The organism is Kitasatospora sp. NPDC004614 (assembly GCF_042873675.1).
Taxonomy (GTDB): domain Bacteria; phylum Actinomycetota; class Actinomycetes; order Streptomycetales; family Streptomycetaceae; genus Kitasatospora.
In genome coordinates this window covers 1-195,410 of record NZ_JBIALR010000015.1, presented here as the reverse complement: position 1 = coordinate 195,410, position 195,410 = coordinate 1, and the positions used below count along the sequence as shown (strand labels likewise).

Below are 195,410 nucleotides of genomic sequence, written 5' to 3'. Positions count from 1 at the left end.
AGCTTCCGCCGCCCCTGAGGGCTCCGGTCCTCGCGGATCTCGAAGGTCATCGCGTCCCCTGAGCTGGGGTGTTGCAGCAACCACTAGAACCCAAGTTCGCTCCGGGCGGGCCCTTCGGCGTCGCTCAGGACTCGGGTGCGCGCCTGACGGTGGCCAGGGTGAGCAGCAGCGGGCCGAGGAACAGTGCCACGGCCATCGTCCGGTAGTCCTGCCCGGCGGCGGACGCGGTGAGCGCCAGCTGGGTGCCCAGGACGGCCGCTCCGGCCACCGGGACGAGCGCGGGCAGCCGGTGCCGCCAGGCGTACAGCAGGGCCGCCGCCAGGCCCAGGTACGCCCACAGGGCGCCGCGCCACAGCAGCCAGTCCAGCTGCGGGGCGCGCAGCAGGGTGCGGCTCCAGGCGGCGGCGGAGTGCAGCGGCCGCAGCAGGCCGTGCGAGGACGGGGACGGGTCCGGCACCTCGGTGGCGGCGTGCGGGCCGCCGGCGCCCGCCCACACCGCCCAGGCGAGGCGGCCGCGGCAGAGCCGGGCGTCCAGCACCCGGTCCGGGTGGTCGCGCAACAACTGCCGCCATTCCCTGGCCAGTTCGTCCTGCTCGCGGCGGGCGGCGGCGGTGTCCCAGCGGTCGGTGAGGGCGGCGGTCGCCGAGCAGTCCGCGCCGGCCGCGTCCCAGTCGGCGGCCGGGGCGAGCGCCGTCAGCGCCCGGTCCTCGCGGCCGGGGTCGCGGTGCTGGGCGAGCGCCAGGTCTGCGGCGCGCAGCGGGTGCAGGTCCCCGGCGCGGACCGTCGGGTGGCCGAGCAGCGCGAGGGCGATCGGCACGGCCAGCGCGAGGGCGGTGAGCAGCGCGAGCCGGCCCCGGACCCGGGGCAGCGCCGGCAGCAGCACCAGGGCGGCGATCAGCGCGGTGCCCGCGCCCCGGGGGCCGGTCAGGGCGAGCAGCGCGATGGCCGAGAACAGTACGGCCAGATCCAGCCGCTGCGCCGGTCCGCCCCGGTGCAGCGTCCCCTCCGCCCGCCGGGCGAGCAGCCGCAGGCCCGCCGCGGTGAGCAGCAACGCCCCTGCGGTGGACGGCACTTCGGGGCTGAGCGAGACCACCAGGCTGCCGGTCGGCGGCAGCGCGGCCAGCGCCACCGCCACCGGCCCCGACCAGCGGCCGCGCACCCCGAACCGGGCCAGCGCGGCCACCAGGTGCCCGAGCGCGAACGCCACCACCACGGTCTGCGCCAGCGTCGCCCCCGCCGGGTGCAGGAGCCGCACGGCGGCGTCGTACAGCGGTGCGCCACTGGTGGCGGTGCCGGTGAACGCCGGGTACCCGGCCGCCCACCACAGCAGCAGCACCGCCTGACAGGCCGCCGCCACCGCGAACGGCAGCCGCAGCCGGGACTTGGCGCGCCGGTGCCGGCGTTCCCGTTCCTGGCGCTGCGCCCACTCGGGGCGGGCGTCGCCGAGGGTGGTGCTGGTGCTCATCGCGGAGCCTCCCACATCCCCTGCTCCCCGGCCGGCCACCGGCCCCTCGCCGCCCATCCGCCCGGGAGTCGTGCCGGGCAGGCTAGCAGCCGGATTCGGCCACCTCCAGGGGTCCGGACACGCCAAAGGCCCGCACCGACCGTGGCCGGAACGGGCCCTGACGGTCCATCAGGCCAGAACGCCCAGGTCCTTCGGGCTGCCCACGCCCTTGAAGGTGACCAGGTGCCGGTCGGCGGTAACGGCGTACAGGTCGGCCTGTCCGTCCCCGTCCAGGTCGCCGGAGCTGCCCAGGGTCGGGTACTCGGCCACCGGGAAGGTGCCGATGACGGTGCCGCCGGCCGGGCCCGCGAGACCGGAGAAGTCGTAGCTGCCGTCGGCGAGCTTCGGGACCGCGTGCGCCCGCAGGGTGCCGGTGGCCTGCTCGCGGGACCACAGCGCGAGGTTGCCGTTGGCGTCGGGGCCGGGGGCGATCAGGTCGTAGCCGTTCCAGGCGCCGGTGGTGGTGAGCTGGGTGGACTTGCCGAAACGCGACGGGTCGCGCTGGAGCCACAGGTTGCCCTGCTCGACGTCCAGCAGGTTGAGGCCGTACGGCTGGGCCGGGTCGAGGGAGCCGAAGGCGACCAGTTGCTGGATGCCCGCGTAGCTGGTGCCGAAGTCGGCCGGGCAGGCGACCGGGGCCTTGGCCAGGTCGACGCAGGAGGTGGCGTGGCGGACGAGCGGCGGGTTGGTCGAAGTGATCGAGAACGTGCCGCGGTTCACGTACTGGTACAGGTAGTTGGCGGCGGGGTCGTGGACGTAGATGGTGTCGGCCGGCGCGAGCGAGGCGCTGCCCCAGCCCTTGTGGACCACCTGCTGGCCGCTCCAGCCGGTGCCGCCGGGCGCCCAGGCGGCGGGAACCACGGTGCTCGGGGTGGTGCTGCCGGAGTCGCCGCTGATCACCAGCAGGTTGCCCTGCGAGTCGGGCAGCAGGATGTCGGGGACGCCGTCGTTGTCGACGTCGCCGAGCGCCTTCGGCGGGTTGGGGTTCGACGGGGCGTAGAAGCTGTAGTCGACCGGCGGGTTGACGTTGCCCGCGTGGTCGACCGCCTGGACCCGGAGCGTGTGGGTGCCCCACTGGCCGGGCTTCAGGGTGACGCTCGCGGTGCCGTCCGCCCCGGCCGCGACCACGCCCGGGCCGGGGGTGCAGCCGCCGACGCCGGCGTCGCCGTCGAGCACGTACCGGAAGCAGGCCAGGCCGGAGCCGCTGTCGGAGCCGGAGAAGGTGAACACACCGGGCTGGCCGGCGTACTTGCCGCCGCCGCCCTGCTCCGGGAAGTCGTCGGAGTGCACGCCGAGGACGGTCGGCTGGGTGGTGTCGACGCCGAACCGGCAGGTCTCGGTGGGCGCGCCGGAGCCGGGCCGGTACTCCGGCCACACCTGCCAGGTGTAGCCGCTGCCCTCGGCCAGGCCGGCGATGGAGGTCTGCACACCGCCGGAGGCGTCCGCCTCGGCGGTGGTGTCGAGGACCTTCGCGCCGGTCGCGTCCCACACCTTGAAGCGGGCGGCGGGCGCGCCGGTCTTCGCGAACAGCACCGGGCCCGGGTTGCTGAGGGTGACCCAGCCGGGCGTGCCGGTGGCGCTGCAGCCGTCGGTGCGGCCGGTGTCCAGGGAGGTGCCCGGCATGACGGTCGGGCCGGTGACCGCAGCGCCGGGCGCCGCCTGCGCGGCGGGTGCGGCGAACAGGCCGGCCGCGACGGCCGCGGTGGCGCAGGCGGCGATCAGCCGCGGGGAGGTGACACGGGACATCAGGGATCTTCCCCCAGGAGCGTTGCTCGGGCAGGTCGGTCAACCTGCCCGGCCGCGTATCCTGACACCCCCTGTGACCTGCGCACAAGCAAAATTTTGGTATGCCAGAGCCGCTACTCCGCGACGGCCGGCTTCCGCAGGGCGCGCAGGCCGCGGACGCCGATCCAGCCGATGGCGAGGCCGAGCGTCAGGGAGGTGATGGCGAGCAGCAGGTGGACCCAGAAGAAGGCGGTCGGCTGCCCGTGGTCGCCGTTCACGAAGGCCTGGCCGCCGGAGTCCTTCCAGAGGTTCTTGGCGAACGTGGTCCAGATGAAGATCGACCAGACGCCGAAGGCGGTGAGGAACCAGGAGACCGGGCGGCTGAGCTTCATGACGGGTCCTTCGCGGCAGACGGGTGGCCCGTCCAGTATGCGTGGCCCGCCGAACGGAGCAGCGGGCGGTACTCGTTCGTGGCGTCGGTGCCGACTTCGACGGCGGGGCGGCGGAGGGGCGGGTTAGCTTCCGTGAATGCAGACAATCCGCCGGATCGTCCACGGTTCGTCCGCGGCCGCGCTGGTGCTGCTCCCGGTCGGCCCGCCGGCCGCGCGTGCCGTGACGCCCGGCGACGCCCCGCCGCCGCCCGTGGTGGGCGGTGACCGGCTGGGCGCGGCGGGCGTGCAGGTCGCGCCGGGCGCGGGGGCGCCGGCGCTGCCGTCCGGTCTGACCGGGAAGTCCTGGGTGGTGGCGGACGCGGACAGCGGCGCGGTGCTGGCCGCGTTCAACGCGCACGCGCAGCTGCCGCCGGCGTCCACCCTGAAGATGCTGTTCGCGGACACCGTGCTGCCGCGCTTCCCGGCGGACGAGGTGCACCGGGTGGGCTGGACGGAGCTGCAGGGGATGGGCGCGGGCAGCAGCCTGGTCGGCATCAAGGAGGACCTGGACTACAAGGTCGAGGACCTGTGGCGCGGGGTGTTCCTGTCCTCCGGCAACGACGCGGTGCACGTGCTGGCGAGCATGAACGGCGGGGTGGCGAAGACCGTCACCGACATGCAGGCCCGCGCGGACCAGTTGCAGGCCCGCGACACCCACGTGGTCAGCCCGGACGGCTACGACATGGACGGGCAGGTCACCTCGGCGTACGACCTGACGCTGTTCGCCCGGGCGGGCCTGCGCAACGAGGAGTTCCGCGGGTACTGCGGCACCCGCTGGGCGCAGTTTCCCGGCGCGGTCGACAAGAACGGGCAGCGCGGCAGTTTCGGCATCGCCAACACCGACCGGCTGCTCGGCAAGTACCCGGGGCTGATCGGCGTGAAGAACGGTTACACCACCAACGCGGGCGCGACCTACACGGGCGCCGCGGTGCGCGGCGGCCGCACCATGCTGGTGACGGTGATGCACCCGGACAGCAGCCCGAAGGTGTACGACGAGGCGGCGGCGCTGCTGGACTGGGGTTTCGCCGCAGCCGGCAAGGTCACCCCGGTGGGTGCGCTGGCCGAGGACCGGGCGCCGGCCCAGGCCCCGGAGGCGTCGGCCCGGCCGGTCACCGAGGCCCCGTCCGCACCGGCCGCGCCGGCCGCGCCGTCCACCGTGCCGCCGGCGAAGCCGTCCGCCGCACCGGCCGCGAAGCAGGCCGACCCGGTGCGGGCCGCGCACACCGCGGCGGACGGTCCGGGCGCGGCGACCTGGACGGCGGTCGGCCTGTGCGCGGCGGTGGCGGCGGCCGGGATGCTGCGGCTGCGCGCGCTGCGCCGCCGGGCCGCCCTGTGGGAGGCCCGGTCCGGCGGCAGACCGTCCGAGTGGCGTTAGGTCCTAGTCCGACTTGCGGGCGCGGCCGGCGGCCAGGGCGCGGCGGACGGCGCGGGTGGCGACCGGGGGGATCACGTCGAGCGCGACTCGGCGGGCGAGCGAGCGCTGGGAGCTCGGACGGGCGGGCGCGGACGGGCTGCCGGCCTGTGCTCCGGCCGCGGTCTCCGGGCGGCCGTCGGCGCCGTCCCAGGCGAGGCGGTGGCAGATCTGCCCGGCGAGGTGTTCCTCGTCGAGGCGGAAGCCTTCGCCGCGCCAGTCGCGGGCGAGCAGATCGGCGCGGACGGCGTCCGCGTCGCCCCAGGTGCCGTAGAACTTCTCGGGGGTGAGCAGTACCGGCTTCAGGCCGAGGGTGAACACGGCCTCCCAGACGGCGGCGTGCACGCCGGGGGTGTGCGGGGCGCGGTAGTCGTCGAGGGAGACGATGCCGTTGCCGGCCAGGGCGTCGCGGGCCACCAGGATGTCGCCGGCGACGTGCTCGTACAGGTGCGAGGCGTCGATGTGGACGAAGCGGCAGCTGTCGGCGGTGATCCGGCCGTCGGCGAGTACCGAGGTGGGGGCCTGCACGATCGTCGGGAGTTCGGCGTGGAAGGCCAGGTAGTTGGTCTCGAAGGCGCGCCGGGTGAGGGTCGAGCGGTAGGACATCGACATCTCGGCGGAGTTCTCGTCGTCGGGCGCGTCCATGTCGAACAGGTCGCAGACGGTGAACTTCTCCCCGGGGCGCAGGTGGTCGCCGAGCAGGATCGCGGAGCGGCCCAGGTAGGCGCCCATCTCCAGCAGGTCGCCGGTGACGCCGGCCTCGCTCTGGCGGCTGAGCAGCCAGGCGAAGACCTCACGGTCGACGCGGAAGAACCACCCGGGGACGTCGTCGGGGGTGGCGGGAACGGGCGGAGCGGCGGTGGTGTCGGTGAGTGACACACGGCCTCCTGGGAAGTGGCCGGAACGCGAGGACGCACCGGCGGAACGGTCGGCCGGGGAGACGGCCACGCTGTGGTTGTGACCGGGATCATAGTCAGTTGTCCGGATGTCGGACAGGGGGTGAACCAGGCGTTTCACCGGCCTGTTTCAGCGCTGCCTCGGCCTGTCGGACGGCCCGCCGGCGGGCGGCCTCCGGGTCCGCGAGTGCCGTCCAGGCCGCGCAGTACATCAGCAGTCTGGACACGAAGTTGATCCACAGCAGCAGTGCCACGGGCACCCCGAACGCCCCGTAGAGGCTGCGGCCGGCAACCGAACCCAGGTACGAAGAAAGTGCCAACTTGAGCAGTTCGAAGCCGACCGCGCCGATCAGCGCCCCCTGCAGCAGGGCCCGGCGGCGCTGGACGACGATCCGCGGGAACGGGCCGAGCAGGTAGACGAACAGCAGCACATCGGCACAGACGGCGATCAGGAAGCCGAGCCCGGCCAGCAGCCAGCGGGCGGCCCCGCCGTCCAGGCCCAGCCAGTCGGCCAGCCGGTGCGCGAGCGTGGTGGCGACCGCGGACGCGGCCAGCGAGGCGAGGCAGACCAGACCGAGCCCGAGCAGCACCACGCTGTCCCGGATTTTCACCTGAATGAGATTTCCGGCGTCGTCGGGCAGCCGCCACACCGTGCGCACGGCGCCGCGCATGGTATCCACCCAGCCGAGGCCGGAGGCCAGCAGCAGGGCGCCGGAGAGCAGGCCGACGGTGCCTGCGTTGGCGACCATCGCGTTCAGGTCGAGCGCGTCGGCCAGGCCCGGGAGCTGCTCGGTGATCTTCTCCTGGAGCTGGTGCACCCGGGAGTCGGAGAGCGTGGCCAGGGCGATCGCCAGGGCCACGGTGAGCAGCGGGAACAGGGCCAGGAAGCCGAAGAAGGTGACCGCCCCGGCGAGCCGATTGCCGTCCACGTCGGCGAACAGCCGGTAGACCAGGTACGGGCGGCTGCGCATGACCCGGGCCACCAGCGGACCGATCAGGGGCAGGCCGGCAGGGAAGTCCATCCTCCGCTGTATACCGGCCGCGCGCTCCCACGTCCGGGTGACGCGCCGTCGTCCGGACGGCTCAGTGGCTCGGCCGCTCAGCGGCGCACCGCGCGGCGGGCCTTGGCCAGCACCCGCAGGCTCTGGAAGCCCAGGTAGCTGCCGCGGCTGAGCAGTTCGCCGCGGACGCCCTCCGGTCCGGCGGGCGGCCGGTAGCCGGCCGGGCGGTGCCGGGCGCAGTGCTCGGCGGCGCGGCGGAAGAACTCGCGGCGGTCGGCGGCGGGGACACGTCCGGGCTTGGTGACCACGGTGGCGAGGTGGCCGAGCATCATCCGGTAGATGACCGGCCGCCAGCGGTCCAGGTCGGAGCGGGCGTCGAGGAAGGCGAACACCCGGTCGTACTGCTCGAAGACGTCGAAGTGCTTGCGGGAGGCGGTGGCGAGGATGTTGCCGCCCTCGCGGCGCTGCCGGTAGTGCACGCCGACCTGGTCGAGCAGGGTGATGGACTCGGCGGCGAGCAGCGCCGGGTAGGTCCAGGGGGTGTCCTCGTAGTACCCGGGCGGGAAGGTCAGGCCCTGCTGCTGGACGAATTCGCGGCGGTAGGCCTTGTTCCACACCACCTGGAGCAGGTCGAGCAGGTCGCGGCGCTCGTCCAGGGTGAAGGTGTCGGCGCCGGGCTTGGCGAACACGGGGGCGGAGGCGGAGCGCACCACGCGGCCGTCCCAGTAGCTGCGGGCGTAGTCGTACACCAGCAGGTCGGGATCGCCGGTGGCGCGGAGCCGGGCGTCGGTGGCGGCCAGCAGGTCGGGGGTGAGGGTGTCGTCGCTGTCCAGGAACAACAGGTAGTCGCCGGTGGCGAGTTCCATTCCGGCGTTCCGGGCGAGGCCGAGGCCGACGTTCTGCTCCAGGTGACGGACCGTCACCCGCTTGTCCCGGTAGGCGACTTCGTCGAGGATCGCGCCGCAGCCGTCGGGCGAGCGGTCGTCGACGGCGATCAGTTCGAAATCGGTGAAGGTCTGTCCGAGGACGGACTCCAGGCAGGCGGGGAGGTACTCCTCGACGGCGTGGACGGGCACGATCACGCTGAACCGCGGCATCTCTTCACTCTCCTCACCTGGCCTGGCCAGGCGCAGACTAGCAAGCCCGGAGAGGTAGGATCGCGGCTGGTGCCGGTCCGGGTTTCGACACATCTGCCGGGCCCACCCGGCAGCACTCCCTGAGGAAAGGCTCTGCGCTCCCGATGGCCCCCCGTCTGTCCGTCGTCGTCCCGATCTACAACGTCGAGCGCTATCTCGAGGAGTGCCTCGACTCGATCGCCGCCCAGACCTTCGACGACTTCGAATGCGTCATGGTCGACGACGGCTCCAAGGACTCCAGCGCCGACATCGCCAAGGCCTACGCCGCGAAGGACTCGCGCTTCCGGCTGGTCCAGCAGGTGAACAAGGGCCTCGGTGCGGCGCGCAACACCGGCTACCGCCACATCTCCGAGGGCACCGAGTTCCTCGCGTTCGTCGACAGCGACGACACCATGCCGCCGTCCGCGTACGAGCTGATGATCGGCACGCTGGACGAGACCGGCTCGGACTTCTGCACCGGCAACGTGCTGCGTTTCCGCGCCGTCGGCCACTACCAGTCGGGCGGCCACCGCAAGCCGTTCGCGGCCACCCGGCTGCGCACCCACATCACCGAGATCCCGGCGCTGGTCACCGACCGCACCGCGTGGAACAAGGTGTACCGCCGCTCGTTCTTCGACCAGGCGGGCGTGCTCTACCCCGAGGGCATCCTGTACGAGGACGCCCCGGTCAGCGTGCCGCACCACTACCTGGCCCGCCGGGTGGACGTGCTCGCCGAGCCGATCTACCACTGGCGCGAGCGGGAGGTCGGCGAGATGTCGATCACCCAGATGAAGACCAACCCCAAGGGCGTCATCGACCGGGTCAAGTCGATGGAGCTGGTCCGCGACTGGCTGGGCAAGCAGAGCGACCCGAAGTTCCGCAAGTACCTGCACTCCTACGACGAGAACAACCTCGTCGAGGAGATCCCGATGTTCTTCGGCTCGGTGCTGGAGGGCGACCCGGAGTACAACGCCGCCTACCTGGAGTCCGCCGGCCGCCTGCTCCGTGCCATCGGCCCGGAGCAGGTCCGCAAGCTGCGCGCCCCGCTGAAGCTCAAGTACCACCTGACCCTGCAGGGCCGGCTCGCCGAGCTGATCGAGCAGCTGCGCTTCGAGAAGGACAGCAACGGCGCCGCCCCGGCCCGCGGCCTGCTCCGCCCGTACGCCGACTACCCGTTCCTGCGCGGCGGCCGCAAGAGCGTCCCCGCGGACGTGCTGCGGCTCAGCAACGCCCTGGTGATGCGCTCCCGGGTGTACGAGGCCCGCTGGTCCGGCGGCCGGCTCCAGCTGACCGGGCACGCCTTCCCCGAGCACCTGGGCGCCGAGAACAAGCACGACATGGTCAAGGCGCTGGTGCTGCGCGAGGCCAAGGGCCGTCGCGTGGTGGCGGTGCCGACCCGGGCCGAGTTCAGCCCGGAGGCCACCGCCAGCTCGCCGCACGACCTGTACAGCTGCGACTGGGCGGGCTTCTCCGCCACCATCGACCCGCAGCGGCTCAAGCACCGCGGCGAGTGGAAGGACGGCTCCTGGCGGGTGCTGGTGGCCGGCGCCGGCAAGGGCGGCGTCTACAAGGGCCGGGTGTCGGTCGGCTGGCACGACCGCGCCGAGTACGCGCCCGTGCACTGGGTCGAGGACGACGTCCGGGTGGTGCCGTGGCAGCGTGACGGCCACCTGCTGCTGCGGGTGGAGCGGGTGCGCGCCCGCGCCACCTCGGTGTCCGCCGAGGGCGGCACCCTCGAACTGCGCGGCCTGGTCCGCTCCGGCGCCGACCTGGCCGGCGCGGAACTGCGGCTGAAGCACGTCGAGTCCGAGCGCGACGTGTTGGTCCCGCTGGACCTGGGCGTCCCGGCCGGCCGCGACCTGCCGTTCACCGCGCACGTCCGGGTCGCCGAGCTGACCGCCGTCCGCGAGGCCTGGAACACCCTCGACCCGACCGCGGAGAAGCGCACCCGCGACCGCTGGGACCTCGAACTCAAGCTCACCGACGGCACCGGCCTGCCGGTCGTCCTGGACGACCGCCGCGCCCCCGTCAGCCTGCACCTGCCGATCGGCGACGGCGCCCGCGCGCTGTACGCCAAGCCCTCCCCCAGCGGCTACCTGCAGCTGTGCGACCAGGTGCTGCAGCCGGTCGTCGAGGAGATCACCCGGGCCAAGGGCGGCGAGGGCTTCGTGCTCAGCGGCTCCTTCCCGCTGCCCGGCACCCACCGCTACGAACTGGTGATCCTGCACGCCAAGCGCCGCGAGGAGCACGCCTACCCGGTGGAGATCGCCGACGGCCGCTTCCGGGCCGCGCTGCCCGCCGTGCCGAACGCGTCCTTCGCCGGCGAGGTCCCGCTGCACAAGGGCACCTGGACGGTGCTGTTCCGCCCGGTCGGCGCCCCCGTCGACAGCGAGTGGCCGGCCGCGGTGCTCGCCGCGTCCACCTTCGACACCCTGCCGCTGGAGCTGGAGGCCCGCGGCAAGCGGGTCACCCTGGAGCGCCGCGTCTACGACAGCCTGTCGCTGGACTCCCCCGACGCGCTGTCCCCCGCCGAACGCAGCGGCTACCGCCAGCGGCAGCTGCGCCACGCGTACACCGAGGGCCAGCGCCGTCCGCTCACCGACACCGTGCTCTACCACACCGTCCGCGAGGACTGGTGGGCCGCCGACGGCGGCCTGTACGCGGACTCGCCGCGCGCCGTGCACGAGGAACTGGTCCGCCGCGGCCTGCCGCTGCGCCACCTGTGGACCTCCGTCGACCTGCAGGCCGAGCTGCCGCAGACCGCCGAGTGTGTCCGGCACCGCTCCCCCGAGTGGTTCGAGGCGCTGTCCACCGCCAAGTACATCGTCACCTCCACCCACCTGCCGACGTACTTCCGCCGCCGCCCCGGCCAGGTCGTCCTGCAGACCTGGCAGGGCAGCCCGCTGAAGCGGATCGGCACCGACTTCGAGAAGGTCTGGTTCACCGACTCCGGCTACCTCGAGCACCTCAAGGAGGAGGTGCCGCAGTGGAGCCTGCTGGTGGCGGGCAGCCGCTGGGCCGCGCCCGTGCTGCGCCGCGCCTTCGACTTCCAGGGCACGCTGCTGGAGACCGGCTACCCGCGCAACGATCTGCTCTTCGCCCCCGACCGGGAGAAGACCGCCGAGCGGGTCCGCGAGCAGCTCGGCCTGCCCGAGGGCAAGCAGGTGGTGCTCTACGCACCCACCTACCGCGAGGACCGTCGCCTGCCCGACGGCGGCTACCAGCTCAACCTGCAGCTCGACCTCGAAGCGGCCCGCGCCGCCCTCGGCGACGACCAGGTCCTGCTGGTCCGCGCCCACGAGGTCGTCCGCGGCCGCCTCCCCGAGGCCGGCAACGGCTACGTCTGGGACGTCAGCACCTACCCCGACATGGCGGAGCTCCTGCTGGTCGCCGACGTGCTCGTCACCGACTACTCCTCCTCGGTGTTCGACTTCATGAACACCGGCCGTCCGGTGCTGTTCTTCACCTACGACCTGGAGCACTACCGCGACAACCTGCGCGGCTTCAGCCTCGACCTGGAGAACAAGGCCCCGGGCCCGCTGCTCACCACCTCCGCCGAGGTGGTCGCCGCACTCGGCAACCTGCCGGAGGTCACCGCCGAGTACGCCGACAAGTACGCGGCGTTCCGTGAGGCGTACTGCGACCTGGACGACGGCGGTGCCGCCGGACGGGTGACGGACGCGCTGCTCGCCGAAGGAAAGTGAGCGGGGAAATAGCCCCAGGAAAAGCAAATATCGTATGTAAATAAATCAATTCCCTCCCTTTTTGACAAAGGGGGGGAATTGACTTTTCCCCGTATTGTGCACTGGGATATCGGGAATGTCCCACCTTGTACGGCGCCCCACCACCGCTCGGCCCGCGCGCCCCACCGAACCGGCCGCCGCCGCCGCGCTGCGCCGCGCCGTCTGGGAGGGCGGCGAACTCGTCCTGACCGGCGAGGGCCGGCTCCTCGACGCACCCGGCGAACGCCCCGGGCAGACCCGCATCGTGCTGGAACTGCACCCCACCGACCGGAGCCGGCGCCCACTGCGGCTGCGCACCGTCCCGCACTACCTGCCCGAGGCGACCGACAACAGCGCGCAGACCCGGCACAGCCTCGACTGGACCGGGTTCACCGCCCGCCTCGACCCGGTGCTGCTGCACGCCCCCGCGCTGCGGCCGGTCCCCGGCTGGCGGGTCGAAGCGGTGGTCGGCAGCGGCCCGCGCCGGGCCCGCGCACCGCTGGCCGGCCACTGGTGCGGCAGCGGCGAGTACCCGCCCGCCGGGTGGACCGGCCCGGCGCTCCAACTGGTGCCGACCGTCGAGGACGGCGCGCTGAATCTGACGGTGCGCCCGGCCCGCGCCCGGGTCGACTCCTGCCGCTCCCGCCCCGACGGCTTCGAACTGCGCGGCACCGCCACCGGCACCAGCGGGGCCCTGGTCCTGCGGCACCGCGACACCGGCGCCGTCGTGCAGAGCCTGGTGCACTGGCAGGGCCACGAGTTCACCGCCTTCGCCGGCACCCTCCCGCGTCTCGCCGAGGGCCACTGGGAGCCCTCGCTGACGCTCCCCGACGGCGACGCCCCGCTCGTCCTGCGCCACCCTCCCACCGGCGGCTGCCAGCTGCCGGTGCCCGCCGGCCAGGTGCTGTACGCCAAGCAACTCGCCGACGACCGGCTGCAGTTCTGCGTCCAGCCGGGCGAACCGCTGATCGACCGGATCACCCCCGCCGACGGCGGCTTCGACCTGGCCGGCGAGTTCCCCGGCCGCCCGGACGCCCCACTGGAGCTGGTGCTGCGGCACTGCGGCGACGGCCGGGAACGGCGCACGGCCGTCCGCCCCGCCGGCGGCGACCGCTTCACCGTACGGCTGCCGCTCACCCCCGACGGGCCGGACGGCGTGCCCCGCCCGCTCGGCAGAGGCATCTGGGAGGCCCTGCTGTACCCGGTCGGCCCCGGGCGGCACCCCGGCCACCCGCTGCGGCTGCACCCGGCCGTACTGCCACTGCTCCCGGCCCCGGGCCGGGCCGGCGACAAGTCCTTCCTGCTGCAGCGCCGTTGGCACGACACCCTGATCGTGGACAGCCTCCCGGTACTCGCCGCCCTCGAACGCAGCGCCCTGAGCCAGCACCGGCTGCGCACCGGGAGCTACCCCGCCGCCCGCCGCCGCCCGCTGCGCGACGCCGTGCTGTACGACGTCTTCGGTGGCCGCGGCTACGCCTGCAACCCGCGCGCCGTGCACGCCGAACTGGCCCGCCGGAAGCTCCCGCTGGAACACCTGTGGGTGATCGACGACGGCCAGGAGCAGCCACCCGGGCCGGTCCGTACGGTCCGCCAGTGGAGCCCCGAGTGGTACGAGGCGCTCGCCACCTGCCGCTACCTGGTCGGCAACACGCACTTCCCGGACTTCCTGCACCGCCGCGACGGCCAGGTGGTGGTCCAGCTGTGGCACGGCACCCCGCTGAAGCGGATCGGCCACCGCATGCCGGAGAACCGCACCACCGCCGACGGCTACCTGGAACGGCTGGACCGCGAGGTGCGGCAGTGGAGCCTGCTGCTGTCGCCCAGCCCGTTCGCCACCCCGGAGCTGGTCGCCTCCTTCGGCCACCGCGGCGAGGTGCTGGAGGGCGGGTACCCGCGCAACGACCGGCTGGTCCGGCCCGACCCGGACGAGGTGGCCGCCGTCCGCCGCCGGCTGCGGGTGCCGCCCGGCCGCCGGGTGGTGCTGTACGCACCGACCTGGCGGGACGACCGGCGCGGCCCCGGCGACCGCTTCGAGGTGGACCTCCAGCTCGACCTGGCCGCCGCCCGGGCCGCCCTCGGCCACGACCACGTGCTGCTGCTGCGCCCGCACGTGCACTGCGGCGGCGCGCTGCCGGACGACGACTTCGTCCGCGACGTCGCCGACTACCCGGACGTCCAGGACCTGCTGCTGATCGCCGACGTGCTGGTCACCGACTACTCCTCGGTGATGTTCGACTTCGCGGTGACCGGCCGTCCGATGCTGTTCTTCACCTACGACCTGGAGCACTACCGCGACCGGCTGCGCGGCTTCACCTTCGACTTCGAGGCCCAGGCCCCGGGCCCGTTGCTGACCGGCTCCGATCAGGTGGTGGCCGCGCTACGCGACCTCGACCCGGCGCGGTACCGGGAGAGCTATCGCGCGTTCCGCGAGCGGTTCTGCCCGCTGGACGACGGCGCGGCGGCGGTCCGGCTGGTCGACCGGATGCTCGCCCTCGGCGCCGCCGGCTGAGTCGGCGGGCAGCTCGTAGGGGCCGGGCACCGGGAAGTACGCGGCCAGGAACGCGGCCATCGCCCGGTCCTGCTCCTCCGCGGGGCTGCCGTCGCCGGTCCCGTCGGCCAGACAGAACGCCAGCAGGTCGCGTTCGTCGAGCAGCCGGGTCATCCGGTCCCGGTCCTCGGCGCAGTCCACCGCCAGGTACCCGTGGGCGAGGGTGCCGTCGACCGCGGCGCCGCGCAGCAGCGCGTGGTACAGCGCCAGGGTGACGGGGGCGACGTCGGTGGCGGAGCGGAACGCCGAGCTGCCGGTGGCCTCCAGTTCGGTCCGCCAGCGCCGCGCGGAGTCCTCCAGCAGGGTGCGCCGCAGCGCGTACGGGACGTGCGCGAGCACCCGGGTGAAGGCCCGGCCGTGGTCGCGTTCCAGCGCCCGCCGGGTGTTCTGCTGGGCGGCCGTGTAGACATCGGCGGTGCCGGCCCCGGCGGACGGCGGGACGATCCGGGTGTCGCGGAAGACCCTGGGCAGTCCGTTGCCGAGGAAGAAGTGCTCGGGGCGGACCGGCCCGCCGAGGAACATGTCGTCGTTGAAGTACAGGAAGTGCTCGGCCAGGCCGGGGATCCGGTGCAGTCCGGTCTCGATCGCGTGCGAGTTGAACACCGGCCCGCCGTCCAGCAGTTCGCGGTGCGACACCACGGTCAGCCCGGGCACCGAGGTGTCCAGCCAGGACGGCGTCTGGTCGTCGGTGAGCAGGAAGATCCGCCGGATCCAGGGGGCGTACATGGCGATCGAGCGCAGGCAGTGGCGCAGTTCGTCGCGGTTGCGGTAGCGGTGGTCGCCGTCGTCGTGGTCGGTGTCGTCGGCGGTCGGCGCGGCGTCTCCGTACAGCCGGGCGCGGGCGGCGTCGCGGCGTTCGCGCCAGGCGGGGTCGCGGTCGTCGACCCAGGTGATCACGGCGTCCACCGGGAAGCGGACGTCCTCGGGCAGGGCGTGCAGGAACGGTTCCGCGACGGGGTAGTCGTGGCCGCCGACCCGGACGGTGCCGGCCACCTCCAGCGAGGGCAGCCACCAGCCGAACGGGGTCTCGTCGATCGAGGCGACGGCGCCGCGCGCCGAGCCGTCGGTGTCCCAGAACTCCAGGTCGCAGCCGTAGTCCTCGCCGTAGTAAAGGGTGCGGGTGCCGGTCACCACCGGCCGGAACAGGCGCACACCCTTGACCCGCTCGGGCAGCTCGCCGGGCTCCACCGGGTCGGTCGCGCCGTCCGGTGCTTCGCCCGTGTCCTGCGCGGTCTCCTCCGCCGGCGGCGGCAGTTCGTGCTCCGCGACGGCCTGCGGAAGCTCCTCGGCGAGCACCGTGCGGTGCACACTGCCGTGGCCGAGCAGCGCGGCGTACACGGGGGCGCCGCGGAAGGTGTCGGCGATGATGTCCAGCACCCGGTCCCGGCCGCCGGGGGGAACGGCCAGCCGGTGGCGCGGGCCGCGGTCGGGGATCAGCGTGTAGCGCACGTCCGCGGCGTCCAGCGCCTCGGCGGCGGCGGTCAGGTTGGCCTGGTGGGCCTGCGGGGCGAGCAGGTCGTCACGGAGCTCGGCCAGCCGGTCGTGGTGCCGCACCAGCCGGCGGTCGGCGGCCAGCAGCTCGTCCTCGCGAACCCGCTGCGGGTCCGGCGGCGGGGCCGGGACAGCTGCGGGAACGGGCGCCGGCAGGACGCCGAGTCGGCGGAGCACCCGGCCCGCAAAACGCCGCGCCAGTCTCCGCATCGACCTGCCAGCCATTCTTCTCCCGCTCCGCGATGGTCCGATTCGACGGTAACAACGGAGAAAGCCCAGGTGAAGGAATGGCAAAGGACTCCCAGACAACTCCAGGAATCCCCGGCCGAAACGCTCAGGATCGACCGAACGCGTAGCTGCGCCACGGCCGCCACACGGCGTCCGCGCCGAACGTCGAGAGGACGAATTCGGTGACGTCGAAGACCGCGCGGAAGGTGCGGGCCTGTTCGTGGGCCTGGTCGAGGACGGGGTCGGGGAGGCCGTGGGCGACGGTGACGTGGGGGTGGTAGGGGAAGGCGAGTTCGCGGGCCAGGGGGCCGGAACGGACTTCGGCCTCCAGGGCGCGGCACTCCTGGGCGCCCTCCTCGACCCGGACGAAGACCACGGGGGAGACGGGGCGGAAGGTTCCGCTGCCCTGGAGGAGCATCCGGAACGGGCGGTGGGCGGCGGCCACCGTGCGCAGGTGGTGTTCGATGCCGGGGAGCCGGTCGGCGCTGGTCTCGGTGGGGGGCAGCAGGGTGACGTGGGTGGGTATCGACCGGGCCTGCGGGTCGCCGTGGCCGGCCCGGGCGTCCTGCACCTGGCTGCCGTACGGTTCCGGGACGTGTATGGACACGCCGATGGTGACGGTCTCGGGGAGACCGTCACCATCGGGGGCGGCAGCCGTCGGCATCAGCGCTTCGGCGCCAGGAAGCCGACGCGGTCGTACACCTCGGCGAGCGTCTCGGACGCCACCGCGCGGGCCTTCTCGGCGCCGAGCGCGAGCACCCGGTCCAGCTCGGCCGGGTCGTCCAGGTAGCCCTGGACGCGGGTCTGGAACGGGGTGACCCAGTCGGTGAACAGGTCGGCCAGTTCGGTCTTCAGGGCGCCGTACATCTTGCCGTCGAAGTGCGCGACCAGCTGCTCGATGCTCATCCCGCTGAGCGCGGAGTGGATGCGCAGCAGGTTGGAGACGCCGGGCTTACCGGCCTCGTCGTAGGTGACGACGGTGTCGGTGTCGGTGACGGCGCTCTTGAACTTCTTGGCGCTGGTCTTCGGCGGGTCGAGCAGGCTGATCAGGCCCTTGTCGCTGACCGCGGACTTGCTCATCTTCGCCGCCGGGTCCTGCAGGTCCTGGATCTTGGCGGTGGCCTTCAGGATGTACGGCTCGGGGACGGTGAAGGTCTTGCCGTAGCGGGTGTTGAAGCGCTCCGCGAGGTCGCGGGTGAGCTCCAGGTGCTGGCGCTGGTCCTCGCCGACCGGGACGGTCTGGGTCTGGTAGAGCAGGACGTCGGCGACCATCAGCACGGGGTAGGTGAACAGGCCGACGGTGGTGCGGTCGGCGCCCTGCTTGAGGGACTTGTCCTTGAACTGCGTCATCCGGGAGGCCTCGCCGAAGCCGGTGAGGCAGTTCATCACCCAGGCCAGCTGCGCGTGCTCGGGCACCTGGGACTGCACGAACAGGGTGCAGCGCTCCGGGTCGAGGCCGGCGCCGAGGAGCTGCGCGACGGAGACCCGGGTGTTCTGCCGCAGCGTCGCCGGATCCTGCTCGACGGTGATCGCGTGCAGGTCGACGACCATGTAGAAGGCGTCGTTGGCCTCCTGCATGTCGACCCACTGACGCACCGCGCCGAGGTAGTTGCCCAGGTGGAATGAGCCTGAGGTGGGCTGGATGCCGGAGAGCACCCGGGGACGGTCCTTCACCGGACCGGTGACCGCTGCGTTGACCATGCGCCCATTGTTCCAGTTCCCCGGGCCGCTCAGGAAACGTCCTGCGCACCCGGGTTGGGCAGTGTGACGGCACTCACCCGCAGCCGTTCGATCCGGCGCCCGTCGAGGCGGGCGACGGTGAGCCGGGCGCCGGACTCGGTGAGCACCTGGTCGCCCTTCTGCGGCAGCCGGCCGAGCTCGCGCACCACGAAGCCGGCGACCGTCTCGTACGGGCCCTCGGGGAGGGTGAAGCCGGTCTCCTCGGCGAAGTCGGCGAGATTGAGCAGGCCGTCGAGTTCGACGCCGCCTCCGGCCAGCCGGCGGGTCGCGGTGGTGTCCTGGGCGTCGTACTCGTCGCGGATCTCGCCGATCACCTCCTCGACCAGGTCCTCCAGGGTGACGATGCCGGCGGTGCCGCCGTACTCGTCGACCACGATGGCCAGGTGGTGGCCCTCGCGGCGCATCTCGCTCATCGCCTCCAGCACCCGCTTGGTGGCGGGCAGCAGCTTGACGGGGCGGGCCAGGTCGCGGACCCGGGCGGCCTGCTCGCCGCGCACCCCGTACAGGTCGCGGACGTGCACGAAGCCGGTGACGGCGTCGTAGGAGCCCTCCACCACCGGGTAGCGGGAGTGCGGGGAGGAGTCGGTCTCGGACCGCACCTCGCGCACCAGCCGGTCGGCGTCCAGGAAGGTCACCTCGGTGCGCGGCACCATCACCTCGCGCAGCTGGCGCTCCCCCGCCGCGAACACCTCGTTGATCAACTCGCGTTCGTCCGAGCCGAGTTCGGTGTTGGCGGCGACCAGGCCGCGGAGTTCCTCGGGGCTCATCACGCCGCGGCCGGCGGACGGGTCGCCGCCCAGCAGGCGCACCATCAGGTTGGTGGAGTGGCCGAGCAGCCAGATCACCGGGCGCAGCGCCACCGACATCACGTCCACCACCGGGGCGGCCAGCAGGGCGATCGACTCGGCGCGCTGCAGACCGATCCGCTTGGGCGTCAACTCGCCCAGCACCAGGGAGGCGTAGGAGATCACCAGGGTCAGGCCGACCAGCGCCACCGCGTCCGCGACGCCGTCCGAGAGGCCTGCCTTCACGAACACCGGGGCGAGCTTGCCGGCCAGCGTGTCGGCGCCGAACGCCGCCGACAGGAAGCCCATGCACGTCACGCCGACCTGCACGGCGGCCAGGAACCGGTTCGGATCGGCCGCCAGATGCGCGGCCCGGGCGGCGCGGCGCGAGCCGGCCGACTCCAGGGTGCGGATCTGCCCCTCGCGCAGCGAGATCAGCGCGATCTCGGCGACGTTGAACAGACCGCCCAGCATGATGAACACCAGGACGAGCGCGGCGTCCTGCAGGGTTTCGCTCACGGCCCGAGTGTAGGAGAACGGCCGGGCGCCCCGTGGGCACCCGGCCGTTCACACGCGGCGGAGCGGCGCTCAGATGAGGCCGAGCTCCTTGACCGCGTCGCGCTCCTCGGCGAGCTCCTGGACGGAGGCGTCGATCCGGGCGCGGTCGAACTCGGAGAGGTCCAGGCCCTGGACGATCTCGAACTTGCCGTCCTTGGTGGTGACCGGGAACGAGGAGATCAGGCCCTCCGGCACGCCGTACGAGCCGTCGGAGACGATGCCCATCGAGGTCCAGTCGCCGGCCGGGGTGCCGTTGACCCAGGTGTGGACGTGGTCGATGGCGGCGTTCGCGGCCGAGGCGGCCGAGGACGCGCCGCGGACCTCGATGATCTCGGCGCCGCGCTTGGCGACCTTGGGGATGAAGAAGTTCTCCACCCACTCCTGGTCGGCGCCGACGGCGTCGAACGCGGACTTGCCGGAGATCTCGGCGTGGAACAGGTCCGGGTACTGGGAGGCGGAGTGGTTGCCCCAGATGGTGACCTTCTTGATGTCCTCGACCGTCACGCCGGCCTTCTTCGCCAGCTGGGCGACGGCGCGGTTGTGGTCCAGGCGGGTCATCGCGGTGAAGCGCTCGGCCGGAACGTCCGGGGCGTTGCGCTGGGCGATCAGGGCGTTGGTGTTGGCCGGGTTGCCGACCACCAGGACCTTGATGTCGTCCGCGGCGTTGTCGTTGATCGCCTTGCCCTGCGGGCCGAAGATGCCGCCGTTGGCGGACAGCAGGTCGGCACGCTCCATGCCCGCGGTGCGCGGACGGGCGCCGACCAGCAGCGCGACGTTGGCGCCGTCGAACGCGACGTTCGCCTGGTCGGTGATGGTGATGTCACGCAGCAGCGGGAACGCGCAGTCGTCCAGCTCCATGGCGACACCCTCGGCGGCCTTCACGCCCTGCGGGATCTCCAGCAGGCGCAGGTTCACCGGCACGTCGGCACCCAGCAGGTGACCGGAGGCGATGCGGAAGAGCAGCGCGTAGCCGATCTGGCCGGCCGCTCCGGTAACGGTGACGTTGACGGGGGTGCGAGTCATATCTACCTTCTCCAGCTGTCGCCAGGCGCCCCAGGCACATCGGCGCCGGAGCCGAGGATGATCTCTCGATGTCGAGAGACCCGAGACAGGCTATCGCGAAGGCAGGTGGCTGGGAAAACAGGGGCGCGTGGGGGCACCTCCCAGCCCCCTAGGGCTGGGGGAGAACTGCGCGACAAGCGCACAGCACGTCCGCAAGGTCGCGATCACGCGCAAGTCATTGACCTGCGTCGCGATCTTGCGGGTGGGTGCCTTCCGCTTCGCGCAGTTCCCCGCGCCCCTGGTGGCGCTAGTGCACCGGGTGCCCGATGAGCCGTCCGATGTTGTCGAGCATCGGGACGTTCAGCCACGGGTTGGGCTGCGCCACCAGGGTGAGCAGCACGATCACCCCGCCCAGGACGAACATCAGGGTGATGTCGGTGAACCGGCTGCGGACGGCGAGCATGCCGACGTCCGGCAGACCGAGTCGCAGCAGGGCGCCGAGCAGGGGTGCGACGCCGACGGCGAGCAGGCCGAGCCGGAAGTTTCCGGCCCAGGTGACCAGCAGGCCGAGAGCGGCGACGGCGAGCACCAGGGTGATCGGCCACTGCCGCATCGGGAGGGTGTGGCCGCGGCCGAGGGCCGCCGCCGAGCCTTCCGGGGGCAGGGTGCCCTCGGTGGTGGCGGGTCGGCGGCGGGCGCGCTTCATGACGCCGGGCACCGGTGTCAGACGCCGGCGCGGCGCTCGGCCGCCTCGACGATGTTGTTGAGGAGCATCGCGCGGGTCATCGGACCGACGCCGCCGGGGTTGGGGGAGATCCAGGCGGCGACCTCGGCCACGCCGGGGTGCACGTCGCCGACGATCTTGCCCTCGCTGCGGGAGACGCCGACGTCCAGCACGGCCGCGCCGGGCTTGACGTCCTCGGGCTTGACCAGGTGCGGGACGCCCGCGGCGGCGACGACGATGTCGGCCTTGCGCAGGTGGGAGGCGAGGTCGCGGGTGCCGGTGTGGCACAGCGTCACGGTGGCGTTCTCGCTGCGGCGGGTGAGCAGCAGGCCGATGGAGCGGCCGACGGTGATGCCGCGGCCGACGACCACGACCTCGGCGCCGTCGATGGCGACGTCGTGGCGGCGCAGCAGTTCGACGATGCCGAGCGGGGTGCAGGGCAGCGGGCCGTCGATGCCGAGGACGAGGCGGCCGAGCGAGGTCGGGTGCAGGCCGTCGGCGTCCTTGTCGGGGTCCATGAGTTCGAGGACGCGGTTCTGGTCCAGGCCCTTGGGGAGCGGCAGCTGGACGATGTAGCCGGTGCAGGCCGGGTCGGCGTTGAGCTCGCGGACGACGTTCTCGACGTCCTCCTGGGTGGCGGTGGCGGGGAGTTCGCGCTGGATGGAGGCGATGCCGATCTCCGCGCAGTCCTTGTGCTTGCCGTTGACGTACCACCGGCTGCCCGGGTCGTCGCCGACCAGGACGGTGCCGAGGCCGGGGACGATGCCCCGTTCCTTGAGGGCCGCCACGCGGACGGCGAGTTCGGACTTGATCGCGGCCGCGGTGGCCTTGCCATCGAGAATCTGGGCAGTCATGTCTCCATTCTTCCGGATCGGGAGTCCACGCCGCGCCGCCGGGCGGGCGTGCACGGAGCGTCCCTGGCGGACACGGAGCGTGCCGGGGGGTTGCGGTTGTGCCACGTTCGTGGCGGTGGCCTGCATGTGGCTGGACAGCGTGCGGCGCCAAGGCTCACGATGACAAGGCAAGTACCGCCGCCCAGGTCCTGGTGACGGACCGTCCGGCAGCGGGGGACGAACACAGTCGGGGGAATCGACAAGTGAGCAATCCGTACCAGCCGGATCCGTACGGCGGTTACGGCCAGGCTGGCGGACCGCCGGGCCCGCCGCCGCAGCAGCCGTCGTACGGCTATCCCCAGGCACCGCAGCCGCCGCAGCAACCCGGTTACGGCTACCCGCAGCAGCCGCATCCCTCGCACCCGTACCCGCCGAATGTTCCGATGGCGGTGAGCAACAACCACGCCACGACTTCGGTGGTGCTCGGTTTCATCGCGATCCTGCTGTCCTGCGTCTACGGCGGCGTGGTGGGCCTGGTGGGCGTGGGCCTCGGCGTCTCGGGGCTGAACCAGTCGGCGCAGCTGGGCGGTACGGGCCGGACCGCCGCGATCGGCGGCATCGTGCTGGGCGCGCTGTCCGTGCTGCTCACGATCGGGTTCATCGTCCTCCAGTCCAGGTCATGAACCCCGCGACTCCCGGGCCGGCCGTGCCGGTGACGTCCCGTCCGTCGGCGCTGTCCGGCGGCGTGCTGACGGCCCGTTGGCGGCGGTCGGCCGGGACGGTGCCGGGCGTGGTGCTGCGAGTGCTGGTGCGGCTGGCCGCGGCGGCCGGGGCGGCGCTCGCGGTGGCGGCGGTGCACGACGCCCACGACCCGGGCGTGCTCTGCCCGTTGCGGGCGACGACCGGCGTGCCGTGCCCGTTCTGCGGCAGCACCACGGTGTTCATCGAGGCCGGCCACGCGCACTGGGGGGCCGCGCTGGCGGCGAACCCGGTGACGGTGGTGGCGGTGGCGGCGCTGCTGTTCGCGCCGCTGGGCCCGGGCCGCTGGTGGCGCCGGCTGTCGTACGGCCGCCGGAACCTGCTGCTCGGCGCGGCCGCGATGGCCGCCTGGGCCTGGGAGTTGGCCCGCTTCGGCTTTCTCGCGCTCTGAACGGAGGGTCCGAGGTTGACTGTTGATCCCCTCTTCGTCGGACTCGTCCGCTACTCTCCGACGCGGTCGGCGTGTCCCCTGCCCACCCGTCCCCAGGATTTTTTCGTTCCGTCCACGCTCCTTCCTGCCCGGAGGCATCGATGAGCTACCCGCCCGACCCCAACAACCCCTACGGCCAGCAGCAGCAGCAGCCGGGTTACGGCTACCCGCAGCAGCCGCCGCAGCAGCCCGGCTACGGCTACCCGCAGGGCCAGGTCCCGCCGCAGCAGGCCTACGGCTACGGCTACCCGCAGGCGCCCGGCACGATCCAGGCCAACAACGGCTACATCAACATCGCCAACATCGGCATGGTGCGCGTCGCCACCATGGGCCAGCGTTTCGCGGCCCGCCTGCTGGACGGCCTGATCACCTCGGTGGTCCTCGGTATCGCTATGGCCCTGGGCCTGGCCGGTGCGATCGGCATGGCGGACAAGGTCAAGGACTGCTCGGGTTACACCTACGGCACCGCGTCGTACCAGGACTGCGTGAACGAGCAGGCCCAGGCGTCCGCCGGCTTCCTCGCCGCGATCTTCTCCTTCATGGCCGTGGTCGCCGTTTTCAACCTGCTCTACGAGTGGCTGATGGTCGGTCTGATGGGCGCCACCCTGGGCAAGATGGCCCTGGGCCTGCGCGTGGTCAAGGAGAACACCGGCCAGAACCCGGGCGTGGGCGGCGGTTTCGTCCGCTTCGTCATCCCGCAGGTCGGCGCCTTCCTGTGCGGCATCGGCCAGCTGCTGGTCTTCCTGTCGCCGTTCTTCGACAACTCCGGCAAGCTGCAGGGCTGGCACGACCGTGCCGCCGGCACCGTGGTGATCAAGAAGTAACGCTCACCGGCAACGCCCGAGGGCCCCGCACTCCGGAGACGGAGTGCGGGGCCCTCGGTGTTCGGGACCGGCCGGTCAGTGGAAGAAGTGCCGGGTCCCGGAGAAGTACATGGTCACGCCGGCCTTCTCGGCGGCGGCGATGACCTCTTCGTCGCGGATCGAACCGCCGGGCTGGACCACGGCCTTGACGCCCGCGGCCAGCAGGATCTCCAGGCCGTCGGCGAACGGGAAGAACGCGTCGGAGGCGGCGTAGGAGCCGACCGACCGCTCGCCGGCCCGGGTGACGGCCAGCTTGCAGGAGTCGACCCGGTTGACCTGGCCCATGCCGACGCCGACCGAGGCGCCGTCCTTGGCGAGCAGGATCGCGTTGGACTTGACGGCCCGGCAGGCCCGCCAGGCGAAGGCGAGTTCGGCCAGCTCGTCGGCGGACAGCGCCTCGCCGGTGGCGAGCGTCCAGGTCGACGGGTCGTCGCCCTCGGCGTCGACGCGGTCGACCTGCTGGAGCAGCAGGCCGCCGGAGATGCGGCGCGACTCCAGCGCGTCGGCGGGGGCCTCGGGGGCGCGCAGCACCCGGAGGTTCTTCTTCTTGGCCAGCACCTCGAGGGCACCGTCCTCGTAGCCGGGGGCGACGACGACCTCGGTGAAGATCGGGGCGATCTGCTCGGCCAGCTCGACGGTGACCGGGCGGTTGACGGCGATCACGCCGCCGTACGCGGAGACCGGGTCGCAGGCGTGCGCCTTGCGGTGCGCCTCGGCGACGTCCGCGCCGGTGCCGATGCCGCACGGGTTGGCGTGCTTGATGATCGCGACGGCCGGGCCCGCGTGGTCGTAGGCGGCGCGGCGGGCGGCGTCGGTGTCCACGTAGTTGTTGTAGGACATCTCCTTGCCCTGCAGCTGCTCGGCGCCCGCCAGGCCGCCGGTGCCGTCGGTGTAGAGCGCGGCCTGCTGGTGCGGGTTCTCGCCGTAGCGCAGGACGTTGCCGAGCTCCCAGGTGTCACCGAGGAAGGTCGGGAACGCGGCCTCGGACTCGGTGTAGCCCGACTCCTCGAACCAGCTCGCCACGGCGACGTCGTACGCGGCGGTGTGCGCGAACGCGGCACCGGCCAGGCGCTTGCGGGTCAGCAGGTCGAAGCCGCCGCCCTGGACGGCCGTCAGCACGTCCGCGTAGCGGGCCGGGTCGACCACGACGGCCACCGAGGGGTGGTTCTTGGCGGCGGCGCGGACCATCGACGGGCCGCCGATGTCGATCTGCTCGACGCACTCGTCGGGGGTGGCGCCCGAGGCGACGGTGGCGGTGAACGGGTACAGGTTCACCACGACCAGGTCGAACGGCTCGACGCCGAGCTCGGCGAGCTGCGCGCGGTGCGACTCCAGGCGCAGGTCGGCGAGGACGCCGGCGTGCACCCGCGGGTGCAGGGTCTTGACCCGGCCGTCCAGGCACTCGGGGAAGCCGGTCAGCTCGGAGACCTCGGTGACCGGGACGCCCGCGGCGGCGATCCGCCCGGCGGTGGACCCGGTGGAGACGATGGCGACACCGGCGGCGTGCAGGCCCTGGGCGAGCTCCTCCAGACCGGTCTTGTCGTACACGCTGATCAGCGCGCGGCGGATCGGGCGTACGTTCTCGGAGACGGGGGCGTTGGCGGAGGAAGCGGCGCTCATGCCGGGATCCATACCTTTCGGTCCTCGATGCGGTGTCCTTCGCGGGCCAGCCGGCCCACGACCTCGACGAGCAGCTTGCGCTCGACAGTCTTGATGCGCTCGTGCAGCGCCTCACCGCCGTCGGCGTGGTCGGTGTCCTCGACCTCCACCACGCCCTGGGCGATGATCGGCCCGGTGTCCACGCCGGCGTCCACCAGGTGCACGGTGCAGCCGGTGACCTTCACGCCGTACGCCAGCGCGTCGCGAACGCCGTGGGCGCCGGGGAAGGCGGGCAGCAGCGCGGGGTGGGTGTTGACGGTGCGTCCGGCGAAGGCAGCGAGGAACGCGGGGCCGACGATCTTCATGAACCCGGCGCTGATCACCAGGTCGGGTTCGTACGACGCGACGGCGGCGGCCAGCGCGGCGTCCCAGCCGGCCCGGTCGGCGTGGTCCTTGACCCGCTCGACGAACACCGGGATACCGGCCTTCTCCGCACGCTCGATCCCGACGATGTCGTACCGGTCGGCGCCCACGGCAACGATCTCCGCCCCGTACGCGGGGTCGGCGGCGGCGTCGATCAGCGCCTGGAGGTTGGTGCCGGAGCCGGAGACCAGGGCCACCAGCCGGGCCGGTCCAGGGGTGCGGGGCGGGAACACTTGGGCGTCAGCGGCAGCCACGGCGCGAGTCTCCGAAGGTCGGTGTCGCCCGCTGGTACGTCCACCGTCGGTGGGGCGACTACGGGCGGCGGCAGGTCGGGAGCCGTCGACGGGCGCGGGCGGCCGCGGCGCTGCGGGGCCCGGGGAACCGTCGGGAGCTGCCGACCGTCACCACGATAACGGCTGGTGGGAGGCCACTCGTAACCACCCCGCAACGCTACGCGCGTAGTTGAGACGGGGATCTCCCGGCCGCCCGGCAGCGGTCTGGCGGGGTGCCGTACAGCCGCCGACCGGTTGGGGGATCATTGACGGACCGCCCACTCCCCCACCGCCGGGCGGACAAACCGACGAGCAGAAACGGCCGACACCATGAGCAGCGGCGAGGACAGCGGCGAGCGCAACCCCTTCGCGCCCCCTCCGCCCGGCGCCCCGGACCAGCCCTGGCGTCCCCGCGTCCCGCAACGGCCCGAGTCCGGCGACCGGACGGACGGACAGCCGGACAGCGAGCGCCCGCAGCCGCCGCAGTGGGGCCCGCGCCCCGAACCCGGCCCGCAGGGGCCCCGCCTCGACCTGTCCGACCCGGCACACCGCGCCGCCCGCAACGCCCTGCTGTCCGGCTTCGCCGCGCTGCTGTCGGTGCTGTTCGGCCAGTACTGGATCGGTTTCCCGCTCTCCCTGCTCGCCGTCTGGTACGCCGTCACCGTGCTGCGTGCGCCCGCCGAGCCGGTCACCGACCCGTTCGCGCCGCGCCCGGTCCGCCCGCAGGTCCCGGCGGCGCTCAGCGCGCTGCTCACCGGCGGTCTGGCGCTGGTGATGTCGCTGTCGACGTTCACCATGCAGTTCGCGTACCACGACTACCTGGACTGCGTGAACTCCGCGATCACCAAGGAGGGCGTGCACAGCTGCGGCAACGACGTCCCCACCTGGGTGACCACGATCTACGAGGGCCCGGCGGAGTGACCTGCCCTCAGGCCTCGTCGACGGCCGGACAGGAGTCGGCGGCCGGGGAGACGAAGCCCGACTCGTAGGCGGCGATCACCGCCTGGGTGCGGTCGCGCGCGCCGAGCTTGCCGAGCAGGCTGCTGACGTGCGTCTTGACGGTCTGCACGCCCAGGTGCAGCCGCTCGCCGATCTCCGCGTTGGACAGGCCGCGCGCCATCAGCCGCAGCACCTGCCCCTCCCGCTCGGTCAGGCCGGCCCGGGCCACCGCCCCGCCGTCCGCCGCCCGCTCGGCCCGGGCCGCGGCGAGGCGGCGGATCGACGCCGGGAACAGCAGCGACTCGCCGGCCGCGACCAGCCGCACCGCCTGGACGATCTCCGCCGGGCGGGAACGCTTGAGCAGGAAGCCGTCCGCGCCGGCCCGCAGCGCCTCGTACACGTAGTCGTCGGCCTCGAAGGTGGTGACCACCAGGATCTTCGGCGGCCGGTCGGCGGCGCGCAGGATCGCCCGGGTCGCGGCCAGCCCGTCCAGGCCGGGCATCCGGACGTCCATCAGCACCACGTCGGGGCGCAGCGAGCGGACCAGGCCGAGGGCCTGGGCGCCGTCCTCGGCCTCACCGACGACGGAGATGCCGTCCTGGGCGTCCAGGACGGCGCGCAGGCCGGCCCGGATCAGCTCCTCGTCGTCGACCAGCAGCACCTCGATCACCGTCACCGGCCCAACCGTAGCGGCAGCCGCACCCGCAGCACCCAGTCCGTTCCGTCCGGGCCGGCCTCGCAGTCGCCACCGAGCAGCACCGCGCGTTCGCGCACGCCGCGCAGGCCCTTGCCGCCGCCCCGGCGCGGACTGCCCTTGCCGGTCAGGGTGTTGCGGCAGGACAGTTCCAGCGCGCCGGCCGCGGTCAGCGCCCTGATCCGGACCGGTGCGCCCGGCGCGTGCCGCAGCGCGTTGGTGATGCCCTCCTGGACGATCCGGTAGGCCTCGCGGGACAGCACGCCCGGCAACCCGTCGGCGCGGACGTCCAGTTCGGCGTCGACGGGGCTGCCGGCGGCGCGGGCGGCGGCGAACAGCTCCTCGGCCCGGTCCAGGCCGGGCTGTTCGGTGGCGGCCGCCTCGGGGGCCTCGCGCAGCAGCACCAGCATCCGCTCCAGGTCGTCCAGCGCGCGGCGGCCGGTGGTCTCGATCGCCTCCAGCGCCCGCTCCCGGAACGCCGGATCGGCGACCTCCCGGGCCGCGCCCGCCTGGAGGACCGTCACGGTCAGCGCGTGCCCGATCGAGTCGTGCAGCTCCCGGGCCAGCCGGTTGCGCTCCAGCAGCCGCTCCGCGCGCAGCTCCGCCGCGGCCAGCCGCTCCGCCGCCGACGGCCCCAACAGCCTTACGGCCAAGGCGAGTTGGAGCCGTCCGGCGAGCACCACCAGCCACAGCAGCGCGCACAGCAGCGGCACCGCGAGCACCGGCCACCGCGCGGCCGCTTCGAACGCCGCGGCCGACACGGCGCCCGCCGCCATGCCGAGCGCCACCCGGGCGACCAGCCAGAGCGCCGTCCGCCCGCGGTCCGCCCAACTCGCCGACGGGGCGACGCCGATCGACTCCTCGCGGGCCGGCACCAGCAGCAGCCGCGCCTGCACGCCCTCCGCCCGACGCACCGCCGGCACCAGCGCGACCAGGCACAGCAGCGGCACGTCGACCGCACCGCTCAGCAGCAGCGCCCGCCCGGTCGAGACGCCCTCCGTCCCCGGGTAGACCAGCAGCACCATCCCGGCGAACACCGTGCCGACCAGCAGGTGCAGCCAGCGGGCCCAGGTCGCGGGCAGCAGCAGCGGGGCGAACAGAGCGGGCATCGCGCCATCCTCCCTCCCGAGAGGGAGACGAACCACTCCCGGGCGGGATCTGCCGCCTCCCGCCCGCCGATTGACTGAGGGTCATACCGAGCGGGAGGAGCGCAGCCGTGATCGAGATTCGCGACCTGACCAAGACGTACGGGGAGCGCCGGGCCGTGGACGGCCTCAGCTTCCGAGTGGAGGCGGGCCGGGTCACCGGCTTCCTCGGGCCGAACGGCGCGGGCAAGTCCACCACCCTGCGGACGGTGCTCGGCCTGGACCGGCCGACCTCCGGCACGGCCCTGGTCGACGGCCGCCCCTACGAGCGCCTCGCCGAACCGCTGCGCCGGGTCGGCGCCCTGCTGGACGCCCAGGCCGTACACGGCGGCCGCACCGCCACCGGCCACCTGCGCTGGATCGCCGCCACGCACGCCCTGCCCACCCGCCGGATCGACGAAGTACTCGCCCTGGTCGGCCTCACCGACGCCGCCGGACGCCGGATCCGCACCTTCTCGCTCGGCATGCGCCAGCGCCTGGGCATCGCGGCCGCCCTGCTCGGCGACCCCGCCGCGCTGCTGCTGGACGAACCGGTCAACGGCCTGGACGCGGAAGGCATCCGGTGGATCCGGACACTGCTGCGCCGGCTCGCCGACGAAGGCCGCGCGGTACTGGTCTCCTCGCACCTGATGGCGGAGATGGCGCAGACCGCCGACCACCTGGTGGTGATCGGCCGGGGCCGGCTGCTGGCCGACACCTCCACCAGCGCGTTCCTCGCCGAACACGGCCGCCGCCGGGTCCGGGTCCGGGCCGTCGACCCCGCCGCCCTGGCCGCCCTGCTCGCCGACGCCCACCCCGCGGCGGTGCCGCTCGGCGACGGCGCCTACGACGTACCGGACGCCGACCCGGGCGAACTGGGCACGCTGGCCGCGTCCCACCGGGTGGTGCTGATCGAACTGTCCGTCACCCACGACTCCCTGGAGGAGGCCTTCATGCGGATGACCGCGGACGCCGTCGAGTACCGGGCGGTGGCGGCATGAGCACCTACCCGCTGCGCGCCGAATGGGCCAAGTTCACCACCCTGCGCTCACTGTGGACGACGCCGCTGCTGGCGGTCGCGCTGAGCGCCGGCATCACCGCCGCCGTCCAGTTCGCCTACGGCCGCACCGACACCTCGCTCACCGAGGACCCGATGGAGGGCCTGTTCTACGGGCTCAACTTCGGCCAGGTCGCCGTGGTCTGCCTGGGCATCCTGCTGGTCGGCCAGGAGTACGCCTCCGGCACCCTGACCACCTCACTGGCCGCCGTCCCCGACCGGGTGCGCTTCTACCGCGGCAAACTGCTGCTCGGCGCGGGCCTGGGCCTGGCCGTCGGCCTGCTCACCGTCGCGGGCCAACTCGCCGTCACCGCCGCCTCGGTGGGCCTCGACCTGTCCGCCCCCGGCAGCTGGCGGGCACTCGCGGCCGGGGTGCTCTACCACCCGCTGCTGCTGGTGCTGTGCCTGTCACTGACCACCGTGCTGCGCAACCAGACCGCCGCACTCGGCCTGCTCTCCCCCCTGGTGTTCCTCGGCACCACCGCACTGTCCGCCGTCCCCGGGATCCGCGAGGCCGCCCAGTTCCTCCCCGACCGGGCCGGCCTGTACGCCATGCGCCTGCAGGACGCGCCGGACATCCACTACGGCCACGGCGTCGGCCTGCTGCTGATGGCCGCATGGACGGCCGTCGCGGCGGCGGCGGGCCTGCGCACGCTGCGCCGCCGCGACGCGTGACTGCGCCCTTGCCTGCCCACCCACCCACCCGTGACCCCGCCGCCAAGGTGAGCCCCGAGCGGTCCGCTGCGCGGGGCTGGGGCAGAAGCCCGGCCGACACCCGCTGCGCGGGGCTGAGGCGAAAGCCCAGCCGCTGCACGGGGCTGGGGGCTGAGGCGGAAGCCCGGCCGCTGCACGGGGCTGGGGCCGAAACCCGGCCGAAACCGCTGCGCGGGGCTCGCGTGAAGGCCCGCGCAGCGGGTTGGCGTGCGTGCACTTCGGCGGCGGGGTCACGGGTGGGCGGGCGTCCCGCTGCGCGGGGCTCGTGTGAAGGCCCGCGCAGCGGGTTGGCGTGCGTGCACTTCGGCGGCGGGGTCACGGGCGGGCGGGCGGGCGTCGCGCTACGCGGCAAGGCGGCACACCAGCCCGTACACGCCTACCCGCACGCGCACCGCCGAGCCCCGCGCAGCGAACCGCCCCGAGTCCACTCACCCATCTCCCACCCCAGCCCCGCGCAGCGGAATGCCCCGGGTCCACTTCGGCGGCGGGGTCACGGGCGGGCGGGCGGGCGGGCAGGCGCCACCGCGCTACGCGGCAAGGCGGCAGACCAGCCGGTACGCCCCGACCCGCACGCGCACCGTCGGGCCCGCCCCGTCGCGGGTGTGCCACCAGCGGGCGAGCAGCGCGCCCGGCACCGCCAGGGCCAGCAGCCAGGCGCTCTGTGCGAGGCCGAACTGCCAGGGCACCGGTCCGAGTTCGGCCATCCGCCGGGTGCCGAGCGCGCCTCCGCAGGACCAGCCGGCCAGCACGCCGAGCGGGGCGGCGGCCAGCGCGGTGGCGGCGGCGACAGTGGCGGTCTGCAATGCACTCCAACGAGTGGCGGCGCGACCCAGCAGCAGCGCGGCGACGACCGCGGCGGCGGTGGGTGCCGCGCAGGCCAGCAGGTGCCAGTCGGGGCCGCGCCGGTCGGGCAGCACGGCGAGCAGCGGGAAGTCGGGGACGGCGCCGAGCCGGGTGCCCAGCGGCCCGGCGTGGCTGCCCGCGCCGACCGCGAAGCCCGGGCCTAGCGCGTAACCCGCTGCCCAGAGCAGCGCGTTGGGCACCAGTGCCACGCAGGCCAGCAGCATGCCGAGCCATCCGGCGGCGCCGCCGCCGAGCCGCTGCGCGCTCTGTCCGGCCGAGCCGAGCAGCAGCGCCGCCCCGAACACCGCCCCGCCGCCGGCCAGCAGCGCGCCCGCCCACACGCCCAGCGCCCGCAGGGCCGCCGGCTCGGCTCCGTCCGGCGGCCACAGCGCGGCGGGCAGCGGCAGCCGCCGCAGCTGCCCGGGCCGGCCGAGTCCGGTCCACAGCCCGTAGCCGAGCGCACCGGCCGTCAGCCCCGCGACCGCCAGCAGGTCCAGGATTCCCCGGGAGCACAGTGCGGCCTCCGGGTCGGCGCACTGCGCGACGGCGCCGGCCGCGACCAGCTGGTACCCGGCGTACATCGCCAACGGGGAGCGCCAGCGGACGAACCCGCGCCCCCGGGAGCGCCGGGCCACCCGGCGTCCGGCCCGCACCACCAGCACGGTGATGACCGCCGTGAGCAGCAGCGGGGTGACCGTCACCGGCGCGGCCTCCGGCCCCCGGGCGAGCGGCGCGCCGTGGCCGAGCAGCCAGAGCCCGAACGCCGTCCTGGCCGCGCCCTGCGCCGTGTCGTCGCCGTACGGGGCCAGCACCCACAGGCCGAACACCGGTAACGCGACCACGGACAGGGTGAGCAGCGCGGTGCGTACTCCGGCGAGCAGATCGGCGAGGGAGGAACGACTGTCGAGTTCGCTCGGCAGGCCGAGAATCGGACGGCCCATCAGCTGCGTCATGGGCCACATGCTGCCAAGACCGCGCGTTACGGGGTGTCAACGCGCAAACCTTCGCCGTGTCCCGGATTATCAGTACATGTGCCTATCGCCGGGACGAATTCGCAGCGGAGGATTGCGGTGACTTCACCTTCGACCGCCGGGCCCGGGCGCACCACCGGAGGCTCCCCCCGCACCCGCGACCTGATGCGCAGCCTCTCCCCGCGGGAGGCCCAGGCGCTGACCCGATTCGCCGCCGGCGACGACCTGCGCACCATGGCCCGCAACCTCGGCGTCGCCCCCGGCACCGCCCGCGCCCACCTCAACCGCGCCACCCGCAAACTCGGCGCCCGCACTCCCGAGGAAGCCGCCGCCCTCGCCACCGCCCCGGCCCCGTCGGGACGCGAGAGTGCCGCCCCGGCAGCAACGGCGAACGCAGCGGAAGGAACCCCTGCTACCCCGGCTCCCGGACCGACCACGCCCGCCCCGTCCGCCCCGGCCTCACTGACGTCAGGCCGCGTCCGCCGCCCGAAGCGCAAGCCCGCCAAGGCCCCCCGGGCGGCAACACCGGGCACCGCCCCGGCCCCTGACTCCCCCGCACCGGCACCCGCACCGGCACCCGCCCCCGTCCGCCCGCCGAAGCACAAGCCCATCAGCCCCGAAGCCCCCCACGCCCACCACGCCCCGTCCGCCGAGCCCGAGGCCCCCTCCGGGTTCGCCGACTTCGCCGCCCTGGTGCACACCCGCCTGGTGCAGCAGACCTTCCTGCTGACCGGCCACCGGCACCGCGCCGTGCACTGCGTGCACCTCGCGCTGGGGGCGGCCGGGCGGCGCTGGGCGGAGGTGTCGTCGGCGGCGGACCCGGAGGGGTGGGTGCGGTCGGCGGCGTTCGACCTGGCGCTGTCGCCGTGGCACCGGGGCGGCCCGCGCCGGGCCAGGGTGCTGCGGCGGGCGGCGCGGCGCCGGATCAAGGTCGCCGAGCCGGTCGTTCCGGAGCCGCCGACCCGGCTGACGCCCCGGGACCGGGCGCTGCTGAAGGCGTTGCAGCGGCTGTCCCGGCCGCGCCGCCGGGCGCTGGTGCTGCACGACACGCTGGGGCTGTCGGTGGAGCAGCTGTCGGTGGAGGCGGAGTCGAGTACGGCGGCGGCCGAGGCCCGGGTGCGTTCGGCGCGCGCGTCGCTGGCCCGGGACGTCCCGGCGCTGGTCGGCGACCCGGCCGACCCGGAGTTCGCGGAGCGGCTGGGCGAGCTGCTGCACCGGGCTGCGGTGCACGGCTGCCCGGGCCCCTGGCTGCCGCCACCGGCCCTGCTGGTGGCCGACAGCCGCCTGCACACGGGCCTGCTGACTGGCGCGGCGGCCACCCTGACGGTGGCGGTGGGCGCGGCCGTGGCGGCCACCCTGCTGGGGGTCGGCCCGGCCGATCTGCTGCGTCCGGGCCAGCCGGCGGCGACGGCCTGCACGGCGGCGGGTTCGGGCAGCGCGGGTCCGGCGGCGGGGGCCGGCGCGCCGGGCCTGCGGACGCCGTGGTGCGGTCCGACGCCGGGGGTGCCGGCCCGGTTGGTCGGCCCGCCGGCCCGGGAGCTGCCGTCGGTGGAGCCGTCCGACGGCGACGACGAGGACGACGGTACGAACAGCATCGACGCGCTGCCGCCGGGTCCGTTCCGGGCGCCCCGCCGCCCGCTGCTCCCGCCGCCGGCGCACCACCGGATGCCGCCGCCGCTGGCCGGCACGTGCGTGCCGTTGGCGCACTGCCGGCCGCACGGGTCCTGACCGGGTCCCACCACCCACGACAGCGCCCGGACGCCGAAGGCGCCGCCCACCCCGGGGGTGGACGGCGCCTTCGTGCCGAAGCGGCGTTGCCTTACTTGGCGGCGGCGATCAGCTCGCGGGCCAGGCGGGCGGTCTCGGACGGCGTCTTGCCGACCTTGACGCCGGCGGCCTCGAGGGCCTCCTTCTTCGCCTGGGCGGTGCCGGAGGAGCCGGAGACGATGGCGCCGGCGTGGCCCATGGTCTTGCCCTCGGGCGCGGTGAAGCCCGCGACGTAGCCGACGACCGGCTTGGTGACGTGCTCGGCGATGTAGGCCGCGGCACGCTCCTCGGCGTCGCCGCCGATCTCGCCGATCATGACGATCAGCTCGGTCTCCGGGTCCTCCTGGAACGCCTTGAGGGCGTCGATGTGGGTGGTGCCGATGACCGGGTCACCGCCGATGCCCACGGCGGAGGAGAAGCCGAGGTCGCGCAGCTCGTACATGAGCTGGTAGGTCAGGGTGCCGGACTTCGACACCAGACCGATCTTGCCGGCGCCGGTGATGTTGGCCGGGATGATGCCCGCGTTGGACTGTCCGGGGCTGATCAGGCCGGGGCAGTTCGGGCCGATGATGCGGGTCTTGTTGCCCTTGGCACCGGCGTGGGCCCAGAACGCGGCGGTGTCGTGCACCGGCACGCCCTCGGTGATGACCACGGCCAGGCCGATCTCGGCGTCGATCGCCTCGACGACGGCGGACTTGGTGAACGCCGGCGGGACGAAGATGACGGTGACGTCGGCACCGGTCTTCTCCATCGCCTCGACCACGGTGCCGAACACCGGGACCTCGGTGCCGTCCACGTCAACGGTGGTGCCGGCCTTGCGCGGGTTCACGCCGCCGACGATCTGGGTGCCGGAGGCGAGCATGCGGCGGGTGTGCTTCATGCCCTCGGAGCCGGTCATGCCCTGGACGATGACCTTGCTGTCCTTGGTAAGGAAGATAGCCATGGTGTTAAGTCCCCTTCCTTACTTGTTGGCCAGCTCGGCGGCGCGGTCAGCGGCGCCGTCCATGGTGTCCACCTGCTGCACCAGCGGGTGGTTGGCGTCGGTCAGGATCTGACGACCCAGCTCCGCGTTGTTGCCGTCCAGGCGGACGACCAGCGGCTTGGTGACGGCCTCGCCCTTGCTCTCGAGGAGCGCGAGGGCCTGCACGATGCCGTTGGCGACCGCGTCGCACGCGGTGATGCCACCGAAGACGTTGACGAAGACCGACTTGACGTCGGTGTCGCCCAGGATGATCTCCAGGCCGTTCGCCATCACCTCGGCGGACGCGCCGCCGCCGATGTCGAGGAAGTTGGCCGGCTTCACGCCGCCGTGGTTCTCACCGGCGTACGCGACGACGTCCAGGGTGCTCATGACGAGGCCCGCGCCGTTGCCGATGATGCCGACCTGGCCGTCGAGCTTGACGTAGTTCAGGCCCTTCGCCTTGGCCGCGGCCTCCAGCGGGTTGGCGGCGGCCTTGTCCTCGAGCGCCTCGTGCTCCGGCTGGCGGAACTCGGCGTTCTCGTCGAGGGAGACCTTGCCGTCCAGGGCGATGATCTTGCCGTCGCCGGACTTGATCAGCGGGTTGACCTCGACCAGGAGGGCGTCCTCCTTGACGAAGACGACCCAGAGCTTCTGCAGGACGTCGGCGACCTGGTCGGCGATCTCGGCCGGGAACTTCGCGGCAGCGACGATCTCGGCGGCCTTCTCCGCGGTCACGCCCTCGTTGGCGTCCACCGGGATCTTGGCGAGCGCGTCGGGGTTCTCCTCGGCGACGACCTCGATCTCCACGCCGCCCTCGACGCTGGCCATGGCCAGGAAGGTGCGGTTGGTGCGGTCGAGCAGGAAGGAGACGTAGTACTCCTCCTTGATGTCCGCGGTCTGCGCCAGCATCACCTTGTGGACGGTGTGGCCCTTGATGTCCATACCGAGGATCGCCTCGGCCTTGGCCACGGCGTCCTGCGGGTCGGACGCGAGCTTCACGCCACCGGCCTTGCCTCGGCCACCCACCTTCACCTGAGCCTTGACGACGGCTCGGCCGCCGAAGCGCTCCGCGATGGCGGCAGCGTCTGCGGCGGTCTCGATGACATCGCCGTCAAGCACGGGTACACCGTGCTTGGCGAAGAGGTCCCTCGCCTGGTACTCGAACAGGTCCACGTGTTTGTCCTTGTTCGTGGTCGCGGAATGTGTCTCTACGAGCGTGCCACGGCAGGATCTTCGCTGCGGGTCGTCGGCGCTGAGCGGGTACGCAGATGTACGGCCTTGCGGCCCACCCAGTTGCCGGGCGCATCGTGGATCTACACGCGCGTCACGTCCGCATGGCAGGTTATCCCCGGACGGCGGGCATGTTTCGCCCGGGACCTGCTCGACCTTCGTGAGAACCGTCACAGCCGGCCCGGCCCGGCGTGTCCCGGGCCACCGGCGCACGACGGTCCGCCGCACCACAGGATCACCCGCACGGGTGGCGTCGGCCGCTACTGCCGGTCCGGCACCGGCAGCGGGCGCTTCTCGATCGCGGCCGCCATGATGTCCGGAAACGCGTCCGGAGTGCAGGCGAACGCCGGGGCCCCCAGCGCCGCCAGCGCCTGCGCGTGCGCGTGGTCATAGGCCGGCGCCCCCTCGTCGGACAGCGCCAGCAGCGCGATGAACTGCACCCCCGACGCCTTCATCGACGCCACCCGCTTCAGCATCTCGTCCCGGATGCCGCCCTCGTACAGGTCGCTGATCAGCACCACGATGGTCTCGGACGGACGGGTGATCTTCGACTGGCAGTACGCCAGCGCCCGGTTGATGTCGGTGCCGCCGCCCAGCTGCGTCGCGAACAGCACGTCCACCGGATCGCTCAGCTGCTCCGTCAGGTCCACCACCGAGGTGTCGAACACCACCAGCCGGGTGTCCAGGCTGTGCATCGACGCCAGCACCGCGCCGAACACCGCCGAGTGCACCACCGACGGCGCCATCGACCCGGACTGGTCGATGCACAGGATCACGTCCTTCTTCACCGCCCGCTGCGCCCGCGCGTAACCGACCAACCGCTCCGGCACCACCGTGCGGTACTCCGGCAGGTACTTCGACAGATTCGCCCGGATGGTCCGGTCCCAGTCGATGTCCCGGTGCTTGGGACGGTTCACCTTCGCGCTGCGGTCCAGCGCCCCGCCCAGCGTGGAACGGGTCTTGTCGGCCAGCCGGCGCTCCAGCTCCGCGACCACCTTCCCGACCACCATCCGCGCGGTCTCCCGGGTGGTCTCCGGCAGCGCGTGCTTCAGCGACAGCAGCGTCCCCACCAGGTGCACGTCCGGCTCCACCGCGGCCAGCATCTCCGGCTCCAGCAGCAGCCGGTCCAGCCCCAGCCGGGAGATCGCGTCCTGCTGCATCAGCTGCACCACGCTGGTCGGGAAGTACTCCCGGATGTCCCCCAGCCACCGCGCCACCTGCGGCGCGGACCCCCCGAGCCCCGCCGACCGCTTCCCGTCCTCCCGGTACAGCGCCCCCAGCGCCCCATCCATCGCCGCGTCCCGCCGCGAAAGCCGCACCCCGGTCCCGTCCCCGTCGGCCCCCAGCACGAGCCGCCACCGACGCATCCGCTCATCGTCCTGACGGACAGTCACTTTGAATCACTCCTTAACCCCCACGCCCCGTCAGGGGCGCGGGGAACTGCGCGAAGCGGAAGGAACAGGGGGAGGGATCAGGGCAGCAGAACAGTGCACCTGCATCTCGCGCCCCGACAGGGGCGCGGGGAACTGCGCGAAGCGGAAGAAACAGCCGGAAAGATCGGGGCAGCGCAGCAAGTGCGCCCTGCGGGCCGCCCACGCGGTGGGAACAACACCGATCCTGCCGCCCGCCTACGACAATCCCCCCACGCCCCGTCAGGGGCGCGGGGAACTGCGCGAAGCGGAAGAAACAACGGGAAAGATCGGGGCAGCGCAGCAAGTACGCCCTGCGGGCCGCCCACGCGGCGGGGCACCATGCGCGGTACAACACCGACTGCGGGTCGCCCACGGCATGTCACCCGGTCCGACGGTCCAGCTGGCGTGGGATTCGCGGCTGCGGCAGACCGAGCAGCAGCGCCAGCACGGACGTCGTCGCGTCCGCGCGCTCCGCGTCCAGTTCGACGTCCGGGCCGCTGTCCACCACGGAAGTGTTCAGTGGTCCGGCGGCGACCCGGGAGCCGATGGTGTGGCGGACGCCCGTCTCCAGGGAGGAGAAGGTGCGGCGCAGTACCGGCAGCAGGTCGGTGAAGGTGTCGGCGGGGACGCCGCACAGCCAGGTGTCGAGCAGGCCGAGCAGCGCCGGGTCGTGGAGGAGCAGCGCGCCGCCGCCGGAGACCAGGCCTTCGACCCAGCCGGCGGCGTCCAGTGGGCCGGAGGCGACGGAGAGGACCAGGCCGAGGCGTCGGCCGGCTTCCTCGGTGTCGATCCGGCCGTCGTCCAGCAGGAGTCGGACGGCGCGGCCGCGGAGCAGGCCGGGGACGCCGGTGGCGGGGCCGCCGTGCGGTTCGCGGGCGGCGATCGCGGTGAGGGTGCCGGCCCACTGTTCGCCGACCTCGGTGGAGGAAAGCAGCGCGATCGCCTGGTGGACGGCGTCGAGTTCGGTGCGACGAGCACTCGCGCCGTCCGCGTCGAGTCCGGTGCAGGCGGCGGGCAGGGCGACGCAGAGGCGTTCGGCGAGGCCGAGGGCGACGGCGGTGAGGGCGCTGGTGTCGGTGGCCCGGACGTCGCCGTAGCGCAGGGTGCGGACCAGGGCGGGCAGCGCGGTGGCGAGGTGTCCGGCGTCGGTGTCGAGCGCGGCACGGTCGGCGAGCCGTCGCATCACCTCGGGCAGTGCGTCGGGCAGCGCGGCGAGCAGGCAGTGTTCGGCGAGTTCGGTGAGCGCGGTGAGTTCGGCGGTGGCGGCCTCGGCGACGGCCTTGCCGGTGGCGGCGCCCTGCACGGTGGTGCCCCACTGGCCGGCTTCGACCAGGCGGACGGAGAACTCGGGTTCCCAGGCGAGCTGCCAGGTCTCCCGGAAGGTGCCGGTGGACTGCACGCTGTCGCGGACCGGCCGGCCCCAGTGCAGGCCGAGCAGTCGCAGCCGGTGCAGCAGTCGGGAGCGTTCCGCGTCGAGGTCCTTGCGCAGGTCGAGGACGAGTTCACGGGTCGTCGCCTCGGGCTTGAGCCGCAGGGTGCGCTGAAGGTGGGTCAGGTCGCGCTGCAGTGGCACCGCGGGCGCGCCGTCGGGGACTTCGCCGAGTGCGTCGCCGACCACCAGCTTGTCGTGGACCAGCGCGAGGGCGAGGTCGGAGCCGTCGCACATGACGGCGCGCACCGCGTCCAGGGTCTCGGTGAGGCCGGGCAGCGGGCGGCCGCGCATCGCGGCGAGGGTGTCGGCGAGCCGGATCGCCTCAATGACGTGCGCGGAGGAGACCGGGTGGTCCTCGGCGCGCAGCAGTTCGGCGACCTTGGTCATCCAGCGGGCGAGCGGCTGCTCGGGCGTGGTGTACAGATGCTGGTACCAGCCGGGCGAGTCGATGCCGGCGCCGTAGCCGGTGTGCTGGGACAGCCGGCGGTGGGTCCACGGCACCCAGGTGACTTCGGTCTTCAGCTTCTTTGGGAGTTCGGCGAGCAGCGCCCGGTCGTGCGCGACGGTCGGCATGACGGCCAGCGCGGGGACGTGCCAGGCGCCGCAGACCACCGCGATGGTGCGGTGCCCGGCCCGGCGGGCGGCCCGGATCTGCTGCCGCATGGCGGCCTCGCGGATCTCGTCGCGCCGCTCGACGGGGTGGTGCTCACGCAGCGCGGTCATCGCCTCGGCGACGGCCGCGAACGGTTCGAGCGCATCGTCGCCCGGGGTGCGGTGCTCGATCACGTCCTCCCACCAGGCCTCCGGGTCGGGATGCCCGGCGGCGGCGGCGAGTTCGGCGATCGGGTCGACGGGGACAGCGGCGGGGGCGGGCCCGGAAGTGCCCCCCGGCACTCCCGACCCCTCCTCCACTCCTTCTGACGCGCCGTCGGCCTCGTTTGTCGCATCCGGGTTCGATCCGCGCGGGCCGAGCGCGAGGCTCTGCCCGGCGGGCAGGTCGATGAAGCGGACCGGCACCCCGGCGTCAGCGGCGTACCGCAGCGCCACCCATTCGGGGGAGAACTCGGCGACCGGCCAGAACGCGGCCCGCGCCGGGTCGTCGCTGACGTGGGCGAGCAGGGCGACCGGCGGCACCATGTCCTTCTCGGCGGCCAGCCCGGTCAGTTCGTCGGCCTCCGGCGGGCCCTCGATCAGCACCGCGTCGGGCTGCAGGGCGGCCAGCGCGGCGGCGACCGCGCGGGCCGAGCCGGGGCCGTGGTGGCGCACCCCGAGCAGCGTCACCTGGGCACTCACGCGGAGACCTCCCGGGCGGCCCGGTAGAAGTCCTTCCAGCCGTCGCGGTCGCGGACCACGCCTTCCACGTACTCGCGCCACACCTGGCGGTCGGCGACCGGGTCGCGGACCACGGCGCCGACGATGCCGTCCGTGACGTCGCCGGCCCGCAGCACGCCGTCGCCGAAGTGGGTGGCCAGCGCGAGCCCGTTGGTGACCACCGAGATCGCCTCGGCGGTGGACAGCGTGCCGCTGGGGGTCTTCACCTTGGTGCGGCCATCGGCGGTCAGGCCGGCCCGCAGCTCGCGGAAGACGGTGACCACCCGGCGGATCTCCTCGGCGCCGCCCGGCAGTTCGGGCAGGTCGAGGGAGCGGCCGAGCTGGCCGACCCGGCGGGTGACGATCTCCACCTCCTCCTCGAGGGTGGCGGGCAGCGGCAGCACCACGGTGTTGAAGCGGCGGCGCAGTGCGGAGGAGAGCTCGTTGACGCCGCGGTCGCGGTCGTTGGCGGTGGCGATCACGTTGAAGCCGCGCACCGCCTGGACCTCGGTGCCGAGTTCGGGCACCGGCAGGGTCTTCTCGGACAGGATGGTGATCAGACTGTCCTGCACGTCGGCGGGGATGCGGGTGAGCTCCTCGACCCGGGCGATCTGCCCGTCCCGCATGGCGCGCATCAGCGGGGACGGCACCAGGGCGTCCTCGCTGGGCCCGTGGGCGAGCAGCTGCGCGTAGTTCCAGCCGTAGCGGACGGCCTCTTCGGGGGTGCCGGCGGTGCCCTGGACGAGCAGCGTGGAGTCGCCGGAGATCGCGGCGGCCAGGTGCTCGGACACCCAGGTCTTGGCGGTGCCGGGCACGCCGAGCAGCAGCAGCGCCCGGTCGGTGGCCAGCGTGGTGACGGCGACCTCGATCACCCGGCGCGGGCCGATGTACTTGGGCGTGATCACGGTGCCGTCGGCGAGCTCGCCGCCCAGCAGATAGGTGGCGACCGCCCACGGCGACAGCCGCCAGCGCTCCGGCCGGGCCCGGTCGTCGTGCCGGGCGAGGGCGGCCAGCTCCTCGGCGAACGCGTCCTCGGCGTGCTGCCGCAGGACCTCGCTGGTCGTCTCGGTGGTCATCGACTGCTCCGATCTCACGGGACGTCAGAACACTGCGCAGAAAGGGCGCGAAGAAGGAATGGCACGGCGCTGACCTGGGAGAACGAACTCCCGTTCGCCCCGTGCAACCACTACTTTGCCGTCTGCCACTGACAACCGGACCGGCTCCTGACGGCACGTCGGTCACGCCGTGGAAGAATCCGCGAATGCCGCACGACGCGAGGGACCGGACCATGGAACAGCTCTTCGCAACACTGACGCGGGCCCGGCGGGAGAACTTCGACCTCGCGGCGGTCGGCCTCCCCGCGGGCGCCCCTGCCGAGGAGCTGTCCGACGAGCTGCCGGCGGACCTGCGCCGGCTGCTGGCGCTGAGCGACGGGCCCCACTTCGGCGTGCGGGCCTCCCTGCACTCCGCCGGGCAGATCGGGTTCTTCCAGGGCCTGGAGGTGCTGGCCCTGGCCGCCGGGATCCCGGACGCCGGGCACTACCTGAACATCGGCTTCGTCAACGAGGCCCCGCTGCTGCTCGACACGGCGGACGGCAGCGTCTGGGCGGTCCGCGACGACGGCGGCCTCTGGTACCAGGGGTGCCGCCTGGAACGGATCGCCGACAGCCTCGAGGTGTTCGTGTCCGAGTGGGTGGCCGGGCCCCGCTTCCCCGAGCTGGTCGAGGCCGCCGTGGACGACCTCGAGTGGGACGACTGGTGGCGGCTGCTGCAAGCCGCGGGCCGCGCCACCGGCTGACTCAACTCCGCACTGCGGCAGCACGGTTGGCGACGAACGGCCACAGCTGGGCCGCACCGAACGCCACCTCGACGGCGAGGAATCCCCACAGCAGTCCGGTCGCGCCGTGCGCCAGCGCCCAGGCCTGCCAGCAGGCGAACAGCACCCTGGCCACACCGTCGTACAGCCCGTGCACCGGCAGCGGGCGCAGCAGCCGCAGCAGCGCCCACACCACCACCAGCGAGCCCATCAGGTTGGCGAACAGCGTCAGTACGGGCTCCGGCGGCGGCAGTTCGCCGAGCCCGAGGGCCCGCCCGGCGGCGGACAGCGCCCGATGGGCGAGGGCGAAGGTCCAGGGGGTGGCGAACGGGGCGGTGACCAGCAGGTCGTACCAGGCGCCGGCGCGGACCGTACGGAGGGGCGTCATCGGGCGGTCTCCTTCTTCGGTGCGGACCGCCCCAGGCTCGACCCTGGAGTACTGTCCAAGGTCAAGTCGCCGACGGGGGCAGGGACATGAGGATCGGGGAACTCGCCGAGCAGGCCGGGCTGAGCCGGGACGCGGTGCGCTTCTACGAGCGCACGGGCCTGCTGACGGCCCGCCGGCTGCCGAACGGCTACCGCGACTTCCCGCCGGAGGCGGTGCCCTGGCTGCGGTACGTCCGCACCGCGCAGGCGCTCGGCTTCACGCTCGCCGAGATCGCCCGCACCGGCGCCGAGCTGGACGGCGCGCCGGACGCCGCCGAGCGGCTCCCGGAGCTGCCGCGCCGGAAGATCGCCCTGATCGACGCCCGTACCGCCCTGCGCGCCGACCTCGTCGGGCGGGTCGGCACCGGCTGCCCACCGGCCCCGCTAGGCGGCACCACTGCACAGAAGCGAGCCGAAGTGTACAGTTCAGTACATGAGTGACACTTTGCCCATCACGGAGGCCCGAGCCTGCCTCGGCTCGCTGGTCCGGCGCGCCTCCCACGCCCGCGAGCGCATCACGATCACCGACCACGGCCAGCCCGCCGCGGTCCTCATCAACCCCCAGGAGCTGGCCGACCTCGAAGACGCCCTCGCCCTGGCCCGGTACCGGGCCCGGCAGGCGGCCGGGGAGACCACGGCTGTACCGAACGAGCAGGTTCGCGCCCGCCTCGGCATGCGGCCGACCGCTTGAGCTACGCGATCATCTGGGACGAACCGGCCATCAACGCCGCCGCCCGGTTCCTCAAGGACGACCCCGACGGCCTGCGCCAGGTCATGGACGCCGTCGACCTGCTCGCCGACTCCCCACGCCCATCGGGCAGCGCGGAGTACGGCTCCGCGGACCTGCGCCGGATGCACGTCGGCCGGTATCGCGTGTTGTACGAGATCACCGAGTCCGTCGTCACCGTCGTCGTGATCCACCTCGGCCGCATCGGCTGAGGCATCGGCCTGACCGACCCTCAACTGTCAGTGGCACCGCCTAGCGTCGTGGGCATGGAGGAACGCTGGAGCACCGAACACGTCCTTTCCCTGGCCCCCGACCCGGCGTCCCAGAAAGCCGCGGGCAAGCTCTCCGGGCCCGCCCCGTGGAGCGGTACCGGCACCGGGCAGGGCGCGCTGTGGGGCCTGTGCAAGGGCAGCGGCAGCACGCCGTACCGGACGGCGGTGGAGCTCGGCACCCCCGCCTACAAGTGCAGCTGTCCGAGCCGGAAGTTCCCGTGCAAGCACGCCCTGGGCCTGCTGCTGCTGTGGGCGGCCGGGCCGGAGGGCGTCACGGCGGCCGCCGAGCCGCCGGACTGGGTGTCGGAGTGGCTGAACGGCCGCAGCGAGGCCGCCGCCGAGAAGGCGGCCAAGCAGCAGGCGAAGGCTGCCGACGCCGACCCGGAGGCCGCCCGCAAGCGGGCCGCCAAGCGCTCCGCGCGGGTCGCCGCGGGCGCGCTCGACCTGCGGCTGCGGCTGGCCGACGGGGTCCGCCGGGGCCTCGCCGACCCGCTGCCGGCCGGCGCGTGGGACGAGGTCGCCGCCCGGATGGTCGACGCGCAGGCCCCGGGCCTGGCCGGCCGGGTCCGGGCGCTGGCCGACACCCCGCAGGACGCCCTGCTGGAGGAGTACGCGATGCTGCACCTGCTGGCCGGCGCGTACGGCCGGATCGACACCCTGCCGGAGGCGCTCGCCGCCACCGTCCGCACCCGGGTCGGCTTCACCACCGACACCGCCGAACTGCTCGCCGGGCCGACCGTCCGCGACCGCTGGCAGGTGCTGGGCAGCCGCGACACCGCCGACGAGCGGCTCACCACCCGCCGGGTGTGGCTGCGCGGCGCGAAGACCGGCCGCGACGCCCTGCTGCTGGCCTTCGGCCGCCCCGGCCAGGCGCCGGACCTGGCGCTGCCCACCGGCCGCCTGCTGGAGGCCGACCTGGCCTTCCACCCGGGCGCCCGCCCGCTGCGCGCCGTCCTCGGCACCCGCTACGGCAGCCCCGAGCCGGCCCCGGCCGCCGTGCCCGCCGGGCTGTCCCCGGCGGAGGCGCTGGCCGCGTACGGCACCGCCGTCGCCGAGGATCCGTGGCTGGACAGCTGGCCCGCCGTCCTCACCGACGTCGTGCCCGTCCTCACCGCGGAAGGCTGGCAGCTCACCGACGGCCGGCACACCCTGCCGGTGCGCCGCGGCGCGCTCGCCGAGGCCGCGCTGTGGCGCCTCGCCGCGGTCTCCGCCGGCCACCCCGTCACCCTGTTCGGCGAGTGCGGTCACGCCGGCTTCACGCCGGTCACCGCCTGGGACGCCGAGCGCCGCCCCGTCGGCCTCGGCTGACACTCCCACCACCGCCGCCGAACCACCCTGACGCCACGTCACGGCTTCGGCGTGCCCGGCCGCGCCCCGATGCCGGCCGAACGCAAAGCCACCACACCCGACCGACCGGCCCATCGGCGCTCCCCGGCGTTCCCGACGGCCCGTCAACCGGAGGAACCAGATGCCCCGCACCTGCACCACCCGCCAGCACGCCGCCAGCGGCTGGGGCCGCCGCCACCGCACCACCACCTGCCCCTGACGCCATCACGCATCCACCACCCGCACCGTCCGGGCGGCCGAGCCAAGCCCCCGCCGCCCACCACACCCGACCGACCGGCCCATCGGCGCTCCCCGGCGTTCCCGACGGCCCGTCAACCGGAGGAACCACATGTCCTGCACCCGCACCCGCCAGCGCGCCGCCGTCCGACGCATCTGCCTGCACCACGCCGCCCGCCGCGCCGCCACCGCCAGCGGCTGGGGCCGCCGTCACCGCACCACCGCCCGTCCGGCCGGAGGCCGCGCATGACCGCCCCCGCCGTCGCCGCCGACCAGTGGGCCGAGCTGCAGGGCGCGGCCCTGCTCGGCACCGACCGCCGCCCGCTGCCCGAGCCCGGCACGCCGCTCGCCGGGTCCGTGGACCGCGCCGAGCCGGCCACCGCGCTGCTCGACCTGGCCGCCCTCGCCGCGGTCCGCCGCCGGGCCGGCGCGCTGCCCGGGCCCGCCGTCGACACCCCCGCGCCCGCCCCGGAGGACACCCGCCCGGCGCTGCCCGAACCCGCCGCCCGCCGGCTCGCCGTGCTGCTCGGCACCCGCGGCGGCCACGGCTCCACCGCCAACCTGGCCGAGCTGCTCCCGCAGTGGCTCGCCGCGGCCCGCGCGCACGGCTACCGACTGCCGCCCGCGCTCGTTCCGGCGCTGCTGGACTCCGCCCGGGCCCGCTCCGAACTGCGTGCCGACGCCGTCACGCTGGCCGGCCCGCTCGGCCGCTGGCTGGCCCCGCAGAACCCCGACTGGCGGTACGTCACCCGCACCGCCGCCGACCACGACACCACCGGAGAGCCCGGCGAACGCCTCTGGCAGGAGGGCCTGTTCGCCGAACGCGTCACCCACCTGACCCGGCTGCGCCGGACCGACCCGGCGGCCGGCCTGGCCCTGCTCGTCTCCACCTGGTCCACCGAGCGGGCCGAGGACCGGGTGCTGTTCCTCGACGCGCTGCAGGACGGACTGTCCGCCTCCGACGAGGAGTTCCTGGAGGCCGCGCTCGGCGACCGCTCCAAGAACGTCCGCGCCACCGCCGCCGAGCTGCTCTCGACGCTGCCCGGTTCGGCGCTCGCCGCCCGGATGGCCGCCCGCGCCCGGGAGGCCGCCCGGTACGAGGACGGGTGGCTGCACATCACGCCGCCCGCCGCCTGCGACCCGGCCATGCAGCGCGACGGCATACCCGTCAAGTCGCCCACCGGGCGCGGCGAACGGGCCTGGTGGTTCGGCGAGGTCGCGGCCGCCGCCCCGCTCGCGCTGTGGACCGCCGACACCGGCCTGACCCCCGAACAGCTGCTCGCCGTACCCACCCTGGCCACGGACGGCGGTGGCGGCGCCGAGTGGGCGGAGGACCTGCGCGAGGCCTGGGCCCGCGCCGCCGTCCGCCAGCAGGACGCCGGCTGGGCCCGGGCGCTGCTCGGCGCCCCGCCCCGCCCCGGCCGCGAGGGCCGCACCCCGGGCGCGCCCGCGAAGCTGCTGGCCGTCCTGTCGCCCGCCGAACGCGCCTCCTGGACGGCCGCGTTCGTGCAGACCCACGGCCTCGGCGACGCCTTCCAGCTGCTCGGTGCCTGCGCCACCCCGTGGACGCCGCCGCTGTCCACCGCCGTGGTCGCCGCCCTCAAGCGGGCCGCGGAGCTCGGCTCGTACCCGTGGAGCCACAGCGGCGTCCTCGGCATGACCGAGCGGGCGCTCGCCCCGGAGACCGCCCCGGCGGTCGAGGCGCTGGCCGCCGGCACCTCGCCCGACACCGCCTGGTCCGACACCTTCACCCGGCTTGCCGGCACCCTGCGCTTCCGCCAGGCGATGCTCGCCGAGCTGACCGACTGACCCGGTAGAACACGGCGGCCCCGGGCGAGTTGTCGCCCGGGGCCACTGCGGAGAATTCACGCGCGGCAGGTTCAGCTGGCGGTGCGCAGGTTCGCCTCGACCCAGCTCACCACGTCCTGGGTGGGGGTGCCGGGGGTGAAGATGTCGGCGACGCCGAGGGTCTTCAGCTCGGCGATGTCGGCGTCCGGGATGATCCCGCCGCAGAACACCTTGATGTCGGCCGCGTCGCGCTCCTTCAGCAGCTCTATCACCTTGGCGCAGAGCGTCATGTGCGCGCCGGACAGGATGGACAGGCCGATGCCGTCCGCGTCCTCCTGGATCGCCGTGTCGACGATCTGCTCGGGGGTCTGGTGGAGGCCGGTGTAGATGACCTCCATGCCGGCGTCGCGCAGCGCCCGCGCGATCACCTTGGCGCCCCGGTCGTGCCCGTCGAGACCGGGCTTGGCGACCACCACTCGGATCGGCCCTGACACAACCATCACTGCCTCCTGGACCACGTCGTCCACCACCCGGCCGACCTCGTCGCGGGGGCGTGTTAACCACTTTTAACAGATCTGAGGGGAGGGTAGCGGCCCGGCGGGGCTGCCGTCCTTTCCCGCCCCTCCAGAGGAGGGGAAAATCACAGCCCACACGCTCTGCGGGCCCCGGCCGCCGATGCGCCACGCCCGCTGAAATGCACGCTTTGTCCGCTCTGTCGCCGCACCGCTACAGTCTCGACCGGTTCTTGCCGTACGTCCCCGAGCCACCGCGAGGTGTGACAGCCGTGGTCCCCAGCAGCCGTGCCGCCGCTCGTGCCCACCGCCGGGCGCGGGCCCGCAGCGCCACCAGGACGGCGGTGCTGGCGGTGGCGCTGCCCTCGGTGGCGGCGCTGAGTGTGTTCGCGGCCGCCGTCGTCTCGGTGCACCCGCCGCAGCAGCGCCTGGCGGGCGCCGTCCCGCGGCCCGGCGATCCGACCAGGCAGGGCGCTCCGCGTCCCGGGCCGGAGCACACCGACCGCGCCGACCGCGCGGAACGCCAGCCCTCGAACGAGGTCGCCGGGTTGGCGTCACGTCAGGCGGAGGAGCGGCGTTTCTCGCTGCCGGTGGCGCTGCGCGGCCTGAGCGCCGTGTTCGGCCAGCCCGGCGCGCACTGGGCGGCGCGGCACACCGGCATCGACTTCCCCGTCCCGTCCGGCACCCCGGTGCTGGCGGTCACCGACGGCACCGTCAGCACCCGCTGGCACCCGGCGTACGGCCGGATGGCGACGGTCACCGCCCCCGACGGCACCCGCACCGTGTACGGGCACCTGCGCTCCTACCGGATCCTGCACGGCCCGGTCCGGGCTGGTGACGTGATCGGCTGGTCGGGCAACACCGGCAACAGCACCGGGCCGCACCTGCACTTCGAGGTGCGGCCCGACGGCGACGTCCCCGTCGACCCGGTGCCGTGGCTGCTCGCCCACGGGCTCGACCCGCGCTGACCGCCTTTCAGCGCTTCCCGTCAGAGCTTCTCGACCGGGGCGTAGCGCAGCAGCAGTTCCTTGCGCCCGGCGGTGCCGAAGTCGACGGTGGCGCGGGCCTTGTCGCCGACGCCCTGGGTGGCGACCACGGTGCCCAGACCGAAGCTGTCGTGGCTGACCCGGTCGCCGACGGTGAGCGCCACCACCTCCCGGTCCACCATGGTGCGCGCCGACTTGCCCCAGCCGGCCTTCGGCGAGGCACTCGCCGAGAAGCTGCTGCTACGTCCGCCGGAAGAACCGGAAGAACCGGAAGAGCTGGACGAGGAGAAGCGGGAGGCGGGCACGGCCGCCGCGCCGGTGCGCTTCCACTGGATCAGGTTCTCCGGGATCTCCTCCAGGAACCGGGACGCCGGGTTGTACGACGGCTGCCCCCAGGCGCTGCGCAGCACCGACCTGGTCAGGTAGAGCCGCTGCCGGGCCCGGGTGAGGCCGACGTACGCGAGCCGCCGCTCCTCCTCCAGTTCCTTGACCTGGTTCAGCGCCCGCATGTGCGGGAAGATCCCGTCCTCCATGCCGGTGAGGAACACCACCGGGAACTCCAGGCCCTTGGCGGTGTGCAGGGTCATCATCGTGATCACCCCGGCACCGTCCTCGTCGTCGGGGATCTGGTCGGAGTCGGCGACCAGCGCCACCCGCTCCAGGAAGTCGGCGAGCGAGCCGACCGGCGGGCCCTCGTCACCCTCGGGCCGCTCCCCCGGGTCCTTCTCGTACTCGAGGGCCACGGAGGCGAGTTCCTGGAGGTTCTCCACCCGGGTCTCGTCCTGCGGGTCGGTGGACGCCTGGAGTTCGGCCAGGTACCCGGTCTCCTCCAGGACGGCCTCCAGCACCGCGGCCGGCCCGGCCCCGGACTCGACGACCTGGCGCAGCCCGGCCAGCAGGTCGTTGAACTTCTTCACCGCGTTGGCGGAGCGTGCCGCTATTCCATACGCCTCGTCGACCCGCCCCAGCGCCTGCGCGAAGGAGATCCGTTCGCGGGCGGCGAGCGCGTCGATCATCGCCTCGGCGCGTTCGCCGATGCCGCGCTTGGGCACGTTGAGGATCCGGCGCAGCGGCACGGTGTCCTCCGGGTTGGACAGCACCCGCAGGTACGCGAGGACGTCCTTGACCTCCTTGCGTTCGTAGAAGCGCACCCCGCCGACCACCTTGTACGGCAGGCCGACCCGGATGAACACCTCCTCGAACACCCGGGACTGTGCGTTGGTGCGGTAGAAGATCGCCACGTCACCGGGGCGGGCGTGGCCGGCGTCGGTGAGCCGGTCGATCTCGTCGGCGATGAACTGGGCCTCGCCGTGCTCGTCGTCGGCGACGTAGCCGACCACCTGCTCGCCCTGGTCGCCGGCCGTCCACAGGTTCTTCTTGCGGCGGTTGGTGTTGCGTTCGATCACCGAGTTGGCGGCGGTCAGGATGGTCTGCGTGGAGCGGTAGTTCTGCTCCAGCAGGATCGTCGTCGCGTTCGGGTAGTCCTCCTCGAACGCCAGGATGTTGCGGATCGTGGCGCCGCGGAAGGCGTAGATCGACTGGTCGGCGTCACCGACCACGCACAGCTCGGCGGGCGCGATCTGCGCCAGCCGGGCCTCCGTCGGGTCGACGAAGTCGCCGTCCGCGGTCATCCGCGGGGCGTGCGCGGCCGAGCCGCCGGACAACTCCCGCACCAGCGTGTACTGGGCGTGGTTGGTGTCCTGGTACTCGTCGACCAGGATGTGCCTGAACCTGCGCCGGTAGTGCTCGGAGACGTCCGGGAACGCCTGCAGCAGGTTGACGGTGGTCATGATGATGTCGTCGAAGTCCAGCGCGTTGGCCTCGCGCAGGCGCCGCTGGTAGAGGAAGTACGCCTCGGCGAGCTTCTTCTCCATCGGGTTCGCCGCCTGGTCGGCGTACGTCTCCTCGTCGATCAGCTCGTTCTTGAGGTTGCTGACCTTCGCGGTGAACGACTTCGGCGGGAACTGCTTCGGGTCGAGGTCCAGGTCACGGCAGACCAGCGACATCAGGCGCTGCGAGTCCGCCGAGTCGTAGATCGAGAAGCTGGAGCTCATGTTCAGCAGCTTCGCCTCGCGGCGCAGGATGCGGACGCACGCGCTGTGGAACGTCGACACCCACATCGCCTTGGCGCGCGGGCCGACCAGTGCCTCGACCCGCTCGCGCATCTCGCCGGCGGCCTTGTTGGTGAAGGTGATCGCCAGGATCTCGCCGGGCTGCACGCCGCGGGCGGCCAGCAGGTGGGCGATCCGGTGGGTCAGCACCCGGGTCTTGCCGGAGCCGGCGCCGGCCACGATCAGCAGCGGCGAGCCGTGGTGCAGCACCGCCTCGCGCTGCGGGTCGTTCATGCCTTCCAGCAGCTGCGCCGGGTCGACCACGGTGCGCTCCGCGCCGTTGCGGTGCCAGGCGTCGCGCGCGCTCTCGGCGGCGTGGTCGGTTTCGAACAGCCCGTCGGGGATGCTCTCCTCCGCGCCGTACCCGGGGTCGTACGGCGGCTCGTACGGTTCGTCGTACGGCTCGTCCGCGGGCGGCGCCTCCTCGTCCGACCACAGCGTCAGGGGCGGCTGCTGCGCCGCTTCGGGGCGGCGGCTCGACCCGACGGCAGGACGCTCGAAGCCGGGGAGCGGGAGGTCATCGAAGAGGCTAGTCATGGCCCTTCGAGTCTATGGCTACCCGCCGACATCCCCGGCCGGTCGCGAGAAACCGACCCGGCGGACCGGCCCGCTACGGGGCGTCCGGGTAGGTGAACACCAGGAACCCGCCGTACGCGGCCGAGCCGAGTGCGGCGCCGGCGAGCAGCAGCAGCAGGGTCGCCCTGGTCCGGACCCGGGACAGCGCCGTGGCGAGCGGCAGCAGCAGGCCGATGGCGGGCAGCAGGAACCGGGCCCGGGAGGTGAAGTACGCGGCGTCCCCGAGCGCCAGCAGCAGGGTGAACGCACTCAGCAGCACCACGACGAGCGGCTGCCGCTGGATCACCGAGATCCCGAACAGCAGCACGGCCACGCCCAGCACCACCGCCACCACGACCTGCGGCAACCACACGGTCTCGACCCGGCCGAGCAGCCTGATGAAGGAGTGCGCGGTGCTGCGGCCGAAGTCGAACTTCGACTGCCAGGCCTCCTGGACCTTGAAGTAGCCGTCCCAGCTGCCCTTGACCCAGCCGACCCAGGCGACGTGGCCGACGAACCCCAGCGGGGCGATCAGCCCGCCGAGCACCGGCCGCCACCAGGCGGGCGCGTCCGGGCCCCGGCGGGTGACCAGTTCCCACAGGGCGGCGCAGCCGATCGCCGCCGCCACCGCGATCCCGGTCGGGCGGCACAGGCCGGCCAGCAGCGACAGCGTTCCCGCGACGATCCAGCTGCGGGTCATCGCCGCGTACACCGCCCAGACGGCGAAGGCGGTGAACATCAGCTCCGAGTAGGCCATGCTCTCGACCACCGCGACCGGCAGCACGCCCCACAGCACGGCCGCCAGCACGCCGACCTTGCGGTTGTAGATCCGCGTGCCCACCGCGAAGATCCCCCAGGCGGCGACCACCGAGGACAGCCAGGCCACCGCCAGCGCCGCCTGGCTGTAGGACAGCGGGGTCGCCCAGGCGACGGCGCGGATCGCCGCGGGGTAGCCGGGGAAGAACGCGTACGCCTCGTACGGGCCGTACGGTCCGGGCACCGGGGCCACCCCGGCGTACCAGTGCTCGGCGATCTGCTGGTAGAACAGCGCGTCCCAGAGTTCACTCAGCCGGGTTAACGCGCCCACGTTCCGGCGTGCTCCCCACGCGACCAGCACCAGCACGCCGACCGCCCGCACCGCGATGTACCCCAGCAGGGCGGGGGCGGCGGCCCTCAGCCCGACCCGCCCCCGCAGCGCGGATCGCCGCGGCGCGCCCCTGCCGGAATCCGCCGTCCGGCCGTCGGCACGGGAGAGGTCAGTGCTCACCGAAGAGTCCTCCGAGACCGGTCGCAGGCGGGCCGTTGCCCGCGGCTGCGCCGATCCTCCTCGGTTCGCGACGAACTGACAAATGCAGCGGACGATCCGTCAGAAACCGTTCACTGCACGGCTTTGCTGCGCTCGACCAGGGTTACGGTGATCCCCTTCACCTGCTTGGTCTGGATCGTTTTGTACTCGCCGGAGAGCACCTTGACCTCGCCCTCGGACATGTTCTTGTACGGGTCCTCGGGGGAGCCGTAGGTGACCACCCAGATGCGGTCGACGCCCGCGGCGCAGGCCGCCGGGTCCTTGCAGGCGACCGAGTACAGGTCCTTGTGCTGCACCGGGCTTTCGGTGATGAACACGTCCTTCGGCTTCACCCGTTCGGGCAGGTAGTAGTCGAGGGCGAAGTCGAGCATCATGAACGCGTCGCTGCCGCGCACCGGGGCGACACCGTCGCCGGGCCGGTAGCCCGCGGCGATGATCTTCGCGGCGCCCTGCTCGTCGGCCCACTCGTGCGCGGTCCGCGTCCGGGTGTTCCGCTGGTCCTGGACGCCGAGCAGCGCGGTGCCGATCAGGCCGATCGCGATCAGTACCCGCGGGCGCAGGGCGGTCAGGCCGGCGGCGGCCAGCACCACCCAGGCGGGGACGGTGAACAGCAGGTAGCGGTCGAGGAAGTAGGCGGTCTGCCCCTGCGAGACGAACCAGATCACCACGATCGGCAGTGCCGCGATCAGGCCGATCTCGAACGCCGGACGGCGGCCCTTCGGCCAGGCCGCGGGCAGCACGGCCAGTGCCAGCACGCAGCCGCTGACCAGCGGCGACTGGAACAGGCCGTGCCACATGTTGGTGAAGTCCTGCAGCGTGGGCGCGTGCAGCCAGGAGATCTGCCTGCCCACCTGGCGGCGGCCGAGCAGCACCAGCGGCACCACCGGCAGCAGCGCGACCAGCACCGCCACCGGGAACCCGATCAGCAGCGCCCGGCCGCGCTCCCGCCACCAGCGCAGCAGCACCACGACGGCGTGCGGGGCGAGCACGCACAGCGCGATCATGTGGAACAGTCCGGCGAGGGCGACGGCCACCGAGTACGGCAGCCAGCGCCGCCAGGTCGGGAGTTCCAGGGCGCGCAGCAGCAACCAGGTCGCGGCGGCGACCGCGAGCACCGCGAAGGCGTAGGAGCGGGCCTCCTGAGAGTACCGCGACACGCTGGGGAGGACGGCGAACAGCAGGCCCGCGACCAGGCCGGTCCTGGTGTCGAACTGCTTGCGGCCGGTCAGCGCGACGAACACCGCGGCGCCGGACATGGCCAGCGCGGAGGGCAGCCGGAGCATCGTGGCCGAGTCGCCGAACGCCGACACCCAGAAGTGCATCAGCAGGTAGTACAGCCCCGACACCGCGTCCACGTTGCCCAGCAGGGCGAACAGCTCGCCGGTGCTGCGGGTGGCGGCGCTCCAGGTCGCCAGCTCGTCACGCCACAGTTCCGGCCGCCAGCTGCCGTGGACGCCCAGCCCGAGGGTGAGCAGGGCCGGCCAGAGCCAGAAGGTGCGCCGGAGCAGGGCTGCCCCGGCGTCCCCGCGCTGCCGGAGCGGGCTGCGGTGCACTTCCCCCGGCGCCTCCGTGGCGCCATGTGTCACCGTGCTACTACCCATACGTACTTCCTCTGGCTTTCGGGCGGCGGTCGATACCCGCCACACCCTAGTTGCCATCGGGCTCCGCTTATGAATGCGAGGCCAGCACCTGGTCGTCCGCAGCCGCTTCGGGGGCCTGTTCGCGCCGCTTGACGGGCGGGTCCGCCTTCGGCAGGGAGAGCGTCTTCGCGTCCATCAGCCGCTTGAGGAGCTTGGACAGCGGCCGCTCTCCGTAGCGGTGCACCACCCAGGACAGGGCCAGGATGAAGATCAGGCAGAGCAGCAGTGTCGTCTTGTGGCCGATGCCCTGGTGACGGGCCAGCCGGATCATCGCCCAGCCGATCTCCTGGTGCAGCAGGTAGACCGGGTAGGTCAGGGCGCCGGCCACGGTCAGCCACTTCCAGCGGATCGAGTTGAAGGCGCCCATCGCCACCCCGAGCATCACCAGGAACGCGGCGCCGGACAGGGTGGCCATGACGGGCCAGGAGAGCGCGTGGTGCACCTCGTACTCGTAGCCGCCCTGGGTGATGTGGAGCCGGTTCTGGGCTATCAGCCACTCGAACACCACCATGCCGAGCAGCAGCGGGTTCGCCCCGAACCGGTAGATCAGGTACAGCACGATGCCGGCGATGAAGTAAGGGGCGTCCTGGGGCTGGACCAGGTAGCCGAACAGCGGGCTGTCGACGTTCGCGGAGATCACCACGAGGGTGGTCCAGATCATGCAGAACGCCACCAGGCGGCGGTACGTCAGACCCACCGCGACCATGATCGCGAACACGATGTAGAACCGGAGCTCGATCCAGAGCGTCCAGTAGACGCCGTCCGCTTCGGTGACGCCGAGCGGGCGCTCCAGCATGGTGAGGTTGGTCAGCACGTCGCTGACGCTCATCGGCTTGCGGTCCGTGCGCGCGGTCGGCCAGTAGTTGACCACGGCGGTGGTCAGCAGGACGCCGATCCAGTACGCCGGGAAGAGTCGCACCACCCGGGAGCTGAAGTACGCCCGCGGCGACTTGCCCCAGCAGGACATGCAGATGACGAAGCCGCTGATCAGGAAGAACAGCTGGACACCCAGCCACCCGTAGGAGCCGATCGAGTGGATGGTCGGCATCAGCGCACGCGGGGTTCCCGCCCAGACGTTCGGGTGGATGTCGACACCCGTCCAGTGGAAGGCGACCACTCCGAGCGAGGCGATCAGCCGCAGCCCGTCCAGGACGTACAGGCGCGGTCTGGCCGCGGGGGTCTCGGTCGGAGCGGGCTCGGCTATAGCCGGGAGGGACGGCATGGGCACAGCAGGCATGACGGACTCTCGACGCGGGGGAAGGCGAAAGGGCCAAGGCCGACCCGCACTGCGGACCGGCCGACCTCAGCAGACCTTACGCGCTCCTGTCACCCCAAAAACACCCACAGGCGGGCAAAGATCGGCATCCCTCCATACCGGATACATCACGGTCACACCGTGCTCAACGCACCGGCTGTGCCGTGGCGGAAAGCATCTCCTCGCCGAGGGAAGGGACGGCGGGGTCCATCGCGGCCGGCCCGTCCGGCACCTCGGCGCTCTTCACCGCGGCCGGCCGGAACGCCCGGTCGAGCAGGAGCAGCGCGACGGTCACGTTCACCGCGGCCACCGAGTACGCCCAGTGCTCGACCACGTCGAACCAGGGCAGGGTGAACCCGGCCATCCGCGGGATCAGCGCGACCCACAGCCACGACGAACGGGCCACCGAGCCGGACCGGATCACCGAGGCGAGCAGCACCGGGAGCGTCACCAGCAGGTAGTGGTCGAAGGCCGGCTTGAGGACGATGTTGGCCGCCACCATCAGCATGACGCCGGTCTCGACCAGCCGGATGTCCTCCGCGTCGCCCCGGTTCCAGCGCCGCCACGCGCCGACCAGCAGCGCCAGCGCCAGCAGCGCCGCCACGCCCGACGCCACCACGCCCGGGATGTGCACCCGCGCCAGCAGGGTGCCCAGCGAGGCGTCGTACGGCCTGGCGAACTCGTCCTGCCCGTGCAGCAGGAACGGCAGTGTCTTGGTGAAGAACAGGCCGGGCTGCGGCATTATCGCCGCGGCCACGCCGCAGAGGGCCAGCGGGACGGCGGCGGCCACCGCGAACGCCTTGGGCCTCCGGGCGATCAGGAAGATCAGCGCGAACGGCACCAGCATCGGCTTGGTCGCTATCGCCAGACCGACCACCACGCCCGCCCACACCCAGCGCGCCCGGCTGGCCAGCAGCAGGGCCGCCGGCAGCGCCAGCGCCGAGTAGGCCGTCCAGTTGCCCAGCTGCGCCAGGTTCCGGAACGGGCCGAAGAAGCAGAGGAACAGCACGCCGAGCACCGACAGCCGGCTGAACACCGACACCCGGAAGATCCGCACCGCGAAGAACCAGCCGAGCATCACCATGCCCGTGGTCAGCGCCGGCACCAGCCAGCCCAGCCAGTACGGGGGGACGAAGGTCATCGGGGCGGCGACCAGGACGGCGCTGGGGAAGTACAGGAACCGCTTGTCCTCGTACGGCGAGCCCCCGTCCACGAAGGTCTGCGCGGCCTTCACGATGAACGTGTTGTCCATCATGTTTATCCCGCTGTGGCGCGCGTTGTAGACGGTGAAGAAGTACATGAGCACGGCGGCCACGAGGACCGGTATCGGCGCCCTCGTCCGCAGCCACGGACCGATGTCCGACGCGGACGCCTTCTTGATTCCCACCCTGGTCCCCTTGTTCGGACGATCGCCACGCTCGGCTCGAACGCATCCGTACAAATATCACACGAATATCGAGGGCCTGAGACGCCCACCACAGGGCGGGCACGGGCCCGGACCGGGCCGTTGCCCGGGCCCCTCAGATCAGCCGGCGGGCCGTGGCCCAGCGGGTCAGTTCGTGCCGGTTCGACAGCTGCAGCTTGCGCAGCACCGCGGAGACGTGGCTCTCCACCGTCTTCACCGAGATGAACAGCTGCTTGGCGATCTCCTTGTACGCGTAGCCGCGGGCGATCAGCCGCAGCACCTCGCGCTCGCGCTGGGTGAGGCGGTCGAGGTCCTCGTCGACCGGCGGGGTGTCGGTGGCGGCGAACGCGTCGAGCACGAAGCCGGCCAGCCGCGGCGAGAACACCGCGTCGCCGTCGGAGATCCGGAAGATCGCCTTGACCAGGTCGGTACCAGTGATGGTCTTGGTGACGTAGCCGCGGGCGCCACCGCGGATCACGCCGATGACGTCCTCCGCGGCGTCGGAGACCGACAGCGCGAGGAAGCGCACCCCCTCCACACCCGCCGAGCGGCGCAGCACCTCGACACCGCCGCCGCCGGGCAGGTGGACGTCGAGCAGCACCACGTCGGGCCGGGTCTCGGCGACCACCCGGACCGCCGACTCCACGTCGTCGGCCTCGCCGACCACGTCGATGCCGGTCTCCTCGGTGCGCCCGATCTCGGCGCGCACACCGGTACGGAACATCCGGTGGTCGTCCACCAGGACCACCCGGGCACGCCTCTCGGGTGCCGCTATCTCAGTCATCTGCCGCCCTCTCCATCTCCAGCTCGACCTCGGTCCCGCCGTCCGGCGCGGGCCGCACCCGCGCGGTGCCGCCGTTGCGCCGCATCCGGCCGATGATCGATTCGCGTACGCCCATCCGGTCCTCGGGCAGGTCGTCGGGGTCGAAGCCGGGGCCGTGGTCGCGAACGAACACCGACACCGTCCTCCCCTCCACCTCCGCGTAGACCTGGACCGGTCCCCCGCCACCGTACTTGGCGGCGTTCACCATGGCTTCCCTGGCTGCCTGCATCTGCGAGGCGATCTTCTCGTCCATCGGGCAGTCGCCGACGCAGACCAGCTCGATGTGGACGCCGTGCCGGTCCTCGACCTCGGCGACGATCGCCCGCAGGTGTTCGGCGAGGGTATCGGGCGCGGCCTCGGCGGCAGCCTCGGGGCGGTACAGCCACAGGCGCAGTTCGCGTTCCTGGGCGCGGGCCAGCCGCAGCACCTCCTTGGGGTCCTCGGCCCGGCGCTGGATCAGCGTCAGGGTGTGCAGCACCGAGTCGTGGATGTGGGCGGCGATCTCGGCGCGCTCCTGGGCGCGGATGCGGGCGGTGCGCTCGGCGCCGAGGTCCTGCCACATCCGCAGCATCGACGGGCCGGCCAGCACCAGCACGCCCGCCACCACGGCCAGCGAGGACTCGATCACCAGGGCGATCGGCGAGTCGACGCCCTGCGTCACGAAGTAGCCGATGATGCCGGCCACCACCAGCAGCACACCGGCGGCGACCCGCAGGTAGGCGCCCTTGCGGCTGCCGGGCTCCAGGCCGAACCAGTTCTGCCAGCGCGAGTCGTCGGCCTGCCGCCACACCAGGGCGACACCGACGCCGACCGCGAGCAGCGGCCACACGTACGGCTTGGCGGTCTGGATGCCGAGCGCGGACAGCAGCGCCATCACGCCGATGACCAGGCCGATCAGCGCGAACAGCTGGCCGAGGCTGCCGCCGCGCTGCCCGGCGGTCGCCGGGGCGGCCGGGGCGGAGGCGGGGCCGGCCTGCAGGTCGGCGGGGAAGGTGCCGGGGGCGCCGTCCTCGCCGTGGAAGGTGCGCTCCAGCAGGCCGCGCAGCCGCCCGACGCGGCCGGCGCCAGCGGCGGGCGGCCCGGTGCGGGGGGCGCCGGGGGCGGCCTCGCCGATGCCGAGCGGCACCACCACCCAGAACGCGGCGTACAGCAGCGTGCCGATGCCCTGGGAGAAGAACAGCACGATGAACGCCACCCGCACCCAGGTGACGGGCACCCCGAGGTGCACCGACAGTCCCTGGCAGACACCGCCGAGGATCCGGCCGTGCGGGCTGCGGTAGAGCCGCCGGTAGGGCGGCGCACCGGCCGGCGTGTCGGTCGGGGCGGTCTCGGTGGTTCTGGTGTCGGGTGCTGCCACGGCACCGATGGTCGCAGGTGCCCGGTCGGCGGCGCATCAGGGTCCGGCCCGGAGCCCGCCTCAGGGACAGTTCAGGGTCGCTCCGGGGCTCCGGACGGTTGGGCGGGGCCCGGCGGCCCGGAAGGATGGGGGGTATGACGGACGACCAGATCCCGGGAGACGCACCGGGCGCCCCCACCGAACCGCGCCCGGCGCTGACCCGCTCCTCCCGGCACCGGGTGGTGGCGGGCGTGTGCGGCGGGCTCGGCCGCTACCTGGACATCGACCCGGTGGTGTTCCGGGTGGTGATCGCGGTGCTCGGCCTGACCGGCGGACTCGGGTTGTTCCTGTACGGCCTGGCCTGGCTGGTGGTGCCGCGCGAGGCCACCGACGGCGAGGGCGGCCGCACCGAACTCCAGCGCGTGCTGACCGGCCGGGTGGACGGCCAGTCGATCGGCGCGGTGCTGCTGACGGTGATCGGCACCGGGGTGTTCTTCTCCTCGATGAACGACGGCGACCAGCTGTTCCCGGTGCTGATGCTGGCCGCGCTGGTGTTCCTGGCGCTGCGCCACGACCCGGAGCGCCGCCGCCGGTTCAGCGGCGACGAGACCGCGGGCCCCAAGCCGGCCGGCGGCCCGTACGACCGGCTGGACCCGTCCGGCAATTTCGCCGACTGGAAGACCTGGGGCGAGGCGATGAGCCGCGACCTGCGCGGCGAGTGGCAGGCCCGCACGGCCGACCTGCACGAACGGATCGCCACCCGGAACGAGGAGCACGCGGCGGGCGCCGTCCCCGGGGACACGCCCCCGGCCGGCCCGTCCGGTTACCTGTGGGACCCGCGGCACCCGGAGCGCAACCCGTACGGCGCGACGCCTCCGCCCGGCGCGCCCGCCCGGCCCTGGTGGCAGCGCACCGACCTGCCGGAGGGCGACCCGCTGCGCAAGGAGCCCGCCGCGCCGTCGGGCTACCAGGAGCGCATGGAACAGAGCATGGCGCAGTACCGGGAGCGCGCCGAGCAGCGCCACCTGGCGCAGCGGGAGGCGATGGAGCGGCACCGGGAGAGCATGGCGCGCCACCGCGAGTGGAAGGCCAAGCGGCGCGCAGAGCGCGGGCGGTCAGGCCTGGGGGCATCGGCGGTGCTGCTGTCGCTGGGCGCGGCCTGGGCGGTGGCGGTGAGCGACCACGGCAGCCACCGCTGGTCGGCGGTGCTGGCGGTGGCGCTGCTGCCGCTGGGCCTGGCGATGGTGCTCAGCGCCCGCTGGGGGCGCACCCGCGGGCTGACCTTCCTGTCGCTGCTGCTGACGGCGGGCCTGGTGGTCGCGGGCGGTACCTCGGTGACGGTCGCGGACACCATCGGCGACCGTAGCTGGACGGCGAGCGCGGACAACCTGCACTCGCGGTACACGGCGGGCGTCGGCGACGTCCGGCTCGACCTGTCGGCGCTGGACCCGAAGGGCGGCGTCCTCGACACCCAGCTGCGGGTCGGCATGGGCAACGCGGTGGTGCGGGTGCCGGACGGTGTGGAGCTGCGGCTGAAGCTGCGCGACGGGGTGGGCTCGGTGAGCCTGCCGGACGGTCAGGAATACAGCGGCCCGGCGACCAACGAGAACGTGGTGATCGAGGTCCCGGAGGGGCAGCCGTCCAAGGGGGCGCTGGAGCTGACGGTGACCATGGGCATCGGTGACATCAGGGTGGAGCGGTGATGAGGAAGCATCAGTTCGATCTGTACGCGCTGGTCGCGGGCGGACTGTTCACGGCGCTGGCGGTGCTGTACCTGGTGGCGTCGGTGAACGACCAGGAGGTGAACAGCCGGTTCGTGCTGCCGCTGGCGCTGATCGTGCTCGGCGCGGGCGGCCTCGGCGGCGCGCTGGTGGCAGTCTCCAGGCGCGGCCGGGGCGGGGCCCGCGACGACAATCACACGCTGGACTAGGACAGACCCTAGGCGCCCTGCTTCGGCCCGAGTTCGAGCTGCTCGCCGTTCTTGGTGACGGCGTAGGTGGGCAGCGGCTTGGTGGCCGGCCCGTTGATCACCGCGCCGGTGGCGGCGTCGAACTTGGAGCCGTGGCAGGGGCAGTACAGCTGGCCGTCCTTGGGCGGGTTGACGGCGCAGCCGGAGTGGGTGCACACCGAGGACAGGCCGGCGTACTTCCCGGCGGACGGCTGGACGATGTACACGGCGTCGCCGCTGGCGGGGTCCTTGACGGTGGCGGAGCCGCCGACCGGGACCTGCGCGGCGGGGACGCCCACCGCCGGCGCCGCGGACTGCGGCGCGGCGGACTGCGGGGCCGCGCCGGTGGTGCCGGGGGCGGCGGCGGGCGCGATCCCGTCGCGGCCGAAGGCGGCGGTGAGCGAGCCGGACAGCAGGCCGGCGCCGCCGAGCGCGACGGCCGCGATGCCGCCGTCCAGCAGGGCGCGGCGGCGCACCGCGTCCTCGGCGAGGCCGCGGGCGCGGTCCCGGGCGGCCCGGGCGGCGAGGTAGCCGTCCACCGACAGGTAGGGGGTGCCGGCCAGCAGCAGCGGCGTCCAGGCCATCAGGTAGGCGAGGTCGTTGCCCAGGTAGTACGGGGTGGTGTGGAAGCTGACGGTCAGCCAGAGGGTGGCGCTGAGCAGCGCGCCTCCGAGGGCGGCGACCCGTCCCCACAGGCCGAACAGGGTGCCCAGGCCCACCGCGAGCTCGCCGAAGGCGATCAGCAGGCCGAAGAAGGTGGGCGAGTCCAGGGCGGGGGCGAGCGCCCAGCCGAGCGGGCTGCCGGCCTTGGCGGCCTGCGTCTGCGCGTAGAAGGAGGCGGCGTCGCCGGGGCCGGCCAGGTAGTGCGCGTCGGAGAGCTTGTCGAAGGCGGCGTAGACGAAGGTCGCCCCCAGGAACAGCCGCAGCGGCAGCAGGGCGAGGCGGGAGGCCGTCGCCTTCCACTGCCAGGTCTGTGTTTCCGTGCTCCGGCCTTCGTGCAGGCCTGTGCCCGTGCCCGTCGCCATCGCTGTTGCCCTCTCCTCGCGCCGCCCGCCGACCGCCGACGGGACCGGGTCCGATTGTGCCGGGTGCCGCCCGGACATGACGGCGCCGCCACTCCCTCGGTCGGGGAGCGGCGGCGCGGTCACACGGTTGCCGGGGGTGGGATCACTCCCACTCGATGGTGCCCGGCGGCTTGGAGGTGACGTCCAGGACGACGCGGTTGACGTCCTTGACCTCGTTGGTGATCCGGGTGGAGATCTTCGCCAGCACCTCGTAGGGCAGGCGCGACCAGTCGGCGGTCATGGCGTCCTCGGAGGAGACCGGGCGCAGCACGATCGGGTGGCCGTAGGTGCGGCCGTCGCCCTGGACGCCGACCGAGCGGACGTCGGCGAGCAGCACGACGGGGCACTGCCAGATCTCGGAGTCGAGGCCGGCGAGGGTCAGTTCCTCGCGGGCGATGGCGTCGGCGTCGCGGAGCAGGTCCAGGCGTTCCTTGGTGACCTCGCCGACGATGCGGATGCCGAGGCCGGGGCCGGGGAACGGCTGGCGCTGGACGATCTCGGCGGGCAGGCCGAGCTCCTGGCCGACCATCCGGACCTCGTCCTTGAACAGCTTGCGCAGCGGCTCGACGAGCTGGAACTCGAGGTCCTCGGGGAGGCCGCCGACGTTGTGGTGGGACTTGATGTTGGCGGTGCCGGTGCCGCCGCCGGACTCCACCACGTCCGGGTACAGGGTGCCCTGGACCAGGAACTCCACGGCGGGGCCCTCGTCGGCGATGATGTCGGCCTGGGCCTGCTCGAAGACCCGGATGAACTCGCGGCCGATGATCTTGCGCTTGGTCTCGGGGTCGGAGACGCCCTTCAGCGCGGTCAGGAAGCGCTCCTCGGCGTCGACCACGATCAGCTTGACGCCGGTGGCCGCGACGAAGTCCTTCTCGACCTGCTCGGTCTCGCCCTTGCGCATCAGGCCGTGGTCGACGTAGACGCAGGTCAGGCGGTCGCCGATGGCGCGCTGCACCAGGGCGGCGGCGACGGCGGAGTCCACGCCACCGGACAGGCCGCAGATGGCGCGCTTGTCGCCGACCTGCTCGCGGATCAGCGCGACCTGCTCCTCGACCACGTTGGTGGTGGTCCAGTTCGGGGCGATGCCGGCGCCGCGGTACAGGAAGTGCTCCAGCACCTGCTGGCCGTGCTCGGAGTGCATCACCTCGGGGTGGTACTGCACGCCGTACAGCTTGCGCTCGTCGTTCTCGAACGCGGCGACCGGCACCACGTCGGTCGACGCGGTGACGGTGAAGCCCTCCGGCGCGGCCGAGCAGGCGTCGCCGTGCGACATCCACACCGAGTGCTTGTCCGGGGTGCCCTCGAACAGCGTCGAGCCCGAGCGGGTGACGGTCAGCGGGGTGCGGCCGTACTCACGGGCGCCGCTGTTGTCGACGGTGCCACCGAGGACGGTGGCCATCAGCTGGAAGCCGTAGCACATGCCGAACACCGGAACACCGGCCTCGAAGATCGCACGGTCGAGCTGCGGAGCGCCCTCCTCGTACACCGACGACGGACCGCCGGAGAGGATGATCGCCTTCGGGTTCTTGGCGAGCATCTCGGCGACCGGCATGGAGCTCGGCACGATCTCGCTGTAAACCCGCGCCTCACGCACCCGACGGGCGATGAGCTGGGCGTACTGGGCGCCGAAGTCGACGACCAGGACGGTGTCGTTCTCGGGCGGGGACTGGGGGTGTACAGAGGACACGGACGGCCTTCCGGCGGCGGTACAAAAGGGGTGTCGCCACCGAGTCTACCGGGAGCGTTTCACCCGGCTGCCAGCCGAGCCGCCCGTGACCGCGCAGGGTGGCGAATCGTTGCACCGGGAGACCGTGCGAGACGCCGGCACCCTCCAGGTGCGGGCGGCGCGTGCGGCGGACCACGCGTGGATCTTTCTTCTCCGGTCCACCGGTGCGCGTGGCGGGCACGGGCCCGCCGTGGGACCGCGCCCCGGTGCCGCGGTCGGGCCAGCAGGGGACAGCGAACCCGTCCGCGACCGGGCGGACCCGGGGTGTGGCGGCCGGTACCGGTGCCGGCCGCCGCACACGGGTCAACCAACCGCTCCGGCGTACGCCCCGGTGCGCCCCGCAAGCCACTATCACGGACAGTTACCACCCCGGCCGGTCGGTTTCGGCGCCCCCCGGCGCCGTGTCCGGTACCGGACTCGGCCGAATTTGCGTCGAATCGGTTGCACGGCACGGCCCTCGTCCAGGACGATGACTGCAGGACGGGGGCCACCACACACCCCGCCGCACTCTCGGACCGTTGGCGCGAACGGCCCGACTCTCACGCTCCGTGAGGCCCATCGGCCTCGGGCGCGCTCAGAACCATTTCCCCGACGGCGCTCCTCCCCCGGCGCCGTCACCCAGCACGCGGCGCGGCCCTGACGCCGAGTGCTGGCCGACAAAGGGCCCCGTTCCCCCGCGGGGCCCTTTGCCCTGTCCGGGCTCGGCCGGCGTCCGGCCCGGTCCGGACTCGGCCGGCGTCCTGCCCGGTCCGGGCTCAGCTCGCGTCGGGCCGCCGGTAGGCAGCGTGCGAGTCCAGTACGTCGACCTGTCCAACCAGCGGCCGCTCCTCGGCGACCAGTTCGACCGTCCCGACGATGCCGTCCGGCTCGTCCGCCGCCTGCGCGGGCAGCGGCACGCGCACCGGCACCGGCGTGCGCCGCACCGCGTCGAGCGCCGCCGGCACCACCAGCGCGCCGAACACCGCCCAGGCCGCGGCCGCGACCACCACCGAGGTCACCGACCAGCCGAGCAGTTCGATCCGGGCCTCGTGGACCTGTCCCTTGATGGTGCTGCTCTCGCTCAGCCAGATCGAGGTGCCGAGCACCAGCGCCGCCGTCAGCACCGCGTACAGCACGGCCAGCCGGGCCCGGTCCAGCTGGGTCAGCCGCCCCCGGTGCGCGGACCAGCCGAGCGCCAGCGCCGCCAGCAGCACCGGAACCACCGCCAGCCACCACTGCCCGCCGTGCGCGCCCAGGTCGTACAGCGCGAAGGTGCCCTCGTGCCCGCCGCGCAGGCCGCCCACCCCGGCCCGGGCGCCGCTGCCGACACCGAACAGGTACACGCCGCCGTTGACGGTCAGCGCCCGGAACGTGGACTGCGGGAACGGCTGGTCGACCAGCACCTGCATCACCACCGACATCAGGGTGAGCAGCACTAGCAGCGCCCCGACCACCCGCGCCGCGTGCTGCCACGCCAGCAGCCAGCCGCCCAGCCACCGGCGCCGCGCGGCCTCGGCACGCAGCGCGCCCTGCCCGTCCACGGCCAGCACCACCGCGGCCGCGGCCAGGAACCCGGACAGCCCGAGCGGCAGCATCGCCGGACCGGTGGTGACCTGCATGCTCAGCGAGAGCGAATCCTCGTCGACGTGCGAACTGCCGGTGGAGAGCCAGCCCAGCAGCAGCACCGCGACCGCCGACAGCGCGCCGGTGCGCAGCGCCTGCGCGCCGGCCGCCGGCCCGGTCGGCTCGGCGGCGCCGGCCGCGGCGCGGGCCCGGGCGGTCAGCCGCTGGCCGAGCCAGAGCAGCGCCAGCCAGCCGAACGCCACCGCGTACGGCAGCACGTGGATGCCGGAGGTGGAGGAGCCGAAGCTGCTGGAGTTGCTGTTCCGCCAGGGCGTGCCGAACGCGGTCAGCGTCAGCTGCAGCCACATCTGGAAGGTGTGGACGGTCCAGCGCACCGCCGGGTCGTCGTCCACGCCGCTGCCGCCGCGGCCCGCGATGGTGCTGCCGAGCGTGGCCAGCACCACCAGCAGCGCGGTCGGGGCGAGCAGCACCCGGCCGGCGGTCAGCCAGCCCCGGGACGGTGTCGGCCACTGCCGGTCCTGGTGTATCCGGCCGGAGCCCCACGGGGAGGGACCGGGCGCGGCGGTCTCGTCCACCATCACTTCCCCGATCGCGGGCGGCGGCACGACGGCGGGCCCGGTGGGGTGTCCGCAGTTCGCGCAGGTCGCCACGGCACCGGCGACAGCCGCTCCGCAGGACGGGCAGATGGGCATGACGGTCCCCCCGGGGGTGGTTCGATCGGGTGCCCGTTTATCCCATCGGCCGTCCGGCGATGTCAATCGGCGTCAGTTGCCCTGCCCGGCACCTTCGGCACGGCCAGCAGCGGCAGCCGCAACGCCCCGAACGCCCCTTCGGGCACGGCGGGCTGAGCCGGGGTCACCGCCCGGACGGGCCGGTAGTCGGCGCCCTGTTCGGGGCGCGGGTCGGCCTCGCCGCGGTTGGGCCACATCGACATGGCGCGCTCGGCCTGCGCGGTGATCGTCAGCGACGGGTTGACGCCGAGGTTGGCGGAGACCGCGGAGCCGTCGACCACGCTGATCCCCGGGTAGCCGTACAGCCGGTGGTACGGGTCGACCACACCGGTCTCGGCGCTGTCGCCGATCGGGCAGCCGCCGAGGAAGTGCGCGGTCAGCGGGATGTCGAAGATCTCGCCGACGGTGGAGCCGGGGAAACCGTTGATCGACGCGGCCAGCGCCCGCGCCCCCTCCTCCGCCGCCGGGATGTAGTTCGGGTTGGGCGCGCCGTGACCCTGCCGGGAGGTCAGCTTGCCGTTCTTCAGGGACACCGTCAGCGAGTTGTCCAGCGACTGCATCACCAGGCCGATGATGGTCTTCTCCGACCAGCGGTGCTGGTTCATCGACTGCGCGAAGATCCACGGATGCCGGCCGACCGACCCGAGGTAGCGCAGCCAGCGCGGCCCGCGCCCCGCCCCGCTGACCTGCTGGACGGACAGCGCGCCCATCGCGTTCGAACCTCGGCCGTAGCGGACCGGCTCGATGTGGGTGTTCTCGTCGGGGTGCACGGACGAGGTGATGGCCACGCCGCGGGTGAAGTCGGGTCGCTCCCCGTAACGCCGGTCGGAGGTCTGCGCGCCCACCAGCGCCTCGGAGTTGGTGCGGGTGAGGTGGCCCAGCTTGGCGGAGATCCTGGGCAGCAGCCCGCCCTCGCGCATCCGGTGCAGCAGCGTCTGGGTGCCGTACGTACCGGCCGCGACCACCACCCGCTCGGCGGTGATGGTGCGGGCGCCGGCCTTCTTCGCCCGCCGGGTGCGGGCGTCGGTGGGCAGCACGTCCACCGCGTAGCCGTCGCCGTGCGGGCGCAGCCGCTTCACGGTGGTCAGCGGCAGGATCTCGGCGCCGGCCCGCTCCGCCAGGTACAGGTAGTTCTCGGTGAGCATGTTCTTCGCGCCGTGCCGGCAGCCCGTCATGCACTCCCCGCACTCGGTGCACGCCTTGCGCTTCGGGCCGGCCCCGCCGAAGTACGGGTCGTCGACCTCGCTGCCGGGCGCGGCCTTGGCCTCGCCGGTGCCGTCCTGCCCGTCGCCGAAGAACACCCCGACGGGGGCCAGGTGGAAGGTGTCGCCGCAGCCCATCGCCTCGGCGGCGGCCTTCAGGTGCACGTCCGAAGGCGTCATCGTCGGGTTGAGCCGGACCCCGAGCATCCGCTGCGCCTGGTCGTAGAACGGGGCGAGTTCGGCCTGCCAGTCGGTGATGTGCCGCCACTGCCGGTCCTCGAAGAACGGCTTCGGCGGCACGTACAGCGTGTTGGCGTAGTTCAGCGAGCCGCCGCCGACGCCCGCCCCGGCCAGAATGAGCACATTGCGCAGCAGGTGGATGCGCTGGATGCCGTACAGGCCGACGGCGGGCGCCCACAGGTAGTCGCGGGTGTCCCAGGACGTGGTGGGCAGCTCGTCGCGGCCGAACCTGCGCCCGGCCTCCAGGACGGCGACCCGGTACCCCTTCTCGGTCAGCCGCAGCGCGGCGACCGAACCACCGAAGCCCGAACCGACCACCACGACGTCGTAGTCGAACGACACTGCCCCTCCTCGGCAAGCGACGGCAACTGCCCTGCTACTTCAGGCGGAACGCCTTCATGACCTTCAGGCCGGTGGTGAAGAACTCGGCGAACTTCTGGTCGTCCATACCCATCGACGGGCCGATCGGCAGCAGCCGCTGCACGGCGATGGTCTGCGCCTCGGTGTACCGCAGAATGCCTTCCGCACCGTGCCGCCGGCCGAGCCCCGAGTCGCCCATGCCACCCATCGGCGACGCCACCGACCCGTACGCGGCGGCGTACGCCTCGTTCACGTTGACGGTGCCGGTGCGCAGCCGGGCCGCGACCTTGCGGCCCCGGCCGGTGTCCCTGGTCCACACGCTGGAGTTCAGGCCGTACGGGGTGGCGTTGGCGGCGGCGACCGCCTCGTCCTCGGTGTCGAACCGGTAGATCGACACCACCGGGCCGAAGGTCTCCTCCGAGCACACCGCCATCTCGGGGGTGACGCCGTCCAGGATGGTCGGCTCGAAGAACAGCGGCCCGAGGTCCGGCCGGGCCTGCCCACCGGCCACCACCGTCGCCCCGGCCTTGACCGCCTCCTCGACGTGCCGGGTCACGGTCTCCAGCTGACGGCCCGACACCAGCGAGCCCATGTCCGCGCCGTACGCCAGACCGCCACCCAGGCGCAGCGCGGACGTCCGCTCCGCGAACTTCGCCAGGAACGCGTCCGCCACCGACCGGTGCACGTACAGCCGCTCGATCGAGATGCACAGCTGCCCGGCGGAGGAGAAGCACGCCCGCACCGCACCCGCCGCGGCCTTGTCCAGGTCGGCGTCGGAGAGCACCAGCATGGCGTTCTTGCCGCCCAGCTCCAGCGAGGCCCCGACCAGCCGCTCGGCAGCCCGCCGGGCCACTTCCCGGCCGGTACGGGTCGAACCGGTGAACGCCACGTAATCCGCGCGCTCCACCACCTCCGGCCCCACCACCGGGCCGTCACCCAGCACGATCTGCCACACCTGCGGCGGCAGCCCCGCCTCGACGAACAACTCCCGCGCCCACAACGCGGTCAGCGCCGTCTGGGTGTCCGGCTTGTTCACCACCGCGTTGCCCGCGACCAGCGCCGGCAGCGCGTCACCGACGGACAGCTCCAACGGGTAGTTCCACGGCGAGATCTGCCCGACCACACCCTTGGGCCGCCGCGCCTCCACCGCGCTCGTCAGCCCCGGCACCGCACCACCACGACGGCGGTCCTTCAGGTACGAGGACGCCATCCGCCCGTAGTGCCGGGCCGCCGACGCGACCGCCATGACCTCCTCGAAGGCATGCAGCCGGGCCTTCCCGGTCTCCGCCTGAATGAGGTCCAGCACCTCGTCCTGCCGCCGCAGCAACAGATCGTGGAACCGCAGCAGCACCCCCGCCCGGTGCCGCACCGACAGCGCCGCCCACGCGGGCTGCGCCCGCCGGGCCTCCGTGAACGCCCGGTCCACATCCGCCGTCCCCGACACCGGCAGCGCCGCCAGCACCTCCCCGGTCAACGGCGCCAGGGTCTCCACGACGCCCTCCCCGGACGCCGTCACACCCTTCACCAACCGCGCCACCACCGCCGCCGGCACCGCCGAAGCAACCGTACGCGCCGCACCCGTGGCCACAGGATTGCGCCGAACCTGGCTCGTGCTCTCCGTCATGCGGGCAGCCTAGGCGCTCGACGCCCGCTTGTGTACCCGCCGGTAACACTCATTCGAGCCAGGGGCGCGTGGGGGCACCTCCCAGCCCCCAGGGGAGAACTGCGCGAAGCGGAAGACCCCCGTCGGCAGGATCGCGCCACGGCCAATGACCTGCACGTGGCCGCGACCCTCGCTGTCAGGTCGCGGCCCGCCGCCGTCTCACTTCGTCGGCGTGAACTTGTTGAGCACCGTCGTGAAGCGCCGCAGGCTCTGCGTCCAGTCCTTCTCCGGCCCCGACACGTACACCGAGTACGACGTCCCGTCACTGCGCCGGAACTCCGCCTCCTTCGCGTGCCGGCGGACGCCGCTCGGCGTGGTGAAGCTGAACTCCCACACCGCGCCTTCCTGGTCGTTGATCCTCGCGGCGGCCAGGCTGCTGGTCTGGAAGTCCCGCTGGCTCTTGCTGAGCGAGGCCTCCAGCTGCAGCAGGTGCTCCTGCGGCGAGAGCGGCTGACCGACCGTCACCGCGAACTGCAGGTAGTGGTCGCGGCCGTCGGGCGAGTAGTAGATCTGGGTGCCTTCCTCGCTGCGCACCCATTTGCCGTCGCTGGGCAGCGGGAAGCGGAATCCGGCCGGGTCCTCCTGCCAGGTGTAGCCGGTGGGAGGAGGCGACAGCGCGGGGTCGACGACGCCGGACGAAACCTCTCCGCCCTGGCCCTTGTGCCGGTGGTCCAGGTAGTAGAACCCGCCTCCACCCGCGACGGCCAGCGCCAGCACGGCGGCCAGCACCATCAGCATCCGCCGCTTCCGACCGCCCCGAACCGCCGGAGCCGGAGCCGGAGCCGGAGCCGCAGCCGCAGCCGCAGCCGCAGCCGGCGCCACCGTCTCCGTCGCCCCGCCCTGCACCGGCACCCGCCCCGGCGTCACCGTCTCCGCCCCGGCGGCCGCCCCGGCAGCCCTCTCGGCAGGTTCGACCCGGTCGCCCAGCGGCACCGCCTGCGTGGGCTGCCGTTCCTCGCCGGCCTGGGCCGGCACGCGGATGCTGACGGTCTGTCCGGCGGCGACCTCGCGAAGCATCTTGGTGGCTTCGTCGGCGCCGGGCCGTTCCGCCGGGTCCTTGGCCATCAGCGCGGCCAGCACCGGCCCGAGTGCGGCGGCCCGCCGGGATTCGGGGAGCGGCTCGTCGACGACGGCGGTGAGGGTGCCGAGCGGGCTGTCGCGGCGGAACGGCGACTGGCCCTCGACGGCGTGGAACAGCGTCGCGCCGAGCGCCCACAGGTCGGAGGCCGGTCCGGGCCGCTGGCCCTGGGCCCGTTCGGGGGCCAGGTAGTCGGGTGAGCCGACCAGGTCGCCGGGGCGGGTGATCTCCATCGCGCCCTCGAACTTGGCGATGCCGAAGTCGAGCAGCACGACGCGTCCGGTGCCGTGTTCGATCAGCACGTTGGCGGGCTTGACGTCCCGGTGCAGCACCCCGAGCTGGTGGCCGCGGTGCAGTGCGGCGACCAGCTGGAGGCCGACCTCGGCGGCCTCACGCGGGCTCAGGGTGCCGTCCTGGCTGATCACTTCGGACAGCGCACGGCCGTCGACGAGTTCCATCACGATCCACGGCCGGCCGTCCTGTTCGAGCACGTCGTGGATGGTGATGACGCCCGGATGCTTGATCCGGGCGGCGGCCCGGGCCTCACGCTTCATCCGGGACTGAAGCATTTCCAGGTCCTCTTCCGAGAGGTGGCTGACCGTCAATTCCTTGACGGCGACCTCCCGGTCCAGCATTTCGTCCCTGGCCCGCCAGACGGTCCCCATCCCGCCGCGTCCCAGGCGCTCGCCGAGCGCGTACCGCCCGGCCAGCAGACGGTCGGTCGACTGGTCCTGTGCGCCCATGACCGTCCCCCCTTCGATGACCCCCCACCGTCGGTCGGACGAGGTCGTGGCACCTCGTGTGCCTGCTCGCACCGACGGTTCGAAGGCAAGCCTAGGCTGCGCGGCGCCGCGCGGGAATCACACCCCGGCTTGCGAATCGCACGGTGACCGACCGCTTTCAGCCTGCGACCAGAACGATCCCGGCGAGTGCCGCGACCATCAGCACCAGCACCGCCACCACCACCAGCGGCCCGAGCAGTCGCGCGGGTATCCGCGGCGGACGCCCGGCGGGCGCGGCACCTTGACGGGCCGTCGGCGGCCGCTTCTTCGGGCGGGCGCCGCGCGGCCGCCGGGCCGCCGGCGGAGCGCTCTCGGTGCGGGGCGCGGGCATCGGCGGAGCGGGCGGGCCGTCCGGGTACGGCTCGGGTGCGAACACCAGCAGCTCGCGCAGCTCCTGCTGGACGGCGAACGCGTCGGGCCGCGCGGCGGCGTCCGGGCGCAGCAGCCGCTCGACCAGCGACCGCAGCGGGCCGCACCCGTCGGCGGGGTGGTGGCGGCCGTCGCGGACGGCGGCCAGCAGGGTCGGCAGGTCGTGCTCGGGGTACGGGCCGTGGCCGGTGAGCAGGCGGTAGAGCAGCACGCCGAGGGCCCAGGTGTCGGCGGGTGCGCCCGCGTCGATCGCCCAGCGCTCGGCGAGCGGTCCGAGCATGAGCGCGCGCGTCTCGTACACCCGGCGCGGCACTTCGCCGCCGAGCGCCGCGCACAGTTCTTCTTCGGCGGCGCCGAGCAGCAGGCCGCCGAGCATCGCCGCGCCGTCCTCGCAGATCAGCACGGTGCGGGCGGTGACGTTGCCGTGGGTGAGTCCGGTACCGTGCACGGCCCGCAGCGCCCCGGCCAGGTCGGCGCCGATCTCCGCGACCCGGTACGGCGACAGCGGCCCGTCGCCCATCAGCCGCTCCAGCGGCGCTCCGGCCACCGATTCCTCGGCGACCCACAGCAGTTCGCCCTCGGGTCCGGCGGCGAGCCCGCGCAGCAGCCGCGGGTGGGTGGGTGCGGCGGCCGCGACCTGCGCGACCCGGGCGGTCAGCTGCGGCCCGTAGGCGGGTGCCGTCCCGCCGAGCACCGGTGACTCGGGCAGTTCCAGGGCGAACAGCCGCACCCGGGCGCCGCTGGGCCCGTCCACCGCGGGCACGCCGACCTCATCGTCCGGACGGTCCGTCACCCGGTACCGCCCGGCCACCACCTGCCCCGGGGCCGTTCGCATGCCTGTTCCTCACGCCGTAGTCCCGCCAGCCTACGGCCCCGGGCCGCACCCGCCACCTCCCGGTGCGGTCTTTCAACTCCCTTGTGTCCAGCCGCCGGAGACGCTCCGTCCGGCTCACGGCGCCGGCTGGAAACTCTCGAAGGAGATCCGCCGGGCCAGCGAGCCGTCCGGCGCGGACCACACGGATTCCGGCATGGTCCAGTAGATCGCGTAGCCGTACTTGCCGTTGCCGGTAACGAAGCCGCGGTTCAGCGAGTGCAGCAGGGTGCCGCTCTTGCCGGTGTAGGTCCACTCCCAGTCGGCGGCGTTGCTCCAGCCCCGGTAGGCCACCGATTCGACCCGGATCCGGCGGTAGTCCTTCATGGTCGCGGACTTGTCGGACGCCTGCCAGTCCTTGAGCGCGCTGTCCCCGGCGGGCGACTGCCAGTCGACCACCAGCCGCAGCCCGTTGCCCTCGAATTGCCGGCTGGTGGAGCGGTAGTCCGCGCCCTTGTCGGCCATCCATTCCGGCAGCGTGATGCTGAAACCGGACGGGTCCTTGTAGACCCGGTACCCGTCCGGGACCTGACCCGGGCTCAGCGTCGGCCCGGGCGACTCGCTCGGCTCCGCCGACGCACTGGCGCTCGGGCTCGCGGACGGCGAGCTACTCGCGGTCTCGGAGGGCTGCACGGGTGCGACGGTGTTCCCGCCGCTGTCCTGGGCGCTCGCCCCGCCGCCCTTCTCGGCAGGCCACAGCACCACCAGCGCAGCGACCAGCGCCAGCACCGCGGCCACCGCGGCGACGGCCAGCAGCGTGCGCCGGCGGGAATCCCCGCCGCGCGCCACCACCGCGGTCTCCGCGCCGGCGGCGGGGTCGGCGGGCAGCGCCCGGGTCGCGGTCTCGGCGGCGACGGGCTCGGCCGGCTTCGCGGCGGCGGCGGGCTTCGGCTCGGGCAGCGCCTTCCCGGCGACGATCCGCTGCAGCATTTCGCGGGCGGTGTCCGCGTCCATCCGCTTCGCGGGGTCCTTCTCCAGCAGCCCCTCGATGACCGGCAGCAGCGGCCCGGCGTGCGGGGGCGGCGGCAGTTCCTCGGTCATCACGGCGGTCAGCGTGGCCAGCGCGGAGCCCCGGTCGTACGGCGGGACGCCCTCGACCATCGCGTACAGCGTGCCGCCGAGCGACCACAGGTCGGACGGCGGGCCGGGCCGCTGCCCGCGGGCCCGCTCGGGCGCGATGTAGGAGGGCGCGCCGACCAGCATGCCGGTGGAGGTGATCGAGGTGTCGCCCTCGACGCTGGCGATGCCGAAGTCGGTGAGCACGGTCCGCCCGTCCTCGCCGATCAGCACGTTGGACGGCTTCACGTCACGGTGCAGCACGCCCTGGCTGTGCGCGGCGCCGAGCACCCCGAGCAGGTCGAGCCCGATCGCGGCGGCCCGCTCCGGCGTCAGCGCGCCGTCCTCGCGGACCACGTCGGCCAGCGAGCGGCCGTCGACGAGTTCCATCACGATCCACGGCCGCCCGTCCTCCTCGACCACGTCGAAGACGGTGACGGCGGCGGTGTGCCGGATCCGGGCGGTGGCCTTGGCCTCGCGCAGGGTGCGGACGATCAGCCGGCGCTTCTCGGCCTCGTCGACGGCCCCGGTCATCCGGAGCTCCTTCACCGCGACGACCCGGCCGAGCATCTCGTCCTCGGCCCGCCACACGGTGCCCATACCGCCACGGCCGAGCACCTCGCCGAGCCGGTAACGGTCCGCCAGCAGGCGGCCGGTCGGTTCCTGCGGCTGCGTCATCGGTGCGCTCTCCCCATGGTGTTGCGGCCCTCGCCGGTCGCCCGGCCGAGACCTGACGGCTTGTCGGACCACTGCGGGCGGCGGTCGCACGCCGGGGCACCATCATCCCCTGTCTCCGCCCCGTCCGACCACCCACCCCCACCCGCGCCGCGCCCCGTGCGCCCCCTGTGTCTCTTCCGCACCACTCCGGCGACCGAAAACGACCGGTCCCGACCGCCCCGTCACCGGTGATCGTCCGAAGCCTGCCGCACCCCTGTCCAAGCGCTCCGTGCGCCTGCTAACCTCTGCGCGCTCTTCATGCCATCACAACGGGGGGATCCGAAATGACCACGCCCGATCCGACCAACCCCTACGCCCAGCCGCCGCAGGCCCCCTACGGCCAGGCCACCCCGCCCCCGGCCCCGTACGGCCAGCCGCCGCAGGCCCCGCCCGGCCAGTCAGGCGCACCCCAGACTCCGTACGGCCAGCCCCCGCAGGCCCCCTACGCCCAGGCCGCCCCGCCGCAGGCCCCGTACGGCCAGCCCAGCCAGCCCCCGGCCCCGTACGGCCAGGCCCCCTACGGCCAGGCCGACCAGTCCGCCCCGGCCGAGGGCCAGCCCTGGGGCGCGGGCGTCCCGGTGGCCGGCGCCAACGCCGGCCCGAAGAACGTGCCGCTCGCGGTGCTGGCCGGCGTCGGCGTCACGCTGGCCTGCGGCCTGCTGTACGGCTTCATCGCCAAGGCCACCGACCGCGAGTTCGTCTGGCTGGTGCTCGGCATGGCCGCCGCCATCGGCGCCACCGTCGGCAAGGTCGGCGGCAAGCACCCGCTGCTGCCGCCGCTCGGTGGGCTGCTCACCGTGGTCGGCCTGTTCTTCGGCGAGATCTTCGGCATCGCCCTGATCGCCCACGAGCACACCAGCATGTCGGTGACGGCCCTGCTCTTCGACCACTTCTCCCTTCTGGTCGACGTCTGGAAGGAAGCCTTCGACTTGTTCTCGGTGCTTTTCATCGTGCTCGGCGCGTTCCTGGGCGTCAGCATGACCGTGAAGTCCGGCAAGTCCTGACGCCACATCGAAAATGGCCCCCGCCGTATGGCAGGGGCCCTTTCCGTATCAGCGGAATCAGCGGAGCGATCAGTGGCCGGAGTTGACCGTGACCTCGACCCGCTGGAACTCCTTGAGCTCGGTGTAGCCGGTGGTGGCCATCGCCCGGCGCAGCGCGCCGAACAGGTTCATGGTGCCGTCGGGGGTGTGCGACGGGCCGGCCAGGATCTGCTCGGTGGAGCCGACGGTGCCCAGGTGGACCCGCTTGCCGCGCGGCAGCTCCTCGTGGACGGCCTCCATGCCCCAGTGGTAGCCCTGGCCGGGCGCGTCGGTGGCGCGGGCCAGCGCGGCACCGATCATCACCGCGTCCGCGCCGCAGGCGACGGCCTTCGGGATGTCGCCGCTGTAGCCGACGCCGCCGTCCGCGATCACGTGCACGTAGCGGCCGCCGGACTCGTCCATGTAGTCGCGACGGGCCGCCGCGACGTCCGCCACGGCGGTCGCCATCGGCACCTGGATGCCCAGCACGTTGCGGGTGGTGTGCGCGGCGCCGCCGCCGAAGCCGACCAGCACGCCGGCCGCGCCGGTGCGCATCAGGTGCAGCGCGGCGGTGTAGGTGGCGCAGCCGCCGACGATCACCGGGACGTCCAGCTCGTAGATGAACTGCTTCAGGTTCAGCGGCTCGGCCGCACCCGACACGTGCTCGGCGGAGACCGTGGTGCCGCGGATCACGAAGACGTCGACGCCGGCGTCGACCACGGCCTTGGAGAACTCGGCGGTGCGCTGCGGCGAGAGCGCCGCGGCGGTGACCACACCCGAGTCACGGACCTCCTTGATCCGCTGCTTGATCAGCTCGGCCTTGATCGGCGCGGAGTACACCTCCTGCAGGCGCCGGGTCGCGTCCGCCTCGTCGGCGATCGACGCGATCTCCTCCAGCAGCGGCTGCGGGTCCTCGTACCGCGTCCACAGGCCTTCCAGGTTCAGCACGCCCAGGCCGCCCAGCTGTCCGATCGCGATCGCCTGCTGGGGCGACACCACGCTGTCCATCGGCGCCGCCAGGAACGGCAGTTCGAACCGGTAGGCGTCGATCTGCCAAGCGATCGAGACCTCCTTCGGGTCACGCGTACGGCGGCTGGGGACGACGGCGATGTCGTCGAAGGAGTACGCCCGGCGGCCGCGCTTGCCTCGCCCGATCTCGATCTCAGTCACTTCGAGCCCTTCTGCTGCTTTCCATCTCCCGACCGGGTCACCCCGGTCGCCCCCCAAGTATCCCGTACGACCCCTTTGCCCCCCGACAGGGGCGCACCGAACACCGGAGCCGCCCGGCCCGCAGGGTGAACTGCGGGCCGGGCGGCTCCGGTGGGACTCGGGTCAGCGCGCGTTGTAGTTCGGCGCCTCGACCGTCATCTGGATGTCGTGCGGGTGGCTCTCCTTGAGGCCCGCCGAGGTGATCCGGACGAACCGGCCCTTGGTCTGCATCTCCTCGACCGACCCGGCACCGACGTAGCCCATGGTCTGGCGCAGGCCGCCGACCAGCTGGAACAGCACCGCGGACAGCGGGCCGCGGTAGGGCACCTGGCCCTCGATGCCCTCGGCGATCAGCTTCTCGTCCGAGGAGACCTCGGCCTGGAAGTAGCGGTCCTTGGAGAAGGACTTGGCCTGGCCGCGGGTCTGCATCGCGCCCAGCGAGCCCATGCCGCGGTAGGACTTGAACTGCTTGCCGTTGATGAACAGCAGCTCGCCCGGCGACTCCTCGCAGCCGGCCAGCAGCGAGCCCAGCATCACGGTGTCGGCGCCGGCGCACAGCGCCTTGCCGATGTCACCGGAGTACTGCAGGCCGCCGTCGCCGATGATCGGGACGCCCGCGTCCTGGCACGCCTGCGCGGCCTCCCAGATCGCCGTCACCTGCGGCACGCCGACGCCGGCCACCACGCGGGTGGTGCAGATCGAGCCGGGGCCGACGCCGACCTTCACGCCGTCAACGCCCGCGTCGATCAGTGCCTGCGCGCCGTCCCGGGTGGCGACGTTGCCGCCGACCACGTCGACCGACACGGCGGACTTGATCTTCGAGATCCAGGACAGCGCGTTGTGCGAGTGACCGTGCGAGGTGTCCACCACCAGGAAGTCCACGCCCGCGCCGACCAGCGCCTGGGCGCGGTCGAACGCCTCGGCGGACGCACCGACCGCGGCACCGACCAGCAGCCGGCCCTCGGCGTCCTTCGCGGCGTTCGGGTACTTCTCCGCCTTGACGAAGTCCTTGACGGTGATCAGGCCCTTGATCCGGCCCTCGTCGTCGACCAGCGGCAGCTTCTCGATCTTGTGGCGGCGCAGCAGCGCGATCGCGTCCTCGCCGGAGATGCCGACCTTGCCGGTGATCAGCGGCATCGGCGTCATGATCTCGGCGACCTTGCGGCTGCGGTCGGTCTCGAAGGCCATGTCACGGTTGGTGACGATGCCCAGCAGCTTGCCGTCCGGGCCGGCGACCGGCACGCCGGAGATCCGGAACCGGGCGCACAGCGCGTCGGCCTCGGCCAGCGTGGCCTCCGGGCCGACCGTGATCGGGTCGGTCACCATGCCGGACTCGGAGCGCTTCACCAGGTCGACCTGGTTGACCTGGTCCTCGATCGACAGGTTGCGGTGCAGGACGCCGACGCCGCCCTGCCGGGCCATCGCGATCGCCATCCGGGACTCGGTGACCTTGTCCATCGCCGCCGACAGCAGCGGGATGTTGACCCGCACGTTCCGGGAGATCCGCGAGGAGGTGTCGACCTGGTTGGGCAGCACCTCGGAGGCCCCGGGCAGCAGCAGGACGTCGTCGTACGTGAGTCCGAGCATCGCGAACTTCTCGGGTACGCCGGCGGCGTTGTAAGACATGGGGAACCTTCCGTGGCGGGCCGTCGTTCTGCGCACGGGCGCCAGGGCTCTCTCGGCCGCCAAGCCCGGCGTTCGGTCGATCCTCCAACCGAGGACCGCGCACACCGGAGAAACTTTGGCGACCCGACCAGGCGCCGATACCCCATGGTACTGGTGCCGCGGGGTGCGTCGTCGCGCCCTCTTGACAACGCGCGCGCCCCCGCGCTTCTTCCCCCGCGCGAACCGGCTAGCCGGACTCCTCGGCCAGCGCCCGCAGCCGCGACAGCGCCCGGTGCTGGGCCACCCGCACCGCGCCCGGCGACATGCCGAGCACCTCGCCGGTCTCCTCCGCCGACAGCCCGTCCGCCACCCGCAGCAGCACCAGCTCGCGCTGCCGGGCCGGCAGGTTGGACAGCAGTTCCTTGATCCACGCGGCGTCGCTGGACAGCAGCGCCCGCTCCTCCGGGCCGAGCGAGTCGTCCGGCGTCTCCGGCAGGTCGTCCGGCGGGATCACCGTCGAACCGGGCCCGCGCATCGCGGCCCGCTGCAGGTCGGCGATCTTGTGCGCGGCGATCCCGTACACGAAGGCCTCGAACGGGCGGCCGGTGTCCCGGTAGCGGGGCAGCGCGCACAGCACCGCGACGCACACCTCCTGCGCCACGTCGTCCACATGGTGCCGGGCCCCGCCGGGCAGCCGGAGCAGCCGGCCCCGGCAGTAGCGCAGCGCCAGCGGCAGCACGTAGCCGAGCAGCGCCTCGATCGCCGGACCGTCCCCACGCACCGCGGCCGCGACCAGCGCGGCCTCCTCGGGCGACGTCACACCCGCGTTCTGCGGACGGCCACCCGCACCCGACGCACCGTCGGATCCCGCCGGCCGGCCCTCCGGTGCCGACGACGGACCAGCAGCCGCACCCTCGGGGGCGGGCTGTGCCGGATCGGTCCCGGCGGCCTCCTCGTCGTCATGCATCGGTCCATGGTGCCTGGTCGGACCGGAAAACGCGGCACCGCGTCCGGACTTGTGCATCGGAACGTTATGCGTCGCCGGGTGCACCGTGCCGCCTCCCCTGCCTGTCCGCTGGTCCCCGAGGTGCTCCACTACTCCATGGTGCAGCCTCGGGACCACAACGTCACACGTCCGAGCGAGCGCAGTTGTCGCCGCACCCGCTCAGCGGACCAGGCCCCAACGGAAGCCGAGCGCCACCGCGTGCGCGCGGTCCGAGGCGCCGAGCTTCTTGAACAGCCGCCTGGCGTGTGTCTTCACGGTGTCCTCGGACAGGAACAGCTCGCGGCCGATCTCCGCGTTGCTGCGGCCGTGGCTCATCCCCTCCAGCACCTGGATCTCACGGGCCGTCAAGGTCGGTGCGGCGCCCATGTCCGGGCTGCGCAGCCGGCGCGGCGCCAGGCGCCAGGTCGGGTCGGCCAGCGCCTGGGTGACGGTGGCCCGCAGCTCGGCGCGCGAGGCGTCCTTATGCAGGTAGCCGCGGGCCCCGGCGGCGACCGCGAGGGCCACACCGTCCAGGTCCTCGGCCACGGTGAGCATGATGATCCGGGCGCCCGGGTCGGCCGAGAGCAGTCGGCGGACCGTCTCCACTCCGCCCAGTCCGGGCATCCGAACGTCCATCAGAACGAGATCGGAACGGTCGGCCACCCAGCGGCGGAGGACCTCCTCACCGTTCGTCGCAGTGGTCACCCGGTCCACGCCGGGTACGGTCGCCACCGCACGGCGCAGCGCCTCCCGGGCGAGCGGGGAATCGTCGCAGACGAGTACGGATGTCATGACCGTCCTCCGCAGCTGATCCGCGTCACGTTGAGCCTCCTGGCTGGTACGAACCTCTCCGACACGGCCGCCTTGGACGGACTCCGTTCCGATCGCCTCGCTCCGCGACCGATCCCGATGTCCCGCGCCTGCTGACCGCCTCCGTACATCCAACGACCGTCACTCGAATGAGTTACGGCTTCAGGTCCATCTCCACCACTGTACGTGGCCAACCCATCACACAAGAGCCACCTCGCGGTGCACACGCCGCACTTTTGTGCAGCTCGCGCGCGGTGCCCGCGCCACGCACGCCTTCCGGCCGGGACCCGCGCCCCTTCGGACATCCGATCGGGGAAGGGTGCGACTTAAAACCTATTGCACCGTTTGTCCGTTTTTATAGCTTCCGTTAGGTCATTGACTGTTGTGTCGGTCTGTGGGTGACTTGTCCGTGTAGTTGGGTGTAAGTCATATTTCCAGGTGTCCGTATCGGTCCCGCGCAGCCTCGCCGGACAACCACGGCCGAGCCGCCAGGTCCCGCGCCCTCGAAGGGAATGAGCCATGGCAGATTTCTCCCGCCTCCCAGGCCCCAACGCAGACCTCTGGGACTGGCAGCTCTCCGCCGCCTGCCGCGGCGTCGACAGCTCGCTGTTCTTCCACCCCGAGGGCGAACGCGGCGCGGCCCGGACCTCCCGCGAGGCGAGCGCCAAGGAGGTCTGCATGCGCTGCCCGGTACGCGCCCAGTGCGCGGCCCACGCCCTGGCCGTCCGCGAGCCCTACGGGGTGTGGGGCGGCATGACGGAGGACGAGCGCGAGGAACTGCTCGGCCGCTCCCGCAACCGGCTGGTCCAGGTCCCGCTGGCGATGCCGCAGACCATCCGCCACTGAACACCCGGTGAGCGGCCGCGCATACTCCCTGCCGCCGCACCGACTCTTCGAGTAACTGAAAAAACGTTTCTTCGCATACGCTGCGGCGCCCCGCCCCAGGCCGGCGCCGCGTCCGTTCCCGGACCCTTCCGCGAACGCCTCAGCGGGCCGCAGCCGCCGCCGCGAGCTGGTCCAACATCAGCTCCACCGCCGGAACCCCCGCCAGGTCCGGCAGGGTCAACGCCACCACCTCGCGCCGCGCGGGCTCACCCGACGCCACCCGGACCGGCACCGCCACCACTCCCGGATGCCGCACCGACTCCAGCGCCAGCCCCGGCAGCACCGCCACCCCCAGACCCGCGCCCACCAGGCCCACCACCGCCGGGTAGTCGTCGGTGGCGAACTCGATCGACGGCGCGAAGCCCGCGTCCGTGCACAGCTCCACCAGGTGCCCCCGGCACTGCGGACAGCCGGCGATCCACTGCTCCTGCGCCAGCTCCGCGAGATCCACCGGCTCGCCCTCGCCCCGGCCCGCCAGCGGATGCCCGGCCGGCACCAGACCCACCAGCGGATCGTCCAGCAGCGGCCGCACCACCAGCTCCGACCAGTCGTTCGCCGCGGCCGTCGCCGCCGCCTCCAACGTCGCCTCCGCGCGCGCCTCGCGCAGCGTCGCATGCGGGGACGGCAGGCTCAGACCGCCCTGCGAATCCGGGTACCGGAACGCCAGCGCCACCTCGCACTCCCCGCCGCGCAGCATCGCCAACGCCTGCGGGGGCTCCGCCTCCACCAGCGAGACCCGCACCCCCGGGTGCGCCGCCCGCACCTGCGCCACCGACCGCGGCACCAGCGTCGAGCTCGCCGTCGGGAACGAGACCAGGCGCACCCGGCCCGCCCGCAGCCCCGCGATCGCCGCGACCTCCTCCTCCGCGGCCGACAGCCCCGCGAGGATCCCGTTCGCATGCTTCAACAGCACCCGCCCGGCCTCGCTCAGCTGCATCTCCCGCCCCGACCGCACCACCAGCGGGGTGTCAACCGCCTTCTCCAGCGCCTTCATCTGCTGACTCACCGCAGGCTGAGTGCACCCCAGCTCCCGCGCCGCAGCAGAAAAGGACCCGGTCCGGGCGACGGCATGCAGAACACGGAGGTGGCGGGCTTCAATCACGCCATCAACCTTAGAGGGAGAGCCAGGGTGCGGATCCAGGGAGAGCACCACCAGGGGCGCGTGGGGGTACCTCCCAGCCCCCAAGGGCTGGGGGAGAACTGCGCGGCCAGCCATGCACCGTCCGCACTCGACCACCATCGTCCAGCCCCACCCGCCTCCGCCCACGCGAAAGGGGCGCGAGGAACCGGCGGTCCCAGCCTCGCACTACGAGAGTGCATGGCCGGTCGCGCAGTTCCTCGCGCCCCTGGGGCTGCTGCCCCTAACGCCTAGCTGTCAGCAGACGCTCAGTGGCTGTGGCCGTGCCCACCGTGCGAGTGGCCGTGGCCCGCGGCCTCTTCCTCTTCCTTCTTCTCGACCACGAGGGTCTCGGTGGTGAGGAGGAGGGAGGCGATGGAGGCGGCGTTCTCCAGGGCGGAGCGGGTGACCTTGACCGGGTCGATGACGCCGGCCTTGACCAGGTCGCCGTACTCGCCGGTGGCGGCGTTGTAGCCCTGGCCCGGCTCGAGCTCGGAGACCTTGGAGGTGATGACGTAGCCCTCGAGGCCGGCGTTCTGGGCGATCCAGCGCAGCGGCTCGACCAGGGCGCGGCGGACCACGGCGACACCGGTGGCCTCGTCGCCGGACAGGCCGAGGCCGTCCTCCAGGACCTTCGCGGCGTGCACCAGCGAGGCGCCACCACCGGCGACGATGCCCTCCTCGACCGCGGCGCGGGTCGCGGAGATGGCGTCCTCCAGGCGGTGCTTGCGCTCCTTGAGCTCGACCTCGGTGGCCGCGCCGACCTTGATCACGCAGACGCCACCGGCCAGCTTGGCCAGGCGCTCCTGCAGCTTCTCGCGGTCCCAGTCGGAGTCGGTGTTGGCGATCTCGGCCTTGATCTGGGCCACGCGGCCGGCGACCTCGGAGGAGTCACCGGCGCCGTCGACGACGATGGTCTCGTCCTTGGTGACGGTGATGCGGCGGGCGGAGCCCAGCACGTCCAGGCCGACCTGGTCGAGCTTGAGGCCGACCTCCTCGGAGATGACCTGGCCACCGGTCAGGGTGGCGATGTCGCCGAGGATGGCCTTGCGGCGGTCACCGAAGCCGGGGGCCTTGACCGCGACCGCGTTGAAGGTGCCGCGGATCTTGTTGACCACCAGGGTGGACAGCGCCTCGCCGTCGACGTCCTCGGCGATGATCAGCAGCGGGCGGGAGCCGCCGGCCTGCAGGACCTTCTCCAGCAGCGGCAGGAGCTCCTGGATCGAGGAGATCTTGCCCTGGTTGATCAGGATGTACGGGTCCTCCAGGACGGCTTCCTGGCGCTCCGCGTCGGTGACGAAGTACGGCGACAGGTAGCCCTTGTCGAACTGCATGCCCTCGGTGAACTCGAGCTCGACGCCGAAGGTGTTCGACTCCTCGACGGTGATGACACCGTCCTTGCCGACCTTGTCGATCGCCTCGGCGATCAGCTCGCCGACCTGGGTGTCCTGCGCGGAGAGGGAGGCGACGGCGGCGATGTCGTCCTTGCCCTCGATCTCGCGGGCGACCGACAGCAGGTGCTCGGAGACGGCGGCGACAGCCTTGTCGATGCCCTTCTTCAGGGCGGCCGGGCCGGCGCCGGCGGCGACGTTGCGCAGACCCTCGTTGACCAGGGCCTGGGCCAGCACGGTGGCGGTGGTGGTGCCGTCACCCGCGACGTCGTTGGTCTTGGTGGCGACCTCCTTGACCAGCTGCGCGCCGAGGTTCTCGTACGGGTCGTCGAGCTCGACCTCGCGGGCGATGGTCACACCGTCGTTGGTGATGGTGGGGGCGCCGAACTTCTTGTCGATGACGACGTTGCGGCCCTTGGGGCCGATGGTCACCTTGACGGTGTCGGCCAGCTTGTTGACGCCGCGCTCCAGCGAGCGGCGGGCATCCTCGTTGAACTGCAGGGTCTTCGCCATGATCCCGTTTCCTCAGGGTGTGGTCTGCGTACGTGGAGCAACAACCGCGCCCCGGGCCCCTGTCAGTGCTGACACGGATCCGGGGCGGGCTGGGGACGTCTTACTTCTCGATGATGGCGAGAACGTCGCGAGCCGAGAGGACGAGGTACTCCTCGCCCTGGTACTTCACCTCGGTGCCGCCGTACTTCGAGTACAGGACGATGTCACCGACGGCGACGTCGAGCGGCAGACGCTGGCCGTCCTCGAAGCGGCCCGGGCCGACAGCCAGGACGACACCCTCCTGGGGCTTCTCCTTGGCAGTGTCCGGGATCACCAGGCCGGAGGCGGTGGTGGTCTCGGCGTCGAGCGGCTGGACCACAATGCGGTCCTCGAGCGGCTTGATGGCAACCTTGCTGCTGGTGGTCACGTCCGAGCTCCCCTTCGGAGATTACGGGGTTGTCTATCAGGTAGGTGGGCGAGGGTGCGCAGCTGCCGTCGCGGGGGTCAGGCACGCATCTTCGCGTTAGCACTCCCCCTGGGGGGAGTGCCAGGAACGACCTTAGGTCGCCGTTAGCACTCAGTCAACCAGAGTGCCAATGACGCCGTGTCGGATGTCGGCACCACACCCCCCGATTGAGTGCCGGTACTCAGGCGGCGGCGCCGGCCCGGGCGCCAGGATCGGCGCATGACGAAGACTCGACGCCCCGCAGGGCAGGACGCGTTCCACGCGGTGTGGATGGTGGCCGCGGAAGTGCCGCTGCTGGCCATGCTGCCGGGCATGCTGACCTGGGCGAGGTTCAGCTACGTGTGGGTCGCCGACCCTTCGGTCTTCGGCCCGCTGGGGCAGGTGCTCGGGGCGTTCTCGCTGATGCTGGCCGCGTCGGGACTGCTGCTCGCGCTCATGGTGCTGGCGACCGGCCTGGTGCTGCCGGCCCGCCGGGGACTGCGGATCGCACCGCTGGCGCTGCTGACGGTGGGGCCGCTGCTGGCGGTGGCGGCGCACTCGGTGCTGCGCCTCTGATCCTTCCGGGTTGTGCACGGGCGCTCAGGCGACGGCGCCGACTCCAGGTTCGGCATCGGCACATGACGAAGACCGTCCGCACGGCGGGATGTACGGCATGCGCTCCGGTTGACGGCGCTGGCAGCGATCGCGCTGCGGGTGATCACGGGGTGAGCGGGGCGGGGACAATGGTGGTGTGGAGATCGAGTCGTTCCGGGCGCTGCTGACCGAGCAGGGGCAGGCGCTGCTGGCGGAGTTGCGGGAGTTCACGGCGGACCAGGAGCTGGCGCTGGCGACCCGGCTGCGGCGGGATTACCCAGCGGAGCTGGTGCGGGCCGCGTTCGAGCAGGCGCGGTTGCGGCAGCGGGCGGAGGCGAAGTTCGGGGCGGACGCCCGGTCGATGTACTTCACCCAGAACGGGGTGGAGCAGGCGACCCGGCGCAGTGTGGCCGAGTGGCGGGCGGGTCGGTTCGCGGCGCTCGGGGTGAAGCGGTTGGCGGACCTGTGCTGCGGGATCGGCGGGGACGCGATCGCGCTGGCCCGGGCCGGGATCGCGGTGCTGGCGGTGGACCGCGACGAGCTGACCTGCGAGGTGGCGCGGGCGAACGCGGCGGCGCTGGGCGTGGCGGAGCTGGTGGAGGTGCGCTGCGCGGACGTCGCGGACATCGACACGGACGGCTTCGACGCGGTGTTCACCGACCCGGCGCGGCGCACCTCGCGCGGGCGGGTATTCGATCCGGAGGCGTATTCGCCGCCGCTGTCCTGGGCGGTGGAGGCCGCCCGGCGCACCCCGTTCGGCGCGTTGAAGGTGGCGCCGGGGATCCCGCACGAGCTGGTGCCGGAGGGCGCCGAGGCGGAGTGGGTGTCGGACCGGGGCGAGGTGAAGGAGGCGGTGCTGTGGTTCGGCACCGGGGCCGCCGAGCCGTACCGGGCGACGGTGCTGCCGGGCCCGCACTCGCTGGCCGGCGGCGCGCTGCCGGATCCGCCGGTGGGCGAGGTCGGCCGGTACCTGTACGAGCCGGACGGCGCGGTGATCCGGGGCCGGATGGTCGCCGAGGTGGTGCGGCTGACGAACGGCCGGCTGCTCGACCCGATGATCGCGTACGTCACCTCGGACGAGCTGCACCCGACGCCGTACGCGCACGCCTACGAGCTGTCCGACGTACTGCCGTACAACGTCAAGAAGTTGAAGGCGCTGGTGAAGGAGCGCCGGATCGGCACCGTGGTGATCAAGAAGCGCGGGGCGTCGGTGGTGCCGGAGGAGCTGCGGCGGCAGCTGAAGCCGTCCGGGCCGAACTCGGTGACGGTGATCGTCGCCCGTACCGAGGCCGGCCCGGTGATGATGCTGGGTCAGCCGACGGGCTTGGCGATGTAGTCGTCGAGGCGGGCGACCGCGAAGCCCTGTTCCTGGATGCGGGCGAGCATCTCGCCGAACATCGAGGTCATGCTCTCGCCCTTGAGCTCGGACGGGCCGCGGAAGTGGGCGAGGATGATGTCGCCGTTCTTCAGCTTCTTGTCGGCGGACTGGTACTGCATGTCGTGGATCTGCATGGATTCACGCCACAGCACGATGGCGCGCGGGCCGCACTCCTGCACCGAGGTGTTCAGGGTGGGGGTGTTGGCGCCGTCGCCGAACGGCGGGCGGAACAGGTACGGGGCGGTGCCGTACTGCTCGGTGAGGGCTGCCTGGTCGTCGCAGATCTCGGACTTCTGCTTGGCGGCCGGGATCTTGCTCATCACCGGGTGGTCGACGGTGTGGTTCTGAATGGTGTTGCCGAGCGCCTGCAGTGGCTTGAAGTAGGCGTAGTCGTTCTTGACGATGTCCTTGGTCAGGAACATCGTGATCGGCACCTTCAGGTCGGTCAGCATCTGGACGAACTTGGGGTCCTTCTCGGCCCCGTCGTCGATGGTGATGAAGACGACCTTGTCCTGGGTGGGGACTTCGCTGAACACCGGCACGGTGCCGGTCTTGGTCAGCTTGATCGGCTTGTCGGCGGGCGCCGCGGGCGCCTTGGCCATCGGCTTGAGGCCCCACTTCGCCCATGCGGCGTCCCCGGCGGTGTCCTGCGCGGGCGCCGACGCGGGGACGGACGAGCCGCCCGAGGACGCGGCGGAGGGCTGCGCGGGGGCTGCGGACTTCGTGGCGGGCGCGGAGCTGCCGCACCCGCTGGCCGCCAGCAGCACGGCGAGCGCGCCCAACCCGTACCCGATCCGGGCCCTCTTCTTCACCGGTGTCCCCCGCTCTCAGCTCTACAGGCGTGTCGATGTTCAGGACGAACGCTACCTGCCCCGCGGTTGCCTACCCGACGTCCGTCCGAGTGAAGGTCCAGTGGTGCACCGGCCGGGACAGCAGCCCCGCCGGGGGCGCCGGGACGGGCTGCGGCTCGCCCGTCCACAGCGCGATCATCAGCACCCGGTCGCCGGGCGCGGTGAACAGTTCGACCCGTTCCAGGCCGGCCGCCCCACGCACCGCGGGAAGCGCGAACTCCCGCGCCCAGGTGTGCAGTTCGCTCCCCCGCCCGTCGGCCGCGCGGGCCTCCCACATGGCCGCCAGGGTCACTTCAGCGCCTCGGCCGCGTGCGCGTGGAAGTCAGTGTGCGGGACGTGCGTCTCGGTGACCGGCAGCGAGGAGTCCGCCGACAGGTCGAACGCCGACGGGGTGCGGTCGCGCCAGACCATCTCGGCGCCGAGCGCGGCCACCATCGCGCCGTTGTCGGTGCACAGGCCCGGCCGCGGCACCCGCAGCACGATGCCCGCCTTGTCGCAGCGCTGCTGCGCCATCTCGCGCAGCCGGGAGTTCGCGGCGACGCCGCCGCCGATCATCAGGTGGTCGACGCCGTTGTCCTTGCACGCCCGCACGGCCTTGCGGGTGAGCACGTCGGTGACGGCCTCCTGGAAGGACGCGGCAACGTCCGCCACCGGCACCGGCTCGCCGGCCCGCCGCTTTGCCTCGACCCAGCGCGCCACGGCGGTCTTCAGGCCGGAGAACGAGAAGTCGTACGCCGGGTCGCTCGCGCTGCTCAGGCCGCGCGGGAAGGCGATCGCCTTGCCGTCGCCCTCGCGGGCCATCCGGTCCACCACCGGCCCGCCGGGGAAGCCCAGGCCGAGAACGCGCGCGACCTTGTCGAACGCCTCGCCGGCCGCGTCGTCGATGGTCGCGCCGAGCGGCCGCACGTCGGAGGTGATGTCGCTGCTGAGCAGCAGCGAGGAGTGCCCGCCGGAGACCAGCAGCGCCATGGTCGGCTCGGGCAGCCGGCCGTGCTCCAGCTGGTCGACGCAGATGTGCGAGGCCAGGTGGTTGACGCCGTACAGCGGCTTGTCCAGCGCCCACGCGTACGCCTTGGCGGCGCTGACGCCGACCAGCAGCGCACCGGCCAGGCCGGGGCCGGCGGTGACGGCGATGCCGTCCAGGTCGCTCGCCTTGATGCCGGCGGTGTCCAGCGCGCGCTGGATGGTGGGGACCATCGCCTCCAGGTGCGCCCGGCTGGCGATCTCCGGGACGACGCCGCCGAACCGGGCGTGGTCGTTCACCGAGGACGCGACCGCGTCGGCGAGCAGCGTGGTGCCGCGGACGATGCCGACGCCGGTCTCGTCGCAGGAGGTCTCGATTCCGAGGACGAGCGGTTCGTCAGCCATTGTGATGATCCTTCAGATCGCTTGCATCGCTTGCCAGGTGGTCCAGACGCATCACCAGTGCGTCCACGTTGGCGGGCTGGTAGTAGCCCCGCCGGATGCCGACCGGCTCGAACCCGAACCGCTCGTACAGCTGCTGCGCGCGCAGGTTGTCCACCCGCACCTCCAGCAGCAGCTCGGCGCAGCCGCGCCGGACCGACTCCTCGATCAGCTCGGTCAGCAGCATCGCCCCGAGGCCCGCCCCCTGGTGCCCGGCCTCCACCGCGATGGTCTGCACGTCGCCGTCCGCCCCGACCACCATCAGCCCGGCGTAGCCGACCAGCGTGTCGTCCTCGCCGACCGCCACCACGTAGTGCCGGCTGCCGCCCGGGTGCGCCTCGGCCAGCTCGGACCAGTACATCCCGCGCGACCAGGCGTCGTCGGGGAACAGCAGGTGCTCCAGCGCCATGACGGGCTCGATGTCCCACCAGCGCATGGGACGCAGCGAGAACCTAGCCACGGCCGGAGAGTCCCGTGCGCGTCACGCCGGAAGCACCGCCTTGTAGCCGGCCGGCACCTGCGCGTCCGGGCGCCGCAGGTACAGCGGGGCGTTCGGCAGCAGCTCGCGGCCGGCCGCCAGCTCGCGGACCGCGAAGTCGGCGAGCGCGCCGGCCGACACGTGCTCGGGGCCGCTCGCCGCCGGCAGGCCGTACAGCAGCGCGCCCGCGCCGACCGTCCGCCCGCCGGGCTCGATCTCCGCCGGACGGTCCACCGAGGGCCCGGAGATCCGGGTGCCGGACGCGTCGTAGGAGGCCCAGTAGACCTCCTTGCGGCGCGCGTCGGTGGCAACCGAGAACGCCTCGTCCAGGCCCTCGGTGCGGGCCTGGTGGGCGATCGCGTCGAGGGTGCAGACGCCGTGCACCGGCAGGCCGAGCGCGTCGCCGAGCGCGGCGGCGGTCACCAGGCCGACCCGCAGGCCGGTGTAGGGGCCGGGGCCGACGCCGACCGCGAGGTCGGTGAGCTGCCGCTTGTCCACACCGGCGGTGCGCAGCACGGCGCCGATGGTGGGCAGCAGCAGTTCGCCGTGCCGGCGGGCGTCGACCTCGTAGGACTCGGCGAGCACGCGCTCGCCGTCGTGGACGGCGGCCGTGACGGCGGGGGTGGCGGTGTCGAAGGCGAGGAGGAGCACGCGTTCAAGGTTAGAGGGTCCGGCGAGGGTGCCCGCACCGGCCGGGAACACACGATCGGAAGAGGCCGAAGCGGCGTCGCGGACCTGGCACGATGGGCCTCGGACGTGAGACGGAGCGTTGAGGAGCAGACCGTGGCGAAGCTGGGTCCTGGTGTGGTGGTCGGCGGGCTGACCCTGGGCGCCATGGCGGTGATCGGGCTGCTGGCGTTCCAGGCGAACGGCGCCGCGTCCCGGGCGGTGGCGGCCACCCCGGCCTCGGCGAGCGCCCCGGCGGCGGCGCCCTCGGCGAGCTCGCCGAGCGAGCGGCCGACCGCTCCCCCGTTGCCGGCGGACTCCGGGGCGGGCCTGCGAGTGGTGTTCTCGCTCAAGGAGCGCCAGGTGTGGCTGGTCGACCCGAAGAAGCCGGAGCAGGTGGTCGGCACGTTCAAGGTGACGCCGGGCAGCGCGCTGCCGAACCCGGGCGCGTACACGGTCTACAGCCGCACGGCGGCGGGCACCGGCACGGACGGCCGGCAGATCGAGCATGTGGTGCGGTTCACCCAGCAGCAGGGCACGGTGTTCGGTTTCAGCGCGCTGGTGGACGAGAACGCCGCCGCGCCGTCGGTGGACCCGAAGACCAAGACCGGCGGCATCCGGGCGTCCCGCTCGGACGGCCAGGCGCTGTGGGACTTCGCGCCGAACGGCACCCGGGTGGTCGTGGTCGCCTGACGGTAAGCCGGAACGCTACGCGGCGTGGCGCTCCGGCGGGGTGGAGACCGCCTCGGCGGCCCGGCAGGACGCCAGCAGCACCCGCATCGGCACGGGCTCCTGCGGCGCGTCGGTGCGCGAGGCCTTGGCGCGCGAAGCCTCGACGCGTGCCGCGTCGGCCGGTTCGGGACGGCGGTCGGTCCGGGGGGTGGTGCTCGCCATGGGGCGCCTCCCTAGTTAGGTACACCTAACCTGCTGCCGCCATCCCATCACGCCCACCGGCCGGGCCGCAACAATTTACCGACACGCTGTCGGGAAACCGGCTCAGTTGTCACCCAATACGGTGAGGTCCACGTCGTCCCAGCGAGCGCCCAGCCCCGTCACGGTGACCCGCCGCCCGTCCGCCTCCACGGTGACGTCCGCCTCCGCACCGCCCAGGGTCCGCTCGATCCGGACCTCCAGCCGGTCCTCGGAGAGCTGCTCGACCTTGCCCTCGCCCCACTCGACGACGATCACCGACTCGGGCAGCGAGACGTCCAGGTCGAGGTCCTCCATCTCGTCCAGGCCGCCGCCCAGCCGGTACGCGTCCACGTGCACCAGCGCGGGGCCACCGGTCAGCGACGGGTGCACCCGGGCGATCACGAAGGTCGGCGAGGTGACGGCGCCGCGCACCCCCAGGCCCTCCCCCAGGCCGCGGGTCAGCGTGGTCTTGCCCGCGCCCAGCTCCCCCGACAGCAGCACCAGGTCGCCCGGGCGCAGCAGGGCGGCGAGCCGCCGGCCGAGGCCGGTCATCCGCTCCGCGGTGGCGACGGTCAGAGTGGTCTGCGAACCCATGGCGTCCTTCTTCGATCGTTGCGGCCACCCCTACGGTGCCACACCCGGACGCCCGTTCAGCCCTCCGGCCGGTCACCCTCGGGCTCGCGCAGCGCGGCGGGCAGCGGGCCGGTGCCGGCCCGGTCGGCGGCCCGCTCCAGCAGGGCGACCAGTTCCCCGTCCACCAGCTCGGGGCGTTCCAGCATCACCAGGTGGCCGGCGTCCTCCACCAGCACCAGCCGGGCACCGGGCAACGCGGCGGCGATCGCCTCGGAGTACTCGGGCGGGGTGATCAGGTCCTTCGCGCCGGCCATCACCAGCGTGGGGACGCCGTCCAGCCCGGCCAGCGCGGCCAGCTTGTCGTGCGCCGAGAACGCCGGGTAGAACTCCGCGACCACGTCGATCGGAGTGGCGTCCAGCAGCTGCTCGGCGAACCGCACCACCGCCGGGTCGACGTCCTTGCCGCCGAACGAGAACCGCCGGTAGAACACCGCCGTCAGGTCCGAACCCCAGCGCCGGGTCGCCTCCACCAGCTCGACCTGCCGGCCCAGCATCCGCACCACACCGGGCGCGACCCGCTTGACCAGGCTCGCCCCGGCGGCGGGCAGGCCCAGCGTCACCGAGTCCCAGCCACCTGCCAGCGTGCCGATCAGCGCCACCCCGACCACCCGGCCGTCCGGCCCGAACAGCTCGGGATGCTGGGCGGCCAGCGCCATCACCGTCATGCCGCCCATCGAATGCCCGACCAGCACAATCGGCCCGTCCGGCACCACCGCGTCCAGCACCGCCCGCAGGTCGCCGCCGAGCTGATCGATCGACGCGGGCTCACCGTTCAGGTACGAGCGGGACCGCTCGGAACGGCCGTGGCTGCGCTGGTCCCAGAACACCGCCCGCAGCGCACCGCGCAGCGCGGCCCGCTGGAAGTGCCAGCTGTCCTGGTTCAGGCAGTACCCGTGGCAGAACACCACGGTCGGCCCGGGGCCGTCGGCGGCGTCCACCTCCACGTACAACTCGGTGCCGTCATCGGCCCGCACCCGCCGCGGCGCACCCCGCAACGACCCGAACGGCGCCGCCGCGTCCAGCTCCTCCCGGGCCCGCCGACGCATCGCCCGCCCCACCGTCATCCGCTCCACCGCCACCCCGGCAGCGGCCCCGGCGGCGAGCACCCCGAGCGATATCCCGATCAGCCCGGCCCTGGAGACCCCCGACGGCTCAGCCATTCTTGGTGAACTCACGGGCGCGGAGGGGTGCGAAAACGGGGGCGCGTGGGGGCACCTCCCAGCCCGCCAAGGGCTGGGGGAGAACTGCGCGAAGCGGAAGGCGAACGTGGGAAAGATCGCGCCACTGACAGCCAGTTGCACGTGAGCGCGCCCTACCGAAGACAGCCACTACCGCACCCCACCCACGTACCGCCGGGGCACCCGCCCCCCGATCCGAGTGATGATCTCGTACGAAAGCGTCCCGCAAGCCTTCGCCCAGTCCTCGGCAGTGGGCTCGCCCCGGTCGCCGGCGCCGAACAGCAGGGCTTCTTCGCCGACCTCGGGCGTGTCCCCACCGAGGTCCACCACGAACTGGTCCATCGCGACCCGGCCGGCCACCCGGTAGCGGCCGGAGCCGATCTGCACCGGCCCGGTGTTGCTCGCGTGCCGCGGAATGCCGTCCGCGTAGCCGAGCGGGATCAGGCCGAGCGTGGTGGGACCGGGCGTGACGTAGTGATGGCCGTAGGAGACGCCGTGGCCGCCGGGGACACGCTTGACCATGGCGAGCCGGGCCGCCAGCGACATGACCGGCCGCAGGCCGTAATCGGCGGGCGTGCCGACCTCGGGCACCGGCGACAGGCCGTACATGGCGAGGCCGGGCCGGACCAGGTCGTAGTGCGACTGCGGGAGCAGCAGGGTGGCCGGGGAGTTCGCCAGGTGCCGCACCTCGGGGTCGAGGCCGGCCCGCTCGGCGGACGACAGCGCCTGTGCGAAGGAGTCCAGCTGGGCCTGGATGGAGGGGTGGCCGGGCTCGTCGGCGGCGGCGAAGTGCGACCACACGCCGACCACCCGCAGCAGGCCGTCGGCCTGTGCCTTGGCGGCGTTGTCGACCAGGTCGGCCCAGTCGTGCGGCTGGCAGCCGTTGCGGCCGAGGCCGGTGTCGGCCTTGAGGTGGATCCGGGCCGGGATGCCGGTGGCTCGGACGGCGGCGAGGAGTTCGTCCAGCGCCCACTGGCCGCTGATCGAGATGTCGACGGACTCGCGCAGCGCCTGCTCCCAGGGGCCGCCGGGCGTCCACAGCCAGCACAGGATGCGGGCCTGCTCGGGGCGGATCCCGGCGGCGCGCAGTGCGAGCGCCTCCTGCGGGGTGGCGGTGCCGAGCCAGCCGGCGCCGGCGGCGATCGCCTCGCGGGCGCACTGAAGCGCTCCGTGGCCGTAGGCGTCGGCCTTGACCACGGCCATCAGCTCGGGGCCGTTGGTGCGGGCGCGCAGGGCGGCCAGGTTGTCGCGCAGGGCGGCCAGGTCGATGGTCGCCTCGGCACGGACCCCCTCGGTCAGTGCGGGTGTCCCGGTGGTATTCGCAGTCGTCATCGCGTATCAGTCTCCCAGACCCCCGCCGGTCCCCCCATCAGGGGCGCGGCCGACCGGGGTGCGGTCACCCGTCCACCTGTATGCCCTTTCCCTTCCGGTGTCTCCACGCGGTGGAGCGGGTTCCGGTTCCGAACGGGGTGTCAACCGGTCGTCGACCGGGCCGGGGCCGGGCCGACGAGGATACGCCTCCCGGCCCCGGACAGGGCGTCAGCCGGTCAGCGACTGCCAGACGGGGTGCAGCGCCTCGGCGAGGTCGAGCGCCGTGATCGGGGCACCTGTTCCCGCGGCGCGCCTCCCGGCCAGGCCGTGCAGGTACGCGGCGGCGGAGGCGGCGTCGAGCGGGGTCAGGCCGGTGGCGAGCAGGGAGCCGGCCAGGCCGGACAGGACGTCGCCGCTGCCGGCGGTGCCGAGCCAGCCGGTGCCGGTGGTGTTCACCCGGGCGGTGCCGTCGGGGTCGGCGACGACGGTGGTGGAGCCCTTGAGCAGCACCGTCGCGCCGTAGCGGGCGGCGAGCGAACGGGCAACCACCAGTCGGCGGGCGGCGACCGTGTCGGCGTCGGCGTGCTCTCCGACGCCGGCCAGCAGCCGGGCGGCCTCGCCGGCGTGCGGGGTGAGCAGGGTCGGGGCGGACCGGTCGGCGAGCAGGCCGGGGCCGAGCCGGGCGAGTTCGGTGAGCGCGTCGGCGTCGGCGAGCACCGGGACGTCGGTGTCGAGGGCCTCCCGCAGAGCGTGCTCCGCGCCGTCGCCGCCCCCGGGGCCGACCACCCAGGCCTGGACCCGCCCGGCACCGGCCGGACCGGTCTCACTGACCAGCGTCTCGGGGTGGCGGCGGACCACTTCCTCGGCAGCGTGCCCGGTGTAGCGCACCGCGCCCGCGCCGCCCCGCAACGCCCCCGCGACGGCGAGCAGCGCCGCGCCCGGGTAGCGGGCGGAACCGGCACAGACGCCGACCACGCCGCGCCGGTACTTGTCGCTCTCCGCGCCGGGGACGGGCAGCAGCGCGGCCACGTCGGCGTGCTGGAGCGCCTCGACGGGGGCGGGCGGCAGGTCGAGGCCGATCTTCACCAGGTGGACCACGCCCGCGTAGCCGGCGCCGGGGTCGATCAGCAGGCCGGGCTTGTAGGTGCCGAAGCAGACGGTGACGTCGGCGCGCAGCGCGGGGCCTGCCACCTCGCCGGTGTCGGGGTCGACGCCGGAGGGCACGTCCACGGCGACCACGGGGCCGCGGCGGGCCATGGTCGCGAAGGGCGCCGCGGCCGGACGCAGCGGGCCGCGACCGCCGATGCCGACGATGCCGTCCAGCACCAGGTCGGCGCGCCCGAACGCGCCGGCGTCGTCGGTGACCCGGCCGCCGGCGGCGAGAAGCTCCGCGAGGCCGGCGGCGTGCGCCTTGGCGGGGTCGAGCAGCAGGGCTTCGACGCGAGCGCCCCGGCGGGCGAGGCGGGCGGCGGCGTACAGCGCGTCACCGCCGTTGTCGCCGGAGCCGGCCAGGACGAGGATGCGGCTGCCGTAGACCCTGGGCAGCAGTCGGGCGCAGGTCGCAGCTAGACCGGCTGCGGCGCGCTGCATCAGGGTGCCTTCGGGGAGGGTGGCCATCAGCGCGGCCTCGGCTGCACGGACTTGGGCGACTTGGTGGGCCTGGCGCATTCGAAAGCTCCTTCGGGGCGCGAGCACGTGCAAGTCATTGTCCGTGGCGCGATCTCAAGGAGGGGGATCTTCCGCTTCGCGCAGTTCCACGCGCCCCCGGCTCAGCCTTCGGCGATCACCACGGCCGAGGCGACGCCCGCGTCGTGGCTGAGCGAGACGTGCCAGCCCGTCACGCCGAGGGCGGCGGCGCGGGCTTCGACGGTGCCGGTGACGTGCAGGACGGGTCGGCCGGATTCCTCGACACGGACTTCGGCGTCCTCCCAACGCAGGCCGGGGGGTGCGCCGAGGGCCTTGGCGAGTGCCTCTTTCGCGGCGAACCGGGCGGCCAGTGAGGCGGTGCCCCGGCGTTGTCCGGACGGGAGGGTCAACTCGCCTGCGGTGAAGAGCCGTTCGGCGAGTCCGGGGGTGCGTTCCAGGGATTCCCCGAACCGTCCGATGTCCGCCACGTCGATGCCGACGCCGATGATCACGCCTGTTCCTCCGTCCATGCCTGCGCAGTGCCGCGCAGGCATGGACGATACGCGGGCTACTCGACCGTGACGGACTTGGCGAGGTTGCGCGGCTGGTCGACCTCGTGGCCCTTGGCGGTGGCCAGCTCGCAGGCGAAGACCTGGAGCGGGACGGTGGACACCAGGGGCTGGAGCAGGGTCGGGGTGGCCGGGATGCGGATCAGGTGGTCGGCGTAGGGGACGACGGCCTCGTCGCCCTCCTCGGCGATCACGATGGTCTTGGCGCCGCGGGCCCGGATCTCCTGGATGTTGGAGACGATCTTGTCGTGCAGGACGGAGCGACCGCGCGGCGAGGGGACCACGACGACGACCGGCAGGTCCTGCTCGATCAGGGCGATCGGGCCGTGCTTGAGCTCGCCGGCGGCGAAGCCCTCGGCGTGCATGTAGGCGAGTTCCTTGAGCTTGAGCGCGCCTTCGAGGGCCACCGGGTGGCCGACGTGCCGGCCGAGGAAGAGCACCGCGGGGGCGTCGGCCAGCGAGCGGGCCAGCGCGCGGACCGGCTCCATGGTGCCGAGCACCTGCTCGACCTGCCGGGGGGCGTCGCCGAGTTCGCGGATCACCGAGGTGATCTCGTCGCCCCACTTGGTGCCGCGCACCTGGCCCAGGTAGAGGGCGACCAGGTAGCAGGCGACCAGCTGGGTCAGGAACGCCTTGGTGGAGGCGACCGCGACCTCGGGGCCGGCGTGGGTGTACAGCACCGCGTCGGACTCGCGCGGGATGGTCGAGCCGTTGGTGTTGCAGATCGCCAGGACCTTGGCGCCCTGCTCGCGGGCGTGCCGCAGCGCCATCAGGGTGTCCATGGTCTCGCCGGACTGCGAGATCGCGATGACCAGGGTGCGGTCGTCCATGATCGGGTCGCGGTAGCGGAACTCGCTGGCCACCTCGACCTCGCACGGGATGCGGGTCCAGTGCTCGATCGCGTACTTGGCGATCATGCCGGCGTGGAACGCGGTGCCGCAGGCGACGATCACCACCTTGTCGACCTCGCGCAGCACCTGGTCGGGGATGCGCAGCTCGTCGAGGGTGAGCCGGCCGTCGGTGCCGATCCGGCCGAGCAGGGTGTCGGCGACGGCCTTGGGCTGCTCGGCGATCTCCTTGAGCATGAAGTAGTCGTAGCCGCCCTTCTCGGCGGCCGAGGCGTCCCAGTCGACGTGGTACTCGCGGACCTCGGCGGGCGTGCCGTCGAAGTTGGTCACCGTCACGCCCTCGCGGCGCAGTTCGACGACCTGGTCCTGGCCGAGCTCGATGGCCTCGCGGGTGTGCGCGATGAACGCGGCGACGTCCGAGGCGAGGAAGTTCTCGCCGTCGCCGACGCCGACCACCAGCGGCGAGTTGCGGCGGGCGCCGACCACCACGTCGGGGGCGTCGGCGTGCACCGCGACCAGGGTGAACGCGCCGTCCAGCTGCCGGCACACGGTGCGCATGGCCTCGGCGAGGTCGCCGTCGTAGGCCTCGGACAGCAGGTGGGCGACCACCTCGGTGTCGGTCTCCGAGCGCAGCGTGTGGCCGCGATCGGCGAGTTCGGCGCGCAGCAGGGCGAAGTTCTCGATGATGCCGTTGTGGACGACGGCGACCTTGCGGTGGTCGTCCAGGTGGGGGTGGGCGTTGGCGTCGTTCGGCGCGCCGTGGGTGGCCCACCGGGTGTGTCCGATGCCCGTGGTGCCGGCCGGCAGAGGGGTTTCGGCCAGCGACTTCTCCAGGTTGACGAGCTTTCCGGCCCGCTTGTCGGTCGCCAGGAGCCGCTGCCCGTCGGCTCCTTCGGTCTGCACCGCGACGCCGGCCGAGTCGTAGCCCCGGTACTCCAGCCGCCGCAGACCTGCGATCACTACGTCGAGGGCCTGCTGGGGGCCCGTATATCCAACAATTCCGCACATATGCGCCAGCATAGGTGCCGGTGTTCGAGCCCCTGCTGGTCGGATGACCACACCGGGTGACCGACACCACAACACCCGGCGGCCCGGACACGGCTCACAATGGACCCTGTGCTGACCGAACTCTGTACGAGGGGCGCGCCCGCCGCACCCACCCCCTCCCCGTACGTGGATCTGGACCGCGCCGAGTGGAGCGCGCTGCGCGAACGCACGCCGCTGCCGCTCACCGCCGACGAGGTCGAGCGCCTCCGCGGCCTCGGTACCGCGCTGGACCTGGACGAGGTCCGCGACGTCTACCTGCCGCTGTCGCGCCTGCTGAACCTGTACATCCACGCCACGCACGAGCTGCGCGGCGCGCTGGGCACGTTCCTGGACACCCCCGACACCGAGCGGGTGCGCACCCCGTTCATCATCGGCGTGGCCGGGTCGGTGGCGGTCGGCAAGTCCACCACGGCCCGCCTGCTGAAGGCCCTGCTGGCCCGCTGGCCCGAGCACCCGCGGGTCGAGCTGGTCACCACCGACGGCTTCCTGCTGCCCAACGCGGAACTGCGCCGGCGCGGCCTGATGGCCCGCAAGGGCTTCCCGGAGTCCTACGACCGGCGGGCGCTGATGCGCTTCGTCGCGGACGTGAAGGCCGGCAAGGAGCGGGTCACCGCCCCCGTCTACTCGCACCTGGTGTACGACATCGTGCCGGACGAGCAGCTGGTGGTGGAGCGCCCCGACATCCTGATCGTCGAGGGCCTGAACGTGCTCCAGCCGGCCCTGCCCGGCACCGACGGGCGGACCAGGATGGCGGTCGCCGACTACTTCGACTTCTCGATCTACGTCGACGCCCGCACCGACGACATCGAGGCCTGGTACCTGGACCGGTTCCGCAAGCTGCGCGAGACCGCCTTCCAGGACCCCAACTCCTATTTCCGGCGCTTCACCGAGGTGCCCGAGGAGGAGGCGATGGACTACGGCCGGCAGGTCTGGCGGACCATCAACCGGCCGAACCTGCTGGAGAACGTCCTGCCCACCCGCGGCCGGGCCACCCTGATCCTGCAGAAGGGCGCGGACCACAAGGTCCGCCGGGCGCTGCTCCGCAAGCTCTGACCCGGTTTGTCTGTACCCGATCGCAAGATTGACGGTCCGTCAGGATCACGGGTGCCTTCCAATCCGCGAGAAAACCCCCACCCCCTGCCCGCTATGGGACGTTCGCCGGAAATAGCAGGACGCGGGCACCCGTATCATCTTGGGGTCCCAACTGCGCGCCACGAGCGATGGAACGGATTACGTACTCGAGATGCTTGCCTTCCTGCTCGAGCTCCGGCAATGGTGGACCACCCGGGCGATATACCCGTTCGCCGTCTTCATGACGGTGGTGTGGGTGCTCTGGCTGATACGCCTGGCCCTGACGCGCCGTTACCGCCCTTGGGTGCGGCCGCATTCGACGACCACCGCGGTGATCATCCCGGTGGTCGACGAACCGGTGGACCTGTTCTTCTCGGTCCTCGACCGGATCATCGACCAGCAGCCCACCGAGCTGGTCGTGGTCATCAACGGCAAGCGCAACCCGGCCCTGGAGCGGGTCTGCGACGAACTCGGCGTCTACTGGGAGTGGACCGAGATCCCGGGCAAGCGCAACGCGCTGCAGGTCGGGCTGAAGGCCTGCACGGCCGACATCGCGGTGCTCGTCGACTCCGACACGGTGTGGACCCCCACCACCCTCTCCGAACTGGTCAAGCCGTTCCGCGACCCCGAGGTCGGCGGCGTGACGACCCGTCAGCGCATCCTCGACCCGGGCCGCTCGGTGCTGACCCGCTGGGCGGACTGGCTGGAGAGCGTGCGCTGCCAGTACTCGCTGCCGGCGATGAGCGTGCTCGGCACCGTCGGCTGCCTGCCCGGCCGGACCATCGCGTTCCGCCGGGAGATCCTGGTCAACTGCATGGAGGAGTTCCTCAGCGAGAAGTTCCTCGGCGTGTTCCTGGAGGTGAGCGACGACCGCACGCTCACCAACTACACGCTCAAGCAGGGCTTCCGCACCGTGTACCAGTCGACCTCGCTGGTGTACACCGACGCCCCGCTGGAGCTGCGCAAGCTCGCGAAGCAGCAGTACCGGTGGGCCCGCGGCTCGCAGTACAACACGCTCCGGATGCTGCCCTGGATGCTCCGCAAGGCCCGCATGCTCGCCCTGTTCTACCTGGTGGACATCCTGGTCCCGTTCGTCCTGCTGGGCAGCTTCTCCGCCTGGGCGGTCGCCGTCTGGCACCAGCGCGGGCCGAGCCTGTACGAGGAGCTCCCGCTGCCCGCCGAGCACTGGAAGGCGCTGATCGTCCTCTTCCTGCTCGCCGCGTCGCTGTCCGCACTGTCGCTCGCCGTCCGGTTCGGCCGTCACTTCGCCTACCGGGCCAAGGACATGCTGTACCTCCCGGTCTTCATGGTGATCAACACCTGTCTGCTGCTGCCGGTCCGGCTCCTCGGCTTCTTCCGGATGGCCCACAACTCGTCCTGGGGCACCCGCGCCGACGGCTTCGCCGGTGAGCGGGTGCGCAGCCCGCAGGTGGTCATCCCCTATCTGGTCGGCAGCGCCCTCCTGTTCGGTTCGGTGATGATGAGTGTCTAAGCGAAGAAACACCAACCGGCGCAAGACCCTGCACTGGTGGAGCCGCGGCTCCGGCATCCGGCTGAGGGTCTGGATGGTCGTCAACGGCCTTCTGCTGTGCACCCTTTCGTACGGTGTGCTGGCCGCGCTCGGCGCGCAGGACGGCACCCTCGGCTACCACGGGCTGGGCAACTCGGCGAAGACCTCCGGCCTCGACCGGCTGCTGCAGCCGAAGAAGGCGGAGCCCGTCATCCCTGGGCGGGAGATCTTCGCCAACCCGGAGGGCAAGAAGTACTTCGGCGTCAGCACCCAGGAGTCGCCGTTCTCCTCGGCCGAGGTCACCTCGGTCCAGCAGAGCGCCGGCGCCGCCCCGTCGATGACCGAGTACTTCGTGCAGTGGAACCAGGAGTTCGACCCGAAGGCGATCACCGCCGCATACGGCCACGGCACCCTGCCGGTGCTGGCCTGGGAGCCGTGGGCCGGCACCGAACTGGGCAAGGACCAGCCCGACTACGCCCTGTCGACCATCACCGGCGGCAAGCACGACGACTACATCAACCGCTTCGCCCAGGCCGTCGCCACCCAGAAGTGGCCGGTGGCGATCCGGTTCGCGCACGAGATGAACGGCAGCTGGTACCCCTGGTCGGAGCAGGCCAACGGCAACCACGCCGGTGATTACGTCCAGGCCTGGCGGCACGTCCACGACCTGTTCAAGGCGGCCGGCGCCACCAACGTCATCTGGGTGTGGAGCCCGAACATCCTCCGCCCGGTGCCCGACATCGACATCACCAAGCTCTACCCGGGCGACCAGTACGTCGACTGGGCCGGCATGGTCGGCTACGGCACCAACGAGGAACGCACCGCCGACGCGACCTTCGGGCCGACCCTCGACCTGCTGCGCAGCATCAGCAGCAAGCCGATCCTGATCACCGAGACCGGCCGCGAGCCCAACTCGATGCTGAAGCCGGTCTGGATCTCCGACTTCTTCGCCTGGCTCGCCAAGCAGCCCGACGTGGTCGGTTTCATCTGGTTCCAGCGCAACAAGTCCCAGGGCGCCGAAGCCAACTGGCGCTTCGACGACACCACTCCGTCCCTTCGCGCCTTCTCCAACGGCCTTCGGCAGATCACACTGGCCGACGGACACAACTGACCGAAGGATCACCGTGAGCCTGCACCATCCGTCGTCGCGGACCACCGCCCGGGAGCCGCACCGACCCGCCGCCACCCGGCCCGGCCCGGGCACCGGTCCGGCCGAACAGCCCGAGGCGGCCGGCGGCCGCGCGCGGCTGCTCGTCCTGCTCGCCGCGCTGCCGCCGGCGCTGCTGGCCCTGGCCCGCTGCCTGGACGGCCTCGGTGCCCGCCAGATGTGGCGCGACGAGCACGCCAGCTGGTGGGCGGCCACGCTGAAGTTCGAGGACTTCCGGGCCCTGCTGAGCAACATCGACGCGGTGCTCGCGCCCTACTACATGCTGCTGCGCGTCTGGATACCGGTGGCCGGGGACTCCCCCGCCGCCCTGCGGGTGCCCTCGGCCGTCGCGATGGCGGCCGCCGCCGCGACCGTGGCCCTGCTCGGCCGCCGCCTCGCCGCCGGGCCCGACCGCCCGCACGACGGACTCGCCGCCACCCTGATCGGCCTCGGCTCCGGCGTCGGCTTCGCCCTGCTGCCGACCGTCACCCGCTACGGCCAGGAGGCCCGTCCCTACGCCTTCGCGGTGTTCCTGGCGGCGCTGTCCACGCTGCTGCTGCTGCGCGCCCTGGAGCGGCCCTCGGTCTTCCGCTGGGGGTTCTACGCGGCGAGCGTCACCCTGATCGGCGCCGCGCACCTGGTGGCGATGCTGGTCCTCGGCGGCCACCTGCTCGCCGTCGTGTTCCACTGGCGCCGGGAGCGCGACCGTGTCCTGACCGGCTGGGCGGCGGCCACCGCGGCCGGTGTCGCCACCATCGCCCCGCTGATCCTGCGCGGCAACGGCCAGAGCAAGCAGATCGCCTGGATCAACACCACCAGCAGCGACCTGACGAACCTTCCGAAGGAACTGTTCGGCTCCTGGACCACCGCCGCGGTGCTGATCGCGCTCGCCGTGATCGGCCTCTACCCGGCCCGCCGGCACGCCCCGCTGCTGCTCGGCTGGATCCTGCTGCCGCCGGTGCTGACCTTCGCCACCGCGAGCTCGCTGCACCTGTTCCTGGAGCGGTACCTGCTCTTCACGATGGCCCCCTACCTGCTGCTGGCCGCCGCCGCGGTCGGCTGGGCGCTCACCCCGCTGTGCCGCGGCACCGGCGGCCGGGTCGGCGCGGGCGTGCTGGCGGTGGCGATGACCGCCGGGCTGGCCGTGCTGATCCAGCCCTCGATGGCCGCGGCCCGCAGCAACCCCGTCGCCGAACCCGACTACCGGGGCGTCGCCGACCTGCTGGCGGCCCAGGCGAAGCCCGGCGACGCCATGGTGTTCAACAGCCAGCTGAACGCCCGCCGCGCGCTGGCCTACGAGCTGCGCAGCCGGCCCGCGCCGTTCGACGTGATGCTCAAGTACTACCCGGAGGACCTGGGCAAGTTCCAGGGCGTCGAGTGCGACGACCCCTCCGAGTGCGCCCGCTACGCCAACCACGTGTGGCTGGTCAGCACCGCCTACGGCCCCAACCCGTTCGGTCAGATGGCCGCGCCGGTGCGCGCCGTGCTGGAGCACGAGTTCAAGGTGGTCCGGACCCAGGAGCTGAACAAGGTGAAGCTCGTCGAACTGGAGCGCACCCAGCCCTCCCGCTCCAAGAGCTGAGCGGGAGGGTGACGGCGGGTCAGCGCATGGGCCACTGCACCAGGCGCTGATCCACCAGGCCGTCCTGAAAGGCCTTCAGCGCGCCGGGCGAGGTGGTGAACCGCCAGTCGTACCGGCCGCCCTCCTGGTCGCTGTGCTGGAACCAGGAGAAGCCGACCACCCGCGGATGGGCCTGCAGCCAGCGGAAGAAGTCGACGATCCACAGCGCCTTGTTGATGTTCGGCTTGACGCCGACCTCGCCGATGAAGATCGGCTTGTCGGACAGCTCCGCCAGATCCTGGTAGGTCGGACCGAGCACCGTCTCCGCGTCCGACTCGCTCTCGCTGTAGGCGTCCATGCCGATCCAGTCCACGTACCCGTCGCCCGGGTAGTAGCGGGACAGCGAGTGCATCTCGGTGCCGCGGTGGATGTTCGGGCACCAGAACCAGATGACGTTGGTGACGCCGCGCGCTTCGAACAGATCGTGAATGTGCCGCCAGGCCTTCACGTAGTCGCCCTGCTGATTGCCGCTGCGGCCCTCGTACCACGGGTACCAGGTCGCGTTCATCTCGTGCGCGAAGCGGAGCACCACCGGCCGGCCGGACTTCTTCACCGCATCGGCGAACGACGTCAGGTAGGCGTCGTGGGCCCCCGCCGCGATGGTCCGCAGCGAGTACTTCGGCTGGTCCTCACCGGCGTCCCGCCCGTCCGACGGCTGCCAGGTCACCAGCGGGACGGCGCCCAGGTCGTAGGACTCCGAGACGTCGTCGGCCGCGAAGTCCTGGTTCCAGTTGACGTAGTACTCCTGGACGGTCGGCTGCCGCCCGGCCGCGACGGCGACCGTGTCGGTCTCCGGCTTGTTCGGCGACCCCGGGGTGCTCACCCCGAAGAGCACCCCGTTCGGGCGGCGCAGCGCGTCCATCGTCGCCACGGTGCCGTTCTGGCTGCCGGACGGCGACGGGGCATCCGGGGACTGCGAGGACGGCGCGCCCGGCGTGACGGGCCCGCCGAGCCGCGGCGGGAGACCCGACGAGTCCCCGCCGGAGCGGAATCCCAGCGCGCCGCCCGCCGCCACCAGGGCCACCACCGCGACCCCTACCACCCAGCGGGCCGGGACCCGGCGGGCTGCCGGGCCCACGGTGCCCGGGCCGAGGCCACCGTTCACCGGGCGCTCCGGCCTGCGGTCATCCGCCGGCCGCCTTGGTGCCCCGCGCCAGCAGGGTCGCCTTCACCGAGCCGAGGATGTCCTTGGTGGCCTGGTCGCCGTCCCCGACCGCGCTGCCGTCCTTGTTGCCGGAGATCGTGATGTAGGTGTACCGGCCGAACGTCTTGTGGTCGCTCTTGCAGCCGGTGGCGTCACCGCCGCAGACCTTCGGCGCGCCGTCGGCCGGCAGCACCTGCATGTTGCCCTTGAACCCCTGGTCGACCTTGACGGCCTGGACCTTGTCGTCGAACACCGCGATGCCGACCGTGATCACCTGCTTGTCGGACAGGTAGGTCGCCCGGTACAGGCCCTTGCAGATCTGGTCGCGCAGCACCGGCCCGAGACCGTTGGTGGTGACGTCGCCGCAGGCGCCGCTGAAGTCCACCGCGGCCCGCGTGTACACGCGGCCCTGAACCGTCACCTTGTCGTCCGGGAACATGGTCTGGACGCTCGCGTCGGCCTTGTCGGTGCTTCCCTGCGAGATCGCGTCCTCGGCCTTCTGCGGAGTCACGGACCCCTTGCCGCCCCCACTCGCGCTCGCGCTCGCGCTGGGGCTCGCGTCGCCGCCGCCGCCGTTGGGCTGCCCCGAGGAGCTGGTCCCCGTGGTCGGCTGAGCGTCGACCCGCGCCTTGCCGTTGGTCAGGTAGATCGACGCACCGACGATGCCGCCGACGACCAGCACCGCCGCCAGACCGCCGCCGATCAGCGCGACCCGCTTCTTGCTCCGGGACTGCGCCTCGTTCTGCTGGGCCAGCGCCTCCCAGTCGGGCTCGTCCAGGTCGGAGCTCTGGAACGTCCCCGGGCCGTAGCGGCCGTGCGGGACGCCGGCGGGCGGGAAGCCCGGCCCGCCCTGCGCGTCGGGGCGGGCCATCGGCGTCTGCGCCGGCCCGGGCGGGCCGAAGCCCTGCTGGGCCGGGAAGACCGGCTGCTGTTGCTGCGGCGGCGGGAAGCCGTAGCCCTGCTGCTGCGGCGGCGGGAAGCCGTAACCCTGCTGCTGCGGGACCGGCTGGCCCTGCTGCGGCGGCGGGAAGCCGTAGCCCTGCGGCGGCTGGCCCTGCTGCGGAGGCATCGGCTGCCCCTGCTGCGGCGGCTGGCCCTGCGGTGGCACGGGCTGGCCCTGCGGTAGCGCCCCCCCGGGCTGCCCCTGCTGCTGCGCGTCGGTCATCTGATTCTCCGCCACCCTTCACTGAACGCGTGCAGATCCTACCCGGAAATCCGTCCGATTCCATGGGCGGCCCAAGCCGCCGTCAAGCAGTAGTCCTATCGCATTCCCGCGCGCCGCAGCGGGCTTGACGCCGATTCAGCCCAGGTGCAGGCGAACCGATTCGGCAAGGCGCTCGCAGACCGACTGGGCCTGCTCGTGGCCGACCGCTTCGACCATCACCCTGACCAGCGGCTCGGTGCCGGACTTGCGCAGCAGCACCCGGCCGGTCGTGCCGAGCTCGGCCTCCGCCTCGGCGACGGCGGCCTGGAGTTCGAGGCAGGACTCGACCCGGTCCTTGTCGACACCCTTGACGTTGATCAGCACCTGCGGCAGCCGGGTCATCACGGTGGCGAGGTCGGCCAGCGGCTGCTTGGTGGCGGCCAGCCGGGCGCCGAGCATCAGGCCGGTCAGGGTGCCGTCGCCGGTGGTGGCGTGGTCCAGCAGGATCACGTGGCCGGACTGCTCGCCGCCGAGCGCGAAGCCGTGCTGCTTCATCTCCTCCAGCACGTACCGGTCGCCGACCGCGGTCTGCACCAGCGCGATGCCCTCGCGTTCCATCGCCAGCTTGAAGCCGAGGTTGGACATCACGGTGGCCACCGCGGTGTTGCGGCGCAGCGTGCCCGCTTCCTTCATGGCGACCGCGAGGATCGCCAGGATCTGGTCGCCGTCGACCTCGTTGCCCTCGGCGTCGGCGGCCAGGCAGCGGTCCGCGTCGCCGTCCAGGGCGATGCCCAGGTCGGCCTTGTGCTCCTTCATCGCGACGCGCAGCTTTTCCAGGTGGGTGGAGCCGACGCCGTCGTTGATGTTCAGGCCGGTCGGCTCGGTGCCCAGGGTGTACACCACCTCGGCGCCGGCCCGGGCGAACGCCTCCGGGGCGACCCGGGCGGCCGCGCCGTGCGCGCCGTCGATGACGACCTTCACGCCGTCCAGCCGGTTCGGCAGCACCGCGACGAGGTGCGCCACGTACCGGTCGAAGCCCTCGTTGTACTGGCGGACCCGGCCCACCGCGGCGCCGGTCGGCCGCTCCCAGGTCTCGTCACCGACGCCGTAGCGGCGGTAGTGCGCCTCGATCGCGTCCTCGATGGCGTCGTCCAGCTTGTGGCCGCCGCGGGCGAGGAACTTGATGCCGTTGTCGGGCATCGCGTTGTGGCTGGCGGAGAGCATCACGCCGAAGTCCGCGCCGAGCGCGCCGGTCAGGTACGCGACCGCCGGGGTGGGCAGCACGCCGACCCGCAGCACGTCGACGCCGGCGCTGGCCAGGCCGGCGATGACGGCGGCCTCCAGGAACTCTCCGGACGCGCGGGGATCACGGCCGACCACGGCGACCGGCCGGTGCCCCTCGAACGCGTTCGCGTCGCCGAGCACATGGGCGGCGGCCACTGACAGGCCGAGCGCCAGTTCCGCGGTCAGGCCCACATTGGCCACCCCGCGCACCCCGTCCGTACCGAAGAGTCGTGCCATGTTCGCGTTCGTCCCGTCCTGTCAGCGCCTTGCGGCTCGGTTGGTACCAGCCCCCGCGGACCCCGCACGAGTCCGGGAGGCACAACGCCCCGGAGCACGAAGTGCTCCGGGGCGAGGATCGCATGCAGGGTGCGATTAGCGCTTGCTGTACTGCGGCGCCTTGCGGGCCTTCTTCAGACCGGCCTTCTTGCGCTCGACGGCGCGAGAGTCACGGGTCAGGAAGCCGGCCTTCTTCAGCGGGCCGCGGTTGTTGTCCACGTCCGCCTCGTTCAGCGCACGGGCCACGCCGAGGCGCAGCGCGTAGGCCTGACCGGAGACGCCGCCACCCGAGATGCGGGCGACAACGTCGTAACGGCCGTCCAGCTCGAGGAGCTTGAAGGGCTCGTTCACGGTCTGCTGGTGCACCTTGTTGGGGAAGTAGTTCTCCAGGGTGCGACCGTTGATCTTCCACTGGCCGGTGCCGGGGACGATGCGCACGCGGGCGATCGCCTCCTTGCGGCGGCCGAGGCCGGCGCCGGGGACGGCCTCGCCGAAGCGGCCGGCCAGCGACTCGGTGGTGTACTCGGACTCGGTGGTGTACTCGTCGACGTTCTCGTCGTCGAATTCGACCTCGAGGGTGGTCTCGGTGACAGTCTCGGCCACGGTGTTCCTCAGCTCTTCTACGTCAGTTGGGGTGTGGGTGGCCGGAATTACTGCGCGACCTGGGAGATCTCGAACGGCACCGGCTGCTGCGCAGCGTGCGGGTGCTGGTCGCCCGAGTAGACCTTCAGCTTCGAGAGCATCTGACGGCCGAGGCTGTTCTTCGGAACCATGCCCTTGATGGCCTTCTCGACGGCCTTCTCCGGGTTGTTCGCCAGCAGGTCGTCGTAGCGCACCGAGCGGAGACCGCCCGGGAAGCCGCTGTGACGGTAGGCGAGCTTCTGGGTCTTCTTGTTGCCCGAGAGGTGCACCTTGTCGGCGTTGATGATGATGACGAAGTCACCAGTGTCAACGTGCGGCGCGTAGATCGCCTTGTGCTTGCCCCGCAGGAGGTTGGCGGCCTGGGAGGCCAGGCGGCCGAGCACGACGTCGGTCGCGTCGATGACGTGCCACTGACGCTGGACGTCGCCGGGCTTGGGGCTGTACGTACGCACGGTCGTAGCCTTCGCTTTTCAGTGAGTGGGTCCTGACAGGAGCACACAGGACCTGGGGCCTCCAGCCAACCGTCCCGGACGCAATTCGGGCATTGGCCACTGGAGTTCGGCCTGTGGTGTCTCCGGCGTACCGACCTCTCACGTGAGATAGAGCGAGCCAATACGCACAACAGCAGCCAACAATACCGGGCCGGGGGCACTGACTCCAAACCGGCCCGGCATCGCCGCCGCGGAATCAGCGGTCCCGGACGACCCGGGCCTCGTCCCAGACCGGCTCGGGCGACTCGTAGACCCGGCCGTCCGAGCCGAACACCAGGAACCGGTCGAAGGTCCGGGCGAACCAGCGGTCGTGGGTGACGCACAGCACCGTGCCGTCGAACGCCTCCAGGCCCTGCTGCAGCGCCTCCGCGCTCTCCAGGTCCAGGTTGTCGGTCGGCTCGTCCAGCAGCAGCGCCGTCACGCCCGACAGCTCCAGCTTGAGGATCATCAGCCGGGCCTGCTGCCCGCCGGACAGCGACTCGAACTTCTGCTCCTCCTGCCGGTCCAGCTCGTAGCGGCGCAGCGCCGACATCGCGGCGCCGCGGGACAGCGCGTGCTCCTCCTCGACGATCGCCCGCACCGTGCGGCCCAGCAGCTCCGGGTGCGCGTGGGTCTGCCGGAAGTGCCCCGGCACCACCCGGGCGCCGAGCTTCCAGGTGCCGCCGTGCTTCACCGACTCGTCGCCGGCCAGCAGCCGCAGGAAGTGCGACTTGCCGGAGCCGTTCGAGCCCAGCACGCCGACCCGCTCGCCGTAGAAGACCTCCAGGTCGAACGGCTTCATCAGCCCGGTCAGCTCCAGGCCCTGCATGGTGAACGCCCGCACGCCGGTGCGGCCGCCCTTCAGCCGCATGCTGATGGACTGCTCGCGCGGCGGCGCCTCCGGCGGGCCAGCGTCCTCGAACTTCTTCAGCCTGGTCTGCGCGGCCGCGTACCGGGACGCCATCTCGTGGCTGACCGCCGCCGCCTGCCGCAGCGTCACCACCAGCTTCTTCAGCTTGGCGTGCTCCTCGTCCCACCGGCGGCGCAGCTCCTCGAACCGCTCGAACCGGGCCTTGCGCGCATCGTGGAAGGTGTCGAAGCCGCCACCGTGCACCCACACGCTGGAGCCGGCCGCGCCGGACTCCACCGCGATGATCTTCTCGGCGGTACGGGAGAGCAGCTCGCGGTCGTGCGAGATGTACAGCACCGTCTTGTTGGTGGCCCGGATCGCCTCTTCCAGCCAGCGCTTGCCCGGTACGTCCAGGTAGTTGTCCGGCTCGTCCAGCAGCAGCACCTCGTCGGGGCCGCGCAGCAGGGCCTCCAGCACCAGCCGCTTCTGCTCACCGCCGGACAGCGTGTTCAGCCCCCGCCACTGCGCGCGGTCGAACGACATGCCGAGCGCGGCCATGGTGCAGACGTCCCAGTCGGCCTCGTACTCGTAGCCGCCGACGTCCGACCAGTCGGAGAGCGCCTGCGCGTACGCCATCTGCGACTTCTCGTCGTCCTGCGCGATCATCGCCAGTTCGGCGGCGTCCACCCGGCGGGCGGCGTCCGCGATCCGCTTCGGCGCGACCGAGACCAGCAGGTCCCGCACCGAGGCGTCGGCGGCCAGCGCACCCGGGGTGTCCTTCGCGTCCTCCCGGCCGGTGGTACCGACGAACTGGCGCATCACGCCCAGCCCGCCGCTCACCGTCACCGAACCGCCGTGCGGCTGCACATCCCCCGCGATCATGCGCAGCAGCGTGGTCTTCCCCGCGCCGTTCGCGCCGACCAGCGCCACGGCCGCGCCCTCGCCGACGCGGAAGGACGCGTCGTCGAACAGCACCCGCCCGTCCGGCAGGTAGTACTCCAGGTGCGAGATTTCGACGTGTCCCATGCCACGGAATTGTGCCAAGCCCTCGCCGGGCGACAAAACGGATTACCTGTCACCCCCCGAGTACCCGCGCCCCGCCAGGGGCGCGGGGAACCGCGCGAAGCGGGAGGGCACCCTCAGTCGGATCCGCCCGACGCGGATGCCGTGGCACCCTCGGCGGCATCCCCGCCCAGAGTCCGAAGCCGCCGCGAAACCCGATTCCGCTCTGCCAGCAGCGAGTCCTCCGGGTACCCGACCTCCTCCAGCGTCAGCCCGTGCGGCCGGATGACGTTCACCGCCGAGTTCCGCACCCCGCCGGCCAGCACCTCGCCCGGGAACTCCACCGGCCGGTGCCCGTCGCCGACCAGCAGCATCGCGCCGACCAGCGCGCGCACCATGTTGTGGCAGAACGCGTCCGCCCGCACCGTCGCCACCGCCAGCGAGCCCTCCTGGGCGGCGTACGGGTCGATCGGCACCCGCTCCCAGTGGACTTCCAGCAGGGTGCGGATGGTCGTCGCGCCCTCGCGCTTCTTGCAGTAGGCGGCGAAGTCGTGCTCGCCGACGAGCAGCTTCGCGGCGGCGTTCATCTTCTCCACGTCCAGCGGCCGGTCGTGCCACAGCACGTGCCCGCGCAGCATCGGGTCGACCCCGCCCTGGTGGTCGGCGACCCGGTACGCGTACCGCCGCCAGATCGCGGCGAACCGCGCGTCGAACCCGTGCGGTGCCTCGGAGAGCCGGTACACCCGGACGTCGGCCGGCAGCCGCCCGGCGAGCCTGCGCAGCAGCTTCTCGCCGTGCTGGGCCCACAGCTCGTCCGGCAGGTCGACGTGCGCGACCTGCCCGCGCGCGTGCACCCCGGCGTCGGTCCGCCCGGCCACGGTCAGCGGGAAGTTCTCTTCGCTCCGCAGCACGATCCGCAGTGCGTCTTCGAGCTCGCCCTGCACGGTGCGCCGTCCGCGCTGCCGGGCCCAGCCGGAGAACTCCGCGCCGTGGTACGCCAGATCCAGCCTGATCCGGGTGTGCCCGTCGGCCGGGCCGTCCTTCACCGGCGGCTGCTCCGCGCAGTCGTTCACCACTCCAACTCCCCTGTCTCGCTGCTGAGATGCGAACGGGCCCGCTCCCCCGTCGGACGGGAGAGCGGGCCCGGTCACGGACCTAGGAGGCTCAGGCCTCGGTGGTCTCGGCCTCGTCGGCCTTGGCCTCGGCGGCCTGGTCGGCCTCCTTGACGGCGCGCTTGGCAGCGGCCTCGGCCTCGGCGACGGTCGCCTTGGTGGCGATCTCGCCCTCGACCAGCTCGATCACGGCCATCGGGGCGTTGTCGCCACGACGGGTGCCGATCTTGGTGATGCGGGTGTAACCGCCGGGGCGGTTCTCGAACCGCGGGGCGATCTCGGTGAAGAGGGTGTGCAGGACCGACACGTCGGTGATGGTCTTGCGCACCAGGCGACGGTTGTGGATGTCGCCCTTCTTCGCCTTGGTGATCAGCTTCTCCGCCAGCGGGCGCAGGCGACGGGCCTTGGCCTCGGTGGTGGTGATGCGGCCGTACTGGAACAGCTCGCGGGCCAGGCCGGCCAGCAGCAGCGGCTCGTGGTGCGGGCCGCCGCCGAGGCGGGCGCCCTTGGTGGGACGGGGCATGTTCAGCTCCTTGAATCTCCGACTGCGGCCGTACCAGGTACCGCAGCGGGCGTACGGACACCGCGTCCGCACGACTTTTCATGGTGCCGGGGGCGGTTCACTGGGAACCGCCCCCGGTGCCAAAACTCAGTACTGCTCGGTCTCCGCGTAGCCCTGGTCGTCCAGGTCGTCGGCGCCGAAGGCGTCGGCGGCAGCGGTCGGGTCGAATCCGGGCGGGCTGTCCTTGAGGGCCAGGCCCATGCCGGCCAGCTTCGCCTTGACCTCGTCGATCGACTTCGCACCGAAGTTGCGGATGTCGAGCAGGTCGGCCTCCGAGCGGGCAACGAGCTCACCCACGGTGTGGATGCCCTCGCGCTTGAGGCAGTTGTAGGAGCGGACCGTGAGCTCCAGCTCCTCGATCGGCAGCGCCAGGTCCGCGGCCAGGGCGGCGTCCGTCGGGGACGGACCCATGTCGATGCCCTCGGCGTCGACGTTCAGCTCGCGGGCCAGGCCGAACAGCTCGACCAGGGTCTTACCGGCCGACGCCATCGCGTCGCGCGGACGCATGGCGGGCTTGGTCTCGACGTCGACGATCAGCTTGTCGAAGTCGGTGCGCTGCTCGACACGGGTGGCCTCGACCTTGTAGGTGACCTTCAGCACGGGGCTGTAGATCGAGTCGACCGGGATGCGGCCGATCTCCTGGCCGGAAGCCTTGTTCTGCACGGCGGAGACGTAGCCGCGACCGCGCTCGACGGTCAGCTCCATCTCCAGCTTGCCCTTGCCGTTCAGGGTGGCGAGGACCAGCTCGGGGTTGTGCACCTCGACACCGGCCGGGGGCGCGATGTCGGCGGCGGTGACCACACCCGGGCCCTGCTTGCGCAGGTACATCACGACCGGCTCGTCATGCTCCGAGGAGACGACCAGCTGCTTGATGTTCAGGATGAGGTCGGTGACGTCCTCCTTGACGCCCGGCACGGTGGTGAACTCGTGCAGGACACCGTCGATGCGGATGCTGGTGACAGCGGCACCCGGGATCGAGGAGAGGAGCGTGCGACGGAGCGAGTTGCCGAGGGTGTAGCCGAAGCCCGGCTCCAGCGGCTCGATGACGAACCGCGAGCGGAACTCGTCGACAACCTCTTCGGTCAGCGAAGGACGCTGAGCGATAAGCATGTTCTGGATCCTCCAGTTGTCTTCGGCACCCACTATTTGATGCCGATGGAGTCAAGCGTACGGGGTCCCGCACAAAACGGGACCCCGTACAAGGTTTAAAACGCTATCCGTGCGCCCGAAGGCACCGGATCAAACGCGGCGGCGCTTCGGCGGACGGCAGCCGTTGTGCGGGGTGGGGGTGACGTCCTGGATCGAGCCGACCTCCAGGCCGGTGGCCTGGAGCGAACGGATCGCGGTCTCGCGGCCGGAGCCCGGACCCTTAACGAAGACGTCGACCTTGCGCATGCCGTGCTCCTGCGCGCGACGGGCAGCGGCCTCGGCGGCCATCTGCGCGGCGAACGGGGTGGACTTGCGCGAGCCCTTGAAACCGACGTGACCGGCGGAGGCCCAGGAGATCACGTTGCCCGAGGGGTCGGTGATCGAAACGATGGTGTTGTTGAACGTGCTCTTGATGTGGGCGTGCCCGTGAGCGACGTTCTTCTTCTCCTTGCGGCGGATCTTCTTCGCGCCGGCAGCCTGACGACCCTTGGGGGGCATAAGTCTGTTCTCCTACTGAGGTGGTCGGTCCGCTATCCCGCGGGCCGGAGGGATGTCCGGTTGACGGGACGGACTACTTCTTGCCCGGCTTCTTCTTACCGGCGATCGCGCGACGCGGGCCCTTACGGGTACGCGCGTTGGTGTGGGTGCGCTGACCGCGGACCGGCAGGCCACGGCGGTGACGCAGACCCTCGTAGCAGCCGATCTCGACCTTGCGGCGGATGTCGGCGGCGACGGCGCGGCGGAGGTCACCCTCGACCTCGAAGTTCGCGTCGATGAACTTCTGCAGCTTGACGAGGTCTTCCTCGGTGATGTCGCGGACGCGGACGTCCGGGCTCACACCGGTCTCGACCAGCGTCTGCTGGGCACGGGTACGGCCGATGCCGTAGACGTAGGTGAGGGCGATCTCGATCCGCTTTTCGCGGGGGAGATCAACGCCGGCGAGGCGTGCCATTGATGGCTCCTGTGGTTCTTCAGAGGTCTGACGAGCCGCCTACTCGCTGTCTCTCGACAGGGAGCCCCGGCCTCTGACCGGGGGTGGCAGTCCGTCCTGTTCGGACGGATCGGGCGGCCCGCGTATGACGTTGATGCGCGTCGCGCGAAGGTACTACGAGAAATGCTGGGGGGTGACTCAGCCCTGGCGCTGCTTGTGGCGCAGGTTGTCGCAGATCACCATGACCCGGCCGTGACGGCGGATCACCTTGCACTTGTCGCAGATCTTCTTGACGCTCGGCTTGACCTTCATGATCCAGGTTCTCCGGGGTCTCGATCTGGCAAGCCCCTCGTCAGGACGAGGGGTTGTTCCTACTTGTAGCGGTAGACGATCCGGCCGCGGGTCAGGTCGTAGGGGCTGAGCTCCACCACGACCCGGTCATCCGGAAGGATGCGGATGTAGTGCATGCGCATCTTGCCGCTGATGTGCGCGAGGACCTTGTGACCGTTCTGCAGCTCGACCTTGAACATCGCGTTCGGAAGAGACTCGATCACGGTGCCCTCGATCTCAATGGCGCCTTGCTTCTTAGCCATGAACTGCGAGATCCACCCTTCGGGTCCGGCTACCGTATGCGGAACGCTCGTGCGAACCAGGCTTCACCTCCACCCGGGAGAGACCTCCTGGGCTGAGGGCGTGCCGAAACACGCTACGAGAGAGCCGACGCACCATCGTAAACCAGGCACCACGTCGACGCGAAATTCTCAGCCCTTGGCCATCACCTGGATGGGCACCACCGGCTCCACCACGGCGGTGCACGCCGAGCAGCGACGGGCCGCCTCGGGGATCTCGGTCAGGCACTCGGGGCACGGCCGCTTGGGCGTGGCAGGCTTCTTCGGCATGTACCGGGCGGTGGCCTTGGAGACCGGCAGCACCACGCAGAAGTACAGCACCGCGGCGGTCAGGACGAACGCGATCAGCACGTTCAGGAACTGGCCGTACGGGAAGGTCACGCCGGCCACCGTGGCCTTGTACGCGCTGAAGTCGCCGGCCGCGCCGACCACCACGCCGAGCACCGGGGTGAGGAACGCGGTCACGAAGCCGGTCACGACTCCGGTGAACGCGGCACCGATGACCACACCGACGGCCATGTCGATGACGTTGCCGCGCATCATGAAGTCGCGGAAGCCCTTGAGCACTGTCTCTCCTGGGGTAGCTGCTACGGGTACCAGCTGACGAAAATAGGACAAGAGGCCCGGGGGTCAAAACCCCCGGGCCTCGATCCGCCACTTTGAGACATGTCCCTCAAACCGCCGGCTGCCGCACGTACCGCCCCTGCGGGGTCAGCCCAGCGGGTCCGGCGCCGCGGTGACGCCCAGCTTGGCCAGCTCCGCCTTGCCGCCGTCGAACGCGGTCAGCACCAGCGGGCCCTGCTCGGTGATGGCCACCGAGTGCTCCCAGTGCGAGGCCCAGGTGCCGTCGGTGGTGACGACCGTCCAGTCGTCGTCCAGGATCGCCGTGTGCGGGGTGCCGAGCGAGACCATCGGCTCGATCGCCAGCACCGTGCCGGGCACCAGCTTCGGGCCCTTGCCGCGGCCGGCCACGTAGTTCAGCACGTGCGGCTCCATGTGCATGGCGGTGCCGATGCCGTGGCCGCCGTAGCCCTCGGTGATGCCCCACTTGCCCTTCGGCGGCAGCGGCTGGCGCCGGATGAAGCCCTCGATCGCCCGGGAGACGTCGACCAGGCGGTTGCCCTTCTTCATCTGGGCGATGCCGGCCCACATCGAGCCCTCGGTGACCTTCGACAGCATCACGTTCTCGTCGGCGGTCTCGCCGACCGCGACGGTGATCGCCGCGTCGCCGTGCCAGCCGTCCAGGATCGCGCCGCAGTCGATCGAGATCAGGTCGCCGGCCTTCAGCACCTTGTCGCCGGGGATGCCGTGCACGACCTCCTCGTTCACCGAGGCGCAGATCACGCCCGGGAACCACAGGCCGCCGTGGTCGGCCCGGAAGTTCGAGGTGGCACCGTGCTTGGCGATGACCTGGTCGGCGATGTCGTTCAGCTCGCCGGTGGTCACCCCCGGGACGACCGCCTCGCGGCACGCCTTCAGGGCCTCGGCGACGACCAGCCCGGCCGCCCGCATCTTGGCGATCTGCTCGGGGGTCTTGATCTCCACCATCTGGTCAACGCCTTCCACGTTCTGATTTCTGACTGCCTTCCACCGTACGACGCCGAGACGGCCGGGCCGCCCGCTTCGGGGCGACCCGGCCGTCTCACTGGCACGTGGCTCAGGCGTTCTTGTTCTTCTCCAGGGCGGCGACCGCGCGCTCGGTCACCTCGTCCACCTTGCCGAGGGCGGAGATGGTGACCAGCAGGCCCTGCTCCTGGTAGTAGCCGATGATCGGCTCGGTCTTGGAGTGGTACTCCTCCAACCGGACCCGCACGGCTTCCTCGGTGTCGTCCGAGCGCTGGTACAGCTCGCCGCCGCACTCGTCGCAGACGCCCTCGGTCTTCGGCGGGTTGTACGCCACGTGGAAGACGTGGGCGCCGTTCTTGCGGCACAGCCGGCGACCGGCGATCCGCTTGACGACCTCGTCCTCGGGGACCTCGAGGTCCAGCACGCCGTCCAGCGCGATGCCCTGCTCGGTCAGGAAGGCGTCCAGCGCCTCCGCCTGACCCAGGTTGCGCGGGAAACCGTCCAGCAGGAAGCCGTTGGCGGCGTCCTCCTGGAGCATGCGGTCCTTGGCCATCCCGATGGTGACCTCGTCGGGCACCAGGCGCCCGGCGTCCATGTATGCCTTCGCCTCGACACCCAGCGGGGTGCCCTGGCTGATGTTGGCACGGAACAGGTCACCCGTGGAGATGTGGGGAATGGACAGGGTCTTGGCCAGAACGTGCGCCTGAGTACCCTTCCCGGCCCCGGGGGGTCCGACGAGGACGATACGCATCAGCGGAGGAACCCTTCGTAATTACGCTGCTGGAGCTGGCTCTCGATCTGCTTCACAGTTTCGAGTCCGACGCCGACGACGATGAGCACGGAAGTGCCGCCGAACGGGAAGTTGGTCTGCTGCCCGAAGGCGACGAGGGCGACCATCGGGATCAACGCGATCAGGCCCAGGTACAGCGAACCCGGCCACGTGATGCGGGTGAGCACGTAGTTCAGGTACTCGGCCGTCGGTCGGCCGGCCCGGATGCCCGGGATGAACCCACCATACTTCTTCATATTGTCGGCAACTTCTTCGGGGTTGAAGGAGATGGCGACGTAGAAGAACGCGAAGAACACGATCAGTACGAAGTAGGTGGCCATGTAGATCGGGTGGTCACCCTTGATGAAGTGGTTCTTGATCCAAATCGCCCAGCCCGCCTGCGAGTTGGTCAGCTGCACCACCAGCGCCGGGATGTACAGCAGCGAGGAGGCGAAGATGACCGGGATCACACCGGCCTGGTTGACCTTCAGCGGGATGTAGGTCGACGTACCACCGAACGACCGGCGGCCGACCATCCGCTTCGCGTACTGGACCGGGATCCGGCGCTGGGCCTGCTCGACGAAGATGACCAGGCAGACCACGATGATGCCGACCAGGATGACCGCGGCGAACTCGCCCCAGCCGTCCAGCAGCTTGCCGGAGCCCTTGATGGCCCACATCGAGCCGGGGAAGCCGGCCGCGATCGAGGTGAAGATCAGGATGGACATGCCGTTGCCGATGCCGCGGTCGGTGATCAGCTCACCCAGCCACATGATCACCGTGGTGCCGGCGGTCATGATGATCACCATGGTGGCGATCCGGAAGATCGACTGGTCCGGAACGATGTTCTGACCCTGCGGGCAGCCGGAGAACAGCGCGCCGCTGGACGCGGTCGCGAGAATGCCGGTGCCCTGCAGCACCGCGAGCGCGATGGTCAGGTAACGGGTGTACTGGGTGATCTTCGCCTGGCCGGACTGCCCCTCCTTCTTCAGGGCCTCCAGCCGCGGAATGACCACGGTGAGCAGCTGCAGGATGATGCTGGCCGTGATGTACGGCATGATGCCGAGCGCGAAGATGGTCAGCTGCAGCAGCGCGTTGCCACTGAACAGGTTGACCAGCCCGAACAGGCCCTCCTTCTGGCCTGCCACGCACGCGTGAACGGCCTCGAAGTTGATTCCGGGCATCGGAATGTGGGCGCCCAGCCGGAACAGCACCATGATGCCCAGCGTGAACAGCAGCTTCTTGCGCAGGTCGGGCGTCTGGAACGCCCGCGCGAACGCACTGAGCACGGTGCCTCCTGCGCCTCCCGCGCGTCGTCGGCGGAAGGGTCGGTCCTGATGTGGGGTAAGGGAACTTCACGGACTCTAACAGTGCCCGGGTGCTCGACAGAAGCGCGCACTGCCGCTCCCCCACGCATGGGGTACGGCTTGCCCGGGTTTGACACACAAATACAGCACAGCTGTTCAAGCCGGAACGAAGCCGGGCCCCGCCCCCTCTTTCTCAAGAGGAGTGCGGGGCCCGGTTTCTGTCCGTGCGTCAGATCAGCGACGTCACAGCAGCTCGGTGACCGAGCCGCCCGCGGCGGTGATCTTCTCGGTGGCGGAGCCGGAGACGGCGTCAACCGTCACCTGCAGCGCAACCGCGATGTCGCCCTGGCCGAGAACCTTGACGAGCTCGTTCTTGCGAACGGCGCCCTTCGCGACCAGGTCGGCGACGGTGACCTCGCCACCGTTCGGGTAGAGCTCGGCCAGGCGGTCCAGGTTCACGACCTGGAACTGCTTGTGGGCCGGGTTCTTGAAGCCCTTCAGCTTCGGCAGGCGCATGTGGAGGGGCATCTGGCCACCCTCGAAGCGCTGCGGAACCTGGTAGCGGGCCTTGGTGCCCTTGGTACCACGACCTGCGGTCTTACCCTTGGAGCCCTCACCACGACCGACGCGGATCTTGTCGGTCTTGGCGCCGGGCGCCGGACGCAGGTTGTGGATCTTGATGGGGGAGTTGTCCGCCATTTCAGTCCACCTCCTCGACCGTGACCAGGTGGCGAACGGTGTGGACCATGCCGCGGATCTCCGGGCGGTCCTCCTTCACCACGGTGTCGTTCAGCCGCTTCAGGCCGAGCGAACGGAGGGTGTCACGGTGGTTCTGCTTGCTACCGATGTACGACTTGGTCTGGGTGACCTTCAGGCGAGCCATCAGGCGCTCACCCCAGCCGCACGGGCCCGGAGCAGCGCGGCCGGGGCCACGTCCTCCAGGGGCAGGCCACGACGGGCGGCGATCTCCTCGGGGCGCACGAGGCCCTTCAGAGCAGCCACGGTGGCGTGCACGATGTTGATCGCGTTGTCCGAGCCGAGCGACTTCGACAGGATGTCGTGAACGCCGGCGCACTCCAGGACGGCACGCACCGGGCCACCGGCGATAACACCGGTACCGGGGGACGCCGGCTTCAGCAGCACGACGCCGGCGGCCTTCTCGCCCTGGATCGGGTGCGGGATGGTGCCCTGGATACGGGGGACCTTGAAGAAGTTCTTCTTGGCCTCCTCAACACCCTTGGCGATGGCGGCCGGAACCTCCTTCGCCTTGCCGTAGCCGACACCGACGGTGCCGTCACCGTCGCCCACCACGACCAGCGCGGTGAAGCTGAAACGACGACCACCCTTGACAACCTTGGCGACACGGTTGATCGCGACGACGCGCTCGACGTAAGCAGTCTTCTCGGCGACCGGGGCGCCGCCCCGCTCGTCACGCTTACGGTCGCGCCGCTCGCCACCCGTGCCGCGACCGGCGCCGCCTTCGCGGCGCTGGGGTCCAGCCATTGGAATTACCTCTCTCGTTTACGTCCGCCGACAGAGTCGACGAGCGGCTTAGAAGTCGAGCCCGGCCTCGCGAGCCGCGTCCGCCAGAGCGGCGATGCGGCCGGCGTACCGGTTGCCCGCGCGGTCGAAGACGACCGACTCGACGCCGGCAGCCTTGGCGCGCTCGGCGACCAGGCTTCCGACCTTCTTGGCCAGCTCGGTCTTGTCGCCCTCGGCGCCCTTGATGGACACGTCGAGGGTGGACGCCGACGCCAGGGTGTGACCCTTGGCGTCGTCGATGACCTGGGCGACCATGTGGCGGTTCGAACGCGTCACGACGAGGCGCGGACGCACCTCGGTGCCGACGACGCGCTTACGAACGCGAATGGCGCGGCGCTTGCGGGCGGCGTTCTTGTAGGCGTTGCCCTTGCCGATCTTGACAGAGACGCTCATCGCTTACTTACCACTCTTTCCGACCTTGCGGCGGATGACCTCGCCCGCGTACTTGACGCCCTTGGCCTTGTACGGGTCGGGCTTGCGCAGCTTGCGGATCTTCGCGGCGATCTCGCCGACCTTCTGCTTGTCGGTGCCGTCCACGTGGAACTTGGTGGGCGTCTCGACGACGAAGCTGATGCCTTCCGGCGCCTCGACCAGAATCGGGTGGCTGTAGCCCAGCGCGAACTCCATGTTGGAGCCCTTCGCCGTGACTCGGTAACCGACACCGCTGATCTCCAGCGACTTGCGGTAGCCCGCGGTCACGCCGGTGATCATGTTCGCCACCAGCGTGCGCGACAGGCCGTGCAGGGCCTTCGACTGACGCTCGTCGTTCGGGCGGGTGACGACCAGAGTGCCGTCCTCGCCCTTGCCGATCTCGATCGGCGCGGCGACGACGTGGGTGAGCGAGCCCTTGGGACCCTTCACCGAGACCGTCTGGCCGTCGATGGTGACGTCCACACCAGCGGGAACCTGGATGGGCAGCCGTCCAATGCGCGACATTGCTGTACCTCCGTTTCCCGAATTACCAGACGTAGGCGAGAACTTCTCCGCCTACGCCCTTCTTGGCGGCCTGCTTGTCGGTCAGGAGGCCGGAGGACGTGGAGATGATCGCCACGCCCAGGCCGCCGAGAACCTTCGGCAGGTTGGTGGACTTTGCGTAAACACGCAGACCCGGCTTGCTGATGCGCTTGATGCCGGCGATGGAGCGCTCACGGTTCGGACCGAACTTGAGCTCGATGGTCAGCTTCTTGCCGACCTCGTTCTCGGTGGGGTCCTCAACCTTGTAGGAGGAGATGTAACCCTCCTGCTGCAGGATCTCGGCGACGTGCGCCTTGATCTTGCTCGACGGCATCACGACAGAGTCGTGGTACGCCGAGTTCGCGTTACGCAGACGAGTGAGCATGTCTGCGATCGGGTCGGTCATGGTCATGGTGGCCTCAGGCCTCTCTCGCCGTGGTTTCTCCGCACCAGGTCCCCCTCCGCGCACTCGTGAAAGAGTGCGAAAGGGGCACAAGCGCAGGGGACCTACGTCGTAGTAAGACTGGGTTGCGCGAGCCCTCACTCAGAGAGCCACGGAACGTCCGGAAAAAGACGCCGCGGCAGGGGCCCGACCCCGCAACCTTACGGGATCCCTCGCGGGACTCCAAAAGCCGGGGGGTCGGGCACACTGCTTCGCTGGTCAGAGCAGCTGGTAAGGGATTACCAGGAGCTCTTGGTCACGCCCGGCAGCTCGCCGCGGTGCGCCATCTCACGGAGGCACACACGGCACAGGCCGAACTTGCGGTACACCGAGTGCGGACGGCCGCAGCGCTGGCACCGGGTGTACGCCCGGACGCCGAACTTCGGCTTGCGCTCGGACTTAGCGATCAGGGCCTTCTTCGCCATGGCTCACGCCTCCTTGAACGGGAAGCCCAGAGCGCGCAGCAGCGCCCGGCCCTCATCGTCGGTCTGAGCGGTGGTCACGACGGTGATGTCCATACCGCGCTGACGGTCGACCTTGTCCTGGTCGATCTCGTGGAACATAACCTGCTCGGTCAGACCGAAGGTGTAGTTGCCACGGCCGTCGAACTGCTTCGGCGAGAGGCCGCGGAAGTCACGGATACGCGGCAGAGCCAGCGACACCAGACGGTCCGTGAACTCCCACATGCGGTCACCACGGAGGGTGACGTGGCAGCCGATGGGCTGGCCCTCGCGCAGCTTGAACTGCGCGATGGACTTGCGGGCCTTGGTGACGGCCGGCTTCTGACCGGTGATCGCGGTCAGGTCCTTGATGGCACCCTCGATCAGCTTGCTGTCACGGGCGGCCTCGCCGACACCCATGTTGACCACGACCTTGACCAGGCCGGGAATCAGCATGACGTTCTCGTACGAGAACTGCTCGTTCAGCTGACCCTTGACCTCGGAGAGGTACTTCTCCTTGAGGCGGGGGGTCACCTTCTCAACAGTCGTCTCAGACATCAGATGTCCTCACCGGTCCGCTTGGCAACGCGGATCTTGTTGCCCTGGTCGTCAAAGCGGTAGCCGACGCGGGTAACGACCTTCTTGCCGTCCTTCTCCACGACCAGCTGGACGTTGGAGACGTGCACCGGGGCCTCGACGGTCACGATGCCACCCTGCGTGCCGGGGCCCGGCTTGGTGTGCTTCTTGACCCGGTTGACACCCTCGACCAGGACCTTGTTGTCAGCCGGCATGGCCTGAATGACCTTGCCCTGCTTGCCCTTGTCCTTGCCGGTGATGACCTGGACCAGGTCACCCTTCTTGATCTTCATGCTGTTCGCCATGGGTCAGAGCACCTCCGGCGCCAGCGAGATGATCTTCATGAACTTCTTGTCGCGCAGCTCGCGGCCCACCGGGCCGAAGATGCGGGTACCGCGGGGGTCGCCATCGGTGTTCTTGAGAACGACAGCGGCGTTCTCGTCGAAACGGATGTACGAGCCGTCCGGACGGCGGCGCTCCTTGACGGTGCGAACGACGACGCACTTGACGACGTCGCCCTTCTTCACCGAACCGCCGGGGATCGCGTCCTTGACGGTGGCGACGATGACGTCGCCGATACCGGCGTAGCGGCGACCGGAGCCACCGAGAACGCGGATGCAGAGGATTTCCTTCGCACCCGTGTTGTCGGCGACGCGCAGTCGCGACTCCTGCTGGATCACAGCTTTCTCCTGATCGTCAACAAGTGTTGACGGGCCGGCCGCTGCTCACACCCGCGTCCCTGGGGACCTGGTGCACATACGGCCGTACCGCGAACAACCTTGTTACTTGGCCTTCTCGAGGATCTCGACGACGCGCCAGCGCTTCGTCGCGGACAGCGGCCGGGTCTCCATCAGGAGGACACGGTCGCCGACACCGCACGCGTTCTGCTCGTCGTGCGCCTTCAGCTTGTTGGTACGGCGGATGACCTTGCCGTACAGCGCGTGCTTGACGCGGTCCTCGACGGCGACGACGACGGTCTTGTCCATCTTGTCGCTGACGACGAGACCCTCGCGGGTCTTGCGGAAACCGCGCGTCTCGTTGGTGTTCTCAGTCATCAGGCGTTCTCCACCGTCTCGATGCCCAGCTCGCGCTCGCGCATCAGGGTGTAGATCCGCGCGATGTCCTTACGGACCAGCCGGAGCCGTCCGTGGTTGTCGAGCTGCCCGGTCGCCGCCTGGAAGCGGAGGTTGAACAGCTCCTCCTTGGCCTCACGGAGCTTGGCAACGAGGGCCTCGTTGTCCAGTTCGCGAAGCTCAGCAGCCTTGGTAGCGGCCGACATCAGCTCTCACCGTCCTCGCGCCGAACGATCCGGCACTTCATCGGAAGCTTGTGCGCGGCACGCGTGAGCGCCTCGCGGGCAATCTTCTCGTTCGGGTACGACAGTTCGAACATGACCCGACCCGGGTGCACGTTCGCGATCCACCACTCCGGCGAACCCTTACCGGAACCCATGCGGGTTTCGGCCGGCTTCTTGGTGAGCGGGCGGTCCGGGTAGATGTTGATCCAGACCTTGCCGCCACGACGGATGTGACGGGTGATCGCGATACGAGCGGACTCGATCTGACGGTTCGTCACGTAGGCCGGGGTCACGGCCTGGATGCCGAACTGGCCGAACGCCAGCTCGGTGCCACCCTTGGCAGCGCCGCGGCGCTTCGGGTGGTGCTGCTTGCGGTGCTTGACCCGACGGGGGATCAGCATGGGGGTCAGGCCTCCGTTCCGGTGTTCTCAGCAGCCGGAGCCTCGGCGGCGGCAGCCGGGGCCTGAGCCTCGGCAGCAGCAGCGGCGGGACGACGGCCACGGCCACCGCGCTCGCCACCGCGGCGCTCGCCACCGCGAGCGGGACGACCGCCCTCGGGACGGGCCGGACGGTTGCCGGAGCGGGCAGCGGCGTTCTCAGCGCGGACCTCGGCGATGTTCTTGACGTCGCCCTTGTAGATCCAGACCTTCACGCCGATGCGGCCGAAGGTGGTCTTGGCCTCGAAGAAGCCGTAGTCGACGTTCGCGCGCAGGGTGTGCAGCGGCACACGGCCTTCGCGGTAGAACTCCGAACGGCTCATCTCGGCGCCGCCGAGACGACCGGAGCACTGGACCTTGATGCCCTTGGCGCCGGCCTTCATGGTCGACTGCATGCTCTTACGCATGGCGCGACGGAAGGAGACACGGGAGGACAGCTGCTCCGCGACGCCCTGAGCCACGAGCTGGGCGTCCAGCTCGGGGTTCTTGACCTCGAGGATGTTCAGCTGGACCTGCTTGCCGGTCAGCTTCTCCAGGTTGCCCCGGATCTTGTCGGCCTCCGCGCCGCGGCGGCCGATCACGATGCCCGGACGGGCGGTGTGGATGTCCACGCGGACGCGGTCACGGGTGCGCTCGATCTCAACCTTCGAGATGCCGGCGCGCTCCATGCCCTTCGTCATGAGACGACGGATCGCGACGTCTTCCTTGACGTAGTCCTTGTACAGCTTGTCGGCGTACCAGCGGGACTTGAAGTCCGTGCTGATGCCGAGGCGGAACCCGTGCGGGTTAACCTTCTGGCCCATTACCGGGTCCCTTCCTTGCTGCTGACGACCACGGTGATGTGGCTGGTCCGCTTGCGGATCCGGTAGGCACGGCCCTGGGCACGCGGACGGAACCGCTTCAGGGTCGGACCCTCGTCAACGTACGCCTCGGAGATGTAGAGGTCGTCCACGTTGGAGTGGTTGTAGTTGTGCGCGGCGTTGGCAATGGCGCTGTTGAGCACCTTGCCGACCGGCACGGTGGCAGCCTGCGGAGCGAAACGCAGGACCGCCTGGGCCTCCGTGGCCGGCAGGCCACGGATGAGGTCCACCACGCGGCGGGCCTTCATGGGCGTGACGCGGATGTACCGCGCCTGGGCCCTGGCTTCCATGGTTGTCCCCTTAATGGAGTAAGTCACTTTGTCGTTCTGGCGCTACAGCTCGGAAGCGATTAGCGACGCTTCGACTTGCGGTCTTCCTTCACGTGCCCCTTGAAGGTGCGCGTGGGAGCGAACTCGCCGAGCTTGTGGCCGACCATCGACTCGGTGACAAACACCGGGACGTGCTTGCGGCCATCGTGAACCGCGATCGTGTGGCCGAGCATGGCCGGGGAGATCACGGAACGACGGGACCAGGTCTTGATGACGTTCTGCGTGCCCGCCTCGTTCTGCACGTCCACCTTCTTCTGAAGGTGGCCGTCGATGAAGGGGCCCTTCTTGAGACTGCGCGGCATCTGACCTGCTCCTAGCGCTTCTTGTTGGTCTTGCGGCGGCGCACGATGAGCTTGTCCGACGCCTTGTTCGGGCGACGGGTGCGGCCCTCGGGCTTGCCCCACGGCGAGACCGGGTGGCGACCACCGGAGGTCTTACCCTCACCACCACCGTGCGGGTGGTCGATCGGGTTCATGGCCACACCACGCACGGTCGGGCGGACGCCCTTCCAGCGCATACGGCCGGCCTTGCCCCAGTTGATGTTCGACTGCTCGGCGTTGCCGACCTCGCCGACGGTCGCGCGGCAGCGCGCGTCCACCAGGCGGATCTCACCGGAGGGCATGCGCAGGTGCGCCATGCGACCCTCACGGGCGAGCAGCTGAATGCCGGAACCCGCGGAACGGGCCAGCTTGGCGCCACCGCCGGGACGGAGCTCCACCGCGTGAATGGTGGTACCGACCGGGATGTTGCGGAGCGGCAGGTTGTTGCCCGGCTTGATGTCGGCGCCAGCGCCGTTCTCGATCCGGTCACCCTGCGCAACGCCACGGGGGGCGATGATGTAGCGCTTCTCGCCGTCCGCGTAGTGCAGGAGCGCGATGCGCGCGGTGCGGTTGGGGTCGTACTCGATGTGAGCGACCTTGGCCGGCACGCCGTCCTTGTCGTGACGACGGAAGTCGATCAGACGGTAGGCGCGCTTGTGACCGCCACCCTGGTGGCGAGCAGTGACACGACCGGCGTTGTTACGGCCGCCCTTGCTGTGCAGCGGGCGAACCAGCGACTTCTCCGGCGTGGACCGCGTGATTTCGACGAAGTCGGCCACGCTCGAGCCACGACGGCCCGGCGTAGTCGGCTTGTACTTGCGGATACCCATTTCTGTCCTCGTCCTTTACGACGATCGCAGTCCCTGACGTGGCGTCAGGAGACCGGACCACCGAAGATGTCGATGCGGTTGCCCTCGGCCAGCGTCACGATCGCGCGCTTGGTGTCCTTGCGCTTGCCGAAGCCCGTCTTGGAGCGCTTGCGCTTGCCCTGGCGGTTCAGCGTGTTCACGGCCTCGACCTTGACCGAGAAGACCGACTCGACGGCCTGCTTGATCTGGGTCTTGTTGGCACCCGGCGCCACGACGAACGTGTACTTGTTCTCGTCGAGGAGCGAGTAGCTCTTCTCCGAGATGACCGGCTTGATCAGGACGTCACGGGGGTCCGTGAACGTCTTGGAGGTGATCTCGCTCATCAGGCGGCAGTCCCTTCGAGCTCGCCCTCAGCAGCAACGGCCTTGGCGGACGCGGCCGGACCGGCCACGAAACGCTCGAAGGCGGCCTGGGTGAAGACCACATCGTCGGAGACGAGCACGTCGTAGGTGTTCAGCTGGCCGGCGTCCAGGATGTGCACGTTCGCCAGGTTGCGAGCGGACAGGATGCCCAGCTCGTCCTCGCGCTCGACCACCAGGAGGAGGTTCTTGCGCTCGGAGATCTTGCCGAACAGGGCCTTGGCGGCCTTGGTCGACGGCGCCTCGGTCGCGGTCACGCCGGTCACGACGTGGATGCGCTCGTGACGGGCCCGGTCGGTGAGCGCGCTGCGCAGGGCGGCGGCGATCATCTTCTTCGGGGTCCGCTGCGAGTAGTCACGCGGCACGGGACCGTGCACGACGCCACCACCGGCGAACTGCGGCGCGCGGGTCGAACCCTGGCGGGCGCGACCGGTGCCCTTCTGGCGGTACGGCTTCTTGCCGCCACCACGGACCTCGCCACGACGCTTGACCTTGTGAGTGCCCTGACGGGCCGCAGCGAGCTGCGCGACGACGACCTGGTGCATCAGCGGAACGCTGACCTTGGCGTCGAAGATCTCGGCGGGCAGCTCGACGCTGCCGGCCTTGTCGCCGGCCGGCGACAGAATGTCAATGGTGCTCATATCCTTCACAGCCCCTTCGCCGCGGTGCGGACGAGGACGAGGCCGCCGTTCGGACCCGGGATCGCGCCCTTGATGAGCAGCAGACCCTTCTCCGCGTCGACCGCGTGCACGGTCAGGTTCTGGGTGGTCACGCGCTCGTGACCCATCCGACCCGCCATGCGCATGCCCTTGAACACACGACCCGGGGTGGCGCAGCCACCGATGGAGCCGGGCGAACGGTGCTTGCGCTGGGTGCCGTGACCGGCGCCGAGGCCCTTGAAGTTGTGACGCTTCATGACACCGGCGAAGCCCTTGCCCTTGGAGGTGCCGGTCACGTCGACCTTGACACCCGCCTCGAACAGCTCAGCGGTGATCTCCTGGCCCAGGGTGTACTCGGACGCGTCCGAGGTACGCAGCTCAACCAGGTGGCGGCGGGGGGTGACACCGGCCTTGGCGAAGTGGCCCTGGAGGGGCTTGTTCACCTTGCGGGGGTCGATCTCGCCGAAGCCGATCTGGACGGCGTCGTAGCCGGCCGGGCTGTCGGCGGTGTGGACCTGGGTCACGACATTGGGCCCAGCCTTGACGACGGTCACCGGGACAACCCGGTTGTTCTCGTCCCAGACCTGGGTCATGCCGAGCTTCTCGCCCAGGATGCCCTTCATCTGCTTAGCCATCTTCGGTGCGCCTCTCAGAGCTTGATCTCGATGTCGACGCCCGCCGGCAGGTCGAGACGCATCAGCGAGTCAACCGTCTTCGGCGTGGGGTCGAGGATGTCGATCAGACGCTTGTGAGTGCGCATCTCGAAGTGCTCGCGCGAGTCCTTGTACTTGTGCGGCGAGCGGATGACGCAGTAAACGTTCTTCTCAGTGGGCAGCGGCACCGGGCCCGCGACCTGCGCACCAGTGCGGATCACCGTCTCGACGATCTTCTTCGCCGAGGAGTCGATGACCTCGTGGTCGTAGGCCTTGAGCCGGATGCGGATCTTCTGTCCCGCCATGGCTACTCCGTAGTCCTTTGTGTCGTACGTTGCCTCGCGACCCACCTCCGACCCCCGCGCTCGGGCGTGTCGCACTCGCGCCTGCAAAAAACCGGCGAACAGATTCGTCGGCTTCAAACTGCTGGAGAGAGGTGAGCCGGGCTGATACCCCGCGTACGCTTCCCGGAAGATTCCCGTACTTTCGCCCCGCAGCTGCCGCGGTGTCGCTTACACACCACTGCACCCACACACAGCACGTGGGCACATGAACGGCCATTCACGGGAACGACGAGTACATGGGACTCGCTTCCAGTCCTCCCGACGGGAGGCGCGCAGCATCGGTACTCAACCGAGCAACTCAGTCATCCTGCCACAGATTGCGGCCGATACGCCAATCGGTATCGCCCGTAGCAGTGCACGTCACACCGGGTGCGCCCGGCGGGGCCGCCCGGACATGCCGAGGGCCCGGCCCCCTCCCTCGCGGGAGCGGACCGGGCCCTGCAGTTGACCAGAGGTCAGATCGGCAATTACTTGACGATCTTGGTGACCTGGCCGGCGCCGACGGTACGGCCACCCTCACGGATGGCGAACTTCAGGCCCTCCTCCATGGCGACGGGCTGGATCAGCGCGACGGTCATGGCGGTGTTGTCGCCCGGCATGACCATCTCGGTGCCCTCGGGGAGGGTCACGACGCCGGTCACGTCCGTGGTACGGAAGTAGAACTGCGGGCGGTAGTTGTTGAAGAACGGGGTGTGACGGCCACCCTCGTCCTTCGACAGGATGTAGGCCTGGGCCTCGAAGTCGGTGTGCGGGGTAACCGAACCCGGCTTGATGATGACCTGGCCGCGCTCGACATCCTCGCGCTTGATGCCACGGAGCAGCAGACCGACGTTCTCACCGGCCTGGCCCTCGTCGAGCAGCTTGCGGAACATCTCGATACCGGTGACCGTGGTGGTGGTCTTGGTGGTCTTGATGCCGATGATGTCGACGGTCTCGTTGACCTTGAGGATGCCACGCTCGATACGACCGGTGACGACGGTGCCACGACCGGTGATCGTGAAGACGTCCTCGATCGGCATCAGGAACGGCTGGTCGGTGAGGCGAGCCGGGGTCGGGATGGCCTCGTCGACCGCGTGCATCAGGCCGAGGAGCTTCTCGCCCCACTCCTTGTCGCCCTCCAGCGCCTTCAGCGCGGAGACGCGGACGACCGGCAGGTCGTCGCCCGGGAACTCGTACTCGGAGAGGAGCTCACGAACCTCGAGCTCGACGAGCTCCAGGATCTCCTCGTCGTCCACCATGTCGGCCTTGTTCAGGGCGACAACGATGTAGGGGACGCCGACCTGGCGGGCCAGGAGGACGTGCTCCTTGGTCTGCGGCATCGGGCCGTCGGTGGCGGCGACGACGAGGATCGCACCGTCCATCTGGGCCGCACCGGTGATCATGTTCTTGATGTAGTCCGCGTGACCCGGGCAGTCGACGTGGGCGTAGTGACGCGCCTCGGTCTGGTACTCGACGTGCGCGATCGAGATGGTGATACCGCGCTGACGCTCCTCCGGCGCCTTGTCGATCTGGTCGAACGGCGTGAAGGGGTTGATGTCCGGGTACGCGTCGTGCAGCACCTTGGTGATGGCCGCGGTCAGCGTGGTCTTACCGTGGTCGATGTGACCGATGGTGCCGATGTTGACGTGGGGCTTCGTCCGCTCGAACTTCGCCTTCGCCACTGCAGTCCTCCTGAGGACAGTTCTGTACGCCGTACGACGTCAGTTGGTCTGGATCGGGTTTGGAACGGGGCGCTGGTCGCGCCCCATGCCGTCCCGCGGGTGGGGGTGCCGGAGGGCTCCCGGGCGGAACCCGGACGGGTGACGCCCGGGTGCCCTCCTTCTAGCCTAAAGGGTCTGATTCATCCCGATTACCGGGACGTCACTCGCCCTTGGCCTTGGCGATGATGTCGTCCGCCACGTTCCGCGGAACCTCGGCGTACGAGTCGAACTGCATCGAGTAGCTTGCGCGACCAGAGGTCTTGCTGCGCAGGTCACCGACGTAGCCGAACATCTCGGAGAGCGGCACCAGCGCCTTGACGACGCGGGCACCGTGACGCTCCTCCATGGCCCGGATCTGGCCACGGCGGGAGTTGATGTCGCCGATCACGTCGCCCATGTAGTCCTCGGGGGTGGTGACCTCGACGGCCATCATCGGCTCGAGCAGAGCCGGCGACGCCTTGCGGGCACCTTCCTTGAACGCCATGGAACCGGCGATCTTGAACGCGAGCTCGGACGAGTCGACGTCGTGCGCCGCACCGTCGAGCAGGGTCACGCGAACGCCCTGGAGCGGGTAACCGGCGAGAACGCCGAACTCCATGGCCTCCTGGCAACCGGCGTCGACCGACGGGATGTACTCGCGCGGGACGCGGCCACCGGTGACCTTGTTGAGGAACTCGTAGCCCTCGCCGGACTCGAGCGGCTCGATCGCGATCTGGATCTTCGCGAACTGGCCGGAGCCACCGGTCTGCTTCTTGTGCGTGTAGTCGATACGCTCGACGGCCTTGCGGATCGTCTCGCGGTACGCGACCTGCGGCTTGCCGACGTTGGCCTCGACCTTGAACTCACGGCGCATACGGTCGACCAGCACCTCGAGGTGCAGTTCGCCCATACCCGCGATGATGGTCTGGCCGGTCTCTTCGTCGGTGTTGACCTGGAAGGACGGGTCCTCCTCGGCCAGGCGCTGGATGGCGACACCCAGCTTCTCCTGGTCGCCCTTGGACTTGGGCTCGATCGCGACGCGGATGACCGGGGCCGGGAAGTCCATGGACTCCAGGATGACCGGCTGCTTCTCGTCGGACAGCGTCTCACCGGTGGTGGTCTGCTTCAGGCCCATGACGGCGATGATGTCGCCGGCGCCCACCGAGTCGATCTCCTCACGCTTGTTCGCGTGCATGCGGTAGATCTTGCCGATGCGCTCCTTCTTGCCCTTGACGGAGTTCAGCACCGAGGTGCCGGACTCCAGGCGGCCGGAGTACACGCGGACGAAGGTGAGCTTGCCCAGGTGCGGGTCAGACATGATCTTGAACGCGAGGGCGGCGAGCGGCTCGTCGTCAGAAGCCTGACGGACGATCTTCTCCTCGTCGTTGCCCGGCTTCGTACCCTCGATGCCCTCGATGTCGAGCGGCGACGGCAGGTACTTCACGACCGCGTCGAGCAGGGGCTGAACGCCCTTGTTCTTGAACGCGGAGCCGCAGAAGATCGGGGTGAAGGACGACTCCAGGGTGCCCTTGCGGATCGCGGCGACCAGCAGCTCCTCGGGGATGTCCTCGCCCTCGAGGGCGAGCTCCATCACCTCGTCGCTGATGTTCGACACGGTGTCGATCAGGGCCTCGCGGTACTCCGCCGCCTGCTCGGCCAGGTCGGCCGGGATCTCGACGGTGTCGTACATCTCGCCCTTGGGGGCGTCGGCCGAGTAGACCAGGGCCTTCATCTTCACCAGGTCGACGACGCCGGTGAAGTCGGCCTCGGCACCGATCGGCAGCTGCATGACCAGCGGGGTGGCGCCGAGGCGGTCCACGATGGTCTGCACGCAGAAGAAGAAGTTGGCGCCCGTGCGGTCCAGCTTGTTGATGAAGCAGATGCGCGGGACGCCGTAGCGGTCAGCCTGCCGCCACACGGTCTCGGACTGGGGCTCGACACCGGCGACGCCGTCGAACACGGTCACGCCACCGTCGAGGACGCGCAGCGAGCGCTCCACCTCGACGGTGAAGTCGACGTGGCCCGGGGTGTCGATGATGTTGATCGTGTTCTCAACACCGTCGAGGGTCCAGTGGCAGGTCGTCGCGGCGGACGTGATGGTGATGCCGCGCTCCTGCTCCTGCTCCATCCAGTCCATGGTGGCAGCGCCATCGTGGACCTCACCGATCTTGTACGACACACCGGTGTAGAACAGGATCCGCTCGGTGGTGGTGGTCTTGCCCGCGTCGATGTGCGCCATGATCCCGATGTTGCGGACCTTGGCGAGGTCAAGGGAGGTTGCAGCCATGGTGGCTCGTTCTCTCTCTGTCTAGTGACGGGGTTCGGACTACCAGCGGTAGTGCGCGAAGGCCTTGTTGGACTCGGCCATCTTGTGGGTGTCCTCGCGACGCTTCACGGAAGCGCCCAGACCGTTGCTGGCGTCGAGGATCTCGTTGAGCAGACGCTCGGTCATGGTCTTCTCGCGACGGGCGCGGGAGTAACCGACCAGCCAGCGCAGCGCCAGGGTGTTGGCGCGGCCCGGACGGACCTCGACCGGCACCTGGTAGGTGGCGCCACCGACGCGGCGGGACTTGACCTCGAGGGTCGGCTTGACGTTCTCCAGCGCGCGCTTCAGCGCGACAACCGGGTCGGCGCCGGTCTTCTCACGGACACCCTCGAGGGCGCCGTAGACGATCCGCTCGGCGGTGGAGCGCTTGCCGTGCAGCAGGATCTTGTTGACCAGCGAGGTCACCAGCGGGGAGCCGTAGACCGGGTCGATGATGACCGGGCGCTTCGGGGCGGGGCCCTTACGAGGCATTCTTACTTCTCCTTCTTGGCGCCGTAGCGGCTGCGAGCCTGCTTGCGGTTCTTGACACCCTGGGTGTCGAGCGAACCGCGGATGATCTTGTAGCGGACACCAGGAAGGTCCTTCACACGGCCACCGCGGACCAGCACGATGGAGTGCTCCTGCAGGTTGTGGCCCTCGCCCGGAATGTAAGCGGTGACCTCGATCCCGCTGGTGAGGCGCACACGGGCGACCTTGCGGAGAGCCGAGTTCGGCTTCTTCGGGGTGGTCGTGTACACACGCGTGCAGACGCCGCGACGCTGGGGCGAACCCTTCAGTGCGGGCGTCTTGTTCTTCTCGACCTTGTCCTGCCGGCCCTTTCGGACCAGCTGCTGGATCGTAGGCACCGTTTCTCCGTTTTCTGTGTGCCAAGGCTTGGTGGAACTAACCTGCGGTGTGGCCCACACCCTCCGACCCACGCGGTCGGGCGTGTTGGGCCTTCTTCGGGGGAAGAATCACGGAATCCCGAGCTGAGCTGCGTCATCGGCACAGGCCGAGCGGGTGGAGTCTCCGCTACGGCGGCCGGTCTGCTGGCACGCACAAGGACCCGGGCACACCCCAGGCACAAGGTCAGAGCGTACCTAGCGCACAGGCGGCGGTCAAAACAAATGGGGCGCGCCGGGCCGGGCACCGCCCGGACCAGGCACGGCGGCCCCGCGCTCAGTGCGGCCCGCTGCTCGCCACCATGACCATCAGCAGGAAGAACAGCGCCCAGCCGGCGATCGAGAGCCAGCCGAACACCAGCCCCAGGATCGCCAGGCCGTCGCCATCCTCCTTGGTGCGGCGGATCTGCGAGCGGGCGATGTGGCCGGTGATCACGGCGGGCAGGCCGGTGAGGCCACCGGTGAACAGCGTCAGGCTGCCCAGGATCGCCGAGGCCGTCGCCAGGCCGTTGCGCGGCGGGACGGGCGGCGGGAGCAGCGGCGGGGGCAGCGGCATGAAGGTCGCCGGGACGGGAGCGCCGAACGGGGCGACCATCGGCCCGGACGGCAGGTCGGCGACCAGCACGGACAACTGGCCGTAGGTGGCGGCCTGGTGGGCGGAGGTCAGCCGGTGCTCGTACTCGTCGGCGGTGATCCGGCCCTCGGCGTAGGCGGCCTTCAGCACGTCCACGGTGCGCTCGCGGTCGGCGTGCGCGGCGCGCATCGCGGACTGCGGCGTCGGCGCCGGGTGCCAGGGCTGCTGCCCGTACGGCGCCGGCGTTCCCCACTGACCGGTCATCACGGCCACCTCCCGTTCCCCGCGCTGCGCGCGCGCTTCTCAGGATGCAGGACGAACGGGCTGCCCGGGTAGTTGCCGGGGGGCGACGAACTGCCGCCCCAGTAAGGGGCAATACCGCCACATGGGGGATGGAAAGGTAAAGAAATGATCATAGGGTCGAACCGACCGGCCAGGGACCGACCCCGACAAGGAGACCACCCGCCATGGAGGCGACCACCACGCCGCCCGCTGTCTCGATCCGCGACCTGTGGAAGCGCTTCGGCGCACAGACCGCCGTCGCCGGACTCAACCTCGATCTGCCCGCCGGCTCGTTCATCGGACTGGTCGGCCCCAACGGCGCCGGCAAGACCACCACGCTGTCGATGGTCACCGGCCTGCTCCGGCCCGACCAGGGCACCGTGCTGATACACGGCGCCGACGTCTGGCAGGACCCGGTCGCGGTCAAGTCCCGGATCGGCATCCTGCCCGAGGGACTGCGGATGTTCGAACGCCTCAGCGGGCGCGAACTGCTCCAGTACAACGGGCGGTTGCGCGGCCTGCCCGGCCCGGAGACCGACCGGCGCGCCGAGGAACTGCTGGCCGTGCTCGACCTGACCGGCTCCGCCGACAAGCTGGTCGCCGACTACTCCACCGGCATGCGCAAGAAGATCGGCCTGGCCGCGGCGCTGCTGCACAACCCCGACGTGCTGTTCCTGGACGAGCCGTTCGAGGGCGTCGACCCGGTGTCCGCGCAGACCATCCGCGGCGTGCTCACCCGGTATGCCGCCTCCGGCTCCACCGTGGTGTTCTCCAGCCACGTCATGGAACTCGTCGAGTCGCTGTGCGACTGGGTCGCCGTGGTCAGCGCCGGGCGGGTGGTCGCCGCCGGGCCGCTCGACCAGGTGCGTGGCGAGACCTCGCTGCAGCAAGCGTTCCTCGGGCTGATCGGCGTCCGCGAGGACGACGGGCACGCGCTCGGCTGGCTCGGTGGGGGCCACCGGTGAGCACCACCTCCCCCACCACCTCCCGCACCGTCTCCCCCACCGCCGACGACCGGGCCGTCGTCCGCACGCTGGTCTCGCTCAAGGTCCGGCTGCTGCGCAACGGCCTGCGGCGCAGCCCCGGCCGGGCCGCCGGCTACCTGGCCGGCACCTGCTTCGGGCTGCTGTTCGGCGTGTCCGCGGCCGCCGGAATGGTGGTGCTGCGCGGGCACGCGGGCGCCGCCGACGTCGCCGTGATGCTCACCGCCGGACTGGCCGTCAGCTGGGCCGCCATGCCGCTGTTCTTCTTCGCCGGCGACGAGAGCGCCGACCCGACCCGGCTCACCATGCTGCCGCTGCGGCCGCGCGCCCTGCTGCGCGGCACCCTGATCGGCAGCCTGGTCGGACCCGGCCCGCTGGTCGGCCTGCTGCTGCTGATCGGCGCCGCCGTCACCGCCGGGCAGGGCGCCGCGTCCGCCGCCGTCGCGGTGCTCGCGGTGCCGCTCACCCTGCTGGTGCTGATCGCGCTGAGCCGCTCGGTGGCCGCCGCCAACGCCCGGCTGCTGTCCAGCCGGCGCGGCAAGGACTTCGCGATCTTCGGCGGCCTGCTGTTCGCGGTGCTGATCCAGCTCGGCAACCTGGGCATGCAGAGCTCCTTCCGGAGCCCCGACCAGGGCCTCGACCTGTCGGTGCTGCAGCCGTACGCGGCGGTGCTGCGCTGGATCCCGCCGGTCTCCGCGATCGACGCGGTGCGCTCGGCCGGCGAGGGCTCCTACCTGGTCGCGGCGCTGCAACTCGCGCTCGCCGGCGGCCTGCTGACGGTGCTGCTGCGCTGGTGGCTGCGCAGCCTGCAGGCCCTGATGGTCTCCGGCGACGCCTCCACCCTGGTGGAGGCGTCCTCGGTGCACTCCGGTTCGGGCTCCCGCGCCTGGCGGCTGCTGCCCGCCGGCCGGGCCGGTACCGTCGCCCAGCGGCACCTGCGGTACACCTGGCGCGAGCCCCGCGCCAAGGCGGCGATCTTCACCGGCATCGGCATGACCTGCGTGATCGCGGCGATGTCGGTGGTCCAGGGCTGGGGCTCGGTGTACGTGATCGCGATCGGCGGGCTGATGCTCGGCCTGCAGTCCGGCAACCTGTTCGGCATGGACGGCTCCGGGTTCTGGATGGTCGCCTCCACCCTGATCACCCGTCGGGACGCCCGCGACGAACTGCGCGGCCGGGTGTACGCCATCCTCGCCCAGGGCGTCCTCGTGCTGCTGCTGGTCGGCTCGGTGCTGGCCGCCGTCACCGGCAGGTGGGCGGAACTCGCGCCCGCGCTCGGCGTGTCCTTCGCCGCCCTCGGCACCAGCGTCGGCCTGGGCAGCGTGATGAGCGTCTACGCCCCGTACGCGGTGCCCGCCGACGGCAACCCGATGCGCAGTGCCGCGCCCGGGCAGAACGGCGTGGTGATGCTCAACGCCTTCGGTTCGATGATCGGCGTCTCGCTGGGCTGCGCGCCGATCGGCATCGCCCTCGGCATCCTGCTGATCTCGCACCAGTCGCCCTGGCCGATCCTGCCGGTCGGCGTGCTGTACGGCGCCGGGATGGCCCTGCTCGGCATCCGGGTGGCGTCCGGCGGGCTGATCAAGCGGCTGCCGGAGGTCCTCGCCCGGGTGATCGAGCGCTGACCGTCCCCTTCCGGCCCCGGGCCCGCCGCTATCATGCGTGCGCGCCCGGGGCCGACCCGTGCGCACGGGGGAGGGAACACGATGCGCATCGCTGCGGAGGCCGGCCCGCACTACGGCTGGGTGGACAGCCCGCTCTGGCAGCAGACCGTGCTGCCGGTGCTCGTCATGCTGCTGGTGCTGCGGCTGATCACCGTCTTCGCCCTCGGCCGCAGTCAGCACGGCTACCGGGCCCGGCTGTTGAGCCGCGCGCGGCGGGCCCAGATCCGCACCCTGTTCGCCGGGGACGCCTCCCGCCGCCGGTCCGAACTGCGGGCGCTGTCCAGTGCATACCCGCCGCAGTGGATCGCCTCCGCGGTGGAGCTCGTGCTGCCCGTGCTGATCGGCGGCGCGCTCACCGTGCTGATGTGGATCGCCGACCACTACCAATTCACGGAGTCGACGGATATCGCCGACCAGGTGATGGTGCGCACCACCCCGCCGTGGCTGGCGGCACGCGCGCTGCCGGCGCTGTTCGGCGGCCAGGGCGGGCTCGGCGCGGCGCTGACCGGTTTCGTGCTGACCGCGCTGTGGCAGCTGCTGTGGGCCCGTACCCGGTTCCTGGTGCTGTGCACCCGGATGCCGTCCGGCACCTGGGAGCACTCCTGGCTGCGCCGCTACCTGGTGCCGGTGCTCGCCGCCCAGTTCCTGCTGATGCCGCTGGTGCTGCCGAACGGCGCGCTGATCGCGCTGGTGGCGTGGCAGCTGTGCTCGCTGTACGCCACCCGTCGGCTGAACCTGCTGCCGATGGCCGCCGCCGCGCCGCCGCTGACGGGCGTCGCCGCGTCCGCCGAGGCGCCGGCCGGGGCGGTCCGGGACACCGTCGACACGCTCGGTGCGGCCGCCTCCGCCCGCCTGCAGTCGATCCGCGAGACCCGCGCGGCGCAGCGCACCCGCCGCGAGCGGGAGGCCGCCGCGCGGGCCGCCGTCGCGCAGACCGAGGCGGAGGTCGCCGCCCGGGACGCCGAGATCGCCCGGGCGGTGGTCGCCGAGTCCGAGGCGCTGCGGGCCGCCCGGGACGCCGAACAGGCCGAGGCGGCGGCCCGGTTCGCGGCCGAGCCCACGGTGAGTGGCTCCCCCGCCGCCGCGGCCACGCCGACGGTGCTGGGCAGCACGGTGCGCGACCGGGACGGGCTGCCGACCGTCGACGCCAAGCCGCTGCCGAACGGGGCGCCCACCGCGATCGGCGCGTACCGGCTGCTCGGGCTGATCGGCTCCGGCGGGTTCGGCACCGTCTACCTGGCGCGCCGTCAGGGCTCCGCCACCCAGGTCGCGCTGAAGACCCTGCACGCCGACACCGAGCACGACGAGGAACTGCACCGCCGGTTCGAGAACGAGGCGAAGGTGCTGGCCCAGGCGCCCGCCGCGCACACCGCGCGGGTGCTGGACACCGGCGTCGCCGACGGCACCCCGTTCATCGCCATGGAGCTGCTCGACGGCCGCCCCCTGCAGGCCCTGCTGCGCGAGCGCGGCACCCTCGCCGACCCGGCCGCGCTGCGCGCGCTCGCGGTGGCGCTGGCCGTCGCGTTGGACGCCCTGCACCGCGGCGGGCTGGTGCACCGCGACCTGAAGCCGTCCAACATCATGATGACCAGCGACGGCCCCAAGCTGCTGGACTTCGGCATCTCGCTGATGACCGACCACACCCGGCTGACCCGGACCGGCGGCATGGTCGGCACGCCCGTCTTCATGGCCCCGGAGCAGCTGGCCGAGGGCCCGGTCGGCCCGGCGGCGGACGTCTGGGCGTGGGCCTGCTGCCTGGTCTGCGCGGCGTACGGCGAGAGCCCGTTCGCCACCGCCAACCAGTACGTCGTGTACCACCGGATCGTCAACGAGGCCCCGTCCCCGGCCGGGATCGCCGCCGTCCGCGCGCTCGACCCGGCGCTGGCCGACGCCGTCGAGCGCGCCCTCGCCAAGGACCTCGCCGACCGCCCCGCCGACGGGGCCGCGCTGCTGGCGCTGCTCACCGCCGACGGCACCCCGGCGCAGCGGCAGATCGCCCGCGGCTGGGAGGCCCTGGCCGGCTGACGGACTCGCCGGTCGGCGCGCTCCGGCATCATGGGGAGCGCCCCTCCCCCGTGCCCCCAGGAAGCAGGACCGCCGTGACCAGCACCGATCAGCCCGTGGACGAGCTGCTGGCGGAGGCGGTGGGCCGGGTGACGGGCGCGCCGGCGGACGGGTTGGAGTTCGTGGTGGACGGCGCGGCCTCGCTGCTGGCGGCGTCCGCGGACCGGTGGCCGCTGGTGAGCCGGGCGCTGCTGGGCTTCGCGGACCGGGCGGTGGGCCGGTGCTGGGCGGCGGGCTGGCGGCCGGCCGACCTGGTGCGGGTGGCGCGGCGCGAGCTGGGCCCGGTGCAGGTCGCCCTGGCGGTGGACCTGATCGCCGCGGAGGGCCGCCGGCACCCCGCCGCCGCGCTGGACCGCCGGTGGCGGGAGCAGCTGCGGGAGTTGGAGGCGGAGCCCTGGTGGCCGTCCGACGAGGCGTACCTGCAGGCGTTCGCGGACCGGCACCGGCTGGACCGGTTCGCGCTGGCCACGGCGGTGCTGGAGCTGCTGCGGACCTGGGCGCTGCTGCCGCCCGTCCAGCCGGTGGGCCCGGCGCCGGGGCAGTCCGCGCCGCGGGTGAGCGCGCCGCGCAGCGGGGAGCCGCGGATGCTGGGGCGGATCCGGGCGCTGCTGGCGAAGGCCGAGTCGACGGAGTTCCCGGACGAGGCGGAGGCGCTGACCGCGAAGGCCCAGGAGTTGATGGCGCGTCACTCGATCGACGAGGCGCTGCTGTCGGCGGGCGGGCCCTCTGCGGACGAGCCGGCGGCGCTGCGGATCGGCGTGGACAACCCGTACGAGGGCCCGAAGACGATGCTGCTGGACGCGGTGGCGGCGGCGAACCGGTGCCGGGTGGTGTGGGCGAAGGAGTTCGGGTTCTGCACGGTGATCGGGTTCGACGCCGACCTGGACTGCGTCGAGCTGCTGTACACCTCGCTGCTGGTGCAGGCGACTTCGGCGATGCAGCGGGCGGGCAGCCGCAAGCACAAGGACGGCGCGGCCCGGACGAAGGCGTTCCGGCAGTCGTTCCTGGTGGCGTACGCTGCGCGGATCCGGGAGCGGCTGGCGGAGGCCACCGAGCGGGCCACCGAGGACGCGGCGGCCGGGCGCCCCACCGAACCGGGCGAGCCGGGCGGTGTCGAGGACGGCGGCGGTTCGCTGCCGGTGCCGGCCCCGGACGGGGGGCTGCTGCCGGTACTGGCGGCCCGGGCGGAGGCCGTGGACGATGCGGTGGGCAGGATGTTCCCGAAGCTCGTGTCTCAGCGGGTGCGGGTGAGTGACGGCGAGGGCTGGGTCGAGGGCCGGGCCGCCGCCGACCGGGCCACGCTGCACCGGGGTTCGGGACGGATCGAGCGCTGACAGGGCGTCGGCGCAGCTCAACGAGGGGGGATTGCGGATGGAGTTCTCGGAGCGGGTGCGCGGCTCGCTGGTCGGCGGTGCGCTGGGCGACGCGCTGGGGTGGCCGATCGAGTTCCTGCGGCTGGACACCATCCGGCAGCGGCACGGCGAGGCCGGCCTGACCGACCTGGCGGACGCCGACCGCGGCGGCCAGATCACCGACGACACTCAGATGACCCTGTTCACCGCGGAGGGCCTGCTGCGTGGCGGCCGCCGCGAGGACCTGCACGCCGCGTACCGGCGCTGGTTCCAGACCCAACGGCTGCCGGGCCCCGAGCGTTTCCCGGACGGCTGGCTGGCCGGGCAGGAGTTCCTGTACGCGTCCCGCGCGCCGGGCAACGCTTGCATGACGGGCGTGGTGCTGGACTACACGGAGGCCGTCCCGTTCGGCCAGGAGGGCCCGGTGAACCCGGGCTCGAAGGGCTGCGGCACGGTGATGCGCTCGGCGCCGTTCGGACTGGCCGGCCTGGGCGCGGACGAGGCGTTCCGGCAGGCCGCGCTGGCCGCGCAGCTGACACACGGTCACCCGACGGGATATCTGGCGGCCGGTGCGTTCGCCGCGCTGATCGAACGGGTGTCGGCCGGGGTGCCGCTGCGGGCGGCGGTGGCCTCGACGCTGGCGAGGCTGGTGGCGATGCCGACCAACGCGGAGACCACCGAGGCGCTGCGCCGGGCGGTGCGGGTGGCCGACGAGGGCCCGGGTTCGCCGGAGTCGGTGGAGCGGGTCGGCCTGGGCTGGATCGCCGAGGAGTGCCTGGCCGTCGCGGTGTACGCGGCGCTGGTCGGTGCCGACGCCCGCGAGGCGCTGGTGCTGGCGGTCAACCACTCCGGCGACAGCGACTCCACCGGCGCGGTCTGCGGCAACCTGGTCGGCGCGATGTACGGCCTGTCCGCGCTGCCCGCCGACTGGTGCGCGATCGTCGAGGGCCGGGACGTCCTGCTGCAGGTGGCCGACGACCTGGTGTCCCACGCCTGCGGCGACCGGGCGGCGCTCGCCGACCGCTACCCGCTGCCGGTCGGGTGATCCGGTGGGCCTGAGTCTGGAGAAGGTGTCGGCCACCGCGCCCGGCCTGATCGACCTGTACAAGTCCGCGCGGGTGAGCCTGACCAAGCGCGGGCTCCAGCACGCCCGGGCCGCCGTCTACCTGGTGCTCGACCGCTCCGGCTCGATGCGGCCCCACTACCGGTCCGGGGCCGTCCAGCACTTCGCCGAGCAGGTGCTGGCGCTCTCGGCGCACCTCGACGACGACGGCCGGGTGCCGGTGGTCTTCTTCTCCACCGGGGTGGACGGCATCGCCGAGATCTCCCTCGACGACCACCTGAACCGGATCGGCCGCCTGCACTCCGCGTTGGGGCACCTGGGCCGGACCAACTACCACCTGGCGATGAAGGCGGTGATCCGCCACTACCAGCTCTCCGGCGCCACCGACCCGGCCCTGGTGGTGTTCCAGACCGACGGCGGCCCCACCTCCCGGGCGGCCGCCCGGGACATGCTCTGCCTGGCCGCCGAACTCCCGATCTACTGGCAGTTCGTGGGCTTCGGCGACCCCGCCGACCAGGAGTTCGCCTTCCTCCGCCGCCTCGACGAACTCCCCGTCCCCGCCCGCCGCCCGGTCGACAACGCCGGCTTCTTCCCCGCCGGCCAGGACCCGCGCGCCCACACCGACGCCGACCTGTACGACCACCTGCTGACCGGCTTCCCGGAGTGGCTCACCGCGGCCCGCGCTGCCGGGACCCTGGACGGCGGCTGACCGGCCTGTGCCGTGGTCGGCCTGCATCACCGACGTCGGGGGGACGTGGGAGCCGAATCAACTGCCCGCAGTGCCGGACGAGTACTCGCAGGTCTTCCCCTCGCGGGTCGCCGTGTGGAGCACCGCATACCTCTGCCAGCGCTGCCACGTCGTCTTCATCCCGGCCGGCTCGCTCGGCTCCCCCGAGGCGCAGGCCGCCCCGGTCCCCGCGTTCCGGGCACTGGTCGCGACGGTGGCGGCGGACCTCCGCTCGCGCGGGCTCCTGACGTAGCGGGACGTTCGCTCTCGCGTCAGTCCCAGAGCGCACCGAACGCGAGCAGCTCCTTGCGGTACTCGATCCGCTCCACCCACTCCCGCGGCCACGCGCCCTCGCCGTGCCGGGCGCCGGCGAAGGCGCCGGCCAGGCAGGCCAGGGAGTCGGAGTCGCCGGAGGAGACGGCAGCGCGGCGGACGGCGGCGACCGGGTCGTCGGGGAGCAGCAGGAAGCAGAGCAGGGCGGTGGCGAACGCTTCCTCGGCGACCCAGCCTTCGCCCGTCCGTTCGCAGGGGTCGGCGTCCGGCTCGCCGGCGGCGAGGGCGGCGTCGAGGCGGTCGAGGGCGAGGAGGCACTCGTCCCAGCCGCGGGCGATGAACTCCTGCGGAGAGCCGAAGTGGCCCCGGGAGGCGAGGTCGCCGAGCCAGAACTCGTCGTAGTGGGTGCGTTGTTGGTGGGCGTGGGCGCGCAGGCGGGCGGGGAGTTCGGACGGGTGGGTGCCCTGGGCGAGCCAGCGGACGGTGAACGCGGTGAGTTCGCTGGCGGCCAGCGCGGTCGGGTGGCCGTGGGTGAGGCCGGACTGCAGCTGGGAGGCGCCGGAGACCTGCCGGTCGGTCAGCTCGCGGACCAGGCCGAGCGGGGCGACCCGCATGTTCGCGCCGCAGCCCTTGGAGCCGATGTCGGACGCGTCCTGCCAGGGCCGGCCGGTGGAGAGCCGGAAGCAGGACCGCAGGCAGGTCATGCCGGGGGCCCGGTTGTTGTCCGGGGAGCGCCACCAGTCCACGAACTCCTCGCGCAGCGGCAGTTCGAGGCGCAGCGGGACGAGCGGGCCCTCGGCGAGGCCGGTGCGCAGGGCGCGGGCGAGTGCCAGCGTCATCTGGGTGTCGTCGGTGACCTGGGCCTTCTTCGGCAGCGGGAGCTGCCGCCAGTCGGGGCTGAGCAGCCCGATCTCGTCCAGGTTCAGGAACTCGGTGCGCTTGCCGATGGCGTCGCCGATCGCCAGCCCCAGCATCGCTCCTGTCGCCCGCCCCACGGCATGCCCCTCTCAGACCTCGACCAGCAGTTCCTTGAGTCCGCGGATCACGTAGCCGGGGTTCCACTCGGGTTCGCGCACCAGCGTCAGCCCGGGGGCCTTGCGGAGCAGTGCGCCGTAGGACTCGGTGAGTTCAAGTCTGGCAAGGGGCGCGCCGAGACAGAAGTGAATTCCGGCGCCGAAGGTGATGTGCGGGTTGTCGGTGCGGCCGAGGTCGAGCCGGTCGGGGTCGGTGAACCGCTCGGGGTCGCGGTTGGCGGAGCCGAACAGCAGCGCCACCTCGGAGCCGCGCGGGATCCGCACGCCGCCGACCTCGATGTCCTCCAGCACCCAGCGTTCGAACATCTGCAGCGGGGTGTCGTACCGCATCAGTTCTTCGATCGCGGTGGGCAGCAGTTCGTCCACCGCGCCGCGCAGCCGGGCGAGTTCGCCGGGGTTGCGGAGCAGCGCCCACCAGCCGTTGCCGGTGGTGTTGACGGTCGCCTCGTGGCCGGCGTTCAGCAGCAGCACGCAGGTGGAGATCATCTCCTGCTCGCTGAGCACCTGCCCGTCCTCGACGGCCTGGGTCAGCGCGCTGATCAGGTCGGTGCCGGGTTCCTCGCGCCGGCGGCGGATCAACTCCCGCAGGTAGGCGGAGAATTCGAGGCTGGCGGTGACCGCCCGGCGGGCGGTGTCCTCGCTCGGATTGAGCTCGAACATGCCGGTGATGTCGGCCGACCAGGGCCGCAGCAGGTGCCGGTCCGCCTCGGGGACGCCCAGCATCTCGGCGATCACGGCGACCGGCAGCGGCTCGGCGACCTTCGCGATCAGGTCGCCGCCGCCGTCGGCGAGCAGCCCGTCGACCAGTTCGCCGGCCAGCCGCCGCACGGTCGGGCGCAGCGACTCCACCATGCGCGGGGTGAACGCCTTGGCCACCAGCCGCCGGATCCGGGTGTGGTCGGGGCCCTCCAGGTCGAGCAGGCCGAAGTCGTTGAGGGTGTGGAACGGCTCGTGCGCGGGGTTCGGCGCGCTCTGCCCGAACTCCTCGTGGCTGAACCGGTGCGTGTAGGTGCGTCCCAGCCGCCGGTCCCGCAGCAGCGCGTTGACGTCCGCGTACCGGGACACCAGCCACTGGTCGCTCGGTTCGTAGTGGACGACCGGCGACTGCTCGCGCAGCACCGCGTACGCCGGGTACGGGTGGGCCACGAACTCGGCCGACCACGGGTCGAAGGCATCAAGCGCCATGGAGTTGTCTCCCTGCTCGTCAGATCGCCATCGTATGCCGCCCGACCTGCGGGTTTGTGCTCAGGCCCGGGCCAGGTCGCCGTTCACCAGCCGCCGGACCAGCTTCGGCAGCGCCTCCGAGATCGGCTCGCGGATCACCTCGTGCGCGGCCTCGTCGTACGCCGTGGGCTCGCCGTTGACGACGATCAGCTTCGCGCCGCGCTCCAGCGCGATCCGCGGCAGCAGCGCCGCCGGCATCACCTGCAGCGAACTGCCCACCGCCAGGAAGACCTGGCACGCCTTGGCGACCGCGTCCGCCTGCGCCAGCACCCGCTCGTCCAGGGCCTCGCCGAACATCACGGTGCGCGGACGCAGCACCCCGCCGCACTGCTCGCACGCCGGGTCGTCCTCCCCCGCCGCGACCCGCTCCAGCGCCGCCGCCATCGGACCGACCACCCGGCACCTGGCGCACTGCACCTCGGTGGCGGTGCCGTGCAGCTCGATCACTTTCCGGGCGGGCAGCCCGGCCGCCTGGTGCAGGCCGTCCACGTTCTGCGTCAGCACCCGCATCGGCACGCCCGCCCGTTCCAGGTCCGCCAGCGCCCGGTGCCCGGCGTTCGGCTCGGCACCGATCGCGCCGGCGTCCCGCCGCATCAGCCAGGACCGGCGGCGCACCTCCGTGCTCGCCAGGTACGGGCCGATCGTCACCGTCTCCTGCGCGCTCGGATCGCGCTGCCAGAGCCCCTGCGGGCCGCGGTAGTCGGGAATCCCCGAGTCCGTGGAGATCCCCGCCCCCGTCAACACCGCCACCATCGGACGCTTCTCGCTCATGCCCCGGACGGTACGGCCCGCAGCCGGTTCTGACCACCCGTTATCACCGGCCAGAACGCCACCAGGTACAGCGCCGCACCGACCGGCATGAAGTCCAGCGACGCCCCCATCAACACCGTGCCCACCAGCACCAGCACCGGGCTCCACCAGCGCACCACCCCGCGCACCGTCAGCCGCACCAGCAGCGCCAGCAGCCCCACGTACAGCATCATCGGCACCACCGTGTACACCAGCGGCATCACCCCCGGCACCGACTGCACCCGCTCGAACAGGTCGGAACGCGCCGCGTAGTCCGCGGAGACCGCGTTCGCGTACAGGTCGATGCCGCTCTGCGCCAGGCCGGCCACCACCCCCGCCAGACCAGCCCCCAGCCAGACGCGGCCCCAGACCCCCCGTTCACCACCGAGCCGCCACAGCTCCACCATGCCGAGACCCATCAGCACCATCCCCGCGAACAGCGCGAGGTGCCCGACCGTCCAGCCCGCCCCCACCCCCCGCGACCCCGGCACCAACCGCACCGCCCCGTACACCGCGAGCAGCCCCGCCGACCATCCCAGCGCCCGACGCCCCGTAACCATTGCCCAACCCCTTTGCGAGAGTGCCCTTTTCGACACCCCCAACCCTGCCGGGAGAGCCTGCGGCGCAACTCCCCCGCGACGGTGAAAGGTCCGCATCCCTCCCAAGGAGGAGACGCGGGTGGACTGCGAGAGCGGGTGGACGCGAAAACAGGGGCGCGGGGAACTGCGCGAATCGGAAGGCACCCACCCGCAAGATCGCGACGCAGGACAATGACCTGCACGTGATCGCGACCTTGCGGACCGGTAAGCGCGTGCCTACTCCCCTGCCGTCACGGCCCCCGCCTCGTACGCGAACACCACCGCATGCACCCGGTCCCGCAGCCCCAGCTTCTGCAGCAGGTTGCTCACGTGCGTCTTGACGGTGTGCTCACTCACCACCAGCTCCGCCGCGATCTCGGCGTTCGACATCCCCCGCGCGACCAGCCGCAGGGTCTCCAGCTCGCGGGCGGTGAGGGTGCCCAGGAGCAGACTCAGCGGCCGGGAGACGGCCAGCGCCCCGCCCGCCTTGCGCGCCGTGACTTCGCCGATGACCCGGCGGGTGACGGACGGAGCGAGCAGGGCCTCGCCGGAGTTGACGACCCGGACGGCGTGGGCGAGGTCGTCGCGGCGGACATCCTTGAGCAGGAAGCCGCTCGCCCCTGCGTACAGCGCGTCGAACACGTAGTCATCGACGTCGAAGGTGGTCAGCATGATCACTTTGCAGCGGGGGAACTCGGCACAGACCCGGCGCGCCGCCTCCAGCCCGTCCATCACCGGCATCCGGACGTCGAGCAGCAGCACGTCGGGATCAAAGCTGCGCACAGCCTCTATCGCCTGCTGTCCGTCGCCGGCTTCGGCGACGACCTCGATGTCGGGTTGGGCGTCGAGGATCATGCCGAATCCGGCGCGGACCAGTTCCTGGTCGTCGGCGATCACCACTCGTATGGGCAACTGAACTTCCTCTCTCAGGCGTTGAGCGGCAGCACGGCAGCCACCAGGTAGCCCGGGCCGTCGGGCCGGGGGCCGGTTTCGACAGTGCCGCCGCAGGCGGCGGCGCGTTCCCGGATGGAGAGCAGGCCGCGTCCGCCGGAGCGCCCGTCGATCCCGGCCCCGACCGCAACAGCTGGCCCCCTCCCGTCGTCGGCGACCGAAACGGTCAGATCGGCACCGTCCCGAACGGCGACCCGCACCACGACCCGGCCCGCCCCGGCGTGCTTGACCACGTTGGTGAGGGCTTCCTGGACGATCCGGTAGGCCGCGGCCTGCACCTCCGCGGGCCCGGCCTCCTCGATGCGGGCGTCGACGTCGACGCCCGATTCGCGGACGCGGTCGAGGACCCCCGCGAGTTCGGCCAGCCGGGGCTGCGGGGCGAGCGCGGGCGCCGCCCCGTCCTCCTTGAGCACGCCGAGTACGCGCCGGAGCTGGACCATCGCGTCGCGTCCGGAGTCGGCGATGGCGTCGAAGGCGCGGATCGCCCGGTCGGGGTTGCTGCGCACGACCAGTGGGCCGGCTTCGGCCTGGACGACCATCAGGGAGACGGCGTGGGCGAGGATGTCGTGCATCTCGCGGGCGATCCGGCCGCGTTCCTCAGCGACGGCCCGGGCGGCGTCGCTGGCGGCGCGCAGCCCGGCCTGCCGGGCGCGTTCGGCCTCGACGCCGGCCAGCCGGCGCAGTTCGCGCACCAGCGAGCCGACCACGAAGCTGCCGACGGACACCACCAGGCTGAACAGCGCGCCGCCGAAGGAGTGGGTGCCGATCACGTTGCCGATCACCAGGACGGCCAGCAGCAAGGCGCGCTGCCAGTCCTTGCCGCGGTCGGCGGCGGTGTAGATGGCGACCGCCATGGCGACCTGGATCTGCGGCATCGCGAAGTGCGCCAGCACGGACAGCGCCATGGTGGGCAGCGAGCAGATCAGCAGCACCGCCCACGGCCACCGGCGCCGCCACCACAGCGGCACCGACCCGGCGAGCGCCAGCGCGTACGCCCACCATTTCCCGCCCGCGCCTTCCGGGTCGGTCCACACGCCCATGACCGAGACCCAGACCGCCAGCGCGACCAGCGGCAGGTCCACCGCCCACGGCCGGACCCTCCCCCAGGCCAGCAGGCCTTCCGTCCACTTCCCCATTCGCGCATCCTCTCGCATCGTCGGACGGCCGCCGCCCTCCCCGGGAACGCCGAAGGGCGCCCCCGACCGGGAGCGCCCTTGACGATGCGTCAATGACCGGGCGTCACAGCAGCCGCTTGATCTCTCCGCGCGCCCGGTAGAACCCGCCGGACGCGGACTCCCGCACCTCCGCCACCAGGTAGCGCGCCCCGGCGACACGGACGTCCTTGGGGAACTGCACCCGCCAGGACGGGTCGAAGCCGGGTGACACCACCCGCACCCGCAGCCGGCTGCCGTCGGCGACGCACTCCACCTCGATGCCGCTGCCGGCCGCCGCGGTGACGCTGACGGTCTCCAGCACCGCGGACGACTCGACCCGGGCGAAGCCGCGGCCGCTGACCTCGGCGGTGGCCGGCAGGGTGCCCTGCTCGGCGGCCTGCACGGCGCCCGGCGAGGCGTCCAGGCAGGCCAGCGAGCCGTCGGTGGTGACGACGTACAGCCGCCCGTCGCGGTACTGCATGCTGTACGCGGAGCCGCAGCCGGTGCCGAGCTTCCACAGCCGGGTGCCGTCGGCGGCGAAGCAGTACACCGACGAGTGGTTGTCGCCGGCGAACACGTACTCGCCGTCCGGGGAGGCCGCGCAGGAGAACACCGCGGCGTCGCACTTGTACGCGGTGACCTCGACGCCGTCGGACTTGCGCAGCCGGTGCACCCAGCCCTGCGAGGTGCCGGCGAACACCTCGTCCCGTTCCTGCCAGCCGAACAGCACCTGGCCCTTGGTGCGGGCGTGCCACTGCTGGTCGCCGCCACGCTTCGCGTACCGGCTGACGCCCGCCGAGTAGCCGTGGTAGACGGAGTCGGCGTCGCAGCGCACCATCCAGCCGGCGCTGCCGTCGGCCTTCCGCCGCCACTGGAACTCGTCCTCGTGGTCGACGGTGGTCAGCCCGCCGCGCGCGTCGGCGACGCCGAGCACGCCGTCGTGGATGTCCAGCCAGTAGATGTCGACGTCCTGGGCGATCTCGTACGCCACCCGCGGCACCTTGCCGCCCAGGTCGTACACCTTGCCGTCGTCGCAGCCCGCGTAGATCCACCAGTCGTCGGCGACGATGCACTTGACGCCGTCGGGGAGGCCGAACCGGCCGGTGACCTCACCGTCCCGGGTCAGCGTGTAGACGTCGCCGCTCTCGTTGCCGACCCAGGCGTGGTCCTCGCCGACGTACACCCCGAATGCGGGCGAGCCGGAGCGGAAGCGCCACAGCAGCGGCGCCTGGCGGGCGGTGGAGCGGGTCGAGGTGATCTCCCGGCGGGTCACCGCCCGGCGCTGGCGCACGCCCTGGACGGCCGGCGCATAGCCCTTGCGGACCTTCTCGCCGATCTTCTTGGCGGCCGTCGCGGCGGCCTTCTCCGCGCTCGGGCACACCGTGGTCTTGGTCGTCCCCGGCTCGCCGATCCGGCCGTAGCGGATCGTCAACTCCGCGCCCTTGACCGTGACTTCGTAGAACTTGTGGGCACTGCCCTGGTCCTCGGAGAGTTCCAGGTAGGTCACCTGCGGGTCTGCGGAAACGGTGGCAGACATGGCCGACGCCCCTTTCGGGCACAGAGTTCGGGGGGGTGCCGGCGGGGCCTTCGCCACCTGCCGACACACCTCAATCTAGGCCCTGCCACCGACAGCCCCGACGGCCGGTCAGCTGTTGTACACCTGCACACCGCCGCTGTCGGCGCGGGCGATCACGAGGTGCGGCGCGCCGGGGGTCGAGGGCACCTTCACCTCGGTGCCGCCGCTGTCGGCGCGCGCGTCCACCTGGTACTGCTCCCCCGACGGCACCCTCACCTGCACGCCGCCGGACTCGGTGGTCATCTCCGCCCGGGCCGGCGCCTCGGCGAACCGGGCGTTCACGCCGCCGGACTCCACGGACATCTTCACGTTCTTGGACTTCAGCCCGAAGGCGTCGATCCCGCCGGAGCTCACCTTGGCGTCCACGTCGCCCGCCACGTCGTGCAGCTGGATGCCGCCGCTGGTCTGCTTGAGCGTCAGCTTCGTCCCGGCCGGGACGTGCACCTCGTAGCCGATCCCGCAGCTGCTGCAGGAGTAGGTGAGCTTCAGCACCCCGTCCTTGAGCTCGTGAGTGCCCTGCGGCTCCTCGTCCTTCCAGGCGCGCTTCTCCACCACCCGCACCGGCCCGTCGCCGACCCTCACGTCGATCCCGCCACTGGTCCCGTCGACCACCAGTTGATCGACCTGCCCGGGCACCTCGTACGACACCGTCTTGCGCTGCTGATCGCCCCACGGCCCGCAGCCCACCGCCCCGACCACCAGCAGCCCGACGACCGCCGCCGCCCCCATGATCCGCTTCACCGCGGCCTCCTTTCGACTTCCCCAAGTCTCCCGTTCCCCGGGGCCCCGGCGCCTCCCTCCACGGAGTGGTTCGGCCGCCTCCGTCCCCAGGGGGATCCCCTAGGTGAAACGCGGGGCCGGGAACGCCGCAGGGCGGCCACCCCGAGTGGGGTGACCGCCCTGCGGTTCAACCGAAAGATCAGCCGAAGGATCAGCCGGTGTACGGACCGTAGTCGTAGTCGTCCAGCGGGACGGCCTGACCGGAGCCCGCGCCGAACGGCGACAGGTCGTAGTCGTCGTAGCCGACGGCCGAGTACATCGCGGCCTTGGCCTCTTCGGTCGGCTCGACCCGGATGTTGCGGTAGCGGGGCAGACCCGTACCGGCCGGGATGAGCTTACCGAGGATGACGTTCTCCTTGAGGCCCAGCAGCGGGTCCGACTTGGCGTGGATCGCCGCGTCGGTCAGCACCCGGGTCGTCTCCTGGAAGGAGGCGGCCGACAGCCAGGACTCGGTGGCCAGCGAGGCCTTGGTGATACCCATCAGCTGCGGACGGCCGGAGGCGGGGTGGCCGCCCTCGGACACCACGCGGCGGTTCTCCTGCTCGAAGCGGCCGCGCTCGACCAGCTCGCCCGGCAGCAGCTCGGCGTCGCCCGACTCGATGATCGTCACGCGGCGGAGCATCTGCCGGATGATGATCTCGATGTGCTTGTCGTGGATCGACACGCCCTGCGAGTTGTAGACCTTCTGGACTTCGGCGACCAGGTGGATCTGGACGGCACGCTGGCCCATGATCCGCAGCACGTCGTGCGGGTTGGTGGCACCGACGGTCAGCTTCTGGCCGACCTCGACCGCCTCGCCCTCGCTGACGAGCAGCTTGACGCGCTTGGAGACCGGGTAAGCGATCTCGTCCGTGCCGTCGTCCGGCGTGACGACGACCTTGCGGGTCTTCTCGGTGTCCTCGATGCGGACCCGACCCTGCGCCTCCGAGATCGGGGCGACACCCTTCGGGGTACGCGCCTCGAAGAGCTCGACGACACGCGGCAGACCCTGGGTGATGTCGTCACCGGCCACACCACCGGTGTGGAAGGTACGCATGGTCAGCTGGGTACCGGGCTCACCGATGGACTGGGCGGCGATGATGCCGACCGCCTCACCGATGTCGACCAGCTTGCCGGTGGCCAGCGAGCGGCCGTAGCAGAAGGCACAGGTGCCGACCGCCGACTCACAGGTCAGGATCGAGCGGACCTTGACCGCGCTGACGCCGTGCCGGATCAGCTCGTCCATCAGGACGTCGCCGAGGTCGGTGTTGGCGGTCGCGATCAGCTTGCCGTCGACAGTGATGTCCTCGGCGAGCATGCGGGCGTACACGCTGGTCTCGACGTCGTCGGCCTTGCGCAGCACACCGTCCGCGCCGACCTGGCCGATCTCCAGCTTGAGGCCGCGCTCGGTGCCGCAGTCCTCCTCGCGGATGATCACGTCCTGCGAGACGTCCACCAGACGACGGGTCAGGTAACCCGAGTCGGCGGTACGCAGCGCGGTGTCGGCCAGACCCTTACGGGCACCGTGGGTGGAGATGAAGTACTCCAGCACGGACAGGCCCTCACGGAACGAGGCCTTGATGGGACGCGCGATGGTCTCGTTCTTCGCGTTCGACACCAGACCACGCATACCGGCGATCTGACGCATCTGCATCATGTTTCCTCGAGCACCCGAGTCGACCATCATGAAGATGGGGTTCGTCTTCGGGAAGTTCGCGGCCATCGCGTCGGCGACCTCGTTGGTCGCGCGGGTCCAAATGCCGATGAGCTCGGACTTGCGCTCGTTGTCCGTGATCAGACCGCGCTCGTACTGGCGCTGGACCTTCTCCGCCTGCGCCTCGTAGCCCTCCAGGATGGCGGGCTTGCTCGGCGGGACGATGACGTCCGAGATCGAGACGGTGACACCGGAACGGGTCGACCAGTGGAAGCCGGCCGCCTTCAGGTTGTCGAGCGCCGCGGCGACGACGACCTTCGGGTAACGCTCGGCGAGGTCGTTGACGATCGCCGAGAGCTGCTTCTTGCCGATCTCGTAGTCGACGAACGGGTAGTCCTCGGGCAGCAGCTCGTTGAAGAGCGCCCGGCCCAGCGTGGTGGTGATCCGGAACGGCTCACCCTCGTGCCAGGTCGGCTGCCCGTCCTCGTCCACCGGCGGGGTCCAGCCCCGCGGCGGGACGGTGCCGGCGGCCATGCGCAGGTCGATGGTGGCCTGGACGTCCAGCTCGCGGGCGTCGAAGGCCATGATCGCCTCGGCGGTCGAGGAGAAGGAACGGCCCTTGCCCTTGACCTCCTCGCGGTCCGAGGTGAGGAAGAACAGGCCCAGCACCATGTCCTGGGTCGGCATGGTGACGGGGCGACCGTCGGCCGGCTTCAGGATGTTGTTCGAGGACAGCATCAGGATGCGGGCCTCGGCCTGCGCCTCCGCGGACAGCGGCAGGTGCACGGCCATCTGGTCACCGTCGAAGTCCGCGTTGAACGCGGTGCAGACGAGCGGGTGGATCTGGATGGCCTTGCCCTCGACCAGCTGCGGCTCGAAGGCCTGGATGCCAAGGCGGTGCAGGGTGGGCGCACGGTTCAGCAGAACCGGGTGCTCGGCGATGACCTCTTCGAGGACGTCCCACACCACGGGGCGGGCGCGCTCGACCATGCGCTTGGCCGACTTGATGTTCTGCGCGTGGTTCAGGTCGACCAGGCGCTTCATCACGAACGGCTTGAAGAGCTCCAGCGCCATGGCCTTCGGCAGACCGCACTGGTGCAGCTTGAGCTGCGGGCCGACGACGATGACCGAACGGGCCGAGTAGTCGACTCGCTTGCCGAGCAGGTTCTGACGGAAACGACCCTGCTTGCCCTTCAGCATGTCGCTGAGGGACTTCAGCGGGCGGTTGCCCGGACCGGTGACCGGACGGCCACGACGGCCGTTGTCGAACAGCGCGTCGACGGCCTCCTGCAGCATGCGCTTCTCGTTGTTCACGATGATCTCGGGCGCGCCGAGGTCGAGAAGCCGCTTCAGGCGGTTGTTGCGGTTGATGACGCGGCGGTACAGGTCGTTCAGGTCGGAGGTCGCGAAGCGGCCACCGTCGAGCTGGACCATCGGACGCAGGTCCGGCGGGATCACCGGGACGCAGTCCAGAACCATGCCCTTGGGCTTGTTGCTGGTCTGCAGGAAGGCGGAGACGACCTTGAGGCGCTTGAGCGCACGGGTCTTCTTCTGGCCCTTGCCGGTACGGATGATCTCGCGGAGGCGCTCGGCCTCCTCGCCCAGGTCGAAGGACTCGAGGCGGTCCTTGAGGGCCGCCGCGCCCATCGAGCCGGAGAAGTAGGTGCCGAAGCGGTCACGCAGCTCGCGGTAGAGCAGCTCGTCGCCCTCGAGGTCCTGGACCTTGAGGTTCTTGAAGCGGGCCCACACCTCGTCCAGGCGGTCGATCTCGCGCTGGGTGCGGTCGCGGAGCTGCTTCATCTCGCGCTCGGCGCCCTCACGCACCTTGCGGCGGACGTCGGCCTTGGCGCCCTCGGCCTCCAGCTCGGCCAGGTCGGACTCGGCCTTCTTGGCCCGGGCCTCCAGGTCGGAGTCACGGCGGTTCTCGATCTGCTGGCGCTCGACCGAGACGTGCGCCTCCAGGGAGGGGAGGTCGCGCTGACGGCGCTCGTCGTCCACCCAGGTGATCATGTAGGCGGCGAAGTAGATGACCTTCTCGAGGTCCTTCGGCGCGAGGTCGAGCAGGTAGCCCAGACGCGACGGGACACCCTTGAAGTACCAGATGTGGGTGACCGGGGCGGCCAGCTCGATGTGGCCCATCCGCTCACGGCGCACCTTGGCGCGGGTCACCTCGACGCCGCAGCGCTCACAGATGATGCCCTTGAAGCGGACGCGCTTGTACTTACCGCAGTAGCACTCCCAGTCCCGGGTGGGACCGAAGATCTTCTCGCAGAAAAGGCCGTCCTTTTCCGGCTTCAGCGTGCGGTAGTTGATGGTCTCCGGCTTCTTCACCTCGCCGTGCGACCACTGGCGGATGTCGTCGGCGGTGGCCAGTCCGATGCGGAGCTCGTCGAAGAAGTTGACGTCAAGCACTGGTCGTCAAGCCCTCTTTCGTGATTCGAGAGTCTGTCTGTTGGTCTGAGGGGGGCCTGGGGGCGGGCCGACCGGGCTGCGTCAATTTAGAAGCAGCCGGCCGGCCCGACCTCCGTCAGACCTCTTCGACGCTGCTCGGCTCGCGCCGGGACAGGTCAATGCCGAGCTCCTCGGCGGCGCGGAACACGTCCTCGTCGCTGTCCCGCATCTCGATGGACTGGCCGTCCGAGGACAGCACCTCCACGTTGAGGCAGAGCGACTGCATTTCCTTGATGAGGACCTTGAAGGACTCGGGAATGCCGGGCTCGGGGATGTTCTCGCCCTTGACGATGGCCTCGTAGACCTTCACACGGCCGAGGACGTCGTCGGACTTGATGGTGAGCAGTTCCTGCAGCGCGTACGCGGCGCCGTATGCCTCAAGGGCCCACACCTCCATCTCACCGAAGCGCTGACCACCGAACTGCGCCTTACCACCGAGCGGCTGCTGGGTGATCATCGAGTACGGACCGGTCGAACGGGCGTGCAGCTTGTCGTCGACCAGGTGGTGCAGCTTGAGGATGTACATGTAGCCGACCGAGACCGGCATCGGGAACGGCTCGCCGGAGCGGCCGTCGAACAGCCGGGCCTTGCCGGTGGAGTTCACCAGGCGCTCACCGTCACGGGTGAGGGTGGTGTTGTCCAGCAGGCCGGTGATCTCGTCCTCGCGGGCGCCGTCGAACACCGGGGTGGCGAGGTTGGTGCCACCCTCGACGGTGTCCGCGCCGATCGCCTGCAGGCGCTTGGCCCACTCGTCGGCGAGGCCGGAGACATCCCAGCCCTGCTTGGCGAGCCAGCCGAGGTGAATCTCCAGGACCTGTCCCGGGTTCATTCGGGACGGAACACCCAGCGGGTTCAGGATGATGTCGACCGGGGTGCCGTCCTCCAGGAACGGCATGTCCTCGACCGGCAGGATCTTGGAGATAACACCCTTGTTGCCGTGACGGCCGGCGAGCTTGTCACCGTTGGTGATCTTGCGCTTCTGGGCGACGTAGACGCGGACCAGCTGGTTCACGCCGGGGGGAAGCTCGTCGCCCTCCTCACGGTCGAAGACGCGGACGCCGATGACCTTGCCGGACTCACCGTGCGGCACCTTCAGCGAGGTGTCGCGGACCTCACGGGCCTTCTCACCGAAGATCGCGCGGAGCAGGCGCTCCTCCGGGGTCAGCTCGGTCTCACCCTTCGGGGTGACCTTGCCGACCAGGATGTCGCCGGTGACGACGTCGGCGCCGATCCGGATGATGCCGCGCTCGTCGAGGTCGGCGAGGACCTCCTCGGAGACGTTCGGGATGTCCCGGGTGATCTCCTCGGGGCCCAGCTTGGTGTCACGGGCGTCGACCTCGTGCTCCTCGATGTGGATCGAGGAGAGGACGTCGTCCTGGACGAGGCGCTGCGACAGGATGATCGCGTCCTCGTAGTTGTGGCCTTCCCACGACATGAACGCCACGAGGAGGTTCTTGCCGAGGGCCATCTCGCCCTCGTCGGTGCACGGGCCGTCGGCCAGCACCTGGCCGGCCTCCACCCGGGCGCCCTCGTCCACGAGCACCTTCTGGTTGAAGGCGGTGCCCTGGTTGGAGCGGGTGAACTTGGCGGCGCGGTACGTGTTGTACGTGCCGTCGTCGTTGGCCACGGTGACGTAGTCGGCCGAGACCTCCTGCACCACACCGGCCTTGTCGGCGGTGATGACGTCCGCGGCGTCGACGGCGCAGCGGTACTCCATGCCGGTGCCGACCAGCGGCGCCTCGCTGCGGAGCAGCGGGACGGCCTGGCGCATCATGTTCGAGCCCATCAGCGCGCGGTTGGCGTCGTCGTGCTCGAGGAAGGGGATCATGGCGGTCGCGACCGACACCATCTGGCGCGGCGAGACGTCCATGTAGTCGATCTCGGTGCCGGGGATGTAGTCGATCTCGCCGCCACGGCGGCGGACCAGGACACGCGGCTCGGCGAAGGTCAGCTCCGCGGTCAGCGGGGCGTTGGCCTGCGCGATGACGAAGCGGTCCTCCTCGTCGGCGGTCAGGTAGTCCACGGCCTCGGTGACGACACCGTCGACGACCTTGCGGTACGGGGTCTCGATGAAACCGAACGCGTTGACCCGGCCGTACGAGGCCAGCGAGCCGATCAGACCGATGTTCGGGCCTTCGGGGGTCTCGATCGGACACATGCGGCCGTAGTGCGAGGGGTGCACGTCACGGACCTCGAAGCCGGCCCGCTCACGGGACAGACCACCGGGGCCGAGCGCGGACAGACGACGCTTGTGGGTCAGGCCCGACAGCGGGTTCGTCTGGTCCATGAACTGCGACAGCTGGCTGGTGCCGAAGAACTCCTTGATGGAGGCGACGACCGGCCGGATGTTGATCAGGGTCTGCGGCGTGATCGCCTCGACGTCCTGGGTGGTCATGCGCTCGCGGACCACTCGCTCCATGCGGGCGAGGCCGGTGCGGACCTGGTTCTGGATCAGCTCGCCGACGTTGCGCAGGCGACGGTTGCCGAAGTGGTCGATGTCGTCGACCTCGATGACAATGTCGCGGCCCTCGTCATCACGCCACTCGGTCTCGCCGGCGTGCAGCTTGACCAGGTACTTGATCGTGTTGATGATGTCGGGCTCGGTGAGCACACCGGAGTCCAGCGACTCGGCGTTGCCGAGCTTGCGGTTCACCTTGTAGCGGCCGACCTTCGCCAGGTCGTAGCGCTTCGGGTTGAAGTACAGGTTCTCCAGCAGCGTCTGCGCGGCCTCACGCGTGGGCGGTTCGCCCGGGCGCAGCTTGCGGTAGATGTCGAGGAGCGCGTCGTCCTGGCCCTGGGTGTGGTCCTTCTCCAGGGTGGCGCGCATCGACTCGTACTCGCCGAACTCTTCGAGAATCATCTCGTTGGTCCAGCCGAGGGCCTTCAGCAGCACGGTGACCGACTGCTTGCGCTTGCGGTCGATGCGGACACCGACCATGTCGCGCTTGTCGATCTCCATCTCCAGCCAGGCACCGCGGGAGGGGATGATCTTCGCGGAGAAGATGTCCTTGTCGGACACCTTGTCCAGGGTGGAGTCGAAGTAGACACCGGGGGAACGCACCAGCTGGGACACGACGACACGCTCGGTGCCGTTGATGATGAACGTGCCCTTGTTGGTCATGAGCGGGAAGTCGCCCATGAACACGGTCTGGGACTTGATCTCACCGGTCTCGTTGTTGGTGAACTCCGCAGTGACGAAGAGCGGGGCCGCGAAGGTGAAGTCGCGGTCCTTGCACTCGTCGATGGAGTTCTTCGGCGGCTCGAAACGGTGGTCCCGGAAGGTCAGGGACATCGACCCGCTGAAGTCCTCGATCGGGGAGATCTCCTCGAAGATCTCCTCCAGACCGGACTTGGTGGGGACGTCCTGACCGCTCTCCAGGGCAGCCTCGACCCGGGACTTCCAGGCCGCATTGCCGAGCAGCCAGTCAAAGCTCTCGGTCTGCAGGGCGAGGAGGTTGGGGACCTCGAGGGGCTCCTTGATCTTCGCGAACGAGACGCGGAGCGGGGCGGTGGATGCGGAATTGTTCGAGGCGTTGCGCGGCGCGGCCAAGAGGGGGGTCCTTCCGAGGGCTCGGAGCTCACTACGCGCATACCGTCCGCGCCATGGCCGAGGCGGAAAACCCCAGGTCAGGACAGGGGCCACTCCGGGCGACGAGTCACAGAGCAGCTAACAGGCAGCGCAAAGGGACAGTGTAGCCAATGGCGACACTGCTAGCAAGCCCTGATTCGGAGACCGAATCGGACGCTCCTCCCGTACAACCGACAACCCGGGCAGTGATCCCTCACCGGCCGGGCCGTCGCACCCACTCCTGCGTCACCGGGAACCTTCCCAGTGCCACCGCCGAATATGCATCGGAGGCGGTTCCGCTTGGGCACGCGCCTCGAGAATCGCGCGCCGCGTGCTGTTCGTCAAGGCCCCCACCAGGGTGCGGACCTCGCAATGCCCATCGTCACAGCCACTCCGGGCGTTACACACGGCCCGTGACGGGGTCGGCGACGACAGCGATCACCCTACCCCCGGGGACCGACAGGATCCGAGTCCGCCGAGGGCCGAACCGGCCGGGCCGGGGCGGAAAAAAAGCAGGCCGGGCCGGCCACCCCGAAGGGTGGCCGGCCCGGCCGGAAGAGCACCTCTCAGAGAGAGGAGAAAGTCACTTGACGGTGACCTTGGCGCCAGCGCCCTCGAGCTGAGCCTTCGCCTTCTCGGCGACGTCCTTGGCAACCTTCTCCAGGACCTTGGCACCAGCGGTGTCAACGAGGTCCTTGGCCTCCTTCAGGCCGAGGGAGGTCAGGGCGCGCACCTCCTTGATGACCTGGATCTTCTTGTCGCCGGCACCATCGAGGATGACGTCGAACTCGTCCTGCTCCTCGACGGCCTCAGCGGCAACCGGGCCACCGGCGGCGGCAACGGCGACCGGGGCGGCGGCGGTGACGTCGAACTTGTCCTCGAACGCCTTGACGAACTCGGAGAGCTCGATCAGGGTCATGCCCTCGAACTCGGCAAGCAGTTCGTCGGTGCTGAGCTTCGCCATGATTGGCGTCCTTCCACTAATTCGGCAGGTGCCGGATGTACGGATTGGCGGGCGTACTTGCGGGCCCGCTGGGACGGGGAGTAGTTACTCCGCGTCCTCGGCGGGAGCCGGAGTACCGGCACCGCCCTGCTCGACCTTCTCGCGCAGCGCTTCCACGGTGCGAACGAGCTTGGACGGGAGCGCCTGGAAGACCGCAGCAGCCTGGGACGGCTTGGCCTTCATCGCACCCGCCAGCTTGGCGAGCAGCACCTCGCGGGACTCGAGGTCCGCGAGCTTCTTGATCTCATCGGCGGACAGCGCCTTACCGTCAAGGACACCGCCCTTGATGATGAGAGCAGGGTTCTCCTTGGCGAAGTCACGCAGAGCCTTCGCCGACTCCACCGGGTCACCGGTGACGAAGGCGACAGCCGTCGGGCCGGCGAACAGGTCGTCCAGCTCGGAGATCCCGGCCTCATTGGCCGCGATCTTGGTCAGCGTGTTCTTCACCACGGCGTAATCGGCGTTGCCGGTGAGCGAGCGACGCAGCGTCTTGAGCTGCTTCACCGTGAGACCGCGGTACTCGGTCAGAACGGCGGCGCTGGAAGCACGGAACTTGTCCGTGATCTCGGCGACGTCGGCAGCCTTGTCGGGCCTGGCCATAGGCTTACGCCTCCTTCCGTGATGTCGAAGTCGGGCCGACCTTCGAGAAGTCGACCATTCAACGCCGCGGACGCCCGGGACAACGAAAAAGCCCCGGCGCGCAGGCGCACGGGGCTTGCCACAACCTCGACGAACCGTGGAACGGTTCGGAGATCTTGTCTGCTCCATAACCTGCGCGGGCGACCCGCACGAGGCGGATCCTTCGGCACCGGCCACCCTCTCGGGCAGACGGCAACAACCAGCGGTCTTTGGCTCGCCCAGCTTAACGGGACGATCCGCGAATCCCCAAATCCGGCAAACCGCTACGGGAACAGCGGCAGGCCGGCGCCGGACTCCGGGGCGATGTCCGCCTCGGCGGGGCCCTGCACCGAGATCGCGGAGCTGCCGTACTCGCTGTAGCCGATGGTGTCCACCTCGGCGGCGGCGCGGCGCAGCTGGACCACTTGGTCGTGGTCGTTGAGCCACAGGTCGAGCACCACCTCGCCGGGGCCGAGCGCGGTCTCCAGGGCCTGTCGCCGGTCCTGGTCGAGCTGGGTCTGCGCGGCGGCGTACTGGGCGGCGGTCAGGGTGACCCGGTAGTGCTGGACGGTGGTCTCCAGCAGCTTCTCCTCGCCGAGCAGCACCGGGCTGTCGGCGGCGGCCGCGGCGGTGGTGGCGACCACCGGGCTGATCCGGTCGATCAGCGCGGAGTAGGGGCAGTGGGTGCCGCCCGAGTACTTCTCCCAGTGCGGGCCGCCGAGCCTGGCGGCGGTCTGCGGGTCGCCGCCCACGTAGGCGGAGGTGTCCAGCACCATCAGCCGCCGGGCGTCCCCGTCGCCCCGGTACTGCAGCACCGTCTTCGGCGCCCAGAACACCGCGCCCTTGGCGTGCGCCTCCCCCAGGACGGCCCGGAACTCGCCCCGCCGGGCCTCGCGCAGCGCCAGCTGGGCGGAGAGCAGCACCCCGTGCGGGGAGCGGTCGGTGGGGGTGGCCTGGGCGCTGGTCTGGGACGGGGTGGCGGGCCGCGCGGAGCTGTCGCCCGGGCTCGAGCCGGTGCAGCCGCTCACCGCGGCCAGCAGCAGGGCGGCCCCGAGCAGGGCCGCGGTCGTTCGCACGCGTGCCGTCATCGGTCCCTCCTTCCGGCCGTCCGTTCCGCTCCCCCACCTTGTCACGCGTCCCGTCCGGCCCGGCGGCGACCCCGGGCCGGACGGGACCGGGATCGCTACTTCAGCACATCCTCCAGCGAGAAGACCTCGGAGTCGGCCGGGGCCTTGGTCGGCTGGACGCTGCCGAGGTCGCTGTAGACGATCTTGGAGAAGCCGGTCGCCGAGCCGGTGTCGGACTGCTGGACGAGCTCGTTCTTGGCGTTGATCCAGAACTCGGCGGCAACCGTTGAGCCCTTCTTCTTCAGTTCGTCCAGCACCTGGGTCTTCACCTCCGGCTTCAGCTGCAGCTTCTCGACCAGGGCGTCCACCGGGATGTCGCTGCGGTAGTGCTTGCAGAACTGACCCTCCACCGTCTCGGTGCCGGACTGGGTCGCGGTCGGCGCGGCAACGGCCAACTGCACGGCCGGGTCCATCAGCTCCAGGCTGGCGGCCTTGCTGATGCCGCCACTCTCGCCCGGCGCGCCCTGGGCGTCGTCCTTCGGGTCGATCTTCATCCAGGTCTTGCCGCCGGCCGCCTTGGCCAGGCTTTCCCCGGCACTGACGTACATCACGTCGCCGACGAAGAGGACCTTGGCTTCCTGGCCGTCGCTCTTGGTGTTGAGCAGGAAGGACTTCGGCGCCTTCCAGACGAACTCGCCGGTGCCTGCGTCCTTGCCGGTGACGGCCAGCTTTGCGCTGCCGGCCTTCTCCATCACCGCGGCCGAGGCGAGCAGCGTCTCCTTGGCGCCGAGCTGCGCACCACCCTTGCCGGCCGCAGCACCGTCGGAGGCGGTCGAACCCGGCTTGGCGTCGGCGGTGCTGCTGCCCGACCCGGAGCTGCCACAAGCGGTCAGCAGACCTGCGGCCAGGCAGGTCACGGCAACGGTACGCAGTGCGCGCACGAGAGTCCCCCTCTAATCTGATTCTCATTCAAAAGGCCATCGGACTCTATCCGATGGCCTTTCGGGCGCGCGCGACCAATTAACGGCACCGGGCCCGCACCCCCGAAGAGGGGTGCGGGCCCGGTGAGTTGACCGCGTGGGGAACTGACCTGAGGTCAGACCGCCGCCGGGTCCTCCTCGACGAGGAGGTTACGGGTGCGGTTCGGGTCCACCTGGATGCCGGGGCCCATGGTGGTGGAGAAGGCGATCTTCTTGATGTAGCGGCCCTTGGCGGCGGACGGCTTGGCCCGGAGGACCTCGTCCAGCGCCGCGGCGTAGTTCTCGACCAGCTGCTCGTCCGAGAACGAGGACTTGCCGATGATCAGGTGCAGGTTCGAGTGCTTGTCGACGCGGAACTCGATCTTGCCGCCCTTGATCTCGTTGACGGCCTTGGCGACGTCCGGGGTCACGGTGCCGGTCTTCGGGTTCGGCATCAGGCCACGGGGACCGAGCACGCGGCCCAGGCGGCCGACCTTGCCCATGAGGTCCGGGGTGGCGACGACGGCGTCGAAGTCCAGACGACCCTTGGCCACCTCGTCGATCAGCTCGTCCGAGCCGACGATGTCGGCACCCGCGGCACGCGCGGCCTCGGCACGCTCACCGTTCGCGAAGACCAGGACCCGGGCGGTCTTACCGGTGCCGTGCGGGAGGATGACGGTGCTGCGGACCATCTGGTCGGCCTTGCGCGGGTCGACACCCAGGCGCATGGCAACCTCGACGGTGCCGTCGAACTTGGTGGTGGAGGTCGCCTTGGCGAGGCGGACGGCCTCGAGCGGGGCGTAGATCCGGGTGCGGTCGACCTGGGCGTCCGCGGCCTTGAGGGCCTTGCTGCGCTTCACTGCTGCTCCTAGTAACTAATGGAGTTCGTGGTATTCACGGGCCGCGCTGGCCCTACCACGGTGGACGTACGGGCTGATCAGCCCTCGACGGTGACGCCCATCGACCGGGCGGTGCCGGCGATGATCTTCTCCGCGGCGTCCAGGTCGTTGGCGTTCAGGTCGGGCATCTTGGTGGTGGCGATCTCGCGCACCTGGGCCGAGGTCAGCTTGGCGACCTTGGTCTTGTGCGGCTCCTTGGAGCCCTTGTCGATGCCCGCGGCCTTCAGGATGAGGCGCGCAGCCGGCGGGGTCTTCGTGACGAAGGTGAAGGAACGGTCGTCGTAGACCGTGATCTCCACCGGCACGATCATGCCGCGCTGCGACTCGGTGGCCGCGTTGTACGCCTTGCAGAATTCCATGATGTTGACGCCGTGCTGACCCAGCGCGGGGCCGACCGGCGGCGCCGGGTTGGCCGCGCCGGCGTTGATCTGGAGCTTGATAAGCCCCGTGACCTTCTTCTTCTTGGGAGGCATGTCTCTCCGGGTCCTTCCGAGAGGTGAGTGCTGGTGGTACCCGGCACCGGGGCGAAACCCGGATGCCAGGACACACATCGGACCAGGCTAACCGCTGATGCGGCGCTGGACCAAAACGGTGCCGGGGCGGAGGCTTCCGCCCCGCCCCGGCACCGGTGACCTGTGGGTCAGTTCTTCTGGATCTGGTCGAAGGAGAGCTCGACCGGGGTCTCCCGGCCGAAGATCTCCACCAGGCCCTTGACCTTCTTCGAGTCGGGGTTGATCTCGTTGATGGTCGCCTGCAGGGTGGCGAACGGACCGTCGGTGACGGTGACCGAGTCGCCGACCTCGAAGTCCAGCACCTGGACCTCGACCGGGCGCACCGGCGAAGCCTTGCCGGCTTCCTTGGCGGCGGCGCGCTCCACGTCGGGGGCGAGCATCTTGACGACCTCGTCCAGGGTCAGCGGGTACGGGTCGTAGGCGTTGCCGACGAAGCCGGTGACACCGGGGGTGTTGCGCACGACGCCCCAGGACTCGGGGGTGAGGTCCATGCGCACCAGCACGTAGCCGGGGAGCTTGTTCTGCCGGATGGTCTTGCGGTCGCCGTTCTTGATCTGGACGACCTCCTCCTGCGGAACCTGGGACTCGAAGATGTAGTCCTCGACGTTCAGCGAGACGGAGCGCTGCTCCAGGTTCTGCTTCACCCGGTTCTCGTAGCCGGCGTAGGTGTGGATGACGTACCACTCGCCCGGGGCGCGGCGCAGCTGCTCGCGGAACTCGGCGACGGGGTCGGACTCGACCTCCTCGACGACCAGAGCCTCTTCGTCGGCGGCCTCGTCGGCGGCCTCGTCGGCGGCCTCGTCGTCCACCTCGTGCACGGCCTCGACCTCGGCCGGCTCGCCCGCCTCGGCGTCGGCGGCCTCGACCTCGTCCTCGTCGCCGTCCACGCCGTCAACGATCTCCTCAGCGGACTCGGCTTCGGCAGCAGCCTCGGCCGCGTCCAGCTCGGCGGCGACATCCGCCTCGCGGACGGTCTCGTCGGCGTCGTACAGGGGGGACTCAGACACGGTCGCTGCTTCTTTCCTGGTTGTGGAACGGATACCTCAACAGTACCGACTCAACGGTAGTCGCCCGTGAGCGTTCGCGCCGACAGCTCGACCCGGGCCGAGGGATTCGGCCCGGGTCGGGGTGAAGTATCGGTGCGGAATCCGCGGGGATCCCGGTTTCGGGTCGGACTGATCGGGCGTCAGCCGAAGAGCCAGAAGGCTCCCTTGGCGAAGACCCAGTCGAGACCGGCGACCAGCAGCATCAGCACGATCACGAAGGTCACCACGACGGTGGTGTACTGGATCAGCTGGCTGCGGGTGGGCCAGACGACCTTGCGCAGTTCGGCGATGATCTGGCGGTAGAAGATGCCCATCCGCGCGAACAGGCCCTTCTTGGCCCGCTTGCCGGACTTCTTGCCACCCTCGCCGCCGGCCTTGTTGGCACGCCGACGCTCACGCCGCGACAGCTTGCCGTCCGCGGTGGTCTCGTCCGCCGCGTCGGCCCCCTCGGGGTTGCCGCTCTCAGGCGTTGCGGTGGAGCCCGTGGTCTCCGTCACTCGTCCTCACCTGAATCCGGGTCCTGCGGAGCTACCGTGCCTGTTGCACGGGCGATCCGGCGAAAGCAGTGCTGGGCGGGGCCTTCTCCGCATCAAGCCCGCTCGCTCTTCGGAGCGAACGGGCTTGGCACGAGTCGAGCTGCAGGGCACGAGGGACTCGAACCCCCAACCGCCGGTTTTGGAGACCGGTGCTCTACCAATTGAGCTAGTGCCCTTCGGAACCCTGCGGCTCCGTCGTGGCCCCCAACCTACCGTATCCACCCGGCCGTGTGGTGTACCCGGCCGAAGGATCCGCACTTGGGAGCCGTCGAGCAGTGAGTGTACGGGTTCTTCGCCGATTGGTCGAACCTCATTCACCGCGGCCCGCGCGGCGGCGTCACCCGGTCGGCCTCACGGCGTCACCCGATCGGCGGCAGCGTACGGATGCTGGAACGCGCCGGTACGCATGGTGGAACCGCGATGCCCGAGGCCTGTGCGGTCTGGGACCATGCAAGACATGAGCGCACCCACCCCCGAGAACGTCCCCCCCGCGAGCCGCCGGGTCTCCGCCCGGGTCGGCGCCATCGCCGAGTCGGCCACCCTCGCGGTCGACGCCAAGGCCAAGGCCCTCAAGGCGGCCGGCCGTCCGGTGATCGGCTTCGGCGCCGGCGAGCCCGACTTCCCGACCCCCGGCTACATCGTGGACGCGGCCGTCGCTGCCTGCCAGGACCCGGCCAACCACCGCTACACCCCGGCCGGCGGCCTGCCGGAGCTGAAGGCCGCGATCGCCGCCAAGACGCTGCGCGACTCCGGCTACCAGGTGGACGCCTCGCAGGTGCTGGTGACCAACGGCGGCAAGCAGGCGATCTACAACGCCTTCGCCGCGATCCTCGACCCGGGCGACGAGGTGATCATCCCGGCCCCGTACTGGACCACCTACCCGGAGGCCGTGAAGCTGGCCGGCGGCACCCCGGTCGAGGTCGTCGCGGACGAGACCACCGGCTACAAGGTCTCGGTGGCGCAGCTGGAGGCCGCCCGCACCGCGAACACCAAGGTGGTGCTGTTCGTCTCGCCGTCCAACCCGACCGGCGCGGTGTACACCGAGGCCGAGGCCGAGGCGATCGGCCGCTGGGCGCTGGAGCACGGCCTGTGGGTGCTCACCGACGAGATCTACGAGCACCTGGTGTACGGCGACGCGAAGTTCACCTCGCTGCCGGCCCTGCTGCCCGAGCTGGCCGACAAGTGCATCGTGGTCAACGGCGTGGCGAAGACCTACGCGATGACCGGCTGGCGGGTGGGCTGGCTGATCGCCCCCAAGGACGTGGTGGCCGCCGCCACCAACCTGCAGTCGCACGCCACCTCCAACGTCTCCAACGTGGCGCAGCGCGCCGCGCTGGCGGCCGTGTCCGGCGACCTGTCCGCGGTGGACGAGATGAAGACCGCGTTCGACCGCCGCCGCCGCACCGTCGTGGCGATGCTGAACGAGATCGAGGGCGTGTACTGCCCCGAGCCCGAGGGCGCGTTCTACGCCTACCCGTCGGTCAAGTCGCTGCTGGGCAAGGAGATCCGCGGCAAGCGCCCGCAGACCTCCGCCGAGCTGGCCACGCTGATCCTGGAGGAGGCCGAGGTCGCGGTCGTCCCCGGCGAGGCCTTCGGCACCCCGGGCTACCTGCGGCTGTCCTACGCGCTGGGCGACGCCGACCTGGTCGAGGGCGTCAGCCGGATGCAGAAGCTGCTGGCCGAGGCCCGCGCCTGACCCGTCCGGGCTTCGACCGCCCCTCGCACCTCACCCGTTCGGGCGACGTGCGGGGGGCGGTTCCGGTTTCGGCGGGTTATGCGGCAGGATCGGTGAATGGATCGCCTGCGTGATGTCCGGAGCCTCCCGAAGGCTCATCTCCACCTGCACTTCACCGGTTCGATGCGCCCCGCGACGCTGCTCGAACTCGCCGACAAGCACGGCGTTCGGCTGCCCGAGGCGCTCAGTTCGGGCCATCCGCCGAAACTGCGGGCGACCGACGAACGCGGCTGGTTCCGGTTCCAGCGCCTGTACGACACCGCGCGCTCCTGCCTGCGCGACGAGTCCGACATCCGCCGGCTGGTCCGGGAGACCGCCGAGGACGAGCGCGCCGACGGCTCCCGCTGGCTGGAGATCCAGGTCGACCCGACCTCGTACGCGCCGCTGCTGGGTGGGCTGACCCCCACCCTGGAGCTGATCCTGGACGCCGTCCGGGAGGCCTCCGAGGCCACCGGGGTGGGCATCCGGGTGCTGGTCGCGGCGAACCGGATGAAGTCGCCGATGGACGCCCGCACGCTGGCCCGGCTGGCCGTCCGGTACACCGACCAGGGCGTCATCGGCTTCGGCCTGTCGAACGACGAACGGCGGGGCCTGGCACGGGACTTCGACCGCGCGTTCGCGATCGCCCGGAGCGGCGGGCTGCTGGCCGCGCCGCACGGCGGGGAGCTGGCCGGGCCGGGTTCGGTCCGCGACTGCCTGGACGACCTGGGCGCCGGCCGGATCGGCCACGGCGTGCGGGCCGCCGAGGACCCGCGGCTGCTGCAGCGGCTCGCCGACCGGCAGGTCACCTGCGAGGTCTGCCCGGCGTCGAACGTCGCGCTCGGCGTCTACGAGCGACCCGAGGACGTCCCGCTGCGCACCCTGTTCGAGGCCGGGGTGCCGCTGGCGCTGGGCGCCGACGACCCGCTGCTGTTCGGTTCCCGGCTGGCCGACCAGTACACCCTGGCCCGTGAGTCGCACGAGTTCACCGACGCCGAACTGGCCGAGCTGGCCCGGCAGTCGATCCGGTCGTCGCGGGCCCCCGAGCACATCGCCAAGGAGCTGCTGGCGGACGTCGACGCCTGGCTGGTCGAGGAGCCGGCCCCCGCCGAGGCGGTTCCGGTTTCGCTCTAGAGGCTGACGCCGACCATCACCGGTTCGTTGACCAGGTCCACCCCGAAGGCCGCCCGCACGCCGTCCCGCACCTCGCGGGCGAGTGCGAGCAGGTCCTCGGTGGTGGCCGAGCCGCGGTTGGTGAGGGCCAGGGTGTGCTTGGTGGAGAGCGTGGCCGGGCCGGTGCCGTGGCCCTTGCGGAAGCCCGCGTTGTCGATCAGCCAGGCCGCCGAGGTCTTGGTGCGGCCGTCACCGGCCGGGTAGTTGGGGGCCCGAAGTTCACCCAATCGGGCGGTGAAGTCGGCGAACTGAGTGTCCGTCAGGATCGGGTTGGTGAAGAAGGAGCCCGCCGACCAGGTGTCGTGGTCGGCGGGGTCGAGCACCATGCCCTTGCCGGCCCGCAGCCGCAGCACCTCGGTGTGCGCCTCGGCGAGCTTCACCCGCTGCCCGGCCTCGACGCCGAGCGAGCGGGCCACCTCCGCGTACTTCACCGGGGAGGACAGCCCGCCCTCGTCGGCGAGCCGGAAGCGGACCCGCAGCACCACGTACCGGTCCGGGTCGGCCTTGAAGCGGCTGTGCCGGTAGGAGAAGGCGCAGTCGGCGCCCGCCAGCGTCACCGTTTCGCCGAGCAGGCGGTCGTAGGCGACCACCTCGGTGATGGTCTCGGCGACCTCCTGGCCGTACGCGCCGACGTTCTGCACCGGGGTCGCGCCCGCGGAGCCGGGGATGCCGGCCAGGAACTCGATGCCGGCCAGTCCGGCGTCGACGGTGCGGGCCACCGCGTCCGACCAGACCTCGCCGGCCGCGAGTTCCAGCAGCGTGCCGTCCAGCGTGAAGCCGGTGGTGGCGATCCGCAGGACGGTGCCGGGGAAGCCGGCGTCGGAGATCACCAGGTTGGAGCCGCCACCGATCACCAGCAGCGGCTCCCCGGCCCGGTCGGCCGCACGGACCGCGGCGACCACCTCGGCGTCCGTCTCGGCCGTCACCAGCCGGCGGGCGGGGCCGCCGAGGCGCAGCGTCGTCAGCGGGGCCAGCGGTGCGTCCATCTGCTCAATCACCGCCCCAGCGTAACCGCCACCCGCCCGAGGGGATCAGGAGCGGCCGGCGGCGGCCAGCGGCGGGAGGTCGCCGGCCCCGGCCGGGGCGGCGGCGCGCATGCCGTGCCGGCGCGGGACGAAGGACGCGGCCACCGATCCGGCGGCGACCACGGCGGCGCCGACCATCAGCGCGGGGGCCACGCCGTCAGTGAAGGCGGCGGCGCTGCCGTAGCCGCCCTGCGCGGAGAACACGGCGGACAGCACGGCCACCCCGAGCGCCCCGCCGACCTCGCGCATCGCGTTGTTGGCGCCGGAGGCGATGCCCTGCTCGGCGGGGCGGACGCTTGCCATCACCAGGCTCGCGGTGGGCGCGAAGTACAGCGACATGCCGATGCCGCAGACCCCAGGCAAGGGGCCCGGAGCCCCCGGGCGCCCTGGCACCCGGGGGGGTGAGCCTCAGCCCAGCCGGACCACGGCCCGGGCCATGCCCAGGACCTTCTGGCCCTCGCTGGTCGCCACCAGATCCACCCGCACCCGGTTGTCGTCCAGCAGCACCGCGACCTTGCCGGTGACCTCGATCACCGCGCCCACGCCGTCGTTCGGGACGACCACCGGCTTGGTGAACCGGACGCCGTACTCGACCACCGCGGCCGGGTCGCCGACCCAGTCGGTGACCACCCGGACGGCCTCGGCCATGGTGAACATGCCGTGCGCGATCACGTCCGGCAGGCCGACCTCGCGGGCGAACTTCTCGTTCCAGTGGATCGGGTTGAAGTCCCCCGACGCCCCCGCGTACTGGACCAGCGTGGCCCGGGTCACCGGGAACGACTGGGCCGGCAGCTCGGCGCCGACCTGGACCTCGTCAAAGCGGACCGCCACGGTCACTCCTCCCCGGCTTCGTCGGCGGCACGGGCCACCAGCGTCATGATCGACGTCACCACGTGCTCGCCACTGGCGTCGTGCACCTCGCCGCGGACCGTCAACACGTCGTTGCCCGCCAGCGACTTGATCGCGTCGATGGAGATCGTCACCGAGAGCCGGTCACCGGCCCGGGCGGGGCGGGAGTACACGAACTTCTGGTCGCCGTGCACCACCCGGCTGTAGTCCAGACCCAGCTCCGGGTCGTTCACCACCTGCGCCGCGGCCTGGAAGGACAGCATGAACGGGAAGGTCGGCGGGGCGATCACGTCCGGGTGGCCGAGCGACTTGGCCGCCTCGGCGTCCGTGTACGCCGGGTTCGCGTCGCCGATCGCGGCGGCGAACTCGCGGATCTTCTCCCGGCCGAGCTCGTACGGCGGGGTGGGCGGGTAGGTCCGCCCGATGAACGAGGGGTCGAGCGGCATGGGCAACTCCTCTGGTGGTCCGTCAGGGCGGTCAGGCCGTCAGGTTCGCTATGCAGAAATGACTCCAGGCCGCGCCCCGTAACGGGGTGCGGCCTGGAGTCGAGGCAAAGTCAGCGGGTCTCGCGGTGCGCCGTGTGCGAGTTGCAACGCGGGCAGTGCTTCTTCATCTCAAGACGGTCCGGGTCGTTGCGCCGGTTCTTCTTGGTGATGTAGTTCCGCTCCTTGCACTCCACGCAGGCCAGCGTGATCTTCGGGCGGACGTCAGTGGCAGCCACGGGAGTGCCTTCCTGGGACAACGAATAAGAACACAGACAAGAGTAGCCGATCGGGAGTTGAACCCCCCGATCGACTACGCGGGGTAGCGGTGACCGGACTTGAACCGGTGACACAGCGATTATGAGCCGCTTGCTCTACCAACTGAGCTACACCGCTTTGATGAACGAAACCTCACCGAGGCGAGGAGCCTTTCACCAGAGCCCCCATGCGGAATCGAACCGCAGACCTTCTCCTTACCATGGAGACGCTCTACCGACTGAGCTATAGGGGCGAACGAGGAAGAGATTACACGGTTCCGGGCCAGAGGTGAAATCCGTATCCGCAGCCGATCTCCGCAGGTCGAAGGGGCCGCACTGACGGCCCGTCGCCCGACACCCGTTCGAGCCCGCCGCAACCGGAACCGGCCCTCCGCGACCGCCCCCTCCCACGACACGGGCGGCGGCCCGCATCCGAGCGTCCCGGCCGGGCGCCGCCTAGGCTCGACCGTCAGTGACCTCTCGCGGGTGCGCCGCAGACCGGCCCCGCAACCGGGCCCCCGGGCCGCCGGGCGGTCAACCGGACTGGAGGAGCGGGCCGATGAGCGAACGCAGCGAGGGCGCCCAGCCGCCGCCGGCCGCCAACCCGCTCGGACACGGGCCGGTACTGCTGCTCACCGGGGCCCGGCTGATCGACGGCCGGGTGGTGGACGTCCGGATCAGCGGGGACCGGATCCAGGCCGTCGGCACCGTCGGCAGCCTCGGACCGCTGCCCGCGATGCCCGGCCGCCCCACCGTAACCACCGGCGCCCGCATCGACCTCTCCGGCTACCTGCTGCTGCCCGCCCCCGCCGAACCGCACAGCCACTACGACGACGCGTTCTCCGCCGCCCTGCCCGCCCCTCCCCCGGACGCGCCCGCCGACCTGGTCCGCCGCGTCACCGAGGCCGCACTCACCTCGCTCGGCTACGGGGCCACCGCCCAGCGCACCCACGTCCGGATCGGCGACGTGCACGGACTCGGACGGCTGGAGGCCGTCCTCACCGCCCGGCAGTCACTGCGCGGACTCGCCGAACTCCAGGCCGTCGCCATGCCCCGGCTGCTCACCGGCCTGGCCGGCGCCGACGGCCGGGCCCAGCTGCGCGAGGCGCTCAAACTCGGCGCGGACGCGGCCGGCGGCTGCCCCGACCTCGACCCCGACCCGATCGGCTACGTCCAGGTCCTGCTGTCCGCCGCCACCGAGGCCGACTGCCCCGTCGACCTGCACACCGACGCCGCCGACCGCACCCAGCTCGCCCGCCTCGTCGCCGCCCTGGCCCCGCACCGGCCCCGGGTCACCCTCGGCCCGTGCAGCGCGCTGCCACCCGGCGGCTCCACCGTGCTCGCCAACTCCGGCATGCGGGTCGCCTGCCTCCCGCAGAACGGCGGCTGCACCGGCCTCGAAGCCCCCCCGACCGGCCTGCACCCCTCCCTGCTGCGCGAATTGGCCCACGCCCGGGTCGCCCTCACTGCCGGCGCCGGCAGCCTGCGCGACGCCGCCAACCCCGTCGGCCGGGCCGACCCGCTCGAAACCGCCCGACTCCTCGCCGCGGGCGGCGCACTCTCCCCCGAAGCCGCCTACGACGCCGTCTCCACTCAGGCCCGCGCCACCCTCGGCCTGCTCCCCGTCCGGGTCGACGCCGGCTTCCCCGCCGAACTCCTCGCCGTCCGCGGCGACAGCCTGGTCGGCGCCTTCGCCGGCGGCCACTCCCGCCTGGTCGTCCACTGCGGCCGGGTGGTCTCCCGCACCAGCGCCGTCCGCGAGTTCGCCGACACCGTGGCCCTCGCCCTGCCCCGCCAGAACCACCCGGGCTAACGGAGGACGTACCCCGGATACCGCCGCTGCTCCCCCGACGGATGCTCGACCACCAGGGCATCCGGCTTCGTCCAGAACTTGCAGCCCGCCGGGATGAACACCGGGCGCTCCAACCAGAACCAGCCGATCCGCCGGACCAACAGCATCCGCGGCGTGACCGGCCGGTACTCAAGAAATTCCATGCCGCCCATGCTCCTGGGCCCGGCCCCACCCCCGCCAACGAAACAGCCCCCGCTCTGCGTTTCCGCAGATCGGGGGCTGTTTCACTATCCAGTGGCTGGTGCAGGGTTCGAACCTGCGTAGCTTGCGCGACAGATTTACAGTCTGCTCCCTTTGGCCGCTCGGGCAACCAGCCAGGGATGGTGTCTCGCGGAGCACTGCCCCGTTCGACGTCGTAAACGATACCCGATGTTGGGGGGTGGTCTGCCACTCGTTTCGTCACATGATGATCAAGGTCAGGACGCGAGCTGTTGCGGGCGGGCGCGCGGGGGGCTGGATAGGCTGGGGCGTCGCCCGCCAGTGGCGGGTGGCGCAGACCGTGCAGCCAGTAGTTCAAGGAGACCAACACCCATGGCCGACTCCAGTTTCGACATCGTCTCGAAGGTCGAGTGGCAGGAGGTCGACAACGCGATCAACCAGACCTCCCGCGAGATCGCCACCCGCTTCGACTTCAAGAACGTGGGCGCCGAGATCAAGCGGACCGGCGAGAAGATCGAGATGAAGGCCAACGGCGAGGAGCGGGTCCGGGCGATCCTGGACGTGCTGCAGACCAAGTTCGTGAAGCGCGGACTGTCGCTGAAGGCGCTGGACGCGGCGGAGCCGCACCTGTCCGGCAAGGAGTACAAGATCTTCGCCGACATCAAGGAGGGCATCACCACCGAGGATGCCAAGAAGGTGGCGAAGATCATCCGCGACGAGGGCCCCAAGGGCGTCAAGGCCCAGGTCCAGGGCGACGAGCTGCGGGTCACCTCGAAGTCGCGCGACGACCTGCAGGCCGTGCAGACCCTGCTGAAGGGCAAGGACCTGGAGTTCGCACTGCAGTTCGTCAACTACCGCTGACGCAACGGCGGTAGGGCCGGCACTCCGGCACGGGAGGGCGCACCGGGAACGGTGCGCCCTCCGGCGTTCCGGGGCCGATCTGCCCCGGGACCGGATTGCCGCGGTCCGGCTCGGCTGGGCGGGCGTGCCAGCGATCTGCCAGTGGTTCGGCAGCGGGGTGCGGGAGTGTTCCGGGTGCTGGGCGGGATGCTGCGACCGAGGGGCGCGGGCGACCGGCCGGTCGGTGGAGGGAGGACGTTCGGATGGCTCGTCGTGGGCGTGTTGCGTGGCGGTTGGGGGCGGGGGCCGCGGTGGCCGCGCTGTTGGGGGCGACGGCTCCGGCCGAGGCGGTGGCGGCGACGGTGCCGCGGCTGGCGTGGGCGGCGTGCGCGGAGGGTTTCGAGTGCGCGACCGCCCGGGTGCCGGTGGACTACCGGGATCCGCGCGGGGCCGGGCTCGACCTGGCCGTCATCCGGCATCCGGCGGGCGATCCGGCACACCGGATCGGGTCGCTGTTCTACAACCCGGGCGGACCGGCCGTGCCCGGCACGATGGCGCTGCCGCTGGTGCTCGACCGGTTCCCGGAGGAGGTGCGGGAGCGCTTCGACATCGTCAGCTTCGACCCGCGCGGCAGCGGCGGCAGCGCGCCCGTCCAGTGCTTCGACAACCCGGCGGACGAGCAGGCGCTGCTGGCCGGCACCGCCGTCGGCTACCCGGAGGGCCCCGAGCAGCAGCGGGCCTGGGTGGACGCGTACCGGCAGCTGGGCCGGCAGTGCGCGTCCCGGCCTCTGGTGTCGCACCTGTCGACCGCGAACACCGCCCGGGACCTGGACCTGCTCCGCCGGGCCGTGGGTGACCGGGACCTCAGCTACCTGGGCACCTCGTACGGCAGCTACCTGGGTGCCACGTACGCCAACCTGTTCCCCGACCGGGTGCGCGCCATGGTGCTGGACAGCGGCCCCGACCCGGTGGCCTGGTCCACCGGGCGCGACGGGCAGGCCGCCACCATGGGTCCGCTGCTGCGCAATCGCAGCGACGTCGCCGCCGCCCGGGCGCTGGACGCCTTCCTCGACGACTGCGGCCAGGCCGGCCCCGCCGGGTGCGCGTTCTCCGCCGGGACGGCCGCCGCCACCCGGGCCCGGTACGACGAACTGCTGACCCGACTGCGCGCCCGGCCGGCGGTGCTCGACGGCACCACGTTCACCGAGGCCGTAGCAGTGGAGACGACGATCATCCACTTGTACGCCGCGGCGCCCGTCCCCGGCATCCCCGGCACCGGCTGGGCGCAGCTCGGCACGAAGCTCCAGACGCTGTGGGCGGCGACCGACGCGCCCACCGGGCCGCTGCCGCCCGCTGTCCACCCGTCGCCGGACCAGGCGCTGGCGGTGGTGTGCGCGGACAGCGCCACCCCGTCGGCCACCGCCGACCCGGCGAGGACGGCGGCGCTGGCCCGGGCCAGGTCGGGTGCGCTCGGCCCGTGGTTCGCCTGGACGGACGAGCGCTGCACCGGCTGGCCTGCCCCGGACCGCGACCGGTACGACGGCCCGTGGAACCGCCGGACGGCCCGGCCGGTCCTGGTGGTGGCGAACACCGGCGACCCCGCGATGCCGTACGAGGGTTCGCGCGCACTGGCCCGCTCGCTCGACCGGGCCACCCTGCTGACGGTGAACGGCTTCGGCCACACCGTGCTGGCCAACCCGAGCGACTGCGCGGCCCGGCACGAGGCCCGCTACCTGGTCGACGGCACCCTGCCGGCGGCGGGGACGGTGTGCGCGCCGAACCGGGGGCCGTTCGAGCAGGGCTGAGCGGCCGTCGGCCCAAGTGAGGCCGGCGAGGCCGGCGAGGGCGGGACGAGAGGGGCGGCCCCGCTCCGAGCCGGGCCGCCCCTCTCGTCCCGCCCTCAGTCGCCGTCCAGCGCCGCCGCCTCCGGGTCGGTGAGGTTCAGCCCGGCGTCCCAGGCGGCCCGGAAGGCGGTGTCCCCGAGGGCGGTGGCGCAGGCGTCCAGGACGGTGCGGAGTTCGGGGTCGCCGGCGTCGTGGCCGCCGCGGAGGGCGTAGGCGGCGGCGAGGGTGGTGGTGGCGCGGGTGGGGGCGGCGAGGGCGAGGTGGTGTTCGGCGCAGCCTTCCAGGACGTCGGCGCGGACGGGGCGGTCCTGGCTGGTGGTGGCGAGTTCGAGTGCGCGCCGGTGCATGAGGGCGGCGGTGGCCGGGTCGGCGAGGCGCTGGTGGGTGCGGGCCAGGCTGGTGTGCAGGAGGGCGAGCAGGTGGAGGTGGGTGGGGCCGGTCGCGGGGAGTTGTTCGAGTCGGTGCAGGGTGGCTCGTTGGGTGGTCAGGGCGGTGGTCAAGTCGCCGGTGCGGCGGGCGAGTTCGCCGAGTGCGTAGTGGGCGGCGGCTGCCAGGTGCGGGTCGCGGGCGTGTTCGGCGGCGGCGCGGGCGCGTTCCAGGTCGGCCCGGGCGGCGGCGGGGTCACCGTTGCGGGCGCGGAGGCGGCCGGACAGCAGCAGGGTCAGTGGCGCTTCGCCGGGGCCGCCGGTCTCGGCGTCCAGGGCTGCGGCTTCGTCGAGTGCGCCGAGCGCTTCTTCGGCGGCGCCGGTGACGGCCAGCAGCGCGGCCAGCGTGACCAGGGCCATGGCGTGGCCCCAGCGGTCGCCGAGGGTGCGGAAACCGTCGACGGCGGTGCGCAGGCAGGCCTCGGCGGGGTCGATCCGGCCGGCGCTCAACTCGACGCGTCCGAGCACCAGTTGGGCGGTGGACCGGGTCCACGCGTCGGGGTGTTCGCGGTACTCCCGCGCGGTTGCGGCGAGCGCGTCCGGCGGCCCGGCAAGGGCGAGCAGCAGGGCGGCGGCAAGGGCGACGGGGTGGTCGGCGTGCCGGGCGGTGGCGAGTGCCGCACCGAACGCCTCGGGCGCCGGAGGCGTCCCGGACTCCCTTAGCGGGGCGGTGAGTTGGGCGAGGATCACGCACCGGGCGTGCTGCTGTTCCAGGCCGGGCGGCGGCGTTGCGCCGTGGGCGGCGAGTACGGCCACGGTCCGTTCGCCGGCTTCGTGGGCGCGGCCGCGCATCAGCCAGGGCCAGGCGCGGGCGGCCGCCAGCCGGAGGGCGTGGTCGGGCGGGCCGGCGGCGACGGCGCGGCGGAGTGCGGCGTCGAGGTTGTCCTGTTCGGTGTCGAGCCGGGCGAGTCGGTCGAGTTGGCGGTCGGTCCGCAGCAGGGGTTCGGCGTGTTCGGCGAGGTCGAGGAAGCAGCGCAGGTGGGCGGCGGCGGTGCGGTCGTGTTCGCCAGCCTCGGCGAGACGTTCGGCGGCGTAGGCGCGGACGGTCTCCAGCAGGCGGTAGCGCGGCGGCCCGGTCTCCGAACCGGCGCTCACCAGCAGGGACTTGTCGGCGAGTGCGGTCAGCAGGTCCTCGACGGCGGTGGGGTCGGGGTCCGGTCCGGTGGGCCAGTGCGCGGCGCAGACGGTGTGGGCGTCGCGGAGGACGGCTCCGGCGGCGAAGACGGAGAGCCGGCGCAGCAGGACGCGTTCGTCGGGGTCGAGCAGGTCCCAGCTCCAGTCGATGACGGCGCGCAGGGTGCGGTGCCGATCGGGGGCGGTGCGCGGGCCGCGGTCGAGCAGGCGGAGGCGGTCGTGCAGGCGGGCCGCGATCCGGTCGGGGGTGAGGGCGCGGAGCCGGGCGGCGGCGAGTTCGAGGGCCAGCGGGAGGCCGTCGAGTTCCCGGCAGATCCGGACCACCGGTTCGACGGTGTCCTGGTCGAGGGCGAATCCGGGCCGGGCGGCGGCCGCTCGTTCGGCGAACAGGGCGACGGCGGGGTGGGCGAGGGCCTGCTCCGGGGTGCTGCCGGGTTCGGGGACGGCGAGCGGCGGCACCGGCCAGAGTGTCTCGCCGGGGACGCCGAGGGGTTCGCGGCTGGTGGCGAGCACGGTGAGCCGGGGGGCGGCCGCCAGCAGGCGGTGGGCGAGGTGGGCGGCGTCCGCGATCAGGTGTTCGCAGTTGTCGAGGACGAGCAGGACGTCGCGGCCGTCCAGCGCGCGGACGATCCGTTCCAGCGGGTCGCCGGGCTGCTCGCCGGTGGGGAGGCCGCCGGTGAGCGCCCCGGCGTCGGCGGGGCGCAGCGCGGCCAGTACGGCCCGGGCGGGCCCGTCGGGGCCTTCGGCGCCGGCGAGTTCGGCGAGCCGGACGTCCGCCGCGACCCCCGTGGTGGCGGCGAGGGCGAGGCGGGTCTTGCCGACGCCGCCCGGTCCGGTGAGGGTCACCAGGCGGGAGCGGCGCAGCCGGTCCCGGACGGCCGCCAGGTCGGCGTCGCGGCCGATCAGCGCGGTGAGCGGGCCGGGCAGCGCGGGGCGGCCCACCGGCGCGGGGCGGCCCGCCGGGGCGGGGCGCGGAGCGGGCGGCCGGGTGCCTGCCAGGACGTGCAGGTGGGCGTCGCGCAGTTCGTCGGACGGGTCGGTGCCGAGCTCTCCGGCCAGCGCCTGCCGGGTGCGGTCGAACACCTCCAGCGCGTCGGCGCCCTGGCCGTTGGCGTGCAGGGCGCGGATCAGCCGGGCGGCGGTCCGTTCGCGCAGCGGGTGGGCGACGCGCTGCGCGGTGAGTTCGGCGACCAGCCGGGGCAGGGTGTCGGCCCGGCCGAGGGCGAGCAGGGCGTCGGCGCGGTCCTCGGTGGCGGCGAGCCGCAGTTCGGTGAGCCGGGCGGCGGGGGCGGCGGCGAATCCGGCGGCTTCGGCGTCGGCGAACGGTGCGCCGCGCCAGAGTTCCAGGGCGCGGCTCAACTCGTCGGCGGCGCGGGCGGGTTCGCCTGCGGCGAGGGCGGCCCGGCCGGTGGCGGCGCGCTGTTCGAAGTCCCAGGCGTCGACGTGGCCGCGGGGCAGGTCGAGCAGGTATCCGGCGGGGTGCGAGCCGATGGCGGTGCGGTCCGGGCCGAGGGTGCGGCGCAGCCGGGAGACCAGTGACTGCACGGCGCCGGCCGGTTCGTCGGGCGGGGTGTCGCCCCAGAGGTCGTCGACCAGCCGTTCGCGGGTGACCACCCGCCCGGGGTCGAGGGACAGCCGGATCAGCAGCAGCCGCAGCCGGGTTCCGCCGAGTCCCGGCGCCGGCCCGTCGTCGGGCACCACGTGGAGCGGTCCCAGCACGTTGATCCGCACCTTGCCAGCTCCCCGTCCGTCCGATCGCCGGTGATCATTCTCGCGCCGTCCGGTCGGGCGCCGCACGGCGGGGCAGGGGCCGGACGCCGGGTCAGTTCCCGGGCGGGGCGGGGTTCTCGAGCGTGGCGCGGCAGAGGGCGTCGAGGGCGTCGGCGAGCTCCTGCAGGCCGGTGGCGGGTGCGCCGAGGTCGTGGAGGATGCGGGCGAGCGGGGCGCCGTCGGCGGGGGTGAGCGGGCCGAGGGTGATGCGGCCGTCGTACCAGAGGGCGGCGCGCCGGCCGGTGGGGTGTTCGGCGTCGATCTCGGCGAAGGCGATCGGTGCGGCCTTGGACCAGCCCGCGATCCGCATCGCGAATCCGGAGGGGAATCGCTTGAAGTCGTAGTCGGGCGCGGTGGACGGCTGCTGGAGCGCGTGGTGGAGTTCGTCCGTCATCGGGATGAGCGCCAGCCCGTGGGGCAGGCGGGCGACCCGCGCGATCGGGAGCTCGGCCGCCACGACGGTGATCAGCTCATCGGTGGCGATCAGGGCGTTCAGTTCGTATGGCACCTCCCCATTCTCCGCCCGAAAAGTCATCAGGTCTGGAAAACAATCGAACTGGCTATCCATCGGATATACCGGACATGCACCGATCAAGTACCCCCACCCGCCGACGGGGTGCGGCAGAGTGGTCCGGGTGACCCGCACTCCCCCGCCCCGCCCGACCGCCGAACAGCTCGCCGCCGCCCAGGACACCACCATCCCCGACGTCGCCGCGCCGGGCCTGAGGGTGCTGTTCTGCGGCATCAACCCGGGCCTGTGGTCGGGCGCCACCGGCCACCACTTCGCCCGCCCCGGCAACCGTTTCTGGCCGGCCCTGCACCGGTCCGGCTTCACCCCGCGGCAGTTGGGGCCCGAGGAACAGGACGAACTGCTCGCGCTCGGACTGGGCATCACCAACGTGGTGGCCCGGACCACCGCGAAGGCCGCCGAACTGGCCGCCGAGGAGTACCGGGCGGGCGGCGAGGCGCTGGCCGCCCGGGTACTCCGCCTGCGGCCGCGCGCGCTGGCGGTGCTCGGCATCGGCGCGTACCGGGCCGCGTTCGGACGGCCGAAGGCGGCGGTCGGCCGGCAGCCGGAGACCATCGGCGACACCGAGGTCTGGCTGCTGCCGAACCCGAGCGGGCTGAACGCGCACTACACGCTGGACGGGATCGCCGCCGAGTTCCGCACCCTGCGCGAGCACCTGGAGGCGTCAACCGCCCAGTAGCGCCCGCTCGAAGCGCTCGCGTTCACGCACCACGTACGCGGCGTCCGACAGGTACATCAGGTGGTGCCCGTCGGCCAGGTGCGAGGCGAACGCGGCGCTGCCGGCGGCGGCCTCGGCCCGCATGTGGCCGACCAGCGCGTGCAGCCGGGCCTCGACGGCGTCCACCAGCCCAGCCCGCCCGGCCGCGTCCAGCCCGTACGCGTCGCAGAACTCCCGGGCCCGGGCGGCCTGTTCGTCGGGCGTGCCGAAACCGTCGGCGTTCCCGGGCGCGGTGGTGGGGGCCCAGCGGTAGACCGCGTACGCGACGTCCCACAGCCGGGGGCCGGGATGCGCGGTGTCGAAGTCGATGACGCCGACCACCCGTTCGCCGTCCAGCACGCAGTTGTGCGGGGCGTAGTCGCCGTGGCAGATCACCTCGGCGGGCTCGCGGGCGGGCAGCATCCAGCCGTCGGCCGCGTAGCCGGCGGTGGCGTCGTGGTAGGCGCGCAGCACCCGGGCCGCGGTGAGCAGCGCGGTGCGGGAGGCGGCGGCGGGTGTGGCCGGATAGTCGGAGACCTCGCCGGACAGGAAGTCGAGGATCTCCCGCCCGTCGGCCGTCAGCCCGTGGAACCGGGGCGCCGCGGTGAACCCATTCGCCCTCAGGTGCCCGAGCAGCCCGTGCACGGCCGGCGACCACGGCCCGGTCGGCCGCAGCACCCGCTCCCCGATCCGCTCCACCTGGTTGACGCCACCGGCCAGGATCTCGCTGTCCGCCACGCGCCCGCTCCTCCGTCAGCCGTCAAGGACCGGACGTTTCTACCCCGGCCCCGGGCGGCCGCCAACCGCATTTCCGGTCAGCGCGCGCCGAACCCGTGGTCGGAGCTGACCACCTCGCGGCCGAGCGGGGTGAGCGAGATCGGCACCATCTTGAGGTTCGCCCAGCCGAACGGGATGCCGATGACCGACAGGAACAGCGGGATCGAGGTGACGATGTGACCGAGCGCCAGCCACCACCCAGCGAACACCAGCCAGATCACGTTCCCCACGCAGGACGGCGCGCCGACGTCGGGCCGCACCACGGTGGTCCGGCCGAACGGCCACAGCATGAAGCCGGCCAGCCGGAAGGACGCGATGCCGAACGGGATGGTGACGATCAGGACGAAGCAGATGACCCCGGCGAGGGCGTACCCGATCGCCATCCACAGGCCGCAGAACAGCAGCCAGATGACGTTGAGCAGGAAGTTGATCAGCTTCATGCCTCCAGCGTGCCACGCCCTGGCCCGGCTGGGGAGCCGGTGCGGCGCCGTTGTGGCAGGGGTGTGACGATGCGGCCGCCCGTCTGCGGCCAATGTCCACCGTTTCCCGCTTTCGGTCGCTGTTCGACCGACTACCCCCGGCATTGCGCAGCTGATTCGATCAGGCTCTGATAACAAGTGTTCAGATCTCGCCACAATTCACCCCATCAGGGAATGGCGCGCCGCGCCACCCGGCGTGAATCATTTCTTTCGCCCGAGCCGCGCAATTTCGCGCGGGATTGCGCAGGCCGCTCACCGGAGCCCCCGGCCGGACAGCCGGGGGCTCCGACGGCGGCCCCATCAACAGGAGGTGCTTGGTATGAGCGAGTACACCAGCGGCATGGCGGCAGACCTGATCGAGGCAGCGACGCCCTGGGTCAAGGCCAGGCGCAGCTCGAACGTCGGCCAGTGCGTGGAGATGCGCAAGATGGACGACGGCCGGGTGGCCGTCCGGCACAGCCTGGACCCGTCGGGGCCGGCGCTGATCTTCAGCGTCCACGAGATCGCCGCATACCTTGATGGGGCGCGTAACGGCGAATTCGATCACATGGCCATCTAATCGCACTAGCTGGCGGGATTTCCCATTTCATGGGCTTGTCGCCATACCCCCTTCGCGTCGGTATATTCTCCATCCCGCAATGGTTGGATTGATTGACGCGAGGGGGGATTTCATGTTGACAACCGGACGTGATGGGGACAACGGGAACGTTGTTCCGCTCCGGCGCCCGCAGCCCGTGGTTGCCGAGGGCGAGTCCTGGCCGCTGCCTGCCCTGCTGCTCGGCGCCCGGCTGAAGACGCTCCGCGGCCTCCAGCACCAGAAGACTCTGATCGAGAACACCGGCTACTCCGCCACGCTGTACTCCCGGATCGAAGCGGGTGCGACCCGGATCGACAAGCCGGAGGGGATCGCGCTGATCCTCAAGAAGCTGGGGGTGCCGGCCGGCCCGGAGTTCGACCAGCTGATGGGCCTGGCGCGGGACGCTTCCGTACCCGGCTGGGCGTCCTCGTTCCGGAGCGCCTACCGGGATGCGGTGCCGGAGGCGATGGTGCGGCTGAGCGAGCTGGAGAGCCGGGCCAGCCATCTGTACTCGGTGGAGACCGGATTCGTCCCGGGTCTGCTGCAGAGCGACGCCTACCGCACGGCGGTCACCGAGCGGACCTTGCGGCCCAGCCAGCTGCCCCTGGCGCAACAGGTGGTCAACCTGCGCGCCGAACGGACCCGCCGGTTCTTCGCCGCGGAGCCGCCGCCGCGCTCGGTGTTCTTCCTCCGGGAGAACGTGCTGCGCCAGGTGATCGGCTCGCGCGGCCTGATGGTGGAGCAGTTGGAGCGACTGCTGCACTTCGTCGAGACGCCGCAGATCGGCGTACGCATCATCCCGATGGATCTGCAGCTGGCCCTGCAGGTCTCCTCGGTGACCCGGCTGGACTTCGAAGGGCAGCTCTTCGCGGTGCCGTCGGTGATCTACAACGAGTGGGCCGGGCGGGGCGAGTACTACCGGGGCCCGCTGGACGGAGAGGCCTCCTCCGACGACTTCACGGACTTCCGACGCGTGATCGACGACGCCGTACGCCTGGCCCCGGGCCGGGACGAGAGCCGCCTGCTGATCATCGAGGCGCTGAAGGCCCACCGCTCGCGCATGTGACCGACCCGCTCACTCCACGACGGCCAGCCCACCGAACTGGAACCACTCGTCGGTGGCCTGGCGGACATACGGCACGTCGGGCATCCAGTCCGCGACGTCCAGCAGGCCGGGCTCCTGCACGGTCAGCCGCTCGACGTCGAAGAACCGCCGGACCTCCTCCTCCGTCCGCACCTTCCCCCACCCACTCCCGGTCCGCTCCGCCATCAGGTCGGTCACCTGCTGGCGGATCCGGCCGCTGCGACTGACCAGCTGGCAGGCCACCACCACGCTGCCTTCCGCCAGTTGACGCACAGTTCGCTCGATCACCGCACGCGGTTCCTTGCTGTCCGGAAGGCAGTGCAGCACGGAGACGAACAGCGCGGCAACCGGCAACGAGAAGTCGATGCGGCCCTGCACGCCCGCCCGAATGTCCTCGGTATCCACCAGGTCAGCGGGCAGGATCGTCACGTTCGGGTTCTCGTCCAGCAGGGCGCGCCCGTAGGCGACAACCATCGGGTCGTTGTCGATGTAGACGACCTTGCAGTCCTCGTGCACGGCCTGGGCGACCTGGTGCACGTTCGTCCGCGTCGGCAGGCCCGATCCGTGGTCGAGGAACTGCCGGATGCCGTACCGGGCGGCGATGTGCCGGACAGCCCGGATCAGGAACGCCCGGTTGCTGTGGGCCAGTTCGCGGGCGCCGGGCGCAATCCGCAGTAGCTCCTCGCCGGCGAGCCGGTCGGAGTCGTAGTTGTTCCGGCCGCCGAGCAGCCAGTCGTGCATCCGTGCCGCGCTGGGTCTGTCCGGGTCGAACTGCGGAAACGACCCTGCGCCCTCGGTCACGCCACCGGCCCCCATGCTCGAACTCCGCTTCGCCACAACGATTCTGATGTCACGTCATGTTCTGAGCCGTGTGCGGGCACCCGAAACAACTCGCAAGAGTGAAACCCCTTGCGAGTATGGCGAACCATGGCGAATGCGCCCCTGCCGTCCGCTACGGGGCCGCCCGCCATCCGCCCGATCTCAGTCCTCGGCACCCTCCGTCCCGCCGTGCGGCGACCCCGTGCCACCGGCCAGCAGTCTCCTGGCCGCCATCAACTGGACATGCAGCTGCGGCTCGTTGAGGCCCATCAGCTCGGCCGCCGCGCGCGGCGCCATGCCGAGCCGCTCGTGCAGCAGCGCAGCATCGGCGGCCCGGTCCGGCAGCGCCCGGTGCAGCCGGTCCAGCCGGAGGTCGCAGGCCTGGCGGCTGGCGAGCGTGACGCTGTCGCGCAGCACGCGCCAGGTGAACGCGGCCGGGTCGTCGTTCAGCGCCTGCGTCCAGCTCAACTCGGCGCACCGCAGCACCTGTTCGACCACCAGGCCGGCCAACGCGCCGTCCCCGAGCCGCGCCCGGGCGTACGCCTGATAGCTCCGGCAGTGGAGTTGGACGAACGCGGCATAGCCGGAGTCGGCTATCGCGGGCTTGCGCGAACGGGACACCCATGACTCCTTCGACGTCGGCCAGGGTCGGACATGGGCGCGACAGGGCACGGCAGGGCGCGCTGGGGCCTGGCGGGGTGGAACGAGCAGTGGCGCACGCCCCGGGCGGCCCGGGGAGTGCGCGGGTCGAGTCAGCTCAACTCGGCCCGGAACCACTCGACATAGGAGTCCCGGCAGAGTCTCAGCAGGCCGAGCACCAGCACGGTGCGCTCCCACTCGATCGGGCCGGCGGCGGTCACCGCCCAGACCAGCAGCGGGACCACCAGCAGCGCCTGCAGCCGGGCCGCACCACGGACGGCGCGAACTCTGCGCAATCCCACGCCCGGGCCGTCGGCCCTGCTAGCGTGGGGCACCACTTCGGGAAGCCTTGCGCGTTCCCGGGAGGGTCGGTCATTCACAGGTGAGCCACCTCTCTGATCGGCCCGCACCGCCTCGTCCGGTGTTGCAGCACCGGGCGGGGCACCCCTGCTCCGGGGGTGGCCGTGCAACAGAATCTACCGGCCGCGAGCAGCCGATTTGGCGCCAACTGAGCTGCGAAATCCCCCGGTTGGGCATCGAACGGCGAGCGATCGGGATCGGTCGTGGCGCGCTCTCCTTCGATCACCGATGACCGAACCGCCCACAGCCTCCGTACAACCCTCGGGCCCGCCCCGGGGGGGGACGGGCCTTCCTGCACGGGCCGGGGTGTCAGGCGAGCAGTTTGTCCTTGGCCCGCTGGTACTCCTCGTCGGTGATCGCGCCGGTGTTCTTGAGGTCGGCCAGCCTCTGGAGGTCGTCCACGTGCCCCTTCGAGCCTCCCTCGGCAGTGCCGGAGGCCGGGGCGGTGCCGGCGGCGCGGCGGATGTAGTCCTGGAAGGCGGCGTCGGCCTGTTGGGCCTGGGCGAGGTCGCGTTCGTGCATGGAGCCGCCGCGGACGATCAGGTAGATCAGGACGCCGAGGAAGGGCAGCAGGATCACCAGCACCGTCCAGCCGGCCTTGGCGCCGCCGCCCATGTCCTGGCTGCGGAAGATGTCCCCGATGATCTTGAACAGCAGGAAGAACCAGAGGATCCAGAGGAACAGCTCCAGCATCGTCCAGAAAATGTTGAGCAACGGATAGTCCATGACGCTCCGATCCCGCGCACAGTCAGACGGAACGCCCCCGCGCCTCGCACGGCACAGGGACGAAACGATTCGTATCACCGTGAAACGGGCATCGCATGTCGGGCGTCAGGGGACCCGGTCCGGGTTGTTCTGCAGGCGGTCGAGCTCGGCGATGTCGGGGTGGTGGAGATCGAACGCCGGGGATTCGGAGCGGACCCGCGGCAGGGTGACGAAGTTGTGGCGCGGCGGCGGGCAGGGGGTGGTCCACTCCAGCGAGCGGCCGTAGCCCCACGGGTCGTCCGTGGCCACTCGCGGCGCGTGCCCGGCCGTCCGCCAGACGTTGTACAGGAACGGCAGGGTGGACAGGCCGAGCAGGAACGAGCCGATGGTGGAGACGGTGTTCAGGGTGGTGAACCCGTCCGAGGCCAGGTAGTCGGCGTAGCGGCGCGGCATGCCCTCGGCGCCGAGCCAGTGCTGGACCAGGAAGGTGGTGTGGAAGCCGACGAACAGCGTCCAGAAGTGGATCTTCCCGAGCCGTTCGTCGAGCATCCGGCCGGTCATCTTCGGCCACCAGAAGTAGAAGCCCGCGAACATCGCGAACACCACCGTGCCGAACACCACGTAGTGGAAGTGCGCGACGACGAAGTAGCTGTCGGAGACGTGGAAGTCGATCGGCGGGGAGGCCAGCAGCACGCCGGTCAGGCCGCCGAACAGGAAGGTCACCAGGAAGCCGATCGACCAGAGCATCGGCGTCTCGAAGGACAGCGAGCCGCGCCACATGGTGCCGATCCAGTTGAAGAACTTCACTCCGGTCGGGACGGCGATCAGCAGGGTCATGAAGGAGAAGAACGGCAGCAGCACCTGCCCGGTCACGAACATGTGGTGCGCCCAGACGGTGATCGACAGGCCGGCGATCGCGATGGTGGCGGCGATCAGGCCCGAATATCCGAACATCGGCTTGCGGCTGAACACCGGGATGATCTCCGAAACGATGCCGAAGAACGGCAGCGCGATGATGTACACCTCGGGGTGGCCGAAGAACCAGAACAGGTGCTGCCAGAGGATCGCCCCGCCGTTCGCCGGGTCGAAGACGTGCGCGCCGAACTTGCGGTCGGCCTCCAGGCAGAGCAGCGCGGCGGCCAGCACCGGAAAGGCCATCAGGACCAGCACGGCGGTCAGCAGCACGTTCCAGACCAGGATCGGCATCCGGAACATGGTCATCCCCGGCGCCCGCAGGCAGGCGATCGTGGCGATGAAGTTGACCGAGCCGAGAATGGTGCCGAAGCCGGAGAACGCCAGGCCCATGATCCACATGTCGGCGCCGATGTTCGGCGAGTGCACCGCGGAGTTCAGCGGCGCGTAGGCGAACCAGCCGAAGTCCGCCGCACCGCCCGGGGTGACGAACCCGGCCATCACGATCAGCGAGCCGAACAGGTACAGCCAGTACGCGAAGGCGTTCAGCCGGGGGAAGGCGACGTCGGGGGCGCCGATCTGGATCGGCATGAACCAGTTCGCGAAGCCCGCGAACAGCGGGGTGGCGAACATCAGCAGCATGATCGTGCCGTGGATGGTGAACAGCTGGTTGAACTGCTCGTTCGAGAGGAACTGCGTCCCCGGCCGGGCCAGCTCGGCCCGCATCAGCAGCGCCATCACCCCGCCGACCAGGAAGAACGCGAACGAGGTGACCAGGTAGAGGGTGCCGATCTGCTTGTGGTCGGTGGTGGTCAGCCACGTCACCAACCGGCGGCCCCGGTGCGGACGGGTGGCCCGGCCGAAGCGGCGGCGCGGTACCCGCTCGACGGGTGGGCCGGTCACGCCCAGTTCGGTATCGCTCGGCAGCATCGTCACCGCACCGCACCTCCGGCCTCGGGTCTGGGAGTGCGTCCAGCACTACCAGCGGGGCCGATCGCCCGGACGGACGCTCGCCGGGCCGTCGCCCGAAGGAGTCAGCCGCGGAAACCCAGCCTCGTCAGCGCCCGGCCATCCGCTCCAGGCGGTCGATCCGCTCGCGCATCGGCGGGTGGGTGGAGAACAGCTTCGCGCCGACCTCCCCGGGCCGGAACGGGTTGGCGATCATCATGTGGCTGGCGGTCTGCAACTGCGGCTCGGGCGGCAGCGGGAGGCGCTGGGTGCCGGCCTCCAGCTTGCGCAGCGCGCTGGCCAGGGCGAGCGGGTCGCCGGTGATCCGGGCTCCGTCGGCGTCCGCCTGGTACTCGCGGGAGCGGCTGACGGCCAGTTGGATCAGGCTTGCCGCGATCGGCCCCAGGATCATGATCAGCAGCATGCCGAACAGGCCCGGGCCCTCGTCGTCGTCGGACCGGCCGAACGGGATCAGCCAGGCGAAGTTGACCAGGAACATCACCACCGAGGCCAGCGCGCCGGCCACCGAGGAGATCAGGATGTCCCGGTTGTAGACGTGGCTGAGCTCGTGGCCGAGCACCCCGCGCAGCTCGCGCTCGTCCAGCAGCTGGAGGATGCCGTCGGTGCAGCAGACCGCCGCGTTGCGCGGGTTGCGGCCGGTGGCGAAAGCATTCGGCGCCGGCGTGGGCGAGATGTACAGCCGGGGCATCGGCTGCCGGGCGGCGGTGGAGAGTTCACGGACGATCCGGTACAGCTGCGGGGCCTCGATCTCGCTGACCGGCCGGGCCCGCATCGCGCGCAGCGCCAGCTTGTCGCTGTTCCAGTACGCGTAGGCGTTGGTGCCGAGCGCGATCAGCAGCGCCACCAGCAGGCCGGTGCGGCCGAAGAAACTGCCGATGATCAGGATCAGTGCGGACAGGCCGCCGAGCAGGACGGCCGTCCGCAATCCGTTGTGGTGGCGGTGCACTGCGGGCCCTCCTGTGGTGCCGGGGAAGCGGGTGGAGCAGCTTCCTTCTGCCGGGATCAACGCGCCGAGCTGGCCCGATCGTTCCCTTCAGCATTCGACCACAGGTCAGAACAGGCTGCCCGACACCACCTGAAGCACCAGTTGCGGGGCCACCGACAGCACCACGGCGGCGCTCGCCGCGAGGCCGAGCGCGGTGGCCAGCGAGGCCGGAACGCGGCGCGGCGCGACGACCTGCTCGGTGGACGGGGCGAACAGCAGGGCGGTCCACTTCAGGTAGTAGGCGAGCGCGATCACCACGTTCACCGCCATCACCACGGCCAGCCAGCCCAGGCCCGCGTCCACGGCCGACCGGAACACCACGACCTTGCCGAACAGGCCGACCACGCCCGGCGGCAGACCGGCCAGGCAGAGCAGGAAGAACGCCATCGCGAACGCCGCCCAGCGGTTGCGTCCGGCCAGACCGCGGAACGACTCCAGCCGGCCCGAGCCGCCGACCAGCGCGACCACACCGAACGCGCCCAGGTTCACCAGGCCGTAGATCAGCGCGTACGCCACCGTCGCACCCAGCGGCTCGGCGGAGTCCGCGTACCCGGCGGCGGCCAGCGGAACCAGCAGGTAGCCGGCCTGACCGACCGAGGACCAGGCGAGCAGCCGCACCGAGCCGTACGGGGTGTCGGCGCGCTGGCGCAGCGCCGCCGCGTTGCCGACCGTCATGGTCAGCGCGGCCAGCACCGCCAGCACCAGGCCCCAGGTGTGGCCGTACGGGCGGAACGCCAGCGTCGTCACCAGCGCCAGGCCGGAGAGGCCCGCGGCCTTGCCGACCACCGACAGGTAGCCGGCCACCGGGAGCGGCGCGCCGACGTAGGTGTCCGGGACCCAGAAGTGGAACGGGACGGCGGCGGTCTTGAACGCGAAGCCGACCAGGGTGAGCACCGCGCCGGCCTCGGCCAGCGGCTTCAGCTGGGCGGGGGCGTGCGCCAGGCCGTCGGCGATGCCCTGGAGCTGGATCGTTCCGGCAGCCGCGTAGACGAAGCTGACGCCGAGCAGCATCACGGCGGTCGCGGTGACGGAGGAGAGGAAGAACTTGAGCGCGCTCTCCGCGCCCCGGCCGTCCCGGCGCAGCGCGACCAGGGCGAACGCGGGCAGGGTGGCGACCTCCAGGGCGATCACCAGGGTGGCGAGGTCACGGGCGGCGGGCAGCAGCGCGGCGCCGCAGGCGGAGGAGAGGAGCAGGAACCAGTACTCGCCGCCGGGGAGCTTCTCTTCATCGACCGTATGCAGGGAGAGCAGCACCGTGAGCAGCGCGCCGCCGAGGACCAGCAGCTGGAAGGCCAGCGCGAAGTGGTCGGCGGTGTAGGAGCAGCCACCGCTGGTGAAGCAGAAGGTGGAGCGGGTGTCGCCGAGCACCAGCGGCAGCAGCATGGCCAGCGCGGCGAGCAGGCCGGCGGCGCTCAGCCACCCGAGCAGGCGCTTGCGGGCCGGAGGCAGGAACAGGTCGGTGACCAGCACGGCGAGGGCGGCGAGCGCGGCGATCAGCGGCGGCGCGACGGCCACCCAGTCGACGGACTGGATCAGGCCGCCCGGGTCGGCGACGGCGAGCGGAGTCATGACGGGCTGCCCCAGGTCGTGAGTGGTGGTCATCAGCCGCTCCCGAGGAGGTGCTTGACGGCCGGGTCGGAGAGGCCGAGCAGCAGCGCCGGCCACAGGCCCGCCACCAGGGTGAGCGCGGCGAGCGGCGTCCAGCTGGCAGCCTCGTAGCCCTGCAGGTCGGGCAGGTCGGCGACCGGGGCGGGCTGCTTCGGGTCGCCCATGCAGACCCGCCGGACCACGACCAGCAGGTAGGCGGCGGTCAGCAGGGTGCCGAGGCCGGCCAGCACCATGTAGGTGACGAAGGCGGGCCGCGACAGGCCCGCGGCCGGGTCGAACGCGCCGTACATGGCGAGCAGTTCGCCCCAGAAGCCGGCCAGGCCGGGCAGGCCGAGGCTGGCGACGGCGGCGAACGCCAGCAGCCCGCCGATCCGGGGGGCGCGGCCGTACAGCGCGGCGCCGGTGGCCCCGGCGAGGGTGTCCAGGTCGGCGGTGCCGTAGCGGTCCTTGACGGCGCCGACCAGGAAGAACAGCAGGCCGGTGATCAGGCCGTGCGCGATGTTGGCGAACAGCGCGCCGTTCACGCCGGTCGGGGTGAGCGAGGCGATGCCGAGCAGCACGAATCCCATGTGGCCGACCGAGGAGTACGCGATCAGCCGCTTCAGGTCGCCCTTGGCTCCGGTCCGGGACAGCGCCAGGCAGGCCAGCGAACCGTAGACGATGCCGACGGCGGCGAACGCGCCCAGGTACGGGGCGTAGGTGGCGGTGCCGTCGGGGACGATCGGCAGCAGCACCCGGACCATGCCGTAGGTGCCCATCTTCAGCAGCACGCCGGCCAGCAGCACCGAGCCGGCGGTCGGCGCGGCGGTGTGCGCGTCGGGCAGCCAGGAGTGCAGCGGCCAGGCCGGGGCCTTCACGGCCAGGCCGACCAGGATCGCCAGCGCGGCGATCAGCTGGGTGGTGTGGGACAGACCGGCGCCGTGCGCATCGGCGAGCTTCACCATGTCGAAGGTGCCGGCCTTGACGCCGATCAGCAGGAAGCCGAGCAGCATCACGGCGGAGCCGAGCAGGGTGTAGAGGATGAACCGGTTGGCGGCCCGGACCTTCTGCCCGCTGCCCCAGCGGGAGATCAGGAAGTACATCGGGATCAGCACGATCTCGAAGGCCAGGAAGAACAGCACCAGGTCGAGCACCGCGAAGGTGGCCAGCATGCCGGTCTCCAGCAGGAGCAGCAGCCCGGTGAAGGCGCGGCCGCCGGGGCCGGCGGGGAGCTTCTTCACCGAGTACACGGCGCACAGGAAGGTGAGCAGCGCGGTGAGCACCAGCAGCGGCAGCGAGATGCCGTCCACGCCGAGGTGCAGGCGCACGTCCAGCGCGGGGATCCAGGCGACGTCGGTGACGGCCTGCATCCGGCTCGGCGCGCCGTGGTCGAAGCCGGCGGCGAGGGCGATCGCCAGCAGCAGCGTGGCACCGGTGAGGGTGGTGCCCAGGCGCAGTGCCCGCTTGTCGCCGATCGGGGCGAGCATCAGGGCGGCGCCGAGCAGCGGCAGCACCAGGAGGGCGATGAGGACCGCGTTCATCGGTGGCTCCTAGGACGTGCCGTATTGAAGGACTGGGGGTGCGTCACGATCCCACCGCCACCAGGACGACGAGCAGGACGACCCCGGCGAGCAGCGCGCTCAGGTAGCCCTGGGCGTTGCCGGTCTGGGTGAAGCGCACGGCGCGGCCGAGCCAGCCGGGCGCGGCGCCCGCGCCGCGGACGTAGGTCTCCACGACGGCACGGTCCAGGAACCGGACCAGCTTGGCGGCGGCCTCGGTGGGCCGGACGAACAGCGTGCTGTACAGCCGGTCGACGCCGAAGCCGTGCTGGGCGGGCCGGTACAGCGGGCCGAGCAGCAGGCGTCCGGGGTCGCCGGCGGGCTGTCCGGCGGCGGTGCGGGCGGTGACGGTGCGCCAGGCGGCCCAGCCGATCAGCAGGCCCGCGACGGCGATGCCGGTGCCGAGCACGCCGGTGGCGAGGGACGGGCGCAGCGATTCGCCGTCGAGCAGCGCGGGCAGCCAGTCGGTGCGCAGCCCGGTCACGCCGAAGGCCAGCGCGGGCACCGCCAGGACCCACAGGACCAGGCGCATCGCGGCCGGTTCGGCGCGCGCCGGGTCGGCCTCGTCGACCTCCGGGGAGTACGGGGCGCCGGGCTGGGGGGTGAGGTCGGTGCCGTCCGTGGAGCGGCCGTAGAAGACGGCCAGCCACAGCCGGGCGGCGTAGGCGGCGGTGAGCAGCGCGGTGAGCAGGCCGGCCACCAGCACCGTCCAGCCGACGGCGGTGGGTACGGCGGACGCGGGGCCGAGGTTGCCGGTGAGGGCCTCGCCGTGGGCGGCGTGCTCGGCGGCGGTGAGCACCGACTCCTTGGAGAAGAAGCCGGCGAACGGCGGCAGGCCGACCAGGGCGACCAGGCCGATGCCCATGGTCCACCAGGCGTCGGGGATGCGGTGGCGCAGGCCGTCCATCCGGGCCATCGCGCTGAGCGAGTTGGTGTGCGCGGCGTGGATGACCACGCCGGCGCCCAGGAACAGCAGGGCCTTGAACGCGCCGTGCGAGACCAGGTGGAACACCGCGGCCTGCCGGTCGCCGGAGGCCAGCGCGCCGGTCATGTAGCCGAGCTGGCCGACCGTCGAGTAGGCGAGCACGCGCTTCAGGTCGTCCTGGGCTAGTGCGCACAGCGCGGAGCCGATCATGGTGACGGCGGCCATCACGGCCAGCACCACCAGCGCGGCGGAGGACTGCAGGAACACCGGCAGCAGCCGGGCCACCAGGTAGACGCCGGCCGCGACCATGGTGGCGGCGTGGATCAGCGCGGACACCGGCGTCGGGCCGGCCATCGCGTCCGGGAGCCAGGTGTGCAGCGGGAACTGGGCGCTCTTGCCGGCCACGCCGGCCAGCAGCAGCAGCGCGATCAGCGTGGGGTGGTGCAGCTGTCCGCTGCCGGCGGCCTTCAGCACCTCGCTGATCCGGAAGCTCCCGGCGTCCGCGCCAAGCAGGAACAGGCCGAACAGGAACGGCACGTCGCCGAGCTTGGTGACCAGGAAGGCCTTCAGCGAGGCGGCCCGGGCGTCGGCGGTCTCCCAGTGGTGGCCGATCAGGAAGTACGAGCAGATGCCCATCACTTCCCAGCCGACCAGCAGCACGATCAGGTCGCCCGAGTAGACGACCAGGAACATCGCCGCGGTGAACAGCGAGACCAGCGCCGCGTACGACGGGTAGCGCGGGTCGTCCTTCAGGTAGGCGGTGGAGTAGATCTGCACGCAAGTGGCGACCAGGCCGACCAGCACCGAGATCAGCGAGCTGAAGCCGTCCAGGTGCAGGGCCAGCGAGATCTCCGGGCCGCCGGTGGGGGCGAGCCGGGTGGCGGCGTCCAGGGTGGCGCCGGTGCCCAGCTGGAGGGCCACCACCAGGGCGAGCACGGCGGACACCGCGACCGGCAGCACCGCGAGCGGGCGGGCCAGGGCGGGGTAGCGGCGTCCGGTGGCCAGGCCGGCGGCGGCGCCGAGCGCGGGCAGGACGGGGACGAGAATCGGCAGCGCGAGGTTCATGCGGCGGCCTGCTCCTTCGCGTCGTCGGCCGTATCGTCGGCCAGGGCGTCCGCCTCGTGGCGGTCGCCGAGCGCGGTGACCCGGTCGACGGCGGCGGTGCCGCGGGTGCGGTACACCAGCAGCACGATGGCCAGGCCGAGGCCGATCTCGGCGGCGGCGACGGTGATGGTGAACAGGGTGAGCGCCTGGCCGGCGTGCAGGGTGTCGCGCAGCCAGACGTCGAAGGCGACCAGGTTGAGGTTGACGGCGTTGAGCATCAGCTCGACCGACATCAGCACCAGGACGACGTTGCGCCGGGCGAGCACGCCGTACACGCCGACGCTGAACAGCAGCACGGCGAGGACGGCCGGGTAGGCGAGGTGCACGCTCAGCGCTCCTTCGTCTTCGTCAGGGCGGTGCGCAGGTTCCCGGGCCGCGGCTTCGGCCGGTCGCCCTTGCCGCGGGACAGCACAATCGCGCCGACCAGGGCGGCCAGCAGCAGCACCGACAGCGCCTCGAACGGCAGCACCCAGTGCGAGAACAGGAACTCGCCGGTGAGCCGGGTGGTGCCGACCGGTCCTGACAGCTCGATCCAGGACGAGCGGAACGCGTCCACCACCAGCGTCACCAGGGTCGCGGCGGAGGCCACGCCGACGGCCAGCGCCGCCGGGCGGTTGCCGGAGTCGGCGTCCGGGGAGCGGCCGATCGGGGCGCGGGTCAGCATCAGGCCGAACAGCACCAGCACGACCACCGAGCCCAGGTACACCAGCACCTGCACCCAGGCCACGAACTCGGCCGTCAGCAGCAGGAACTCGACCGCCAGCCCGCCCAGCGCGACCACCAGCCACAGCGCGGCGTGCACCAGCTGGCGGGTGGTCACCGAGACGACGGCCGCGCCGAGCACCAGCACACCGACCAGCAGGAAGACTATTTCCTGCCCGGTCGGCGAGAGGTACGAGCGCGCGGCGGGCTCCAGCGAGCCCGCCGCGGCCAGCAGGGTGCTCAACTCTGCTCACCCTCCTCGGCGGCGGCAGCGGCCGCGGCCAGCTTGTCGGCGGCCTTGCGGGCCATGGCGATCTCCTTGGGCTCCTCCGCCGCGGCATCGTGCGCGGGCGGCGGCGGGACGGTCCACATCCACTCGCGCAGCCGGTCGCGCTCGTGGGTGAGCTCACGAATGTCGGTCTCCGCGTACTCGAACTCCGGGGACCAGAACAGCGCGTCGAACGGGCACACCTCGATGCAGATACCGCAGTACATGCAGAGCGAGAAGTCGATGGCGAAGCGGTCCAGCACGTTGCGGGTGCGGGCGCGGGCGTTCGGGTCGGCGGCGGGCAGCGTCTCCTTGTGGGAGTCGATGTAGATGCACCAGTCCGGGCACTCGCGGGCGCACAGCATGCAGACCGTGCAGTTCTCCTCCAGCAGCGCGATCACCCCGCGCGAACGCGGCGGCAGATCGGGCTGCACGTCGGGGTACTGCGCCGTGACGGTCCTGCGCGTCATCGTGCGCATGGTGACGGCCAGGCCCTTGGCCAGGCCGGAGCCGGGAAACTTCATCAGGAGATCGCCACCTTGACGATGCCGGTGAGGGCGAGCTGGGCCAGGGCCAGCGGGATCAGCGCCGTCCACGCGAAGCGCATCAGCTGGTCCTCGCGCAGCCGCGGGTAGGTGACCCGCAGCCAGAGCACCACGAACGCCAGCGCGAAGGTCTTCACCAGCGTCCACAGCCAGCCCAGGCTGTCGGAGAACGGGCCGTGCCAACCACCGAAGAACAGCACCGTGGTCAGTCCGCAGAGCACCACGATGCCCGCGTACTCGGAGAGCAGGAACAGCGCGAAACGCAGACCGGTGTACTCGGTGTACGCGCCGAAGATGATCTCCGAGTCGGCCACCGGCATGTCGAACGGCGGACGCTGAAGCTCCGCCAAGCCCGCCGTGAAGAACACGAACGCACCGATCAGCTGCCACGGCACCCACCACCAGTGGAAGGCGTCCACGATCCCCGGCAGCGACACGGTGCCCGCCGCCATCGCCACCGACGCCGCCGCGAGCAGCATCGGCAACTCGTACGACATCAGCTGCGCGGCCGTACGCAACGCACCCAGCAGCGAGAACTTGTTCGCCGACGCCCAGCCGCCCATCAGCGAACCCAGCACGCCGATGCCCATGACCGCCAGCACGAAGAAGATGCCCGCGTCCACCGCCTCCCCGACCAGCCCGTTCGGACCGATCGGGATCACCAGCAGCACCAGCAGGTACGGCAGCAGCGCGACCGCCGGCGCCAGCCGGAAGATCCGCCGGTCCGCGTCGGCCGGGACGATGTCCTCCTTCTGCGCGAACTTCACGCCGTCGGCGACCAACTGCGCCCAGCCGTGGAACCCACCCGCGTACATCGGGCCCAGCCGGCCCTGCATGTGCGCCATCACCTTGTGCTCGGCCTGACCGACCACCAGCGGCAGCACCAGGAACACCACCAGCGTGCCGACGCAGCGCAGCAGCGTGTCGAGGAGGTTCACGCGCCGTCTCCGTTCTGCTCGGGCTGTTCGGGTTGCTGGTCGGATTCGGACTGCTCGGACTCGGACTCGGGCTGCGCGGGGGGCTCGGGGTGCCCGGCCTCCGGCTGCACCTCGGCGGGCTTCGCGGGCTCAGGCTTCGCGGGCTCAGGCTTCGCGTCGGCGGACCTCGCGGGCCCGGGCTGCACAGCCGCAGGCTTCGCGGGCCCGGTCGCCGCAGGCTCGGCCTGCACGGACTTCGCCTCCTCGCCCCTGGACCCCACGGCCCCAGGCTTCGCAGGCTCAGCGGCCACAGGCTCGGCCTGCACGGCCTCCGGCTGCACCTCGGCGGGCTTCGCGGGCTCAGGCTTCGCG

The 195,410-nt window shown here is 71.7% G+C and carries 185 protein-coding genes, 4 tRNA genes and 4 pseudogenes; 44 read left to right on the top strand and 149 right to left on the bottom strand.

Annotated features, from left to right (window positions below; translation table 11 throughout):
• Window positions 1–124: 124 nt before the first annotated feature.
• From ACFYST_RS27305 to ACFYST_RS27295, 3 genes are all read right to left on the bottom strand, one after another.
• Complete coding sequence (locus ACFYST_RS27305; protein ID WP_387866093.1) at window positions 125–1,465, bottom strand: hypothetical protein; 1,341 nt, start codon at window positions 1,463–1,465, stop codon at window positions 125–127.
• Between the two features lie 168 nt (window positions 1,466–1,633).
• Window positions 1,634–3,250 (bottom strand): hypothetical protein, encoded by a 1,617-nt coding sequence (locus ACFYST_RS27300; RefSeq protein WP_387866091.1) that lies wholly within the window; start codon window positions 3,248–3,250, stop codon window positions 1,634–1,636.
• A 113-nt stretch (window positions 3,251–3,363) separates the two neighbouring features.
• Window positions 3,364–3,621 carry an SCO4848 family membrane protein gene (locus tag ACFYST_RS27295; RefSeq protein WP_387644699.1) on the bottom strand — a complete coding sequence of 86 codons (258 nt, stop codon included), beginning with the start codon at window positions 3,619–3,621 and terminating at the stop codon, window positions 3,364–3,366.
• Between the two features lie 136 nt (window positions 3,622–3,757).
• Between ACFYST_RS27295 and ACFYST_RS27290 the strand changes: the two genes are divergently transcribed.
• Entirely contained in the window at window positions 3,758–5,035 is a 1,278-nt protein-coding gene (locus ACFYST_RS27290) for a D-alanyl-D-alanine carboxypeptidase family protein (RefSeq protein WP_387866088.1), read from the top strand.
• A 3-nt stretch (window positions 5,036–5,038) separates the two neighbouring features.
• Here ACFYST_RS27290 and ACFYST_RS27285 read toward each other — a convergent pair whose 3' ends face one another.
• From ACFYST_RS27285 to ACFYST_RS27275, 3 genes are all read right to left on the bottom strand, one after another.
• Entirely contained in the window at window positions 5,039–5,950 is a 912-nt protein-coding gene (locus tag ACFYST_RS27285; protein ID WP_387644694.1) for a class I SAM-dependent methyltransferase, read from the bottom strand.
• Window positions 5,951–6,044: 94 nt separating this feature from the next.
• A complete protein-coding gene (locus ACFYST_RS27280) occupies window positions 6,045–6,989 on the bottom strand; it encodes a YihY/virulence factor BrkB family protein (protein WP_387644692.1) in 945 nt (314 codons plus the stop codon).
• Between the two features lie 77 nt (window positions 6,990–7,066).
• The gene (locus tag ACFYST_RS27275; RefSeq protein ID WP_387866085.1) at window positions 7,067–8,065 is read right to left on the bottom strand and encodes a glycosyltransferase family 2 protein; all 999 of its coding nucleotides are present in this window, start codon (window positions 8,063–8,065) and stop codon (window positions 7,067–7,069) included.
• Between the two features lie 143 nt (window positions 8,066–8,208).
• Here ACFYST_RS27275 and ACFYST_RS27270 point away from each other — a divergent pair, with 143 nt between their 5' ends.
• Together ACFYST_RS27270 and ACFYST_RS27265 are read left to right on the top strand one after the other, a co-directional pair.
• Entirely contained in the window at window positions 8,209–11,787 is a 3,579-nt protein-coding gene (locus tag ACFYST_RS27270; protein ID WP_387866082.1) for a CDP-glycerol glycerophosphotransferase family protein, read from the top strand.
• A 115-nt stretch (window positions 11,788–11,902) separates the two neighbouring features.
• The gene (locus ACFYST_RS27265; protein WP_387866080.1) at window positions 11,903–14,314 is read left to right on the top strand and encodes a CDP-glycerol glycerophosphotransferase family protein; all 2,412 of its coding nucleotides are present in this window, start codon (window positions 11,903–11,905) and stop codon (window positions 14,312–14,314) included.
• A gap of 9 nt (window positions 14,315–14,323) precedes the next feature.
• Here ACFYST_RS27265 and ACFYST_RS27260 read toward each other — a convergent pair.
• The 7 genes and pseudogenes from ACFYST_RS27260 to ACFYST_RS27230 all read right to left on the bottom strand — a co-directional run.
• Window positions 14,324–16,054: pseudogene (locus ACFYST_RS27260) on the bottom strand (stealth conserved region 3 domain-containing protein); the annotation flags it as partial.
• A 124-nt stretch (window positions 16,055–16,178) separates the two neighbouring features.
• Window positions 16,179–16,736 carry a 2'-5' RNA ligase family protein gene (locus ACFYST_RS27255; protein ID WP_387644681.1) on the bottom strand — a complete coding sequence of 186 codons (558 nt, stop codon included), beginning with the start codon at window positions 16,734–16,736 and terminating at the stop codon, window positions 16,179–16,181.
• Complete coding sequence (gene trpS / locus ACFYST_RS27250) at window positions 16,736–17,773, bottom strand: tryptophan--tRNA ligase (protein WP_387644679.1); 1,038 nt, start codon at window positions 17,771–17,773, stop codon at window positions 16,736–16,738. The genes ACFYST_RS27255 and trpS overlap by 1 nt, the downstream gene beginning before the upstream one ends.
• A 29-nt stretch (window positions 17,774–17,802) precedes the next feature.
• Complete coding sequence (locus ACFYST_RS27245; protein WP_387644676.1) at window positions 17,803–19,116, bottom strand: hemolysin family protein; 1,314 nt, start codon at window positions 19,114–19,116, stop codon at window positions 17,803–17,805.
• Window positions 19,117–19,185: 69 nt separating this feature from the next.
• Window positions 19,186–20,178, bottom strand: coding sequence for a malate dehydrogenase (locus ACFYST_RS27240; protein WP_387644674.1), 993 nt, complete (start codon window positions 20,176–20,178; stop codon window positions 19,186–19,188).
• A 286-nt stretch (window positions 20,179–20,464) separates the two neighbouring features.
• The gene (locus tag ACFYST_RS27235) at window positions 20,465–20,863 is read right to left on the bottom strand and encodes a DUF3017 domain-containing protein (protein WP_387866078.1); all 399 of its coding nucleotides are present in this window, start codon (window positions 20,861–20,863) and stop codon (window positions 20,465–20,467) included.
• A gap of 17 nt (window positions 20,864–20,880) precedes the next feature.
• The gene (locus ACFYST_RS27230; protein WP_387644670.1) at window positions 20,881–21,735 is read right to left on the bottom strand and encodes a bifunctional methylenetetrahydrofolate dehydrogenase/methenyltetrahydrofolate cyclohydrolase; all 855 of its coding nucleotides are present in this window, start codon (window positions 21,733–21,735) and stop codon (window positions 20,881–20,883) included.
• Between the two features lie 242 nt (window positions 21,736–21,977).
• Here ACFYST_RS27230 and ACFYST_RS27225 point away from each other — a divergent pair, with 242 nt between their 5' ends.
• The 3 genes from ACFYST_RS27225 to ACFYST_RS27215 all read left to right on the top strand — a co-directional run bounded on the left by ACFYST_RS27225 (window position 21,978) and on the right by ACFYST_RS27215 (window position 23,727).
• The gene (locus ACFYST_RS27225; protein ID WP_387866075.1) at window positions 21,978–22,397 is read left to right on the top strand and encodes a hypothetical protein; all 420 of its coding nucleotides are present in this window, start codon (window positions 21,978–21,980) and stop codon (window positions 22,395–22,397) included.
• Window positions 22,394–22,864 (top strand): DUF2752 domain-containing protein, encoded by a 471-nt coding sequence (locus ACFYST_RS27220; RefSeq protein ID WP_387644665.1) that lies wholly within the window; start codon window positions 22,394–22,396, stop codon window positions 22,862–22,864. Before ACFYST_RS27225 ends, ACFYST_RS27220 begins: the two co-directional genes overlap by 4 nt.
• 140 nt (window positions 22,865–23,004) lie before the next feature.
• The gene (locus tag ACFYST_RS27215; RefSeq protein WP_387866073.1) at window positions 23,005–23,727 is read left to right on the top strand and encodes an RDD family protein; all 723 of its coding nucleotides are present in this window, start codon (window positions 23,005–23,007) and stop codon (window positions 23,725–23,727) included.
• 75 nt (window positions 23,728–23,802) lie between these two features.
• On the opposite strand, the gene purH is transcribed toward ACFYST_RS27215, so the two are convergent.
• On the bottom strand, window positions 23,803–25,386 hold the full coding sequence (purH, locus tag ACFYST_RS27210) for a bifunctional phosphoribosylaminoimidazolecarboxamide formyltransferase/IMP cyclohydrolase (RefSeq protein ID WP_387866070.1): 1,584 nt from the start codon (window positions 25,384–25,386) through the stop codon (window positions 23,803–23,805).
• A complete protein-coding gene (gene purN, locus ACFYST_RS27205) occupies window positions 25,383–26,042 on the bottom strand; it encodes a phosphoribosylglycinamide formyltransferase (protein WP_387866068.1) in 660 nt (219 codons plus the stop codon). The genes purH and purN overlap by 4 nt, the downstream gene beginning before the upstream one ends.
• 348 nt (window positions 26,043–26,390) lie before the next feature.
• Between purN and ACFYST_RS27200 the strand changes: the two genes are divergently transcribed.
• Window positions 26,391–26,981: a hypothetical protein gene (locus tag ACFYST_RS27200; RefSeq protein ID WP_387866065.1), complete on the top strand. Its 591-nt coding sequence runs from the start codon at window positions 26,391–26,393 to the stop codon at window positions 26,979–26,981.
• A 7-nt stretch (window positions 26,982–26,988) separates the two neighbouring features.
• Here ACFYST_RS27200 and ACFYST_RS27195 read toward each other — a convergent pair whose 3' ends face one another.
• Together ACFYST_RS27195 and ACFYST_RS27190 are read right to left on the bottom strand one after the other, a co-directional pair.
• The gene (locus tag ACFYST_RS27195) at window positions 26,989–27,675 is read right to left on the bottom strand and encodes a response regulator (RefSeq protein WP_387866063.1); all 687 of its coding nucleotides are present in this window, start codon (window positions 27,673–27,675) and stop codon (window positions 26,989–26,991) included.
• Window positions 27,672–28,802: a sensor histidine kinase gene (locus ACFYST_RS27190; RefSeq protein ID WP_387866060.1), complete on the bottom strand. Its 1,131-nt coding sequence runs from the start codon at window positions 28,800–28,802 to the stop codon at window positions 27,672–27,674. Before ACFYST_RS27190 ends, ACFYST_RS27195 begins: the two co-directional genes overlap by 4 nt.
• A 107-nt stretch (window positions 28,803–28,909) precedes the next feature.
• Between ACFYST_RS27190 and ACFYST_RS27185 the strand changes: the two genes are divergently transcribed.
• Both ACFYST_RS27185 and ACFYST_RS27180 read left to right on the top strand, forming a co-directional pair.
• Window positions 28,910–29,818 (top strand): ABC transporter ATP-binding protein, encoded by a 909-nt coding sequence (locus ACFYST_RS27185; protein ID WP_387866058.1) that lies wholly within the window; start codon window positions 28,910–28,912, stop codon window positions 29,816–29,818.
• Window positions 29,815–30,549: a hypothetical protein gene (locus ACFYST_RS27180; RefSeq protein WP_387644645.1), complete on the top strand. Its 735-nt coding sequence runs from the start codon at window positions 29,815–29,817 to the stop codon at window positions 30,547–30,549. Before ACFYST_RS27185 ends, ACFYST_RS27180 begins: the two co-directional genes overlap by 4 nt.
• A 566-nt stretch (window positions 30,550–31,115) precedes the next feature.
• Here the strand turns inward: ACFYST_RS27180 and ACFYST_RS27175 are convergent.
• Window positions 31,116–32,384 (bottom strand): DUF6350 family protein, encoded by a 1,269-nt coding sequence (locus ACFYST_RS27175; RefSeq protein WP_387866056.1) that lies wholly within the window; start codon window positions 32,382–32,384, stop codon window positions 31,116–31,118.
• 117 nt (window positions 32,385–32,501) lie between these two features.
• On the opposite strand from ACFYST_RS27175, the gene ACFYST_RS27170 reads away from it, so the two are divergent.
• Window positions 32,502–34,130, top strand: coding sequence for a LuxR C-terminal-related transcriptional regulator (locus tag ACFYST_RS27170; RefSeq protein ID WP_387866053.1), 1,629 nt, complete (start codon window positions 32,502–32,504; stop codon window positions 34,128–34,130).
• A 91-nt stretch (window positions 34,131–34,221) separates the two neighbouring features.
• Here the strand turns inward: ACFYST_RS27170 and sucD are convergent, their stop codons facing one another.
• The 5 genes from sucD to ACFYST_RS27145 all read right to left on the bottom strand — a co-directional run bounded on the left by sucD (window position 34,222) and on the right by ACFYST_RS27145 (window position 41,591).
• Window positions 34,222–35,112, bottom strand: a complete 891-nt coding sequence (sucD, locus tag ACFYST_RS27165) for a succinate--CoA ligase subunit alpha (protein WP_380361954.1) — start codon at window positions 35,110–35,112, stop codon at window positions 34,222–34,224.
• An 18-nt stretch (window positions 35,113–35,130) separates the two neighbouring features.
• The gene (gene sucC, locus ACFYST_RS27160) at window positions 35,131–36,303 is read right to left on the bottom strand and encodes an ADP-forming succinate--CoA ligase subunit beta (protein WP_380473359.1); all 1,173 of its coding nucleotides are present in this window, start codon (window positions 36,301–36,303) and stop codon (window positions 35,131–35,133) included.
• A gap of 317 nt (window positions 36,304–36,620) precedes the next feature.
• Window positions 36,621–37,727: a VWA domain-containing protein gene (locus tag ACFYST_RS27155; RefSeq protein WP_387645003.1), complete on the bottom strand. Its 1,107-nt coding sequence runs from the start codon at window positions 37,725–37,727 to the stop codon at window positions 36,621–36,623.
• 424 nt (window positions 37,728–38,151) lie between these two features.
• The gene (locus ACFYST_RS27150; RefSeq protein WP_387866051.1) at window positions 38,152–40,497 is read right to left on the bottom strand and encodes a DUF5682 family protein; all 2,346 of its coding nucleotides are present in this window, start codon (window positions 40,495–40,497) and stop codon (window positions 38,152–38,154) included.
• Window positions 40,494–41,591 carry an AAA family ATPase gene (locus ACFYST_RS27145; RefSeq protein ID WP_387644634.1) on the bottom strand — a complete coding sequence of 366 codons (1,098 nt, stop codon included), beginning with the start codon at window positions 41,589–41,591 and terminating at the stop codon, window positions 40,494–40,496. Before ACFYST_RS27145 ends, ACFYST_RS27150 begins: the two co-directional genes overlap by 4 nt.
• 212 nt (window positions 41,592–41,803) lie before the next feature.
• On the opposite strand from ACFYST_RS27145, the gene ACFYST_RS27140 reads away from it, so the two are divergent.
• A complete protein-coding gene (locus tag ACFYST_RS27140) occupies window positions 41,804–42,313 on the top strand; it encodes a hypothetical protein (protein ID WP_387644632.1) in 510 nt (169 codons plus the stop codon).
• Window position 42,314: 1 nt separating this feature from the next.
• Here ACFYST_RS27140 and ACFYST_RS27135 read toward each other — a convergent pair whose 3' ends face one another.
• Complete coding sequence (locus ACFYST_RS27135; RefSeq protein WP_387866048.1) at window positions 42,315–42,719, bottom strand: hypothetical protein; 405 nt, start codon at window positions 42,717–42,719, stop codon at window positions 42,315–42,317.
• A gap of 86 nt (window positions 42,720–42,805) precedes the next feature.
• On the opposite strand from ACFYST_RS27135, the gene ACFYST_RS27130 reads away from it, so the two are divergent.
• The 6 genes from ACFYST_RS27130 to ACFYST_RS27105 all read left to right on the top strand — a co-directional run bounded on the left by ACFYST_RS27130 (window position 42,806) and on the right by ACFYST_RS27105 (window position 47,128).
• Complete coding sequence (locus ACFYST_RS27130) at window positions 42,806–43,198, top strand: MerR family transcriptional regulator (RefSeq protein ID WP_387866046.1); 393 nt, start codon at window positions 42,806–42,808, stop codon at window positions 43,196–43,198.
• Window positions 43,191–43,448: a type II toxin-antitoxin system Phd/YefM family antitoxin gene (locus ACFYST_RS27125; RefSeq protein WP_387866044.1), complete on the top strand. Its 258-nt coding sequence runs from the start codon at window positions 43,191–43,193 to the stop codon at window positions 43,446–43,448. Before ACFYST_RS27130 ends, ACFYST_RS27125 begins: the two co-directional genes overlap by 8 nt.
• Entirely contained in the window at window positions 43,445–43,696 is a 252-nt protein-coding gene (locus ACFYST_RS27120; RefSeq protein ID WP_387644622.1) for a type II toxin-antitoxin system RelE/ParE family toxin, read from the top strand. The genes ACFYST_RS27125 and ACFYST_RS27120 overlap by 4 nt, the downstream gene beginning before the upstream one ends.
• Before the next feature lie 54 nt (window positions 43,697–43,750).
• On the top strand, window positions 43,751–45,064 hold the full coding sequence (locus tag ACFYST_RS27115) for an SWIM zinc finger family protein (protein ID WP_387866041.1): 1,314 nt from the start codon (window positions 43,751–43,753) through the stop codon (window positions 45,062–45,064).
• Between the two features lie 367 nt (window positions 45,065–45,431).
• The gene (locus ACFYST_RS27110; protein ID WP_387866039.1) at window positions 45,432–45,569 is read left to right on the top strand and encodes a hypothetical protein; all 138 of its coding nucleotides are present in this window, start codon (window positions 45,432–45,434) and stop codon (window positions 45,567–45,569) included.
• Window positions 45,566–47,128 carry a DUF5691 domain-containing protein gene (locus ACFYST_RS27105; protein WP_387866037.1) on the top strand — a complete coding sequence of 521 codons (1,563 nt, stop codon included), beginning with the start codon at window positions 45,566–45,568 and terminating at the stop codon, window positions 47,126–47,128. The genes ACFYST_RS27110 and ACFYST_RS27105 overlap by 4 nt, the downstream gene beginning before the upstream one ends.
• 71 nt (window positions 47,129–47,199) lie before the next feature.
• On the opposite strand, the gene ACFYST_RS27100 is transcribed toward ACFYST_RS27105, so the two are convergent.
• On the bottom strand, window positions 47,200–47,607 hold the full coding sequence (locus ACFYST_RS27100) for a cobalamin B12-binding domain-containing protein (protein ID WP_387644611.1): 408 nt from the start codon (window positions 47,605–47,607) through the stop codon (window positions 47,200–47,202).
• A 284-nt stretch (window positions 47,608–47,891) separates the two neighbouring features.
• Here ACFYST_RS27100 and ACFYST_RS27095 point away from each other — a divergent pair, with 284 nt between their 5' ends.
• Complete coding sequence (locus ACFYST_RS27095) at window positions 47,892–48,587, top strand: M23 family metallopeptidase (RefSeq protein ID WP_387644608.1); 696 nt, start codon at window positions 47,892–47,894, stop codon at window positions 48,585–48,587.
• Window positions 48,588–48,607: 20 nt separating this feature from the next.
• Here ACFYST_RS27095 and pcrA read toward each other — a convergent pair whose 3' ends face one another.
• The 7 genes from pcrA to ACFYST_RS27060 form a co-directional block, all read right to left on the bottom strand.
• Entirely contained in the window at window positions 48,608–51,253 is a 2,646-nt protein-coding gene (gene pcrA, locus ACFYST_RS27090) for a DNA helicase PcrA (protein WP_387866035.1), read from the bottom strand.
• 73 nt (window positions 51,254–51,326) lie between these two features.
• A complete protein-coding gene (locus ACFYST_RS27085) occupies window positions 51,327–52,538 on the bottom strand; it encodes a hypothetical protein (protein ID WP_387644602.1) in 1,212 nt (403 codons plus the stop codon).
• Between the two features lie 110 nt (window positions 52,539–52,648).
• Window positions 52,649–54,178: a glycosyltransferase family 39 protein gene (locus ACFYST_RS27080; protein ID WP_387644599.1), complete on the bottom strand. Its 1,530-nt coding sequence runs from the start codon at window positions 54,176–54,178 to the stop codon at window positions 52,649–52,651.
• A gap of 67 nt (window positions 54,179–54,245) precedes the next feature.
• Window positions 54,246–55,454, bottom strand: a complete 1,209-nt coding sequence (locus ACFYST_RS27075; RefSeq protein ID WP_387866032.1) for an acyltransferase family protein — start codon at window positions 55,452–55,454, stop codon at window positions 54,246–54,248.
• A 163-nt stretch (window positions 55,455–55,617) separates the two neighbouring features.
• Window positions 55,618–56,859, bottom strand: coding sequence for a glycosyltransferase family 87 protein (locus ACFYST_RS27070; RefSeq protein ID WP_387866030.1), 1,242 nt, complete (start codon window positions 56,857–56,859; stop codon window positions 55,618–55,620).
• Window positions 56,860–56,992: 133 nt separating this feature from the next.
• Window positions 56,993–57,661: a LuxR C-terminal-related transcriptional regulator gene (locus ACFYST_RS27065; RefSeq protein ID WP_387644591.1), complete on the bottom strand. Its 669-nt coding sequence runs from the start codon at window positions 57,659–57,661 to the stop codon at window positions 56,993–56,995.
• Complete coding sequence (locus ACFYST_RS27060) at window positions 57,654–59,057, bottom strand: PspC domain-containing protein (RefSeq protein WP_387866028.1); 1,404 nt, start codon at window positions 59,055–59,057, stop codon at window positions 57,654–57,656. The genes ACFYST_RS27065 and ACFYST_RS27060 overlap by 8 nt, the downstream gene beginning before the upstream one ends.
• 134 nt (window positions 59,058–59,191) lie before the next feature.
• Here ACFYST_RS27060 and ACFYST_RS27055 point away from each other — a divergent pair, with 134 nt between their 5' ends.
• Window positions 59,192–60,739, top strand: a complete 1,548-nt coding sequence (locus ACFYST_RS27055) for a PspC domain-containing protein (RefSeq protein WP_387644587.1) — start codon at window positions 59,192–59,194, stop codon at window positions 60,737–60,739.
• Window positions 60,739–60,966: a hypothetical protein gene (locus ACFYST_RS27050; RefSeq protein ID WP_387644585.1), complete on the top strand. Its 228-nt coding sequence runs from the start codon at window positions 60,739–60,741 to the stop codon at window positions 60,964–60,966. Before ACFYST_RS27055 ends, ACFYST_RS27050 begins: the two co-directional genes overlap by 1 nt.
• Before the next feature lie 8 nt (window positions 60,967–60,974).
• On the opposite strand, the gene ACFYST_RS27045 is transcribed toward ACFYST_RS27050, so the two are convergent.
• The 9 genes and pseudogenes from ACFYST_RS27045 to ACFYST_RS27005 form a co-directional block, all read right to left on the bottom strand.
• Window positions 60,975–61,283, bottom strand: a complete 309-nt coding sequence (locus tag ACFYST_RS27045; protein ID WP_387645000.1) for a ubiquinol-cytochrome c reductase iron-sulfur subunit — start codon at window positions 61,281–61,283, stop codon at window positions 60,975–60,977.
• Between the two features lie 207 nt (window positions 61,284–61,490).
• A pseudogene (locus ACFYST_RS27040) lies at window positions 61,491–62,009 on the bottom strand (DoxX family membrane protein); the annotation flags it as partial.
• Between the two features lie 142 nt (window positions 62,010–62,151).
• Window positions 62,152–63,735, bottom strand: a complete 1,584-nt coding sequence (gene guaA / locus ACFYST_RS27035; RefSeq protein WP_387644582.1) for a glutamine-hydrolyzing GMP synthase — start codon at window positions 63,733–63,735, stop codon at window positions 62,152–62,154.
• A 794-nt stretch (window positions 63,736–64,529) separates the two neighbouring features.
• A complete protein-coding gene (locus tag ACFYST_RS27030) occupies window positions 64,530–66,029 on the bottom strand; it encodes a hypothetical protein (RefSeq protein WP_387866026.1) in 1,500 nt (499 codons plus the stop codon).
• A 62-nt stretch (window positions 66,030–66,091) separates the two neighbouring features.
• Window positions 66,092–67,852 (bottom strand): GMC oxidoreductase, encoded by a 1,761-nt coding sequence (locus tag ACFYST_RS27025; protein WP_387866024.1) that lies wholly within the window; start codon window positions 67,850–67,852, stop codon window positions 66,092–66,094.
• Window positions 67,853–67,886: 34 nt separating this feature from the next.
• Window positions 67,887–69,494, bottom strand: a complete 1,608-nt coding sequence (locus ACFYST_RS27020) for a succinic semialdehyde dehydrogenase (RefSeq protein ID WP_387866021.1) — start codon at window positions 69,492–69,494, stop codon at window positions 67,887–67,889.
• 198 nt (window positions 69,495–69,692) lie between these two features.
• A complete protein-coding gene (locus tag ACFYST_RS27015) occupies window positions 69,693–71,354 on the bottom strand; it encodes a serine/threonine-protein kinase (RefSeq protein WP_387866019.1) in 1,662 nt (553 codons plus the stop codon).
• A 157-nt stretch (window positions 71,355–71,511) separates the two neighbouring features.
• On the bottom strand, window positions 71,512–72,597 hold the full coding sequence (locus ACFYST_RS27010; protein WP_387644569.1) for a protein kinase: 1,086 nt from the start codon (window positions 72,595–72,597) through the stop codon (window positions 71,512–71,514).
• Window positions 72,598–72,711: 114 nt separating this feature from the next.
• The gene (locus ACFYST_RS27005) at window positions 72,712–74,367 is read right to left on the bottom strand and encodes a serine/threonine-protein kinase (RefSeq protein ID WP_387866017.1); all 1,656 of its coding nucleotides are present in this window, start codon (window positions 74,365–74,367) and stop codon (window positions 72,712–72,714) included.
• 323 nt (window positions 74,368–74,690) lie between these two features.
• On the opposite strand from ACFYST_RS27005, the gene ACFYST_RS27000 reads away from it, so the two are divergent.
• The gene (locus tag ACFYST_RS27000) at window positions 74,691–75,410 is read left to right on the top strand and encodes a hypothetical protein (RefSeq protein ID WP_387866014.1); all 720 of its coding nucleotides are present in this window, start codon (window positions 74,691–74,693) and stop codon (window positions 75,408–75,410) included.
• Window positions 75,411–75,479: 69 nt separating this feature from the next.
• Here the strand turns inward: ACFYST_RS27000 and ACFYST_RS26995 are convergent, their stop codons facing one another.
• The 4 genes from ACFYST_RS26995 to ACFYST_RS26980 all read right to left on the bottom strand — a co-directional run bounded on the left by ACFYST_RS26995 (window position 75,480) and on the right by ACFYST_RS26980 (window position 80,019).
• Window positions 75,480–76,598: a GuaB3 family IMP dehydrogenase-related protein gene (locus ACFYST_RS26995; protein WP_387644562.1), complete on the bottom strand. Its 1,119-nt coding sequence runs from the start codon at window positions 76,596–76,598 to the stop codon at window positions 75,480–75,482.
• 162 nt (window positions 76,599–76,760) lie between these two features.
• On the bottom strand, window positions 76,761–78,263 hold the full coding sequence (gene guaB / locus ACFYST_RS26990) for an IMP dehydrogenase (RefSeq protein WP_387644559.1): 1,503 nt from the start codon (window positions 78,261–78,263) through the stop codon (window positions 76,761–76,763).
• 226 nt (window positions 78,264–78,489) lie between these two features.
• The gene (gene shbA, locus ACFYST_RS26985; RefSeq protein WP_387866011.1) at window positions 78,490–79,209 is read right to left on the bottom strand and encodes an RNA polymerase sigma factor ShbA; all 720 of its coding nucleotides are present in this window, start codon (window positions 79,207–79,209) and stop codon (window positions 78,490–78,492) included.
• A 198-nt stretch (window positions 79,210–79,407) separates the two neighbouring features.
• A complete protein-coding gene (locus ACFYST_RS26980) occupies window positions 79,408–80,019 on the bottom strand; it encodes a response regulator transcription factor (protein ID WP_014136228.1) in 612 nt (203 codons plus the stop codon).
• A 537-nt stretch (window positions 80,020–80,556) separates the two neighbouring features.
• Between ACFYST_RS26980 and ACFYST_RS26975 the strand changes: the two genes are divergently transcribed.
• On the top strand, window positions 80,557–80,883 hold the full coding sequence (locus ACFYST_RS26975; RefSeq protein WP_387644555.1) for a WhiB family transcriptional regulator: 327 nt from the start codon (window positions 80,557–80,559) through the stop codon (window positions 80,881–80,883).
• Window positions 80,884–81,022: 139 nt separating this feature from the next.
• Here ACFYST_RS26975 and ACFYST_RS26970 read toward each other — a convergent pair whose 3' ends face one another.
• The 3 genes from ACFYST_RS26970 to groES form a co-directional block, all read right to left on the bottom strand.
• Complete coding sequence (locus ACFYST_RS26970; protein ID WP_387644552.1) at window positions 81,023–82,024, bottom strand: LysR family transcriptional regulator; 1,002 nt, start codon at window positions 82,022–82,024, stop codon at window positions 81,023–81,025.
• Between the two features lie 284 nt (window positions 82,025–82,308).
• Complete coding sequence (gene groL / locus ACFYST_RS26965; protein ID WP_387644549.1) at window positions 82,309–83,943, bottom strand: chaperonin GroEL; 1,635 nt, start codon at window positions 83,941–83,943, stop codon at window positions 82,309–82,311.
• Window positions 83,944–84,043: 100 nt separating this feature from the next.
• A complete protein-coding gene (groES, locus tag ACFYST_RS26960; RefSeq protein ID WP_014136232.1) occupies window positions 84,044–84,349 on the bottom strand; it encodes a co-chaperone GroES in 306 nt (101 codons plus the stop codon).
• 258 nt (window positions 84,350–84,607) lie between these two features.
• Here groES and ACFYST_RS26955 point away from each other — a divergent pair, with 258 nt between their 5' ends.
• Entirely contained in the window at window positions 84,608–84,943 is a 336-nt protein-coding gene (locus ACFYST_RS26955) for a hypothetical protein (RefSeq protein ID WP_387644546.1), read from the top strand.
• Window positions 84,944–85,118: 175 nt separating this feature from the next.
• Window positions 85,119–86,297 carry a methyltransferase domain-containing protein gene (locus tag ACFYST_RS26950; protein ID WP_387866008.1) on the top strand — a complete coding sequence of 393 codons (1,179 nt, stop codon included), beginning with the start codon at window positions 85,119–85,121 and terminating at the stop codon, window positions 86,295–86,297.
• Here the strand turns inward: ACFYST_RS26950 and ACFYST_RS26945 are convergent.
• The 5 genes from ACFYST_RS26945 to tsaB all read right to left on the bottom strand — a co-directional run bounded on the left by ACFYST_RS26945 (window position 86,273) and on the right by tsaB (window position 89,723).
• Window positions 86,273–87,151, bottom strand: a complete 879-nt coding sequence (locus ACFYST_RS26945) for a polysaccharide deacetylase family protein (protein ID WP_387866005.1) — start codon at window positions 87,149–87,151, stop codon at window positions 86,273–86,275. The genes ACFYST_RS26950 and ACFYST_RS26945 overlap by 25 nt on opposite strands.
• A 70-nt stretch (window positions 87,152–87,221) precedes the next feature.
• A complete protein-coding gene (locus ACFYST_RS26940) occupies window positions 87,222–87,467 on the bottom strand; it encodes a hypothetical protein (RefSeq protein ID WP_387644537.1) in 246 nt (81 codons plus the stop codon).
• Window positions 87,468–87,478: 11 nt separating this feature from the next.
• Window positions 87,479–88,558 (bottom strand): tRNA (adenosine(37)-N6)-threonylcarbamoyltransferase complex transferase subunit TsaD, encoded by a 1,080-nt coding sequence (gene tsaD, locus ACFYST_RS26935; protein ID WP_387644535.1) that lies wholly within the window; start codon window positions 88,556–88,558, stop codon window positions 87,479–87,481.
• Complete coding sequence (rimI, locus tag ACFYST_RS26930) at window positions 88,551–89,030, bottom strand: ribosomal protein S18-alanine N-acetyltransferase (RefSeq protein ID WP_387644998.1); 480 nt, start codon at window positions 89,028–89,030, stop codon at window positions 88,551–88,553. The genes tsaD and rimI overlap by 8 nt, the downstream gene beginning before the upstream one ends.
• 45 nt (window positions 89,031–89,075) lie before the next feature.
• Window positions 89,076–89,723, bottom strand: coding sequence for a tRNA (adenosine(37)-N6)-threonylcarbamoyltransferase complex dimerization subunit type 1 TsaB (gene tsaB, locus ACFYST_RS26925; RefSeq protein WP_387644532.1), 648 nt, complete (start codon window positions 89,721–89,723; stop codon window positions 89,076–89,078).
• Window positions 89,724–89,855: 132 nt separating this feature from the next.
• Between tsaB and ACFYST_RS26920 the strand changes: the two genes are divergently transcribed.
• The gene (locus ACFYST_RS26920; protein WP_387866002.1) at window positions 89,856–90,431 is read left to right on the top strand and encodes a L,D-transpeptidase; all 576 of its coding nucleotides are present in this window, start codon (window positions 89,856–89,858) and stop codon (window positions 90,429–90,431) included.
• 15 nt (window positions 90,432–90,446) lie between these two features.
• Here ACFYST_RS26920 and ACFYST_RS26915 read toward each other — a convergent pair whose 3' ends face one another.
• The 7 genes from ACFYST_RS26915 to glmS all read right to left on the bottom strand — a co-directional run bounded on the left by ACFYST_RS26915 (window position 90,447) and on the right by glmS (window position 97,823).
• Entirely contained in the window at window positions 90,447–90,632 is a 186-nt protein-coding gene (locus ACFYST_RS26915; protein ID WP_387644527.1) for a hypothetical protein, read from the bottom strand.
• Window positions 90,633–90,734: 102 nt separating this feature from the next.
• Window positions 90,735–91,244 carry a tRNA (adenosine(37)-N6)-threonylcarbamoyltransferase complex ATPase subunit type 1 TsaE gene (gene tsaE, locus ACFYST_RS26910; RefSeq protein WP_387644524.1) on the bottom strand — a complete coding sequence of 170 codons (510 nt, stop codon included), beginning with the start codon at window positions 91,242–91,244 and terminating at the stop codon, window positions 90,735–90,737.
• Between the two features lie 56 nt (window positions 91,245–91,300).
• Window positions 91,301–92,443, bottom strand: coding sequence for an alpha/beta fold hydrolase (locus ACFYST_RS26905; protein ID WP_387644522.1), 1,143 nt, complete (start codon window positions 92,441–92,443; stop codon window positions 91,301–91,303).
• 168 nt (window positions 92,444–92,611) lie between these two features.
• Window positions 92,612–93,793, bottom strand: coding sequence for an alanine racemase (gene alr, locus ACFYST_RS26900; protein WP_387644519.1), 1,182 nt, complete (start codon window positions 93,791–93,793; stop codon window positions 92,612–92,614).
• A gap of 207 nt (window positions 93,794–94,000) precedes the next feature.
• Window positions 94,001–95,440, bottom strand: a complete 1,440-nt coding sequence (locus ACFYST_RS26895) for an NAD(P)H-hydrate dehydratase (RefSeq protein ID WP_387644517.1) — start codon at window positions 95,438–95,440, stop codon at window positions 94,001–94,003.
• Window positions 95,441–95,541: 101 nt separating this feature from the next.
• On the bottom strand, window positions 95,542–95,928 hold the full coding sequence (locus ACFYST_RS26890; protein ID WP_387644515.1) for a holo-ACP synthase: 387 nt from the start codon (window positions 95,926–95,928) through the stop codon (window positions 95,542–95,544).
• 38 nt (window positions 95,929–95,966) lie between these two features.
• Window positions 95,967–97,823, bottom strand: coding sequence for a glutamine--fructose-6-phosphate transaminase (isomerizing) (gene glmS, locus ACFYST_RS26885; RefSeq protein ID WP_387866000.1), 1,857 nt, complete (start codon window positions 97,821–97,823; stop codon window positions 95,967–95,969).
• A 99-nt stretch (window positions 97,824–97,922) separates the two neighbouring features.
• On the opposite strand from glmS, the gene coaA reads away from it, so the two are divergent.
• The 4 genes from coaA to ACFYST_RS26865 all read left to right on the top strand — a co-directional run bounded on the left by coaA (window position 97,923) and on the right by ACFYST_RS26865 (window position 103,172).
• Window positions 97,923–98,915 carry a type I pantothenate kinase gene (coaA, locus tag ACFYST_RS26880; RefSeq protein ID WP_387644509.1) on the top strand — a complete coding sequence of 331 codons (993 nt, stop codon included), beginning with the start codon at window positions 97,923–97,925 and terminating at the stop codon, window positions 98,913–98,915.
• 190 nt (window positions 98,916–99,105) lie between these two features.
• A complete protein-coding gene (locus tag ACFYST_RS26875; RefSeq protein ID WP_387644507.1) occupies window positions 99,106–100,425 on the top strand; it encodes a glycosyltransferase family 2 protein in 1,320 nt (439 codons plus the stop codon).
• On the top strand, window positions 100,418–101,554 hold the full coding sequence (locus ACFYST_RS26870) for a glycoside hydrolase family 26 protein (RefSeq protein WP_387644504.1): 1,137 nt from the start codon (window positions 100,418–100,420) through the stop codon (window positions 101,552–101,554). Before ACFYST_RS26875 ends, ACFYST_RS26870 begins: the two co-directional genes overlap by 8 nt.
• 13 nt (window positions 101,555–101,567) lie before the next feature.
• Window positions 101,568–103,172: a hypothetical protein gene (locus ACFYST_RS26865; RefSeq protein WP_387865997.1), complete on the top strand. Its 1,605-nt coding sequence runs from the start codon at window positions 101,568–101,570 to the stop codon at window positions 103,170–103,172.
• A gap of 19 nt (window positions 103,173–103,191) precedes the next feature.
• On the opposite strand, the gene ACFYST_RS26860 is transcribed toward ACFYST_RS26865, so the two are convergent.
• The 43 genes from ACFYST_RS26860 to ACFYST_RS26650 all read right to left on the bottom strand — a co-directional run bounded on the left by ACFYST_RS26860 (window position 103,192) and on the right by ACFYST_RS26650 (window position 133,778).
• Window positions 103,192–104,316, bottom strand: coding sequence for a glycoside hydrolase family 26 protein (locus ACFYST_RS26860; RefSeq protein ID WP_387644498.1), 1,125 nt, complete (start codon window positions 104,314–104,316; stop codon window positions 103,192–103,194).
• A gap of 19 nt (window positions 104,317–104,335) precedes the next feature.
• On the bottom strand, window positions 104,336–105,520 hold the full coding sequence (locus ACFYST_RS26855; RefSeq protein WP_387865994.1) for a hypothetical protein: 1,185 nt from the start codon (window positions 105,518–105,520) through the stop codon (window positions 104,336–104,338).
• Window positions 105,521–105,655: 135 nt separating this feature from the next.
• Window positions 105,656–107,020 (bottom strand): phosphoglucosamine mutase, encoded by a 1,365-nt coding sequence (gene glmM / locus ACFYST_RS26850; protein ID WP_387644493.1) that lies wholly within the window; start codon window positions 107,018–107,020, stop codon window positions 105,656–105,658.
• A 135-nt stretch (window positions 107,021–107,155) separates the two neighbouring features.
• The gene (gene rpsI, locus ACFYST_RS26845; protein ID WP_387644491.1) at window positions 107,156–107,662 is read right to left on the bottom strand and encodes a 30S ribosomal protein S9; all 507 of its coding nucleotides are present in this window, start codon (window positions 107,660–107,662) and stop codon (window positions 107,156–107,158) included.
• 47 nt (window positions 107,663–107,709) lie between these two features.
• Window positions 107,710–108,153 (bottom strand): 50S ribosomal protein L13, encoded by a 444-nt coding sequence (gene rplM, locus ACFYST_RS26840; RefSeq protein ID WP_035863497.1) that lies wholly within the window; start codon window positions 108,151–108,153, stop codon window positions 107,710–107,712.
• Between the two features lie 235 nt (window positions 108,154–108,388).
• Window positions 108,389–110,047 carry an ABC-F family ATP-binding cassette domain-containing protein gene (locus tag ACFYST_RS26835; protein WP_387865991.1) on the bottom strand — a complete coding sequence of 553 codons (1,659 nt, stop codon included), beginning with the start codon at window positions 110,045–110,047 and terminating at the stop codon, window positions 108,389–108,391.
• Between the two features lie 113 nt (window positions 110,048–110,160).
• Window positions 110,161–111,069, bottom strand: coding sequence for a tRNA pseudouridine(38-40) synthase TruA (gene truA / locus ACFYST_RS26830; protein ID WP_387644995.1), 909 nt, complete (start codon window positions 111,067–111,069; stop codon window positions 110,161–110,163).
• Window positions 111,070–111,187: 118 nt separating this feature from the next.
• On the bottom strand, window positions 111,188–111,658 hold the full coding sequence (gene rplQ / locus ACFYST_RS26825) for a 50S ribosomal protein L17 (RefSeq protein WP_387644484.1): 471 nt from the start codon (window positions 111,656–111,658) through the stop codon (window positions 111,188–111,190).
• A gap of 126 nt (window positions 111,659–111,784) precedes the next feature.
• Window positions 111,785–112,807 (bottom strand): DNA-directed RNA polymerase subunit alpha, encoded by a 1,023-nt coding sequence (locus tag ACFYST_RS26820; RefSeq protein ID WP_030457404.1) that lies wholly within the window; start codon window positions 112,805–112,807, stop codon window positions 111,785–111,787.
• Between the two features lie 129 nt (window positions 112,808–112,936).
• Window positions 112,937–113,344 (bottom strand): 30S ribosomal protein S11, encoded by a 408-nt coding sequence (gene rpsK / locus ACFYST_RS26815; RefSeq protein ID WP_014136257.1) that lies wholly within the window; start codon window positions 113,342–113,344, stop codon window positions 112,937–112,939.
• 73 nt (window positions 113,345–113,417) lie between these two features.
• Window positions 113,418–113,798: a 30S ribosomal protein S13 gene (gene rpsM / locus ACFYST_RS26810; protein ID WP_387644481.1), complete on the bottom strand. Its 381-nt coding sequence runs from the start codon at window positions 113,796–113,798 to the stop codon at window positions 113,418–113,420.
• Between the two features lie 177 nt (window positions 113,799–113,975).
• On the bottom strand, window positions 113,976–114,089 hold the full coding sequence (gene rpmJ, locus ACFYST_RS26805; protein WP_003956441.1) for a 50S ribosomal protein L36: 114 nt from the start codon (window positions 114,087–114,089) through the stop codon (window positions 113,976–113,978).
• 59 nt (window positions 114,090–114,148) lie between these two features.
• Window positions 114,149–114,370, bottom strand: a complete 222-nt coding sequence (gene infA, locus ACFYST_RS26800; RefSeq protein WP_003956442.1) for a translation initiation factor IF-1 — start codon at window positions 114,368–114,370, stop codon at window positions 114,149–114,151.
• A 168-nt stretch (window positions 114,371–114,538) separates the two neighbouring features.
• Complete coding sequence (gene mscL, locus ACFYST_RS26795; protein WP_387644479.1) at window positions 114,539–114,973, bottom strand: large conductance mechanosensitive channel protein MscL; 435 nt, start codon at window positions 114,971–114,973, stop codon at window positions 114,539–114,541.
• 144 nt (window positions 114,974–115,117) lie between these two features.
• Window positions 115,118–115,954, bottom strand: coding sequence for a type I methionyl aminopeptidase (gene map, locus ACFYST_RS26790; protein ID WP_387644476.1), 837 nt, complete (start codon window positions 115,952–115,954; stop codon window positions 115,118–115,120).
• Between the two features lie 109 nt (window positions 115,955–116,063).
• Entirely contained in the window at window positions 116,064–116,723 is a 660-nt protein-coding gene (locus tag ACFYST_RS26785; protein WP_387644474.1) for an adenylate kinase, read from the bottom strand.
• Window positions 116,723–118,030, bottom strand: a complete 1,308-nt coding sequence (secY, locus tag ACFYST_RS26780; RefSeq protein WP_387644473.1) for a preprotein translocase subunit SecY — start codon at window positions 118,028–118,030, stop codon at window positions 116,723–116,725. Before secY ends, ACFYST_RS26785 begins: the two co-directional genes overlap by 1 nt.
• Before the next feature lie 261 nt (window positions 118,031–118,291).
• On the bottom strand, window positions 118,292–118,747 hold the full coding sequence (rplO, locus tag ACFYST_RS26775) for a 50S ribosomal protein L15 (RefSeq protein ID WP_387644470.1): 456 nt from the start codon (window positions 118,745–118,747) through the stop codon (window positions 118,292–118,294).
• A gap of 1 nt (window position 118,748) precedes the next feature.
• A complete protein-coding gene (gene rpmD / locus ACFYST_RS26770; protein WP_014136270.1) occupies window positions 118,749–118,931 on the bottom strand; it encodes a 50S ribosomal protein L30 in 183 nt (60 codons plus the stop codon).
• Entirely contained in the window at window positions 118,931–119,551 is a 621-nt protein-coding gene (rpsE, locus tag ACFYST_RS26765; protein WP_043914567.1) for a 30S ribosomal protein S5, read from the bottom strand. Before rpsE ends, rpmD begins: the two co-directional genes overlap by 1 nt.
• A 48-nt stretch (window positions 119,552–119,599) precedes the next feature.
• Entirely contained in the window at window positions 119,600–119,983 is a 384-nt protein-coding gene (gene rplR, locus ACFYST_RS26760) for a 50S ribosomal protein L18 (protein ID WP_073807939.1), read from the bottom strand.
• Window positions 119,984–119,986: 3 nt separating this feature from the next.
• Window positions 119,987–120,526 carry a 50S ribosomal protein L6 gene (rplF, locus tag ACFYST_RS26755; protein WP_387644464.1) on the bottom strand — a complete coding sequence of 180 codons (540 nt, stop codon included), beginning with the start codon at window positions 120,524–120,526 and terminating at the stop codon, window positions 119,987–119,989.
• Between the two features lie 22 nt (window positions 120,527–120,548).
• Window positions 120,549–120,956, bottom strand: a complete 408-nt coding sequence (rpsH, locus tag ACFYST_RS26750; RefSeq protein WP_043914570.1) for a 30S ribosomal protein S8 — start codon at window positions 120,954–120,956, stop codon at window positions 120,549–120,551.
• Window positions 120,957–121,225: 269 nt separating this feature from the next.
• Window positions 121,226–121,411, bottom strand: a complete 186-nt coding sequence (locus ACFYST_RS26745; RefSeq protein WP_008747480.1) for a type Z 30S ribosomal protein S14 — start codon at window positions 121,409–121,411, stop codon at window positions 121,226–121,228.
• Between the two features lie 3 nt (window positions 121,412–121,414).
• Window positions 121,415–121,984: a 50S ribosomal protein L5 gene (gene rplE, locus ACFYST_RS26740; protein WP_387644459.1), complete on the bottom strand. Its 570-nt coding sequence runs from the start codon at window positions 121,982–121,984 to the stop codon at window positions 121,415–121,417.
• Entirely contained in the window at window positions 121,984–122,295 is a 312-nt protein-coding gene (gene rplX / locus ACFYST_RS26735; protein ID WP_035872243.1) for a 50S ribosomal protein L24, read from the bottom strand. Before rplX ends, rplE begins: the two co-directional genes overlap by 1 nt.
• A 15-nt stretch (window positions 122,296–122,310) precedes the next feature.
• Entirely contained in the window at window positions 122,311–122,682 is a 372-nt protein-coding gene (rplN, locus tag ACFYST_RS26730) for a 50S ribosomal protein L14 (protein ID WP_030300391.1), read from the bottom strand.
• A gap of 102 nt (window positions 122,683–122,784) precedes the next feature.
• Window positions 122,785–123,057: a 30S ribosomal protein S17 gene (gene rpsQ / locus ACFYST_RS26725; protein ID WP_014136278.1), complete on the bottom strand. Its 273-nt coding sequence runs from the start codon at window positions 123,055–123,057 to the stop codon at window positions 122,785–122,787.
• Window positions 123,057–123,281: a 50S ribosomal protein L29 gene (gene rpmC, locus ACFYST_RS26720; protein ID WP_030457414.1), complete on the bottom strand. Its 225-nt coding sequence runs from the start codon at window positions 123,279–123,281 to the stop codon at window positions 123,057–123,059. The genes rpsQ and rpmC overlap by 1 nt, the downstream gene beginning before the upstream one ends.
• Entirely contained in the window at window positions 123,281–123,700 is a 420-nt protein-coding gene (rplP, locus tag ACFYST_RS26715) for a 50S ribosomal protein L16 (RefSeq protein WP_030457415.1), read from the bottom strand. Before rplP ends, rpmC begins: the two co-directional genes overlap by 1 nt.
• Before the next feature lie 5 nt (window positions 123,701–123,705).
• The gene (gene rpsC, locus ACFYST_RS26710) at window positions 123,706–124,539 is read right to left on the bottom strand and encodes a 30S ribosomal protein S3 (protein WP_387644456.1); all 834 of its coding nucleotides are present in this window, start codon (window positions 124,537–124,539) and stop codon (window positions 123,706–123,708) included.
• Window positions 124,539–124,886, bottom strand: coding sequence for a 50S ribosomal protein L22 (gene rplV, locus ACFYST_RS26705; RefSeq protein ID WP_014136282.1), 348 nt, complete (start codon window positions 124,884–124,886; stop codon window positions 124,539–124,541). The genes rpsC and rplV overlap by 1 nt, the downstream gene beginning before the upstream one ends.
• Before the next feature lie 59 nt (window positions 124,887–124,945).
• Window positions 124,946–125,227 carry a 30S ribosomal protein S19 gene (rpsS, locus tag ACFYST_RS26700; protein WP_043914586.1) on the bottom strand — a complete coding sequence of 94 codons (282 nt, stop codon included), beginning with the start codon at window positions 125,225–125,227 and terminating at the stop codon, window positions 124,946–124,948.
• An 11-nt stretch (window positions 125,228–125,238) separates the two neighbouring features.
• Window positions 125,239–126,075 (bottom strand): 50S ribosomal protein L2, encoded by an 837-nt coding sequence (gene rplB, locus ACFYST_RS26695; RefSeq protein ID WP_043914588.1) that lies wholly within the window; start codon window positions 126,073–126,075, stop codon window positions 125,239–125,241.
• Window positions 126,076–126,119: 44 nt separating this feature from the next.
• Window positions 126,120–126,437 (bottom strand): 50S ribosomal protein L23, encoded by a 318-nt coding sequence (gene rplW, locus ACFYST_RS26690; protein WP_100587177.1) that lies wholly within the window; start codon window positions 126,435–126,437, stop codon window positions 126,120–126,122.
• A complete protein-coding gene (gene rplD, locus ACFYST_RS26685) occupies window positions 126,437–127,114 on the bottom strand; it encodes a 50S ribosomal protein L4 (RefSeq protein WP_387644451.1) in 678 nt (225 codons plus the stop codon). The genes rplW and rplD overlap by 1 nt, the downstream gene beginning before the upstream one ends.
• 5 nt (window positions 127,115–127,119) lie before the next feature.
• On the bottom strand, window positions 127,120–127,767 hold the full coding sequence (rplC, locus tag ACFYST_RS26680; RefSeq protein ID WP_100587175.1) for a 50S ribosomal protein L3: 648 nt from the start codon (window positions 127,765–127,767) through the stop codon (window positions 127,120–127,122).
• Between the two features lie 14 nt (window positions 127,768–127,781).
• Window positions 127,782–128,090, bottom strand: a complete 309-nt coding sequence (gene rpsJ, locus ACFYST_RS26675; RefSeq protein ID WP_012785157.1) for a 30S ribosomal protein S10 — start codon at window positions 128,088–128,090, stop codon at window positions 127,782–127,784.
• 506 nt (window positions 128,091–128,596) lie between these two features.
• Window positions 128,597–129,790, bottom strand: coding sequence for an elongation factor Tu (gene tuf / locus ACFYST_RS26670; protein ID WP_030457430.1), 1,194 nt, complete (start codon window positions 129,788–129,790; stop codon window positions 128,597–128,599).
• A 199-nt stretch (window positions 129,791–129,989) separates the two neighbouring features.
• Window positions 129,990–132,095 (bottom strand): elongation factor G, encoded by a 2,106-nt coding sequence (fusA, locus tag ACFYST_RS26665; protein ID WP_387644446.1) that lies wholly within the window; start codon window positions 132,093–132,095, stop codon window positions 129,990–129,992.
• 39 nt (window positions 132,096–132,134) lie between these two features.
• Complete coding sequence (rpsG, locus tag ACFYST_RS26660) at window positions 132,135–132,605, bottom strand: 30S ribosomal protein S7 (RefSeq protein ID WP_030457432.1); 471 nt, start codon at window positions 132,603–132,605, stop codon at window positions 132,135–132,137.
• A gap of 2 nt (window positions 132,606–132,607) precedes the next feature.
• A complete protein-coding gene (gene rpsL / locus ACFYST_RS26655; RefSeq protein WP_014144289.1) occupies window positions 132,608–132,979 on the bottom strand; it encodes a 30S ribosomal protein S12 in 372 nt (123 codons plus the stop codon).
• A 313-nt stretch (window positions 132,980–133,292) separates the two neighbouring features.
• Window positions 133,293–133,778, bottom strand: coding sequence for a DUF1707 and DUF4190 domain-containing protein (locus tag ACFYST_RS26650; RefSeq protein WP_387866100.1), 486 nt, complete (start codon window positions 133,776–133,778; stop codon window positions 133,293–133,295).
• Between the two features lie 278 nt (window positions 133,779–134,056).
• Between ACFYST_RS26650 and ACFYST_RS26645 the strand changes: the two genes are divergently transcribed.
• From ACFYST_RS26645 to ACFYST_RS26615, 7 genes are all read left to right on the top strand, one after another.
• Window positions 134,057–134,836 carry an ABC transporter ATP-binding protein gene (locus tag ACFYST_RS26645; protein WP_387644442.1) on the top strand — a complete coding sequence of 260 codons (780 nt, stop codon included), beginning with the start codon at window positions 134,057–134,059 and terminating at the stop codon, window positions 134,834–134,836.
• A complete protein-coding gene (locus ACFYST_RS26640) occupies window positions 134,833–136,479 on the top strand; it encodes a transporter (RefSeq protein ID WP_387865988.1) in 1,647 nt (548 codons plus the stop codon). Before ACFYST_RS26645 ends, ACFYST_RS26640 begins: the two co-directional genes overlap by 4 nt.
• 81 nt (window positions 136,480–136,560) lie before the next feature.
• Entirely contained in the window at window positions 136,561–138,543 is a 1,983-nt protein-coding gene (locus ACFYST_RS26635) for a serine/threonine-protein kinase (RefSeq protein ID WP_387865985.1), read from the top strand.
• 74 nt (window positions 138,544–138,617) lie between these two features.
• On the top strand, window positions 138,618–139,916 hold the full coding sequence (locus ACFYST_RS26630; RefSeq protein ID WP_387865983.1) for a DUF2786 domain-containing protein: 1,299 nt from the start codon (window positions 138,618–138,620) through the stop codon (window positions 139,914–139,916).
• Window positions 139,917–139,953: 37 nt separating this feature from the next.
• The gene (locus ACFYST_RS26625; protein WP_387865980.1) at window positions 139,954–140,979 is read left to right on the top strand and encodes an ADP-ribosylglycohydrolase family protein; all 1,026 of its coding nucleotides are present in this window, start codon (window positions 139,954–139,956) and stop codon (window positions 140,977–140,979) included.
• A 4-nt stretch (window positions 140,980–140,983) separates the two neighbouring features.
• Window positions 140,984–141,706 (top strand): VWA domain-containing protein, encoded by a 723-nt coding sequence (locus tag ACFYST_RS26620; RefSeq protein WP_387865978.1) that lies wholly within the window; start codon window positions 140,984–140,986, stop codon window positions 141,704–141,706.
• Window positions 141,707–141,776: 70 nt separating this feature from the next.
• Window positions 141,777–141,977, top strand: a complete 201-nt coding sequence (locus ACFYST_RS26615; RefSeq protein ID WP_387644427.1) for a hypothetical protein — start codon at window positions 141,777–141,779, stop codon at window positions 141,975–141,977.
• Window positions 141,978–141,996: 19 nt separating this feature from the next.
• On the opposite strand, the gene ACFYST_RS26610 is transcribed toward ACFYST_RS26615, so the two are convergent.
• The 19 genes from ACFYST_RS26610 to ACFYST_RS26520 all read right to left on the bottom strand — a co-directional run bounded on the left by ACFYST_RS26610 (window position 141,997) and on the right by ACFYST_RS26520 (window position 164,551).
• Window positions 141,997–142,971: an ADP-ribosylglycohydrolase family protein gene (locus ACFYST_RS26610; protein WP_387865975.1), complete on the bottom strand. Its 975-nt coding sequence runs from the start codon at window positions 142,969–142,971 to the stop codon at window positions 141,997–141,999.
• Window positions 142,972–143,004: 33 nt separating this feature from the next.
• Window positions 143,005–144,216, bottom strand: coding sequence for a cytochrome P450 (locus tag ACFYST_RS26605; RefSeq protein ID WP_387865973.1), 1,212 nt, complete (start codon window positions 144,214–144,216; stop codon window positions 143,005–143,007).
• 60 nt (window positions 144,217–144,276) lie between these two features.
• Complete coding sequence (locus ACFYST_RS26600; protein WP_387644419.1) at window positions 144,277–145,026, bottom strand: NAD-dependent deacetylase; 750 nt, start codon at window positions 145,024–145,026, stop codon at window positions 144,277–144,279.
• Entirely contained in the window at window positions 145,023–145,604 is a 582-nt protein-coding gene (locus ACFYST_RS26595; protein ID WP_387865971.1) for a hypothetical protein, read from the bottom strand. The genes ACFYST_RS26600 and ACFYST_RS26595 overlap by 4 nt, the downstream gene beginning before the upstream one ends.
• 255 nt (window positions 145,605–145,859) lie before the next feature.
• On the bottom strand, window positions 145,860–146,534 hold the full coding sequence (locus ACFYST_RS26590) for a response regulator (RefSeq protein WP_387865968.1): 675 nt from the start codon (window positions 146,532–146,534) through the stop codon (window positions 145,860–145,862).
• A 14-nt stretch (window positions 146,535–146,548) separates the two neighbouring features.
• On the bottom strand, window positions 146,549–147,709 hold the full coding sequence (locus ACFYST_RS26585; protein WP_387644413.1) for a sensor histidine kinase: 1,161 nt from the start codon (window positions 147,707–147,709) through the stop codon (window positions 146,549–146,551).
• A 103-nt stretch (window positions 147,710–147,812) separates the two neighbouring features.
• Window positions 147,813–149,264, bottom strand: coding sequence for a WGR domain-containing protein (locus ACFYST_RS26580; RefSeq protein ID WP_387865965.1), 1,452 nt, complete (start codon window positions 149,262–149,264; stop codon window positions 147,813–147,815).
• Window positions 149,265–149,372: 108 nt separating this feature from the next.
• A complete protein-coding gene (locus ACFYST_RS26575) occupies window positions 149,373–150,044 on the bottom strand; it encodes a DUF4097 family beta strand repeat-containing protein (RefSeq protein ID WP_387865963.1) in 672 nt (223 codons plus the stop codon).
• A 190-nt stretch (window positions 150,045–150,234) separates the two neighbouring features.
• The gene (locus ACFYST_RS26570) at window positions 150,235–154,128 is read right to left on the bottom strand and encodes a DNA-directed RNA polymerase subunit beta' (protein ID WP_387644405.1); all 3,894 of its coding nucleotides are present in this window, start codon (window positions 154,126–154,128) and stop codon (window positions 150,235–150,237) included.
• A gap of 115 nt (window positions 154,129–154,243) precedes the next feature.
• Window positions 154,244–157,717, bottom strand: a complete 3,474-nt coding sequence (gene rpoB / locus ACFYST_RS26565) for a DNA-directed RNA polymerase subunit beta (RefSeq protein WP_043914627.1) — start codon at window positions 157,715–157,717, stop codon at window positions 154,244–154,246.
• Window positions 157,718–158,318: 601 nt separating this feature from the next.
• Window positions 158,319–158,699 carry a 50S ribosomal protein L7/L12 gene (rplL, locus tag ACFYST_RS26560; protein ID WP_387644403.1) on the bottom strand — a complete coding sequence of 127 codons (381 nt, stop codon included), beginning with the start codon at window positions 158,697–158,699 and terminating at the stop codon, window positions 158,319–158,321.
• An 84-nt stretch (window positions 158,700–158,783) separates the two neighbouring features.
• Entirely contained in the window at window positions 158,784–159,338 is a 555-nt protein-coding gene (gene rplJ, locus ACFYST_RS26555; RefSeq protein WP_073807895.1) for a 50S ribosomal protein L10, read from the bottom strand.
• 302 nt (window positions 159,339–159,640) lie between these two features.
• Window positions 159,641–160,444 carry a hypothetical protein gene (locus tag ACFYST_RS26550; protein WP_387865960.1) on the bottom strand — a complete coding sequence of 268 codons (804 nt, stop codon included), beginning with the start codon at window positions 160,442–160,444 and terminating at the stop codon, window positions 159,641–159,643.
• Between the two features lie 95 nt (window positions 160,445–160,539).
• Window positions 160,540–161,364 carry a hypothetical protein gene (locus tag ACFYST_RS26545; RefSeq protein ID WP_387865957.1) on the bottom strand — a complete coding sequence of 275 codons (825 nt, stop codon included), beginning with the start codon at window positions 161,362–161,364 and terminating at the stop codon, window positions 160,540–160,542.
• Between the two features lie 155 nt (window positions 161,365–161,519).
• Window positions 161,520–162,242, bottom strand: a complete 723-nt coding sequence (rplA, locus tag ACFYST_RS26540; RefSeq protein WP_043914633.1) for a 50S ribosomal protein L1 — start codon at window positions 162,240–162,242, stop codon at window positions 161,520–161,522.
• Window positions 162,243–162,319: 77 nt separating this feature from the next.
• Window positions 162,320–162,754 (bottom strand): 50S ribosomal protein L11, encoded by a 435-nt coding sequence (gene rplK, locus ACFYST_RS26535; protein ID WP_387644395.1) that lies wholly within the window; start codon window positions 162,752–162,754, stop codon window positions 162,320–162,322.
• Between the two features lie 167 nt (window positions 162,755–162,921).
• A complete protein-coding gene (nusG, locus tag ACFYST_RS26530) occupies window positions 162,922–163,800 on the bottom strand; it encodes a transcription termination/antitermination protein NusG (protein ID WP_387865956.1) in 879 nt (292 codons plus the stop codon).
• 179 nt (window positions 163,801–163,979) lie between these two features.
• Window positions 163,980–164,336 carry a preprotein translocase subunit SecE gene (secE, locus tag ACFYST_RS26525; RefSeq protein ID WP_387644389.1) on the bottom strand — a complete coding sequence of 119 codons (357 nt, stop codon included), beginning with the start codon at window positions 164,334–164,336 and terminating at the stop codon, window positions 163,980–163,982.
• A 142-nt stretch (window positions 164,337–164,478) separates the two neighbouring features.
• Window positions 164,479–164,551 (bottom strand) — tRNA-Trp (locus ACFYST_RS26520).
• A 281-nt stretch (window positions 164,552–164,832) separates the two neighbouring features.
• On the opposite strand from ACFYST_RS26520, the gene ACFYST_RS26515 reads away from it, so the two are divergent.
• Together ACFYST_RS26515 and ACFYST_RS26510 are read left to right on the top strand one after the other, a co-directional pair.
• Complete coding sequence (locus ACFYST_RS26515) at window positions 164,833–166,071, top strand: pyridoxal phosphate-dependent aminotransferase (protein WP_387865953.1); 1,239 nt, start codon at window positions 164,833–164,835, stop codon at window positions 166,069–166,071.
• A gap of 96 nt (window positions 166,072–166,167) precedes the next feature.
• Window positions 166,168–167,223 (top strand): adenosine deaminase, encoded by a 1,056-nt coding sequence (locus ACFYST_RS26510; protein ID WP_387865950.1) that lies wholly within the window; start codon window positions 166,168–166,170, stop codon window positions 167,221–167,223.
• Here the strand turns inward: ACFYST_RS26510 and ACFYST_RS26505 are convergent.
• From ACFYST_RS26505 to ACFYST_RS26475, 7 genes and pseudogenes are all read right to left on the bottom strand, one after another.
• On the bottom strand, window positions 167,220–168,260 hold the full coding sequence (locus ACFYST_RS26505; protein WP_387644381.1) for a UDP-N-acetylmuramate dehydrogenase: 1,041 nt from the start codon (window positions 168,258–168,260) through the stop codon (window positions 167,220–167,222). The genes ACFYST_RS26510 and ACFYST_RS26505 overlap by 4 nt on opposite strands.
• 33 nt (window positions 168,261–168,293) lie before the next feature.
• Window positions 168,294–168,650, bottom strand: a pseudogene (locus ACFYST_RS26500) (MFS transporter); the annotation flags it as partial.
• 45 nt (window positions 168,651–168,695) lie between these two features.
• Complete coding sequence (locus tag ACFYST_RS26495; RefSeq protein ID WP_387865947.1) at window positions 168,696–169,124, bottom strand: MaoC family dehydratase; 429 nt, start codon at window positions 169,122–169,124, stop codon at window positions 168,696–168,698.
• Entirely contained in the window at window positions 169,121–169,582 is a 462-nt protein-coding gene (locus tag ACFYST_RS26490) for a MaoC family dehydratase N-terminal domain-containing protein (RefSeq protein WP_387644376.1), read from the bottom strand. Before ACFYST_RS26490 ends, ACFYST_RS26495 begins: the two co-directional genes overlap by 4 nt.
• Before the next feature lie 110 nt (window positions 169,583–169,692).
• A complete protein-coding gene (gene rpmG, locus ACFYST_RS26485) occupies window positions 169,693–169,857 on the bottom strand; it encodes a 50S ribosomal protein L33 (protein ID WP_006604855.1) in 165 nt (54 codons plus the stop codon).
• 84 nt (window positions 169,858–169,941) lie between these two features.
• A tRNA-Met gene (locus tag ACFYST_RS26480) sits at window positions 169,942–170,014 on the bottom strand.
• A gap of 42 nt (window positions 170,015–170,056) precedes the next feature.
• Window positions 170,057–170,129, bottom strand: a tRNA-Thr gene (locus ACFYST_RS26475).
• 305 nt (window positions 170,130–170,434) lie between these two features.
• Here ACFYST_RS26475 and ACFYST_RS26470 point away from each other — a divergent pair.
• Window positions 170,435–171,688 (top strand): hydrolase, encoded by a 1,254-nt coding sequence (locus ACFYST_RS26470; RefSeq protein WP_387644374.1) that lies wholly within the window; start codon window positions 170,435–170,437, stop codon window positions 171,686–171,688.
• Here the strand turns inward: ACFYST_RS26470 and ACFYST_RS26465 are convergent.
• Both ACFYST_RS26465 and ACFYST_RS26460 read right to left on the bottom strand, forming a co-directional pair.
• Window positions 171,685–171,870, bottom strand: coding sequence for a hypothetical protein (locus ACFYST_RS26465; RefSeq protein ID WP_387644371.1), 186 nt, complete (start codon window positions 171,868–171,870; stop codon window positions 171,685–171,687). The two genes, ACFYST_RS26470 and ACFYST_RS26465, sit on opposite strands and share 4 nt — an antisense overlap.
• A gap of 92 nt (window positions 171,871–171,962) precedes the next feature.
• Window positions 171,963–172,043: transfer RNA gene (locus tag ACFYST_RS26460), tRNA-Tyr, on the bottom strand.
• 215 nt (window positions 172,044–172,258) lie between these two features.
• Between ACFYST_RS26460 and ACFYST_RS26455 the strand changes: the two genes are divergently transcribed.
• Complete coding sequence (locus ACFYST_RS26455) at window positions 172,259–172,747, top strand: YajQ family cyclic di-GMP-binding protein (protein ID WP_387644368.1); 489 nt, start codon at window positions 172,259–172,261, stop codon at window positions 172,745–172,747.
• A 242-nt stretch (window positions 172,748–172,989) separates the two neighbouring features.
• Window positions 172,990–174,531: an alpha/beta hydrolase gene (locus ACFYST_RS26450; protein ID WP_387865945.1), complete on the top strand. Its 1,542-nt coding sequence runs from the start codon at window positions 172,990–172,992 to the stop codon at window positions 174,529–174,531.
• Window positions 174,532–174,626: 95 nt separating this feature from the next.
• Here the strand turns inward: ACFYST_RS26450 and ACFYST_RS26445 are convergent, their stop codons facing one another.
• Both ACFYST_RS26445 and ACFYST_RS26440 read right to left on the bottom strand, forming a co-directional pair.
• On the bottom strand, window positions 174,627–177,848 hold the full coding sequence (locus ACFYST_RS26445; protein WP_387865943.1) for a BTAD domain-containing putative transcriptional regulator: 3,222 nt from the start codon (window positions 177,846–177,848) through the stop codon (window positions 174,627–174,629).
• Between the two features lie 103 nt (window positions 177,849–177,951).
• Window positions 177,952–178,407, bottom strand: coding sequence for a hypothetical protein (locus ACFYST_RS26440; protein ID WP_387865940.1), 456 nt, complete (start codon window positions 178,405–178,407; stop codon window positions 177,952–177,954).
• Between the two features lie 127 nt (window positions 178,408–178,534).
• On the opposite strand from ACFYST_RS26440, the gene mug reads away from it, so the two are divergent.
• Window positions 178,535–179,107 carry a G/U mismatch-specific DNA glycosylase gene (mug, locus tag ACFYST_RS26435; RefSeq protein ID WP_387865938.1) on the top strand — a complete coding sequence of 191 codons (573 nt, stop codon included), beginning with the start codon at window positions 178,535–178,537 and terminating at the stop codon, window positions 179,105–179,107.
• On the opposite strand, the gene ACFYST_RS26430 is transcribed toward mug, so the two are convergent.
• Complete coding sequence (locus ACFYST_RS26430) at window positions 179,093–179,863, bottom strand: phosphotransferase (RefSeq protein ID WP_387865935.1); 771 nt, start codon at window positions 179,861–179,863, stop codon at window positions 179,093–179,095. The genes mug and ACFYST_RS26430 overlap by 15 nt on opposite strands.
• A gap of 77 nt (window positions 179,864–179,940) precedes the next feature.
• Window positions 179,941–180,342 (bottom strand): YccF domain-containing protein, encoded by a 402-nt coding sequence (locus ACFYST_RS26425; RefSeq protein ID WP_387644351.1) that lies wholly within the window; start codon window positions 180,340–180,342, stop codon window positions 179,941–179,943.
• Window positions 180,343–180,700: 358 nt separating this feature from the next.
• On the opposite strand from ACFYST_RS26425, the gene ACFYST_RS26420 reads away from it, so the two are divergent.
• Both ACFYST_RS26420 and ACFYST_RS26415 read left to right on the top strand, forming a co-directional pair.
• Window positions 180,701–180,940, top strand: coding sequence for a DUF397 domain-containing protein (locus ACFYST_RS26420; RefSeq protein ID WP_387865932.1), 240 nt, complete (start codon window positions 180,701–180,703; stop codon window positions 180,938–180,940).
• A 112-nt stretch (window positions 180,941–181,052) separates the two neighbouring features.
• A complete protein-coding gene (locus tag ACFYST_RS26415; RefSeq protein ID WP_387865929.1) occupies window positions 181,053–182,024 on the top strand; it encodes a Scr1 family TA system antitoxin-like transcriptional regulator in 972 nt (323 codons plus the stop codon).
• 9 nt (window positions 182,025–182,033) lie between these two features.
• Here the strand turns inward: ACFYST_RS26415 and ACFYST_RS26410 are convergent, their stop codons facing one another.
• The 14 genes and pseudogenes from ACFYST_RS26410 to ACFYST_RS26345 form a co-directional block, all read right to left on the bottom strand.
• Window positions 182,034–182,858 carry an SAM-dependent methyltransferase gene (locus tag ACFYST_RS26410; protein WP_387865926.1) on the bottom strand — a complete coding sequence of 275 codons (825 nt, stop codon included), beginning with the start codon at window positions 182,856–182,858 and terminating at the stop codon, window positions 182,034–182,036.
• A gap of 165 nt (window positions 182,859–183,023) precedes the next feature.
• Window positions 183,024–183,482: a hypothetical protein gene (locus ACFYST_RS26405; RefSeq protein WP_387865924.1), complete on the bottom strand. Its 459-nt coding sequence runs from the start codon at window positions 183,480–183,482 to the stop codon at window positions 183,024–183,026.
• Between the two features lie 131 nt (window positions 183,483–183,613).
• The gene (locus tag ACFYST_RS26400; protein ID WP_387644336.1) at window positions 183,614–183,802 is read right to left on the bottom strand and encodes a hypothetical protein; all 189 of its coding nucleotides are present in this window, start codon (window positions 183,800–183,802) and stop codon (window positions 183,614–183,616) included.
• Window positions 183,803–184,169: 367 nt separating this feature from the next.
• Window positions 184,170–184,586, bottom strand: a complete 417-nt coding sequence (locus tag ACFYST_RS26395; protein ID WP_387644333.1) for an SHOCT domain-containing protein — start codon at window positions 184,584–184,586, stop codon at window positions 184,170–184,172.
• Between the two features lie 105 nt (window positions 184,587–184,691).
• Window positions 184,692–186,407, bottom strand: a complete 1,716-nt coding sequence (gene ctaD / locus ACFYST_RS26390; protein ID WP_387866098.1) for a cytochrome c oxidase subunit I — start codon at window positions 186,405–186,407, stop codon at window positions 184,692–184,694.
• 127 nt (window positions 186,408–186,534) lie between these two features.
• Entirely contained in the window at window positions 186,535–187,392 is an 858-nt protein-coding gene (gene htpX, locus ACFYST_RS26385; RefSeq protein WP_387865921.1) for a zinc metalloprotease HtpX, read from the bottom strand.
• Between the two features lie 105 nt (window positions 187,393–187,497).
• A complete protein-coding gene (locus ACFYST_RS26380; RefSeq protein WP_387866096.1) occupies window positions 187,498–189,000 on the bottom strand; it encodes an NADH-quinone oxidoreductase subunit N in 1,503 nt (500 codons plus the stop codon).
• Window positions 189,001–189,032: 32 nt separating this feature from the next.
• The gene (locus tag ACFYST_RS26375) at window positions 189,033–190,559 is read right to left on the bottom strand and encodes a NuoM family protein (RefSeq protein WP_387865918.1); all 1,527 of its coding nucleotides are present in this window, start codon (window positions 190,557–190,559) and stop codon (window positions 189,033–189,035) included.
• Between the two features lie 43 nt (window positions 190,560–190,602).
• Window positions 190,603–192,567: an NADH-quinone oxidoreductase subunit L gene (locus ACFYST_RS26370; RefSeq protein ID WP_387865915.1), complete on the bottom strand. Its 1,965-nt coding sequence runs from the start codon at window positions 192,565–192,567 to the stop codon at window positions 190,603–190,605.
• Window positions 192,564–192,932: an NADH-quinone oxidoreductase subunit NuoK gene (nuoK, locus tag ACFYST_RS26365; protein ID WP_387644322.1), complete on the bottom strand. Its 369-nt coding sequence runs from the start codon at window positions 192,930–192,932 to the stop codon at window positions 192,564–192,566. The genes ACFYST_RS26370 and nuoK overlap by 4 nt, the downstream gene beginning before the upstream one ends.
• A 2-nt stretch (window positions 192,933–192,934) precedes the next feature.
• Entirely contained in the window at window positions 192,935–193,552 is a 618-nt protein-coding gene (locus ACFYST_RS26360) for an NADH-quinone oxidoreductase subunit J (RefSeq protein ID WP_387644319.1), read from the bottom strand.
• Window positions 193,549–194,100, bottom strand: a complete 552-nt coding sequence (locus ACFYST_RS26355) for a NuoI/complex I 23 kDa subunit family protein (RefSeq protein WP_387865912.1) — start codon at window positions 194,098–194,100, stop codon at window positions 193,549–193,551. Before ACFYST_RS26355 ends, ACFYST_RS26360 begins: the two co-directional genes overlap by 4 nt.
• Entirely contained in the window at window positions 194,100–195,059 is a 960-nt protein-coding gene (gene nuoH, locus ACFYST_RS26350; RefSeq protein WP_387865909.1) for an NADH-quinone oxidoreductase subunit NuoH, read from the bottom strand. Before nuoH ends, ACFYST_RS26355 begins: the two co-directional genes overlap by 1 nt.
• Window positions 195,056–195,410 (bottom strand): annotated as a pseudogene (locus tag ACFYST_RS26345) (hypothetical protein); the annotation flags it as partial. The gene nuoH and the pseudogene ACFYST_RS26345, both read right to left, overlap by 4 nt.

Coding starts and splice junctions, on each gene's coding strand:
- ACFYST_RS27305 (WP_387866093.1), bottom strand. CDS start 1,465: ATGAGCACCAGCACCACCCTCGGCGACGCCCGCCCCGAGTGGGCGCAG.
- ACFYST_RS27300 (WP_387866091.1), bottom strand. CDS start 3,250: ATGTCCCGTGTCACCTCCCCGCGGCTGATCGCCGCCTGCGCCACCGCG.
- ACFYST_RS27295 (WP_387644699.1), bottom strand. CDS start 3,621: ATGAAGCTCAGCCGCCCGGTCTCCTGGTTCCTCACCGCCTTCGGCGTC.
- ACFYST_RS27290 (WP_387866088.1), top strand. CDS start 3,758: ATGCAGACAATCCGCCGGATCGTCCACGGTTCGTCCGCGGCCGCGCTG.
- ACFYST_RS27280 (WP_387644692.1), bottom strand. CDS start 6,989: ATGGACTTCCCTGCCGGCCTGCCCCTGATCGGTCCGCTGGTGGCCCGG.
- ACFYST_RS27275 (WP_387866085.1), bottom strand. CDS start 8,065: ATGCCGCGGTTCAGCGTGATCGTGCCCGTCCACGCCGTCGAGGAGTAC.
- ACFYST_RS27270 (WP_387866082.1), top strand. CDS start 8,209: ATGGCCCCCCGTCTGTCCGTCGTCGTCCCGATCTACAACGTCGAGCGC.
- ACFYST_RS27265 (WP_387866080.1), top strand. CDS start 11,903: ATGTCCCACCTTGTACGGCGCCCCACCACCGCTCGGCCCGCGCGCCCC.
- ACFYST_RS27255 (WP_387644681.1), bottom strand. CDS start 16,736: ATGCCGACGGCTGCCGCCCCCGATGGTGACGGTCTCCCCGAGACCGTC.
- trpS (WP_387644679.1), bottom strand. CDS start 17,773: ATGGTCAACGCAGCGGTCACCGGTCCGGTGAAGGACCGTCCCCGGGTG.
- ACFYST_RS27240 (WP_387644674.1), bottom strand. CDS start 20,178: ATGACTCGCACCCCCGTCAACGTCACCGTTACCGGAGCGGCCGGCCAG.
- ACFYST_RS27235 (WP_387866078.1), bottom strand. CDS start 20,863: ATGAAGCGCGCCCGCCGCCGACCCGCCACCACCGAGGGCACCCTGCCC.
- ACFYST_RS27230 (WP_387644670.1), bottom strand. CDS start 21,735: ATGACTGCCCAGATTCTCGATGGCAAGGCCACCGCGGCCGCGATCAAG.
- ACFYST_RS27220 (WP_387644665.1), top strand. CDS start 22,394: ATGAACCCCGCGACTCCCGGGCCGGCCGTGCCGGTGACGTCCCGTCCG.
- ACFYST_RS27215 (WP_387866073.1), top strand. CDS start 23,005: ATGAGCTACCCGCCCGACCCCAACAACCCCTACGGCCAGCAGCAGCAG.
- purH (WP_387866070.1), bottom strand. CDS start 25,386: ATGAGCGCCGCTTCCTCCGCCAACGCCCCCGTCTCCGAGAACGTACGC.
- ACFYST_RS27200 (WP_387866065.1), top strand. CDS start 26,391: ATGAGCAGCGGCGAGGACAGCGGCGAGCGCAACCCCTTCGCGCCCCCT.
- ACFYST_RS27190 (WP_387866060.1), bottom strand. CDS start 28,802: ATGCCCGCTCTGTTCGCCCCGCTGCTGCTGCCCGCGACCTGGGCCCGC.
- ACFYST_RS27180 (WP_387644645.1), top strand. CDS start 29,815: ATGAGCACCTACCCGCTGCGCGCCGAATGGGCCAAGTTCACCACCCTG.
- ACFYST_RS27175 (WP_387866056.1), bottom strand. CDS start 32,384: ATGACGCAGCTGATGGGCCGTCCGATTCTCGGCCTGCCGAGCGAACTC.
- sucD (WP_380361954.1), bottom strand. CDS start 35,112: ATGGCTATCTTCCTTACCAAGGACAGCAAGGTCATCGTCCAGGGCATG.
- ACFYST_RS27155 (WP_387645003.1), bottom strand. CDS start 37,727: ATGCGTCGGTGGCGGCTCGTGCTGGGGGCCGACGGGGACGGGACCGGG.
- ACFYST_RS27145 (WP_387644634.1), bottom strand. CDS start 41,591: ATGACCACCGAGACGACCAGCGAGGTCCTGCGGCAGCACGCCGAGGAC.
- ACFYST_RS27140 (WP_387644632.1), top strand. CDS start 41,804: ATGGAACAGCTCTTCGCAACACTGACGCGGGCCCGGCGGGAGAACTTC.
- ACFYST_RS27135 (WP_387866048.1), bottom strand. CDS start 42,719: ATGACGCCCCTCCGTACGGTCCGCGCCGGCGCCTGGTACGACCTGCTG.
- ACFYST_RS27130 (WP_387866046.1), top strand. CDS start 42,806: ATGAGGATCGGGGAACTCGCCGAGCAGGCCGGGCTGAGCCGGGACGCG.
- ACFYST_RS27125 (WP_387866044.1), top strand. CDS start 43,191: ATGAGTGACACTTTGCCCATCACGGAGGCCCGAGCCTGCCTCGGCTCG.
- ACFYST_RS27115 (WP_387866041.1), top strand. CDS start 43,751: ATGGAGGAACGCTGGAGCACCGAACACGTCCTTTCCCTGGCCCCCGAC.
- ACFYST_RS27110 (WP_387866039.1), top strand. CDS start 45,432: ATGTCCTGCACCCGCACCCGCCAGCGCGCCGCCGTCCGACGCATCTGC.
- ACFYST_RS27105 (WP_387866037.1), top strand. CDS start 45,566: ATGACCGCCCCCGCCGTCGCCGCCGACCAGTGGGCCGAGCTGCAGGGC.
- ACFYST_RS27100 (WP_387644611.1), bottom strand. CDS start 47,607: ATGGTTGTGTCAGGGCCGATCCGAGTGGTGGTCGCCAAGCCCGGTCTC.
- pcrA (WP_387866035.1), bottom strand. CDS start 51,253: ATGACTAGCCTCTTCGATGACCTCCCGCTCCCCGGCTTCGAGCGTCCT.
- ACFYST_RS27080 (WP_387644599.1), bottom strand. CDS start 54,178: ATGGGTAGTAGCACGGTGACACATGGCGCCACGGAGGCGCCGGGGGAA.
- ACFYST_RS27075 (WP_387866032.1), bottom strand. CDS start 55,454: ATGCCTGCTGTGCCCATGCCGTCCCTCCCGGCTATAGCCGAGCCCGCT.
- ACFYST_RS27065 (WP_387644591.1), bottom strand. CDS start 57,661: ATGACTGAGATAGCGGCACCCGAGAGGCGTGCCCGGGTGGTCCTGGTG.
- ACFYST_RS27055 (WP_387644587.1), top strand. CDS start 59,192: ATGACGGACGACCAGATCCCGGGAGACGCACCGGGCGCCCCCACCGAA.
- ACFYST_RS27050 (WP_387644585.1), top strand. CDS start 60,739: ATGAGGAAGCATCAGTTCGATCTGTACGCGCTGGTCGCGGGCGGACTG.
- ACFYST_RS27030 (WP_387866026.1), bottom strand. CDS start 66,029: ATGCCCATCTGCCCGTCCTGCGGAGCGGCTGTCGCCGGTGCCGTGGCG.
- ACFYST_RS27020 (WP_387866021.1), bottom strand. CDS start 69,494: ATGACGGAGAGCACGAGCCAGGTTCGGCGCAATCCTGTGGCCACGGGT.
- ACFYST_RS27015 (WP_387866019.1), bottom strand. CDS start 71,354: ATGGGCGCACAGGACCAGTCGACCGACCGTCTGCTGGCCGGGCGGTAC.
- ACFYST_RS27010 (WP_387644569.1), bottom strand. CDS start 72,597: ATGCGAACGGCCCCGGGGCAGGTGGTGGCCGGGCGGTACCGGGTGACG.
- ACFYST_RS27005 (WP_387866017.1), bottom strand. CDS start 74,367: ATGACGCAGCCGCAGGAACCGACCGGCCGCCTGCTGGCGGACCGTTAC.
- ACFYST_RS27000 (WP_387866014.1), top strand. CDS start 74,691: ATGACCACGCCCGATCCGACCAACCCCTACGCCCAGCCGCCGCAGGCC.
- guaB (WP_387644559.1), bottom strand. CDS start 78,263: ATGTCTTACAACGCCGCCGGCGTACCCGAGAAGTTCGCGATGCTCGGA.
- shbA (WP_387866011.1), bottom strand. CDS start 79,209: ATGCATGACGACGAGGAGGCCGCCGGGACCGATCCGGCACAGCCCGCC.
- ACFYST_RS26980 (WP_014136228.1), bottom strand. CDS start 80,019: ATGACATCCGTACTCGTCTGCGACGATTCCCCGCTCGCCCGGGAGGCG.
- ACFYST_RS26975 (WP_387644555.1), top strand. CDS start 80,557: ATGGCAGATTTCTCCCGCCTCCCAGGCCCCAACGCAGACCTCTGGGAC.
- groL (WP_387644549.1), bottom strand. CDS start 83,943: ATGGCGAAGACCCTGCAGTTCAACGAGGATGCCCGCCGCTCGCTGGAG.
- ACFYST_RS26955 (WP_387644546.1), top strand. CDS start 84,608: ATGACGAAGACTCGACGCCCCGCAGGGCAGGACGCGTTCCACGCGGTG.
- ACFYST_RS26940 (WP_387644537.1), bottom strand. CDS start 87,467: ATGTGGGAGGCCCGCGCGGCCGACGGGCGGGGGAGCGAACTGCACACC.
- tsaD (WP_387644535.1), bottom strand. CDS start 88,558: ATGGCTGACGAACCGCTCGTCCTCGGAATCGAGACCTCCTGCGACGAG.
- rimI (WP_387644998.1), bottom strand. CDS start 89,030: ATGCGCTGGTGGGACATCGAGCCCGTCATGGCGCTGGAGCACCTGCTG.
- ACFYST_RS26915 (WP_387644527.1), bottom strand. CDS start 90,632: ATGGCGAGCACCACCCCCCGGACCGACCGCCGTCCCGAACCGGCCGAC.
- tsaE (WP_387644524.1), bottom strand. CDS start 91,244: ATGGGTTCGCAGACCACTCTGACCGTCGCCACCGCGGAGCGGATGACC.
- ACFYST_RS26905 (WP_387644522.1), bottom strand. CDS start 92,443: ATGGCTGAGCCGTCGGGGGTCTCCAGGGCCGGGCTGATCGGGATATCG.
- alr (WP_387644519.1), bottom strand. CDS start 93,793: ATGACGACTGCGAATACCACCGGGACACCCGCACTGACCGAGGGGGTC.
- ACFYST_RS26895 (WP_387644517.1), bottom strand. CDS start 95,440: ATGCGCCAGGCCCACCAAGTCGCCCAAGTCCGTGCAGCCGAGGCCGCG.
- ACFYST_RS26890 (WP_387644515.1), bottom strand. CDS start 95,928: ATGGACGGAGGAACAGGCGTGATCATCGGCGTCGGCATCGACGTGGCG.
- glmS (WP_387866000.1), bottom strand. CDS start 97,823: ATGTGCGGAATTGTTGGATATACGGGCCCCCAGCAGGCCCTCGACGTA.
- coaA (WP_387644509.1), top strand. CDS start 97,923: ATGGACCCTGTGCTGACCGAACTCTGTACGAGGGGCGCGCCCGCCGCA.
- ACFYST_RS26875 (WP_387644507.1), top strand. CDS start 99,106: ATGCTTGCCTTCCTGCTCGAGCTCCGGCAATGGTGGACCACCCGGGCG.
- ACFYST_RS26855 (WP_387865994.1), bottom strand. CDS start 105,520: ATGACCGACGCGCAGCAGCAGGGGCAGCCCGGGGGGGCGCTACCGCAG.
- glmM (WP_387644493.1), bottom strand. CDS start 107,020: ATGGCACGACTCTTCGGTACGGACGGGGTGCGCGGGGTGGCCAATGTG.
- ACFYST_RS26835 (WP_387865991.1), bottom strand. CDS start 110,047: ATGGGACACGTCGAAATCTCGCACCTGGAGTACTACCTGCCGGACGGG.
- rplQ (WP_387644484.1), bottom strand. CDS start 111,658: ATGCCCCGTCCCACCAAGGGCGCCCGCCTCGGCGGCGGCCCGCACCAC.
- ACFYST_RS26820 (WP_030457404.1), bottom strand. CDS start 112,807: ATGCTTATCGCTCAGCGTCCTTCGCTGACCGAAGAGGTTGTCGACGAG.
- rpsK (WP_014136257.1), bottom strand. CDS start 113,344: ATGCCCCCCAAGGGTCGTCAGGCTGCCGGCGCGAAGAAGATCCGCCGC.
- rpsM (WP_387644481.1), bottom strand. CDS start 113,798: ATGGCACGCCTCGCCGGCGTTGATCTCCCCCGCGAAAAGCGGATCGAG.
- rpmJ (WP_003956441.1), bottom strand. CDS start 114,089: ATGAAGGTCAAGCCGAGCGTCAAGAAGATCTGCGACAAGTGCAAGGTG.
- infA (WP_003956442.1), bottom strand. CDS start 114,370: ATGGCTAAGAAGCAAGGCGCCATTGAGATCGAGGGCACCGTGATCGAG.
- map (WP_387644476.1), bottom strand. CDS start 115,954: ATGGTGGAGATCAAGACCCCCGAGCAGATCGCCAAGATGCGGGCGGCC.
- ACFYST_RS26785 (WP_387644474.1), bottom strand. CDS start 116,723: ATGCGTATCGTCCTCGTCGGACCCCCCGGGGCCGGGAAGGGTACTCAG.
- rplO (WP_387644470.1), bottom strand. CDS start 118,747: ATGGCGGACAACTCCCCCATCAAGATCCACAACCTGCGTCCGGCGCCC.
- rpmD (WP_014136270.1), bottom strand. CDS start 118,931: ATGGCTCGCCTGAAGGTCACCCAGACCAAGTCGTACATCGGTAGCAAG.
- rpsE (WP_043914567.1), bottom strand. CDS start 119,551: ATGGCTGGACCCCAGCGCCGCGAAGGCGGCGCCGGTCGCGGCACGGGT.
- rplR (WP_073807939.1), bottom strand. CDS start 119,983: ATGAGCGTCTCTGTCAAGATCGGCAAGGGCAACGCCTACAAGAACGCC.
- rplF (WP_387644464.1), bottom strand. CDS start 120,526: ATGTCGCGCATTGGACGGCTGCCCATCCAGGTTCCCGCTGGTGTGGAC.
- rpsH (WP_043914570.1), bottom strand. CDS start 120,956: ATGACCATGACCGACCCGATCGCAGACATGCTCACTCGTCTGCGTAAC.
- ACFYST_RS26745 (WP_008747480.1), bottom strand. CDS start 121,411: ATGGCGAAGAAGGCCCTGATCGCTAAGTCCGAGCGCAAGCCGAAGTTC.
- rplE (WP_387644459.1), bottom strand. CDS start 121,984: ATGTCTGAGACGACTGTTGAGAAGGTGACCCCCCGCCTCAAGGAGAAG.
- rplX (WP_035872243.1), bottom strand. CDS start 122,295: ATGAAGATCAAGAAGGGTGACCTGGTCCAGGTCATCACCGGCAAGGAC.
- rpsQ (WP_014136278.1), bottom strand. CDS start 123,057: ATGACTGAGAACACCAACGAGACGCGCGGTTTCCGCAAGACCCGCGAG.
- rpmC (WP_030457414.1), bottom strand. CDS start 123,281: ATGTCGGCCGCTACCAAGGCTGCTGAGCTTCGCGAACTGGACAACGAG.
- rplP (WP_030457415.1), bottom strand. CDS start 123,700: ATGCTGATCCCCCGTCGGGTCAAGCACCGCAAGCAGCACCACCCGAAG.
- rpsC (WP_387644456.1), bottom strand. CDS start 124,539: ATGGGCCAGAAGGTTAACCCGCACGGGTTCCGCCTCGGCATCAGCACG.
- rplV (WP_014136282.1), bottom strand. CDS start 124,886: ATGGAAGCCAGGGCCCAGGCGCGGTACATCCGCGTCACGCCCATGAAG.
- rpsS (WP_043914586.1), bottom strand. CDS start 125,227: ATGCCGCGCAGTCTCAAGAAGGGCCCCTTCATCGACGGCCACCTTCAG.
- rplB (WP_043914588.1), bottom strand. CDS start 126,075: ATGGGTATCCGCAAGTACAAGCCGACTACGCCGGGCCGTCGTGGCTCG.
- rplW (WP_100587177.1), bottom strand. CDS start 126,437: ATGAGCGAGATCACCTCCAAGACGTTCACGGACCCCCGTGACGTCCTG.
- rplD (WP_387644451.1), bottom strand. CDS start 127,114: ATGAGCACCATTGACATTCTGTCGCCGGCCGGCGACAAGGCCGGCAGC.
- rplC (WP_100587175.1), bottom strand. CDS start 127,767: ATGGCTAAGCAGATGAAGGGCATCCTGGGCGAGAAGCTCGGCATGACC.
- rpsJ (WP_012785157.1), bottom strand. CDS start 128,090: ATGGCGGGACAGAAGATCCGCATCCGGCTCAAGGCCTACGACCACGAG.
- fusA (WP_387644446.1), bottom strand. CDS start 132,095: ATGGCTGCAACCTCCCTTGACCTCGCCAAGGTCCGCAACATCGGGATC.
- rpsG (WP_030457432.1), bottom strand. CDS start 132,605: ATGCCTCGTAAGGGCCCCGCCCCGAAGCGCCCGGTCATCATCGACCCG.
- ACFYST_RS26650 (WP_387866100.1), bottom strand. CDS start 133,778: ATGCGCGCCGCGCACGCCGACCGCGAGCGCACCGTGGACGTGCTGAAG.
- ACFYST_RS26645 (WP_387644442.1), top strand. CDS start 134,057: ATGGAGGCGACCACCACGCCGCCCGCTGTCTCGATCCGCGACCTGTGG.
- ACFYST_RS26635 (WP_387865985.1), top strand. CDS start 136,561: ATGCGCATCGCTGCGGAGGCCGGCCCGCACTACGGCTGGGTGGACAGC.
- ACFYST_RS26625 (WP_387865980.1), top strand. CDS start 139,954: ATGGAGTTCTCGGAGCGGGTGCGCGGCTCGCTGGTCGGCGGTGCGCTG.
- ACFYST_RS26610 (WP_387865975.1), bottom strand. CDS start 142,971: ATGCTGGGGCTGGCGATCGGCGACGCCATCGGCAAGCGCACCGAGTTC.
- ACFYST_RS26605 (WP_387865973.1), bottom strand. CDS start 144,216: ATGGCGCTTGATGCCTTCGACCCGTGGTCGGCCGAGTTCGTGGCCCAC.
- ACFYST_RS26600 (WP_387644419.1), bottom strand. CDS start 145,026: ATGAGCGAGAAGCGTCCGATGGTGGCGGTGTTGACGGGGGCGGGGATC.
- ACFYST_RS26595 (WP_387865971.1), bottom strand. CDS start 145,604: ATGGTTACGGGGCGTCGGGCGCTGGGATGGTCGGCGGGGCTGCTCGCG.
- ACFYST_RS26585 (WP_387644413.1), bottom strand. CDS start 147,709: ATGGGGAAGTGGACGGAAGGCCTGCTGGCCTGGGGGAGGGTCCGGCCG.
- ACFYST_RS26580 (WP_387865965.1), bottom strand. CDS start 149,264: ATGTCTGCCACCGTTTCCGCAGACCCGCAGGTGACCTACCTGGAACTC.
- rplL (WP_387644403.1), bottom strand. CDS start 158,699: ATGGCGAAGCTCAGCACCGACGAACTGCTTGCCGAGTTCGAGGGCATG.
- rplJ (WP_073807895.1), bottom strand. CDS start 159,338: ATGGCCAGGCCCGACAAGGCTGCCGACGTCGCCGAGATCACGGACAAG.
- ACFYST_RS26550 (WP_387865960.1), bottom strand. CDS start 160,444: ATGACGGCACGCGTGCGAACGACCGCGGCCCTGCTCGGGGCCGCCCTG.
- rplK (WP_387644395.1), bottom strand. CDS start 162,754: ATGCCTCCCAAGAAGAAGAAGGTCACGGGGCTTATCAAGCTCCAGATC.
- ACFYST_RS26515 (WP_387865953.1), top strand. CDS start 164,833: ATGAGCGCACCCACCCCCGAGAACGTCCCCCCCGCGAGCCGCCGGGTC.
- ACFYST_RS26510 (WP_387865950.1), top strand. CDS start 166,168: ATGGATCGCCTGCGTGATGTCCGGAGCCTCCCGAAGGCTCATCTCCAC.
- ACFYST_RS26490 (WP_387644376.1), bottom strand. CDS start 169,582: ATGCCGCTCGACCCCTCGTTCATCGGGCGGACCTACCCGCCCACCCCG.
- ACFYST_RS26470 (WP_387644374.1), top strand. CDS start 170,435: ATGAGCGAACGCAGCGAGGGCGCCCAGCCGCCGCCGGCCGCCAACCCG.
- ACFYST_RS26465 (WP_387644371.1), bottom strand. CDS start 171,870: ATGGAATTTCTTGAGTACCGGCCGGTCACGCCGCGGATGCTGTTGGTC.
- ACFYST_RS26455 (WP_387644368.1), top strand. CDS start 172,259: ATGGCCGACTCCAGTTTCGACATCGTCTCGAAGGTCGAGTGGCAGGAG.
- ACFYST_RS26450 (WP_387865945.1), top strand. CDS start 172,990: ATGGCTCGTCGTGGGCGTGTTGCGTGGCGGTTGGGGGCGGGGGCCGCG.
- ACFYST_RS26425 (WP_387644351.1), bottom strand. CDS start 180,342: ATGAAGCTGATCAACTTCCTGCTCAACGTCATCTGGCTGCTGTTCTGC.
- ACFYST_RS26420 (WP_387865932.1), top strand. CDS start 180,701: ATGAGCGAGTACACCAGCGGCATGGCGGCAGACCTGATCGAGGCAGCG.
- ACFYST_RS26415 (WP_387865929.1), top strand. CDS start 181,053: ATGTTGACAACCGGACGTGATGGGGACAACGGGAACGTTGTTCCGCTC.
- ACFYST_RS26410 (WP_387865926.1), bottom strand. CDS start 182,858: ATGGGGGCCGGTGGCGTGACCGAGGGCGCAGGGTCGTTTCCGCAGTTC.
- ACFYST_RS26395 (WP_387644333.1), bottom strand. CDS start 184,586: ATGGACTATCCGTTGCTCAACATTTTCTGGACGATGCTGGAGCTGTTC.
- ctaD (WP_387866098.1), bottom strand. CDS start 186,407: ATGCTGCCGAGCGATACCGAACTGGGCGTGACCGGCCCACCCGTCGAG.
- ACFYST_RS26380 (WP_387866096.1), bottom strand. CDS start 189,000: ATGACTCCGCTCGCCGTCGCCGACCCGGGCGGCCTGATCCAGTCCGTC.
- ACFYST_RS26375 (WP_387865918.1), bottom strand. CDS start 190,559: ATGAACGCGGTCCTCATCGCCCTCCTGGTGCTGCCGCTGCTCGGCGCC.
- ACFYST_RS26370 (WP_387865915.1), bottom strand. CDS start 192,567: ATGAACCTCGCGCTGCCGATTCTCGTCCCCGTCCTGCCCGCGCTCGGC.
- ACFYST_RS26355 (WP_387865912.1), bottom strand. CDS start 194,100: ATGAAGTTTCCCGGCTCCGGCCTGGCCAAGGGCCTGGCCGTCACCATG.